Source organism: Methylacidimicrobium sp. B4, from assembly GCF_017310545.1.
Lineage (GTDB): Bacteria > Verrucomicrobiota > Verrucomicrobiia > Methylacidiphilales > Methylacidiphilaceae > Methylacidimicrobium.
Map to the genome: position 1 here is coordinate 1,007,464 of NZ_CP066203.1, position 227,893 is coordinate 1,235,356.

General features: G+C 63.5%; 206 protein-coding genes, 6 tRNA genes, 1 other RNA gene and 3 pseudogenes (1 of these 216 cut by a window edge). 70 read left to right on the plus strand and 146 right to left on the minus strand.

The window, feature by feature from the left end:
* Positions 1-96: 96 nt before the first annotated feature.
* Together MacB4_RS04905 and MacB4_RS04910 are read right to left on the minus strand one after the other, a co-directional pair.
* Positions 97-909, minus strand: a complete 813-nt coding sequence (locus MacB4_RS04905) for a glycosyltransferase family 2 protein (RefSeq protein ID WP_206864727.1) — start codon at positions 907-909, stop codon at positions 97-99.
* 34 nt (positions 910-943) lie between these two features.
* On the minus strand, positions 944-1,717 hold the full coding sequence (locus tag MacB4_RS04910; protein WP_206864728.1) for a polysaccharide deacetylase family protein: 774 nt from the start codon (positions 1,715-1,717) through the stop codon (positions 944-946).
* A 70-nt stretch (positions 1,718-1,787) separates the two neighbouring features.
* Between MacB4_RS04910 and MacB4_RS04915 the strand changes: the two genes are divergently transcribed.
* Both MacB4_RS04915 and MacB4_RS04920 read left to right on the plus strand, forming a co-directional pair.
* Positions 1,788-2,810, plus strand: a complete 1,023-nt coding sequence (locus tag MacB4_RS04915) for a glycosyltransferase family 2 protein (protein ID WP_242529340.1) — start codon at positions 1,788-1,790, stop codon at positions 2,808-2,810.
* Positions 2,803-3,996 (plus strand): glycosyltransferase family 4 protein, encoded by a 1,194-nt coding sequence (locus tag MacB4_RS04920; RefSeq protein WP_206864729.1) that lies wholly within the window; start codon positions 2,803-2,805, stop codon positions 3,994-3,996. Before MacB4_RS04915 ends, MacB4_RS04920 begins: the two co-directional genes overlap by 8 nt.
* Here the strand turns inward: MacB4_RS04920 and MacB4_RS04925 are convergent.
* From MacB4_RS04925 to folK, 4 genes are all read right to left on the minus strand, one after another.
* Positions 3,986-5,248: an FIST signal transduction protein gene (locus tag MacB4_RS04925; protein ID WP_206864730.1), complete on the minus strand. Its 1,263-nt coding sequence runs from the start codon at positions 5,246-5,248 to the stop codon at positions 3,986-3,988. The two genes, MacB4_RS04920 and MacB4_RS04925, sit on opposite strands and share 11 nt — an antisense overlap.
* 253 nt (positions 5,249-5,501) lie before the next feature.
* On the minus strand, positions 5,502-6,299 hold the full coding sequence (locus MacB4_RS04930; protein WP_206864731.1) for a hypothetical protein: 798 nt from the start codon (positions 6,297-6,299) through the stop codon (positions 5,502-5,504).
* Between the two features lie 111 nt (positions 6,300-6,410).
* A complete protein-coding gene (gene panB / locus MacB4_RS04935; RefSeq protein ID WP_206864732.1) occupies positions 6,411-7,181 on the minus strand; it encodes a 3-methyl-2-oxobutanoate hydroxymethyltransferase in 771 nt (256 codons plus the stop codon).
* Positions 7,141-7,581, minus strand: coding sequence for a 2-amino-4-hydroxy-6-hydroxymethyldihydropteridine diphosphokinase (gene folK / locus MacB4_RS04940; RefSeq protein WP_242529341.1), 441 nt, complete (start codon positions 7,579-7,581; stop codon positions 7,141-7,143). Before folK ends, panB begins: the two co-directional genes overlap by 41 nt.
* Before the next feature lie 221 nt (positions 7,582-7,802).
* On the opposite strand from folK, the gene MacB4_RS04945 reads away from it, so the two are divergent.
* A complete protein-coding gene (locus MacB4_RS04945; protein WP_206864734.1) occupies positions 7,803-8,396 on the plus strand; it encodes an SIS domain-containing protein in 594 nt (197 codons plus the stop codon).
* Positions 8,397-8,454: 58 nt separating this feature from the next.
* Here the strand turns inward: MacB4_RS04945 and MacB4_RS04950 are convergent.
* Both MacB4_RS04950 and MacB4_RS04955 read right to left on the minus strand, forming a co-directional pair.
* Positions 8,455-8,530 (minus strand) — tRNA-Phe (locus MacB4_RS04950).
* 73 nt (positions 8,531-8,603) lie between these two features.
* A complete protein-coding gene (locus tag MacB4_RS04955) occupies positions 8,604-9,365 on the minus strand; it encodes a polysaccharide deacetylase family protein (RefSeq protein WP_206864735.1) in 762 nt (253 codons plus the stop codon).
* Positions 9,366-9,565: 200 nt separating this feature from the next.
* Here MacB4_RS04955 and MacB4_RS04960 point away from each other — a divergent pair, with 200 nt between their 5' ends.
* Positions 9,566-10,690, plus strand: a complete 1,125-nt coding sequence (locus tag MacB4_RS04960) for a citrate/2-methylcitrate synthase (protein ID WP_206864948.1) — start codon at positions 9,566-9,568, stop codon at positions 10,688-10,690.
* Positions 10,691-10,801: 111 nt separating this feature from the next.
* The gene (locus MacB4_RS04965) at positions 10,802-12,826 is read left to right on the plus strand and encodes a hypothetical protein (protein WP_206864736.1); all 2,025 of its coding nucleotides are present in this window, start codon (positions 10,802-10,804) and stop codon (positions 12,824-12,826) included.
* 43 nt (positions 12,827-12,869) lie between these two features.
* Here the strand turns inward: MacB4_RS04965 and MacB4_RS04970 are convergent, their stop codons facing one another.
* Both MacB4_RS04970 and uvrA read right to left on the minus strand, forming a co-directional pair.
* Positions 12,870-15,404, minus strand: a complete 2,535-nt coding sequence (locus MacB4_RS04970; RefSeq protein WP_206864737.1) for a tetratricopeptide repeat protein — start codon at positions 15,402-15,404, stop codon at positions 12,870-12,872.
* Complete coding sequence (uvrA, locus tag MacB4_RS04975) at positions 15,401-18,280, minus strand: excinuclease ABC subunit UvrA (protein WP_206864949.1); 2,880 nt, start codon at positions 18,278-18,280, stop codon at positions 15,401-15,403. The genes MacB4_RS04970 and uvrA overlap by 4 nt, the downstream gene beginning before the upstream one ends.
* A gap of 231 nt (positions 18,281-18,511) precedes the next feature.
* On the opposite strand from uvrA, the gene MacB4_RS04980 reads away from it, so the two are divergent.
* Positions 18,512-19,210: a hypothetical protein gene (locus MacB4_RS04980; RefSeq protein WP_206864738.1), complete on the plus strand. Its 699-nt coding sequence runs from the start codon at positions 18,512-18,514 to the stop codon at positions 19,208-19,210.
* Here MacB4_RS04980 and MacB4_RS04985 read toward each other — a convergent pair.
* From MacB4_RS04985 to MacB4_RS05025, 9 genes are all read right to left on the minus strand, one after another.
* Positions 19,182-20,180 carry an MBL fold metallo-hydrolase gene (locus tag MacB4_RS04985; RefSeq protein WP_206864739.1) on the minus strand — a complete coding sequence of 333 codons (999 nt, stop codon included), beginning with the start codon at positions 20,178-20,180 and terminating at the stop codon, positions 19,182-19,184. The two genes, MacB4_RS04980 and MacB4_RS04985, sit on opposite strands and share 29 nt — an antisense overlap.
* Positions 20,167-21,504 carry a hypothetical protein gene (locus MacB4_RS04990; protein ID WP_206864740.1) on the minus strand — a complete coding sequence of 446 codons (1,338 nt, stop codon included), beginning with the start codon at positions 21,502-21,504 and terminating at the stop codon, positions 20,167-20,169. Before MacB4_RS04990 ends, MacB4_RS04985 begins: the two co-directional genes overlap by 14 nt.
* A gap of 69 nt (positions 21,505-21,573) precedes the next feature.
* The gene (locus MacB4_RS04995) at positions 21,574-22,191 is read right to left on the minus strand and encodes a YceI family protein (RefSeq protein WP_206864741.1); all 618 of its coding nucleotides are present in this window, start codon (positions 22,189-22,191) and stop codon (positions 21,574-21,576) included.
* 51 nt (positions 22,192-22,242) lie between these two features.
* Entirely contained in the window at positions 22,243-24,198 is a 1,956-nt protein-coding gene (locus tag MacB4_RS05000) for a cbb3-type cytochrome c oxidase subunit II (protein WP_206864742.1), read from the minus strand.
* Complete coding sequence (locus MacB4_RS05005; protein ID WP_206864743.1) at positions 24,191-24,646, minus strand: hypothetical protein; 456 nt, start codon at positions 24,644-24,646, stop codon at positions 24,191-24,193. Before MacB4_RS05005 ends, MacB4_RS05000 begins: the two co-directional genes overlap by 8 nt.
* Entirely contained in the window at positions 24,643-25,359 is a 717-nt protein-coding gene (locus MacB4_RS05010) for an ABC transporter ATP-binding protein (protein WP_206864744.1), read from the minus strand. Before MacB4_RS05010 ends, MacB4_RS05005 begins: the two co-directional genes overlap by 4 nt.
* Positions 25,356-26,468, minus strand: coding sequence for an ABC transporter permease (locus MacB4_RS05015; protein ID WP_206864745.1), 1,113 nt, complete (start codon positions 26,466-26,468; stop codon positions 25,356-25,358). The genes MacB4_RS05010 and MacB4_RS05015 overlap by 4 nt, the downstream gene beginning before the upstream one ends.
* Entirely contained in the window at positions 26,440-27,303 is an 864-nt protein-coding gene (locus tag MacB4_RS05020) for a polyprenyl synthetase family protein (protein ID WP_206864746.1), read from the minus strand. The genes MacB4_RS05015 and MacB4_RS05020 overlap by 29 nt, the downstream gene beginning before the upstream one ends.
* A 396-nt stretch (positions 27,304-27,699) precedes the next feature.
* Positions 27,700-28,491: a TlyA family RNA methyltransferase gene (locus tag MacB4_RS05025; RefSeq protein WP_242529344.1), complete on the minus strand. Its 792-nt coding sequence runs from the start codon at positions 28,489-28,491 to the stop codon at positions 27,700-27,702.
* 168 nt (positions 28,492-28,659) lie between these two features.
* On the opposite strand from MacB4_RS05025, the gene MacB4_RS05030 reads away from it, so the two are divergent.
* Positions 28,660-30,708, plus strand: coding sequence for a quinol:electron acceptor oxidoreductase subunit ActD (locus MacB4_RS05030; protein ID WP_206864747.1), 2,049 nt, complete (start codon positions 28,660-28,662; stop codon positions 30,706-30,708).
* A gap of 21 nt (positions 30,709-30,729) precedes the next feature.
* On the opposite strand, the gene MacB4_RS05035 is transcribed toward MacB4_RS05030, so the two are convergent.
* The 9 genes from MacB4_RS05035 to MacB4_RS05075 form a co-directional block, all read right to left on the minus strand.
* Entirely contained in the window at positions 30,730-31,176 is a 447-nt protein-coding gene (locus tag MacB4_RS05035) for a hypothetical protein (protein ID WP_242529345.1), read from the minus strand.
* Positions 31,177-31,287: 111 nt separating this feature from the next.
* Positions 31,288-31,758 (minus strand): hypothetical protein, encoded by a 471-nt coding sequence (locus MacB4_RS05040; RefSeq protein WP_206864748.1) that lies wholly within the window; start codon positions 31,756-31,758, stop codon positions 31,288-31,290.
* The gene (locus tag MacB4_RS05045; protein ID WP_206864749.1) at positions 31,734-32,093 is read right to left on the minus strand and encodes a hypothetical protein; all 360 of its coding nucleotides are present in this window, start codon (positions 32,091-32,093) and stop codon (positions 31,734-31,736) included. Before MacB4_RS05045 ends, MacB4_RS05040 begins: the two co-directional genes overlap by 25 nt.
* 88 nt (positions 32,094-32,181) lie before the next feature.
* Positions 32,182-33,078, minus strand: a complete 897-nt coding sequence (locus tag MacB4_RS05050) for a DUF72 domain-containing protein (RefSeq protein ID WP_206864750.1) — start codon at positions 33,076-33,078, stop codon at positions 32,182-32,184.
* A 24-nt stretch (positions 33,079-33,102) separates the two neighbouring features.
* Positions 33,103-34,125 carry an NAD-dependent epimerase/dehydratase family protein gene (locus tag MacB4_RS05055; RefSeq protein WP_206864751.1) on the minus strand — a complete coding sequence of 341 codons (1,023 nt, stop codon included), beginning with the start codon at positions 34,123-34,125 and terminating at the stop codon, positions 33,103-33,105.
* Complete coding sequence (locus MacB4_RS05060) at positions 34,122-35,615, minus strand: menaquinone biosynthesis decarboxylase (protein WP_206864752.1); 1,494 nt, start codon at positions 35,613-35,615, stop codon at positions 34,122-34,124. The genes MacB4_RS05055 and MacB4_RS05060 overlap by 4 nt, the downstream gene beginning before the upstream one ends.
* A gap of 251 nt (positions 35,616-35,866) precedes the next feature.
* The gene (locus MacB4_RS05065) at positions 35,867-36,574 is read right to left on the minus strand and encodes an SCO family protein (protein WP_206864753.1); all 708 of its coding nucleotides are present in this window, start codon (positions 36,572-36,574) and stop codon (positions 35,867-35,869) included.
* Between the two features lie 98 nt (positions 36,575-36,672).
* Positions 36,673-38,001: a selenium-binding protein SBP56-related protein gene (locus MacB4_RS05070; RefSeq protein WP_206864754.1), complete on the minus strand. Its 1,329-nt coding sequence runs from the start codon at positions 37,999-38,001 to the stop codon at positions 36,673-36,675.
* Positions 38,002-38,451: 450 nt separating this feature from the next.
* Positions 38,452-39,264: a phosphoadenylyl-sulfate reductase gene (locus tag MacB4_RS05075; RefSeq protein WP_206864755.1), complete on the minus strand. Its 813-nt coding sequence runs from the start codon at positions 39,262-39,264 to the stop codon at positions 38,452-38,454.
* 23 nt (positions 39,265-39,287) lie between these two features.
* On the opposite strand from MacB4_RS05075, the gene cysD reads away from it, so the two are divergent.
* From cysD to MacB4_RS05090, 3 genes are all read left to right on the plus strand, one after another.
* The gene (cysD, locus tag MacB4_RS05080; protein WP_206864756.1) at positions 39,288-40,094 is read left to right on the plus strand and encodes a sulfate adenylyltransferase subunit CysD; all 807 of its coding nucleotides are present in this window, start codon (positions 39,288-39,290) and stop codon (positions 40,092-40,094) included.
* 22 nt (positions 40,095-40,116) lie between these two features.
* On the plus strand, positions 40,117-42,039 hold the full coding sequence (gene cysC, locus MacB4_RS05085; RefSeq protein WP_206864757.1) for an adenylyl-sulfate kinase: 1,923 nt from the start codon (positions 40,117-40,119) through the stop codon (positions 42,037-42,039).
* Between the two features lie 127 nt (positions 42,040-42,166).
* A complete protein-coding gene (locus MacB4_RS05090) occupies positions 42,167-42,595 on the plus strand; it encodes a hypothetical protein (protein ID WP_206864758.1) in 429 nt (142 codons plus the stop codon).
* 137 nt (positions 42,596-42,732) lie between these two features.
* On the opposite strand, the gene MacB4_RS05095 is transcribed toward MacB4_RS05090, so the two are convergent.
* The 10 genes from MacB4_RS05095 to MacB4_RS05140 form a co-directional block, all read right to left on the minus strand.
* Positions 42,733-42,948, minus strand: coding sequence for a hypothetical protein (locus MacB4_RS05095; RefSeq protein WP_206864759.1), 216 nt, complete (start codon positions 42,946-42,948; stop codon positions 42,733-42,735).
* Positions 42,949-43,244: 296 nt separating this feature from the next.
* Entirely contained in the window at positions 43,245-43,406 is a 162-nt protein-coding gene (locus tag MacB4_RS05100; RefSeq protein ID WP_206864760.1) for a hypothetical protein, read from the minus strand.
* A 470-nt stretch (positions 43,407-43,876) separates the two neighbouring features.
* The gene (locus tag MacB4_RS05105) at positions 43,877-44,686 is read right to left on the minus strand and encodes a transglutaminase family protein (RefSeq protein ID WP_206864761.1); all 810 of its coding nucleotides are present in this window, start codon (positions 44,684-44,686) and stop codon (positions 43,877-43,879) included.
* Positions 44,687-44,837: 151 nt separating this feature from the next.
* Positions 44,838-45,875, minus strand: a complete 1,038-nt coding sequence (locus tag MacB4_RS05110; RefSeq protein WP_242529347.1) for an ISL3 family transposase — start codon at positions 45,873-45,875, stop codon at positions 44,838-44,840.
* A 374-nt stretch (positions 45,876-46,249) separates the two neighbouring features.
* Positions 46,250-46,681 (minus strand): molybdenum cofactor biosynthesis protein MoaE, encoded by a 432-nt coding sequence (locus tag MacB4_RS05115; RefSeq protein WP_206864762.1) that lies wholly within the window; start codon positions 46,679-46,681, stop codon positions 46,250-46,252.
* 3 nt (positions 46,682-46,684) lie between these two features.
* Complete coding sequence (locus tag MacB4_RS05120; RefSeq protein WP_206864763.1) at positions 46,685-46,936, minus strand: MoaD/ThiS family protein; 252 nt, start codon at positions 46,934-46,936, stop codon at positions 46,685-46,687.
* A 1-nt stretch (position 46,937) separates the two neighbouring features.
* Entirely contained in the window at positions 46,938-47,918 is a 981-nt protein-coding gene (moaA, locus tag MacB4_RS05125; protein ID WP_206864764.1) for a GTP 3',8-cyclase MoaA, read from the minus strand.
* Between the two features lie 40 nt (positions 47,919-47,958).
* Entirely contained in the window at positions 47,959-48,378 is a 420-nt protein-coding gene (locus tag MacB4_RS05130; protein ID WP_206864765.1) for a DUF1844 domain-containing protein, read from the minus strand.
* 49 nt (positions 48,379-48,427) lie between these two features.
* Positions 48,428-51,010: a pitrilysin family protein gene (locus tag MacB4_RS05135; protein ID WP_206864766.1), complete on the minus strand. Its 2,583-nt coding sequence runs from the start codon at positions 51,008-51,010 to the stop codon at positions 48,428-48,430.
* 66 nt (positions 51,011-51,076) lie between these two features.
* Complete coding sequence (locus MacB4_RS05140; RefSeq protein ID WP_206864767.1) at positions 51,077-51,556, minus strand: Minf_1886 family protein; 480 nt, start codon at positions 51,554-51,556, stop codon at positions 51,077-51,079.
* Positions 51,557-51,994: 438 nt separating this feature from the next.
* Between MacB4_RS05140 and MacB4_RS05145 the strand changes: the two genes are divergently transcribed.
* The 6 genes from MacB4_RS05145 (at position 51,995) to MacB4_RS05170 (ending at position 58,578) form a co-directional block, all read left to right on the plus strand.
* Positions 51,995-52,858: a hypothetical protein gene (locus tag MacB4_RS05145; protein ID WP_206864768.1), complete on the plus strand. Its 864-nt coding sequence runs from the start codon at positions 51,995-51,997 to the stop codon at positions 52,856-52,858.
* Positions 52,859-52,932: 74 nt separating this feature from the next.
* Complete coding sequence (gene lpxK, locus MacB4_RS05150; RefSeq protein ID WP_206864769.1) at positions 52,933-54,180, plus strand: tetraacyldisaccharide 4'-kinase; 1,248 nt, start codon at positions 52,933-52,935, stop codon at positions 54,178-54,180.
* Positions 54,177-55,166, plus strand: a complete 990-nt coding sequence (gene waaF, locus MacB4_RS05155) for a lipopolysaccharide heptosyltransferase II (RefSeq protein ID WP_206864770.1) — start codon at positions 54,177-54,179, stop codon at positions 55,164-55,166. The genes lpxK and waaF overlap by 4 nt, the downstream gene beginning before the upstream one ends.
* A complete protein-coding gene (gene murJ, locus MacB4_RS05160) occupies positions 55,163-56,884 on the plus strand; it encodes a murein biosynthesis integral membrane protein MurJ (protein WP_206864771.1) in 1,722 nt (573 codons plus the stop codon). Before waaF ends, murJ begins: the two co-directional genes overlap by 4 nt.
* Before the next feature lie 39 nt (positions 56,885-56,923).
* Positions 56,924-57,766: a BtpA/SgcQ family protein gene (locus MacB4_RS05165; protein WP_206864772.1), complete on the plus strand. Its 843-nt coding sequence runs from the start codon at positions 56,924-56,926 to the stop codon at positions 57,764-57,766.
* Positions 57,763-58,578 carry a L,D-transpeptidase family protein gene (locus MacB4_RS05170; protein WP_206864773.1) on the plus strand — a complete coding sequence of 272 codons (816 nt, stop codon included), beginning with the start codon at positions 57,763-57,765 and terminating at the stop codon, positions 58,576-58,578. The genes MacB4_RS05165 and MacB4_RS05170 overlap by 4 nt, the downstream gene beginning before the upstream one ends.
* 13 nt (positions 58,579-58,591) lie before the next feature.
* Here MacB4_RS05170 and MacB4_RS05175 read toward each other — a convergent pair whose 3' ends face one another.
* Genes MacB4_RS05175 through nuoB form a run of 7 tightly spaced genes read right to left on the minus strand, consistent with a single transcriptional unit; the run spans position 58,592 to position 65,788 of the window.
* Complete coding sequence (locus MacB4_RS05175; protein ID WP_206864774.1) at positions 58,592-59,722, minus strand: complex I subunit 1 family protein; 1,131 nt, start codon at positions 59,720-59,722, stop codon at positions 58,592-58,594.
* Positions 59,723-59,732: 10 nt separating this feature from the next.
* The gene (locus tag MacB4_RS05180) at positions 59,733-61,418 is read right to left on the minus strand and encodes a molybdopterin-dependent oxidoreductase (RefSeq protein WP_206864775.1); all 1,686 of its coding nucleotides are present in this window, start codon (positions 61,416-61,418) and stop codon (positions 59,733-59,735) included.
* Positions 61,419-61,443: 25 nt separating this feature from the next.
* A complete protein-coding gene (gene nuoF / locus MacB4_RS05185) occupies positions 61,444-62,826 on the minus strand; it encodes an NADH-quinone oxidoreductase subunit NuoF (protein ID WP_206864776.1) in 1,383 nt (460 codons plus the stop codon).
* Positions 62,827-62,836: 10 nt separating this feature from the next.
* Complete coding sequence (locus tag MacB4_RS05190) at positions 62,837-63,382, minus strand: NAD(P)H-dependent oxidoreductase subunit E (protein WP_206864777.1); 546 nt, start codon at positions 63,380-63,382, stop codon at positions 62,837-62,839.
* 19 nt (positions 63,383-63,401) lie between these two features.
* Positions 63,402-64,637: an NADH dehydrogenase (quinone) subunit D gene (gene nuoD / locus MacB4_RS05195; RefSeq protein ID WP_206864778.1), complete on the minus strand. Its 1,236-nt coding sequence runs from the start codon at positions 64,635-64,637 to the stop codon at positions 63,402-63,404.
* Complete coding sequence (locus MacB4_RS05200; protein ID WP_206864779.1) at positions 64,634-65,221, minus strand: NADH-quinone oxidoreductase subunit C; 588 nt, start codon at positions 65,219-65,221, stop codon at positions 64,634-64,636. Before MacB4_RS05200 ends, nuoD begins: the two co-directional genes overlap by 4 nt.
* Before the next feature lie 57 nt (positions 65,222-65,278).
* Complete coding sequence (gene nuoB / locus MacB4_RS05205) at positions 65,279-65,788, minus strand: NADH-quinone oxidoreductase subunit NuoB (RefSeq protein ID WP_206864780.1); 510 nt, start codon at positions 65,786-65,788, stop codon at positions 65,279-65,281.
* 152 nt (positions 65,789-65,940) lie between these two features.
* On the opposite strand from nuoB, the gene MacB4_RS05210 reads away from it, so the two are divergent.
* A complete protein-coding gene (locus MacB4_RS05210) occupies positions 65,941-66,279 on the plus strand; it encodes a low molecular weight phosphatase family protein (RefSeq protein WP_206864781.1) in 339 nt (112 codons plus the stop codon).
* A 12-nt stretch (positions 66,280-66,291) separates the two neighbouring features.
* On the opposite strand, the gene MacB4_RS05215 is transcribed toward MacB4_RS05210, so the two are convergent.
* A complete protein-coding gene (locus tag MacB4_RS05215; protein WP_206864782.1) occupies positions 66,292-67,845 on the minus strand; it encodes a transposase in 1,554 nt (517 codons plus the stop codon).
* 68 nt (positions 67,846-67,913) lie between these two features.
* Complete coding sequence (locus MacB4_RS05220) at positions 67,914-68,315, minus strand: IS607 family transposase (RefSeq protein WP_242529348.1); 402 nt, start codon at positions 68,313-68,315, stop codon at positions 67,914-67,916.
* A gap of 233 nt (positions 68,316-68,548) precedes the next feature.
* Here MacB4_RS05220 and hisC point away from each other — a divergent pair, with 233 nt between their 5' ends.
* The 9 genes from hisC (at position 68,549) to acs (ending at position 78,312) form a co-directional block, all read left to right on the plus strand.
* A complete protein-coding gene (hisC, locus tag MacB4_RS05225; RefSeq protein ID WP_206864783.1) occupies positions 68,549-69,679 on the plus strand; it encodes a histidinol-phosphate transaminase in 1,131 nt (376 codons plus the stop codon).
* A complete protein-coding gene (locus MacB4_RS05230) occupies positions 69,676-70,536 on the plus strand; it encodes a prephenate dehydrogenase/arogenate dehydrogenase family protein (protein ID WP_206864784.1) in 861 nt (286 codons plus the stop codon). The genes hisC and MacB4_RS05230 overlap by 4 nt, the downstream gene beginning before the upstream one ends.
* Positions 70,533-71,825: an ABC transporter permease gene (locus MacB4_RS05235; protein ID WP_242529349.1), complete on the plus strand. Its 1,293-nt coding sequence runs from the start codon at positions 70,533-70,535 to the stop codon at positions 71,823-71,825. Before MacB4_RS05230 ends, MacB4_RS05235 begins: the two co-directional genes overlap by 4 nt.
* A complete protein-coding gene (locus tag MacB4_RS05240; protein WP_206864785.1) occupies positions 71,818-72,663 on the plus strand; it encodes an ABC transporter ATP-binding protein in 846 nt (281 codons plus the stop codon). The genes MacB4_RS05235 and MacB4_RS05240 overlap by 8 nt, the downstream gene beginning before the upstream one ends.
* Positions 72,664-72,701: 38 nt before the next feature.
* Positions 72,702-73,631: a branched-chain-amino-acid transaminase gene (gene ilvE, locus MacB4_RS05245; RefSeq protein ID WP_206864786.1), complete on the plus strand. Its 930-nt coding sequence runs from the start codon at positions 72,702-72,704 to the stop codon at positions 73,629-73,631.
* The gene (locus MacB4_RS05250) at positions 73,628-74,116 is read left to right on the plus strand and encodes a UvrB/UvrC motif-containing protein (RefSeq protein WP_206864787.1); all 489 of its coding nucleotides are present in this window, start codon (positions 73,628-73,630) and stop codon (positions 74,114-74,116) included. Before ilvE ends, MacB4_RS05250 begins: the two co-directional genes overlap by 4 nt.
* A 94-nt stretch (positions 74,117-74,210) precedes the next feature.
* Positions 74,211-75,620, plus strand: a complete 1,410-nt coding sequence (gene gndA / locus MacB4_RS05255; protein ID WP_206864788.1) for an NADP-dependent phosphogluconate dehydrogenase — start codon at positions 74,211-74,213, stop codon at positions 75,618-75,620.
* A 96-nt stretch (positions 75,621-75,716) separates the two neighbouring features.
* Positions 75,717-76,157 (plus strand): ribose 5-phosphate isomerase B, encoded by a 441-nt coding sequence (rpiB, locus tag MacB4_RS05260; RefSeq protein ID WP_206864789.1) that lies wholly within the window; start codon positions 75,717-75,719, stop codon positions 76,155-76,157.
* A 172-nt stretch (positions 76,158-76,329) separates the two neighbouring features.
* The gene (acs, locus tag MacB4_RS05265) at positions 76,330-78,312 is read left to right on the plus strand and encodes an acetate--CoA ligase (RefSeq protein WP_206864790.1); all 1,983 of its coding nucleotides are present in this window, start codon (positions 76,330-76,332) and stop codon (positions 78,310-78,312) included.
* Positions 78,313-78,323: 11 nt separating this feature from the next.
* Here the strand turns inward: acs and lpxA are convergent, their stop codons facing one another.
* The 4 genes from lpxA to miaA are packed head-to-tail and all read right to left on the minus strand — an operon-like array spanning position 78,324 to position 82,076.
* Complete coding sequence (gene lpxA, locus MacB4_RS05270; protein ID WP_206864791.1) at positions 78,324-79,151, minus strand: acyl-ACP--UDP-N-acetylglucosamine O-acyltransferase; 828 nt, start codon at positions 79,149-79,151, stop codon at positions 78,324-78,326.
* Positions 79,148-79,819: a DNA repair protein RadC gene (gene radC, locus MacB4_RS05275; protein WP_370569411.1), complete on the minus strand. Its 672-nt coding sequence runs from the start codon at positions 79,817-79,819 to the stop codon at positions 79,148-79,150. The genes lpxA and radC overlap by 4 nt, the downstream gene beginning before the upstream one ends.
* Positions 79,722-81,107 carry a GTPase HflX gene (gene hflX, locus MacB4_RS05280; protein ID WP_206864793.1) on the minus strand — a complete coding sequence of 462 codons (1,386 nt, stop codon included), beginning with the start codon at positions 81,105-81,107 and terminating at the stop codon, positions 79,722-79,724. The genes radC and hflX overlap by 98 nt, the downstream gene beginning before the upstream one ends.
* Positions 81,108-81,137: 30 nt before the next feature.
* Complete coding sequence (gene miaA / locus MacB4_RS05285; RefSeq protein ID WP_370569412.1) at positions 81,138-82,076, minus strand: tRNA (adenosine(37)-N6)-dimethylallyltransferase MiaA; 939 nt, start codon at positions 82,074-82,076, stop codon at positions 81,138-81,140.
* Between miaA and MacB4_RS05290 the strand changes: the two genes are divergently transcribed.
* Complete coding sequence (locus tag MacB4_RS05290; protein ID WP_206864795.1) at positions 81,975-82,421, plus strand: sulfite exporter TauE/SafE family protein; 447 nt, start codon at positions 81,975-81,977, stop codon at positions 82,419-82,421. The genes miaA and MacB4_RS05290 overlap by 102 nt on opposite strands.
* Here MacB4_RS05290 and MacB4_RS05295 read toward each other — a convergent pair whose 3' ends face one another.
* Complete coding sequence (locus tag MacB4_RS05295; protein ID WP_206864796.1) at positions 82,422-83,192, minus strand: hypothetical protein; 771 nt, start codon at positions 83,190-83,192, stop codon at positions 82,422-82,424.
* A 195-nt stretch (positions 83,193-83,387) separates the two neighbouring features.
* On the opposite strand from MacB4_RS05295, the gene MacB4_RS05300 reads away from it, so the two are divergent.
* The 5 genes and pseudogenes from MacB4_RS05300 to MacB4_RS11225 form a co-directional block, all read left to right on the plus strand.
* The gene (locus MacB4_RS05300) at positions 83,388-84,629 is read left to right on the plus strand and encodes an LL-diaminopimelate aminotransferase (RefSeq protein WP_206864797.1); all 1,242 of its coding nucleotides are present in this window, start codon (positions 83,388-83,390) and stop codon (positions 84,627-84,629) included.
* Positions 84,620-86,668, plus strand: coding sequence for an ATP-dependent DNA helicase (locus tag MacB4_RS05305; protein WP_206864798.1), 2,049 nt, complete (start codon positions 84,620-84,622; stop codon positions 86,666-86,668). Before MacB4_RS05300 ends, MacB4_RS05305 begins: the two co-directional genes overlap by 10 nt.
* A 24-nt stretch (positions 86,669-86,692) precedes the next feature.
* Entirely contained in the window at positions 86,693-87,448 is a 756-nt protein-coding gene (locus MacB4_RS05310; protein WP_206864799.1) for an RluA family pseudouridine synthase, read from the plus strand.
* Between the two features lie 78 nt (positions 87,449-87,526).
* The gene (locus tag MacB4_RS05315; RefSeq protein WP_242529351.1) at positions 87,527-87,928 is read left to right on the plus strand and encodes an IS607 family transposase; all 402 of its coding nucleotides are present in this window, start codon (positions 87,527-87,529) and stop codon (positions 87,926-87,928) included.
* 1,034 nt (positions 87,929-88,962) lie between these two features.
* Positions 88,963-89,100, plus strand: a pseudogene (locus tag MacB4_RS11225) (hypothetical protein); the annotation flags it as partial.
* A gap of 491 nt (positions 89,101-89,591) precedes the next feature.
* On the opposite strand, the gene dnaJ reads toward MacB4_RS11225, so the two are convergent.
* From dnaJ to MacB4_RS05335, 4 genes are all read right to left on the minus strand, one after another.
* Complete coding sequence (gene dnaJ / locus MacB4_RS05320; protein ID WP_206864800.1) at positions 89,592-90,749, minus strand: molecular chaperone DnaJ; 1,158 nt, start codon at positions 90,747-90,749, stop codon at positions 89,592-89,594.
* Positions 90,746-91,339 (minus strand): nucleotide exchange factor GrpE, encoded by a 594-nt coding sequence (locus tag MacB4_RS05325; RefSeq protein ID WP_206864801.1) that lies wholly within the window; start codon positions 91,337-91,339, stop codon positions 90,746-90,748. The genes dnaJ and MacB4_RS05325 overlap by 4 nt, the downstream gene beginning before the upstream one ends.
* A gap of 15 nt (positions 91,340-91,354) precedes the next feature.
* Positions 91,355-92,446: a PP2C family protein-serine/threonine phosphatase gene (locus MacB4_RS05330; RefSeq protein ID WP_206864802.1), complete on the minus strand. Its 1,092-nt coding sequence runs from the start codon at positions 92,444-92,446 to the stop codon at positions 91,355-91,357.
* Positions 92,447-92,768: 322 nt separating this feature from the next.
* Positions 92,769-93,233 carry an STAS domain-containing protein gene (locus MacB4_RS05335; protein ID WP_206864803.1) on the minus strand — a complete coding sequence of 155 codons (465 nt, stop codon included), beginning with the start codon at positions 93,231-93,233 and terminating at the stop codon, positions 92,769-92,771.
* A gap of 201 nt (positions 93,234-93,434) precedes the next feature.
* On the opposite strand from MacB4_RS05335, the gene MacB4_RS05340 reads away from it, so the two are divergent.
* Genes MacB4_RS05340 through ilvD form a run of 3 tightly spaced genes read left to right on the plus strand, consistent with a single transcriptional unit; the run spans position 93,435 to position 96,819 of the window.
* Positions 93,435-94,235 (plus strand): MBL fold metallo-hydrolase, encoded by an 801-nt coding sequence (locus MacB4_RS05340; protein WP_242529352.1) that lies wholly within the window; start codon positions 93,435-93,437, stop codon positions 94,233-94,235.
* Positions 94,236-94,237: 2 nt separating this feature from the next.
* Entirely contained in the window at positions 94,238-95,026 is a 789-nt protein-coding gene (locus MacB4_RS05345; RefSeq protein WP_206864804.1) for a TatD family hydrolase, read from the plus strand.
* Between the two features lie 35 nt (positions 95,027-95,061).
* Positions 95,062-96,819, plus strand: a complete 1,758-nt coding sequence (ilvD, locus tag MacB4_RS05350) for a dihydroxy-acid dehydratase (protein WP_206864805.1) — start codon at positions 95,062-95,064, stop codon at positions 96,817-96,819.
* Between the two features lie 4 nt (positions 96,820-96,823).
* Here ilvD and MacB4_RS05355 read toward each other — a convergent pair whose 3' ends face one another.
* On the minus strand, positions 96,824-97,198 hold the full coding sequence (locus tag MacB4_RS05355; protein WP_242529353.1) for a helix-turn-helix domain-containing protein: 375 nt from the start codon (positions 97,196-97,198) through the stop codon (positions 96,824-96,826).
* Between the two features lie 300 nt (positions 97,199-97,498).
* On the opposite strand from MacB4_RS05355, the gene MacB4_RS05360 reads away from it, so the two are divergent.
* Positions 97,499-98,116: a malonic semialdehyde reductase gene (locus tag MacB4_RS05360; RefSeq protein ID WP_206864807.1), complete on the plus strand. Its 618-nt coding sequence runs from the start codon at positions 97,499-97,501 to the stop codon at positions 98,114-98,116.
* 83 nt (positions 98,117-98,199) lie between these two features.
* Here the strand turns inward: MacB4_RS05360 and MacB4_RS05365 are convergent, their stop codons facing one another.
* The 4 genes from MacB4_RS05365 to MacB4_RS05380 form a co-directional block, all read right to left on the minus strand.
* Positions 98,200-99,000, minus strand: coding sequence for a hypothetical protein (locus MacB4_RS05365; protein ID WP_206864808.1), 801 nt, complete (start codon positions 98,998-99,000; stop codon positions 98,200-98,202).
* A gap of 130 nt (positions 99,001-99,130) precedes the next feature.
* The gene (locus MacB4_RS05370) at positions 99,131-100,072 is read right to left on the minus strand and encodes a hypothetical protein (protein ID WP_206864809.1); all 942 of its coding nucleotides are present in this window, start codon (positions 100,070-100,072) and stop codon (positions 99,131-99,133) included.
* A gap of 13 nt (positions 100,073-100,085) precedes the next feature.
* Positions 100,086-101,003, minus strand: a complete 918-nt coding sequence (locus MacB4_RS05375; RefSeq protein ID WP_206864810.1) for a hypothetical protein — start codon at positions 101,001-101,003, stop codon at positions 100,086-100,088.
* On the minus strand, positions 100,970-101,683 hold the full coding sequence (locus tag MacB4_RS05380) for a hypothetical protein (protein WP_206864811.1): 714 nt from the start codon (positions 101,681-101,683) through the stop codon (positions 100,970-100,972). The genes MacB4_RS05375 and MacB4_RS05380 overlap by 34 nt, the downstream gene beginning before the upstream one ends.
* Positions 101,684-101,841: 158 nt before the next feature.
* Between MacB4_RS05380 and MacB4_RS05385 the strand changes: the two genes are divergently transcribed.
* Positions 101,842-102,246, plus strand: coding sequence for a hypothetical protein (locus tag MacB4_RS05385; RefSeq protein WP_206864812.1), 405 nt, complete (start codon positions 101,842-101,844; stop codon positions 102,244-102,246).
* Between the two features lie 117 nt (positions 102,247-102,363).
* On the opposite strand, the gene ssrS is transcribed toward MacB4_RS05385, so the two are convergent.
* The 5 genes from ssrS to MacB4_RS05410 all read right to left on the minus strand — a co-directional run bounded on the left by ssrS (position 102,364) and on the right by MacB4_RS05410 (position 106,438).
* Positions 102,364-102,548, minus strand: a non-coding RNA gene (ssrS, locus tag MacB4_RS05390) — 6S RNA.
* A gap of 92 nt (positions 102,549-102,640) precedes the next feature.
* Positions 102,641-104,941 (minus strand): phenylalanine--tRNA ligase subunit beta, encoded by a 2,301-nt coding sequence (pheT, locus tag MacB4_RS05395; RefSeq protein ID WP_206864813.1) that lies wholly within the window; start codon positions 104,939-104,941, stop codon positions 102,641-102,643.
* Entirely contained in the window at positions 104,938-105,585 is a 648-nt protein-coding gene (locus MacB4_RS05400) for a tRNA (guanosine(46)-N(7))-methyltransferase TrmB (RefSeq protein WP_206864814.1), read from the minus strand. The genes pheT and MacB4_RS05400 overlap by 4 nt, the downstream gene beginning before the upstream one ends.
* On the minus strand, positions 105,578-105,958 hold the full coding sequence (locus MacB4_RS05405; protein WP_206864815.1) for a dUTPase: 381 nt from the start codon (positions 105,956-105,958) through the stop codon (positions 105,578-105,580). The genes MacB4_RS05400 and MacB4_RS05405 overlap by 8 nt, the downstream gene beginning before the upstream one ends.
* A gap of 78 nt (positions 105,959-106,036) precedes the next feature.
* Positions 106,037-106,438: a thiol-disulfide oxidoreductase DCC family protein gene (locus MacB4_RS05410; RefSeq protein ID WP_206864816.1), complete on the minus strand. Its 402-nt coding sequence runs from the start codon at positions 106,436-106,438 to the stop codon at positions 106,037-106,039.
* A 142-nt stretch (positions 106,439-106,580) separates the two neighbouring features.
* Between MacB4_RS05410 and lexA the strand changes: the two genes are divergently transcribed.
* The 4 genes from lexA (at position 106,581) to MacB4_RS05430 (ending at position 110,051) form a co-directional block, all read left to right on the plus strand.
* Complete coding sequence (lexA, locus tag MacB4_RS05415; protein WP_206864817.1) at positions 106,581-107,189, plus strand: transcriptional repressor LexA; 609 nt, start codon at positions 106,581-106,583, stop codon at positions 107,187-107,189.
* Positions 107,190-107,375: 186 nt separating this feature from the next.
* A complete protein-coding gene (locus MacB4_RS05420; RefSeq protein ID WP_206864818.1) occupies positions 107,376-108,128 on the plus strand; it encodes a glycosyltransferase in 753 nt (250 codons plus the stop codon).
* Positions 108,103-108,882: a polysaccharide deacetylase gene (locus MacB4_RS05425; RefSeq protein WP_206864819.1), complete on the plus strand. Its 780-nt coding sequence runs from the start codon at positions 108,103-108,105 to the stop codon at positions 108,880-108,882. Before MacB4_RS05420 ends, MacB4_RS05425 begins: the two co-directional genes overlap by 26 nt.
* Positions 108,879-110,051 carry a glycosyltransferase family 87 protein gene (locus tag MacB4_RS05430; protein WP_206864820.1) on the plus strand — a complete coding sequence of 391 codons (1,173 nt, stop codon included), beginning with the start codon at positions 108,879-108,881 and terminating at the stop codon, positions 110,049-110,051. Before MacB4_RS05425 ends, MacB4_RS05430 begins: the two co-directional genes overlap by 4 nt.
* On the opposite strand, the gene MacB4_RS05435 is transcribed toward MacB4_RS05430, so the two are convergent.
* The 7 genes from MacB4_RS05435 to trpA form a co-directional block, all read right to left on the minus strand.
* Positions 110,048-111,355 carry an aspartyl protease family protein gene (locus MacB4_RS05435; RefSeq protein WP_206864821.1) on the minus strand — a complete coding sequence of 436 codons (1,308 nt, stop codon included), beginning with the start codon at positions 111,353-111,355 and terminating at the stop codon, positions 110,048-110,050. The genes MacB4_RS05430 and MacB4_RS05435 overlap by 4 nt on opposite strands.
* 6 nt (positions 111,356-111,361) lie before the next feature.
* Entirely contained in the window at positions 111,362-112,135 is a 774-nt protein-coding gene (gene hisF, locus MacB4_RS05440) for an imidazole glycerol phosphate synthase subunit HisF (RefSeq protein WP_206864822.1), read from the minus strand.
* The gene (locus MacB4_RS05445) at positions 112,125-112,637 is read right to left on the minus strand and encodes a tRNA (cytidine(34)-2'-O)-methyltransferase (RefSeq protein WP_206864823.1); all 513 of its coding nucleotides are present in this window, start codon (positions 112,635-112,637) and stop codon (positions 112,125-112,127) included. Before MacB4_RS05445 ends, hisF begins: the two co-directional genes overlap by 11 nt.
* Positions 112,634-113,557: a tRNA pseudouridine(38-40) synthase TruA gene (gene truA / locus MacB4_RS05450; RefSeq protein WP_242529354.1), complete on the minus strand. Its 924-nt coding sequence runs from the start codon at positions 113,555-113,557 to the stop codon at positions 112,634-112,636. Before truA ends, MacB4_RS05445 begins: the two co-directional genes overlap by 4 nt.
* A gap of 116 nt (positions 113,558-113,673) precedes the next feature.
* Positions 113,674-114,372: an acyloxyacyl hydrolase gene (locus MacB4_RS05455; protein ID WP_206864824.1), complete on the minus strand. Its 699-nt coding sequence runs from the start codon at positions 114,370-114,372 to the stop codon at positions 113,674-113,676.
* Between the two features lie 75 nt (positions 114,373-114,447).
* Complete coding sequence (gene ruvX, locus MacB4_RS05460; RefSeq protein WP_206864825.1) at positions 114,448-114,870, minus strand: Holliday junction resolvase RuvX; 423 nt, start codon at positions 114,868-114,870, stop codon at positions 114,448-114,450.
* Positions 114,851-115,726, minus strand: coding sequence for a tryptophan synthase subunit alpha (gene trpA, locus MacB4_RS05465; RefSeq protein ID WP_206864826.1), 876 nt, complete (start codon positions 115,724-115,726; stop codon positions 114,851-114,853). Before trpA ends, ruvX begins: the two co-directional genes overlap by 20 nt.
* Positions 115,727-115,943: 217 nt before the next feature.
* On the opposite strand from trpA, the gene gltB reads away from it, so the two are divergent.
* Positions 115,944-120,512 (plus strand): glutamate synthase large subunit, encoded by a 4,569-nt coding sequence (gene gltB, locus MacB4_RS05470; protein WP_206864827.1) that lies wholly within the window; start codon positions 115,944-115,946, stop codon positions 120,510-120,512.
* A gap of 13 nt (positions 120,513-120,525) precedes the next feature.
* Here the strand turns inward: gltB and MacB4_RS05475 are convergent, their stop codons facing one another.
* Positions 120,526-121,152 carry an MIP/aquaporin family protein gene (locus MacB4_RS05475; protein ID WP_206864828.1) on the minus strand — a complete coding sequence of 209 codons (627 nt, stop codon included), beginning with the start codon at positions 121,150-121,152 and terminating at the stop codon, positions 120,526-120,528.
* A gap of 517 nt (positions 121,153-121,669) precedes the next feature.
* Entirely contained in the window at positions 121,670-122,017 is a 348-nt protein-coding gene (locus MacB4_RS05480) for a LysM peptidoglycan-binding domain-containing protein (protein WP_206864829.1), read from the minus strand.
* Between the two features lie 103 nt (positions 122,018-122,120).
* Here MacB4_RS05480 and MacB4_RS05485 point away from each other — a divergent pair, with 103 nt between their 5' ends.
* Positions 122,121-123,665: a YifB family Mg chelatase-like AAA ATPase gene (locus MacB4_RS05485; RefSeq protein ID WP_370569413.1), complete on the plus strand. Its 1,545-nt coding sequence runs from the start codon at positions 122,121-122,123 to the stop codon at positions 123,663-123,665.
* Positions 123,666-123,742: 77 nt separating this feature from the next.
* A complete protein-coding gene (locus MacB4_RS05490) occupies positions 123,743-124,585 on the plus strand; it encodes an outer membrane lipoprotein-sorting protein (RefSeq protein WP_206864830.1) in 843 nt (280 codons plus the stop codon).
* Here the strand turns inward: MacB4_RS05490 and glmM are convergent.
* The 5 genes from glmM to polX form a co-directional block, all read right to left on the minus strand.
* Positions 124,574-125,944, minus strand: a complete 1,371-nt coding sequence (gene glmM, locus MacB4_RS05495; RefSeq protein WP_206864831.1) for a phosphoglucosamine mutase — start codon at positions 125,942-125,944, stop codon at positions 124,574-124,576. The two genes, MacB4_RS05490 and glmM, sit on opposite strands and share 12 nt — an antisense overlap.
* Positions 125,945-125,958: 14 nt before the next feature.
* Entirely contained in the window at positions 125,959-126,096 is a 138-nt protein-coding gene (locus MacB4_RS05500; RefSeq protein ID WP_177316926.1) for a hypothetical protein, read from the minus strand.
* A 33-nt stretch (positions 126,097-126,129) separates the two neighbouring features.
* Entirely contained in the window at positions 126,130-126,873 is a 744-nt protein-coding gene (gene cdaA / locus MacB4_RS05505) for a diadenylate cyclase CdaA (RefSeq protein WP_206864832.1), read from the minus strand.
* On the minus strand, positions 126,870-127,697 hold the full coding sequence (gene folP, locus MacB4_RS05510) for a dihydropteroate synthase (RefSeq protein WP_242529355.1): 828 nt from the start codon (positions 127,695-127,697) through the stop codon (positions 126,870-126,872). Before folP ends, cdaA begins: the two co-directional genes overlap by 4 nt.
* A 175-nt stretch (positions 127,698-127,872) precedes the next feature.
* On the minus strand, positions 127,873-129,657 hold the full coding sequence (polX, locus tag MacB4_RS05515) for a DNA polymerase/3'-5' exonuclease PolX (protein ID WP_206864834.1): 1,785 nt from the start codon (positions 129,655-129,657) through the stop codon (positions 127,873-127,875).
* A gap of 145 nt (positions 129,658-129,802) precedes the next feature.
* Between polX and hemL the strand changes: the two genes are divergently transcribed.
* The 4 genes from hemL to MacB4_RS05535 all read left to right on the plus strand — a co-directional run bounded on the left by hemL (position 129,803) and on the right by MacB4_RS05535 (position 136,186).
* Positions 129,803-131,092: a glutamate-1-semialdehyde 2,1-aminomutase gene (hemL, locus tag MacB4_RS05520; RefSeq protein ID WP_206864835.1), complete on the plus strand. Its 1,290-nt coding sequence runs from the start codon at positions 129,803-129,805 to the stop codon at positions 131,090-131,092.
* Entirely contained in the window at positions 131,089-132,855 is a 1,767-nt protein-coding gene (locus tag MacB4_RS05525; protein ID WP_242529357.1) for a SpoIVB peptidase S55 domain-containing protein, read from the plus strand. The genes hemL and MacB4_RS05525 overlap by 4 nt, the downstream gene beginning before the upstream one ends.
* Positions 132,856-132,981: 126 nt before the next feature.
* Positions 132,982-134,013 carry a cytochrome-c peroxidase gene (locus MacB4_RS05530; protein ID WP_206864836.1) on the plus strand — a complete coding sequence of 344 codons (1,032 nt, stop codon included), beginning with the start codon at positions 132,982-132,984 and terminating at the stop codon, positions 134,011-134,013.
* A gap of 10 nt (positions 134,014-134,023) precedes the next feature.
* On the plus strand, positions 134,024-136,186 hold the full coding sequence (locus tag MacB4_RS05535) for a WD40 repeat domain-containing protein (RefSeq protein WP_206864837.1): 2,163 nt from the start codon (positions 134,024-134,026) through the stop codon (positions 136,184-136,186).
* Between the two features lie 23 nt (positions 136,187-136,209).
* On the opposite strand, the gene ftsH is transcribed toward MacB4_RS05535, so the two are convergent.
* From ftsH to dapF, 8 genes are all read right to left on the minus strand, one after another.
* Positions 136,210-138,282, minus strand: a complete 2,073-nt coding sequence (gene ftsH / locus MacB4_RS05540; protein ID WP_206864838.1) for an ATP-dependent zinc metalloprotease FtsH — start codon at positions 138,280-138,282, stop codon at positions 136,210-136,212.
* A gap of 57 nt (positions 138,283-138,339) precedes the next feature.
* Positions 138,340-139,518 (minus strand): aminofutalosine synthase MqnE, encoded by a 1,179-nt coding sequence (gene mqnE / locus MacB4_RS05545; RefSeq protein WP_206864839.1) that lies wholly within the window; start codon positions 139,516-139,518, stop codon positions 138,340-138,342.
* Positions 139,509-140,384, minus strand: a complete 876-nt coding sequence (locus MacB4_RS05550; protein WP_206864840.1) for a UbiA-like polyprenyltransferase — start codon at positions 140,382-140,384, stop codon at positions 139,509-139,511. The genes mqnE and MacB4_RS05550 overlap by 10 nt, the downstream gene beginning before the upstream one ends.
* Positions 140,381-140,941 (minus strand): UbiX family flavin prenyltransferase, encoded by a 561-nt coding sequence (locus tag MacB4_RS05555; protein WP_206864841.1) that lies wholly within the window; start codon positions 140,939-140,941, stop codon positions 140,381-140,383. Before MacB4_RS05555 ends, MacB4_RS05550 begins: the two co-directional genes overlap by 4 nt.
* Positions 140,942-141,019: 78 nt before the next feature.
* Positions 141,020-141,673 (minus strand): hypothetical protein, encoded by a 654-nt coding sequence (locus tag MacB4_RS05560; RefSeq protein ID WP_206864842.1) that lies wholly within the window; start codon positions 141,671-141,673, stop codon positions 141,020-141,022.
* 89 nt (positions 141,674-141,762) lie between these two features.
* Positions 141,763-142,503 carry a 4-hydroxy-tetrahydrodipicolinate reductase gene (gene dapB / locus MacB4_RS05565; protein ID WP_206864843.1) on the minus strand — a complete coding sequence of 247 codons (741 nt, stop codon included), beginning with the start codon at positions 142,501-142,503 and terminating at the stop codon, positions 141,763-141,765.
* A gap of 15 nt (positions 142,504-142,518) precedes the next feature.
* A complete protein-coding gene (gene dapA / locus MacB4_RS05570) occupies positions 142,519-143,397 on the minus strand; it encodes a 4-hydroxy-tetrahydrodipicolinate synthase (protein WP_206864844.1) in 879 nt (292 codons plus the stop codon).
* A complete protein-coding gene (gene dapF / locus MacB4_RS05575) occupies positions 143,394-144,212 on the minus strand; it encodes a diaminopimelate epimerase (RefSeq protein ID WP_206864845.1) in 819 nt (272 codons plus the stop codon). The genes dapA and dapF overlap by 4 nt, the downstream gene beginning before the upstream one ends.
* Before the next feature lie 59 nt (positions 144,213-144,271).
* Here dapF and hisH point away from each other — a divergent pair, with 59 nt between their 5' ends.
* Both hisH and MacB4_RS05585 read left to right on the plus strand, forming a co-directional pair.
* Positions 144,272-144,955, plus strand: coding sequence for an imidazole glycerol phosphate synthase subunit HisH (hisH, locus tag MacB4_RS05580; RefSeq protein WP_242529359.1), 684 nt, complete (start codon positions 144,272-144,274; stop codon positions 144,953-144,955).
* Entirely contained in the window at positions 144,952-145,683 is a 732-nt protein-coding gene (locus tag MacB4_RS05585; protein WP_206864846.1) for a HisA/HisF-related TIM barrel protein, read from the plus strand. The genes hisH and MacB4_RS05585 overlap by 4 nt, the downstream gene beginning before the upstream one ends.
* Before the next feature lie 244 nt (positions 145,684-145,927).
* Here the strand turns inward: MacB4_RS05585 and MacB4_RS05590 are convergent, their stop codons facing one another.
* The 8 genes from MacB4_RS05590 to tgt all read right to left on the minus strand — a co-directional run bounded on the left by MacB4_RS05590 (position 145,928) and on the right by tgt (position 157,999).
* On the minus strand, positions 145,928-147,088 hold the full coding sequence (locus tag MacB4_RS05590; RefSeq protein ID WP_206864847.1) for a metallophosphoesterase: 1,161 nt from the start codon (positions 147,086-147,088) through the stop codon (positions 145,928-145,930).
* Positions 147,089-147,097: 9 nt separating this feature from the next.
* The gene (carB, locus tag MacB4_RS05595; RefSeq protein WP_206864848.1) at positions 147,098-150,331 is read right to left on the minus strand and encodes a carbamoyl-phosphate synthase large subunit; all 3,234 of its coding nucleotides are present in this window, start codon (positions 150,329-150,331) and stop codon (positions 147,098-147,100) included.
* Positions 150,332-150,424: 93 nt separating this feature from the next.
* The gene (gene mqnC / locus MacB4_RS05600) at positions 150,425-151,522 is read right to left on the minus strand and encodes a cyclic dehypoxanthinyl futalosine synthase (protein WP_206864849.1); all 1,098 of its coding nucleotides are present in this window, start codon (positions 151,520-151,522) and stop codon (positions 150,425-150,427) included.
* The gene (locus tag MacB4_RS05605; protein WP_206864850.1) at positions 151,513-152,244 is read right to left on the minus strand and encodes a menaquinone biosynthesis protein; all 732 of its coding nucleotides are present in this window, start codon (positions 152,242-152,244) and stop codon (positions 151,513-151,515) included. The genes mqnC and MacB4_RS05605 overlap by 10 nt, the downstream gene beginning before the upstream one ends.
* A gap of 40 nt (positions 152,245-152,284) precedes the next feature.
* The gene (recJ, locus tag MacB4_RS05610) at positions 152,285-154,060 is read right to left on the minus strand and encodes a single-stranded-DNA-specific exonuclease RecJ (RefSeq protein ID WP_206864851.1); all 1,776 of its coding nucleotides are present in this window, start codon (positions 154,058-154,060) and stop codon (positions 152,285-152,287) included.
* Positions 154,061-154,165: 105 nt separating this feature from the next.
* Positions 154,166-156,460 (minus strand): protein translocase subunit SecD, encoded by a 2,295-nt coding sequence (gene secD / locus MacB4_RS05615; RefSeq protein ID WP_206864852.1) that lies wholly within the window; start codon positions 156,458-156,460, stop codon positions 154,166-154,168.
* 33 nt (positions 156,461-156,493) lie between these two features.
* Complete coding sequence (gene yajC, locus MacB4_RS05620) at positions 156,494-156,841, minus strand: preprotein translocase subunit YajC (protein WP_242529360.1); 348 nt, start codon at positions 156,839-156,841, stop codon at positions 156,494-156,496.
* 9 nt (positions 156,842-156,850) lie between these two features.
* Positions 156,851-157,999, minus strand: coding sequence for a tRNA guanosine(34) transglycosylase Tgt (gene tgt, locus MacB4_RS05625; RefSeq protein WP_206864854.1), 1,149 nt, complete (start codon positions 157,997-157,999; stop codon positions 156,851-156,853).
* 305 nt (positions 158,000-158,304) lie between these two features.
* Between tgt and MacB4_RS05630 the strand changes: the two genes are divergently transcribed.
* The 4 genes from MacB4_RS05630 to MacB4_RS05645 all read left to right on the plus strand — a co-directional run bounded on the left by MacB4_RS05630 (position 158,305) and on the right by MacB4_RS05645 (position 164,071).
* Positions 158,305-159,330, plus strand: coding sequence for a DUF4931 domain-containing protein (locus tag MacB4_RS05630; protein WP_206864855.1), 1,026 nt, complete (start codon positions 158,305-158,307; stop codon positions 159,328-159,330).
* 81 nt (positions 159,331-159,411) lie between these two features.
* Entirely contained in the window at positions 159,412-161,571 is a 2,160-nt protein-coding gene (locus MacB4_RS05635; protein WP_206864856.1) for a glycoside hydrolase family 57 protein, read from the plus strand.
* Positions 161,572-161,576: 5 nt separating this feature from the next.
* Positions 161,577-163,598, plus strand: a complete 2,022-nt coding sequence (locus tag MacB4_RS05640; protein ID WP_206864857.1) for an alpha-amylase/4-alpha-glucanotransferase domain-containing protein — start codon at positions 161,577-161,579, stop codon at positions 163,596-163,598.
* Positions 163,599-163,747: 149 nt separating this feature from the next.
* Entirely contained in the window at positions 163,748-164,071 is a 324-nt protein-coding gene (locus MacB4_RS05645; RefSeq protein WP_242529361.1) for a hypothetical protein, read from the plus strand.
* A 533-nt stretch (positions 164,072-164,604) separates the two neighbouring features.
* On the opposite strand, the gene MacB4_RS05650 is transcribed toward MacB4_RS05645, so the two are convergent.
* The 3 genes from MacB4_RS05650 to MacB4_RS05660 all read right to left on the minus strand — a co-directional run bounded on the left by MacB4_RS05650 (position 164,605) and on the right by MacB4_RS05660 (position 166,472).
* Complete coding sequence (locus MacB4_RS05650) at positions 164,605-164,883, minus strand: type II toxin-antitoxin system RelE/ParE family toxin (protein ID WP_206864858.1); 279 nt, start codon at positions 164,881-164,883, stop codon at positions 164,605-164,607.
* Entirely contained in the window at positions 164,867-165,094 is a 228-nt protein-coding gene (locus MacB4_RS05655) for a ribbon-helix-helix protein, CopG family (protein ID WP_206864859.1), read from the minus strand. Before MacB4_RS05655 ends, MacB4_RS05650 begins: the two co-directional genes overlap by 17 nt.
* 583 nt (positions 165,095-165,677) lie before the next feature.
* Positions 165,678-166,472 carry a cytochrome c oxidase subunit II gene (locus MacB4_RS05660; RefSeq protein ID WP_206864860.1) on the minus strand — a complete coding sequence of 265 codons (795 nt, stop codon included), beginning with the start codon at positions 166,470-166,472 and terminating at the stop codon, positions 165,678-165,680.
* Between the two features lie 50 nt (positions 166,473-166,522).
* Here MacB4_RS05660 and MacB4_RS05665 point away from each other — a divergent pair, with 50 nt between their 5' ends.
* The gene (locus tag MacB4_RS05665) at positions 166,523-166,747 is read left to right on the plus strand and encodes a hypothetical protein (RefSeq protein ID WP_206864861.1); all 225 of its coding nucleotides are present in this window, start codon (positions 166,523-166,525) and stop codon (positions 166,745-166,747) included.
* On the opposite strand, the gene MacB4_RS05670 is transcribed toward MacB4_RS05665, so the two are convergent.
* The 15 genes from MacB4_RS05670 to MacB4_RS05740 all read right to left on the minus strand — a co-directional run bounded on the left by MacB4_RS05670 (position 166,744) and on the right by MacB4_RS05740 (position 181,765).
* Positions 166,744-167,052, minus strand: coding sequence for a hypothetical protein (locus MacB4_RS05670; RefSeq protein WP_206864862.1), 309 nt, complete (start codon positions 167,050-167,052; stop codon positions 166,744-166,746). The genes MacB4_RS05665 and MacB4_RS05670 overlap by 4 nt on opposite strands.
* Complete coding sequence (locus tag MacB4_RS05675; protein WP_206864863.1) at positions 167,049-167,258, minus strand: hypothetical protein; 210 nt, start codon at positions 167,256-167,258, stop codon at positions 167,049-167,051. Before MacB4_RS05675 ends, MacB4_RS05670 begins: the two co-directional genes overlap by 4 nt.
* A 15-nt stretch (positions 167,259-167,273) precedes the next feature.
* The gene (locus MacB4_RS05680) at positions 167,274-167,576 is read right to left on the minus strand and encodes a cytochrome C oxidase subunit IV family protein (protein WP_206864864.1); all 303 of its coding nucleotides are present in this window, start codon (positions 167,574-167,576) and stop codon (positions 167,274-167,276) included.
* Positions 167,577-167,603: 27 nt separating this feature from the next.
* The gene (locus tag MacB4_RS05685; protein ID WP_242529362.1) at positions 167,604-168,407 is read right to left on the minus strand and encodes a cytochrome c oxidase subunit 3; all 804 of its coding nucleotides are present in this window, start codon (positions 168,405-168,407) and stop codon (positions 167,604-167,606) included.
* A gap of 18 nt (positions 168,408-168,425) precedes the next feature.
* Positions 168,426-170,249, minus strand: a complete 1,824-nt coding sequence (locus MacB4_RS05690; RefSeq protein WP_370569418.1) for a cbb3-type cytochrome c oxidase subunit I — start codon at positions 170,247-170,249, stop codon at positions 168,426-168,428.
* 310 nt (positions 170,250-170,559) lie between these two features.
* Complete coding sequence (locus MacB4_RS05695; protein ID WP_206864866.1) at positions 170,560-171,219, minus strand: cytochrome c; 660 nt, start codon at positions 171,217-171,219, stop codon at positions 170,560-170,562.
* The gene (locus MacB4_RS05700; protein WP_242529363.1) at positions 171,216-171,803 is read right to left on the minus strand and encodes a cbb3-type cytochrome c oxidase subunit II; all 588 of its coding nucleotides are present in this window, start codon (positions 171,801-171,803) and stop codon (positions 171,216-171,218) included. Before MacB4_RS05700 ends, MacB4_RS05695 begins: the two co-directional genes overlap by 4 nt.
* Positions 171,800-173,257, minus strand: coding sequence for a cbb3-type cytochrome c oxidase subunit I (locus MacB4_RS05705; RefSeq protein WP_206864867.1), 1,458 nt, complete (start codon positions 173,255-173,257; stop codon positions 171,800-171,802). Before MacB4_RS05705 ends, MacB4_RS05700 begins: the two co-directional genes overlap by 4 nt.
* A 19-nt stretch (positions 173,258-173,276) precedes the next feature.
* On the minus strand, positions 173,277-173,609 hold the full coding sequence (locus MacB4_RS05710; RefSeq protein WP_206864868.1) for a hypothetical protein: 333 nt from the start codon (positions 173,607-173,609) through the stop codon (positions 173,277-173,279).
* Between the two features lie 90 nt (positions 173,610-173,699).
* Positions 173,700-174,908, minus strand: coding sequence for a hypothetical protein (locus MacB4_RS05715; RefSeq protein WP_206864869.1), 1,209 nt, complete (start codon positions 174,906-174,908; stop codon positions 173,700-173,702).
* A 2-nt stretch (positions 174,909-174,910) separates the two neighbouring features.
* Positions 174,911-175,522, minus strand: a complete 612-nt coding sequence (locus tag MacB4_RS05720; protein WP_206864870.1) for a cytochrome c — start codon at positions 175,520-175,522, stop codon at positions 174,911-174,913.
* A gap of 13 nt (positions 175,523-175,535) precedes the next feature.
* Positions 175,536-177,551, minus strand: coding sequence for a quinol:electron acceptor oxidoreductase subunit ActD (locus MacB4_RS05725; protein WP_206864871.1), 2,016 nt, complete (start codon positions 177,549-177,551; stop codon positions 175,536-175,538).
* Positions 177,552-177,577: 26 nt separating this feature from the next.
* A complete protein-coding gene (locus tag MacB4_RS05730) occupies positions 177,578-180,832 on the minus strand; it encodes a 4Fe-4S dicluster domain-containing protein (protein ID WP_206864872.1) in 3,255 nt (1,084 codons plus the stop codon).
* Positions 180,833-180,857: 25 nt separating this feature from the next.
* Entirely contained in the window at positions 180,858-181,511 is a 654-nt protein-coding gene (locus tag MacB4_RS05735) for a cytochrome c3 family protein (protein ID WP_206862919.1), read from the minus strand.
* A 182-nt stretch (positions 181,512-181,693) separates the two neighbouring features.
* Positions 181,694-181,765, minus strand: a tRNA-Met gene (locus tag MacB4_RS05740).
* A gap of 184 nt (positions 181,766-181,949) precedes the next feature.
* Between MacB4_RS05740 and MacB4_RS05745 the strand changes: the two genes are divergently transcribed.
* Positions 181,950-182,023: transfer RNA gene (locus MacB4_RS05745), tRNA-Pro, on the plus strand.
* Positions 182,024-182,034: 11 nt separating this feature from the next.
* Entirely contained in the window at positions 182,035-182,721 is a 687-nt protein-coding gene (locus MacB4_RS05750) for a polyphenol oxidase family protein (RefSeq protein ID WP_206862920.1), read from the plus strand.
* A 62-nt stretch (positions 182,722-182,783) separates the two neighbouring features.
* Here the strand turns inward: MacB4_RS05750 and MacB4_RS05755 are convergent, their stop codons facing one another.
* The 10 genes from MacB4_RS05755 to thrS form a co-directional block, all read right to left on the minus strand.
* Positions 182,784-183,146 carry a hypothetical protein gene (locus MacB4_RS05755; protein ID WP_206862921.1) on the minus strand — a complete coding sequence of 121 codons (363 nt, stop codon included), beginning with the start codon at positions 183,144-183,146 and terminating at the stop codon, positions 182,784-182,786.
* A 26-nt stretch (positions 183,147-183,172) separates the two neighbouring features.
* A complete protein-coding gene (gene hpnH, locus MacB4_RS05760) occupies positions 183,173-184,258 on the minus strand; it encodes an adenosyl-hopene transferase HpnH (protein WP_206862922.1) in 1,086 nt (361 codons plus the stop codon).
* 54 nt (positions 184,259-184,312) lie between these two features.
* Positions 184,313-184,606 (minus strand): twin-arginine translocase TatA/TatE family subunit, encoded by a 294-nt coding sequence (locus tag MacB4_RS05765; RefSeq protein ID WP_206862923.1) that lies wholly within the window; start codon positions 184,604-184,606, stop codon positions 184,313-184,315.
* 99 nt (positions 184,607-184,705) lie between these two features.
* A complete protein-coding gene (gene ispG, locus MacB4_RS05770; RefSeq protein ID WP_206862924.1) occupies positions 184,706-186,466 on the minus strand; it encodes a (E)-4-hydroxy-3-methylbut-2-enyl-diphosphate synthase in 1,761 nt (586 codons plus the stop codon).
* Between the two features lie 2 nt (positions 186,467-186,468).
* Positions 186,469-187,902, minus strand: a complete 1,434-nt coding sequence (rseP, locus tag MacB4_RS05775) for an RIP metalloprotease RseP (RefSeq protein WP_206862925.1) — start codon at positions 187,900-187,902, stop codon at positions 186,469-186,471.
* Between the two features lie 2 nt (positions 187,903-187,904).
* Positions 187,905-189,068 carry a 1-deoxy-D-xylulose-5-phosphate reductoisomerase gene (locus MacB4_RS05780; protein ID WP_206862926.1) on the minus strand — a complete coding sequence of 388 codons (1,164 nt, stop codon included), beginning with the start codon at positions 189,066-189,068 and terminating at the stop codon, positions 187,905-187,907.
* Positions 189,065-189,442 (minus strand): 50S ribosomal protein L20, encoded by a 378-nt coding sequence (gene rplT / locus MacB4_RS05785; RefSeq protein ID WP_206862928.1) that lies wholly within the window; start codon positions 189,440-189,442, stop codon positions 189,065-189,067. Before rplT ends, MacB4_RS05780 begins: the two co-directional genes overlap by 4 nt.
* Before the next feature lie 160 nt (positions 189,443-189,602).
* A complete protein-coding gene (gene rpmI, locus MacB4_RS05790) occupies positions 189,603-189,812 on the minus strand; it encodes a 50S ribosomal protein L35 (RefSeq protein WP_206862930.1) in 210 nt (69 codons plus the stop codon).
* A 32-nt stretch (positions 189,813-189,844) separates the two neighbouring features.
* The gene (gene infC, locus MacB4_RS05795; protein ID WP_206862933.1) at positions 189,845-190,435 is read right to left on the minus strand and encodes a translation initiation factor IF-3; all 591 of its coding nucleotides are present in this window, start codon (positions 190,433-190,435) and stop codon (positions 189,845-189,847) included.
* Position 190,436: 1 nt separating this feature from the next.
* Positions 190,437-192,272, minus strand: a complete 1,836-nt coding sequence (thrS, locus tag MacB4_RS05800) for a threonine--tRNA ligase (protein ID WP_206862935.1) — start codon at positions 192,270-192,272, stop codon at positions 190,437-190,439.
* 283 nt (positions 192,273-192,555) lie between these two features.
* Between thrS and lgt the strand changes: the two genes are divergently transcribed.
* Complete coding sequence (gene lgt / locus MacB4_RS05805) at positions 192,556-193,362, plus strand: prolipoprotein diacylglyceryl transferase (RefSeq protein WP_206862938.1); 807 nt, start codon at positions 192,556-192,558, stop codon at positions 193,360-193,362.
* On the opposite strand, the gene cimA is transcribed toward lgt, so the two are convergent.
* Positions 193,359-194,975 carry a citramalate synthase gene (gene cimA / locus MacB4_RS05810; protein ID WP_206862940.1) on the minus strand — a complete coding sequence of 539 codons (1,617 nt, stop codon included), beginning with the start codon at positions 194,973-194,975 and terminating at the stop codon, positions 193,359-193,361. The two genes, lgt and cimA, sit on opposite strands and share 4 nt — an antisense overlap.
* Positions 194,976-195,037: 62 nt before the next feature.
* Here cimA and hpf point away from each other — a divergent pair, with 62 nt between their 5' ends.
* Complete coding sequence (gene hpf / locus MacB4_RS05815; protein ID WP_242529128.1) at positions 195,038-195,406, plus strand: ribosome hibernation-promoting factor, HPF/YfiA family; 369 nt, start codon at positions 195,038-195,040, stop codon at positions 195,404-195,406.
* A 57-nt stretch (positions 195,407-195,463) separates the two neighbouring features.
* Here hpf and MacB4_RS05820 read toward each other — a convergent pair whose 3' ends face one another.
* From MacB4_RS05820 to MacB4_RS05840, 5 genes are read right to left on the minus strand one after another with little or no spacing between them, the layout of a single operon-like run.
* Complete coding sequence (locus MacB4_RS05820) at positions 195,464-197,215, minus strand: M3 family oligoendopeptidase (protein WP_206862943.1); 1,752 nt, start codon at positions 197,213-197,215, stop codon at positions 195,464-195,466.
* Between the two features lie 43 nt (positions 197,216-197,258).
* Positions 197,259-199,676: a glycosyltransferase gene (locus MacB4_RS05825; protein WP_206862944.1), complete on the minus strand. Its 2,418-nt coding sequence runs from the start codon at positions 199,674-199,676 to the stop codon at positions 197,259-197,261.
* Entirely contained in the window at positions 199,663-200,403 is a 741-nt protein-coding gene (locus tag MacB4_RS05830) for a DUF2334 domain-containing protein (protein ID WP_206862946.1), read from the minus strand. The genes MacB4_RS05825 and MacB4_RS05830 overlap by 14 nt, the downstream gene beginning before the upstream one ends.
* Complete coding sequence (locus MacB4_RS05835; RefSeq protein WP_206862948.1) at positions 200,400-201,110, minus strand: GNAT family acetyltransferase; 711 nt, start codon at positions 201,108-201,110, stop codon at positions 200,400-200,402. Before MacB4_RS05835 ends, MacB4_RS05830 begins: the two co-directional genes overlap by 4 nt.
* A 26-nt stretch (positions 201,111-201,136) precedes the next feature.
* On the minus strand, positions 201,137-202,348 hold the full coding sequence (locus tag MacB4_RS05840; protein WP_206862950.1) for a glycosyltransferase: 1,212 nt from the start codon (positions 202,346-202,348) through the stop codon (positions 201,137-201,139).
* A 201-nt stretch (positions 202,349-202,549) separates the two neighbouring features.
* Here MacB4_RS05840 and MacB4_RS05845 point away from each other — a divergent pair, with 201 nt between their 5' ends.
* Positions 202,550-203,983 carry an outer membrane beta-barrel protein gene (locus tag MacB4_RS05845; RefSeq protein WP_206862952.1) on the plus strand — a complete coding sequence of 478 codons (1,434 nt, stop codon included), beginning with the start codon at positions 202,550-202,552 and terminating at the stop codon, positions 203,981-203,983.
* Between the two features lie 117 nt (positions 203,984-204,100).
* Here the strand turns inward: MacB4_RS05845 and MacB4_RS11375 are convergent.
* Positions 204,101-204,766: pseudogene (locus MacB4_RS11375) on the minus strand (S1C family serine protease); the annotation flags it as partial.
* A gap of 148 nt (positions 204,767-204,914) precedes the next feature.
* Here MacB4_RS11375 and MacB4_RS05855 point away from each other — a divergent pair.
* Positions 204,915-205,979, plus strand: a complete 1,065-nt coding sequence (locus MacB4_RS05855) for a glycosyltransferase family 4 protein (protein WP_206862954.1) — start codon at positions 204,915-204,917, stop codon at positions 205,977-205,979.
* Here the strand turns inward: MacB4_RS05855 and MacB4_RS05860 are convergent.
* The 3 genes from MacB4_RS05860 to MacB4_RS05870 form a co-directional block, all read right to left on the minus strand.
* Positions 205,934-206,800 (minus strand): D-alanyl-D-alanine carboxypeptidase family protein, encoded by an 867-nt coding sequence (locus tag MacB4_RS05860; protein WP_206862956.1) that lies wholly within the window; start codon positions 206,798-206,800, stop codon positions 205,934-205,936. The genes MacB4_RS05855 and MacB4_RS05860 overlap by 46 nt on opposite strands.
* A 60-nt stretch (positions 206,801-206,860) precedes the next feature.
* Positions 206,861-206,945, minus strand: a tRNA-Leu gene (locus MacB4_RS05865).
* A gap of 80 nt (positions 206,946-207,025) precedes the next feature.
* Positions 207,026-207,457: a hypothetical protein gene (locus MacB4_RS05870; protein WP_206862958.1), complete on the minus strand. Its 432-nt coding sequence runs from the start codon at positions 207,455-207,457 to the stop codon at positions 207,026-207,028.
* 132 nt (positions 207,458-207,589) lie between these two features.
* Here MacB4_RS05870 and MacB4_RS05875 point away from each other — a divergent pair, with 132 nt between their 5' ends.
* The 4 genes and pseudogenes from MacB4_RS05875 (at position 207,590) to MacB4_RS05890 (ending at position 211,415) form a co-directional block, all read left to right on the plus strand.
* Positions 207,590-208,369 carry a hypothetical protein gene (locus MacB4_RS05875; protein ID WP_206862960.1) on the plus strand — a complete coding sequence of 260 codons (780 nt, stop codon included), beginning with the start codon at positions 207,590-207,592 and terminating at the stop codon, positions 208,367-208,369.
* Positions 208,370-208,442: 73 nt separating this feature from the next.
* Positions 208,443-209,003: pseudogene (locus tag MacB4_RS05880) on the plus strand (IS607 family transposase).
* Positions 208,996-210,648, plus strand: a complete 1,653-nt coding sequence (locus tag MacB4_RS05885; protein ID WP_242529129.1) for a transposase — start codon at positions 208,996-208,998, stop codon at positions 210,646-210,648. Before MacB4_RS05880 ends, MacB4_RS05885 begins: the two are co-directional and overlap by 8 nt.
* Before the next feature lie 11 nt (positions 210,649-210,659).
* On the plus strand, positions 210,660-211,415 hold the full coding sequence (locus tag MacB4_RS05890) for a hypothetical protein (protein ID WP_206862962.1): 756 nt from the start codon (positions 210,660-210,662) through the stop codon (positions 211,413-211,415).
* Positions 211,416-211,434: 19 nt separating this feature from the next.
* On the opposite strand, the gene MacB4_RS05895 is transcribed toward MacB4_RS05890, so the two are convergent.
* The 7 genes from MacB4_RS05895 to trpC form a co-directional block, all read right to left on the minus strand.
* Entirely contained in the window at positions 211,435-212,568 is a 1,134-nt protein-coding gene (locus tag MacB4_RS05895; protein WP_206862964.1) for a 5-(carboxyamino)imidazole ribonucleotide synthase, read from the minus strand.
* Complete coding sequence (purE, locus tag MacB4_RS05900; RefSeq protein ID WP_242529378.1) at positions 212,565-213,020, minus strand: 5-(carboxyamino)imidazole ribonucleotide mutase; 456 nt, start codon at positions 213,018-213,020, stop codon at positions 212,565-212,567. Before purE ends, MacB4_RS05895 begins: the two co-directional genes overlap by 4 nt.
* Positions 213,021-213,186: 166 nt before the next feature.
* Positions 213,187-213,927, minus strand: a complete 741-nt coding sequence (locus tag MacB4_RS05905) for a flavoprotein (RefSeq protein WP_206862968.1) — start codon at positions 213,925-213,927, stop codon at positions 213,187-213,189.
* Entirely contained in the window at positions 213,917-214,606 is a 690-nt protein-coding gene (gene gmk / locus MacB4_RS05910; RefSeq protein ID WP_242529130.1) for a guanylate kinase, read from the minus strand. Before gmk ends, MacB4_RS05905 begins: the two co-directional genes overlap by 11 nt.
* A gap of 19 nt (positions 214,607-214,625) precedes the next feature.
* A complete protein-coding gene (trpB, locus tag MacB4_RS05915) occupies positions 214,626-215,876 on the minus strand; it encodes a tryptophan synthase subunit beta (protein WP_206862970.1) in 1,251 nt (416 codons plus the stop codon).
* Positions 215,861-216,475 (minus strand): phosphoribosylanthranilate isomerase, encoded by a 615-nt coding sequence (locus tag MacB4_RS05920; protein ID WP_206862971.1) that lies wholly within the window; start codon positions 216,473-216,475, stop codon positions 215,861-215,863. Before MacB4_RS05920 ends, trpB begins: the two co-directional genes overlap by 16 nt.
* A 17-nt stretch (positions 216,476-216,492) precedes the next feature.
* Positions 216,493-217,305, minus strand: a complete 813-nt coding sequence (gene trpC / locus MacB4_RS05925) for an indole-3-glycerol phosphate synthase TrpC (RefSeq protein WP_206862972.1) — start codon at positions 217,303-217,305, stop codon at positions 216,493-216,495.
* Between the two features lie 221 nt (positions 217,306-217,526).
* Here trpC and MacB4_RS05930 point away from each other — a divergent pair, with 221 nt between their 5' ends.
* The 4 genes from MacB4_RS05930 (at position 217,527) to MacB4_RS05945 (ending at position 224,893) form a co-directional block, all read left to right on the plus strand.
* Complete coding sequence (locus MacB4_RS05930; RefSeq protein WP_206862973.1) at positions 217,527-219,473, plus strand: tetratricopeptide repeat protein; 1,947 nt, start codon at positions 217,527-217,529, stop codon at positions 219,471-219,473.
* Between the two features lie 68 nt (positions 219,474-219,541).
* Complete coding sequence (locus MacB4_RS05935) at positions 219,542-221,953, plus strand: cytochrome c3 family protein (RefSeq protein ID WP_242529131.1); 2,412 nt, start codon at positions 219,542-219,544, stop codon at positions 221,951-221,953.
* Positions 221,954-222,135: 182 nt separating this feature from the next.
* A complete protein-coding gene (locus MacB4_RS05940) occupies positions 222,136-223,413 on the plus strand; it encodes an MFS transporter (RefSeq protein WP_206862974.1) in 1,278 nt (425 codons plus the stop codon).
* A gap of 187 nt (positions 223,414-223,600) precedes the next feature.
* A complete protein-coding gene (locus MacB4_RS05945) occupies positions 223,601-224,893 on the plus strand; it encodes an MFS transporter (RefSeq protein WP_206862975.1) in 1,293 nt (430 codons plus the stop codon).
* A 139-nt stretch (positions 224,894-225,032) separates the two neighbouring features.
* Here the strand turns inward: MacB4_RS05945 and MacB4_RS05950 are convergent.
* From MacB4_RS05950 to MacB4_RS05965, 4 genes are all read right to left on the minus strand, one after another.
* A tRNA-Ser gene (locus MacB4_RS05950) sits at positions 225,033-225,119 on the minus strand.
* Positions 225,120-225,136: 17 nt separating this feature from the next.
* The gene (locus tag MacB4_RS05955; RefSeq protein WP_206862976.1) at positions 225,137-225,595 is read right to left on the minus strand and encodes a PTS sugar transporter subunit IIA; all 459 of its coding nucleotides are present in this window, start codon (positions 225,593-225,595) and stop codon (positions 225,137-225,139) included.
* Complete coding sequence (locus MacB4_RS05960; RefSeq protein WP_206862978.1) at positions 225,592-226,491, minus strand: NAD(+)/NADH kinase; 900 nt, start codon at positions 226,489-226,491, stop codon at positions 225,592-225,594. The genes MacB4_RS05955 and MacB4_RS05960 overlap by 4 nt, the downstream gene beginning before the upstream one ends.
* A gap of 219 nt (positions 226,492-226,710) precedes the next feature.
* Positions 226,711-226,782: transfer RNA gene (locus tag MacB4_RS05965), tRNA-Thr, on the minus strand.
* 182 nt (positions 226,783-226,964) lie between these two features.
* Here MacB4_RS05965 and MacB4_RS05970 point away from each other — a divergent pair.
* Positions 226,965-227,573: a tol-pal system YbgF family protein gene (locus MacB4_RS05970; protein WP_206862980.1), complete on the plus strand. Its 609-nt coding sequence runs from the start codon at positions 226,965-226,967 to the stop codon at positions 227,571-227,573.
* A 43-nt stretch (positions 227,574-227,616) separates the two neighbouring features.
* Here MacB4_RS05970 and MacB4_RS05975 read toward each other — a convergent pair whose 3' ends face one another.
* Positions 227,617-227,893, minus strand: partial view of an aspartate kinase gene (locus MacB4_RS05975; RefSeq protein ID WP_206862981.1) — the 3' portion only. 968 nt of this gene lie beyond the right edge of the window; only the last 277 of its 1,245 coding nucleotides appear in the window; its start codon lies off the right edge, out of view; it ends in the stop codon at positions 227,617-227,619.

Here is a 227,893-nt window from a genome sequence, read left to right on the forward strand (position 1 = left end):
GCATCCGAGCAACCCGGTACACTCACCGGAGTTTTGCTCGCCGGGCGGCGGAATCGGGGACGAACGCCGGCAAGCAGGAATCGGCCGCGGAAGTCTCTATCCGCGAGCGACAACCTGGGGCGCGCCTTCCGCTCCAATGGGCGGAGGCTGCTTGCCGAACTGGCGCTCGTAAAGCTTGGCGTACCGAACGAAAGTCGCCAGTGCAGTAACCGTGGCGATGTAGAGACCCGGAAATCCGTCCAGAAAGCCCAGCCGGAAGAAATAGCCCCGCAAAAAGCGCCAGAGAGGTCGGAAGAAGAGGTCCGACCAGCGAAAGCCTATGCCTCTTCCCTGCCGTTCGTCGGCAAATGCCGCCGCAAACGCCGGGATTTTCCGCACGTTGTCTTCCACGGTGGGGAACGAATAGTGGAGCAGATCCACCCGCATCTTCCTCACCCGACCGTCAAGAATCAGCTTGTCGTGCTCCCGATTCCCCCCCCATCGGCCGCGATCCCGGCGAAAGAGGCGCAGGTTATAGTCGGGATACCAATCTCCGTGCGTAATCCATCGGTTGAGGAACCATGTCTTACGGCGAAAGGATGCGCCGTCGAACTTTCCTTCCTCGCCGGAAAAGAACTCTTCAACCGCCTTTCGCATCTCGAGCGAAACTTCCTCGTCCGCATCGAGCCCCAGGACCCAGGGCCGCGTAGCCAGGGAGAGCGCCACATTCTTCTGGTCGCGGCGGCAGGTCCAGGCGCGCTCCTCAACGCGGGCTCCGAACTCGCGGGCAATCTCTGGTGTCGGGTCGGTGCAATCGTTGACGACGACGACGATCTCTTCCACCCAGCCAGCGACGCTTCCCAGGCTGCGCGGAAGGTTGCGCGCCTCGTTGCAGGCGATCATCGTCACGGAGATCGGCAGCTTCCTCATCCGCTCGGTTTGCTCCTCTCCTCCGGCAGCCCTTTCATCCCGGCATGAGCCCAAAGAGGGTCCGCAGCGTACGCGGGGGGCGGCATGCCGTGATCCGCCGAAGAAGGAAGGGATCGGCCCCCACCCCGTTGATCCCCCGCTCGACGGTGCAGGCCGTCCGATAACCCGCCTCAGCAACGAGATCCCGAATCTGCGGGTTCCAATCCCCGTAGGGATAAGAAAAGTGCTCGATGGACCGCCCGAAGAGATCTTCGAGCTTCTTCTTCCCGTCCACGATCTCTCGTCGCGCCTCCGAAAGCGTCAGCCGGGTGAGCGACGCATGGGTCAAGGTGTGCCCGCCGATTTCATGCCCGGCTTGCATCCACTCCCGTATCTGCACCTCGTCCATCAGCGCCGCGGGCTTTTCCCCAATCGCCAGATCCCACTCATTGGAGCTGCCAATCCGCTCCGCCACCAAAAAGACGATCGCGCGGAAACCCTGCTCGCCCAGGAGCGGAAAGGCCTCTTGGTGCAGGCTGGCATAGCCGTCGTCGAAGGTGAGGCAGACCCGTTTCCGAATGGGACTGCTGGGGCAGGCAAATTCCGCCAGACCCATGGATGTCCAGCCGTTTGCCTTCCATTCACACAGCTGTCTCGCCAGGAGCCAGGTCGGAAGGTAGAGACCTCGAAAGCGCGCCCCATGCGGGGGCGAGCCGATCTTGTGATACATCAGGATCGGTGCCGCCTCGGCAAAACGCTTCCGGTAGGCCCAGAGATTGGTGTAGGGGGGCAGCGCATCCGCCGGGGGAAGAGCGGGAGAGAGGGCCATATCCTCGAATACTCTAGATGAAGTAGGTTCTGGATCGCAAACCTCCGCTGCGTTTTGCCAAGATTCTTGCGTGAAGGAGGCAGGAAACGGGGGCTACGCGGCTCCGAAGGCGATCTCGCCCACCGAGGGTGCGGGGGAGACGAGAAAAGGGGAACCTCTGGTCTCGGTCATCATCGTCACGCGGAATACCCGCGACCTTGTCCGCGAGGCGATCCGCTCCGTGGAAGCGAGCGAGGTCTCCTTTCCGTTGGAGACGATTCTCGTCGACAACGGTTCGACGGACGGCACGGCCGAGGGGATTCCTCCCGCCTTCCCGAAGCTCGTCTATCTCCGTTTTCCCCGCAACCTCGGCTTCGCCGCAGCCGTCGACCGAGCGGCCGAGCGGAGTCGCGGAAAGTATCTCCTGCTCCTCAACAGCGACGCACGTCTCGAATCGGATGCGCTCGAACGCGCCGTGCAGTGGATGGAAACGCATCCCGAATGCGGCATCGCCGGAGCCCGATTGCGGAACGAGGACGGGAGCCCGCAAAATTCGATCGCGAACTTTCCCAGCCTCTGGACCGAACTCGGCAACAAGGCTCTCCTCCGACGCCTCTTTCCCCACCGCTATCCCGGGAAAGAACGTCCCGCCACCCATCCCACCGCGGTCGATTCGGTCATCGGAGCCTTCTTCCTCACGCGCGCCGCTCTCTGGCAGCGACTGCGCGGCATGGACGAGGGCTTTTTTTTCTTCCTGGAGGAGACGGACTTCTGCTATCGGGCGCGGCTGGCCGGCTTTGCGGCCTACCACCTCCCCGACGTTCACGTCTGGCACGGCCAAGGGCGAAGTGCCGCCGCATCCCCTGCGGCCGCCCGAATCGAATACTGGCGATCCCGTTATCGCTACTTTTCGCTCCATGCCCCGCGGTCGCACCAAGCTTGCCTGCGCCTCGTCCTGCCCCTCCGTCTCGCCATGGAATTGGCTGGGGACATCCTGATCTTCCCCTTTCGGGGAACCCGCCCGCGCTTCCGGGAGAGGATGGGCGTGCGCTGGGCTCTTCTCCTCTGGCACTTGGCGGGAAGGCCAGATCGCATGGGGCTGCCTCGTGACTGAACCTCCCTCCATCCTCCAAGTCGATTCCCTGCTCAGCGGCGGCGGTACGGACGTGCAGGCGATTCTTCTGGCCGCCGGGCTGCAACGGTTGGGATGCCCGGTCGCCTTGGCGGCCCCCCCCTCGGGGAGCTTGGCTCCCGAGGTCGAACGGCGAGGCATCCGGCTCCTTCCGATCCCGCAAAACAAGGTGAGCCTCGTGCTCTCGCTCGCGCGATGGATCCGGATAGGCGGCTTCTCGATCGTCCACGCACATCACGGCCGAGACTACTGGCCCACCATCCTCGCGGTACGCTTGGCCGGCAGTGGAGCCGCCGCCCTGCTGACTCGTCATATGGCCAAGAGCCCGAGCTCCTGGCCGAGCCGAAGATTTCTCTTGAATGCCTCGGATGGCATGATCGCGGTGTCGCAATTCGTCTACCACGTGCTGACAGAAGGCGATTATGAGCCGGAATCGACCGATGGGGAGCGGCGCTCCCGTCCGCCGATCTCAGGAAATGGTGCCAAGATCCACACGATCCTTCCGGGAATCGAGGTGGAGCGCTTTCGACCAACCGAAGAGGCCCGCGAGCGGAGTTCCTGGGGCTTTGGGCCCGAGCATCGCATATTCGGCCTGGTTGGTGGGTGCTCCTTTCCGCATGGCAAAGGGCAGGAGATCTTCCTGGAAGCCGCGGCCCTCGCTCATGCCGCCCTACCACACGCTCGATTCCTGCTCCTGGGCAGCGGCAACATGCAGGACTACCTGGCCGAAAAGGCACGCGCCCTGGGGCTCGAAGGCAAGGCCCTTTTCCTCTCCCATTGCCACCGGATGCCGGAGTTCCTGAATTCGATCGACTGCTTGGTACGGCCTGGGATCGGGACCGAGGCGCTGGGACTGGCGATCCTCGAGGCCTTGGCCTGCGGAAAGCCGGTCATCGCCGGAGCGATTGACGGGGTCCCCGAAGCCTTCGTCTCCGAGAGGGCAGGCAGGCTCCTGGATCGCTCGACGCCCCAAGCCCTCGCCTCGGCCATGGAGGAGCTGGCCCGGGAGCCGCCCCTCACCCTTTCGCAACGGTGGGCGCTCCACGAAGAGGTGGCCAAGCGCTTCTCCTCCGAGATCCTCGCCGAGCGGACGCTGGCGCTCTATCGTCAGCTCGCCGCGCCATCCGGCGATCGCCCGGCAGGAGGCCGCAGGTGGGCTACTGAGTGATTGCCTCGTCGGCCAAGAGCCATAGGGTGATCGTCTGGTTGTGATGGCCGACCGTTCCCGCGACCGTCGTGCCGGTCTCTCCGTAGGTCGACGCGCCGACCACCGCCACATGCTCGCCCAGCTCCTCGCGAATGACCCGAACCTCGGCCGCGCCGGAACCCAGGCGGAGCGCCTGCTGATGGCAAAGAATGCAGTTAAAGGCGACGACCGCCGCCACGCGTCTCGGGTTGCCGGCATCGGCCAGCGCCCGTCGGACCGCAACCCGGACCGACTCGACGCGGCTCTGTGCGTCCGCCTCCAGAAGGGTCAGGCCGCTCCCCACCGGGATCGCGGAAAAGAAGACGATCGAACCGTCTTCCCGGATCGCCGCCGGACTGCGCACCTGCCAGTAGTTCGCGGTGACCTCGATGATCCCCATCGGATGGCTGTTGAACCGCTCCTGCGCCTCCCGCCAACCGGAGGCGCCGACTAACTCCGCATAGACGTCGGCCGCCGGGCGATGGTCGAGTGTCTTCACCACCCTCCCCTCGCTCTCGGTCACGAAGGCGCCTTTGGCCCCTACCGGCCGGAAGGCGTTGGCCATCCCGACCCCGTTCTTGAGGGTCGTGGCGATCCCCAAAAGAGAGAGAGCCCCTTTGTGGCTCTCTCCATTCCCATGGGCAAAGGTCTCGGTAACCCGATCCAGGTAAAGCCGGTCCGCCGCGGTTCCTCCCACGACGCGAGCTCCTCGTCCCACGGCACGAGAGATCCCTCGCAAGACGGCCTCCTCGGTGCCGACGCTCGAATGGCCCACCAGGAGAGTGAAGGGATTGGCGCGGAGCATTCCGGAAGCGCTCTTGCCCGTAAAGGCGACGTAGAGAAGCTCCGGGCTGAAGAGGACTCCGTCGAAGGCCTGCCGTGTCAATTCCGCCGCCCTCTCTTCCTCCGCGCCGTCGAGCTTGCCCATGACGACGCAGGGAGCCAGCAGATCTCCCCGCTGCTCGATGGCCAGAAGGAGAATCCCCTCCGTCGAGAGATCCCCCTGCTCCCCATTGAAATGACCAGCGCACGAAAACCCCCACGACTGCCCTCCCAGGCCGCTCCGAACCTCCCGGGCAATCCGCTCCTGGTCAAGAGAGCTCGAGGCGAAGAGGATCGTCAGCGTCGGATTGCGGATTCCCTGGCTCCGCAGCTTGGCCAATGCTTCCTCAAGATCCGCTCCGTAGGCTACGGCTGTGCGAACAAAATGTCCCGAATCACCTGGCTGATCCATGCACTACCTCCTTTGTACGCTGGACGGTCTCGAGACGAACGTCCCGGGGGATCGATCTTGTTTGTCCTCGTGAGACACAATCAGCAACGCCGGCCAAAGGCAAGATCGCAGCGCTGCCGGTCCTTCCCTCGATCCGTCCGCCGCCTCATCCGGCGCCTCGGGGATGGGGATGGCCCCCACCGCGCAACGACAACCAAAGGAGTCCCGCGCACGACTCGCTCTCGCTCTCCTAAGAAGCGCTCAGGCTGTATCCTTATCGTCCGAAAGCATAGCCCAGGCCCACCACCACGTTGTTGCTCAGCATATGGCCCGCGACGACTTCCCCGGACGGGTAGGAATAGGAAATGGCCCCCGTCCAGCCGAAGAAGGACTCGAAACGCAACGACCAGCGTGCATCGAGGTGATAACGCATCCCGAGATCGACAAGCAAGACGGGCACGACGGCGGTCGAGGACGCCTCGCTTCGGCTCTCTGAGGTGAGGAACCCCGCCCCAGCGCCCAGCCCGAGAATCGGCTCCCAGGCCCCCATGCGGTACCCCACGGTTCCAAAGAGGACGGTGAATCCGCCGCTCACGGCATCGGCTCTACCCCGACCGCCGATCTGCGTCGAGATTCCCGCCGCATTGTAGGCTCCAGTCAACTCGAGGGTGAAGCTGAAGTGGCCGGTCTTCTGCGGATTGTACCAGTAGTAGCCTCCGGTCGGGGAGAGGATCGTCGTAAAATCCTCCTGGGAGCGGACCGGGGCTCCGGTGGCAGGCACAAATCCGGAGGAGAAGCGATTCCACTGGGTTCCCACGAATCCCGCGACAAACCACGAATTTCCTTCGTCACCTCGGGACGGCTGCGCAGCCGATCCTTGCGTCAGGATCACCCCCTCTCCTCCCTCTCCGCTCCAGCCAAGGGCGGTCCGAGCTCCCACCACGAGGAGCAAGAAGAGGAAGCGCCCCACCCTGTTGCCTCTCTTCGTCGAGCTGCAGAGTCGCGCGGGCAGCCCCGTTCTGCGGACGAAATGTTGCATTTCCACGAAGCGCCGGAGCATCGTCCATGCCATCCGTGGCCGCTTCGGGCTGATCCGCGAATGGCCGGACTTCCGCCTCCGGCATCGTATGGAGCACGGACATCCCCTGTCCGGAAAGACGACGCTCGTTCAACGGGGAAGCGCTTACGCCTTCCCTTGGGTTTCGGCAAGGAAACGCTGCGCCGCCTCCCGGATCGTACCGGCAAGATCCGCCTTGGGCTCGACGAAGCGCGGCCGGAACCAAGGGAAAAGGCCGACCAGGTCGTGAAAGACCAGGATCTGGCCGTCGCACTCCGCGCCCGAGCCGATCCCGATCGTCGGGATACGGAGGCTCCGTGTGATCTCGGCCGTCAGCGCGGCATCCGCCGCCTCGACCACGACGCTGAACGATCCCGCCTCCTCGACCGCTCGTGCATCCGCAATCAGCCTCTCCCTCTCCTCCGGAAGACGCCCGACCCTGCGAAACCGCGCGCCCACGCGCTGCGGCAGCAGTCCGATATGCGCCATCACGGGGATGCCGGCTCCGGTAAGCCTCCGGATGGCACCGCTCTCCTCGAGCCCCCCTTCCAGCTTCACCGCTTCGGCTCCCGCGCCCACCAGGGCCTTCCCGGTGGCCAAAGCGTCCTCGGGCGTCAAGCAGGTCCCCGCCGGGCAATCGGCCACGACGAGGGCGCGGGGCTTGGCCCGCGCCACCGCGGCAACGTGCGGAAGCAGCTCGCTCAACTGCAGAGAGGTCGTATCCGGATAGCCCAAGACCACCATCGCCAGAGAATCCCCCACGAGGAGGACGGGGATCCCGACTTCGTCGAGCAGCCGGGCCGTAGGATAATCGTAGGCGGTCAACGCCGCGATCTTCTCCCTTGTCCCCTTCCGGCTACGAACCCACTCCGGTGTGACTTTCGATGAGTCGGTCATAAAGCTCCTGGACCGTGCAGGAAAAGCCCGGAAGATGGAGCTGGGGTGCGATTTCCGCAAGCGGTCCCAGCACAAAGCTGCGGCAAGCGAGGCGCGGGTGCGGCAAGGTCAACTCGGGGGTGTTTCTCACGAGAGTGCCGCAGTAGAGGAGGTCGAGATCGAGGGGGCGGGGCGCGTTCCGCTGCCTCGTTCGCGCCGGCGGCCGACCCACCCTTCCCTCGAAGGTGAGCAGAGAGGCCAGGAGGTCTTCGGGAGGACCATCCCAGTCGATCTCAACGACGGCGTTCAAGAACTCCCTCGAACCCGGAGGGCAATCGACCGGATCGCTTTTCCAGACCGAGGAACGGAGGAAATAGGAGCTCTTCGAGAGCTTTTGGAGAAAGGCAAACCCTTCCTCCATCCGAACCTCTCTCTCCCCCAGGTTGGAACCCAAAGCAATTCCGGCTCGCACGCTATCTCCTCTCCCAGACTTGCGAATTTTCCCATCTCAGGCAAGCTGCTCCTCATGCCCCCAACTTTTTCTCCGCAGCCGCCCCGGAAGCCCACGCTGTCCCCTCAGAGTGTCGGCTCGGGAGCGGCAAGAGGGATCGGTGAGCGTTGGGGCCTTCAAGACCTCGAACGATGAAAGGGATCGAATCCATCGTCCGCGCAAGCGCGCAAGAGCTGGAAGAGGCGCTGCTCCTGGCCCAAGAGAGCTTCCCCACTCTCGAAACGGCGGCCGCCCTTTGCGTCCAGACGCTTGAGCGGGGAGGGACCCTCTTCACGGCGGGCAACGGAGGAAGTGCGGCCGACGCACTCCATATCGCCGAAGAGCTTCTCGGTCGCTACCGCTCGGATCGGCCCCCCCTGCCCGCCGTTTCGCTCGCGGCCGATCCGACGACGCTCACCTGCATTGGGAACGATTTCGGATTTTCCGAGGTTTTCTCCCGGCAATTGGCCGCGCTGGCGCGGCCGGGAGATCTCTTCCTCTGTTTTTCAACCAGCGGGGCATCTGCGAATATCCTTTCGGCTCTTCGCATGGCCAAGAGTCGTTCCATCCAGTCAATCGCTTTCCTCGGCAAGGACGGGGGCCCCGCCGCCGCGGAAGCGGACGTCGCCTGGATCGTTCCAAGCCGCTCCACGGCGCGAATTCAAGAGCTGCACACCTGGGGGTTGCACGTCATTCTCGAATGCGTAGAGACCGCATTGCGCAAGCTCGAATTTGCCCGCTCCTAGGAAGGGCCGAACGGCGACGGAACACGCCAGGGGTCCGCTGCGAAAACTCAGGATCCCTTGGTGGCTGGGGTCGGAATCGAACCGACGACACGCGGATTTTCAGTCCGCTGCTCTACCGACTGAGCTACCCAGCCCCGCTCTCCGCCTTCGCAAGCGAAAAGGGCATTCTCTCGCGAAAACCGGGAATGTCAACGCTCGGCCGACGCTCTACGCAGTCCGGGGATTGCCCAGGAAGCCCGAGATCGTGGTCAATTCAAATCCCCGTTCGAGAAGGCCATCCAGAATGCGACCGACGACTTCGGCGGTCTGAAGATGAAGGTCGTGCATGAGGACGATCGACCCCGGGCGTGCCTGGGTCAAAACGGTCTCCAGGATCCGCTCCGTTCCTGGACGAGCCCAATCGCGCGTGTCGACGTTCCAGAGGACGACTCCCAGACCCTCCTGCGCGGCGAGCGGGGCCTGAGCGGGACGGAAAGAGCCGTAGGGCGGTCGCATCCAGCACGGTCGGAACCCGGTCGACTGCTCGATCACCTCCTGTGTCTTCTGCAGCTGGGACAACACTTGCGGGGCGGGAAGGCGCCCGAGCTGCGGATGCGTGTACGAGTGGTTTCCGATCTCATGCCCTTCCCCCCGGACCCGGTGGGCCAGGGAGGGCGCTGCCGCCACCCGTTCTCCGATCATGAAGAAGGTCGCGGAAAGCTGCCGTTCGCGCAGGGCGGCCAGAACCTTTTCCGTCACCCCGGGAGTCGGCCCGTCATCAAAGGTGACGGCAATCCTCCGTCCAAGCCCCGGGCCATGATTCACGAAGTGGACGCCAGCGGCAGCCGACCCGGCTACGGCGGCCGCGCGGCGAACGCTCTCTGGCCCGCCGGGAGCCGCAGCCTGTGCCGCCCAACCGAGTGCTGGAGAGGCCAAGCCCACGCCCAGCGCGGCCAGCTTTTGCAGAAAATCGCGTCGAGAAAGGTCCATAGTTGAAATCGAAGGTGGCCACGAGGATAATGCCGCCGATCCCTCCTTGGCAATCTCGCTCTGTCCTATCCATTGCCTGGAGTCGGGTCTTGCCCGGGGTAGCGGGCCCTGGTAGGTTGCACGACGCGATCGACGACGAAAGCAACGCCGGGATGGGTACCGCCAAGAGATCAACAGAGATCAAGATGAGGGAAACGGTGATGCCACAAAAGAACGCGAGCGGCCTTGAAGGAATCATGGCGGGGGAAACGGCCTTGAGCACGGTCGGCAAGGAAGGGCTCGACCTGACCTATCGAGGCTATTCCATCCGCGACCTGGCGGCAGCCGCCTCCTTTGAGGAAGTGATCTATCTTCTGCTCTACGGGAGCCTGCCGGCACGGGCTGAGCTCGATCGCTACCGGAGCCTGCTGATTACCCTGAGAGACCTCCCTCCGCCCCTTCGGGTGATCCTGGAGCAGCTGCCTCCCACGGCAAACCCCGTGGATGTTCTGCGCACGGGCTGCTCCGCCTTGGGCACGCTCGAGCCGGAGGGGCAGGACCGCGACGCCCATGCGATCGCCAACCGGCTCTGCGCCAGCTTTCCGTCGATGCTCCTCTACTGGTTTCACTTCCATCGGAACGGGAGGCGAATCGAGACGCGGGCGGAAGCGCATCCGACCGTAGCCGATCACTTTCTCTACCTGCTCCGTGGAGAGCCCCCCTCGGCCCTCCACGCGCGGACGCTCGATGCGGCGCTCATCCTCCATGCCGAGCACGAGTTCAACGCTTCCACCTTCGCCTGTCGCGTGATCATTTCGACCCTTTCGGATTTCTATTCGGCCGTCACCGGGGGAATCGGGGCGCTGCGCGGACCCCTGCATGGAGGAGCCGACGAGGGGGCGATGAAGCTCCTCGAACGGTTTTCCTCTCCCGACGAGGCGGAGGCAGGCGTCAGGAAGATGCTCGAGAAGAAGGAAAAGGTCATGGGGTTCGGCCATCGGGTCTATAAGGATGGCGACCCTCGCGCCCCGATCATCAAAGGACTGGCGGGGCAGCTCGCCGAAGAAGCGGGCGATCGCACGCTCTTCCCGATCGCCGAACGGATCGAAAGCCTGGTCTTCTCGGAGAAGGGGCTCTATCCCAACATCGATTTTTATAGCGCCGTCGCTTACCACTTCCTCGGAATCCCGACCTTTCTCTTCACCCCCCTCTTCGTCATCTCCCGCACCTCTGGATGGGCGGCCCATATCCTTGAGCAGCGAGCCCACAACCGGCTCATTCGGCCGCTGGCTGTCTATACCGGACCGGCGCCGCGGCCCTTCCCGAGCATGGAAGAACGATCGTAGCCGCCGTTTCTCCCGAGGCATCGTTCCTCTCCAAGATCGAAAGTGCTCGCCATCCCCGCCGCTCGAATTCCCAAGCCCCGTTTGCGCCGACCGGCCTGAGGGCGGGAGAGGATGCTGGTGAACCCGTACTGGCCGACGCCCGCGATCGATCCCCGCAAGATCGAGACGGCATGGCGGCCGCTTTTCGCCGACACGCTCTCGAGAATTTCGGCCGAGTTCGACCAACGATTCCCGAAAGTGGGAGGTGCGTGGCCGCCGGGCAGAGATTGGCTCCCGGGCCAGCCTCCGCTCTTTCTTGCAGCCCCCTCCGGGGGAGCGGGCACAACCACCCTCCTCGGAACCCTGTTGCGGCGGATGGAGGGCAAGGCCGTGCCGATCTACCTTCGCCCCTTCCGCAATCCCCTCGGCCCGTGGAAAGCGCTGCTCCGGACGGTCGGAGAGGAGATGGCGCTCCCCGATCGCCCGCGCGCACTGTATCCATGGCCCGAAGAGCCGAGCCGGGTCCAGGTTTTTGCCAACGAGATTCTCAGCACCCTCGCCTCTCGGCTTGTCAGTCAAGGGCGGATCCGGGACTCCCGTCTTCGCTCGGCGGTCCGCTTCTTGCGCCGCCATCCCTCCAAGATCCTGCTCGAAGGCCTCGTTCCGGAGTGGGCTCAATGGCTCCGCCTCGACTTCGCAAGGATCATTCCCGCCGCCGAGGAGCTGCTGTCGGAGCTCGGATCTTGGGGAGATCATCCCCAGAACTGGCTTTGGGCGATTCATGGGCTGGCCGTGCGCACGGAAGATCGCGTCGTCCAAGAGGCCTGCCGCCGGTGGGTGTTCGGGGAGCCGATCGATTGGGCGCAGGCGATTCGGGCAAACCTGTCGATCGCCCCGAACGAGCCAGCAACGGAGCCGCTCACGGGTGAGGAAGATCTTTGCCGAAGACACATGGAGGACCTGCTGCGCCTGAGCGGCCTTTCCAAACCCTTCCTCTTCGCTTTCGACAATGTGGATGCGTGGGGAGCCGAGGGGGAGCTCGCCTCGGCCGCAGGCCGGCTTCTCGAGGGCTTGCAGGCAGCTCCCCCGGCTTTCCTCTTGCTGGGAGGCCGCCTCGGGCCTTGGAATGCCACGGTCCTCCCACATTGGTCTGAGCGCCAGCGCAGCCTTCTCTCCCCCCTCTCGCCACTCCGCGAGGTCGAGAGATCGGAAGCCGCGGAGCTCCTGGAAGAGCGGCTCGAACGATTCGAGGGTCCCCGGTCGAGGGTCCCTTCGGACTGGCTCGCAGCCGCCTACCGGGATCGGAGTTCCCTGCCGGTGCGTCATCTCCTCCTCTCCTGCGCCATCCGGTGGAACGAGGAGCATTCGCTCCATCCGGAGCCATCCTCGCTCTCCGTGCGGTGGCTCCACGACGCAAGGCTCCAGTGGGAGATGGCGAGCCTCAATCTCCCCTGGCGCTGGATTGCGGAATGGGCTCTCCTGCCCCTGGAAGCGCCTGCAGATTTTCCCTGGCAGCGAGAAGACACCGGCTCCCTGGGTCTCCTTTGCGCACGAAGGACGTTGCCGGAGGCCGATCTCTTCCTTTTTCCGCAGCCGGGGGCTTGCGGAACCGACGTCCGGGCTTTTCAGGCTTTCCTGGAGAAGGCGGCATCCACAGCAAGAGGGTGCGGCCGCACGCTCGAATCCTACGGCCTGGTGTTCGAGCGGGAAGAGTCGACGGCTCTCACGCATCGGAGCCCGCCCGATCGAGGGTCACCCGAGCTAGCCCTCCTGCGCGTCCCGACCGAGGCACTCCTCGACCTTGCCGCCGCCGTCTCCCTCTCGATTTCCTTCCGCCGAGAGGAAGGATGCCCGGCGGCGGAAGAAGCCACCCGCAACCGCGCGGAAGAGATTCTCTCGTCCTGGCACGCCCGGCTTCCCGCGTCGACTCCTCCCGCTCGAGCGGCTCCCAGACGCGAGCTTCTCTCCTTACCGATGATCGAGGCCGTCCGCGACGCTGTACGAGCCAAACGGACCCTTCCCTTGAGCGGGCTGCTGGAGCGTCTGCCCAGGCAGGTCAGCCGCAAACAGGTGCTCTCTGCCGCAGCCATCCTTTCGGAAGTCCAAGTGCGCACCGGCCCTACGCTCGAACCCCTCTTCTGCTGGCAACCGTCCTAGCCACACCTCCACTCTTCCTGCCATTCTTCGGCACGGCGGGTCATCACGATCCTTCCTCGAAGAGAAAGTGATCCCGCCGGAGCCGATTGACCGTCTCATGGAACTCCTCCCGGGTGGGTCCCCCCAGCTCCTCCATCTTGCGGTAGATGGTCACCGCCCCTCTCCAATCCTGGGCCTTTTCCTTTAGGGAAGCCGCCTGAATCCCGGCTTCGATCCTCCAACGAATCTCGGGCGCGTTGCGCCTTCCCGCACCCTCTTTCGTCGACTCCAGGCGGCCGTCCAAAACGTCGAGGTAGACCGCGAGGGCATCGTCCTCCTTCCCCTGCTTTTGCAAGGACACCCCTTGCTTGAACCCCGCTTCGTCACGCTCCGATGGGTCGGCCCCCTTTTCTTTCAGGACCGCGGCAAACACCCTTGCCGCCTCCGCATAACGCTTGGGATCCGCTGAGCTCCCCGCAAAGAGGCAATCTCCCTTGCGAAGCAGCGCTTCGGTTCGGATCGGCCCGGATGGGCTCTCCTCCAGCACGGCATCGAAAAGAATGATCGCATTGGCATATTCGCCCAGATCCTGATCGATCTTCCCTTGCAAGAGACGGGCTTCGGCTTTCCACGAGGAGCTCTCGGGAATGCGATCCAAGAGATGGAGGGCCTCCACGAGATCGTGTCGACCGACGGCGGCCTTGGCCGCCCAGTAGTAGGCGGAATCGGCCAAGGGGCTCTGGGGATAGTCCTGTGCGACGCGCTCGAAGTCCGCCTGCGCGTCGGCGTAATCCTGGGCATTGTAACAGAACTGCGCGGCCCCGAAGAGCGCCCTCGGTGCCACCGATCCCGAGGCCTTGTCAGCCGCAAGATCCGCCAGCCGCTGCCTTGCCTCCGCCTCGCTCAGCTTCCCGCTGCGGTAGCCGGCGAAGGCGCCCCGGTACAAGGCTTCCGGCACGAGAGGATCCTCGGGATAGCCCCGAACCAGCCGCTCGTAGGCCGCAAACGCCCTGGCATCCTCTCCGGATTCCGCATAGAGCGCCGCCAGCCGCATCAGGAACTGCGGATAGCTCGACCGAAGACCAGGCTCTCGTAACCCGTCCTCCAGCACCCGCTCCGCCTCTCTCGATCGCTCGAGCTCTTGCAAGAGCGTCGCCTCGAGCAGCACGAGGCGAGCGCGCAAGGGACTCTCGGGGAAACGATCGACAAAGGACTTTTTGATGCTTTCGAACTCCTCGATCCGCCTCTCCCGCGCCAAGGCGGTCAAGCGATTGAAGAAGCTTTCCTCCGTGAAAATGCCCGCTCCCTCCGCGACGCGGAACTCTTCCTCGGCAGAAGCCGCATCGCCTCGAACCAAGGCAATTTCCCCCAGGCGAAAGGCGGAATAGGGAGCCAAAGCCCCACCCCCTTTCTCCACCAGCCGAAGGGAGCGCGCGGCGGCATCCCATGCTTCGTCCTCCTGATAGAGTCGACCGAGCGCGTAACGGATCGCCGCATCCGACTCGGGTCCGAGCTTCCGCCGAGCGACCTCCTCCAACAGCGCCTCCGCTCCCTCCCTGTCGCCGCTTTTCGCCCGGGCCTGGGCCATCGCAAAAGCCAGCCGCGCCTCCCCTTCGCGGCCCTTCTTGCTCCGCTGGATCTCCCCCAGCCTCCTTTCCGCCTCGGGAAGGCGCTGGAGTGTCGCCGCGCTCTCCAAATAGCGCTCGCTGGCCCGGAGCCAAAGACTCCGCTTCTCCTCGAGCTCCAGCGCCTTTTCCAGCGCGGCCATCGCCTTGCCGCTTGCGCCCAACTTCTCGTACGCCTCGCCCAGGCCGAGGTAAGCCTGCGCAAGCAACTCCCTCGGCGCACGTCCCATCCGCACCACCGCCTCGTAGAGCGGAACGGCTCGAGCGGGTTCTTCCATTCTCCGCAGCTCGGCCAGCCAGAAGCGTGCCTCGCAGAGGGTGTCGTCGGTCCGATTGTCCTCTCGCACCAGTGGCTCGAAGAGGGCTTCTGCCTCCTCGCGACGACCCAGGGAGAGCGCCATCCGCGCCTGAACGAGAACGGCGCGCGTTCTGGCTTCGCCCGCCGGGCCATGGGCCAGATCCTTCAAAACAGATTCCGCTTCCTCCACCTTCCCTGCCCGCCACAAGCACCACCCGAGAGCGAGCTTTGCCCGCTGCGCGAGCGGCCCCGGGAGGGGTTTGTCCAGTGCCGCCCGATAGTCGGGAATGGCTTCGGACCATCGCTCCAAGGCGCAAAGGCATTCCGCCCGCCAGAAGAGCGCCTCTCCCGCCGCAGGCTTCGGCAATCGATTCCGAGCGACCGGGGCGAGCAGCTCCTCCGCGGCCCGGTAACGCCCGAGGAAATAGAGCGCTTTGGCCTCGAGCAGCCTGGCACTCGAGGCGAGCGGGCTGGCCGGAAACCGATTCCGAAAGCGCTCCACCTCCTGCACGCAGCGATCGAAGAGGCCGTCCTCGAAGGCGGTGAGCGCCGGCGCCAACGCTTCTTCCTGAGCGCCCGCCCGATCGAGTCCGCCCGCCCAGAAAAGGAAGGACAGGGAGAGACTGAGGATGGTCAGCCCGAAGCCGTTCGGCTTGGACGATCGTTCTTCCCTCATGTTCTCAGGGCCCGCAGGCTCTTCTTGGTGGACGGCGACGCCTCTTGCTGCTCTCGCAGGAATCGGCCCGTCCAGCTCGCCGGATTCTTCGCCACCTGCGCTGGACTCCCTTGGGCGACCACCCGTCCTCCGCCCTCACCCCCTTCGGGCCCCAGATCGATCAAGTAGTCGACCCGCTGCAGCACCCGCAGGTTATGCTCGATCAGAATGATCGTGTTGCCCGCGTTCCTCAACAGGATTAGGACCTCCATGAGCCTCTCGATGTCGGCGAGATGGAGCCCCGTCGTCGGCTCGTCGAGAATGTAGAGCGTTCTTGCGGATGCCGGCCGACCGAGCTCGGCCGCTAGCTTCAGCCGCTGGGCCTCACCGCCCGAAAGACTCGTTGCCGATTGGCCGAGACGGAGGTACCCGAGCCCGACCCGAGCCAGCATGTCGAGCTTCTCCCAAATGGCGGGAACCGGGCGGAAAAACTCGCGGCCTTCGTCCACCGCCATCGCGAGTACCTCCGCAATGTTCTTCCCCCGATAGGTCACTTCCAGGGTTTCCTGGTTGAACCGCTTCCCCTCGCACGATTGGCAGGGGACATAGACCGGGGGCAAGAAGCTCATTTCGACCTCGATCACCCCTTGCCCTTGACATCGTTCGCATCGCCCGCCGGGAACGTTGAAGCTGAACCGCTCGGGCCCATAGCCACGCACCCGCGCGGCGGGGAGTCGGGAGAAGAGCATCCGAAGCTCCTGAAAGGCCCCGGAGAAGGTTAAGGGATTCGAGCGGGGTGACCGTCCAATCGGCTCTTGATCGATGACGACCAGCCTCTCCAGCTCTTCAGCGCCTTCGATGCGATCGTGAGCCCCCGGCTCCGCTCGCGCACCGTGCAGCCGCCGCTGCAACGCCCGACAGAGAACGTCGTTGACGAGCGTGCTCTTTCCCGAGCCGCTCACTCCCGAGACGGCGGTCAGGCCGCCCAGCGGAAATCCCACCGTGATGTTCCGGAGATTATTCGCCCGAGCTCCAATCACGCGCAGCCACCCCTCCCCGGACGATCGACCGCTCTCCTCTCCACGAAGCGTGGGTTCACGGAGAAAGCTTCCCGTGATCGAATGGGGACGGCTCAAGACCTCCTGGGGAGGGCCCGCTCCAAGGAGCCTTCCCCCCAGCGGCCCCGCTCCCGGGCCCAGCTCGACGAGATAATCGGCTCCCAGGATCGTCTCCTCGTCGTGCTCCACCACCACCACCGTGTTCCCCAAGTCGCGCAACTCCGCCAAAAGACCGAGCAGCCGCCGATGGTCACGCGGATGGAGGCCGACACTCGGCTCGTCGAGCACGTAAAGAACCCCGCTGAGGCGCGCACCCATCTGTGTCGCCAAGCGAATCCGCTGGGCTTCTCCCCCCGAGAGAGTGCGCGTTTCCCGATCGAGGGTGAGGTAACCCAAGCCCGCTCTCCGCAAAAATTCGAGCCGCTGGCCAAGCTCGCGAAAGATGTCGGCCGCCACTGGCTGCTTTTCCGCAGGAATAGGGATCGCTTCGAGCCAGCGCTCCGCCTCCTCGACCGAAAACGCGGTAACCTCCCAAATGTTCCGCGGCGTCCAGCCGCTGGCGTGAATCGTCACCGCCAGGACCTCCGGGCGGAGGCGGGCACCCCGGCAGGAACGGCAAACGCTCGGCGACAAAAAGGGACGAAGCTTCGCGCGCAGAGTCGAAGAGCGGGCATCCCGGTAGAGCCGCTCCAGACCAGGGAGAACCCCTTCGAAGGAGATCCCCGGCTTTCGCCGCTTCCGCGCCGGCAACCCTTCGCGCTCCGTTCCCTGCAGAACGGCCTGCCGGAAGGCTTCCGCACACTCCGCCCACGGCCGGCCCATCTCTTCGCCGAAGGCTTCGGCCAGCATGGCGAGCTCCTTTCGATACATCGCCTGCAAGGCCTTGCCCAGCTTGCGCCATGGAGCAATCGGCATCTCCACCAGGGGCAGCGAGGGATCCGGCACGACCGCGTTCGGGTCGAAAGCGAGCTCCGTCCCGAGGCCGTGGCAGGCGGGGCAAGCTCCCAGCGGATTGTTGAACGAAAAATGGCGAGGGGAATACTCGGGGAATCGGAAGCCGGTCTCCGGGTCGAAATGACGATCGCTCAAGAGGCGCTCCCCGCTCTCCCCCTCCGGCGTCCGGTAAGGAAGGATGACCACTCCTTCTCCGGTCTTGAGGGTCAGCTCGAGCGAATCGTGCAGCCGGCTTCTCGCTTCGGATTCGCAGCGGAGACGATCGATGAGGACCTCCAGCGTGTACGGTGCCTTCCCGCGCAAGCTCTCCGCCTCCTCCAGCTCGACGAGATCTCCGTTGATCCGAGCCCGGATGAATCCGCGGCGTCGAATCCGCTCGACCGCCTCGGATAGCTCCTTCCGGCTTCCCTCCCGAATCACCGGAGCCAAGAGCTGAATCGACGTCATGGGCGGCAGGGCGAGGATCTCCTCGATCATCTCCGGCACGGTGTACCGCCGCAGCGGTTTCCCCGTCTGCGGATGATGGGGGATGCCGAAGTGCGCGAAGAGAAGACGCAGGAACTCGGAGATGTCGGTCGCTGTGGCCACCGTCGACCGCGGGCTGCTTCCCGAGGTCCGCTGCTCGATCGCAATGGCCGGGGAGAGCCCCTCGATCCGGTCGACGTCGGGCTTTTCCCACGCACCAAGGACTTGCCGCGCATAGGTCGATAAGCTCTCGACGTAGCGACGCTGTCCCTCGGCATAGAGCGTGTCAAAGGCGAGGGACGATTTCCCGGAGCCGCTCACCCCCGTGATGACGATGAGCCGATTGCGCGGGAGATCGACGTCGATGTTCTGCAGGTTGTGCTCTCGCGCCCCGCGAATCTGGATCCACTGCTCTCCCATTCCCACCGTCCGGCTGCTCTGCGCCGCCGCGATCGAGGACAACTTATCATCCCCCCCGAGGCGGTCAACTCTCCAGAGAAGCCCAGGGGTGGGCGACGGCGCCCGCGAAACCGGGTCCTCGACCGGAGGCAAGCGGGAGAGCGGCCGCAAACATGAAGAAAAAATCATGAGCACCGGCTGCACCCGGCCTTTAAGATCCCGGGCGATGTACCATCCCCGCCCCGGGAGCCGATGAAGCGGATCGTCGAACCCGAGTGGATCGACCAGCTCGATCCCGCGAGCCTCGAAGCGCGGCGGACCCGAGGGGAGCTACGGCGAATGAACGCCCTGATGCGGAATTTCGACTGGTTTCGGGCTCAGCTCGCCCGCCATCCCTCTCTCTTCGGGCGGGGCTTGGAGCTCGGAGCGGGGGATGGGCACCTTGGGGCTTATCTATTCGCCGATCCAACGACCCGACGACGGCTCGATCTGGTCGGCATCGATCGCATCGGCAGGCCGCCCGCATGGCCGGAGGATTGGCGCTGGGAACAAAAGGATATCCTCCGGTTTGAAGGGTGGCGCGACTTCCCTCTGCTCCTTGCCAACATGGTTCTCCACCACTTTTCGGCGGAAGAGCTCGCGCTGCTCGGTTCCCGGATCCGCGACTCCTGCCGGTTGCTGCTCGCGCTGGAGACCGCTCGGAGAGGGATGCACCTGGCCCAGGTGCGTGCGCTGCGCGTCTTCGGAATCTTGGGGCCGGTCGGGTACCACGATGCATCGACCAGCATCCAGGCGGGGTTCGTCGGGGAAGAGCTTCCCCAACTTCTCGGTCTCCCCTCCTCGGAGTGGCATTGGCAGATCCGTTTGACCTTCTTCGGAGCGTACCAGCTCGTTGCCGAAAGGCGATCGTCAGGCGTGCCGGCTAGAACGCGACAGTTTCGCCGAGCTTGAGCACCCGGAAGGAGTGCTCCGGAACGCCGAGAAGCTTCCGGGCCTCCGCCAGGAGGCGCACCGGTTCGTTCCATGGCTCATCGGAGAGACGAAATGTCCCCCAATGCATCGCCAGCGACATCGCAGCCCCGAGATCCAGGTGGAGTTGAACCGCTTCCCTGGGATTGAGGTGGAGTGGCTGCTGCAACCAGGATGGTCGATAGGCTCCGATGGGCAGGAGAGCCAGATCGACGGGTCCCAGACGCCGGCCCAAGTCTGTATGAAAGCGGGCATACCCCGTGTCGCCGGCGAAGAAGATGCGATGGTTTCCGGCAGAAATGAGCCAGCTGCACCAGAGGGATCGATCGCGGTCGAAGGGCGTTCGTGCCGAGGCGTGCTGTGCGGGGAGGCAGAGAAGCCGCCAGGAGTCGCCCGTGATAAAATCTCCCCAGCCGAGCTCGGCTACCTGGCGGAACCCCCATCCCTCGATGAGGGGGCCGAGGCCGAGGGGACAGCAGACGAGCGTCGTCCGAGGAAGCTGGCGGAAGCTGGCTCGGTCACAGTGATCAAAGTGGGAGTGGCTGAGCAGGATGAGGTCGGGAGGCGGGCATTCCTCGACGCGGAAAGGGGAGGGACGGCGGCGGCGCAATCCCGGAACGGGCCAGGGAGCGCAATAGTCGCCGAGAAGCGGATCGGTCAAGATGGTCAGCCCATCGAGCTGAAGAAGAAAGGTCGAATGGCCAAGCCACGTTGCCAAGATGCGCGCAGCCGGCGGCTTGCGTAGCGCGGCCCAGTCGACCCGGACCTCCTCCGGGAAAGAGGCTGCCCCGGCGGCCTCCTCTTCGCCGCTCGGAGGCCGGGAAGCAAGCTTCCACCGGAGGACGTCTCTCCAGTGAGGGACCCAGGGGCTGTCGATATTGCAGAAGCGTCCGCTTTTCTGGCGAACGATCCATGGGAAGCCGGGCACGCGCTCCGGTCTATGCCGTATCATCCCGCCCATCCCCTTCGCCCGGAAGCAGGGCGAGCAGCCACGAAAGAGAAACGGCCGTCATGCCCGCTCCCGCAACGACCCGCAGCCAGTAGAGCGGGCGCACCTCCGCAGCGTGGTGCCATAGCCATCCAGGGGTCCGCGCCTCGTTCCATCCCACGGCACAGAGCACGAGGAGGTGGAAGAGCAGTCCCAGATGCCACAAGGAGAACCGGACGGGTTCCCGCAAGCGGCCCGGGTCCGCTGAATGTGCCGCCGCCAGCTGAAGGAGGAGAAGCATGTTCAGGCTGGTCAGCATGCCAGCCATCGCGATGTGCGCATGGGCAACCAGCAGATGGGAGAACTTCGCAGCATCGAGGAGGCCAGGGAGGAAAAAGGCGAAGCCGGTCAGCACCAGGGCCGTCCACCACCCGGCGAAGGAAATTCCCCAGAGCCGGCAGCCGGCGGCCCATCCGCAGGAGTGGAGGTAGAGCGGCAGCAGCGGGATCCAAAGTAGCAGGCTCGCCAATGCCCCGATCTGCCTCCCGTCCCGGTTGGACTGGTCCCCGTGACCGAGCAGGAGGTAGAGCAGGCTTTCCGCGAGAAAGCATCCCCAAAATAGCCGTTCCACGCGCCGGTTGCGGCACGGGATCTCCAGGAGGTGCGGGAGAAGCCCCAGGATCAGCACGACAGCCAAGGTGGAACCGAGGAGATTGGTGCCTGTCGGCCCTCCGCTCGTCGGATTGATGGGCGGATAGAGCTGCGGCTTGGTTGCGGTCCAGATCGCCAGAGGTACCGTGCCGAGCCCGGCAAGAACGAGCCAGTCGAGAACCGATGGGGTGCATGCCGAGCCCTCGCTCCTTCCCTGACCGTGGCTGGCTCGCCTTCGGCGGAAGAGAACAAAAGCCAGCATCCCCCAGAGGCCGACGAGCATGGCGACAAAGCAGATCCGCGCAAGCCCAGACCAATCGAGGAAGAGCTTGCCGCTGGTCTCCCCTCGGAGCCACCAGGCGCCGCCCAGCGCAAGAACCCAGGACCAGAGCCCGAAAGCCCAGCGTGCCAGGAGCAGGGCGGCGGGTCGGCGAGGTAGCCACCGGTTCAAGAGGACGCCAACCGCTGGAAGCGAGCACCATCCGTAGAGCTGCCAGTCGAGATGGAGAGCCATCCACCTCCCGTACCCGGCTGGGCCCGACAGATCGGCCAGCCCCGGGCAGGCCAGCAGAAGTGCAAGCCAGAGACCGATTAGGTTTGCCGCGCTCAACCATAGGAGGCTGAAGCCGGCAGTGATGCGGAAGAGCCCAGCCCGGAACGCCACCGCATCCTCCTGCTCGCCGAGGAGAGAGTTCATGGTGCAGACCTCGGGAGCGGTCCGCCCTGCGGGACGGACCGCCCGTTCGCCCGAAGATCGCAATCGGTTCTATTGGGGAAGGACGAAGGCGAATCGATAGTCGATCGGAATCGTGGTCCCGACCGTCATGAACGCCTTCTTGATCTGCGGCAGCCCGTATTGGAGCGTATCAACGGTCGTCTTGCCGGAAACCAGGATCCGGCTTCCTTCTCGCCACCAGAGGGCGTTGCTGTTGAGCGGCTGCCGGACTCCGTTGAGCTCAAAGGTCCCGGAAATGGCAACGCGAGCGGGGGCCTGGGCAGTAGCGGTCGCGCAGTCGCCCGAGAGGACGCGGATCCCTTCGCATTGAAACGAGGCTTGCGGATGGAGCTTGGCGTGGAGCCAATGGAACATCTCCTCATCCCGCTTCTTGTGGAAGGTGGTAACGCCCGCAACCGGGAAGACGAGCGAAGCCTTCTGGATCGACGGTATCCCGGCGCCGTCCCAATCGGCACTCCCCGTGATCCGGGTTTCCGCCCCGTGAAAATCGTGAAGGAAGGAATCTCCGACGAATTTGACATAGCTCTTGCTGCTATCGACCGGTATCGAGACCGGGGCGGCGGTGGCCCATCCAGCCCACGCAAGAGCGCCGGGCAGAAGAAGGATTCTAAGGAAGCGAAGGATCGATCGGTTATGGAATGCGGACATCGTTGCTCTACTCCTGTTGATCTGTTGCTCTCTCTGCCGTGCGCGCCTCGACTAGGGCGCACGCATCGGCTCGCTCCCTTGCGTCGACAATCGGGCGACGTAGGCGGCGAGTCCGAGAATCTTCGAATCCTCCAAGGTTTCATGACCGGCCATCGTCGTGCCGGGAATTCCAAACTTGATGATCCGGGCCAAAACGATGAGGCGCCCTGCGGCCTCCTCGGTCGTGCCCGCTCCCCAGGAACTTCGGGTCAGGTCGCTCGGCGGGGGAGATCCCACGAGCTTGGCGAGAGGCCCGTCGCCATGCCCGGAGACGCCGTGGCATTGCGCGCAGCTTTCCGCAAAGAGCTTGGCACCGGTTGCGGGATCGGCCGGCCGGCTCTCCGGAGCGGGGAGCCATCGGATTGCTGCCGCCGCCCGATCCTCCCGGGTCGACGCTCCGAGCTCCTCCAGGTAGGCAATCAGCGCCTCGCCACAGGGGTTTCCGTCCGCGAAGAGGTGCGCATAGGACGGCATGCGTGATTCCGGGACGAGGGAGCGCGGATCGATCAGGTGGAGCCGGTTCCACTCGGGCGAGCGGCGGTTGCCTACGCGGAGCAGGTCGGGCCCCTGGCGCCGATTGCCGATGAGCGGAGGAATCTCTTCCTTCCGATCCAGTGGCGGCTGCGCAGGTCCCCACCACTCTTCGTCCCGGCTGCCCGGTCGAATGTATTGCGAATGGCAATGGATGCAGCCCTCGCGGATGTAGACCTCTCTGCCCAGCTCCCTCCCGCCCTCGGGCGACGAGGATCTCCGGGAAGGAAGAAGCGGCTCCTCCGGCAGCTGGGAAGAGAGAAGGCCGATAGCTCCCAATCCCGCCCAATAGGGGACGGAGCGGGGCGCCGTGGCGAGCGAGGCCACACGGGGGAAGAGAAGGCAGACACCGACAACCCCCAGCGAGGCGGCCAGGAATGCTCCGGGAATCGCATGGAGATCTTGGGCCATCCCGATTCCCATCGCCGAGCCGCACCACCCGGCGACCGCGTACAGGATGGCGGCACGCCAAGCCGCTGCGCCCAATGTCGTTCGGTTCGACAGACAGCCTGGAGCGAAGACCAGTGCGGCGGAGTAGAGGGAAACCCCGGCCGGATAGAGCCAGCCCGCGGCTCTGGCGCCCATGCCGGCGCCGCCGACCATGGCCGCGGACCCGGCCAGCAAGAGGAACGAGAGCGCGAGCACGCCCCGGAGCCCACCCCGATCGAGATACCAGCCGCCCGCGCAGGCCGCGAGGAAGTGAACGAGGCCGTTTCTCCACTGGAGTCTTGGCTCCCCCCAAGCGAATCGGTTGAGGTTGGGAGTGGCTTCCAAGATGCTGAAGCAGGCCGAATCGACCCAGACCAGGACCAGAAAGACAACGACGATCGCTCGGAAGCCAGAAGCCGGTCGGGCATGAGGGGGGAGTGCTGGCGGATCCTCCGGCTCTTTCAGGAAGCGGGTCGCGACCGCTCCGAGACCGCACGCACCGGCGGCCGCTGCCGCCTGGATCCAGGCCGAGCCGGCGAAGAGAGTCGGCACGTTGCAAACCGCATAGGCGATGCCGGTTCCAAGCCCGATCTGGAAGCCCCGACGCCGGGGATCGAGCAGGACAGCGACGCTCGCGGAGAGCGTTACGGTGAGGATTCCCACCGATCCACCAATCCCGGCGGCAAGAAACGCAAACGAGGCGGCGCTGCGCGCCATGGTCGAGAGAAGAGCGGCGGCTCCGCTGACCACAAAACTGACGAGCAGCAATTTTCGCAGACGGGATCTCCGAAAGAGACGGGCCGCCGCCAGGCTGCCCGCCACGCCGCCGCATCCCATTGCGAGAAGGACGCCCCGGAGGCCGCTCCCGCCGACGCCCTGGGCCTGGATCAAACCCAGAAACCCAAACTGGGCGAAGAGGAGGAAGTCGACGTAGGTTGCCGCGATGGCCACGACGGCGGCCGCAGCAGCCGGTACGGAAACTGCAGAAGTCGGGAGGCGGTCAGGCATCGTTCGGAAATCTTCGCCGAAGCAAGACGAATTGGAGCAATGCCCAGAAGCCGTCGGTGAGCGATACGCTGCTCCAGGCGCGATCCATGCCTCCGGAAGCAATCTCCACGCTGACGAAGCAGCAGACGGCGGCTCGCAGGAGGGCGGTCAGCTCCCAGACGGTGCGCAAGGAACCGGCGCGGCGGGCGACTCGCCAGCAGAAAAGGCCGTAAAAGTAACTGGCCCCGACCGCCGCGACAAAGACTCCAACGAACTGCGTCCAGGCGAGGTCTCCGGCAGGCGCAACGCCCATCCGGGAGAGAGTCCTCTCCGGAGCAAGCAGCAGGCAGACGCCGGTGGCCAGATCGCCTCCCCCGGCAAGGAGGCTGATCGCGACGGCCGCCTTTGCGCCCTTTTCTTGGAGCCACGCCCTCCTCGGGCCTTCCGGAACGGCGGAAAGCGAGCTCATAAGGGAAGAGCCTGTCCTTGATGGACCCGGAGGACCCGGCGGCAGCCCTCGGCGAAGCGCCGCTCGTGCGTGGCGAGGATCACGGAGGCCCCCTCCTCGGCGACCAACCGAAGGAGCAGTTCGAAGACGAGATCCGCAGTCTTCTCGTCGAGCGCGCCGGTCGGCTCGTCGGCAAAAATCACCTGCGGCTGATTCATCAGGGCCCGACAGATCGCGGTACGCTGCCGCTCCCCGCCGGACAGCGTCTGAATCCGGCTCGCGAGCCGATGGGAGAGGCCGACCTTCTCCGCGAGATGGCGCGCGCGGGCGTCGGCCTCCTTGGGCGGCCGTCCCGCCGCCAGGCAGGGAATCCGCAGGTTTTCAAGCAGCGTCAAATCCGGAATCAGGTTGTGCAGCTGAAAGACGAATCCTATAGAGCGTCGGTATAGCTGAAGGCGGGTCTCCTCGCCGGCTGGATCGAGCCCGAGAATGAAGACCTCGCCTCGATCCGGCCGCTCCAATCCACTGAGCAGGTGAAGAAGGGTACTCTTTCCGGAACCCGAGGAACCCCAGAGCGCCACCATCTCCCCACGGCTGATCTCCAGGCTGACTCCCTGGAGGACCGGAGTCTGCCCATGATCAAAGCTCTTCCAGAGGTCCCGGGCGACGATCGCCTTCGCCGATTTTACCTCTGCGGCGGCGGGGAAATGGCTATGGGGTTCTTGGGGATTCATTCGTAACGCAGAGCTTCTGCGGGTGCGATGCGGGAGGCAAAATAGGCGGGATAGAATGCACCCGCGATCGCGGTAACCAGAGTGACCAGGGCGACGCCTGCCAAGAGATCCGCTCGAAGAGAGGCGCGGACATAGCCCTGGAGCTGAGGCGCCGCATTCATCGCTGCGAGCGCGGCCAGGCCCGCAACGCATCCGCCCAGGCTTCCCAAACCGGAAAGGACCACCGCTTCCCCCAGGATGAGGCTCGCGACCTGTCGTCGAGAGAAGCCGCAGACCCGCAGAACCGCAATCTCCCGAACGCGGGCGAAAACCGACATCAGCATCGTGTTGGCTACGCCCATGCCTCCAAGGAGGAAAGAGCAGATCCCGATCGCCCAGCTCGTGACATTGAGGATGCGAAACTGGGAGTAGGAGCGATTGAACTCCTTGTCCTCGAGAGCGATCAGATCCGGGAAGCGTTCATCGATCAGCTTCCGGAAGGCATCGAAGCTCGCCCCCGGGCGGAGCTCCACCGTGGCCAGCGAGGCCTGGGACTCCTTGTGAAAGAACTCTTGGGCCAGCGGCAAGGGAAAGAAGACGCCCCCGTCCTCGAAGCCGTTTGCCGTCCGCAAAATGCCCCCGACGAGAAAGCGGCGGCTCCCGATCTGGATCTCCTCTCCCATCGCCTTCTTGAGGAAGGAGGCAGCTCGTTCGCCCAAGCAGACCGCACCCCTATCTTGGCCGAAGCGGGAGAGTGAACCGCCCAGCCAGCGGGCATGGCGGAGGCGCGGGTTATCGGCATCCACTCCAAAGCAGGTAATGATGGGATGGTTGGGAGAGCTGACGATTCCCACGAGCAGAGGGTCCACTCGTTTCACCAAACCAAGCTTTCGGATCTCCTCGAGCTGCGAGGCGCGCACGCTGCTGAAGAAGAGGTCGGAGACATTCCTCTCGAACAGAATGAACTGGCTCTCCGTCGACAGGATGTTCTGAAACATTCCGACCGCCCCCAGCACGATAGAAACGATGCAGAGCATGGAAGCAGCTCCAAAGCCGATCCCGGAAGCCGTTATGAGGCTGCGGAGCTTGTGACGGCGAATGTTAAGAAAGATGAGCCTGAGAAAATCCATGCCAGTTGATCTCTCGCACTTTGAGCAGAGAGGAAGCCAGTCGTTCCGAAATCGCCTGTTGTACCGGCTTTAGAAAGCCGAATCGCCGATCCCCGGCCAGGAGATTCACCGCGCGGCGCGCAAGGGCGGAGAGTCGAAGCAGGGAAGCCACGGTCCTTTCCCGGCCGACCGCAAGGAGTAGATTCGGCCTGCAAAGATGCGCATCCCTTCCCTCCGCCAACAGGACGAGGGAGACCGGTTCGCTCGCGTCATGAATGTCATCGATCCCTTGGTAGAGCAACCCCCAGTAGACGCTGATGCGATGGAGCAGGAGCCGCTGCCGCGCCGGGAGATTGGCCGCCAAGGAGGGGAAGCCAAGAGCCAATCGGATCAGGGGAACGGTCTTCCCTAAGGCAATCCTCAGGACTTCCCGTCGGCCTCCCGTTCGGTACGCCAGATCTTCCGCCTGTCCGTTGACAATGCCACCCGATCCAAGGCAGCGCTCGAGGAGCCGGCACGCCTCCGTCTGCCTCCGCGTGGGAATCCGCGTGCTCACTTCGCCGAAAAGCGCATAGGCCCGGGTGATGAGCGCGAGGCTCCCCAGGATCGCGGTAGGTTCCCCATGCAGAAGATGCAGGCAAATTCGACCGCGCCGCTCCCTGGAATCATCCATGCATGGCAGGTCGTCCAGCAGCAGCGAAGCAATGTGAAAATATTCGATGGCACAAGCGAACTTTTTCGCAAGCTCCGTAGAGAATCCCACGGCAACCATCGCTCCGTAGGCGAGTTGGGCCCGGAAGAGGCTCCCGGAGTTGGTCAGTGATCGGAGAATCGCGACCCGCAAGGAGCGTTGCATTCCGGCGCGGATCGGGGCGTTGGACTGGAGCGATTCAGACAATACTTTTCGAAAGCATCTCTCATTACACATGAAACTTTTTTCATAGATGAATAAACATTCATATTTCCGCTCGGAGTTCTCAAGCAATGCAGGATGGCACGATAAATTCTCGCTGGGCATTGTTCGGAATTGAGAGAGGAACGCGATCGTCCTGATCGACTGAAAAATTGACCGCATGATCGCAAGATTCGCCTCCATGTCAAGATCCAAGGCCATGTCATGGTTGGATCCGGGCGAATCATAACGCGTAAGTGGAAGATAGATAGAGACTATTACTAGTCACACTGCGGGTTACGGAACTGGCCCGAAGCCCCGCATGGCCACCCTATGCGGATCGCGCCACCCTCCCACTCCTCACCCGGGATCGATCGCAGGCTTCCGGAACAAGCCCCAGAGAAACTCCTGGTTCCCGGAGCCGCCGAGGATGGGGGAGGGAAGGATTCCGCGATCCTCGCACTCTGGGAATGCCCCTACCCAACGGCGCATCTCCTCCACGACGCGTTCGCGCACTCCCGGATCTCGGACGATCCCCCCCTTGCCGACCTCCGCCCGACCGGCCTCGAACTGGGGCTTGATCAGCGCGATGATCCAGCCCTCCGGCCGGACGAGGGGCAAGAGCGCCGGAAGCACCAGGCGCAGCGAAATGAAGGAGACATCAACCGTCGCCAAGTCGACGACCTCTCCGAGGTTTTCCGGACGAAGCAGGCGGGCATTGATCCCCTCGCGCACGATGACGCGCGGGTCCTGCCGGAGCTTCCAGTGGAGCTGCGCTCGGCCCACGTCGAGAGCGATGACCCGCCGAGCGCCATGCTGCAAGAGGCAGTCGGTGAACCCGCCGGTGGACGCTCCGACATCGAGGCAGGTCGAACCCGAGGGGTCGAGGGAGAAGCCGCGGAGCGCCGCCTCGAGCTTATGCCCTCCGCGGCCAACATAACGATCAGGCTGCTCCAGCCGGAGATGCGCCTCGGGATCGACCAGGCGGCTCGGCTTGTCCGCAAGCGCTTCCCCGATTCGGACCCTTCCGGCCAAGATTGCCCGCTGCGCCGCATCCCGGCTCTCGCAGAGCCCCCGCTCGACCAGGGCGAGATCGAGCCTGAGCCTGCGGGGTGCCGCGTTCTTGCGTGCTCCTGCGTTCGCAAGCCTCATCCCCTCCGTTCTCCGGCGTTTCTTTTCTTCTCCGCGCATCGTCTCTGCGTTATTTTCCATACTAGCCTCATTCGGCAGGAAAGACAGCGCGCCCGCGCGGCCCGAAAGCGCTCCTCAAAGGGGGGAAGCGCCTCCCCGAGCGGCCCGCCGGCGGAGGGACAGGGTAATATGAAAGAAGGTTACTCTGCATCGGCCCCCTGGCGACCTCCCGGCGCTTCGGCCGAAGGCCAACCCCCGGCGTCGGCAGCCGGGCCTCTCGATCGTCCCCCCCTGTTGGAACCGCCTGGGACAATTGCCTCGGTTACCCAGGGAGTCTGCCAATTCCTTGAGCGGCCCGCTCCAGCCTGGTGGCTCCCGGCCACGATCGTCACGGGCCTGGTTGCCACGCTCGTCCTGGCGGCCAACGCCTACCTGGTGGGCACGGGGGTCGGCGTCTGGGGGGTCCAGGTGCCCGTCGTCTGGGGATTCGCCATCATCAACTTCGTTTTCTGGATCGGCATCGGCCATGCCGGAACCCTGATCTCTGCCATTCTCCTGCTCACCCGCCAAAAATGGCGCAACTCCCTCAACCGCGCCTCGGAGGCGACCGCCATCTTCGCGGTCGCCTGCGGAGCGATCTTCCCGGCGATCCACGTCGGCCGCCAATGGATGGCTTGGTACCTGATCCCGGTCCCGCAATACATCGCGATCTGGCCGAACTTTCGCGCGCCGCTTCTCTGGGATGTAGCCGCCGTCCTCACCTATCTCACCGTCTCGGTGCTCTACTGGTATCTGGGAATGATCCCCGACTTCGCCACCCTCCGCGAAAGGGAGAAGCATCCCTGGCGTCGGAAGCTCTTTGCCATCCTCTCGATGGGTTGGTCGAGCTCGGCCCGGGAGTGGAACCACTACGAAATGGGCTATCTCTGCTTGGCGGGCCTCCTCGCACCCCTGGTTCTCTCGGTCCACTCCTTCGTCTCCTGCGACTTCGCGGCCACGATCCTGCCCGGCTGGCATGCGACCATCTTCCCTCCCTACTTCGGCGCCGGGGCGATCTTCGGCGGCTTCGCCGTGATCCTGGTTCTTCTCATCCCTCTGCGGGCCCTCATGCCCGAGCTGAAGGAGTTTATCCTGCCGATCCACATTGAGCAGATGGCCAAATGGCTCCTGACAACGGGCTCCCTGGTCGGCTACGTCTACTTGACCGAGCTCTTCCTCGCCTGGTACAGCGCCAATCCGTTCGAGCGCTACGCATTCTGGAATCGGATCACCGGGCCCTATGCTCCCGAGTTCTGGGGCATGCTCACCTGCAACGCGATCGCGCCGCAGCTCCTCTGGTTCCGGGCGGTCCGGAGGAGACCCTGGATCGTCTTCGGCGTAGCCGTTCTGGCCAATATCGGCATGTGGCTCGAGCGCTTCGTCATCATCGTAATCTCTCTCCACCGGGATTTCCTTCCCTCGTCCTGGAGCCTCTACCATCCCACCTGGATCGACATCGGGCTCCTGGTCGGCTCGGTGGGCCTCTTTCTCTTCCTCTTCCTCCTCTTTCTCCGCTTTCTTCCGATCATCGCCATGTTCGAGGTGAAGGCGCTCTGCAACGGTGCCGCGGAGGTCACCTCTGCTTCGCCCGAGCCGCCGAAGGCCTCCCTCGCTGACCTGGAGCACGCGACGTTCGGCCTGGGAGCCCGGTTCCCCTCCGCCGCCGCTCTTTGTCGAGCCGGTCGGGCGCTGCGGGAGAAGGGCTTTCGGCGAATCGAGCTCTATTCTCCTTATCCCTTCCACGGGCTGGCGGAGGCCGCGGGGCACGGAAAGAGCTGGGTCTCCGCCTGCGTCCTGGGAGCGGGAGCGCTCGGCTTCTGTATCGCAGTTTGCCTGGAGATCTTCACCTCGATCCCGCGCCCCGCCCCCCTGCGCGGCCTGCTCTCGAGCCATCTGCTCGATCTCTTTTTCCCGCTGGTCGTACAAGGCAAGCCCTACATCAGCCTTCCGGCATTCTTCGCCGTCGTCTTTGAAACGACCGCCCTTTTCTCCGCATTCGGAGCGGTGCTCGGCATTCTCCTGGCCAGCTCGCTTCCCCGCTTCCACCGGCCGCTCTTCGATTGGGACCTCTTCAGCAGAAGAAGTCAGGACGACGGCTTCTTTCTCCTCGTCGAGCGCCGGGATCCCCGGTTTTCCGCGGATCTCCCCCGGCTCCTGAAAGAGATCGGAGCCTTGGAGATCCGTGCGATTCCGGAATGAGAGGAGACGGGACGATTGCCCTCAAGCCCTTTCTCCAGCCTCGGGAGCTGAGGAGAGGATGGGCAGCGACCGTTCTCCGACCTTCTCGCCGTTGACGAGAATCACGATCGAATAGAACGCCGGCTGCGGCACGAGGAAGGGAGGCATCGGGATGGGAAGATCGAGAACCGCCTGCTCATCGAACGGCGGGGCCTCCTCTGGAAACTGGATCTGCCCCGAGGCGCTCGCCAGGACATGGCCCGATTTCGGCTCTTCGACCCGGGTCGCAATATCGAGCCGTGACACTCGTCCCCGCAAATGGGTGAGCCAGACCGTGATGAAGAATGGAGGGGTCGGAAAGGGAAACTTGGGCAACCGAAGCTGCCCAAAGGAGTTCACCAGAGAGAGCTTTTCGGTACCCTTCTCTCGCACCACCAGATCCGAGAGCACGATCGCCGGACAGAGAACGGGCTCCTGCACCACGACCATTCACCATAGGAAGGACCGCCTTGAGAAGCAAGCGGCTCCGTTCCTGGAAGTTGCGACGGGCACGACTTTTCGCAGGAACCGGTTCCGCGAGTCCGCCGCTCCAGGCCGACCCTATCCCTCCTTCGAGGCGAACTGCGCCTTGAGCTCCTTCTCCATTTTCTCCCGAAGCTCCTTCCGCTGCCCCTCGGTCTCCTTCCAGATCTGGTGAGCAATCTCTTCCCGGCGCTTCCAATATTCGCGCTCGAAAGCCGCCTTCTGATCGTCGGAAAGCTTCAGGCCCAGCCGCTCCGCTTCCCTCTCGGCCGCGCGGTGATGCTCCATGCGCACCCGAGCGATTCGCTCCAGGAACTTTCCCTTTTGGCCGAGACCCATTTTCTGGAACCGGGGCCACTTTTCCAGCTCCGCCAGCAAGCGGTCATCGGGCAGCTCCAGGAGCTGAACGATCTTCTGCCTCGCTTCCCATTGACACTCCTCCGGCGCTTGCCCATCCGGGCCGGGGCGATCGCCCGCCCGCAAGGAGGTTCCTCCAACCACCACGCCCGCAATAAAGCAAGCGGCTAAAACGAGCTCGCTTCTTCCCATAAGGCGGTTTCTCCCTGTTCTCCCGGCTCCGCCGAGAGTTGCTCCTGAAGCCATCCAACGTCTTCCGCCGCCGGGTTGGAGTCGATCGAAGCCAAGGCGGCGTGGGTCAAACCCGTTTCCCGCCCCTGTCCCCGGTTGACCAGCCAAGCCGCCAAGCCCCCTCCGCCAACGACAAGGGAGAGGGAAACGGCGCAGACCCACCCGAGCCGAGCTCGGCGCCTGCGCCGGCTCTTCTCGACGGCAAGCCGGGCAAGGGTCCTCGCAGCGAGCGACCCGTCCGGAACGGAAGGCCGCGCCTGCTTGAGGAGCTGCCAGAGCGGATCTTGTTCGTCCATGCATCAGGATCCAACCCGAGGCCATCCACTTTGTCGCGGGTTTTTCTCGCCCAACGGGATCTCCCCGAACGCGGCCGCCCGGGATCGCTCAGGAACCCATGCCCGCGAGGAGCTCCTGGAAGCGGGCGGCGTTGCGCACCCCGTAGTCTCGATAGCAGTTGTTGAAAAGGACATGGATCTGCGAAGCGCGCAGGGACCGGACTCCGCGGGCAATCTCGCGAAGCTCCGCATCATCGTACAGGTACCGGAAGCGATCGGCAGCGGAGGCGAGATTCCGGGCCATCCAGGTTTCCCGGTTTCTTCCGTGCAGACGCACCACCGCGATCTCGGACGACGGAATCGTCCAGAGAGCCGGAACGCTCGTGCGGGTTCCCTGCGGCTCGTCGACGATCACGGGAATCCACCCGTGCTGAGCCTCCCACTGGAGCGTCTCTTCGGCCCGCCCGCCGGAAAACCAGGTCGCGTTCCGGAACTCGACAGCGATCCGAAAGCCCTCGAGCCGCTCTCCACACAGCACCAGATGCGCGACATTCTCCCGACCGTAGGCAAACCAGGGAGGAAATTGGAGGAGAACGACGCCGAGCTTCCCGGCCTCCTTGAGCGGTGCGAGGCCCTCACGAAAGCGCCTCCAAAGCTCCTGGCGCGTTTCTTCGGCCAGATCCCGGTAGTAGATCCTTTCCCGGGGTTCCCGGCCGGCGGGGGGCCGCAGATCGGGAGGAAGGGCGGTCTGGGAGGCGGGATGTTGCGTGAAGAGGCGGAAGGCCTTGCAGTCGAAAACGAAGCCGGCGGGAGTCCTTTCCACCCACCGCTTGGCGTTTTCCGGCCGGGGAAGCGCGTAGTAGGTCGAGTCGATTTCGACGAGAGGGAAATGAGCCGCGTAGTAGCGCAAGCGCGACGCCGCATCCCGGGCTTCCGCGGGATACCAGCCGGAGCCCAGGAGCGTAGGATCCGTCCACGAAGCCGTACCGACCAGGACGAGCACCATCTTCTCTACTGGAATCCTGCCCGCCTACGACTCCGAGAGGTGGACGGCGACCTCCCGGTACCACGAGACGAATCTCTCGATCCCCACCGCAAGCGGCGTGCTCGGGGCAAATCCGGCCTCTTCCTCGAGCTCGGTCGTATCCGCAGCTGTCGCGGTCACGTCCCCGGGTGGAGTCGGCGAAAAGCGGAGGATCGCCCGCCGTCCGACCGCCCGTTCAATCGCTTCCACCAGCTCGCGGACGGAGAGAGGGGTCCGGTTGCCGATATTGAAAATCCGGTAGGGAGCCGAGCTGCGCGAGGGATCTGGATGAGCCGGATCCCAGCCCGGATCGGCGGCGGCCCTCCGAGGAATCAAGCGCGCAACCGCTTCAATCACATCGTCGACATAGGTGAAATCTCGCCGCAGCTCTCCTTTGCCGTACACCTCGATCGGCTCGCCGCCCAGGATGGCGCGCGTAAACGAAAAGTAGGCCATGTCGGGCCGACCCCACGGACCGTAGACGGTGAAAAAGCGCAAGCCGGTGGTCGGCAGCCGATAGAGATGGCTGTAGGAATGTGCGAGCAGCTCGGTGGCCCGCTTGGTCGCGGCGTAGACGCTCGCGGGATGGGCCACGGAATCGCGCACGGAAAACGGGAGGGAAGCATTGAGCCCATAGACCGAGCTCGAGCTCGCATAGAGAAGATGCGGCGGGGGGGAGGCGCGGCGGGCGGCCTCGAGCAGGTGGACGGTGGCGAGGACGTTGTCCTCCACGTAGGCGGCCGGTTCGCGGAGGCTGTAGCGGACACCCGCCTGGGCTGCGAAGTGGACGATCGCCTCCGGCCGCTCCCGCGCAAGGAGGTCATCGATCGGCTTCGGATGACGCAGATCGAGCCTTTCGAAACGGAAGGAGGGGGCTTCCGCAAGAAGGCGCACCCTCGCCTCCTTGAGCGCTACGGAGTAGTAGGCGTTGACGTTGTCGACCCCGACAACCTCCCCGCCACTCCCCAGGAGCCGGCGGGCAAGGGAAAACCCGAGGAAGCCAGCGCAGCCGGTGATCAGAATCTTCATGGCTGGCGTACCCCCTTGCCCTCCCTCCTCTGCGGAAATCGCGCAAAAAGCTCGCGAGAGAGATCGACCGGAAGCGAAACCTCTTCGGGCCATGGCCGCGGGTAGCCTTCGGCGGGCAATTTCCGGGTGGCGTCGATCCCGACATGGCTCCCCATGTTCGGAGTCGCCTGCGCATGATCCAGGCTGTCGCACGGCCCCCGGGTGAAGAGAAAGTCTCGCTCGGGATCGACGTTGGCGCAGAGGTGGAAGAGCACGTCGGCGGTGTCGTGGACATTGACCTCGGCATCGACGACGACCAGGATCTTCGTAAACATCATCTGCCCCATGCCCCAGAGGCCATGCATCACCTTGTAGGCCTGATAGGGATACTGCTTGCGGATGCTCACGAAGACCAGGTCGTGGAAGACCCCTTCTGGGGGGAGGGCCAGATCGACGATCTCCGGGAAGGTCGCCTGCAGCACCGGGAAGAGGAGGCGGACGCTCGCGGTCCCGAGATAAAAGTCCTCCATCGGAGGCTTGCCGACGATCGTTGCCGGATAGACGGCGTCCTTCCGGTGGGTGATCGAGGTGAGATGGAAGACCGGGTAGGGCTCGACCGGAGTGTAGAAGCCGGTGTGATCCCCGAACGGTCCCTCCGGACGAAGCTCCGGAGGCTCCACATACCCCTCGAGGACAAAATCGGCGGTTGCGGGAACCTCGAGATCGACCGTTTCGCAGCGCACCAGAGGAATCCCCTTCTTTCGCAGAAATCCCGCGAAGAGCACCTCGTCGACACCATCCGGAAGGGGAGCCGTGGCGGCGAAGGTCAGGATCGGGTCGCCTCCCAGGCAGACGGCAACCGGCATCCGCCCTCCTTTCCCCCAATACCCCGTTTCGTGGCGAGCACCCACCTTGTGAATCTGCCAGTGCATTCCGGTGGTCACCCGGTCGTAAACCTGCATCCGGTACATGCCGACATTGCGCTTCCCGGTCTTCGGATCCTTCGTAAAGACCTGCGGCAGGGTGATGAAGGGACCTCCGTCCTTCGGCCAGCATCGGAGAACCGGAAGGGAACGCAGATCGGTCTCCGCCGAAGGTCCCATGCTGACGATCCGGTCGCGGCAGGGTCCGTCCTCCACCCGGTGGGGCCTGCACCGAGCCAGAGCGAGCGCCTTGCCCAAGAGCTCCCACCCTTCCCGAAACGAACGGGGCGGCTCGGCATGAAGCAGCGCGCGGATCTCTTCGACGAGCTTCTCCAAAGGCCTGCCCAGGACGAGCTCCATCCGGCGCTCGGAGCCAAAGGCGTTGATCAACACCGGGAAGGGGGAAATCGACCCGTCAGAGAGCAGCGGCTTCTCCACGAGCAGAGCATCCCCCCCTCCGGGAGCCTTCATCTCCCGATCGGCCAGTGCGGTAATTTCCAGATCGGTGCGCACCGGTTCCGAGATCCGGACCAGCTCCCCTTCCCTCTCCAGCAGCCGGGCAAAGTCGGCAAACGATTCGCACTCCATGGATAGACCCGCCTCTTCCCTCGACGGACGAGAGGTCAGGATACCCAAGGGATCGGAGAAAGCCGAAGGAAAATGCAATTGGGTAGCGCTCCCCATCCGCGCGGGGCGCGGCCTTCGCCCTCTGGCCGTGGTCGCCTCCCCTTCGGCAACGGTGGGCCCGGGCGCCTCTCTGGCCACGCCAGGCCCTTCCGCCTTTCACCAGCCTCATGCTCTTTAGCCGGAAGCTGTGAGCCTCGATGGCTCGCGGTCGTTCAGCGCGGCCCGGGAGCCTCCTCCAGGAGCAGAGTCTCGATGTCATTGAGGACCACCTGGGGCACCAGGAACGCGCTGCTGTAGATCTCCCGTATCTCTCCGGCCTTATCCATCAGAAATACCTTGAGCACGTGGCTTACCTCCTGCTTCCCCTCAGGCCCGGAAACCAGCATCAGATCCTGCCCAAAGCCGTCGAGCAGGGGAATTACGGCCTTCTGTGAACGCGGGGTCAAGAAATGCCACCGCAAACCATGCGAATCCGTGATCCTCCCTCCCCCGTACTGGCGCATCACCTCGGGGGTGTCATGCTGCGGATCAAAGCTCAGCGTCACAAGGCGCACCTTTCCCTGAAGCGAAGCTCTCTTCTCGAGCTCTCGCTCGATGCGCTGAAGCACGGCATAGGCGAGCGGGCAGCCCTTGGCGTCTCGGCAGCTCGTGTAGATGAAGGAAAGCAGGGTGATTTTCCCCGTGGTGAACTGCGAAAGGCGCTTCTCCTTGCCATCGATGTCGAGAACCATGCCATCGGGCGCCGGCATGATTCTCTCCAGCCGGTAGCTGCCCGGAGCCGGCGGCACGAGATCGAAATCGACCGGCGACTGCACGCCATGGGATTGGCCTGCGGGCATCACGGAAGAATCCGCCGCCATGGCCAGAGTGGCCATCAGGATAGAGCAAGATGCGGCAGCGCAGAGGAGGGTTCTCCTCATCGTGCTGCCTGAACGAGGCAAAGCCGATGCTCTTGTGATCGCTGCGGACGCCTCATTCCGTAAAAAGGAGGGCAAGAGGTTGATCTTGCGAAGGCGACCTATTGGGAAGCCGCCCGCGCTTCCGGCCGGTAAGCCGGCCTGATCGACTTGGATCCAAACTTCATATGATGGGGACGGCCCAGTTGCTGTTGATAGAAGTCGATCTGGAAAGCCGGCTTGAGCTCTTCGCCGTTCCAATTGTAGGCTTTGAGGAACTGTTCGTCATCAGGCCCTTTCTTATCCCAGTTCGAGAGCAGCGATGAGGTGAAATAGAGCCGTTTCCCATCCCAGCTCTCCGAAACCATGTTGACCTGCTTGCCAATCGTCGTCTCGTATACCTGCTTCGGATGCTCTGGATCCGAGATATCAAAGTAATGGGCCTTCCCATCCAGGAAGGTATCGACCCATAAGCCTCTGCCATCGTGGGTGATGCTGATGTCCACCGGGATGGCGAGCTGAGAGGGGTCGCCAACGGTCGCCACTTCCTTCGCCTGCCACTCTCCTTGAGCATCCTGCTTGATGAGCCAGAGCTTGGAGGTCAGGGCCGTAGCCGTCATGGCCCAGGCATCTCCCGGCTTCAAGGACCAGCGGATCTCGAGAGGCGCACCAGGGACGCTGAAGATCTTTTCCGGCTTCATGGCCTTGAGGTCCCAGAGCACCATGGTGTTCCCAAACTGCTTCATGGCCTCCTGATCCTTCATCAAGGTCCCTAAATCCATCATGTAATTGTTCCAGCCGGTGAAGCTGGAAGTAAGCAGGACATTCCTTTGGGGGTTGATCCCGATATCGTAGCCGTAACCGTCGCCGCCATCCGTCGTCGGCATGGGATAGGAGGTGATGAATTTTCCGCTGTTGGTATAAAGGGCCATGCCCGTCACGCCCCCATGATCCTTGCTGTTGGAGAGCGCCTGGATCAGCATCCGTCCGGGCAGAGCATAAAAGGTGTGCGGGCCGACATAGCCGGTTTCCTTCACCATATTGCTGATCGTCCTGACCATCCTGGGCTTGGCAGGGTTGCTCGCGACGTCGAATACGTAGATCTTGCTGCTATCCAGATCGCCAGCCCAGAGGTAGCGGCGATCGTCTGTGAGGCCCACGTGGTGCGCTTCCCCGCGCCCTCCCACAGACAGAGTGGCGATCACCTTGCCGTAGTGCTTCGACTTGGGGTTCGCATCCACGGTCACCAGCTTGTCGGATCCGTCGCCCATCCCCTTGACTCCCAGAGTCCATACGTAGACGTAGTCCTCCTGCCCCTTGATGAGGTCGGCGATGTAGGGGGAGTTGCAGGTCTCATCGGCTTGGGTCACCAGCGGATCGGCCGCGCTCGCTATTGCCACGACAAGGAATAGCGCCCACAGCGATTTTTTGAGCCGAATCGATTGCCACATGCGCGTTTTCCTCATCTTTGAGCCCACGGGCCGTCTTTTCACGAGGTTGTGGCCTTTTCCCCCACTTACCCGAGGAGGCAGGTCGCACCCGTTTTCGCCTGTCGTCCCCAATGCAACGGTTGCTCCACTTGTGCCGGTCACGATAGGGCGAAAGGCGCGGCCGAGCAAGCTTCCCGCTGAATTTTCCGCCGGCGCCACTCGACGGGCTTCGGGCTCGCCGCTTTTCCTGGTGGATCCAGCCGCCAACGGGTGCCAGCCGGTGCCCGCAATCTCTTCTGCTTCGCCGGGTTTCCCGGGCATTGCTCCCGAGGCCATGGTGGGGTGCTCCGCAGGCAGAGGGGCATTTCCAGAGTGTTTTGCCCTTTCGGTGCCATCCCTCCTTCCCCCGCGGCTCCTTCCGGCTGATGGTGGGAGTCGCCGAAGCGATGCATTGGCCAGCGAATCAACGTCTTACGACGCCGATGTGCTCCCCGGACGGGAATGGAGGCCACACTCGCGCTTCCACCCGAAAAAGCGGGTCTCTTCCGGCAGCATCCCCTCCTCCCAGGGGCGGCTGGTCGGGACATCGCCTACCGAGACATAGCCTCGGGAAGCGAGGGGATGCCGGGGGATCCCCCACTCCTCGAAATAGGCCTCCACCTCTTCGTCGCTCCAATCGACAATCGGATGGAGCTTGGCGACCCCCCCTTGCCACTGGAGAGCCGGCAGCTCCGCCCGTGTCTTTGCCTGCGAGCGGCGCAAACCCGCCAGCCAGCAGGCCGCGCCCAGATCCTCCAGCGCCCGGCGCATCGGCTCGACCTTCCGGAGCTCATTATACCGATCCAGGCCCTCCACCCCCTCTTCCCAAAGGCGTCCGTAGCGGGCCTCGAACCAAGCGGCGGAAAGGGGAGCTCGAGCCACGTGGAGCCGGAGCCCGAGCCGCTCGGTGAGCAGGTCGGCATACCGGTAGGTTTCGGGAAAGAGATAGCCCGTGTCGACGAATACCACCGGAATGTCCGGCCGCAGCCGCGTGGCCAGATGCAGAAGCACACCAGCCTGGATGCCGAAGCTCGAGCTCAGCACCACCCGGTCACCGAACCGCGCAAAGGCCCATTGGAGCCGCTCTGCGGCGCTCCGCCCCTCCAGGTCCGCTTCCGTTGCCCTCGTCTCGCCCGCTTCCCTTTCGCCGTTCTTGCTCTCCCTTCCTTCCTGTGATTGCCTTTCCTCAGGTTGGGAAGAACGGGAAGCACCGCCATGCCGCTGGAAATCGCTTGGCTTTTTCATATCTCCCGTTAGTCTATAGACTCATGAGTAATTTGAGCAAGCTTGAATCCCAGAGCATCTTCCTTCTCCGAGAGGCCTACCGGACCTTCCAGCGCGTCGGGATGCCCTGGTCGATGGGGAAAGACTCGAATGTGCTTCTCTGGCTTGCGCAGAAGGCCTTCTGCGGCCGGATCCCGTTTCCGGTTCTCCACATCGACACCACGTACGAGTTTCCGGAGATGATCGAGTTTCGCGCATGGGCGCAGCAGCATTACGGCCTTCAGCTCATCGTGAAGATCAACGAGGAGGCGATTGCCCGTGGGGTCGGCTACGCCACCCATGACCCCGTGACGGTGACCCACGAGCTCAAGACCGTCGCCCTCCAGCAGGCCCTGGCCGAATACCAATGGGATGCCTTGATCACAGGCATCCGACGCGACGAGGACCCGACTCGGGCCAAGGAACGATACTTTTCGCCGCGCTCTTCTGAAGGAGAGTGGAACTACAAGAACCAGCCGCCGGAATTCTGGAACCAGTTTGCGCTTCCCCCGAAGGGCGCGGGCGGCCATGTCCGGGTGCAACCGCTCCTCGACTGGACCGAATACGATATCTGGCTCTACATTCGACGGGAAAAGATCCCCATTCCGCCTCTCTACTTCGCGCGGGAGGGCAAGCGTTTCCGCTCGATCGGCTGCCAGCCGATCACGCACCCGGTACCCAGTGCCGCATCGACGGTGGACGAGATCATCGCCGAGCTCTACGCGACGCGCACCCCCGAGCGGGCCGGGCGGGCGCAGGATCATCACGAGCGAAACGCCATGCAAAAGCTCCGCGCCAAAGGATTCCTATAAGGAGAAGAAGGAGCGAACTGTCATGCATTTTTCTGCCTCGGAAGAAGTTCTGCCGATCGTCGTGATCGGCCACGTAGACCATGGAAAATCGACTTTGATCGGCCGCCTGCTCTTCGATACGGGCTCGGTCCCAGAAGGCAAGGCCGAAGAGCTCGCCCGGGCCGCCGCGGCCGAAGGGGTGCCCTTCGAGCATGCGTTCTTGCTCGATTCCCTTCTCGAGGAACAGGCTCAGAACGTGACCATCGATACCACCGAGATCCGGTTTCGGACGGAAAGGCGGCGGTATGCGATCATCGATGCCCCCGGCCACAAGGAGTTCCTGAAGAATATGCTCTCCGGGGCAGCACGAGCGCAGGCGGCCGTCCTCGTCGTCGATGCCCGGGAAGGGGTTCGCGAGCAGACGCGGCGGCACGCGATGCTCCTCCCGATCCTCGGTATCCGCCACATCCTCGCTGCCGTCAACAAGATGGACTTGGTGGACTATTCCGAAGACCGCTACCGGGAGATCTCGGATTCTCTGACCGCTCTCTTCGCGGAGCTCGGACTCCCGGAACCGACCTCTCTCCCGCTATCGGCGCGGGAGGGAGAGAACATCGTCCAGCCGAGTGCCCGAATGCCCTGGTTCGGAGGAGGGGCTCTCCTCGAGGCGCTCGATTCTGTTCCTTCCCCTTCTCGCCTCGATGCGCTACCGCTCCGCTTCGCGGTGCAGGATGTCTATCGCCGGGGAGCGGACCGCCTGGTGGCTGGGCGGCTGGAAACCGGAACGCTCCGCGTGGGAGAAGAGCTTCTTTTCTGGCCCGGCCGCAAGCGCGCCCGCCTGCGCTCCTTTGCGGAGTGGCCTCCGGAATCGACCCCGCGGGAGGCTTCCGCGGGTCGATCGACCGCACTGATCCTCGAAGAGGAGATCTTCGTCGAACGAGGAATGATCGCAAGCTCCCTCGACCATGGGCCGATCGAGGCGCGCGAATTTCCCGCCAAGATGTTCTGGCTCGGACCCGACCCACTCCGCCTCGGCGAAACGTACGAGCTGCGCCTGATGACCCAGTCGGTCGGAGCGCGCGTCACGGAAGTCGACCGGGTCATCGACGCGGAAACCCTCTCCGTCCAAGATTCCTGCAAACCGGGGGTAGAGGCCAACGAGATCGCGGAGGTGCTCGTCCGCACCCAGCGGCCGCTCGCCTTCGACAATGCGTCCGAGATCGCCCAGACCGGGCGATTCATCCTGGCTAAGGATGGGCGGATCCTCGGCGGAGGCATCGTCCTGGGCGCACGCTACCCAAGAGCCTCCCTGCCTCCGGTTCATCAGAGCAGCCCGCTTTTCTGGACCGAAGGAGAGATCGACCGGAACGAACGAGCGCGCGCCCTCGGCCATCGGGGTGCCATCCTCTGGTTCACCGGCCTCTCCGGCGCGGGCAAATCGACGCTGGCGATCCAGTTGGAAGCCCAGCTCTTCCGCCGCGGAATCTGGGCCTACGTCCTCGACGGGGACAACCTGCGCCACGGACTCTCCAGCGACCTGGGGTTCAGCGCCCAAGACCGGCGGGAAAACATCCGGAGAGCCGCGGAGGCCGCTCGCGTTCTCGCCGACGCGGGCCTGGTAGCGATCGTCGCCTTGATCTCTCCGTTTCGGGCCGACCGCCGGAAGGCGCGCGAGATCGCTGAAGCCGCAGGCATCCCCTTCCGCGAGATCTTCGTTCATGCTCCCCTCGAAGTCTGCCGGGCGCGCGATCCAAAGGCTCTCTACGCCCGGGCCGAGCGCGGGGAGATCCCGGAATTCACGGGAGTCGACTCCCCCTACGAGGTTCCCGAGAATGCCGAGCTCGAGCTCCCCACCCACCAGCTCTCGCCCGCCGAGTGCCTGGAACGATTGACGAAGCTCGCCCAAGCGGCGATCGCTCTTCCGAATCGGCCTTCCTTGCGCGAGGACCCGGCAGCGAATATCTGACTCTGTGCCTCTCCCCCCTCGCGCCGAATCGATACGGCGATGGATCAAGAATGTCCTTGACAGAGGTGGGTGCTTTTAGCATGGGTAGTACCCGTTATACGGACAGATAACAAACAAGGAGACTTCGATGGCTATCACTGGGAACCCGCCGCTCTTTCCGGAATCTGGGGGCGGTGAGATTCTGTCTAAACGCGACCTCAAGAGCCCTCTGCCGGAAGTCATGGGCGGCGGCAAGCAGAGTTTTCTGCCAGACGATCTACGGATCAAGAATCCAGCCGGCAATGTCTCCCCGCAAGGCACGGATGCCAAGCAGCCTACGCTGCGCGTGACGAATCCGACAGACCGAGATTTCCAGTTTTCGCATCACGACAAGGAGTATCTGCTCCCCAAAGGAGAGGTGGTCGAGCTTCCCGAGGAGGTGTGCCAGTTTGGTCTAGCGTATGGTTCCAATGGGAACGACGCAGGCTTTGGTCGCGCCTGTCGAATGAACGGGATTCGGAGCCCCGACGAGGCTAAGAAGCTTTTCAGCCAGTTGAAATTCGATCCCGCTGCATAGCGGGACGAGGAGTCAGCTCCGGCTCCGGTCGAGAGTCAGAAGCGTGAATGACTGACCAACCGCTTCGCCTTTCTTCGAACGATACTCCGTAAGGAACGGGGGCAAGCTACCGTGCGCCTCGCCCTGCCTTCTACCGGCTATTCATCCTCTTCTTCGTCGTCGTAACCCGTGATCGAGAAGTTCCGGATAACCGGCTGGTCGTTCCGGAAGACGTCGATCGGCTCCTGGCCGATCGTGCCAAATCCGACCGGGCCAGCTTGGTAGTAGTAAAATGGCTTACCGTCGAAGTAACCCATGCTGAGCGGGCCTAACGAGCACGATCCCGCAATGATTCCGTAAGCAAGTAGCTTCATTCCTTCGCCCTCCCTGCAACAGAGCCCAGTTCCCGACTCTCCCTGGACAACCCGGGCCCACCCTCTCCCTCAAGCCCCCCCGCCGCGCGAGCGGAGCAAATCTCGCACCGGAGATTCTACGACCTCTGGGACTGAAATGTCACTCTCTTCCACCGCCTGCCTTACCTCCAGGCCGATACGAGCGCGATGCTTCGGGTCTCTGCAGATCCGCCCGGCGACATAGGCTACCTGGGCTTCGGGCATCTCTTTCCCCGCGAGCGGGGCGCCGGATCGTTGGTCGGCGAAAAGGTCATCCGCTAACCGCCGGAACGGCTCACGGCATACTCGCCAGCCCGATCCCCGGTCAGCGGGTGCGGGTTGCCGGCCACCAGCTCGGCCACCGTCTGCGCCGCGCCCAAATCGCCCAGCCGTGCCTTGAGCTTGCGCGCACAGTCGTTGCCCAGTTTCTTCCGCGCCATGGCCTCGCAAGCACCGACGCAGTTGGGGCTGCGGCCGTTACCTCAAATTTCGAATCAGCGCGACGCGGCGGCGGACGCGGTTTCGGCGGTCATCGTGGCGTGGGCGTCGGTCACCGCGCCGTTGTGGCGGGCGGCCACTGGTGGACCCTATGGCGTCGGCGCTTGCTGGCGTTCGAGCCTCATCGGCTATGTCTGGATTTGTCAGTGATCAGCTACCGACGCGAACCTGTTGCGCCGCGTTGAAAACTGACGAGCGCCGCGGTCGTTTCGCGCGACGCTCGACATCGCGGAGCGTTTGGCGCCGTCCGCCAATCAATGGACATTCACCCGAATGTCGCGCCGATCTCGGTCCAAGGTCCGCGTTGGCTCACGCAGAGTCGGTCGCGACGGGATCAGGAAAGACCGTATTGGGTTCACCAGCTTTTGTCCCCACCTCCGTCCACCGGGCGCCAAACGCCAAGTTCTCCCCCTTACCCTGGCAACTCGTCCACCCAGACCTTGAAACTCTTCAAGACATGGGGGCCGAACGAATGGACCAGCGGCACGTCGGCAGCGTCGCGGCCGCGCGCCATCAGGATGCGGCCGACGCGCAAGCCGTTGTTGCGCGGATCGAACGCCCACCATCGGCCGCCGAGAAAGACCTCCATCCAGGCACAGAAATCCTGCGCTTCATACGGCGGCGGCAGGCCGACGTCGCTGATATAGCCCACGCAATAGCGCGACGGAATGTTCATGCAGCGGCAGAAGGCGATGGCGAGATGAGCAAAGTCGCGGCAGACACCGACACATTTTTGATTGGCCTGCGCCGCGGTGCGCGTCGCGGCGCAATCCAGATAGTCGAATTTCAGGCGATTGTAAACATGATCGCAGATCGCCTGCACCCTGGCCCAGCCGGGGAGCGCATGTTCGAACAATCTCCACGCCTCGTCGGACAGAAGGTCGGTGTCGCAATAGCGGCTGCCGAGCAGGAACTGGATCGTCTCGTCGGGCAGATTCTGGATCGGATGCTCGACCGCGTCCAGGCCGACCGGATCAGTCGCGCCGGAGACATGAATCACCGCGTCGGCGTGAAACCTGATGTCGCCGGTCGGCGCGACGAGACGAAAAACAAAATTGCCGAAACTGTCGTGATAGGTCGAAACCGGAACCTGCGGCTCGACCCGAAGGACATCCGGCTCCTCAAGCTGTCCGACCAGGGAATGATGGACGTGCAACATCCCGATCATCGGCGTCGGCTTCGGCGTCCGATAGGTCATGTCGTAACCAAAACGAATGCGCATTCAAAAGACTCAATTCGGGTTAGATCGGCAGGACGACCCGGCGTTGCGACCCGATCGCGGCATCGAGGCAAGCGCGGGGTGTGGAGACTGTTCCGATGCCGGCGACGTGGAACCAGCGCAGGTAGTTGTCGAAATATGCCTCTTCGCTGATTCAAGTGGGTAGAGCGGGAAGATCGAGCCGCAACTTTCCGGCTTTGAGGAACGCGGCAATTCTCAGGTAGCGAAAGCTTCGAAAGCCTCTGGCCATTCTTTTGGCCAGCTGGATCAGCCCGTTGATCGCGTCGATGGTTCCGTTGGTGATCCGGCTCTGGAGAAAGGCGATGATTCCCCCCAGATGCTCTTTGATGGTTTTGGAGAGTCTTCGGAAGGGGGCAAGCCGACTGCGATCCGCCCACCGGAACCACCAGCGGAGCTCTTGGGGATCCTCCTGGGAGAGGATCTCTTGGAGAGCCCCCCGCAACCCAATGGCTCTTCCCAATCGAGGATAGGCGGCGCAAAGGGAGCTCCGCAGACCCTTCTGCTCCTCGCTTCGCGTCCATTCGTTACCTCGGAGCGCCCAGAGGCTTCCTTTCGGCAGCAACCCTTGACGCCCGAACTCCTTGCGCACCTGGTCGACCGCCTCTCCCGCCATCGGCATGAGAGGGAAAGGATCGAAAATCCTCTCCGCCTTCGGAAAAAACTCCCGGGCTCCAGAGATGGAAGAGGGGCTCATATCCATGCAGATCGCTTCGATCTGCCCCGGATCGGCATTCTGTTCCTTCCTCTCCTTGGCGAAGGCCTCCAGAGCCTCCTTTCCTCTCCCCTCGGCAAGGAAGAGCCGCTTCCGGCTCTCCGCATCGGTAACGACCGTCACGGAACGGTGGCCCCGCTTGCTACTGGTCTCATCCGCCAGGATCTTCTTGACCTCGCTCCAGTCCTCGCGTCGGTAGGCCTTTTCCACGGAATGCCCCAAGACCCGCCAGAGCCGGGGTTCTTGCTCCTTGAGCATCTCCGCCATCGCGGAAACCGACATCTCCCGGGAAAGCATCCAAATGACCGCCTCCCTCATGAGAGTAAACCCGCTCCCCGCCCTGGCCCAAGGAACCTCCACCAGCCGAACTCCATGCTCCGGACAGTCGATCCGAGGCACCCGAGCGAGCCACTCGGTCCGATACTGCCAGAAGTTCATGTGCCTCCACCGCTTCTCCACCGTGTCGTGTACGGGGGAAGCTCTTCGACATTCCGGAGAGGCGAACCGATGACCTTGCTCAAAACTCGAGCCAGATCTTCAGAGTATGCTCCTTCGCAGAAGGCTCACTCCGGCTCACCTTCCCTTCCGAACCCAGTTGCAGCGCCGCAGCGACAAGCTTGTTTGCGTCCATCCCGCAAGCATCCACCAGGCAGCCCGGTCTGGCCATCCGCTGTCAAGGAGGATCGACGAAGTCGAAGTGCCCTTGACGGCCTCCTTTCTCCCAATAAATCCGTCGAAGACCGATGGCAAGAACCCCGCTTCTTGCCATCCCTTAACCAAAATCCGCTCTCCCCTTACCCACTCAATTCAGCGAGGAGCCACTCCCCCTCTCGTTAGGAGGGCCGCTCGGCAACGGTCGAGGGGCTGACCTTCTCGGGACGGGAAGGAACGGCGGCCTTCCAGATGGGAACGTCCGCCTTGAGCCTCTGAATGACCTCTTCGGCGATCCGGAAGGCACTCCCGCGCCTTTCGGCGGCGACGCGCAGGTAGAGAGAGGGCTCTCCGACCGGAACGGTGCCAAGCCGATGAATCAGGACAAGGTCGTGGCAGACTCCACGATCGGACACCTCCTCCGCGATCCGCTCGAGCTCCTTCTGAGCCATCGCGCGGTAAGCCTCATAGTCGAGCGCGGCAATCGGCTCGCCCCCTTCCCGGCCACGGACGATCCCGAAAAATTCGACGACTGCTCCCGAAGAGCCGTCCAAGGGGAAGGGGATCGACGGGCGCTCGATGGGCTCGTCGATCAGCGAAATCGAGATGCCCACGATTCACCCCCCGCTTACCGGCGGAATCACCGCCAGCTCCTCGGCCTCCCCGATCGGGCAGTCCCAGGAGCAATATTCGAGATCGAGGCTCACCCGGGCCCCAAGGATCTTTTCAAAAAATCCGGGAGAGATCCTTTCGAGGAGCTGGTGCGGCGTCTCTTCGGGATCGACAACGATGGAGCGCTCCCGGAAGCCCAGGAGCTCCCTGGCCTGCGCAAAGAGCAGAAGGCGAACCGTTCTGGCCTCGCCACCCATCTCATCCTCCCAAGGCGGTCATCGCTCGCTCGGGCTCGTAGTAGTCCCGGAAGGAGTGCTCGAGCGGCTTGCGCCGGAGTGTGTCGAGAAAGGCCGCTCGCAGCCCCTCCCGGTCGATCGCCGGGCGCAGGAAGGGGCGCAGATCGACTTCCATCTGGTTCCCCAGGCAGGGGCGAAGCCTCCCATCGGCCGTCAGGCGCATCTTGTTGCACTGCTCGCAAAAGTGGAGGTCGCTCAGCGCGCCGATGAAGCCCACCGTCACTCCCCGCCTCTCCATCCGGAAGTAGCGCGCGGGACCGAAGCCCAGGGACCCTTCGACCGGCTCGAGCCGGTCTTGGCTCTCCAGCTTCCGGCGCACCTCGGATGCGGGAAGGAAGTTCTCCGGCCGGAGCACTTCCCGGGAAGTCACTGGCATGAGCTCGATGAACCGGAGAATGAGCTGCCGTTCTGCCGCAAAGGCGAGCAACGGGTCGATCTGGTCTTCGTTGCGATGGCGCAAGAGGACCGTGTTGAGCTTGATCGACGGAAAGCCGAGCCGGCGGATGGCCTCGATTCCCTCGAGCACCGGGGCGAGATAGCCTCCGGTGATCTCGTAGTACCGCTTCGGGTCGAGTGCATCCAGGCTGATGTTGATTCCCGCAAGCCCCGCTTCCCGCAGCGGGACCGCCAAGCCCGCCAGACGAGTCCCGTTGGTCGAAAGCTTGACACTCCGGACACCCGGGGTGCGTACGATCTCGCGCACGAGATCGGGCACTCCTGGCCGGACCAGGGGCTCTCCGCCCGTGATGCGAAAATCGGTAAACCCGAGATCGACGGCGACCGCCACGGTCGCAAGGATCTCCTCGTAGCTGAGAAGGTCCTCCTGTTGCCTCCAGCCGGAAAACTCCCGCGGGAAGCAGTAGAGACAGCGCTCGTTGCAGCGATCCGTCACCGAAATCCGCAAATAATGGACGGAACGCCGGAAGCTATCCTGAGAGCTCACACACCCCTTTCCTGTCGCAAAGGGTCGATTCGGTTTGGTTTCACCCGTAGCTCTTGAAAAACTTCCGCTTGTCTCCTTCGGTCGAGGGCTCTGGTTGCGAAGGCCCGATCACGGGGGCCTGCGCCGGCTCCGCCGCTCCGGCGCCAGCGGTCTCCGACGTGGAGCGCGGAGCGGACGACACTCTTCCACGGTTCCGGCTCGCCTCTACGTAGGCCAGCCGAAGCTCGGTAAGCGCACCCGTGAGAAACGCCTGCTCGTTCGGCTGGAGGTTCCCGCGCGTCTTCACTTCGAGCGCTTCCAAATGATCGATGAGCTCCCGTGCCTCTGGAAGCCGCGGCTCCATCGCCTCCATGCCCGGGAGTGGAATGCGTCCCAGCAGCATGAGCACATGCTCGATCTGCATCTGCAGGTGGCGCGCGAAACGGGCCTGAACTTCTGTATCCGAAAGAGAATCATGCATAGGCAACCAAACGTTCTTTTCGGGCGAGCCACAACCACTTTCTGCAAACTTACGGACGAACGACCCCAATCACATACCCCTGGCTTTGAAAATAGGTCCGAAGAACGCGGTTGACCTCGTCCAGGGACATCGCCTTCAAGCGGAGGAGCCTCCGCTCGTCGTAATCCCAGCCCAAGCCCAGAAGCTCGTGGAGCGCCGAGCTCGTCACCACCGAGGCGGGATTCTGCCAAGACATCGTCTCCTCGCTGATCAGCTTCGCTCGGGCTCGAACGAACTCTCCTTCCGAAAATCCTTCCTGGGCAAGCCGGAAGACCTCCTCCAGCAGCACCCGCTCGACCTCTTGCTCCTTGCCGGGAGCGGTCCCCGCATAGAAGTAGAAATATCCGGCCTGACGCCCGAGGAAGCGCGAAGCACTCACGAAGTAGGCCAATCCCAGCTCGTCACGCACGCGGACAAAGAGCCGGGTACCCAGATCCGACAGAGCCTCCCCCACCACCGCCAGAGGCAGTTGATCGGGATGGACCAGCTCCGGGATCGGGAAGGCGATCTCTACGATCGCTTGCTCCTTGCCGGGAGCCCGCTCTTCGGCCCGCACGGGCCGTGAGGGAAGAGGAGGCAGAGGAGGGAAGGAGAGCCCGGCCGCTTCTCCGAACCGGGAAGCGAGCTCCGGAACGACGAAGGGCTGCCACTCCCTCGGATCCACCGGCCCCGCTCCCGCGAGGATCAGCCGATTGGTCTGAAGCACCGTGGCGATGAAATGTTCCACGTCGGCCACGCAGAGGGATGCCAGGCTCTCCTCCGTCCCCAGGATGGTGCCCCCATAGGGATGGGTTCCGTACAGAGTCCGCCGGACAAGGTTGCGAGCGAGGGAGAGCGGATCGTCCCGTTCGGCCTGGAGCAGCGAAAGCTGCTTCCGCTTTTCGATCGCCAGCTCCTCTTCACGGCAGGCGGGCTCAAGCAGCATCTCGAGGAAGAGCTTGAGCGCCGGAGCCCACTGGTCGCTCAAGACCTCCAGCGAAAGGCCGGCGGAATTATTTCCCGCATCGGCCGCGACCGAGCCGCCGAGCTCCTCCACCTCCCGGGCGATCGTGGCGGCCGTTCGGCTCCGGGTCCCCTTGAGGAGAAGCTGCGCAGCCAGGAAGCAGATGCCCTCCTTCCCCTTCGGCTCGGAGAGGAGCCCGCCGCCAAACGCGGCCCGGAAGAACTGGAGAGGGAGGTTGTTTTCCAGGGAAATCATCCGCAATCCACCGCCCACCTTCGTCAAGGAGGGGACCGCCTTTCCTCCGCGACCCGTTGCTGCGGACGATCTACGCGCCGGAAGCCGAAAGCCGACGGGAACCAGATCGACTCGATTCTCCTTGTGGGGCAAGAGATAGCGGCGGGCTACCCGCTGAACGTCCTCGCCACTCACTCCGAGCAGGAGACGCAAGAAGGTCTCCTTCAAGTAGGGATCCCGGGCCACGAGCCAGCCCGAGCCCACCGCTTCGGCCTTGCCCGCCATGGTCTTGAGCTCGGAGATCGATCGCGCGAGCGTCAACCGGCGCGCCAAGGTCAAGTCGGCTTCCGAGGGCGGCGCCTGCCCGATCGCGGCGACTTCCTCGCGAATCCGAGCCGCCAGGGCTTCCAACCGCTCGGGTGCACACCGCGCCTCCACACCGAACGCCCCGACTTCGGGTCCAGCAAACGCAAACGTCTCCACCTCTTCGGCCAAGCTCTCGCTCTCGACCAGCTTTTGATGCAAGATCGAGCTCCGGGCCTCGCCCAGCAGCAAGGCGAGAACGCGAAGGGCGGCCGAATCCGGGTGGCCGAATCCGGGAACCGGATAGAGGATGGAAATCCGGGCTAGCTCGCTGGCAAACGTCTTGCGCGCGTAGCGAGCGGCGACTTGCTGCGGCTCTGCAGGCAGCGGGAGATCCGTGAGGAATCGCCGAGGTTCGCTGCCCATGCACGATTCCGCGACCGAGAAGACCTCCTCCGGCTCCACCGCACCGGAGGCGATGAGGAAGAGATTCTGGGGGACATAGCGCTCCCGATGATAGGCAACGACATCGTCACAGGTCAGGGCATTGAATAGATCGATCTGCCCAATGATCGGAAAGCGCATGGGATGCCGCAGGAAGGCGGTCTCGAAAGCTGCCTGGAAGAGCTGGGTCTCGGGATCGTCCTCCACCATGGCGAACTCCCGTCGGATCACATCCTTTTCCCGATCGAACTCCTCCGGAGCAATCGCCGGATGGAGCACGGCGTCCGCGAGGATCGGCAGGGCCTGCCGCCAGGATTCGGCAGGAAGATCGATATGGTAGACGGTCCGCTCGTAGGTCGTGTAGGCATTGAAATGGCCGCCGAGGTCCTGGATCTCCTGGACCATCTGGACCCCGGTCCGCGTCGCCGTCCCTTTGAACAGAAGATGCTCCAGGAGATGAGAGATCCCCGAGCCGATCCACCGTCCCTCATGGAGGCTCCCGGTCGCACACCAGCACTGGAGGGAGACGACCGGCACGCGCAGGTCCCGATTGACCAGCACGGTGAGCCCGTTCGCCAGAGTCCTCTGCTCCACTGCTAGAAGCGAGAGCGGGAAGGGCCCAAGCTCGGAGGAAGGCTGGCCGGCGGCGGATCGCAGCGTGGAACTCATGGCGACTCTCAACGCGAGACCGGAGGCTGTCGGCAGGATCCTGCGACGCTCCGAGCCCGGCTTTCGCTATGCGGCCGGAGCCTTCTTCTTGGCGCGACCCGGCTTGCCAGCCTTTGCCTCGGTTTGCGCTACCTTCCGTTTGCGCGCCGATCGAACCGTTCCTACGGGACAGAAGGGCTTCACGAAGGCTGAAGTGAAGCTGAAGCCCTTTTTAAAATCTTTCCGGGTTCCCGCACTCGTCTGGCCCAAGACTCCGTAAGAAGCGAGCGAAAGGATCACGTCTCCCAGGTCGCTGCAGCTCCGGATCCCCCATTCGCTCAAGACCAGCTTGCTCATCGGTCCAAATTCCCGCAGCGCATGCGTGCGCAGCACATCCAGAAGCTCCTTGCCCGACGCGGCCACGGCGACTCTTCGCTTCCCCTTGCGCTTTCCTCCCTTCTCGCTCGAATGCAGGGCCTCGCGAACGAAATAGTATGCCTCATCGGCGTAGCGTCCGTCCCGCTCGCAAATCTCTTCGACAATGCTGGCAAAGTTCCGCTTGCGCATATTCGTCAGTGTTCTCCCCTCCTCTCGAAAATCTACGGATTCCGGGGAAGCCGTTCCGCGAGCCCTTGGCCGAGATCTTGGCCTCCGAAGGATTCACGCAAGAGCCTAACCATTCCGCCGAGCGTCAGCAAGACGAGCAGGAAAAGCACGAGTCCCTGCTCCCGACGGGTCAACCAGAGGTCTCGACTCTTCCACCAAGTGCGCAGACCGGCCACCTTGCTGCATATCTCTCCCGAACGCTCCCGCATTTCAAGCAGTTTTCCCGAATCGGTCGTGCGATCGTGCACTCGTCAGCACCTCGCGAGGCGACTCCGGCGGCGCAGAGTCGCCACTCGAGCCAAATCAAGCTCCCCAAAGACTTTCAAAGAAATGGCCCGCCGAGAGTGCTCCTCCGCTTTTTTCTTGATTTTCCCTTCCCTCACGCCGATAGGCGAGGCAATGTCCACATTCCGCATCCTCGCTCCGGCCAAGCTGCTTTCCCCCTGGCTCCTCGACGCGCTGCGCGCCTCCGTCGGCACCGCCATTTCGGTCGAAGGCTACGCGAGGGAAGAGGAGAGCCGCGACTTGCTCTCCTCGGGTGCGTTCGATCTGGCAGCACTTCCCGACACGGCGATTTTCCCTCTCCTTCGAGCGAGCCTTCTCCTGCCGCTCCCAGAAGCCCTCTCCTCCCCGCTCCCGGCGGACCCTCAATTCCTCCACCACTATTTCGACTCGACCAACCAGCATGCCTGGCCCTTTGGCTTTACGCTGCTGGCGATCGGCGGTCCGGGGACCCCGACCGCGCTGCCAAGCCACTGGAAGGAGCTGGCGACGGGGGGAATTCCCTTTCGCCCGCCTCCTTCTCCCCTCTATTCCCGCTTTCTCTTCGCCGCTCTGGCACACGGCTTTCCCCCTTCCCCCGCCGCTCTCGCCGACCAACGCGGTCCGACCGCCCCGCCCGGCCAGGAGAACGCCCGCGTCGAGATCGATTTCGCGCAACGGCTCGAGGCCCGGACGGGAGTTCCCGGCTGGATCGTCCACATCCCCTCCGAAGGCTCCTGGATCCGGCTCCTTCACTGGACCATCCCCCGAGGATGCGCTAGCGTCAAGGCGGCGGCGGCCGCGCTCCAAACGCTCTATCGCCCGGAAACCCTCGGCCGCTTGACCTCAGAAGCCCGGCTTGCGGCCACCGTGCGGGAAGCGCGCCAAGCGGTGCCCGCAGAGCTCCTCCGTAACCCCAACCTCTATCCTCCCGAGTCCCTCCTCGACCATTGCGTCTTCGCTCGGGTAGACTGGCTTTCCCCGTCGTCCCCCGCTCCCTGAGCCCCGTGGGCTCCCCGAAGACGGATCCGGGCGGAGCAAGGGGCGGAGGGGGAAGGAAAAGGAGATCAGCATCCATGCCTCGCTGGACGGATCGCTTCGAGCGCTTCGCGGTCGACGTCATCCTGGAGCGCCGAGACGGGAAGCGGGCAGCGGTCCTCCGCTGGCTTCTTTTCCTTTTGTCCCTCCTCTACGGCCCGCTGGTTCGATTGCGGCTCTGGCTCTACAACCGGAATCTGGCCCACTCCCATTCCCTGGGCTGCTTGGTGATCAGCGTCGGGAACCTCACGGTCGGGGGAACGGGGAAGACACCGGTGGTCGAAAAGCTTGCCCGGGAGCTCACTCGGGAGGGCCGGCGCGTCGCCGTCCTCAGCCGCGGATACAAAAGCGCGTCGCGACCCCTTTGGGCTCGATGGCGAGCTTCCCGGGGTGAAACGCCGCAGCCCGGCCCGCGCGTCGTTTCCGACGGGCAGCGGGCCTTCCTCGGACCACTCTTGGCGGGCGACGAGCCTTACATGCTCGCCTCCAATCTGCAGGGGGTCGTCATCCTCACCGGAAAGGATCGCGTCCGTTCCGGGTTGGCTGCGATCCACCAATGGGGCGTGGATACGCTTCTTCTCGACGATGGCTTTCAATATCTTCCTCTGAAAGAACGGCTCGACATCGTCCTGGTCGACCGGGAAGCACCCTTCGGTAATCGCTTCTTGCTGCCGCGCGGCACGCTCCGGGAGCCGATGAGCCATATTCGCCGCGCGGACATCCTCCTCGTCACGAAGTGCGACGGCTCTCCGCTTGCTGAGCTGAAGTCCGAGTTGCGGCGATACAACCGGCACGCTCCGATCGTCGAATGCGCCCACCTCCCGCGCTATCTCGCGCAGGTGAGCAGCGGGGAGAAGCGCTCCCTGAACTTCCTCCACGGCCTTCGCGTCGTTGCCCTTTCGGGCATCGCCCGCCCCGAGAGCTTCGAAAACGGACTGCGAAAGCTTGGCGCGGAGATCGTCTATTCCCGGAGGTTCGCCGACCACCACCGGTTTTCCGAGCATGAGCTTCTCCGGGTCCTGGATCGGGCAAAGGCCCGCTCCGCCGCAGCCATCGTCACGACGGAAAAGGACGCGGTCCGGCTTCCTTTCCTCAGCACGCCCCCTCCGGTCCCGATCTACTTCCTCCGCGTGGAGATCGAGTTCCTCCAAGGTGCGGAAGCTCTCCAGAGTCGGATTCGCGAGAAGATGCGGCAGCGACCGCCTTTTGCTCATGCTCCCTCCGGCCGCATTCGCTCCCTTGCGGAGGAGCCGACCGCCAACGGAGCCCACCCCGTCGTCCTGTGATTCCCTCCTCCCTCCTGGTCCGCTCTCCCAACTGGCTCGGAGACGCCGTCTTGAGCCTCCCCGCGGTCGCCAGCCTGAAGGCATGGCTGGGCCCACACCCTCTTGCTGTCGCTACGCCTCGGAAATTGAGCGCCCTCTGGCGTCTCTGCGCCTTCGTCGATCGCGTGGTCGAGATCGACCCGCCAAAGAGCGTTTGGCAGACCGCAAGACGACTGCGCGAAGGGGGATACGCGGCCGCCTTCCTGCTTCCGAACTCTCTGCGGTCGGCTCTCGAGGCGCGGTTCGCGGGGATTCCCACGGTGTGGGGCAAGGCGGGTTGGCCCCGCTCCGCCCTGTTGAGCCATCCTCGCCTGCCGGGAAACCCCGGAGAGCGCTACCCACAGCAGGCCGCGACCTACCTCGCCTTGGCGGAGGGGCTCGGGGCTTCTGGATCCCTGGCCATACCCGAGCTGCGCATCCCCTCCTCCTGGCGTCAACCCCTGGAGCCGATCATCGCCTTCTGCCCGGGAGCGGAATTCGGTTCCGCGAAGCGATGGCCGGAGGACTTCTATGTCGCCTTGGCCCGGCGGCTGACCGAGACCACGGGCTACCCGGTGCGCCTTTACGGAGCGGCAGGGGACCGCGACGTCTGTCGGCGGATCGCCGCGGCCGTTCCCGGCACCGAAAGCCTCGCCGGTCAAACGACCCTGGAAGAGTTTCTCGCTTCCCTCGCCCGCTCCCGGCTCGTCGTCTGCAACGACAGTGGAGCCATGCACGTGGCGGCCCTTCTCGGGGTACCCGTCGTGGCCCTCTTTGGCTCGACCGATCCTCTGCGGACGGGTCCTCTGGGAAGCTCTGCCCGCATCCTTGCCCATCCGGTGCCCTGCGGACCGTGTTTTCGCCGCGCCTGCCCGCTGGATTTGGCCTGCCTGCGCCGGATCGATCCGGAGGCGGTCTTTTCGGCCTGCCGGGATCAATTGGGCCTCTCCACAGCCCTCTCTTCGTGAACGCTCCGAACGATCCGCAGGCCCCCCCTCCGCCATCTCCGGCCCCGCCAGCTCCCCGGCGGGGATCCCGGGAGGGGAACGCCGCCACCCACCGGGCGGCTGGCATCGTCAGCCTCGCCGTCATGGGCTCCCGGATCTTCGGCCTGGTCCGCGAGCTTGTCTTTGCCGCGCTTTTCGGAGCGGGCAAGCTCCTCGACGCCTACCTCGCCGCCTTCCAGATCCCCAACCTTCTTCGCGATCTCTTCGCCGAAGGAGCGCTTTCGACCGCGTTTACGACCGTCTTTGCCAAGACTTGGGAAGAGCAGGGGAAGGCCAAGGCGTTTTCCCTGGCGAACCACCTGCTCGCGATCCTGATCCTCTTCCTTTCCGCGGTCTGCCTGGCCGGCATCGTCTTCGCCCCTCTCCTCGTCGAGATGACGAGCTTCGGCTTCCATGCGATTCCGGGAAAGTTCGAGCTCACGGTGCGGCTCACCCGCATCCTCTTCCCTTTCATCCTCTTCGTAGCCCTGGCGGCGGTCGCCATGGGCATCTTGAACGCCGGACGGATCTTCGGCCTGCCCGCCTCCGCCTCGACCGCCTTCAACATCGTCTCGGTCGTGCTCGGCGTTTTCTTTGCCTACACCCTCGAACCGCAGCGCGACCTCCGCCATCCTTCTTTTGGGGAAGCCGCCGTCTACGGAGTCTGCTTCGGGGTGCTCCTCGGCGGCCTGGCTCAGCTCCTGATCCAGGTCCCGGCATTCCGCCGGATCGGCTACGACTGGCGATGGGATTTCGACCTCAAGGATCCGAAGCTGCGCGAAATCTGGCGCTTGATGATCCCCAGCATCATCGCCGGGGCGGCCGTCCAGGTCAACGTCTTGGTCAACGGCATGTTTGCTTCGGAGATCAACGGCGGCCGTTCCTGGCTCAACTGCGCCTTCCGGCTCATGCAATTTCCCATCGGGGTCTTCGGGGTCGCGATCGCCACGGTGACCCTGCCGACCGTCTCGCGTCAGCAAGCCCGGGCGGATCTCGACTCCTTTCGGCAGACGCTCCGCCACTCGCTTCGACTCGGCCTCTTTTACACGGTCCCCGCCGCCGTCGGTCTGGCCGTCCTCGCCGAGCCGCTGATCCGGCTCATCTACCAGCACGGACGGTTCAGCGGCTGGGATACTCACCAGACGGCCGCCGCACTCGAAGCCTATACGCTCGGGCTGGCGGGCTACGCGGGGATCAAGATCCTGGCCCCCTGCTTCTACGCCCTCGACTCTCCTTCGATCCCGCTCCGGGTGAGCCTCTTTGGGATCGGCCTCAACCTCCTGCTCAACCTCCTGCTGGTCAAGGTCCTCTCCTTCGGCCACGTCGGGCTGGCTCTGACCACCTCTCTTGTCGCCCTTCTCAATTGCGCTCAGCTCTTCTTCGCCCTCGACCGGCGCGTCTTTCCCGGAGGGGTCCAAAGCTGGCTTTCTTTCCTCTGGCGGCTTGCGATCGCGTCCACCGCCTGCGCCCTTGCGGCTCACTGGGTCGCCGAGGTGGCAGGCCGGTCTCCTCTCCCGACCTTCCCCTTGGGCAGCACTCTCCTCGTCGCCGCCGCGGTGGCCGCCGGGGCGCTTACCTTCTTTCTTTTCGCCCGGGCCCTCGGCCTCGAGGAATGCCGCGAGGCGTTGGGCCTCCTCCGCCGGCTCCTTTCCCGACTGCAGCAAGGGCCGGGAGGCCGCCCGGCGGACGGCGCTCGCTAATCGCTTGTCCCGAGCCGTGCTCTTCGTAAAGATTCGGTCGTGTCCCGATTCCTGGAGCTTCCCCTGACCGCCGGCGGGCCCAAGCTCCTGATCGGCCTCATTCACCTCAAGCCGCTGCCGGGAGCGCCCCGATACGACGGGCGGTTCGACTCTGTGGTGGAGAGCGCCCTGGCCGATGCCAGCGCCTGGCAAGCGGGCGGGGCGAGCGCGCTCTGCATCGAGAACTACGGCGACGTCCCGTTCTGGAAATCGGCCGTGCCGGCGGAGACGGTCGCCTCCATGGCCGCCGTCGGGACCGAAATCCGCCGGGCGAGCCGGCTCCCCCTCGGATTTAATGTGCTCCGGAACGATCCACGCGCCGCGCTCGCCCTCTGCATCGCTTGCGGCGGAAGCTTTCTGCGGGTCAATGTCCTGAGCCACACGCTCGTCACCGACCAGGGGCTGCTCGAAGGAGAGGCCGCATTCCTCCTCCGCGACCGGTCCCGTTTCGGCGGTCCCATCCGGATTCTCGCCGACCTCCGCGTGAAGCATGCGGCACCCTTGGCTCCCCGCCCGCTCGAAGAGGAAGCCGTGGATCTGGTCGAACGATCGCTGGCCGACGCGGTCATCCTGACGGGGCCGCGAACCGGGAGCGAAGCCTCGGTGGCGGAGATCGAAGGGATCCGAGGGGTCCTGCCCGACACTCCGATCCTGGTAGGAAGCGGAATCACAGCGAAGAACCTGCCGCGCTACCTTGCCGCAAGCGACGGGGTCCTGGTCGGAAGCTCCGTCAAGGAGCAGGGGATCGAATCCCCGGTCGACCAGGAGAAAGTCCAAAGGCTTTCGCGCCTTGTCTTCGGCGGCTCCTCACCCCGCCCGGCTGCGCCTCTCCGACCCGAATGAGCGTTCGATGGCCCCTTCCCCCCGCGAATGGGCTTCGCCCGCTCGCCGGCGCTGTGCTGATCCTCGCAATCGCGGTCGGAGGCTTCTGGCTCTGGAGGTCGTTGCTTCTCTGGCCATTTCACCTCGAGCAGCGCATCGTCGTCCTCGCCGCCACCGCCAATTCCTGGCAAGGCCAGCTTTCCTGCTGGAAGCGGGTTCTTCCGGGCGGCCGATGGCGACGGGAGGGAGCGCCGATTTCGGTCCTCCTCGGCCGCAACGGGGTCGCTTGGGGCATTGGCCTTCATCCGCCACAACCCGGGCTGCAGAAGGAGGAGGGGGATGGCCGCACCCCCGCGGGCCGATTTCGGATCGGGCTTGTCCTGGGTTCGGCTCCGTCCCTTCCCCCGGGGATCCGGTGGCCGCTCTACCACCAGAAATCGGAGCGGGACGCCTGGATCGAGAATCCCGAGCTCCCCCACTACAATCACCTCGTCACCATTCCCGCCGGGGAAGAGGTGCCCGAATGGTTCGAGGCAGAACGGCTGCGCGTCGAGGATCCGGTCCTCGAGTGGATGGTCTCCATCGAGCACAACTACCCCGAAAGCCGCCCGGGGGCGGGTAGCGCAATCTTCCTCCATGGGCGATACGGGGCGCAGGCGCCGACGGCCGGATGCCTGGCGCTCAAAAAAAGGGATCTGTTGGATCTGCTCCGCTGGCTCGATCCTCGCGGCCGACCGGAGCTTGTGATCCTGACCCGCGAGGACTATCTGCGCCTCTGGTCATCCTGGGCTCTGCCCCGCCCCGAAACGATCGGGGCCGGGGAGATCCGCTGATCCCTGCCGAGCGTCAGATCGCCCCGCCGAAGAGCGCCATCAGGACGGCAACGACCACGATGTTGGCCATGGAGATGGGCAGGAGGATCTTCCAGCCGAGCGTCATCACCTGGTCGTAGCGAAACCGCGGAAGGGTCCAGCGGATCCACATGAAGAAAAAGACGAGCATGCAGACCTTGGCCAGGAAGACAAGGGCCTGCAGAAGGAAGGTTCCGAGCGAGGAGGCTGTTCCTAGCCAACCGAAGGGAAGGCTCCAGCCCCCGAGGAAGAGCGTGACGAAAAGCCCGCTGGCAGAGATGAGCGCGGCATATTCCCCCAGGAAGAACATGCCGAAGCGCATGCCCCCATATTCGGTGTTGAAGCCTCCCACAAGCTCCTGCTCGCTCTCCGGGAGATCGAAGGGGGCCCGGTTGGTCTCTGCAAAGAGCGTCACGAGGAAGATCAAGGATGAGAGCAGGAGGGAGGGCCAGAAGAGCAGGAAATGCCAATCCAGCTGCTTCCCCACCAAGGGCAGGAGGAACCAGCCCCGCTCGATTTGAAACTCGACGATCTTGGGGAGGCTCAGCGCCCCGGAAATCAGGAAGATCGGAATGGCGGAGAACCCGAGCGCGACTTCATAGGAGATCATCTGGGCGCTCGACCGGATCCCTCCGAGGAACGCGTACTTCGAGTTGGACGACCAGCCGGCGAGGACGATTCCATAGACCGCCAGCGAGGTGATCGCGAAGAGGAGGAGCGCTCCGATTCCCACGTTAGCGATCACCCCGGGCTGCGGGATGTCGACGGAGAGCCCGGGAAAGCGGATCGGATCGACTCCGGCAAAGGGGATCACGCAAACGGTCAGGAGAGCCGGAAGAAAGGAGAGAATGGGCGCGAGGTTGTAGTAAAAGCCCCGTACGTGCCCGGGAACGAACTGTTCCTTGAGCATCAGCTTGAAGGCGTCGGCAAGCGGCTGTCCAAGCCCTCCCAGGCGCGCCTTGAGAAAGGGAAGGCCGACACGGTTCGGCCCGATCCGGTCCTGCATGGCCGCACTCACCTTCCTTTCCGCCAGAACGGCGTAGGCGACGAGCCCCAAGAGGACAGCAACGACCAGAAGAATCTTGATGAGGGTGCTGACGAGAAAAACGGTGAGTGGAGTGACCATGTCGAATTTCCTAGCGTGCTTCCGCCGGAAGCGGCTGCCCTTGATCCCCGAGACCAGCCCAGGTCAGGCCATGGAAGGCGGGGATCGTCGCCGCCATCTTCGCAAAAATCTCTGGGCTGCTTTGACCCGGTTCCTCTCCCCCCAAGGCAAGAAGGAGCTTTCGCAGAATCCAGGCATCTTCCCGAGAGCGACCGGGTGAGGCAATCGCGCGTTCGAGTCGCTGGACACGGCCGGCACGGTTCACCATCGATCCGTTCTTCTCCGCAAACGACGCCCCCGGAAGAACCCAGTGGGCCTTTTCGCAGGTCTTGTCCACGAGAATTCCTTGCCAGACAAGGACGGAGAGCCTGCCCAGCAGATCTTCCGGCAGGCCGGCAGCGACCGCGTCCTCCTGAAGGCAGAAGAGACCGCTCACTCGTCCTTCCTCGATCCGTTGCCGCAGAAGTGAAAGCTTCTCGCCATCGGCCCCGATTCCCAAGATCCGGGCGCCCCGGCTGTTGGGATTGAGGTCGTCGCTTCGGAGCAGACCATCGGCCTGCCCCTTTCGGGGGACGACCTCGGTGAGGATCGCAGGCTCTCCGCCCAGGAGATCCCTCAGGCTTCGGACTAGGAAGAGCTCCTCGTTGGTCAGGCGGGCGGAGACGAGGAAGGCGACCGAGGAGGGCTCAAGCTTGCGCAGGGCCTCAGCGACCTGGCCCAAGAGAAGAGCCCATTCTCCCGGAAACAATCCGTTCTCGTCTCGCCTCGCGGGCTCGAGGACTCGGTGCTTGCTATGAATGGGATGAAACCCGAGTCGCCCCTGATCGCACATCCAATGGGAGTTGACCGCCTCGTTGATGCGCGGGGTGAGGCGATAGACGATTCCCTCCCGGCTTCCCACCGTTACGTTGCAGCCGGTCGCGCAGTCGACGCAGATGCTCTTGGTCTCCTTGAGGAACCAGACACGCATCTGGAACCGGAAGTCCTTCGTCGTGAGGGCCCCGACGGGGCAGATATCCGCCGTGTTGAGCGAGTAGTTGCTCGTGAAGCGCTTCTCCGGGTGAATCGAAAGCCGGTTGTATCCCCCGCGCTCGGTGATGCCCAGGCAGTCATCGCCCGCGAGCTCCCGGGCAAAGCGGATGCACCGCGTGCAGAGGATGCACCGTTCGTCGTCGAGAAGAATGCGGGGTCCGATGTCAACCCGCTTCGGCTTCCGGACTTTCTCCTCCACGAACCGGCTCCGGCCCTTCCCGTAATCGAAGGCAAACTCCTGGAGCTTGCACTCCCCGGCTTGGTCGCAGATCGGGCAGTCCAAGGGATGGTTGGCCAGCAGGAACTCCATGACCCCTTTCTGGCACGATTCGACCAGGGTGGAGCTCGTCCGGATGCCGAGGCCCGGGAAGGCGGTCGTCGCGCAGGCGATCTGCGGACGCGGCATCCACTGAAGCTCCGGGTGCCCCTCGCCATCGACGATCGGCTTCCGGTCGGGGCCGAGCTTGGGCATGCCCATCTCGAAGAGGCACATCCGGCAATTGCCCGAAATCGAGAGCTTGGGGTGGTAACAGTAATGAGGAATCAACTTGCCGAAGCGGCGAGCCACCTCGATCACGTTCAAGCCCGCGGGGACTTCCACCCACTCTCCATCCAGATGAACGTGCACCATCCGGGCGTCGCCCGGTGGCAAATCATGGTCGAAAGGATTTTTAATCAAGGCCATGGGGTATTCTCGCTAGGACGCTGACTCAATGGGTGGCCTGCAGCCGACCCTGCTCTTCCTTGGCCACCGCCTTGCTCTCGAACTCTTCCCGGAACTTGGCGACGAAGCTCTCCACCGGCCAGGAACAGGCCTCGCCAAAGGCGCAGATCGTCCGCCCGGCGATCTGGCCGGCCAGATCGAGCAAAAGCTGCGGATCTTCGGGCCTCCCCTGCCCTCCGGTCATCCGATCGAGGACCTTGCGCATCCAGAGAGCGCCTTCCCGGCACGGCGTGCACTGCCCACACGACTCATGGGCGTAGAAGGCGGAGAGATTGTCGAGGCATTCCACCATGTCGCGGGTATGATCCATGACGATGATCCCGCCCGAGCCTGACATCGACCCGGAGGCCGCAATCGTATCGAAGTCCAGAGGAAGATCCTCGAGCCGCATCTCGACCTCTTCCATCGCTCCTGCGGCGTTCTTGCGGCGGATGCGATAGACCTCCCCGGCGCGCAGCACCTTCGCCGACGATCCTCCAGGAATCAGCGCCTTGAGACGGTTGCCGTTGCGAATGCCTCCACAAACGTCGTAGAGCAGCTCGCCCATCGTGATCGCCCCCCCGTCGTATTCAAAGTACCCGGGGCGGCAGACGTCCCCGCTCACGCACCAGATGCGCGTGCCCGTATTGTTCGGGGTTCCGATCTTGGCGTACGCCGCGCCTCCCATCTCCACGATGTGCTTCACGTTACAGAGAGTCTCGACGTTGTTGACGATCGTCGGACAGAGGTAGAGACCCAACGCCGCCGGAAAGTACGGCGGCTTGATGCGCGGATAGGCTCGCTTTCCCTCGAGCGACTCGATCAGGCCCGTCTCCTCTCCGCAGATGTAGGCCCCCGCGCCGCGAAAGACGAAGATATCGAGGTCGTACCCGCTGCCGAGGATGTTTGCGCCCAAGAAATTCTTGGCGCGAGCCTCCGCCAGCGCTCGCTCCAGGATTCTGGCCCCCCGGGCCATCTCTCCGCGAATGTAGATATAGGCCAAGTGGGCGTGATTGGCGAAGCTCGAGATGATCATCCCTTCAATCAGCTGGTGAGGATCCTTGTAGAGGATCTGACGATCCTTGAAGGTCCCAGGCTCGGACTCGTCCGCGTTGCAGAGCAGATAGACCGGCTTTCGATTCTTCGCATGATCGATGAAGCCCCACTTGGTTCCTGTCGGGAAGCCCGCTCCTCCTCTTCCCCGAAGGCCGGAGGCCTTGACCTCGGCCACGATGGCCGCCGGGTCCATGGCAAGCGCCTTGCGCAGCTGTTGGTAGCCCCCATGCTGGAGGTAGCAATCGATGTCCGGGGTGTAGCCGGGCAGGTCTGCATAGCGGAGGATGATCCGATGCTCGCGTGTTGGGTTGGGTACCGCTCCGTCTTGAGCCATTTGGACCTTTCTAGGCGCCCTGCGCCGCCTCTTTCTCTCGGCTCTCGGCCAGGATGCGCTCTACGGTGTCGATCGTCGCCCGCTCGAACTCTTCTTCGTCCACCATCATGGCGGGGGCGCTCCCGCAGGCCGCAAGGCACTCCACGAATTCAACCGAGTAGGAGCCATCCGGGCTCACGTAGATCCCATGGCCCGCGGCAACGGTCGCCCCACATCGGGCCCGGATCTGCGCAAAGAGCTCGTGGCTCCCCGCCAGGGCACAGGAAAGCGTGCGACAGACCTTGAAGTTGATCCTCCCGCTCGGCCGCACATGGAGCATGGGGTAAAACGTGACCAGCTCCAGGATATGGATCGGCTTGAGGCCCAGCTTCGTCGAGATCCACTCGACCGCCCGTTCGCTCAGAAAGCCGAACTCTTCCTGCCAGAGGTGAAGCAGGGGGAGGGAGGCGCTCCGCCGAGAAGCGGGGTACTGTCCAATGATCTCCTCCGCCTTCCGCTCAAATTCGGGGCCCAGGACTTCCTCGCCGGGAAGCAGGGGTTGTTCAGGTGCTACCATGCCAGATCATCCTTCCGCGCTATCGATCGCACTCGCCCATGACGAAATCGAGGCTGCCCAGGATTGCGACCACGTCTGCAATGAGATGCCCGGGGAGAAGCTTCGGCAAGATGCTCAGGTTCATGAAGCTCGGAGCACGGATCTTCAGCCGGTGGGGAGCTCCGCCCCCTTTGCTGAGGATATAGAACCCAAGCTCCCCCTTCGGATTCTCGGCCCCGAAGTAGACCTCTCCCGGCGGGGCGGTGATCCCCTCGGTAACGATCATGAAATGCTGGATCAGCTCCTCCATCTTGGTGAGGACGGCCGACTTCGCCGGATCGTAGCTTCGAACATCATCGACGAAGATCGGCCCATCGGGGATCCGCGAGAGGGCCTGCTGCAGAATGCGCCGGCTCTGACGCATCTCCTCCACCCGAATGACGAAGCGATCGTAACAGTCACCTCCGCTCCCGACGACCGCCTCGAAGTCGTACTGCTCGTACCCGAGATACGGAAGCTTCTTCCGTAGATCGATCTCTACCCCGGAGGCCCGCAGATTGGGTCCGGAGAGCCCGTAATCCAAGGCGTCCTCCGCCGATACGACTCCGACGTCCTTCGTCCGATCCACAAAGATCCGGTTCCGACAGAGAAGCTTGTCGATCTCGTCGACCTTCGCGCCGAACTGCTCGACGAAAGCCATCGCCCGTCCCACCCACCCTTGGGGCAGATCACGCGCCACGCCCCCGACCCGGGTGTAGGTGGTCGTAAATCGGGCGCCGGTGAGCTCCTCGATCAGCGCGTAGATCTTTTCCCTCTCGGTGAAGGTATAGAGGAAGACAGAAATCGCCCCGCAGTCCATGGCGAAGGCGCCCAAGCCGAGAAGGTGGGAGGAAATGCGCGCCAGCTCGCAGCAGATCACCCGGATCGCTTGACAGCGCGGCGGGACGGCCCAACCCATCAGCTTTTCGACCGCACAGGCGTAGGCGACGTTGTTCGCCAAGGGAGCCAGATAGTCGAGACGATCGGTGTAGGGAACGAACTGGTTGTACTGCATGTTCTCGGCGATCTTTTCGTCGCCTCGATGCAGGTATCCGATCACGGGATCCGCTTTCACCACGGTCTCCCCGTCCAGCTCGAGCAGGATCTGCAGCACGCCGTGCGTGCTCGGGTGAGAGGGACCCAGGTTGACGACGAGGCGCTCCCCGGCGGGCGCATCCGACAGGTCCTCGCCTCCGAGTGAAACCCTCTGCGTCAGAAGCTCGGCGGGACCCGTCATAACGTCTCCTCGGGAAGTTCATCCGCGGGATGCGCGCGCGGCTCCCGTTCTCCGCTCTCCTGGGCCGACTGCGTCACGTAAGGTCCGCCGTCCATGGGAGCTGGACGGCTGAAGGCGACCCCACCGGCATCGCTCTCCCTCCCTTCCAGAGGGAAATCCTTTCGCAAGGGATGGAAGGGATAGCCTTCCCACATCAGGATCCGGCGAAGATCGGGGTGGCCAGCAAACCGGATTCCCATCATGTCGAATGCCTCGCGCTCTTGCCAATCCGCGGTGGCATAGACCCCCGCGAGCGAAGGCACGGTCGGCTCCTCGCCTCCCACCCGCCCCTTTAGCCGCAAGAAATCCCCAGAAGAGTCCGCAAAAAAGTGATAGACCATCTCGAACCGCGGCTCCTCCCCCCAGTGGTCGACCGCCGTCAGATCGACGAGCGTTCGGTAGCCCATCTGCTTGAGCAGCTTGGCCGCTTCCACAATCTCCGAAAGATCGAGCCGCACCGTCGTCTCGCCGCGAAACTCGTCGATCCCTTGAATCCGGCTCCCAAGGCCTGTCCGTAGCCTGTCGACCGCTTCCGCTTTCGTCATTGTCTGAATTCCCAACCGTCCGCCTCCCGATCCTCGCTCAACCACCGGACAGCCCGGTCAGGCCACCTGCTTCAAGCGACGAAGGGAGGGGTCGCCGTCGATCTTCGCCTGGATGCGCAAGAGCCCGTCGAGCAGGGCCTCCGGCCGCGGAGGGCAACCGGAGATATAGACGTCGACCGGCAGGAGTTGGTCGATGCCCTGGAGGACCGCATAGCTGCGATACATTCCTCCGCTCGAGGCGCAGGCGCCCATCGCGATCACCCACTTCGGTTCCGCCATCTGATCGTAAATTCTCTTTACCGCATATGCCATCTTGTAGGTCACCGTCCCCGCCACGACCATCAGATCCGCCTGCCGTGGAGAAAAGCGCATCACCTCGGCGCCAAAGCGGGCGATGTCGAAGCGCGAGCAGGAGGCGGCCATGAGCTCGATGGCACAGCAAGCCAAGCCCATCGGCATCGGCCAGATCGAGTTCTTCCGCATCCAGTTGATGGCGGAATCCACGGTCGTCAGGACGACGTCCCCCTCAACCTTAGAGTTGTAGCTCAGTTCTTGCATCTGGGCCATACGAGCCAATCTAACGGGGAGCGGTTTCGCGGCAAGCAAAAAGGTCCGCGAGGGAGGATCGATCTCTTCGTTTTGTCGACAACGGCTTTGCTGCTAGCTTTTCCAGGAGAAGATGTATGCTCATCCCCTTTTCATCTGCACGGCCAACTACTATGGGAGCCCTTTTTGCGGAAGCGGTGCTCCACTACCACGCTCTCGCCCGCCGGCTCTCGTGGCGGGCCCTCTCGCGCGAGCTCGCCGTAGGCCCCACCCCGTTGCCCCTCTCTCCCTTTGCCGCGGCTCGTCTGCAAGAGCTCGGGATTCCGCTTTCCCATACGGGCCGATCTCCACTCCGGCTTTCGGAAGCGGACTTGGCTCAATCCGCCCACGCGATCGCGCTGCAAGAGCGAGAACATCGCCCGATGATCGAGCGTCTCTTTCCGGGGTGGGTCGAGCGGGTCCAGTTTTGGGATGTCGACGACGTCGATCGCCTGCCGTTCCTAAAACCATAGACAACCATCCCACTACCAGGGAAGGTCGTCGATGACGTCGGCCGAACAGTTCTGCCGACGGTTCGCGTGCCGGGATTGCGCCGGCAATGCCCAGGTTGCGCCCAATGCCCGCGTTTCCGGGAGCAAAGGCGCGGGCGGCTCTCGCAAGCCTCCCGACCGGGCATGCGCTGCATGCGCCGCTTTGAGCCTCCTCCGAACCTCCGACCAGAACGACCACACATGCTTCGCCCGATTCCTCGCGGGTAGGGCAAAGGTGAGGTGGCCGCCATTGCGGGCTGGCGCAATGGCCTCCCGCACGGCCGGACGCTCGGAGAGGCCCAAGCCTCTCCTGGCCACGGCATAGGCCGCGCCCTGGTGAGAACCGATGCCATGACGACGCGCGTGATTCACCGCGCCGATCACGGAAGTATAGGCCGGATCGACTTCGATCCCCTCGACTCCGGCTCGAAAACACCCCACCTTGAGCAGGGAAATGGTCTTGGAGTAGCCAAACGACGAGATCTTCCTGGCGGCGGATGGACTTGCCACCTCAAGCTCAGCCCTCCTTTTCTTGAGATCCAGCCGCTCAAGGACCAGGGGAAGACCACGCTCCCGGGCCATCTCCACAATCATCCTCGCCGCGTCGCCGATGATCGCCTTGGCTTGATCTTCGGTCTTGCCGTAGAGGTTGAGATCCACCCGAAGGGCCCGCCGCAGGTTGCCGAACCGGTCCGTCTCCGCCACGGCCAGATGGTCGTGGTTGATGTCGATCCCAAGCGCTCCCGCCAGACGGCTTGTCGCAACGGGAACGGGCTTGGCCGGGACGCTCGCGAAGACCCGCCAGCCCTTCCGATCCCTCACAAAGCGGTAGCTTACCGCCACTCCCTCCCGCTTCCGGACAGGCTTGCCCGTCTTGGTTTGCGAGAAGACAACCCGGCTCGCGGCAAGCGCCTGAAGGATCTCCTCCTGGCCATAGGCGAATCGCACGCCGGGAATGACCAGAAGCTTGCCATCCGAGGCCAGCGCATCGGGAAGACGCAGGCGCAGCGTGAGACTGCCGTCGTCCTCGGCCGAAGCCCGGCAGGACTGGTTGCCCGCGGTCTCGTCCTTCGATCCGATCACGAAGAACTGGCCGCTCCGCGCCGCCTGCCAATCCTTTTTCCACTCCGCATGGCTGGCGTAGCCGTTCTCCTCAAGGGCAAGCTGCTTGCGGAAGAGGCGGCGGGAGCCGAAGCAGAGGCGGACGCGACCCGAGTCCCGGTCGGCGATCCGTGCCGCAAGCCTGGCGCGAAGGCTTCCAAGCCGCCGCTTCTTCTGGTGCAGCTTCTCGGAGCCCGGCTCCCTCGCCTCGAGAATGCGGACGACGCTTTCGGCTCTCTGGATGCGGGACTCGGCCTCGACGATCCACTCCGGAAGCCGCTCCCGGATCGAGGCGATCTTGCCCTCGAGACCCACGCGAATCGCGTGGAACTGCCGGGCGGTGATCCCAAAGCGCCGCAGGAACTCACACTTGAGATCGCCCATCGGAATCCCCACCCGCATCCTGGCAAAGAGGGCCCGCTTGGGCTCGCCCGTAGAGATTTGCATAGCCGTCCAGAGCCGCGACCTGCTCTGGCGCCAGCCTCAAGCGCGTCTGGCAGGTGAAGAGCGCAGGGTCACTCATGGAGAGCCTCGAGCGCCTTTTTCGCCCGCATCAACCGGTCCCGATGCTCGAGCAGAATGACGCCGACCTTTGGATCGCGCAAGAGCCGCAAGAGCCCCTTGCGATGGCCGGTCATCCCAGAGCCAACCTCCTTGAGCGCATCGACGATCGGCAACCGCTTGGCGAGCGCCCACTCCGCCAGCCGCGCCAACTGCCTGTCCAGATCGGCCTTCTGGTCGGCGCTGGAGACGCGCGCGTAAAGGGCAACTCCGCCGGGCTGCCTCTCCTCCGCATGCACGATCACCGTCCCGGTCGGCAGCTGCTCGACCGGTACCGGCATCTTCCCGTCCTTCCCCATCCGCCAAGCCGTCTTGGAGCCAATCCCCTGCCGCCTCGCCCAGACGCTCAGGTTCATGGGAAAAGAATGCCATGCAACGTGAGTTATGTCTATTGATTAGTCAACTGTTGGCAACCCTCATCCTTGGCACTGCCGAAGATCGAGAGCCGCGTGAGGCTTTTGCTCGAAGAGCTGGCGGCAACCTGACCGCCTCGGCCCCTCTGGATGGCGGGCACGCGGGGCGCAGGAGCGCCGAACGGCTTGCCTGACGGTGGACAAACCTTTAGCTTGGGCGTGACCAGCGTGTAACCGTGACTACCCTCGAAGACCTCGTCAACCCGGGAATTCGTTCCCTGACGCCTTACGAGCCCGGCAAGCCCATCGAGGAGCTCGCCCGCGAGCAAGGCCTGGCGCCCGAAGAGATCTGCAAGCTCGCCTCGAATGAAAATCCCCTGGGCCCCTCGCCCCTAGCCCTCCGGGCGATCCGAGAGGCGTTGCCCCAGGTCCATCTTTATCCGGATGGCGCCGGGCGGCTCCTTCGGGAGGCCATCGCCCGGCACCACGACCTCTCGGTGGAAAACGTCGTCCTGGGCAACGGATCCAATGAAATCATCGAGCTGCTCTTTCATGTCTTTGTCCTCCCGCGATCCCACGAGATCCTCTGCTCCCGCCATGCTTTCGCCGTCTATCGGCTGATGGCCCAGCTCTTCGACACCCCTTGCCGGGAAACTCCCGATCCGGAGTTCCGCCACGATTTGGTCGCCATGCGAAAGGCGATCGGGCCGAACACCCGGTTGATTTTCGTGACGAGCCCGAACAATCCCACCGGAACGCGCATCCCCAACCACGAGCTCAAGGCGTTCATCGAGGCGGTCCCCCGCCATGCGGTCGTGGCGCTCGACGAGGCCTATGTCGACTTCCTCGACGATCCTCCTCCGAGCCTCTCCTGGGTGCGGGAGGGGAGAAACGTGGTGCTGCTGCGCACCTTTTCCAAGATGCAGGGCCTGGCCGGCCTCCGCATCGGCTACGGCCTGGCACCCGCTCCGATTGCCTCCTGGCTGCAGCGCGCCCGCCAGCCCTTCAATACCAATCTGCTGGCGCAAGCCGCGGCGATCGCCGCGCTCGAAGACCGGGACCACACGGAGAAGACCCGGCGAATCGTAGGGGCGGGTCGCGCGCGCCTGGAGGAGTCGTTCGGGCAGCAAGGCCTCGAGTTCGTTCCCTCGTCCGGCAACTTTGTCATGGTCCGGGTCGGCGACGGCGATGCCCTCTTCCACTGCCTGCTCCGTCGCGGATGGATTGTCCGCCCCTTGCGTAGCTACGGCCTGGCTGAGTGGGTGCGAGTCAGCGTCGGCACGCCCGAAGAGGTGACGGAGTTTCTGGAGATCTTTCCGGCCGCTCTGAGCGAGACCAGACGAGCGTTGGCGCCCTCAGAAGCATGAACCGCACCTTCCCGATTGGCCGCTTGGCCGTGCTCGGCACCGGCCTCATCGGCGGATCGGTCGCCCGCGCGGCGCGGAGGCTCCGGCTCTGCCGGGAGCTCGCGCTCTATAGCCTCGGCTTGGAGAAGGAAGCGGTGCGGGCGGCGGGCATCGCCGACCGGGTTTCGGAAGATCCGGTGGCCGTGGTCCGAGAGGCCGAGCTCATCGTCGTCGCCCTGCCCATGGCCGCCATGTCCTCGATCCTCCACGCCGTCCGGGATGCCCTCGACCCCGCGGCGGTCGTGACCGACACGGCGAGTGTAAAGCTCCCGGCCATGCGCCTTCTGCAAGAAAGCCTGGAGGGACGGGCCCGATGGGTCGGCAGCCATCCGATGAGCGGAGGGGAGCGGTCGGGGTTCGCCTATTCCCGGCCGGATCTATTCGAGGGGGCGGTGTCGATCCTGACTCCTCCGGAAGATCCCGACGAGGAGGCGGTTGCCTTGGTCGAAGCGTTCTGGCTCGCCTTGGGCTGCCGCACCCTCCGGCTCCCGGCTTCGGAGCACGACCGGCGGGTCGCGGCGGTCAGCCATCTGCCCCATCTGCTGGCGGCCGCCCTGGTGCGGTCGGTGGATGATCGAGCTTGGGAGGTGGCCGGCTCCGGCTTCCGCGACGTCACGCGAATCGCCGCCGCTTCCCCGGAGATGTGGAACGAGATCCTGGTGGCGAACCGGGAGAACGTCCTGCTCGCTCTCCGCTGCTTCCTCAACGATCTCCAGGATGCGACCAGAAGCCTGGAAGCCGGATCCGGCGCGGCTGTAAAGAAGCTGCTGACGGAAGCCTCGCAACGAAGGCTCGCCTTCGACCAACGCCTCCCATGACCCGACCCGCTGCTCCTCCGGATGCGCCTTCCGGCACGATGCCCCGCTCCCTGCCCGGGTTCCTCGCCCTGCGCTACCTGCGACCCCGGCGGAGCTTTGTTTCGGTCATCACGCTCCTCTCCCTGCTCGGCGTGACTCTCGGGGTTCTCGTGCTGGTGGTCGTCCTCGCGGTCATGGCGGGATTCGAGCGGGAGCTGCAGGAAAAGATCATCGGCTTCAACGCCCATCTGGTCGTTTCCAACGGAGACGTGCTGCGCCAGCCGGATCGCGAAGTCTCCCAACTGCTCAAGGAGCGGGGCGTCGAGGGCGCGGCTCCATTTGTCAGCGGCCCGGTCCTCGCCGAGTATGCAGACCGGATCACGACCCCGATCCTTCGCGGGATCGATCCTCAAGCCGAGCTCGCCGTGATTCCCCTGCGCCGATACCTCGTCGCCGGGAAATACAACCTGCAGGCGGATCATGTGCTCGTGGGGGACGAATGGGCCAAGCGAAATGGCGCGACCGTGGGGGACAAGGTCGTCATCTACGCCCCACGCCATCTTCAGGCGCTTCGCGATTCCGCAAGCTCGAGCAAGAAGTCGCTCCCGCTTCCGACCGAGCTGGAGATCTCGGGGATCTTCCGGACGGGGCTCTTCGAATATGATTCGACCTTTTTCCTGACCTCCCTTCAGAACGCCCAATATCTCTACAGCCTCGGCCGCGGCGTTCACGGGATCGCCTTGCGTGTCAAGGATCCCATGGCCGCCGACCGCCTCAAGGCCCGACTCAACACCTCGTTTGCCCCTCCCATGGAGGCGATCACCTGGATGGACCAGAACCGTCCCCTCTTCACCGCGATCGCAGTGGAGAAAGGGACGATGGCGGTGATCCTCTTCTTCATCATCCTGGTCGCCGCCTTCGGGCTCTGCAGCACCCTCATCACGATCACGGCGCAGAAGCGGCGGGAGATCGGCCTTCTGAAGGCCCTCGGCGCCACCGACAGCCAAGTGCTCGGGATCTTCATCTTCCACGGGCTCATCGTCGGTCTCCTGGGCACCGCGATCGGATTGCTCCTTGCCGCGCTCACCCTGCCGAATTTGAACCTTTTGCGGGACCTGATCGGTCGGATGCTGGGCATCGACCTCTTTTCCGCGGATGTCTACCACTTCGCCACGATCCCGGTGGTCATCGATCCGCTGCAGATCGCGGGGATCGCCCTCACGGCGGTTCTCCTTTGCGTCTGCGCCGCATGGATTCCCGCGTGGAATGCCGCCAGGCTTTTGCCGGCAAACGCGTTGCGCTATGAATGAAACGGAGCGGCTCGAGAAGGGGGATCCTCCCTCGGTCCTCGCCGCGGAAGCACTCTACAAGCGCTTCCGCGCCGGGTCGGCTTCCGTTCCGGTGCTCAGCGGTGCGGGCATGATTTTCCGCGAAGGGCTCTGCTACACCATTCAGGGGGTTTCCGGATCGGGGAAGACAACCCTGCTCCACGTGCTGGCAGGGCTCGAGGCTCCCGACTCCGGGCGGGTGCTGTATCGGAATCAGGATATCTCCCGCTTCTCCCGCAAGCGGCTCGCCGCCTGGCGCGGCCGCGCGGTCGGCCTGGTCTTTCAGGCCTACCATCTGCTGCCGGAGCTGACGGCCTTGGAGAATGTGAACCTGCCGGCCATGCTCTTCGGCGAGCGGGATGCCAGGCCGGGCTGGGCGCTTCTGGAGGCCGTCGGCATGGTTCACCGCTGCCACCATCGACCTTGGGAGCTTTCGGGCGGAGAGCAGCAGCGCGTGGCTATCGCACGCGCCCTCCGGAACGATCCCGAAATCCTGATCGCCGACGAGCCGACGGGCAATTTGGACGAGGGGACCGGCCAGGAAGTGATCGACCTCCTTCTCGATCTCCAGAGAAGCCGGGGCAAGACTCTGGTCCTGGCCACCCATGATTCCCGGTTGGCCCGGATGGGGGATCGGCAGCTGGTCCTGACCGGGGGCAAGCTCGAACCTTCCGATCAGCCATTGGTCCGCCCAACCTCGACGTCCGACCCCTCGAGCTCCGCCGGGGAACCGAGCCCCGCACCGGAATCCCAATCGTTTTTGCGAGGGAGCGAGAATCCGAGCTTGCTTCCCTGGCCGGGATCGGGAAAGAAGCTTTGACTCCGCTCGGGCGGCGGAGCGGGCGGCAAGGAAGGTCGATGAAGGGGCAACAAGGAAAGAAGATCTTTTTGGACGGCACGTTCGTCGACGAAGCCGACGCCAAGGTGTCCGTGTTTGACCATGGCCTGCTGTATGGAGACGGGGTCTTCGAAGGGATCCGGGCCTACGGCGGCCGTGTCTTCCGCCTCGAGGAGCATCTGGAACGCCTCTTCGACTCCGCGCGCGCAATCCGGCTGCAGATCCCCTTGAGCCTGGAAGAGCTCACGAACGCGGTCCTCGAGTCTTGCCGGAAGAATTCCCTATGGGACGGCTACATTCGCCTGGTGGTCACGCGGGGCAAGGGCGACCTGGGACTCAACCCGGCCTCCTGCCCGAAGCCGACGCTCTTCATCATCGCAGACGCCATCCGCCTCTATCCGGCTTCGGTCTATGAGCGAGGCCTGCGCCTTCATACCGCGGCAGTCCGCCGGGTCTCTCCGACCGCTCTCGACCCGGCGATCAAATCCCTCAATTACCTCAACAACATCTTGGCCAAGATGGAAGCGGGAGCCACTGGCGCCGACGAGGCGCTGCTTCTCAACGAAGCGGGGTATGTCGCGGAATGCTCCGGAGATAACGTTTTCGTGGTGAAGCGCGGGGAGCTTGCGACCCCTCCCGTTTCGGCGGGAGCTCTCTCGGGAATCACCCGGCGAGAAATTCTCCGCATCGCCCGAGACGAGGGAATCGATGTCGTCGAACGCAACATGACCCGCTATGACCTCTTTGTTGCCGACGAGGTCTTCCTCACCGGAACAGCGGCGGAAATCGTCCCCGTGATCGAGATCGATGGAAGGACGATCGGAACGGGGAAGCCCGGGTCTCTGACGCAAGAGCTCTTGCTCCGCTTTCGTGCATTGACCCGAAGCAGTGGCCCCCTTATTTATAGTGCGGGGGAGCCAGCGGCCGCCCAAGCCGCGCAGCAGCAATGAAGTGCCATTTCTGCGGAGAACCGGCGACCGTACATCTGACGCAGATTGTCGGCGGCAAGGTTCAAAAAGTGCATCTTTGCGAGAAGTGCGCCAAGGAGAAGGGCGTATCGGATCCTTCCGTCTTTTCGCTCGCCGACATCCTCTTGGGCGGGGCGCCGGAAGGAGAGCGGGTCCTCTCTAAGAACGAACCGACCTGTCCGCAATGCGGCTTTACCCAATCGGACTTCAAGAAGACGGGACGGCTCGGCTGTGCCCACTGCTACGAGGTCTTCTCGGAAATCGTCGATTCGATGCTTCGAGACATGCACAAGGGCGTGATTCATAAAGGGAAGATGCCCGCCAAGTTCTTACGCCATCAGTTTTACCAGAGGCGGCTGGAGGATTTGCAAGAAAGCCTGCGCAAGGCGGTAAATGAGGAGCGTTACGAAGAAGCCGCTCTTCTTCGCGACGAGATCGCGCAACTCGAAACGCAGCTGAACGGCTGAGGGGCTCGACCGGGCCGGCACGCTCCCGGCACGGAAAGTGCGGACGGATTGCCTGTCTCGGTCGGGCAGCCAGCCCTTCGGAAAGGAGGTGGAGATGAATGCTTCGATCGGAGTCATCGGCTTGGGAGTCATGGGAAGAAATCTCGCGCAGAATCTCGCCGCGCATGGGTTCCCGGTCGCCGGCCTCGACCGGGACGCCCAGAAGGCCTCGGCTCTGGTCCGCGAGGGCCAAGGAGCCGAGGTGCAGGGATTTACGGACCCCGATCGCTTCCTCGACGCCCTCGCCCGGCCACGGGCGATCATCCTCCTGGTCCCCGCAGGCGCCCCGGTCGATGCCGTCATCGGGGAGCTCAAGGCCAAGCTCGCCCCGACCGATACGCTGGTGGACGCGGGGAATAGCCATTTCTGTGACACCGAGCGGCGCCAGCAAGAGCTGGAAGCCGCCGGCATCCTTTTGATCGGCATGGGGACCTCCGGAGGGGAGTTTGGTGCCCGTCACGGTCCGAGCCTCATGGGCGGGGGAGCGAAGGAGGCTTGGTCACGAGTCTCAGGTGCCTTCGAAGCGATCGCCGCCCGTGTCGGGTCCGACCCGTGCGCAGCCTACCTTGGTCCCAAAGGGGCTGGTCACTACGTCAAGATGGTCCACAACGGGATCGAATACGGCCTGATGCAATCGATTGCCGACAGCTATGCGCTTCTGAAGCATCTGGGGGCATCCACCGACGAGGAGCTGGCCGATCTCTACAGCAAGTGGAACGAGGGGGAGATTGAGGGGTATCTTTTGGAAATCACCGGCCAGATCTTCCGCCGGCGGGATGAGAGAACGGGCAAGCCCCTCGTCGATCTCGTCCTCGATGTCGCGCGGCAGAAAGGCACGGGAGCCTGGACCTCCGAAGAGGGCATGCATCTGGGCGTCCCGATCCCCACGATCGACGCCGGGGTAAGCTTCCGCAATCTTTCGGCACTTCAGGAAGAGCGTCTGGCAGCAGAGCGCCTCTTTCCCGCCCCTCCGGCGGCTCCGAACCTGGATCGGGATCTGCTGGCCTCTCATCTCGAGCAGGCTTTGTTCCTGGCCATGGCGCTGGTCTACGCCCAAGGAATGTCGCTCCTCCAGCGCGCCTCCTCAGCCTACTCCTACGGGTTACCCCTCGAAACCGTGGCCCGCATCTGGCGGGGCGGATGCATCATTCGCTCCCGTTTCCTCGAGGAGCTGCGTCAGGTATTCGGGAGAAATCCGGGGCTTGCCAATCCGCTGCTCGACGCCGAGCTTGCGGCCAAGCTGCGGCCGGCGGAGAAGGCGCTACGCGAGGTATGCGGATGGGCGGCCCAATCGGGCGTCCCCGCCCCGGCCCTCCAGTCCGCTCTCTGGTATTGGGATGCCTACCGGGCCGGCTCGCTCGCCTCGAACTTGATCCAGCTCCAGCGCGACTACTTCGGAGCGCATACCTACGAGCGGGTCGATCTGCCCGGCAGCTTCCACACGGAGTGGGAGGAGAGGGGATAGCCGACGGGGAAGCGTATTTTCTTCCCTGCTGACGATGGTCGGAGAGAAAAGAGCCTTTATCGCCGTTGCCGATCGGGCTAGAAAGAGGATCCCCGTATGAAAATTGCCCTCGGATCGGATCACGCCGGCTTCGCCTACAAGGAGAAGATCAAGGAGTTCCTCAAGAGCCTCGGCCACGAGGTGATCGACTGCGGCACCCACTCTCCGGAGCCCGTCGACTACCCTGACTACATCCGTCCGGCGGCGGTGCTCGTCGCCGAAGGGAAAGCCGAACGAGGGATCGTCCTGGGGGGCTCGGGGAACGGCGAGGCGATGGTCGCCAACAAGGTGCGGGGGATCCGATGTGCCTACTGCTTCAACGAGGAGTCGGCCCGTCTCGGCCGCGCCCACAATGATGCCAATGTCATTTCCCTGGGGGAGCGGCTGGTTCCCGAGGAGACCGCTCTCAAGATCGTTCGGATCTTCTTGGCGACCCCCTTCGAAGGCGGTCGCCATCTTCCGCGGATTCGCAAGATGATGGCTGGCGAGCAGGTTTAGGGTCCGTTGCTCGCCTCGGCTCTCCTGCGGCTCCTTCAGGGGCGACCGGCCAGGTCGGAATTTGTCTTTGGATGGGAAGCCGATCCGAATTTGCTTTTGCACCCCTGGACTTTTATCCTGCCGATGGCCTGAGCCGCGGCGAACGCAGCGTTGGACCGCGCCCGAGGAAATAATGGAAGCAACACCTGAGCCTGCCGCATGCACGCAGCCGGCCGCCTGCGCGGAAACGGGACCCGTTTTCCCTCCGCCCGATGGCTTCTCGGCCCGCGCGCACATCGGGACTTTCGACGACTACCGGCGGCTTTACCGCGAATCGATCGAGTCTCCGGAGACGTTCTGGGCGAGGATGTCGACGGAGCTCGACTGGTCAGAGCCCTGGAAGGAGCTGCTCTCCTGGGACCTGCCCTATGCGCGCTGGTTCGTGGGAGGAAGGATCAACGCCAGCTATAACTGCCTCGATCGCCACCTGTCCGGGCCCCGAAGCCACAAGGCGGCCATCGTCTGGGAGGGTGAGCCGGGCGAGGTAAGGACTCTCACCTACCGCCAGCTCCATCGCGAGGTCTGTCGATGGGCCAATCTGCTCTCCCGGTGCGGCGTCGTCGCCGGGGACCGGGTCGTGATCTATCTGCCGCTGATTCCGGAGGCGGTGATTGCCATGCTCGCGTGCGCACGCCTCGGCGCGGTGCATAGCGTCGTCTTCGGTGGCTTCAGCGCCAAGTCGATGCGGGATCGCATCCTCGATTGCGGAGCAAAGATCGTCATTACGGCCGACGGGGGATACCGGCGCGGGAAGATCGTTCCGCTCAAGGAACGGGTCAACGAAGCCTTGGTAGATCTCGCTCAGGTCGAGCGGGTGCTCGTCGTCCGCAGGACGGGGGAACCCGTTCCGATGACGCCGGGGCGCGACCTCTGGATCGAGGAAGGGATGAAGGATGTCGATGCCCGGTGCGAGGCCCGGTCCCTCGACAGCGAGCATCCGCTCTACATTCTCTATACGAGCGGAACCACCGGGAAGCCCAAGGGGATCCTGCACACGACCGGAGGCTATCTTCTCGGCTGTGCTCTGACGACCAAGTACCTCTTCGACATCCGGGATGAGGATCTCTTCTGGTGCACGGCGGACATCGGCTGGGTGACCGGCCATAGCTACGTGGTCTACGGCCCACTGGCGATCGGGGCATCGGTCTTCCTTTACGAAGGGGCACCCGACTTCCCTCACCCGGACCGCTTCTGGAGGATGGTCGAGCGACACCAGATCAATATTCTCTACACCGCCCCGACTGCGATCCGCTCCTTCATGCGTTGCGGCGATCCGTGGGTCGACCCCTGGGATCTCTCTTCGCTCCGTCTCTTGGGATCGGTCGGCGAGCCGATCAACCCGGAGGCTTGGACCTGGTATCACCAGAAGATCGGTCGAGCCCGCTGCCCCATCGTCGACACCTGGTGGCAAACCGAGACGGGATCGGTCATGATCGCTCCCCTTCCCGGAGCGACCCCCTGCAAGCCGGGCTCGGCCACTCTTCCTTTCTTCGGCGTCGACCCCGCGGTGGTCGACGATCAGGGGAATCCCGTTCCGCCCGGCGCACACGGGAAGCTGGTGATTCGCCGCCCCTGGCCCTCGATGCTCCGCGGCATCTACGGCAACCCGGATAGTTATCGGAGCCTCTACTGGAGCCAGATTCCCGGGGTCTATTTCACCGGGGATGGCGCACGCCAGGACGCGGACGGGTATTTCTGGATCACGGGCCGGATCGACGACGTTCTCAACGTCGCCGGGCATCGCGTGGGCACCGCCGAGGTCGAAAGCGCCCTCGTGAGCCACCCCAAGGTCGCAGAGGCGGCGGTGGTCGGCGAACCCGATCCGGAACGAGGGGAAGCGCTCGTCGCTTTCGTGACGCTCCGGCAAGGTGAACGGGGCTCGGAGCGGCTCAAGAATGAGTTGCGCCTTCACGTCGTGAAGGAGATCGGCGCGATCGCCCGCCCCAAGGAGATCCACTTTACCGCAGCCCTTCCCAAGACACGTAGCGGCAAGATCTTGCGCCGGCTGCTCAAGGAGCTCGTCCGGAGCGGACGGATCCAGGGAGATACGACGACCCTCGAAGATCCCGCCACCATCGCCGCCCTGTCCAGGGAAGTCGGCCAATCGACCGATTAGCCGGCAGACGGTCAGGGGGCGGATGCGTCGGTTCCCTTGGCCTCCCTTGCCGACCCCCGCCTTCTGCTCCCCCGATGGGGCGTGCAGATGCCCCGGCGGGAGGCGCGGATAAAGTCAATCATCCGGCGTACGTCCTCGGCGGGCCAGCGCCTCTCCATCTCGTCGAGGGCCTGGGAGACATTGCGGCCGCTCTGGTACAGCAGCCGGTAGGCGGCTTCCAGGCGGCGGCGCGCCTCCTCGGAGAACCCGGCTCTGCGCAGCCCGACCCGGTTGACGCCGGCAACCTCGTTTTCGTCCACCGCCATCAGAAACGGTGGAATATCCATCCCGATCCGGATCCCTCCGCGGACCATCACGAGCTCTCCAATCCTCACATGCTGATGAAACACCGAGCCCCCTCCGAGAAAGGCGCGATCCCCCACCTGGACGTATCCGGCAAGAAGGACATGGTTCACGAGGATCGCCCGATTGCCGACGAGGCAGTTATGGCCGACGTGGCACCCCACCATCAGGTAATTGCCGTCGCCGATCCGCGTCTCGCTCTCGGGCTTGGCCCCGCGGTGGATGGTGACATGCTCACGGATGAGGTTCCCCTCCCCGAGAACCACGCGGGATGGAGCCCCGGTCCAGGAGAGATCCTGGGGTTCGCCACCGACGATCGCCCCATAGCCGATCTGGTTTCCCGCTCCCATTCGCGTGCCCGCGGCGATCACCGCATGAGCGCGGACCTCGCAGCGATCTCCGACGATCGCCCCTTCCTCGATGATCGCCCCGGGTCCCACCCGCACTTCTCGTCCCAGCTCCGCCTTGGGGCTGACCATGGCCGTCGGATGAATCATCCCTCTCCTCGTTCCCGAAAGCTGTAGTAGAGGGGCTCTCCCTGACGCCAGCCCCCGAGGATCAGATGGTCGACCACCTCGATTCCCAAGATTGCCCCAGCCCGCTTCATCTCCCGGCTGATGGCGATGTCTTCCGCCGAAGGGGTGGGGTCGCCGGAGGGGTGGTTATGGGCGAAGAGCACCGAGTGGGCTTTGTGCGCGATCGCGGCACGGAAGGCTTCCCGAGGGTGGTAGAGACTTTCGTTGAGCGTTCCTCGGGTCACTTCCTCGATGGCGAGGACCCTTCCTTTGACGTCCAGGAGGACCGCCAGGAGCATCTCGACCGGCAAGAGCCGCATTCGCGCTCCCAGGAACTCCACCGCGTCCTTCGGCCGTTCGATCCTCCGGCCGAGGAGCTCCTCCTGAGCCGATCGAGCGCCCAAGGCGAAGGCCGCCGCGAGCCGTGCGGCCTTGGTCGGGCCCACTCCCTTGCACCGGGCGAGCTCCGCCAGGGAAGCCCTTCCGAGGGCCTGAAGGCTTCCGAACCGCGTGACCAACTCTTCTCCCAGCCCGACGGCCGAAAGCCCGCTCCTACCACTCCCCAGAAGAATCGCCAGCAACTCCGAATCCTTGAGGCCGCTCGGTCCTCCCGCCGCCATTCTCTCGAGGGGGCGCTCCGCCGGTAGCATCTCTCGAATCCGCCGAGCCACGTTCGGGGACGATATAGGGGGCGAGCGCGGCTTGCAAGAAAGGCGGAACCCAAGCCTGCACGTAAACGCCGTCGGGGCGGTAGCGAACGTCGACCGGCTCTCCCTCTCGATGGAGCCGTGCCAGAAGATCTCCCCGCTCGACCGGCAAGCGGAAGCGGAAAAAGAGCGCTCGTGCCCGCGACCACGCCTCGACCCGGGAGAGAAGCTCCCGGATCCCCGACCCGTCCCGAGCCGAAACGCCGAGGCTTCCGGGGTACCGCTGGAGGAGGCGGTTGAGCGGAGCCGGACCCTGCAACCGATCGATCTTGTTCCAGACGAGAAGCACCGGCTTCCGAAGCACATCGAGCTCCTCCAGGACGCGGCGGACGTCCGCAATCCGCTCCTCAGCCTTGGGATCGGAGACGTCGACAAGATGGATGAGAAGGTCGGCTTGCTTGACCTCCTCCAAGGTCGCCCGGAAGGAATCGATCAAGTCATGGGGCAGCTTGCGGATGAAGCCGACGGTATCGGTCAGGAAGGCCCGCTGCTTGCCACTCAGCGGCAAAAGGCGAATCGTCGGATCGAGCGTAGCGAAGAGCTTGTCCTCGACCAGCACCTCTGACCGGGTCAGCCGATTGAAGAGGGTCGACTTGCCGGAATTGGTGTATCCGACCAGGCAGAAGGTGGGCCAGGAGCAGCGATGCCTCCCTTCCCGCTGCACCGACCGGGAGCGCCGCACCGCCTCGAGCTCGCGGTGCAAGCGTGCGATCCGCTGCTGGACTCGTCGCCGGTCGACCTCGAGCTGGGTCTCTCCGGGGCCGCGGGTGCCGATGCCCCCCGACTGCCGCGAGAGGTGGCTCCACAGCCTCGTGAGCCGCGGAAGCAGGTAGAGGAGCTGCGCCAGCTCGATTTGGATCTTTCCCTCCCGCGTCTTGGCTCGCTGCGCAAAAATATCGAGAATGAGCTGGGTCCGATCCAGCACCTTCCGGGAAAAGACGTTCGCCAGGTTCCGGCTCTGGGCCGGGGTCAGCTCGTCATCAAAAATAACCGAATGGATCCCATCCTCCTGGCACTTTCTCGATAGATCCTGGGCCTTGCCCCTCCCGATGTAATAAGGAGAGGTCGGCGTCTGGAGCCGCTGAATGGCGTGGGAGGCAACCGCCGCCCCAGCACTTCGCACAAGCTCTCCCAGCTCCTCGAGAGACTCCGTGACTTCGGGCTCGTTCTGGTTCGGAAGCTCCAGTCCGACAAGAAGGGTCTTCTCCGTGGAGCGATCAGTGGTTCTCATCCGGCAAGAAGAACCGTCGCGGTCGCAGCGCTACTTTTCGGCCCGGAGAAGCCAAGGAAGAGAAGCATGCCCTTCGAGTACCAGATGATGATGAATGCTAGGCTCTTTTCGAAACCAAGTCAACTGCTTCCTCGCATACCGGTAAGTGTCCCGGGTGATCTCCTCCGCGAGCCCCGTCTGACTGCCGCCCTGAACCAGGAATCGTGCAATCTGGGCGTAGCCGATGGCGGGGCAACGGAAGAGCACCTCCGGCCCCGCCTCGCTCAGCCGGTCGGCTACCTCCTCGACCCATCCCGAAGCGAGCATCGAGCCGACGCGTAAGGCGATCCTCTTCCGCAACACCCCCTCCGCTCTCTCCAGCCAAAGCGTACGAAATCGACGCAGCACGGGTCTGGTCGTCCGCTTCTGCCACTCCAAAAGAGAGATTCCGCTGACTTCCTTGACCTCGATCGCTCGAATGAGACGCCTCGGGTTCCGGCGGTCGATGCGGGCAAAGGCTTCCGGGTCGGTGGCAGCGAGACGCTTGGCCAGCTCCGGGACCGAGAGCATCCCAAGCTCTTGCCGAAGCGCGGCATCTCCCGGAGGGGCCTCGCAGAGCCCTCCCACCAGGCTCCGGTAATAGAGACCCGTTCCCCCGACCACGACCGCCGGGCGTCCCTGGAGCCGGCAACCTTCCAGGAAGGCCTGCGCATGTTCCCGATAGTGCGCCACCGAAAAGGCGGCCCGCCAATCCACCAGGTCGATCCCTCCATAGGAAAAACGATCGCGCTCCTCCCGGGAAGGCTTCGCTGTCCCTCGATCGAGGCCGCGATAGACCTGCATCGAGTCCATGGAGAGGAGACAAGCTCCGCATCGCTCCGCAATCGCATGCGCGAGCTCGGTTTTTCCCACCCCCGTCGAGCCGACGACGAAAAGGGGCTCGCCGGGCTCGACCTGGTCGATCCCTCTCCCTATCTCTTGAGCATGCACCTTCTGGGACTCGTTCTTCTCGGTCTGCTCGCCGGCTTTGCCAGCGGCTGCTTCGGCATCGGCGGAGGCAGCATCCTCGTTCCCGTTCTGATCCTCTCCTTTGCTGTACCCTATCACATCGCCGTAGGGACTTCCCTCGCGCTCATCCTGCCGATCGCCCTGGCGGGCAGCCTCGCCAACTGGACCCTCAAGCAGATCGACTGGAGCCTCTTTACGGTGATCGCGCTTGCGGGAGCCGCCGGTGCCGCCCTCGGCTCCCTCTTCATTCAAGCGATTCCGGCGGTCTATGCGAAACGAGCGTTCGCGGTCTTCCTCCTCTACGCCGCTTACCGTCTCTGGCGTTAGCTACCGGTACCAAGCCTGCCACTCGACCCGGAGCTTGGGGAAGGAGTGCATCCGCTCCTCGCCCACGTCCTGAAAACGCCACCAGATTTCGGTTCCGCGGCTTCGATACCCCAGCGGCGCGACCTGGAAGACCCGATTGAAAAAGCTCTGATAGGGAAGCGCAGGCGTTCCGGGGCTCTCCCCGAATCCGGGCGAGGCTTGGTACTGGGTGTACATCTGCCCGAGATCGACCACGATCCACCAATCCTCCAGCGGCGGTTGATAGCCCAGGAAGCCCCAGGTATCCTCGAAGACATCCACCTTTCTCTCTGGATCGTGGCGCACCACCTGCTCGATGTACTCGTAGGTCACGCGAACGCTCTCTCCCTCGTCAAAATGGATGGTGTAGCTGTCCTGCGCCCCCAACCCCGGAAAGGCTCTCCTCTCGAAAGGGATCGGGACCTGATTGCGCCAGACTCGAAAGCGGATGTTCGGATACTCCGGCCGCTCCCCGTGCGCCATCGGCACTCGCTGGGAAGGGCCCCAGTTGCGAAATTGAAGGTAGACCGCGCAACGCACGTAGGGCTGGAGCGGCCCTTGGCCCGAGCGCGATTTTGCCAGGAAGAGCGTGTAATACTGACGAGCCCAAACGAGCTGGATCGGCAGCTCGAAGTTCCGAGCCGTCGATGGCCGGGAAAAGCCGCCAATCCCAAAGCCCACGAACAGGGCAAGAACAGAAGCCTGGAACGGGGCGGCTCGGAGCCGGGGGTTGCGTGTGGCGTCGGTCGGCAAGGAATCCTCCGCCAGAGAACGTAGCAGCCTGTGCGCAAGAATCCCAATCCAGCGCTCGGAAAAGATGGACCCGATCGCTCTTCAGCACGGGTTGGAGGTGATCCGGCCTCCGGCGACGGAGCCAGCGAGGGACGATTGCCTTTATCCGCCTCGCACCGTAAAAGAATGGGAAAGGAGAGACCTATCCGGAAGCTTATGGATCACTTTCCCGCCACCTCGTTCGCGCAGCGGATCGGAGGCGCACGGTTCGGACAAGAGACAGAAATCTACAAGTTCGAGAAGATCAAGAGGGCCAAGCGGGCAGCGCGCGAGAAGCATCCGGAGGTCGAGCTGCTCGATCTCGGCGTCGGAGAGCCGGACGAGATGGCTCCGGCCGAGATCGTCGAGCGGCTCAGCGAAGAGGCACGGAAGCCGGAAAATCGGGGCTACGCCGACAACGGGGGCCCGCGGCTCAAGGAAGCGGCCGCTCGCTATCTCGAGCGGGTGTGCGGGGTCCGTGCCGATCCCGAGACGGAGATCTGCCATTCGATCGGCTCCAAGGCGGCCCTCTCCATCTTGCCCGCCTGCTTCATCGACCCGGGCGACATCGTCCTGATGACGGTTCCGGGCTATCCCGTCTTCGGCACGCATGCGCAATACTATGGGGGCCGGGTTTACCCTCTCCCTCTTCTGGAGAACCACTCCTTCTTGCCCGACCTCGCATCGGTGCCCGCCGATCTGCTGTCGCGCACCAAGGCGCTCGTGCTCAACTACCCGAACAACCCGACGGGAGCGACGGCGACGCGCTCTTTCTTTGAAGAGGTCGTCGGATTCGCCCATCGCCACCGGATCGTCGTGATTCATGACTTCGCCTATGCAGGCCTGGTCTTCCGTGGATCGCCTTTGAGCTTCCTCTCCGTCCCGGGAGCCAAGGAGGTCGGGCTCGAGCTCCATTCGGCGAGCAAGAACCTCAACATGACCGGCTGGCGATGCGGCTTCGTCGCCGGCGACGCGCGGCTCGTTCGCGCCTACGCTTCCGTCAAGGACCACACGGATTCGGGGCAATTCCTGGCGATTCAGCACGCCTTCGCCTATGGACTGGACCATCCGGAAATCACCCAGCGGATCGCGCAAAAGTATGCGCGGCGGATGGACCTGCTCGCGGAAGCCTTGAGGCGGTTGGGCTGCCCGGTCCGCAAGCCGGACGCCTCGTTTTTCCTCTACGCGCCCGCTCCCCGATCGGCGATGACAGCCCAAGGAGAGATCGCCTTCCCGACGGCAGAGAAGGCGGCAGAGTGGCTGATCACCGAGCGGCAGATCTCCACCGTTCCGTGGGATGACGCCGGCCCCTACCTACGCTGGAGCGTGACCTTTTCCGCTCAAGGAGAAGAAGAGGAGCGGCGGGTGATCGCCGAGCTCGAAAAGCGGTTGGCCGACACCCGCTTGCAATGGAAGTAGACCCTCCCGCATTCGACTCGGAACGAAACGGTCGCTGCTCCCCGCCGACCTCCGGTTCGCCCCGCTCGCTTGCGGAGCAGGCCGAAGAGTTCTTCTCGCCGCGCGGTCCGCTCTCTACCGGCCGCCACTTCGAATTTCGCCCCCAGCAGCAGCGCATGGCTCGGGCCGTCGCCGAAGCGCTGGAAGAACGGGCTGTTTTGGCGGTCGAAGCGGGCACAGGCACCGGCAAAAGCCTCGCCTATCTCTTCCCCGCGCTGCGCTGCGCACGCGAGCTGGGGCAGCGCGGAATCGTCTCTACCCACACCCTCAACCTGCAGGCGCAGCTCTTCGGCCGAGACCTGCCCCTTCTCGTCCGGACCCTGCCCGACCCATTCACCGCCGTCCTGCTTAAAGGAAGGAGGAACTACCTCTGCCCGCGGCGAATCGATCAGGCGCTCCGCTACGGAGGAGACCTTTTCGCTTTCCGGGAGGCTGACGAGATCGCGCGGATCGCCCAGTGGTCCTTCGAGACCGGGACCGGCTGCTGGGAGGAGCTCGACCCTCCCCCGGAGCCGGCTCTCTGGAGCCGGCTCTGCTCGGAGCCCCAGCTCTGCACCGCAAGGAGCTGCCAAGACAATCCCCGCTGCTTCTATCAGCGGCTTCGGGACCGGAGCTCCGAGGCCGACCTCACCATCGTCAACCACGCGCTCTTCTTCTCGCTGCTCGCCGGAGGTCTCGGCTCCGATCCGAGCGAGGACCTCGCGTTCGCCAAGGATTTCGTGATCTTCGACGAGGCCCATCAGGTGGAGACGGTCGCCGCCCGGCACCTCGGCCTCTCCCTCTCCGAGGGCCAGACGAGGTCCTTTCTCCACCGGCTCCACCACCCGCGAACCGGGCGCGGGCTCCTCTCCTTGCTGCGGGCAGGGAACGCGATCCGAAAGACCAAGGAGGTTCTCGCCCTTCTCTCCTCTCTCTTCGAGGGCTTGCGTGCCGCCGCGAGCGGCGCCAAGGGCCGGGAGTTCCGGATCCTCCGGCCCGATTTCGTTTCGAACGTCCTGGACACGCCCTTGGGAGAGCTTGCCGAGGCGATTGCGGACGCGGCTTCGGAAGCGGACGATCGCGACCTCGAGCGCGAGATGGAAGACCACGCACGCAAGACAGCCGGCCTGCGGGCCTCTTTTTCCGCTTTCTTGGGGCAAACCCTTCCCGATCACGTCTACTGGATCGAGACCCAGGAGCACGGGTCTCCCGAGGGGATGCGGCTCGAGGCGGTGCCCCTGTCGGTCGCCCCGCTTCTTGAACGCCTGCTCTATCCGGGAGAGCGCGCCCTCGTCTTCACCAGCGCGACGCTTACGATCGGAGGCGGGTTTCACTACTTCCAAAAGAGACTGGGGCTGCGCGAGCCGCGGACCCTTCTCCTCGATTCTTCCTTCGACTATGCGCGCCAGATGAAGGTTTACGTGCCGCGCCGCATCCCCGACCCGTCGGCGAGCGCCGGCTACGAAGCGGCGCTGGAGGCGTGGATCCGGTATTTTACGACCCAAAGCCGTGGATCGGCATTCGTCCTCTTCACGAACCGGAGAATGCTCCTCGACATGGCATCGCGGCTGGCCCCGTTCTTCCAGGAAAAGGGCTTCCCGCTTCTCGTCCAGGACGGAATCGTCGACCGCCACCGGCTCCTGGATCGCTTCCGCTCCTCTCCGGGTGCCGTCCTCTTCGGGGCGGACAGCTTCTGGCAAGGCGTCGATGTCCCGGGCGAGGCCCTCTCCTGCGTGATCCTCACGCGCCTCCCCTTCAGCTCGCCCGACCACCCGCTGGCGCAGGCGCGAGCGGAGCGGCTCCAGGCAGCCGGGGGAGACCCGTTCCTTTCCTATTTTCTCCCCGAAGCACTCTTGAAATTTCGTCAAGGGATCGGGCGACTCATCCGGAGCCGGGAAGATCGGGGTATGGTTGCGATTCTCGATTCCCGCATCCTCACCAAGCGCTATGGCCGATCGTTCTTCGGGGTTCTTCCCGATTGCCCGATTGAGATCCTCGACCAGGAGCCTCCGATCGCCTAAAGTAGAAATTCCCTATCCCGCCCGATGCAGCAACTGACGCTGGAGCCCCCGTATCCCCCGCGAGTGGTCTTCGAGAACGAGGACTTCCTCGTCATCGACAAGCCCCCGTTCCTGCTCTCGCATCCGACCCGCCGGAACGACCGGCCGAGCGTGCTCGGCTGGCTCGGCAAGGAACGGGACGGGGCATCGTTCTTCCTGGCCAATCGACTCGATCGGGAAACCAGCGGCTTGGTGCTGGTCGGCAAGGATGCCGCGTCGGCCTCGGCACTCGGCCGTCTCATGGAAAAGAGGCTGATCGAAAAGGAGTACCTGGCGATTGTCTGGGGAAAGCTCACCTGCGAGCTTCTCGAGATCGACGCCCCGCTGGGTTACCTGGGAATCTCCGAGGAGAATCCCGTTGCAATCCGCCAGGGGATCCGACCGGAAGGGGCGCAAGCGGTCACGGTCGTGCGCCCGCTCCGCTCGGGAGGAGAATTCAGCCTGCTTCGCGCGTATCCGAAGACCGGTCGCCTGCACCAGATCCGGGTTCATCTTTCGATCATCCGCCATCCGATCGTCGGCGACAAGATCTACGGACCCGATCCGAATTTCTTTCTCCGGTTTGCGGCTCAAGGCTGGGGCCCTGACCTCGCCGAGCACCTCTGCCTGCCTCGCCACGCCCTCCACGCCTCCCTCCTCCGCTTTCGCTGGCAAGGAAAGGAGCTGGAGGCTGTCGCCCCTCTTCCCCCCGACCTGAGCGGCTTCCTTCAGCAGCGCGGAATCGTCCCCCCTCTGGCCTAAAATGGGCTGAAGAGCTAGGGGTTGCTAATAGTTGACTAAGCCATAGACATAACTCACGTTACATGGCCTTCTTTTCCCATGAAGCCGAGCATCTGGGCGAGGCGGCAGGGGATTGGCTCCAAGACGGCTTGGCGGATGGGGAAGGATGGAAAGATGCCGGCGCCGGCCGAGCAGCTGCCGACCGGGACGGTGATCGTGCATGCGGAGGAGAGGCAGCCCGGCGGAGTTGCCCTCTACGCGCGCGTCTCCAGCGCCGACCAGAAGGCCGATCTGGACAGGCAGCTGGCGCGGCTGACGGAGTGGGCGCTTGCCCAGCGGTTGCCGATCGTCGATGCGGTCAAGGAGGTTGGCTCTGGGATGAACGGCCATCGCAAGGGGCTCTTGCGGCTCTTGCGGGATCCGAAGGTCGGCGTCATTCCGGTCGAGCATCGGGACCGGTTGATGCGGGCGAAAAAGGCGCTGGAGGCTCTCCATGAGTGACCCTGCGCTCTTCACCTGCCAGACGCGCTTGAGGCTGGCGCCAGAGCAGGTCGCGGCCCTGGACGCCTATGCGGATCACTACGGGCGAGCCCAAGCGGACACTCTTTGCCAGGATGCGGGGGGGGATTCCGATGGGCGATCTCAAGTGTGAGTTCCTGCGGCGCTTTGGGATCACCGCCCGGCAGTTCCACGCGATTCGCGTGGGTCTCGAGGGCAAGATCGCCTCGATCCGGGAGCGGCTTCCGGAGTGGATCGTCGAGGCCGAGGCCCGCATCCAGAGAGCCGAAAGGGTCATCCGCATTCTCTCGGCGAGGGAGCCGGGCTCCGAGAAGCTTCATCAGAAGAAGCGGCGGCTTGGGAACCTTCGCGCCAGGCTTGCGGCACGGATCGCCGACCGGGACTCGGGTCGCGTCCGCCTCTGCTTCGGCTCCCGCCGCCTCTTCCGCAAGCAGTTTGCCCTCGAGGAGAACGGCTACGCCAGCCATGCGGAGTGGAAAAAGGATTGGCAATCCGCACGGAGCGCCCAGTTCTTCGTGATCGGCTCGAAGGACGAGACCGCGGGCAACCAGTCCTGCCAGGCTTCGGCCGAGGACGACGGCAGTCTCACGCTGCGTCTGCGTCTTCCCGACGCACTGGCCTCGGATGGCAAGCTTCTGGTCATTCCCGACGTGCGATTCGCCTATGGCCAGGAGGAGATCCTTCAGGCGCTTGCCGCGAGCCGGGTTGTCTTCTCGCAAACCAAGACGGGCAAGCCTGTCCGGAAGCGGGAGGGAGTGGCGGTAAGCTACCGCTTTCTGAGGGATCGGAAGGGCTGGCGGGTCTTCGCGAGCGTCCCGGCCAGGCCCGTTCCCATTGCGACGAGCCGTCTGGCGGGAGCGCTTGGGATCGACATCAACCACGACCATCTGGCCGTGGCGGTGACGGACCGGTTCGGCAACCTGCGGCGGGCCCTTCGGGTGGATCTCAACCTCTACGGCAAGACCGAAGATCAAGCCAAGGCGATCATCGGCGACGCGGCGAGGATGATTGTGGAGATGGCCCGGGAGCGTGGTCTTCCCCTGGTCCTTGAGCGGCTGGATCTCAAGAAAAGGAGGGCTGAGCTTGAGGTGGCAAGTCCATCCGCCGCCAGGAAGATCTCGTCGTTTGGCTACTCCAAGACCATCGCCATGCTCAAGGCGGGGTGTTTTCGAGCCGGAGTCGAGGGGATCGAAGTCGATCCGGCCTATACTTCCGTGATGGGTGCCATGAACCACGCGCGTCATCACGGTATGAGGTCTCACCAGGGCGCGGCCTATGCCGTGGCCAGGAGAGGCTTGGGCCTCTCCCAAGCGTCCGACCGTGCGGGAGGCCGCCCGCGCCGGCCCGCAATGGCGGCCACCTCACCTTTGCCCTACCCGCGAGGAATCGGGCGAAGCCTGTGTGGTCGTTCTGGTCGGAGGTTCGGAGGAGGCTCAAAGCGGCGCAGGCAGCGCATGCCGGGTCGGGAGGCTTGCGAGAGCCGCCCGCGCCTTTGCTCCCGGAAACGCGGGCATTGGGCGCCACCTGGGCATTGCCGGCGCAATCCCGGCACGCGAACCGTCGGCAGAACGGTTCGGCCGACGTCATCGACGACCTTCCCTGGTGGTGGGATGGTGGTCTATGGTTCTAGGAACGGCGGCCGCGGTCACTCCCCGCTAAAGAACCGCTTGGCGCGTTCGAGAAAGCCTTCCTGCTGCGGATGGGTATCGGGCGCACAGCTCGCCGCAAAGGCCTCGAGCTTTTCACGCTGCTCCGCATTGAGGCGCGTGGGCACCTCGACCGCTACCCGGACCAGTAGATCGCCGATCCCTCGACCATGCACATCGGCGACGCCGCGCCCGCGCAGACGGAAGACCTGGCCGCTCTGCGTTCCCGCGGGAATCTTGAGCGTCGCCTTCCCGACCAGGCAGGGAACGGTTGCCTCCCCACCGAGTGCTGCCTGCACGAAGCTGATCGGCATGTCGCAATAGAGATCATTTCCCTGCCTTTCGAAGACCTCGTGCCGCCGCACATGCACAACCACGTAGAGATCGCCTGCGGGTCCTCCGGCGGACCCTCGCTCTCCGTAGCCCGCCAGACGAAGCCGATAACCGTCGTCGATGCCGGCGGGAATCTTGATGCTCATCTCCGCGGTCTGTTTCACCCTCCCTTCTCCCCGACAGGAGGCGCAGGGCCGTTCGACGACCGCACCGGTCCCCTGGCACCGCGGACAGGTCTGCGCGACGGTCAGGAAGCCGCGCGTCACGCGCACCTGGCCCTGCCCATGACAGGTGGGACAAGCCTTCCTCGAAGAGCCCGGGGCAACGCCGCTCCCTCCGCAAGCCGAGCAGACATCGAGCTTGGGGAAGGCGATCTGCTTTTCGCAGCCCAAGGCCGCCTCCTCGAAGTCGATTTCGAGATCGCAACGGAGATCGGCACCCCTTTCCTGGCGGGAACGCTTGTTCCCTCCCACGCCGAAGGCTTCCTCAAACAGGCTCCCAAAGACGCCTTCGCCGAAGAGACCGGAACCACCGAAGACCTCCTTGAAAATCTCGAAGGGATCATGAAAGCCAGCACTGGTCGCTCCTCCCTGCGCCTCAAAGGCTGCAGGCCCGTAGCGGTCATATGCCGCTCGTCTTTCGGGATCGCTGAGCGCCTCGTAGGCCTTGCTCAACTCCTTGAACTTCTCCTCCGCAGCCCGATCTCCCGCGTTTCGATCGGGATGATACTTCAAGGCCAGCTTGCGGTAGGCCTTCTTGATCTCCTCGGCGCTGGCCCCTTTCGCGACTCCGAGAATCTCGTAATAATCCCGGGAAGAGGTCATGGTTCCGGTGTGCGAGTTTCTTCCCCTTCTTCCCGACCGTCCGCGCCGGAGGAAGGCTTTCGGGCGACGTAGACCAGGGCGGGCCGGAGCAGGCGGCCTTTGTAAAGATAGCCATTTCGCTTCTGCGTGGCGACGGTCCCCTCCTCGATCTCCTCCGTGTCGACAAAGCCGACCGCCTCATGCCGATGGGGATCGAATGGCTGGCCGACCGCCTCGACCGCCTCCACGCCCTCTTCTCGAAGGAGGGTTTGGAGCTGCGACAAGATCATCTTCATCCCCTGAGCGATCGACGGGCCGTCGGTCGCGTTCTGTGCCGCTTCCACCCCCAGATAAAAGTTGTCGATGACGGGAAGAAGCGTCTGAAGAAACGTCGTGTTCGCCAACCGGATCGCCTCCTCTTTCTCCTTGGCCATCCTCTTCCGCGCATTCTCCCATTCCGCCAGCGATCGCAACAGGCGGTCCTGCATCTCGTCCGCCTCCTGCGATCGCCGCCGCCACTGATCGATCCTCTCCTGGCTAACCACCGAAAAAGCGGGGGTATCCTCCGCGGGCGGTTCCGAGGAGAAGGTCCTTCCAGGATGTACGGTCATAACAAAATCCTTACCTTAGCTTCGGACTCGCTCAAGCGCAACAAGCGTCACGTCGTCGGCCAGACCTCCCGGAGAGCGGAAGGAAGCCAGCTCTTGACAGAGGACCTCCAGGGAGGCCTGCGCGCCGAGCGTCCCCGTCCTGCCGAGCGTCGCGGTGAGTCTCCCCTTGTCGAACATCGCCCCGCACGGAGCCACCGCATCGGTCATCCCGTCGGTGTAGAAGAGCAAGAGATCCCCCGGCTCCAACACCAGGGACACGTCCGCAAGGGCCGCGTCGAAGCTTTCGCCCGAATCGATCCCCAGGCAAAACCCTGGGGCGTCGAGCTCGACGACGCCGGAGGCCTGCCGCAGGAGAGGTTGCTCCTGCCCCGCTCGGGCCAGTCGAATCTCCCGAGTCTCCGTATCGATCACCGCGTAGAGCATGGCCACAAGACTCCGCTCGACAAGGTCTCCGTGAAGCAGGCGGTTCACCCGGCACAAGACTTCTGACGGAGAAAGCGAAGCCGCGACCTGAGAGCGCACGGCGACTCGGCACATCCCTCCGACCAAGGCGGCAGCAATGCCCTTTCCGGCTACATCTCCCACGAGGATGCCGCAGGCATGGGGGGTGATGGGCAACAGGTCGCAAAAGTCTCCGCTCAACTCCCCCGCCGACAGGTGAACGGCGGCTACACGGAAGCCGGGCAAGGCCGGAGCCGTTCGGGGAAAAAGGGAGGCTTGAAAGAGGCCTGCGGCGAGCAGTTCGGCCTCCAGGAGGCGACTCCTTCGATCAGCGACGCGGGGGAGCGACCGCCTTGTCAGCCGCAGAGCCGCTTCCGCGACCGCGAGAGCGGCGCTCTGCACGGCGGGGGGAACCACCCCCTTCGGCTCGAGGCGGACCGCCAGGAAGCCCCTCCCGCTCAGCGGAAGGAGGGTCCAGGATCCGTCTTCCTCGATCGCCGGCGATCCATCGCCCTCTCCCCCTCTCTTCCCGTACCGCTCGATGATCCTCTGCAGCTCGGTCGATCGCTCCCCCGGTCCCCAGAATGTCCCGATCTCTCCTCCCTCGCCTCCGGAGAGCAAGGCGATGGCCGAGGCTTTGAGAAGCGCTGCCAAGCGCTCTAACAAGCTATAGATTAGCGACGACGGATCGGCTCCGGTCTCGAGCGCGCTTCCTAATTCTGCAATCAGAAGCAGAGACTCGTGAGAAGAACTGAGGGGATTGGCTCGTACCGTTTCCACACGTTCTCCTGCCTGCGGCAAAGTACTTCCCGTCCCTCGCGCAAAGCCGGGTCGCACTTCGGCCAGGCGTTCTCCCGCGGCGTGCCAAGCAACCCGGCTCCCTCCGTGAGGCCTTCCCTCCTCACCACTCCGGTGGAAGATCGGCGTACCTGCCTCGCATCCCAGCCCTTCGCTGCGTCGCGGTCACGCAATCGCTGAGGCATGTCAACTAACTGGATTCCGGGCGGTTCCTGCGACCGACTTCGGCGCTCAGATAGGAAACCAGGTCCTGGAACTTCGGTGCATTCTTTGGATCACACTCCAGGAGAGTCTGATGAGCCTGAAGAAGCAGCTCGCCGGTCGTCTCCCGGTGCGGCGCACCCGACTCCAAGGGTCGAAGATCGCCCGCGTCGTAGGGCGTGAGATGCTCTACGCACTCGAAGAGTCGATCCAACCCCAAGGTTCGAATCGACTCCGCCACCCGACGGCTGCTTCCGGCGACTTGAAAAGTACCGCCGGTCTTTCTCAGCTTCAGCGCTGGACCCGCCAGCGTGCCAAGAAAGGTGCTGTCGAGATAGGTGCACTCCGTCAGATCGACCAGGAACCTCTCGCTTCCACATTGAATGAAATTCTCGCAATATTGACGAAGAGAGAACGAATGCTCGAACGAGCCAGCACCGATGACCTTGAGCACCGCAACTCCATGGCAATTTCCTGCCAGAACAACTCCAGTCCTCACTCGATCACACTATGTGCTTCCGGCGGCAAGTCAACCCGGCCGCGCCTTGGATTCCCTTTTGCTCTTCCACGGAAGCCGGCAGTTTACCCTCGTTGCCAAGACAGAAGCGAGGAATTCCTCGGCGACCGCTTCCTTTGTTGGTAAAGGAGTCTCCGGATGAGTCGAACGACCGCTCCCCTCCTGCGGGCGCTGGTGTTGGGTTCGGGCACCTCGCAGGGAGTGCCGATGATCGGTTGCCGATGCCCGGTCTGTCTTTCTCCCGACCCCCGGGATCGCCGCACCCGCGCGTCGCTCTACGTCGACGAGGGAGCCCTTCCCTTTCTCATCGACACGGCCACCGATCTGCGCGCGCAATGCCTCCGGGAAGGAATCACCGACGTCGGTGCGGTCCTCTACACCCACCATCACGCCGATCACGTTCTCGGCCTCGACGATTTGCGCCGTTTCTGCGAGCTCCGCCGGGAACGCCTTCCCATTTACGGCCCGGCTGCCACTCTGCAGATTCTCAGCCGGATGTTTCCCTACGCTTTTGACCCTAAGGCGGAGGCGGCCGCCTACGTCCGCCTCTTGCCTCACCCGGTAGAGGGTCCCTTTCCTCTCGGCAGCTTCCTCGTGACTCCCTTGCCCGTCCCCCACGGTCACGTCACCACCTTCGGCTACCTGCTCGAACGCGCCGGGCGCAAGCTCCTCGCCTACCTGAGCGACTGCCAGGCCGTTCCGGAGAACATCCTCTCGGCGATCCGCTCGGTCGAAGTCCTGATCATCGACGGGCTCCGGGACGAGCCCCATCCCACGCACCTGACGGCGCAGCAGGCGGTCAAGATCGCGGCGCATGCCGAGGCGCGGCAGACCTACCTGACCCATCTGACGCACCATAAGAGCCACCGGGATCGGGAAGCCGCTCTTCCGAGCGGCGTTGGAGTCGCTTTCGATGGCCTGACGATTATCTTGGATTAACCATGTGGATCGATACCCACGCCCATCTCGATTTCCCGGAGTTCTCGAAGGATCGGGAAGAGGTCATCGCCCGAGCGCAAGCGGAGGGGATCGACCGCATCCTCATCGTCGCGACCGACCTCGGATCGAGCCGCGCCTCGCTCGCCCTGGCACAGGAGCACCCGACGCTGGCCTGCACTGTGGGCATCCACCCGAAGAGCGCCCATGAAGCTCCACCCGATTTCCTCGAGGAGCTCCAAGACATTGTCTCGCGCAAGGAGGTGGCCGCCATTGGGGAAATCGGCCTCGACTACCACCGCCTTCCCTCCGATCCAGAAGCGGCGGAACGCGAAAAGGAGAGCCAGCGACGGATCTTCCGAGCCCAACTCGCCCTGGCTAGAAGAAGAGAGCTCCCCGTGGTCATCCATCAGCGATCCGCGTGGGAGGAGACCCTTGCGCTTCTCGAGGAAACGGGCAATGCGGTCCCTTGTGTCTTCCACTGCTTCGGAGAAGGTCCGGAACGGCAGCAGGAATTGATCCAGCGCGGCCACTTCGTCTCCTTCACCGGAATCGTCACCTTTTCCAACGCACCGCTAGCCCACGCGAGCGCCCGAGCGGTGCCGACCGACCGGTTCTTCGTCGAGACCGACTGCCCCTTCCTGGCCCCCGTCCCCTATCGGGGCAGGCGGTGCGAGCCCTGGCACGTCCGCCTGGTAGGTGAAGAGATCGCCCGTCTGCGCGGGCTGCCCTCGTCGGCCGTGGCCGAGATGAGCTCGCGCAATGCGCGAGCCTTTTTCCGATTAACCGATTGACACGGGACTCCACGACCTCCCAGAAAGGAACTCCCATGGAAACGACGACCGAAGCATCATCCGCCTCCCAAGGGCCATCGTCCGGCTGCCACCGGGCCTACTCGCGCCAGATCTTCGACGGAGCCTCGCGGGCACCAAACCGCTCGATGCTCTACCCGTTGGGATTCCGGAAAGAGGAGTTCGGGCAGAAGGATCTGATCGGAATCGCATCGACCTGGAGCCAGGTCACCCCCTGCAACATGCACATCGACGCGCTAGCTCGGGAAGCGGCATCGGGTGCGGAGGAAGCGGGCACCAAGGCGCTCATCTTCAATACGATCACCGTTTCCGACGGGATTTCGATGGGCACCGAGGGGATGAAGTACTCCCTGGTCTCGCGGGAAGTGATCGCCGACTCGGTCGAGACGGTCGCGGCAGCGGAGGGGATGGACGGATTGGTGGCGATCGGCGGCTGCGACAAGAACATGCCGGGCTGCCTGATCGCTCTGGCGCGGCTCAACCGCCCTGGCGTCTTCGTCTACGGCGGGAGCATCCTCCCCGGCTGCTTTCACGGGAAGAAGATCGACATTGTCTCGGTCTTCGAAGCGGTGGGCGCGGAAGCCAAGGGCGCTTTGTCCCCGGAAGATCTGGCCGGCATCGAAAGCCATGCGATTCCCGGCCCCGGCTCCTGCGGAGGGATGTATACGGCCAATACGATGGCCTGCGCGATCGAGGCGCTCGGGATGAGCCTTCCGGGAAGCTCGACCGAGCTCGCGATCTCCAAGGAAAAGCAGGCGGGCTGTCGAGCGGCAGGAAGAGCGGTCGCGCAGCTGATCGATCGCGGCATCCGCCCCCGCGACATCCTGACCCGGAAGGCCTTTGAAAACGCGATCACGGTCGTGATGGCGCTCGGCGGATCGACCAACGCGGTACTCCATCTCCTGGCCATCGCCCATGCGGCCGAGGTCGAGCTCAGCCTGGACGATTTCCAGCGCATCGGCAAGCGCGTGCCGGTTCTCGCCGATCTCAAGCCGAGCGGGCGGTTCGCGGTCGCCGAATGGTCGGCGATCGGGGGCCTGCCCCCTCTTTTGCGGAGGCTCTTGGAGAAAGGGCTCCTGCACGGAGAGTGCCTGACCGTGACCGGAACGACCCTCGCGGAAAATCTCGAAGGGAGCGCCGACTATCCCGCCGGGCAGGAGATCATCTTCCCGTTTGAGAAGCCGATCAAGCCCGATGGCCACATCGTCATCCTCCGCGGGAATCTCGCTCCGCTCGGCGCGGTGGCCAAGCTGACGGGGAAGGAGGGTCTCCGCTTCACCGGAAGCGCACGCGTCTTCGACTCGGAGGAAGCGGCCTTGGCGCGCATTCTGGATGGATCGATCGTCCAGGGGGACGTCATCGTCATCCGGTACGAAGGCCCCAAGGGAGGACCCGGGATGCGGGAGATGCTCTCCCCGACCTCGGCTGTCATGGGCCGTGGCCTCGGCAAGGATGTCGCCCTGATCACCGACGGGCGTTTCTCGGGGGGAAGCCACGGCTTTGTCGTGGGGCATATCTGCCCGGAAGCCGCAGTCGGCGGACCGCTGGCCGTGGTGCAAGACGGCGATCGAATCACCATCGATGCCGAAGCCGAGGAGATCCGGCTCGAGCTCTCGGCCCAGGAGATCGCGCGCCGCCGGGAGAGCTGGACTCCTCCCCAGGCCCGCTACCAGCGAGGGGTCCTTGCCAAGTACCGTTCCCAGGTTGGCTCCGCCCATCTCGGAGCGGTGACCGATGGAGAAGGCTTGCTCCGGGAGCGGCACTCACCCGGATGAACGCTCATCCCGCGGCTTCCTTCGTGCGCTGCCCGGTCTCATCGTACCGGCGCCGGGCGTGTTGGATGGCGTCGCGATGTTCCAGCGCCCATTCCTCCAAGGCCTGTACCGGCTTGAGGAGGGTTCGGCCGAGGGCGGTCAATTCGTAATCGACGCGCGGGGGGATCGTTGGCTCGACGGTCCGCTTCACCAGACCGTCTCGCTCGAGACCCCGCAGGGTCAGCGTAAGCATGCGCTGCGAAATGCCCTCGATCGCCCGTCGAAGCTCGCTGAAGCGTTTCGACCGGTCGCGCAGGAGAACAACGACCAAAATACTCCATTTGTCCCCCACTCGGTTCAGCACCTCGCGCACGGCGGGGCAACTCTCCGCGTGAGGCATGCCTTTGGGACTACCTCCCATATCTCCCTCGCTTTCTCCTGCCGCTGGCAAGGCGAGCCCGCCCGCTCTGCCTCCGCTTGCTTTTCGCTCCTTGCCGTCTCTTGACAACCAGAGAGCAGAAAGAGCCGGTACCCCGCCTCGCCTCGCGCCTCCGAGGATTCCGCTGCATAGACAAAATCTGCCAGATGCGCCGGCCCAGTCACAGGAATGTGCCTTCTTGCGCGCGTTTCCTCCCGTTCCTATTCTAAACGCGGTTACAAAAAAGAACGCAACCAGCAACGATTCAAAAGAAGACATCGCATGATCCATAGCCTGACTACCGCCTCGACGCTCAAGAGAATTTCCAACGAAGCCCTGGATCAACTCTTCCGCAAGGCGCGCACCCATTCGGCCTGGCTTCCGACCCCCGTTCCCGTCGAAGAACTCCAGGAGATCTACGCTCTGACTCGACTCGGCCCCACGAGCGCGAACGGCTCCCCGGCCCGGTTTGTGTTCCTCACGACATCCGCGGCCAAGGAGCGCCTGCTGCCGGCGCTAACGCCGGGGAACGTGGAGAAGGCGCGCTCCGCCCCCGTTAACGTGATCATCGCCTGGGACGTCGAGTTCTACGAGAAGCTCCCCACGCTCTTCCCTCACGCGGACGCGCGTTCGTGGTTCGTCGGGAATCCCGCGCTCGTCGAGGAAACCGCCTTCCGGAACAGCTCTCTTGCCGGGGCCTATTTCATCCTTGCCGCGCGGGCCATGGGCCTGGACTGCGGTCCGATGTCGGGATTTGACGCCTCGAAAGTCAATGCGGAGTTCTTCCCCGATGGCCGATGGAAGGCGAACTTCCTCTGCAATCTCGGCCATGGAGATTCTCGCGGGCTCTTTCCCCGCAGCCCTCGCCTGGAGTTTGAGGAAGCCTGCCTCGTGCTATGAGCGCCGGGACCGGAATCTTCCCCTCGGCCATCCGAATGCCGCCTAGCCCGGGGAGAATAGTACGGAGAAAGAGGGCAGGGCCGTTAATGGCCGAGCCGTTTGCGCACGGGATAAAATTCGGCCTCAATCCGGGTGTCGAGCGCTTCCATCCCGCGCACCATCCGATCGTCCTTCAAGGCATCGGCGAGGAAGACGAGCGCATCACGCGTATTACGGTAGGGGCTGGACGGCAATACCGACACCCTTGCCATCTGGGCAAAGGTGGGATAGGCGTTAGGCCCTTCGACAAACTCGGCGAGCTCTTCCCAAAACCAACTCGGCATCCGCGAGAGCTTCCACTGCCCGTCCTCTAAGACAAAAAGCAATCCAAACGTCTTCAAGAACTCGGCCGCTGACCATGGGGAATCCAAGACCTGATGGAGCTTTTGGGACCCCCATTGGGTGAAGAGAACATAGTATTCGTTAATGGATTCGGTCAGTGGGGGGCGTCGTTTGAAATCCGAGTGCTCCAGGTCATGGAGCTCGTAGACGGCCTCGCGCTGGACCGGGGTGAGCTCTGCAAGGAAAATCGCCAAGCGGAAGGTCTCCTGTGTTTGGAGAAGTTCCCACTCTTCTGCCTCGGGGAGACCTAGGTCTCGGCAGACAGCCTCCACCCTCCATTGGGCTAGGGGCTCGAGGATCGCCTGGGGGAGCTGGGCGAACTCGCGGGAGAGCTTGTCTGTATGCTCGTGGATCTCGGCCTTTCCGGTATCGGTAAAGCGATCGGGCAGCGGCGTCGACCAGCGGCAAGCGAGCATCATGGCACAGGCTCCTTCCGGCATCTTGAGGGCTTCGGCAAAGAGCTTGGGGTCGACCTTCTTGAGGAAGGAGATGGTTTGGGGCATCCGAAGCCCTCGGAGCTCTTCGATCACCGCTTGAGCCTCGGGAGTCGGCGGGGCAGAGGGCGATTTCTCCTGGGCCATGGCACTACCGGCTAACCCGAGCAGAAGGGTAAGGAGAAAGAGGGCAGGGCCGTTAATGGCGGACCCTCCTGCGCACGGGAGAAAATTCGGCGTCGATCTGCTCCCTAAGCTCATCGAGCCTCCGCGTCATCCGATCGTCCTTCAAGGCATCGGCGAGGAAGACGAGCGCATCGCTGGCTCTACGGTAGGGGCCTGGCAACATTGACTCCCTTGCCATCCGGGCAAAGGTGGGATAGGCGTTAGGCCCTTCGACAAACTCGGCGAGCGCTTCCCAAAACCAGCTCGGCATCCGCGAGAGCTTCCAGTGCCGGTGTTCCTCGACAAAAACCCATCCAAGCGCCTTGAGGAACTCGGCCGCCGACCAGGGAGCCTCCAAAACCTGATGGAGCTTTTGAGGACCCCATTGGGTGAAAAGCGCATATTGTTCCTTTAGGATTCCAGGGATTCGGATATCCCGTTTGAAAATTGAGAAGTCGAGGTCATGGAGCTCGTAGACGGCCTCGCGCTGAACCGGGGTGAGCTTTCCAAGGAAAAACCCCGAGCGGAGCGCATCCTCCGTATAGAGAATCTGGTCCTGTTCATCCTCGGGAAGGCTGGAAAATTCTGGGCAGCTTGTCATCCGCCAATAGGCGAGGGGATCGAAGATCGACCGGGGAACTTGAGCAAACTCTCGGGAGAGCTTGTCGATATATTCCCGAACCCTCGCCTTCCCCTCGTCGGTGCTGCTATCCGGGAGAGGAGTCGACCAGCGGGAGGCGAGGTCCATCGCCCATCGCCCTTCGGGCGTCTTGAGGGCTTCAGCAAAGAGCTTGGGATCGACCTTCTTGAGGAAGGAGATCGTTTCGGGCATTCGGAGGCTTTGGAGCTCCTCAATCACCGCTTGAACCTCGGGAGTCGGCGGGGAAGAGGGCGATTTCTCCTGGGCCATGGCACTACCGGCTAACCCGAGGAGAAGGGTAAGGAGAAAGAGGAGATGGGGAAAGATTCCTTGCATGGCTTTTCCTGAGTTAGGGGTCTTTCTCGTACCACGGCTGGTCGGAGAGTCCATTTCTCATAGCCTCTTCCCGCCTCCACCTCTTTGCCTCCTCTTGCTTCCACCAGAGCCAGAGTGCCCGGACCAAGGTCCGCACTGCCGGCTGCTTCCGGTCATCGACGGCCCGAAACGGGTCCTGGGCATTACCCTTGCGCATCTCGGCGTTGAGCTCCTCTAAGCTCTTCCCGTCAAGCCCGTAGGCGGCCGATTCGGCCAGCCGTCCCTCTGGGCTTAGCTCGCCTGGGGCAATGGCAATCACACGGAGGCCATCCCTTTCGAACATGTCGTTGAGCCGGCCCTCGCCAAAGCCTACGTGGTCCTCTCCCGCGATGATGGCAAAGGGGCCGCGGCTATGCTCGGCCACCTGCTTCATCGACTCGTTGCGGTCATGCATCCCACGTGGATCCATTAAGTAGTCCAGGATCTGGTCGGAAGTGGGATTCTCAGTCACAAGCTTGCCGGTCGTTTTGTCTAGCCCCACGTTGCGGGGAAGGTCACCCGCCAGCACGGCAAACCCCATTCGATTTGCAGCGAGCCACATCCGGGCCATCCGCATCTCAGCTTGATAGAAGGCGACTCGGGCATCGGTCAGGTTAGGGTCGGCCCTTTGCGCCTCTCTCGGGTTGGCGTCGACCGCCTGAAGCTCGTGGGCTAGCCGAGCGACCACTTTCGCCCTTTTCGCCGGCTCCATTCCAACCATCTCGAGGATGAACGCCTCAAGCGCGTCGGCCATGTTCGCATAGGTCGGATTCTCGAGGTAGCGGTTGAGCCTCGCCTGCTGGTCCTTGGGATACTCGATGATCAGGGTTTGTACGCCATGCCGCCGGAGCAATTCGAGAAACTCCTTCTCCCGCTGGATCATGGCGGGATCAAAATGCCACTCGCCCAGCACATATCCCGAATTCCCCAGAGATTGACCAAGGCCGCGACCTCCATCGGATCGATCCCGTTGGCGATCTCGTTGTGCAACTGGTTGAGCAGGCTGGCGATCTGCTCAATTGCGTTCTTCGGGGGAGTGGTCGCCGGCTGGCCCGCTTGGGCTTCGGGGTTGCGATCCCCCATGGGACGTGCCCAGGCGGGCCGGTCGGAGAAGTCGCTTGGCGGCTCGCGCGAGGCCGCCTTGAGTTGCGCGGCCTGGGATTGGAGGAGCTCGCTTCGGGTCGGCCAGCGGGCCTTCGGGAGGTTCGGGGGATCGGTGTCGCTCTGTGTGCTCTCTTGCGAGGCGCCGCCGTCACTGCCCGCCATTCCGGGAGGGCTCGGGCTTGGGGTAGCTGGCTCTTGTGGCGCGGCTTGTGGCTGCGCCGGAAGCGGAGGACAGGCGTTGCAGGGGTCGGTCGGCGAAGGGGAGGATGGATCGGTGGAGCCGCCCGGCAGGACCGAGCTCATGGTGCCCGCTCCGCTCGGCGCCGCTGGTGCCTCCCCTTGTTGGGCCGAGCCGTCTGGCTCCGGCAGCGCGCTCTGGGCAAGCGAGGGAATCGGGGTGCAGGGAAGGATCAGGCAGAGGAGGAAAAGGATGCCTACGGCCCGCGTGAAGGCCTGGGAACAGTTGAGCCTTTTCGACACCCCTTCCACGATTCGCTCCCCACATCCTCTGTTAGGCGATCGGGGCCTCGCGCGCACCCGGTCCTCGACAAGAAGTTTTGGTCCGGCCGGCTTGCGCCAAAAGAGCCACTTGTCGAACGGACGCCGCCTGTTCTGCCGCCGAGCGAAGGCGAGCTTACGAAGCGGGATTGCCTGAATCCCTCAAGCGGCTGGGCTGCTGGAAGAAGGAGGCGGAATGGGGGACGGTCGATCCGGTGCCCGGGCTCCCCTCCTCTCTGCCTGCGCCAAGACGATTGCAGTGCGTAATAGCGCTTCTTGGCTTCTTTTGGCGAGGGGTTGCCGTGATCGAAGTCCACCCCACCGACGCTCCCCGGATCGATGCGGTGAACTCCATGCGGGCGGCCATCGTCACGATCCGTAACGGGGCTATCTCACGCTCCCGCAACCCGCAAGGAATCGGGCGAAGCCTGTCGGTTCCTTCTGGTCAACCGTCTGCGAAAGAGGGAACGCGGCGCATGCGGAGCGTGCCGGACGGGAGGCTGGCGAGAGCCGCCCGCGCCTTTGCTTCCGGAAACGAGAGCATGGGTCGCTAGATCAGCGTCGCCGGTGGAACACCGGCAGATGAACTGCCGGCAATGCTCTTTGGCGGACGAGCGGGACGGTCTCCCTCGGGAGATCAAGCGTTATCTCTAGTTCCAGGGACGGAAAAAAAGGTCCCCGTGCTGCCGTGTGGAAATGAGGCCTTTCGACCACTTTGCAGGCAAGTGGGAGCCTTGCCGCGTGCCTCCGTCTTCCAGCGAAGGCCTGGCGTCGGCAGCGCGTGCAATGCCGGCTCCCGTAATCGAACTTATCGGAGGAAAGGCGCGCATTCCAAGCACGAGCAGCATAGGGAAATTCTTCGCAAGCTCTCCGTGCAAAACTGCTTCCGCAGCCCGCTCGCTCCCGGGCTACTCCCGCTTTCGTCAAAGAACCCACCGGCCGCTCGACTCAGGTCTCCCGGAGCGACCAGCCTCGAGATCGCAGGGCGTTCTTGACGGTCTCCATCCACCCGTTGACCTCTTTGTCCGTTAGGGTGCGATCGGAGGCCCGGAAAGTCAAGGCGTAGGCGAGCGACTTGGTTCCAGCCGGCAGTCGAGCCCCCGAGGGATCCCGAAAGAGGTCGAACAACCGCAGCCCTTCCAGGCATGGCGGCCGGGTCGCCTCGATCAGGCGACGGATTTCGGAATGGGTCACGGCCTCGTCGACGACGACGGCGATGTCCCGCCGAACCGGAGGATAGATCGGCAACGGCCGGAAGACGGTCCTGGCCCATTCCTGCCCAAGCCAGTGCTCGAGATCGTATTCCAGGAGCACGATCTCCGCATCGATCTCGTGCTTGGCAGCCTCCTCCCGGGAGATGCGCTCCAGTCGAAGTCGCGCCTCTTTGGGGAAGGAAAAGGACTCCTCCAGAAAATCCGCCAGTCCCTTGACGTCGTAAAAGTCGAGGGTACGCTCCCGCGTCAACCAATGAGGCTCCCCTGCCTCTCCGGCCGCGAGCACCGCAAGGCGTTCCCGCTCCTCGACCCGTCCCTCGCACCGATGGACGACCCGGCCAAGCTCGAAGAGGCGGAGGCTCCGATTGCCCTTCGCCCAATTGGCACGGGCGGTCGCAAGCAGGCCCGATCCGAGATCGGAGCGGAGAAAGCGAAACTCACTACTCGCGGGGTTCGACAGCTCGACTCCAACCCCTTCCGGATCGCCCGCGACAAAGGGCAAGCAGAGGCACTCCTGCCATCCTCGCGCCGCCAGCGCGCTTCGCACCGCTTCCCGACGATCCCATCGCTTGTCGTCCCGACTCTTCTCCGTCCATCCGACGGAAACCCGAGAAGGCACCTCGGCTAGGCCGCGCATTCGAACGATCTCCTCCACCAGGTCGGCTTCTCCTTCCAGGTCGGCCCGATGACTGGGGACCTGCCAGAGCCAGCCAGAGTCGTTCTTTTCGACCAGCTCCAGCCCCAGACCGCTCAAAATCGCCTCGATCTCGTCGGACGGGGGAAGCTCTCCGCATAACCGCTCCACCGTTCGTCTTTGTAGCCAAATTGGCGTTTGCGGGAAGGGTAGCGCACCAAAAGTCGATGTTCCGACGAGCCTGCCACCCGCCAGCTCCAAGAGCAGACGGATCGCTCTTTCCCGCGCAAGCCAGGCCACACCGGGATCCACCCTCCTCTCGAATCGATAGGAGGCTTCGGTCGAAACCGAATGCCGGCGGCCTGCGGCCCGGATCTCGGTCGGACGGAACCAGGCACACTCCAGGAGAACGCGCGTCGTCTTCTCCGATACGGCCGAGCGCCGGCCCCCGATGACCCCGGCCAAGGCCTCCGGCCCCCGTCGGCTCGCGATCACCAGGTCCGCCGGATCGAGGGCCATCTCCTGATCGCCCAGAGTGAGGAACCGCTCGCCTGGAGCCGCGCGCCGGACCGCGATCTCGCAATCCGGGAAGGCGTCCGCATCGAAGGCATGCAGGGGCTCCCCTAGCTCGAAGAGCACGAAGTTGGTGATGTCGACCACCACATTCACGGGCCGGACGCCCGAACCCCGCAGCCGCTCCTGCAACCACGACGGGCTCGGCTGGATCTCCATTCCTTCGAGCAAGGCGGGGGCATACCAGGGCGCCCCGTCGGGCGCGCCCAAGACGACCCTCCCCGGGAAGGGATCAAAGGAGGAAGAAGCATTGCCCTGGGGGAAGGGGAGCAGGCGACCGCAGCCCAAAGCGGCCAGCTCCCGCGCGATCCCTCGATAGGAGAGGAGATCGGGCCGATTGGGAGTCACCTCGACGATCCACTCGATGTCGGTCGGGAGAATCGATGCGAGGGGAGTCCCGAGATCGCTCCCGGCGGGGAGCAGCAGGATCCCTTCCGATCTCCCCTCCTCCAGCCCCAGCTCCTCGGCCGAGCAGAGCATCCCCTCCGACTCCTCCCCTCGAATCCGTCTCCGCGCGATCTCGAGCCCTCCAGGAAGCACAGCTCCGATGAGGGCGAGAGCGACCCGATCCCCCCGGTCGAAGTTGGACGCGCCGCAGACGATGCCAAGCTCTTTATCGGGAATCCGGACGCGAACGAGCCGAAGCCGGTCGGCACCCGGATGTGGACGCCAATCGACAACCTCGGCCGCTACGATCCTCGGGTCTTCCGGTCCTCGTCGCCTCCACTGCGTGACCTCCAGGCCGCTCATCGTCAAGCGGTCGACGGCCTCCTCGACCGAAACCGTAACTTCGCAATATTGGTTCAGCCATTGCCAGGAAAGTTTCATGATCCGCCTCGCATCCCGCTAGTCGCCCCTTCCGCTTTCCGCCACACGGCTCCATACAGCGGATGTTCCTTGCTCCGAAAGATGGTCTCGAAATGGCTCGCCGGAAACCCGCCCGGGTCTCCCCTCCGCTCCAATCCGGGAAGGAGGGAGGCGGCCCGCTCGACGACCGCGGCATAGCCGGCATCGTCGGTCAGGAAACGGAAGAAGCCGCCCGGCTCCAACGCCCGAAGGATCGCGGCCAGAATGCCAGCCCGTAGCGTGCGACGGCCCTGGTGGCGCCGCTTGGGCCAGGGATCGGGAAAGAGCACGTGAATTTCCCGGCAGGAAGCCGGAGGGGACCAGAAGAGCAAGAGATCATCCCATCCGAACCAGAGCGCCTTCAGGTTGGGAAGACGGCGAAGCTCCGCGGCGCGCTCGATCTGCCGCACCCGTTGGAGCTTCCGTTCGACCGCCAATACGTTCCATTCCGGATGGAGCTCGGCGTAGGTGGCAGCAAAGCGGCCGTTTCCCGCTCCCAGATCGCAGACGATCGGCGCCCGACGCAAAAACAGCCCTTCCCAGCCCCCCGGCCGAACGAGGCGTTTTGTCTCGTCCGCTTCCCGCGTCCGGAGCGCCGGCAACATCATGCTCAGAGAGTCACACATGCCGGCTGTCGTCCGGGTCCTTCTGCCGATAGCCGCTGGCGATCCTCCCCTGGTTGACCTCGTGCTTCTTCCGATAGGCGAGGAAGAGGTCGTCTGCGCTCATCCCGAGCACCTGTGCCGCAGAGACCAGGAAGTGAAAGAGATCGACGAGCTCCACGCGAGCATTCTGAAAATCCCGTTTCTGGTAACGTGCCCACCACTTCCAGGGCACGCTGTCCGTCAGCTCCGCGATTTCCTGGCTCATGGCTCGCGCATAGTTGAGCAGCCACCGCTCCCTTCCCTCGTCGTCGAGCGAAGCGGTTTCAATTCCGATTTGACGATTGAGGCTCTCCTGCAGGGCAAAAATCGCCTCGAGCTTGTCTCCGTGATTCACGCCGATCTCCCTTCCGTCCCCGCCCTTCCCGAAGCGGAAGGGCAGCAGGCGAAGAGAAAGGAAGCACTCTCCGCTCGTTCAATCGAGAAAATATCGCTCCTCTTCCTCGTTCGGCCTCCGGCAGGTCGCTCCCTTCCCGGATAAGCGATAGCGGCGAGCCGCCACAAGATCGTAGAATCGATCGAGCCAAGGCTCAGGGAGGACGCCGAGCAGGGTCGCCAGCCAGCGGAACCGCGGCAGCTGCCGCAATACCCGAACGACCGCCCTCCCGCGCAGGAGCACTTCGCGTCTTCCCTCCTCCTCCCATACGACAACCACCGATTCAGATCCGGCCAACGGTCCGCTCCTCTCGGCTTCCCGACGGAACCGAGCTCCCTGGAGCGGCGCGAATCGGAACACCCGCTTGCGATCGTGGCGCAACACGAACCAGACAAAGCGGTTGCACAGGCCGCAGCCTCCGTCGAAAAAAATGATTCCCATCTCTGCGCGGACAATCCGTCCCTACACCACTCTGGCCTCCCCCTCCCGCTCGTCCAAGGGGAAAGGGCGCTCCAGAAGGGGTTGCGCTCCTCCCCTCGGGAAAACAGTTGACAAGCCTTACTCGGCCTTCCACTGATGTGTTATGCTCGTGGATAAGCAAGGTTCGCGGACGCGCATCCTCCGCTTCATCGAGTCGTATCTCCAGCGCCATCACCGGCCGCCGACGGTTCGAGAAATCCAGCACGGATGCGGCTTCCGCAGCCCGCGAGCCGTCTCCTACCAGCTCGAGCGCCTCGAGGCGATGGGATCGATCTCCCGGCAGAAGAACTCCCGGGGAATCCTGTTGCGGAAACAGGTGGAAGAGGGATTCCCCATTCCGTTCTTCCCTTCCATTCCGGCCGGTTCGCCGATCCTCGCCCAGGAGCCGAAGGCGGAGACACTGCGGCTCACTCCGGAATCCCTGGGAGTTTCCGACCGTGCCGCCTGCTTCGCGGTGCGCGTCCACGGTTCGAGCATGATCGGGGCGGGCATTCTCGACGGAGATCTGGCGTTGATCGAAAGGAAGCCCGCTCGGGAGGGTCAGGTTGTCGCAGCGCTCATCGACGGAGAATGCACGCTCAAGCGGCTGATTCTCGATCCGACGCACGGCTGCGTGCTTCGTTCGGAGAATCCCGCCTTCGCCGATTTGCGCCCCGCACGCGACCTTTCCGTCCAGGGCGTGTTGGTCGCGATCGTACGCAAAGTGGGGTAGGGTTGGGCTGGAAGCAAACCGCGATGCCAATGCCGATGCTCTTTCTTTCCGCAGTTGCGGCTTGCCAGGGAGCCCCTCTCCTCCGTTTCCTAATCCGAGCGGTTTGGCTGGACGGCGCGGGCCGGACGGCGTAATCCGCCAGGACGATCGGCCACAAGGGAACTCGATCGAGTTTCGTTTCTTCGCGTGCACCCTTCTCTCTCCATCGTGCTGCCCCTCTTCAATGAAGCGGGAATTGCCACTGCGGTCGCCGCTCGGGTCACGAGCTTTGCCGAATACCACCCCGATTACGAGTTCCTCCTGGTCGACGACGGCTCCGTTGACGCCACGCCAACCATTCTCTCCGAGTTCCTTGCGAAGCGGAGGCTCCCCAATGTCCGACTTCTTCGCTATGCGTGCAATCGCGGGAAAGGGCACGCGATCCTCTTCGGATTCCGAGAAGCCCGCGGAGCCTCTTTCTGCTTCACCGATGGCGACCTCGCCTACCCGCTCGACGATCTCGACCGGATCGTCGCGGAGCTCCGAAGATCCGATGTCGTGATCGGCTCCCGCTCCCCCTGCCGCGCCTCTCAGGGTGCGCCGAATCTCAGCCGCCGCTTCCTCGGCGTCGCCTACAATCGGCTCACCCGTTTCCTCCTGGGCCTTCCCTACGCGGACACCCAAGCCGGCTTGAAAGGATTCCGCCGGGAGCCGGCCGAACGGCTCTTTTCTCTTCTCCATTCCACCGGCTTCTCCTTTGACGTCGAGCTCCTTTTTTTGGCAAGGAAGCTGGGATTGCGAATTTGCGAAATGCCCGTGCAGCCGGTGAGGGAACATTCCTACAAGACCGGCAAGGTAAAGCTCCTGCGCGACTCCGCAGCGATGCTGGCGGATCTCTGCAGGATCCGGCTGCGGGATTGGATGGGGCTTTACCATGAGCGCCGCACGCGCACTCCTTAGCTTCGACCTCGAGGAGTTCGATATCCCCATGGAATTCGGGCGGACACTGCCCGAGGGAGAGCAGATCGAAGTGGCTCTCGTCGGGCTCCGTCGATTGATGCCGCTTTTAGCGGATCGCAAGATCGTCTCCACGTTTTTCTCGACCGCCTTCTTCGCGATGAAGGCCCCGGAGGAGGTTCGAGCGCTGGGACTGACCCAGGAGATCGCCTCCCATGGATTCGCGCACACCGGTTTTACGCCATCCGATCCCGATCGCTCGAAACGGGTGCTGGAGGAGATTACGGGCAAGCGGGTCTATGGCTATCGAAGCCCGCGCTTCCGCCCCGTAGCGGACCAGCTCCTGCAGAACGCCGGTTACCTCTATAACTCTTCGGAGAACCCGACCTTCCTGCCGGGGCGCTACTGCCGCTTCTTCGCCCCGCGCAAGGCCTACCGGAAGGGCGAGCTCCTCCAGATCCCGGTTTCGGTCTCTCCCTGGATTCGCTTTCCGTTCTTCTGGCTGGCATTCAAGAACACGCCGGCGCCTCTCTTCCGGGCGGCCGCCGCCTGGACTCTGGCGGAATCGGGCTATCTCCACCTCGTCTTTCATCCTTGGGAGTTCGCGGATCTGGGCGGCTATGGCCTACCCCGCTGGATCTCTTCCCCCTGCGGAGGGGAGCTGCTCGACCGGTTCGCTTCGTTCCTCGACTGGCTCGGGGCGAGAGCCCGGTTCACGACCCTTGCGGACTTTGCCACCGCCTTCCTCGTGCGATGAAACCCAGCTCCCGGGAAAACCCCCTCACGCGCGCCGGACTCCTCCTCTGGCTCGGCTATCTCGTTCTCCTCTCCCTGGTGGTCGCTCACGCACCCGAGCATGCGGTGACCCCCACCTATGCCGAGGCAAGCCGATCCTGGTGGGAGCATCGGAACCTCTACAACCTGCAGAGCGTACATGGATTCCTCTACCTGCCTCAATCGGCGATCCTCTATACCCCCTTTGCGCTCCTTCCTCCGGTACCCAGGGAGATTCTCTGGCGGGCCGTGAATCTCGCCATCGTCGCCAGCGCCCTCGCCCGCCTGGCCCGCTTCCTCCCCCGCCCGACCCGCTCCTTCATCCTCCTGAGCCTCCTTACGATCCCCGCCTCCCTCGCCTCCGCCCGCAACGGCCAAACCAACCTGCCCCTGGCGGGTGCCATGATCCATGGCTTCCTCGAAGCCTCGAACGCCCGGGAGAATCGGGCCGCTGCCTGGTTTCTCCTGGGCTTGGCCTACAAGCCGGTCTCGATCGTCCCCTACTTATTGGCGGGAGCCCTCTACCCACGCCTCCGCCGGTCGCTGATCCTCGGGACTCTTCTCCTTCTGGCACTGCCCTGGCTCTTCGGATCCGCCGGGTTCGTCTTCGACCAGTATCAGCAATTCTGGCAGAAGTTTCTCCTCTCCGGCCAGCCCGACGAGCCGATCTTCTCGGACCTCTCGGGCCTGCTGAATGCGGTAGGGATCTCCCTCCCTTCGGCTTGGCTCTTTGCCTGCCGCGCGCTCGCGGCCCCGCTGACGCTCCTGCTCGGCCGGGTCGCCCTCCGGCGCGATCCGACCCGCGGGGCCCTCTGGCTCGACGGCTTCGCCGCAGCCTACTTGATGCTCTTCAATCCAAGGACGGAGGCCAATTCCTACATCCTCCTCGCCCCGGCAACGGCCTTTTTCGCGCTGGGGGAGCTCTCGCTCGGCCAGCGAGCGAGCGCGGCGTGCCTCATGGGGATTACGCTCGGGCTGGGCTCTTCGAGCTACGGACCCATTCACGGCTGGACCCATCTCTGGTTCCAGCCTCTCCTCGCCCTGCTCTTCTTCGGTTACCTCGCCTTTCGCTGCCTTCGTCCGATGCCCGCGGCCGATCCGGCGACGCCGTCCTCCTTCGGCACCCGCAGGGACGAGGAGTCCGTGGGCTAAGTTTCGCGCTCTGGCATCGCCAGGCGGACGCGCATCCGGGAGAAATCGATCGTCACCCGGAAGCGCCGACAAAAACCGCTTCCAAGAAAGCCCCCCAAGGGGAGACCTTCTCCCTGCTCGATCCGCTGGGGAAACGGGGCGATGACGCCCGAGAGATGGTGCGCCGAGAAGCCCGCGAACCGGACCTCGGGAAGGAGGATCGGCGAGGCGAGGTAGCGCCCTCCCACCCCGAAATAGCGATCTCCCCGACTCGATGGCGTGAGGCCGAGTCGGCGCGCCGCCCGCCGGCTGAGCGCAAGCGCGGTCTCGGCCGCGCCCGTGTCGAGGAAGACCAAGAGCCTCTCCCGCGAGGCCACTTCCATGGGAACTACGAGGAGCCCGCCCGGGGTCAGCCGCAGAGGTACTTCAGCGGCCCGGACGCCGGCGCTGGCCGGAGCGCTCCGGCCCGTCCCGCTCCTCTCCGCTTTCTGCAAGGAGAGACGCCGCCTCGGGTAGTCGAGGGTGACGACGAAATGCTGCAGAAACTCCGACCCCAGGATTCCATCAAACGACTCGCCCACCCGCTCTGGTTGGCGGAGATCGACGACCACGACGGGAATGTTACGGACCTCGGTGGCACCGAATCGGAGCGAATCAAGTCGGCCCAGCTTTCCGCTCGCGCTTCTGGCGCCAGCCCCGATGAGCTGGGCGGATCCTGCCGGAGGAAGCCGAATCTCTTCGGCCAGGCGCCGGTCCAAGACCACGCAGGACGCTCCGGTATCGACCAGGAAGTTGGCCCATCGCTTCCCCCCGACGAGGACTGGCACCACCGGCCGCAAACCGGACCCGACCCAGTCGAGCTGGATCTCGTCGGGTCCTCTCTGCAGAAAGGGGGCCTCCCTTCCGAACCCGGCCAGCTGATCCGCTTCGGCTTCTCCACCCAGGAGCCGCAAGAGATCGGCCGCATCGCGAAAACGCCCTTCCCGCCGCCAGAGGACCGCCAGCAGGGAGGCCGCTTCCGGATCCCTTCCCCGGACGCGCAAGGCGCGCTCGAGGGCGCGCTCGGCTTGCGGCCAATCGCCCCGCTGGAGCGCAACGGCACCGAGCAGCTTCCAGGATTCTCCTTCCTCCGGATGAACAACCGCTTCCTTCCGGGCGAGGCGCGCCGCCTCTTCGAGATTTCCCTCCGCCACCTGCTGGCGAGCCTGAGCGAGAAGATCCAGGGCATGCGCGGACCACGGGAGGGCCGCTCCTCGGGCCAGAGAGAGCAAGAGAATCAGGCCGCTCAAGCGCAAGGCCGCTTTCCACCCGGTGCTCCGGCCCATAGGCTTCTAAATCCGGACGGGGACGCCTTGCGCCCGCAGGAAGCGTTTGACCTCGGGGATCGAGACCTCCCCCGAATGAAAGATCCCGGCCGCAAGAGCCGCGTCCGCATGGCCCGAAAGAAAGACCTCGCCGAAATCCTCGATCTTCCCCGCACCTCCGCTGGCGACGACAGGCACGGGAAGCGCGTCCGCCAGAAGGCGAACGAGTGCCCGATCGTATCCGTTTTTCATCCCGTCGCTGTCGATGCTGTTGCAAACGACTTCTCCGGCCCCCAGCTCGACCCCTTTCCGCGCCCAAGCGAGCACCTCCCAGGGGGTCTCGCGTCTGCCTCCGTGGCTGCAGACCTGCCAGGATCCAGGGCCGGTTCTCCGGACATCGATCGAAAGCACGATGCACTGCGCACCAAAGCGCTCCGCGCCCGCGCGGATCAAGCTGGGATCCGCCAGGGCGGCGGTATTCACGCTCACCTTGTCCGCACCTGCGAGCAGCATTTCTCGAATATCCTCGAGGGTACGGACTCCGCCTCCCGCCGTCAGCGGAATGAAGCAACGATCCGAAACCGCGCAGAGGACGTCGAGAAGCGCCGTCCGACCCTCCACGCTCGCCGTGATGTCGTAGAAAACGAGCTCGTCCGCACCTTGGTCGTTGTAACGAGCAGCTAAGGCGATCGGATCTCCGACGTCCCGCAAGCCCCCTTCCTCGGCCCTTCCAAACTGCTGCCCGCGGGTCACGCGCCCGGAATGAACGTCCAGGCAGGGAATGATCCGCCTAGCCAGCACCGCCGCTCTCCTTCCCTTCTTCCCGCTCCCCTCCTCTCATCGTGAGCTGCCGAATCGCCTCGTAGAGGACGATCGACACCGCATTTGCCAGGTTCAGGCTCCGCACCTTCGCGTTTAGGATCGGGATCGTGAACACATGGGTTGGATCTTCCTCCAAGAGCCGCCGGGGCAACCCTCGGCTCTCCTGGCCGAAGAGAAGGACATCGCCGCGCCGGTAGAGCGCCTCCGTATACCGGCGGTAGGGGCCGGTTTCAAAGAAAAGAAGCCGGCGGCCCGCCAAGGCGGCACGAAACTCCTCCCAGGACTCCCACTGCCGGACGACCGCCTCCGACCAATAGTCGAGCCCCGCCCTCCGCACCGCCTGGTCGCTTAAGGAGAAGGGGAGCGGGCCAATCAGATGGAGCGTCGAGCGGGTCGCAGCACAGAGTCGGGCGACATTCCCGGTGTTCGGCGGGATCCGGGGTGCGATCAGCCCGATCTCCAAAAGAGCTTCTCCGCTCACTCGTACCTCGATCTCGTCCTCTGGTCTAACCGGGAGCAAGGCCCGCTTGTGCGAGAGTCTTCCGCACGGCGGTTCCGCCTCGCAGGCGCGTACTGAACGCGGAGAAGATAGAGGCCCCAAGGAGGGGCCGAGGCGGGGGCGCGCTTGCGATCCCGGCTTTCGAGGATCTCCTGGAGCCCGTCCCGCGATAATCGCCCCTTGCCCACGCGCACCAGCGCTCCGACGATGTTGCGGACCATGTGATAGAGAAAGCCATCGCCCGTGACCCGGATGCGCACGGAAGGCCCACGGCGATGCAGTGCCAGAGCCGAAATCGTGCGCACCGTCGAAGAATAGGCACGGCCGGGGTTGGTGGCGAAGGAGGAAAAGTCCTTCGTCCCTACAAAGAGATCGCCCGCCTCCCGCATGGCCGGCAGCGCCAAGGGGAAAGGAACGTGCCAGACCCGGTCCACGAGAAAGGGATCGAGCACCGCGTGGTTCCACACCCGATATTCGTAGGTCTTGGACCGGGCAGCAAACCGTGCATGAAATTCCGGGGGGGCCAGCTTGACCTCGCGCACCCGGACGGAATCCGGCAAAAAGTAGTTGAGGGCTCGCGCCAGCTCCTCGGGAATCAGCTTTCTTGGGGCCGCGAAGGAAGCCACCTGCCGCAGGGCATGCACGCCGGCGTCCGTCCGGCTGGCCCCCGTAACCGCGATCGGCCGACCCCAGATCCGTTCGATGGCTGATTCCAGAGCCTCCTGGATCGACGGCTTCCCCTTTTGCCGCTGCCAACCCGAAAAGGCGCTGCCGACGTAGGAAAGCTCGATTCGATGACCAATGAGCGGAGATTCCGCCGCCTCCTCGACGGAGGCTGCCCCCCGTTTCCTCATTTCTTCCGCATGCGGCATGGACACTTCATAATCCGTAGTCGCACTCATCTCAAGGGGCCGGACGACGAATCGGCAAGGGACGTTTCCTTTTTCCGATCACCAGCCAATGATTCCGATGCGCGCTGCCGGAAGGGTTCACCGGGCGCAATCGAGAGCGATCGAGCCTATTCCGATCCGAGCAGGTACGAAAAGCCGACCAGCCCTCCGACCTCGTTCACCCCGATGTTGCGCGCCGCCATATCGGCGTTGGACATGTGGTGGAAGAGCGCTTCGGCATTGATCGACCAGTGCTTCGAAAGCATGTAGCGGAATCCGGCCCCGGCTTGCGGCGTGAACTCGATCGCCTGCCCGACCATGGACTGGGTGGGCACCGTATAGGCATCGGTAAAAACAAAGCCAAGCCCCCCTTCGACGTAGGGGACGATCCGCCAGTTCGGCTGAACAAAGTTGTACCGGACGAAGACGTTGGGACCCACCACCACGTTCCCGCTCATGGGACCCGCGAAGATGCCACTCGCGTAGAGATCGAGAAGCACCTCGACATTGCCGCGGAAGAATCCGTGTCCCTTCGGCGTGGTCAGCATCCAGCCCCAGCTCAAGATAGTGGGCGCCTCGTCGAAGGTGTACCTCCCCCCCCCGCTCCCCAAGGAAAAGAGCGCCCCGGACATGACTTGAATTTCGTTGGTGCCTTCGTGATAGAGAGCCAACTCGGGAATGCTTTCCGTGTCGAGAGCCACCCCGCCCTTGGGATCGCTCGTTTCGGCAGCGGCCGACGCAGGATAGGAAGTACTAGACGCTCCCCGGGCGATCCCCAAAGGGCTCAGCACCCATAAGATCACTACGACCGCTAACGTCCTCCTCATAGGTCTAAAGTGGTTAGCAGCCGCAACACCATGACGGCCAGCTTTTTTTTCGTCTCCCCAGCAAGCCATGATCGCTCAAGTCTCCCGGAGGGTCAACTCGTCGAGATAAGACTGCAAGAGGATCGCGGCCGCCACCCCGTCGATCTTCTGCCGGCTCGCCTTCTCCTTCCGTCCGGCCTCACGCAGATAGTGGGCGGCGAGCTTCGTCGTCAGCCGCTCGTCCCGCAATTCGACCGGGATCGGGATGAGCTGCTTGCATTTCCGGGTAAATTCCCGGACGCGCTCCGCGGCCGGTCCGTAGGAGCCATCCATGTTCCGCGGAAGACCCACCAGGAGAAGGCTGACTTCGTAACGACGAATGAACTCCTTGAGCTCCCGGACGAATTCCGAAAACGGCTCTGCCGGGAGGTAACCGAGGGGCAAGGCTAGCGTGAGCGTCGGATCGTTGACGGCTACACCGATCCGCTTGCTCCCATAATCAAGCGCAAGGATGCCCAACTCTCCCTCTTTCTCCCGCAGGCTCCCGGAGCGGGGCTGCGGGCACGCCCTTCCCCGATGCACGATGCACCCCTTCCGCCAGCCTCCGCGCAAAATGCTCGATCCTTTCGCACAGATCCGCTGCCGCACCCCAGGCCCCGATCCGCTCCACGAGGGCGCTGCCGACCACCACCCCATCGGCATAAGCCGCCACGGTGGCGGCCTGCTCGGGAGTGGAGATGCCAAAGCCGACGCAGGCCGGTACTGTGCAGAGCGTCCGCATCGAGCGGACGAGATCCTCGGCTTCGGCGGGAGCTTCGTCGCGCACCCCGGTGGTTCCGAGGCGAGCCACGCAGTAAAGAAAGCCTTCCGCGGCTTGGGCAATCGCCTGCCGGCGCGCTGGCGCGGTGGTCGGAGCCACCAGGTGGATCCGAGTGAGTCCTCTCTCCAGCGATTCGAGCCCGGGTAGCCTCTCTTCCAAGGGCAGGTCGACCAGCAGGACGCCGTCGACCCCCACCCGGCTTGCTTCGCTGGCAAACCGCTCAAGGCCCATTCGCAGCAGCGGGTTGAGATAGCTAAAGAGAACGATCGGAAGGCTCGAGCCTTTGCGGATCTCGGCGACGGTCTCTAGCACGCCCTCAACCGTGGCTCCCGCCCGCAACGCGCGGTGGGCGGCCGCCTGATTGACCTCTCCGTCCGCCAGGGGATCCGAAAAGGGAATCCCCAGCTCGACGAGATCCGCTCCCGCCCGTTCCAAGGAGAGCACGAGGTCCCGGGTAGCAGAAAGGGTTGGATCCCCTGCCGTGACGTAGGGAATGAACGCCCGCCTCCCCTCGACGGAGAGGGAGCGAAACTTCTCCGCGATCCGACCGCTCACAAGACGGTTCCTGCTTTTCGCATCTCTCCCCATGGACGGCATCGCGGACCCTCTCCCGCACGAAGAGGATAGCTCAACTTTTAAGCTAGTTCCTCCCGCGCCCCCGCTCCAGCATTTTCCTATGCCCTCGATCGATCCCTCTCCCGCGAACCGCCCTTCTTTCTCATTTGTGAGCGGAATCCTTGCTTCCAAGGAAGATTTTCGTAATTTTACCCGAATGTCCGTTGGGAACCACTCGAAACAGAACCACCCGGTCCCGGCCTCCCTATGGCACTCGAGCACGGAGCGGGCCAGTTGCGGCGTCGGCTTCGTCTCCACCTTGACAGGGACGCCTTCGCACAAGATCGTGGAGAGCGCGCTCTCCTGCGTCTGCTCCCTCTCCCACCGGGGAGCGGTCGATGCGGACATGAAAACCGGAGACGGAGCCGGGGTAATGACCCAGCTTCCGGCGCGTCTCTTCCGGAAGGACATCGAGAAGTGGGGCGCCAAGCTGTACCGGGATGACGACTTGGGCGTAGGGTTTTGCTTCCTCCCTCCGGAAGACGCCTACGAGCAGGCGCATTGCCGCAAGCTCGTTCAGGAGTCCCTCGCCGAGCACGGCCTTTTCGTCTTCGGCTGGCGCAAGGTTCCGGTTCATATGGACGCGCTCGGCGACAAGGCGGCGCGCACCTGCCCGGAGCTGGAGCAGGTCTTGGTCGGCAGGCCGGAGGACCGCTCCCTTTCCTCCGTGGAGTACGAGCGGACGCTCTACCTCTGCCGCAAAAAGATCGAGCAGCGAATCGCCCGCGACGGCGTGAAGGAGTTCCACATGCCCTCCTTCTCGAGCCGTACGATCGTCTACAAGGGGCTCTTCGTCTCGCCGCAGCTTTCGAAGTTTTATCGCGATTTGCACGATCCCGCCTTCGAGACGGCACTCGCGGTCTACCACCAGCGCTACAGTACCAACACCTTCCCGGCCTGGCAGCTCGCCCAGCCGTTTCGTGTGCTCGGTCACAACGGAGAGATCAACACGATCCTGGGAAACCGCCTCTGGATGCGGGCTCGCGAGAAGGATCTCTCCGGCTCTCTCTGGGGGGCGGAGGCCGCCCACCTTGCTCCGCTCTTGCTGCCCGCCGCGAGCGATTCGGCCAACCTCGACAATGCAGTCGAGCTCCTCCTGCACTCCGGCTACGACCTGCTGCATGCCATGCTCATGCTGGTGCCGGCGGCCTGGCAGGCGGAGCCTCGGCTCTCTCCCGACGAGCGGGCCTTCTATGAATATCACGAGCTCTTGAGTGAGCCCTGGGACGGGCCGGCGGCCCTCGTCTTCTCCGATGGCCGGACGGTAGGCGCCTGTCTTGATCGCAATGGGTTGCGACCGATCCGATACAAGGTCACCGAGGACGGAACCGTCGTTCTGGGCTCCGAGGCGGGCATCGGCGGTCTCGACGAGAAGACGGTCGTCGAAAAGGGACGGCTGGGTCCGGGTGAGATTTTCGCGGTCGACACCGTTTCCCGACGCCTCGTTCACAGCCGGGAAATCAAGAAGAGCTTTACCGGCCGGCTCCCCTACCGCGAATGGCTGAGCGCCCATAGCCACCGTCTTGCTTCGGCGCCGCCTGCGCTGACCCCGCCCCCCTCGGCAGAGTCCGGTTTCCTTCCGGAATTGCTCGCCTTCGGCTACGACGAGGAGGAGATCAAGCAGGTCCTCAAGCCGATGGCGGAACGAGGAGAAGAGGGGATCGGGTCGATGGGCGACGATGCTCCGCCCGCCGCACTCTCCCGGGAACCACGCATCCTCTACTGGTACTTCCGCCAGCTTTTCGCACAGGTCACCAATCCCCCCATCGATCCCTTGCGGGAGCGGCTGGTCATGTCTCTGGAAATGTGGGTCGGCCAGCGCCCAAATCCGCTCGTGCACCGCCTGCCCGAGGGAGACGTGGTCCGGCTCTCCACACCTTTCTTGACCGATGCCGAGCTCGCGGAGCTCCGCAGCCGGCCCGAGCCGGGTCTCCGGAGCCAGACGATCTCGTGCCTCTTCCCCACCGCGGAAGGGGAGGAGGGTTTCGTTCGGCGCCTCTCGGAGATTCGCAAGGAGGCCGATGCGGCGGTGGAAAGCGGTGCCTCGATCCTGGTGCTGAGCGACTGCGGTGTTTCGCCGGGCGAAACCCCCGTGCCGATGCTCCTGGCCGTCGGCGCAGTCCATCATCACCTCATTCGCGCTGGAAGGCGGATGCGGGCAACCCTACTTTGCGAAACCGGAGAATGCCGGGACGTCCACCATTTTGCGTGCCTGATCGGGTTCGGGGCGACCGCCGTCAACCCCTATCTCGCCCTGCGGCTCTATGGCGATCTCGCCATCCGGGGCGAACTCAAGACGCCTCCGGAGCTCGTCCTGAGGAACTATCAAAAGGCCATCGAAAAGGGGCTGCTCAAGATCCTGTCGAAGATGGGCATTTCCACCCTCTGGAGCTATCACGGCGCGCAGCTCTTCGAGGCCTTGGGGCTCGGGGGGGAAGTCATTCAGGAATGCTTCGAGGGGGTCGTCTCCCATTTGGGAGGAATCGGCTACCGCGAGCTCGCGCAGGAGGCGCTCGCCCGACACTCGACCGCCTTCCGCTCGGAATCGAAGCTGACCGATCGCGGTCACTACCGATTCCGAAGGGAGGGAGAGCGTCACGCGGTCACTCCCCTGCTGATCCAGAGCATCCACACCTTCGTCGGGCTCAAGGGGCAGGACAAGGCGGGTCGGAATGAGGACTACCGAAAGATCGGGGAATCCCTGACGACCAATCTGCCCCTCGCCCTGCGGGATTGTCTCCGGTTTCGAGTGCGGGAATCCATTCCGGTTTCGGAGGTCGAGCCTGTCGAGGAGATCCGGCGCCGCTTTACGACGGCGGGAATGTCTCTGGGAGCCCTCTCGGCGGAGGCCCACCAGACCTTGGCCCTCGCCCTCAACCGAATCGGGGGCAAGTCGAACACGGGCGAAGGAGGGGAAGACCGGGTGCGCTTCGCACGCCTGCCGAACGGCGATTCTCTCAACAGCGCGATCAAGCAGGTCGCCTCCGGGCGTTTCGGCGTCACCGCAGAATATCTGGCCAGTGCATCGGAAATCGAGATCAAGATGGCACAAGGCTCGAAGCCAGGAGAGGGAGGCCAGCTCCCCGGACACAAGGTCTCCGCCCTGATTGCCCGATTGCGCCGGAGCACCCCGGGGGTGATGCTCATCTCCCCTCCGCCGCATCATGACATCTACAGCATCGAGGATCTCGCCCAGCTCATCTACGACCTGAAGCAGGTCAATCCGCGAGCCCGGATCTGCGTGAAGCTCGTTTCCGAGGCCGGAGTGGGGGCGATCGCTGCTGGGGTGGCCAAGGCTCACGCCGACGTGATCCTGATCAGCGGCCACGATGGAGGCACGGGAGCTTCCCCCCTCTCTTCGATCAAGTATGCGGGCAGTCCCTGGGAGATCGGACTGGCCGATACTCAGCGGGTGCTCCTGGCCAACGGATTGCGGAGCCGCGTGACCCTCCGGACCGATGGAGGAATGCGAACCGGCCGCGACATCGTCATCGGCGGTCTCCTGGGTGCCGAGGAGTTCAACTTCGGAACCATGGCCCTGATCGCGCTGGGCTGCGTCTACATACGGCAGTGCCATCTCAACACCTGCCCCACGGGGATCGCGACACAAGACGAACGGCTGCGAGGGAAATTCCGAGGGACGCCGGAGGGCTTGATCGCCTTCTTCGATGCGGTGAGCCAGGAGGTGCGCGAAATCCTCGCCGGCCTCGGCGCCCGCAGCTTCAATGAGATCATCGGGCGAGCCGAGCTTCTGGAGCGGAAGGAGATCCCAGACCACCCCAAGGCAAACCGGATCGAGCTCGGGACGCTGCTCTCATTCCCTGGAGTAGGAGAAACCGAGCCTCGCTTCCACACTTGGGAACGGAACGATCCGCAGGGCGACCGCCCGCTGGACGACATCCTGCTTCAGGAGGCGAAGACCGCAATTCATTCCAAGGAGCCGATCGAGCTGCACCACCGGGTCCGGAATGTCCACCGCTCCATCGGGGCGGGACTCTCCGGAGAGATCGCCTACCATTTCGGCGACGATGGGCTGCCCGAGGGGACGATCCGCCTGCATCTTGCGGGAACCGCGGGCCAGAGCCTGGGAGCCTTCCTGGTCAAAGGGATCACGATCCTCCTGGAGGGAGAAGCAAACGATTATGTCGGGAAAGGCATGTCCGGCGGCGAGATTGCCCTCGTTCCGCCTTCCGGTTGCCGCTACCGGCCCGAGCAGAGCGTCATTTGCGGCAACACCGTGCTCTACGGCGCGACGGGCGGATTCCTTTTCGTGCGCGGGAAGGCCGGGGAGCGGTTTGCCGTCCGCAATAGCGGGGCGCTTGCGGTCGTCGAAGGCATCGGGGACCATGGCTGCGAGTATATGACCGGCGGAGTCGTGGTCGTGCTGGGTCCCACCGGGAAGAATTTCGGAGCCGGGATGTCTGGGGGGCTTGCCTTCGTCTTCGACGAGGAAGGATGCTTCGAGGAGCGCTGCAACCCGGAAATGGTGCGTCCGGAGCGGCTGACGCTCCCGGAAGATGAGCGACAGCTCCACGAGCTCCTCTATCGCCATCTGGAGAGAACCGGTAGCGCTCCGGCGGAAAGAATCCTTCGCGAGTGGGAACGATTCCGACCGCTCTTCTGGAAGATCGTTCCCTTTCCGCCCACCGCCAAGCCTGCCGAGGCTCCGATGCCGGAACGGACGCGGGCCGTCACAAGCGCGTCCTCCGTCGAGCCGCGTAGCTGACCAGGGCGACGGGTCAACGGTCTTCTGGATTGAGGCTCAGGAAGACCCAAGCGGCACACGCACCCGCCAGGAGCTCCGCGATCCAGTAGAGAGCCAAGCTCGGCCAGGGAATCAGCCCGATCCAGCCCAGCCCGACGGCGACCGCAGGGTTGAAGGCTCCCCCGGAGATCGATCCAACCGAAAACGCGCCCACCATCACCGTGATGCCGATGGCCAGACCGTAGAAGGAGTTCCCGGTCGTTCCCTTGGCCGTCGCCACGTTGAGGACCACGTAGACCAGCGCAAACGTAAAGAGGAATTCCGCCAGGAAAGCCGGACCCATGGAGACCTCCATCCGGGTGACCGGAGCGTTTCCCTTGATCGCCTGTGCAGCAACCGACGCCACGATCGCGCCAGCTCCCTGGGCGACCCAGTACGGGAGAACGTCCTGCATGGCGCATCGGCCACGCAGCCAAGCCCCGAGCGTTACCGCAGGATTGTAATGTCCCCCGGAGAGATGGCCGCCGGCAAAGACCATCACCATGAGCGCCGATCCGATCGCCAGCGGGGCGAGGACCCCCGTGGACGCCCCGATCACGCAGCAGCCTATCGTGAGCATGAGAAAGAAGGTCCCGATCAACTCGCAAAGATACTTTCGCATGATCCCATCCCTCCGTGTGTCCGGTGGTCCGTAGCCCGACAATCGGCTGAGCGCACGGTCTCTTGCGTGAACCAGAAACTCTCATCTTGCTAGTACAACCCGACGAAAGGCCGGACAAGTTACATTTCCCGGGGCTTAGCGATTCTTCATCGAAAGGCTCCCGTTGCCGATGAGAATCTTGCTCGGCGGTTCGCTTCTCTCTTGGAAGGGAACGTGACTCGGGGGAGTGACCGATCGAAAACGTCCCCGCCCGCTTGCCCGTAATGCTTGGTCACACCGAAGAACCAGGAGAAGGCCGGGAGGGTGCCGGCGTGACATCTCACTCAGCAACGAATGAGCGACAGCCTCGATTCTGGCAAGCCGTCTTTTGCCCGACAAGCTTGCAACGGAGTCGGACGCTCTTTTGCCTACTAGCGTCCGATGTGCGGCGAGCGCCCCGTTGCGGGCGGTGCGCCGCGGGAGCCGGCGTTCCGGATTGAACCATGAGGCTGAGGCGCGGGCCCGCGTCCAGTCTATCCTATTGCGGCGTTCCCGCCGGCGGATTCGGCGTTGAAGGGGGCATCGGGCTCCCCGAAGGTGTCTCGGCTTCGCCCTGCTTTCCCTTGGGTGAAGGAGGGGGAACGATGAGCTCCTGTCCGATCTGGAGCCGGTCGTTCTTCAATCCGTTCGCCTTGCGGAGCGCTTCGACTGTAATCTTGAATCGCCGGCTGATCTTCCATAGGGAATCGCCCTGCTTGACCGCATACTTCGTCGATCCCGGTGGAGGCGGTTCGGCCGCCGCTTCGACGGACGACGGCGCCGCGGATTCCGCGGCTGGTAGGGAACGCGGCGTTCCCCCGCACCAAAGCAAGGCGATCAATCCCATGGAAGAACAGAGACGAAAGAGATTCCTATACATGCGATCATCATAAGTTGCTTTTGCGGCAAGAGAAGACGGAACCTTCCCGTTTCCCGGAAAAAGTGGGAGAATGGGCGCCCGCATGCTCGCCCGGATCTGTTCGGCCTCGCTTTGGGGAGTCGACGCGTTGCGCGTCGAAGTCGAGGTCGACAACTCCCCCGGAGCGTTTCTGACACGGGTGGTCGGGTTGCCCGACGCCGCTGTGCGCGAAAGCCTCCATCGGGTTTCCACGGCATTGCAAAACGCCGGGTTTCGCTCGCCCATCGGCCGCACGACGATCAACCTGGCCCCGGCCGATCTCCGGAAGGAAGGGCCCAGCTTCGATCTTCCCATCGCTCTCGCACTCCTCGCCGCCACGGGTCAACTGGAGAGCCCGTACCTCGGAGACTTCTGGGCGTTCGGCGAGCTCGCGCTCTCTGGAGAGCTTCGGCCCGTCCGCGGCGTCCTCTCTGCCGCCCTGGAAGCCCAGCGGCAGCGGGCCAAGCATATCCTGCTACCCGCGGCGAACGCAGCGGAAGCGGCGGTGGTCTCGGGTATCCGAATCCACACGGCTGGAGGTCTCGCAGAAGCCGCCGCTGTTCTTCGCGATCCGGAATCTTCGCCACTACCAGATGGCTCGCGTTTTCTCTTGGCCCCCGAACTCCCGAGCGAGCTTGACTTCGCGGACGTCAAGGGCCAGATCGCCGCCAAGCGGGCCCTGGAAATCGCCGTCGCCGGCGGGCATAATGTGCTGCTCATCGGCCCGCCGGGAAGCGGAAAATCGATGCTCGCCCAGCGGCTTCCCTCGATCTTCCCGCCCATGACGCTCGAGGAGTCGATCGAAGCGACCCGGATCCACAGTGTCGCCGGTCTGCTGCCCAACGGTGGCGGGCTCATACGCCACCGCCCGTTTCGCTCACCGCACCACTCGACCTCCGACGCGGGCCTCGTCGGCGGAGGACCTCGCCTGATTCCCGGCGAAGTCAGCCTCGCCCACCACGGGGTTCTTTTTCTCGACGAGCTTCCCGAATTCAGCCGGAACTCCCTGGAGGCACTCCGGCAGCCGCTCGAGGATGGGAAGCTCACCCTCTCACGGGCGGCGGGAACGGTCACCTTTCCCGCTGGCTTCATGCTAGTGGCGGCCATGAATCCCTCACCAACCGGCGGCTTCGACGACGCTGTTCGCGGCAAGTGCACGCCTGGGGCGATGCGGCGCTACCTCAACCGGATTTCCGGTCCTCTGCTCGACCGGATCGATCTTCACGTGGAGGTCCCCGCCGTCGACCGGGAGCTGCTCCTTCGCGTCGAGGAGGCGGAGAGCTCGGCGGCGATGCGACGCCGGGTGGAAGAGGCCCGCGCAATTCAGACCCGGAGGCTGTCGGGGCGGCGCAAGATCCACTCCAATGCCCGAATGGGCGCCCGCGAGATTACTCGCTTCTGCGTCCTCTCTCCCCCCTGCGCAGGCTTCCTCTCCCAGGCTCTTTCCGATCTCGGCCTGTCAGCGAGGGCCTTCCACCGGATCCTCAAGGTCGCCCGGACCATCGCCGACTTGGGAGGACGGGAAGAGTTGCGCGAGGAAGACCTGGCCGAAGCGATCGGGTTCCGCTCGCTCGATCGCCGGATCTGGGGCGAGTGAGCCCGCAAAAGACCTTCCCCGCGCTTTCTCTTTGGAAAAATGGCGGAGTCGGGTCTAGGTTATGGCGGTTCGCTTGCATGAGACGCACTGCTGACTCGAATCGATCCTCGCGCTGGTCCCGCTCGAGTGCCAAAGCCGCCTTGGCCCTGGCCGGTGCCTTTTGGCTCTTCGCACTGATTTCGCCTGCCCGCTCAACACCCGATCCCGCCAAACCCGGCCCGCCGATCGAATTTCTGCAGGGGCGCTTCTGGAAGAACTTCCGCCTCCAGGACTTCGCTCTGCACGGGGTGATCGAGTCGGAGCGGGAGAGTTACCCGATCCAGCTCATCCTTCACGACCGCAAGATGATTTACGATTTTGAGAATCCCCCGTTCCAGATTCGCGTCGAGATTCAGCCGGAGCAAAGCATCGTCGAGCGGCGCAGACAGAAGCGGGAGCCCTGGCAACCCGTTTCCGGCCGGGCACGGATGAGCCCGATTCTTGACACCGATATCACCTATGAGGATCTCTGCCTCGACTTCATGCGGTGGGAACGGATCCGCCCTCTGGGGACCGATCATATCAAGACGTTGACCGCCTGGGCCTTCGATGCCGTTCCGCCTCCGGGCACGAGCGCCTATACCAAGGTGCGCTACTGGATCGCCGCGGAGTATTACGCGCTCTTGCGAGCCGACGGGTACAACGGGGCGGGCGAGCTGATCAAACGCCTGGAAGTCAACGGCGTCCAGAGGATCGGGGAAGCCTATGTGATCAAGGAAATGCAGGTTTCCTCCTTCGACCCGAAGAAGGAGAGCTCCTCGCGCACGTTGATCAACATTCGCCGCGGAGAAGCGCTTCCCCCGGAAGCGCGCACCGTACCCTCGGGCACCGGAGCCCGCTGTCCCCGCACACCCGGCTTGGCCTCCCACCTAGGAAACTAAAATTTCCTCGCGACGGAGGGCGAGAAGCAGCCGCTCTTCCCACTTTTCCAAGACGTCCGGCTCGGGCCCCTCGATCAGGAGACGGATCTTCGGTTCGGTTCCGGAATAGCGGAGAAGGATTCGTCCCTGCGCTCCCAAGGCACGCTCGGCCTCGTCGACCGTCTCTGCCACCCTCGGCATGTTCTCGAGCGGCCTCTTCTCGCGGACCACCCAGTTGACCTGCCGCTGAGGATATTTCCGCAAGCAGCGGCGGAGCTCCGCAAGCGGGCTGCCCGTGGTCGAGACGATCCGGAGAATTTCGAGCCCCGCGCGCAGTCCGTCGGCGCTCGAAGCCTGGTCCAGGAGCAAAATATGCCCCGATTGCTCTCCGCCGAGATTGAGCCCGCGGGCGCGCATGGCCGCCGCGACATGCCGATCCCCAACCGGTGTTCGCACGACCCGGATCCCGACCTCCTGCAGCATCCGATCGAGCCCAAGATTGCTCATGACCGTAGCCGCCACCGTCTCATGGGCAAGAACCTGCCGGCGATGATAGTCGAGAGCCAGGATGGCCAAGAGGTCGTCGCCGTCGAGAACTTCGCCCTCATGGTCGCAACAGAGCAGCCGATCTCCGTCCCCATCGAGGGCCAAGCCGAGGTCCGCGTCGGCCATCCGGACGAGCCCGGAGAGTTTTTCCGGATGCATGCTGCCGCAATCGAGATTGATGTTGATCCCGTTGGGGCTCGCGGAGAAGACAAACGGCTTCCCTCCCAGGCGGGCGAAGAGCGGGGCAACCAAGTGCGACGCGGCTCCGTTGGCCCCGTCGACGACGATCCGAAGCCGGGAAATATCTCCGCCAGCCGGCCAATGGCGCTGCAGTGAATCGAGGTAGAGATCCCGGGCCTGCGGAAGGGGCTCGAGCCGCCCCACCCGCGAACCGGCGGGCCCCTGAAAAGAAAGCCAGGGATAATCGGAAAGCCGGCAGGCAATCTCCCGCTCGACCTCTTCCGGAAGCTTGGCCCCGTCGGGGCCAAAAAGCTTGATCCCGTTGTCCGGAAACGGGTTGTGCGAGGCGCTGATCATGACCCCCCCCGCAGCTCCGAGGGACCGGGCTAGATCGCCCACCGCTGGAGTGGGCAGCACGCCCAGACAGACCGCATCCACGCCGGCGGAAAGAATCCCCGAGACCAGGGCCGATTCGAGCATCTCGCTCGAAATTCGTGGGTCGCGCCCGACGACGATCTTTCTTTTTTCCCCTGCTGCCAGAAAGGAGGCGGCGATCGCTCCCACCGCGACGGCAACCGTCGGGGTCAGCGGATGACGATTCGCCCTTCCCCGAATGCCGTCGGTTCCAAACAGTGGCTGCGTTGGTTGCCTCATCCGCTGCTCCCGGGCTACTTTGCCAAGCCTAGCGAGGAGAGAATCTGGTCGATCGAACCGGGTTCAATCGATTCTCGGAGAATCGCCCACACGGCGATCGCAAGAACCAGAGAAATCACCTTCTGTTTCCAATTCTCCAGCAGCCGGCTCATGGCCAAGTCCCCATCTGCTCGCGCATTGTCTGGCTAAATCAGGATCTCCGTCAACCGTGCACGCAGGCGGTCCGGGTCGAAGTGTCGCTCCAGCTTTCCCTCGAGCGCAATGGAGATGACGCCCGTCTCCTCCGAGACCACGACGACCACAGCGTCGGTCATCTCGCTCAAGCCCAAGGCCGCCCGATGGCGCAGACCCAGTGGCCGTTCGAGCCGCTCGGTTTCGCTCAGCGGGAAGACCGCCGCCGCCACAACCAGGCGATTGTCCCGGATCACCGCCCCTCCGTCATGAAGGGGCGTGCGCGGGTAGAAGGTCGTCACAAGGAGGTCTGCGCTCAGCTTGGCGTCCAGAAGGGTCCCCGTGTCGCGGGCGGGACGGTAGAGATCTTCCCGCTCCAGGGAGATGAGCGCTCCAAACCGCTCGCGCTGGCAAATTTCGGCCGCATTGACGATGTGCTCGATCACCTCCGCTTGCTGCTGCCTGCCGGAGGTGGTCACGCTCCGGCGCCCCACTTCCGCGAGCACCTGACGGAGCTCAGGCTGAAAGAGCACGACCAGCGCCACAAAGAAGGACGGAGAAAAGAGCCGGATGAGCTCGGTGACCACCCGCAAGTGGAGAACGGCGGAGAAGAGGGTGAGGACCACGAGCACGATCAGCAGTCCGGTCAGCACCTGCACCCCGCGCGTCCCCTGGAGGAGCTTCCAGACCTGATAGATGACGATGGCGATGATCAGGATCTCTACCGTCCAGGAGAGAGGCTGACCGAGAGCCTTCACGGGAGATCTCCCTCCAGGGCGGTGAAAATCCCCCGGGCGGCGACGGCCCGGTCCACGTCATGCACGCGCCAAACCGCGGCACCACGACTCGAGGCGAGAATCGCCGCCGCGAGGCTTGCCGCATCCTGGCCTTTCTCGCCGACCAGCTCCCGAAGAAAGCTCTTCCGGGAAACTCCCACCAGCAGCGGCCGTCCTATCTCGGCGAACAGGCAGAGATCACGAAGCAACCGCCGGTTCTGCTCCCCCGTCTTGGCAAAGCCAAAGCCGACGTCGCAAAGGATCCGTTCCCTGGGGATGCCGGCTTCGATGGCCTGGGCCAAGCGGGCCATCAGCTCATCCTTGACCTCGCGGACGACGTCGCCGTAAACGGCATCCGCCCGCATCGTCTTGGGCATTCCCCGGGAGTGGACCAGAACATAGCCGGCACCCGACTCCTTCACCGCCTCCCAGACTCCGGTGTCCCATTTGCCGCCCGACACATCGTTGATGATCTCGGCCCCTTCCGAAAGGGCCGCCCGGGCCACACCGCCCTTGTAGGTATCGACAGAGATCGGGATTGCGAGCCGCCCAGCGACCTTGCGCAAGGCGGGGAGGAGCCGGCGCAGCTCCTCCCTCTCCGAGACGGGATCCGCCCCGGGCCGCGTCGACTCGGCGCCGAAATCCACCAGATCGATCCCGAGTTGCTCCATGCGCAGGGCTTCATCCACCACCTCCCGCACGGAGAGCAGCCGGCCCCCGTCGGAAAACGAATCGGGGGTCAGGTTGATGATCCCCATGATGGACGGCCTTTGCGAGGAGAGCTCGATCGACCGGAGGGAAGTCACCCATCGCGCAGCCGTGGGCGGCGTCGTTACTCCCTTCCCGCTGGGGACCGCTCCCGCTGCGAAGGCACGCGAATCGGAAATGAGGGAGACCGCGCGACCCGGGGGTCGACCGGTTGCTGCCTGCGTTCCAGGAGCGGAGGGGGACGATTTTCTGGAAGCGAAGATCTCCACTCCGTCAGCCGCCGCCTCCCCGCTTTTTTCTCAACGCTCCTTCTACGAGCTTCAGCGAGAGTGTATTTATCACGTCTTCCCGGCGAAGCCAACCCTTCCTCGCAATGTTTACGCCAATGCGAACGAACCCGAGCTCACGGACATGGTGTGCATCCGGATTGATGACGCAGCGTACTCCCTTGTCCCTCGCCGCGTGCCACCATCGCCAATCGAGATCGAGCCGGAGTGGCTGCGCATTGAGCTCGATCCAGGTCCCCGTCTCAGCCGCGCAGTCGATGATCTTTTCCAGATTGACGGGATAGGCCTTCCGCATCAAGAGGAGCCGTCCAGTGGGATGGCCCAGCATGGTGACATAGGGGTTTTCCATGGCCCGGATGATCCGGCGGGTCATCTCCTCCTCGCTCCCGGAAAACCCGGCATGCACCGAAGCCACGACGTAATCAAAGGTCGCCAGCACCGAGTCGGAGAAGTCGAGCCGACCGTCACGCAGAATGTCGCACTCCGTGCCGGAAAGAAGCCGAAAGCCGCGAAAGGTCTGGTTGCGCTTGCGAATCTCCTCCTGCTGGCGCTCTACCCTGGCCTCGTCGAGGCCGCCCGCCTGGAATGAGGACTTCGAATGATCGGCGATTCCCAGGTATTCGAGGCCCAGATCCTGCGCCGCCTCGGCCATCGCATCGAGGGTGCTATGCCCGTCGCTCTCCGTGGTATGGCAGTGAAAGGTCCCCCGCAGATCGGTCCACTCCACCAAGCGAGGAATCCGGTCGTTCGCGGCCGCTTCGATCTCGCCCAGGTTCTCCCGCAGCTCGGGGGGGATGTAGGCGAGCCCGAGCTGGGCGTAGATCTCCGCTTCGTCCCGACAGAGGATCCGTTCTCCCGGTGCTTCCTGGTCGGGGAGGGCGTCCTCCGAGCCCTCAGAAAAGTGGCCTCGGCTCTCATGAAAGAGCCCCCACTCCGAGAGCTTCTTCCCCTGCGCGATCGCGCGCTGCCGCAGGGCGATATTGTGCTCCTTGCTCCCGGTGAAATGGAGGAGGGCGTACGGATAGTCCTCCTCGGGCACGACACGGAGATCGCAGGCGAGCCCGCCTTCCAGGACGACGCTCGATTTGGTCTCCCCGTGATTGACGATGCGCTGCACCCCGGGGGACGAGACGAATGCCTCCATCACCGATGCCGGCATGGCCGAAGAGCAGATCAGATCGAGATCCCGGACGATCTCCTTGCCCCGCCGGAAGCTTCCCCCCATGCTCACGCGAACCACCTCCGGATCGGATCGAAGCTGCTCGACGAGCTGCTCGGCCAGCCCGATCAGGTCCCCATACCGATGGTAGGAAGCGTAGGCGCGGCGCTGCTCGATCCCCGCAAGGATGTTCTCCTCGGTCTTCGACCCGAAGCCCGGAAGCGTGCCGACCTGGTGGCCGCGGCAGGCAGCTTCGAGCTCGACCAGATCTCGAATCCCCAGTTTCTCCCACAGAATCTTCACTTTCTTGGGTCCAAGCCCGGGAATGTCGAGAAGTGCAACCACCCCCGGCGGGAACGAGCGCTTGAGCTCTTCGAGATAACCCGACCGACCCGTGTCGACCATCTCCTGGAGCTTGGCCCGGATCCCCTCCCCGACACCCTTGAGCTGGTCGAGCTTTCCTTCCCGAACCAACGACTCGAAATCTTCTGAGAGCGAATCGATGGCCCGCGCCGCAGCTCGGTAGGCACGGGATTTGAAGGGATTTTCCCCCCGCAGCTCGAGCAGCGTCGCAATCTCCTCGAGCGCGGCAGTAGCCTCGTCCTTTGTCATGGGAAGCCTCCTCGCGCGAGCATACTGCGACCGGAGGGACTCGCCAAGCCGGGGAGCAACCCGGCCCGGAGGCCGCGCCTTCCGGTCGCCGCCAGACGATCCGCGCGTTGCGCAAGGCCCCTCCGTCCAGTAGACTCTCTCCAAGGTGGAGCGTCGTTCATCCGCGAGCCTCTGGCAAGAGGCGCAGGCTCTTTTCCCCGGAGGGGTGAACTCCCCGGTCCGGTCCTTTGGCTCCGTAGGGGGGGAGCCCTTTTTCGTGCGGCGCGCGGAAGGGGCGACCCTTTGGGACGAGGACGGCCGTCCTTATATCGATTATGTCTGCTCCTGGGGAGCGCTCCCGCTCGGCCACGCTCATCCCGCGATCCAGGCCGCCCTCCGGGAGGCGATCGCCGAAGGAACGAGCTTCGGGATTCCGAGCGCGCGGGAGGTCCGGCTCGGAGAAAAGATTCGCGCTGCGGTCCCCTCGATTGAAAAGCTGCGCATGACCTCGAGCGGAACCGAAGCCTGCATGACTGCAATCCGCTTGGCTCGCGGCTTCACCGGCCGCGAGAAGATCCTCAAGTTTGCCGGCTGCTACCATGGGCACAGCGATTCCCTTTTGGTGAAGGCGGGGTCCGGAGCCCTCACGCACGGAGAGCCCGATAGCGCCGGCATTCCCCGGGCGGTGGCGGAGCTCACGCTCGTCCTGCCGTGGAACGATAGCGCGGCCGCAAGTGATCTCTTTGCCCGGGAAGGCGATCGGCTCGCCGCGGTCATCCTGGAGCCGGTCCCGGCCAACGCGGGGCTTCTCCCGCCCCGGGACGGATTCCTTGAGCGGGTCAGGGAGCTGTGCGCCCGATATGGCGTGCTGCTTATTTTCGACGAGGTGATCACCGGCTTCCGCCTGGGCATGGGGGGAGCCCAGGAACGCTTTGCGATTCGGCCCGACCTCACGATTTTCGGCAAGATCATGGGCGGCGGCCTGCCCGCGGCCGCCCTGGGTGGCAGGGCGGACATCCTCGACCGGCTGGCCCCGGAGGGCGACGTCTATCAGGCCGGCACCCTGAGCGGGAACCCGCTGGCCATGGCCGCGGGCCTCGCGCAGATCGAGGAGATGGAGAGCAGCGGGGCCCACGACCGGCTCGAGCGGCTGGGGACGATCCTCGAGACGGAAATCCAGGAGCTTCTGCGGCGCCGGGGGGAGAGGTGCGTGCAGTTTCAGCGAGTAGCCTCTCTCTTCTGCCTCTTCTTCGCCGAAGGCCCAGTCTTCTCGCTCGAGCAGGCGATGGGGAGCGATCGGAAGCGATTCGCGCGCTTTTTCCACTCGCTGCTCCGTCAAGGGGTCTTTTTCCCACCTTCCCCCTTCGAAAGCTGCTTTCTCTCCACCGCGCACTCAGAGAAGGAGATCGAGATGACGGTCGCCGCGGTCGACCAAGCCCTGGAAGAATCCCAATGAAGCATCGGTTCCTTCCCGCTCTCCTTCTCCCGCTTTTCTGGCTGGGCCTTGCCATGAGAGCCCCGGCGACCGGTCCGCAGGAATCGCTCTTCCCTAAGAGCCAGCTCCGTCCGGGCATGCGCGGCCTCACCTACACGGTCCTGCAAGGCAACAAGATCGAACCGCTCCAGACTGAAATCCTGGGCATTGCCAAGGATTTCGTCGGCCCGGGGCTTGACTTGATCATTGCCAAGCTTGTCGATTCCAAGACGGCAACGACGGGCGCGGTGCATGGCATGAGCGGGAGTCCTCTCTACATTGATGGCAAGCTCGTGGGCGCGCTTTCGCGGCGGATTGCCTCTTTTGAGAAGGACGGCCATTGCGGCTTTACCCCGATTGAGGACATGTTGCGTGTCGAGCAGGAGCCGGCTCCGGAGCCCGTCCGTCCCTTGCCGACCCCATTGCACGACGCCTGGCACTGGGCGGGACCGCTTCCCCTGCGGGGTCTGGCGCTCCGCGCCGACTATTTGGGGATCCCGCTCTCGGTTGGAGGTCTCAACCCGAAGGTAGTGTCCCGCTTCCTGGAAGCGATCGGCCTCCGGGGAACGCCGGTGCTCGCCGTGCCGGGCGGGGGGACGACGACCGTCGCGGGCGGCGGCTCCGCCTTGGAGCCGGGGGCGCCGCTGGCCGCAGTCATGATGACAGGAGACATCAACATCTCGGGAACCGGGACCCTCACCTGGCGCAACGGCAATCGGGTCCTCGCCTTCGGTCACCCGATGTTCGGTTTCGGCAAGAGCGATCTCCCCATGGCTGCAGCAGAGGTGGTGACGACCGTGCCGAGCTATGAGACGCCCTACAAGCTCACCAACGTGGGAAGAGTCGTCGGGACGATCCTGGAAGACCGGCTTTCCGCCATCGGAGGGGAGGTCGGGCAGATGCCGAGGCTGGCGTCCTATCGGATCGAGCGCCTCCACCGGGGCCGCCCATTGCCCGTGCTGCGGGGAGAGTTTGTCTCGCATCCGCTCTTGACCCCACTCCTGGTGAACCTCGCCATGGGCCAGATCTTTTCGGCGACCGACAGCTTCGGCCGCAGCTTCACCCTCTCGGTAGACGGCCTGGTCCATTTTCGCAACCTCCCCGCACTCCATCTGCGAGGGATCTACTCCGGCGAAGACGGAGATCTGGCGACGGCGATCCTCGAAATGGTGCAGCCGCTGCAGCTGCTCTTTCAACAGCCTTGGGTCGAGCCGGTCGTCGAGTCGCTCGAGCTGAAGACCGCGTCTACGGAGGAGGAAGCGAACTGGGGAATCGAAAGAGCCTCGGTGGACAACCCGCGATCTCCTTCCGGAGGAACGATCTGGGTCAACGTGGTCCTACAGGAGCGACATGGCCGCCGACTCACGCGGAGAGTGCCGCTCCGCCTCCCGGAGGGACTCCACGATCAGCCCGTGGCGATCCGCATCGCGTCCGGACACGCGCTCGACATGCGGGCCCTTCTGCGCAAGGTTCCCTCGGCAGAAAGCGCCGAGGAGCTCATCGCCTTGCTCAACGACCAGCATCCGAACGACACGCTCTACGTGCAAGCGATCACCGAATCCTCGGGGCTCGTCTCGGAAGCCAGCGACCTGCCCGCCCTCCCCCCGACGGTTCGGGCGACCCTTTCTCCCTCCACCTCTTCCAAGCAGGCCGATCCCTGGAACGAGCTGGTCTGGTCCGAGCAGTCCCTTTCGGTCCCGGGAGTCGTCAACGGCGAGCAGCTTGTCCGAATCGACGTGCGGTGAAGGGCGGCGCTTGACGGCCTTCGGCGGAAGTCGGTAAACAATAAGCACTGCGGGTTGCGAACGATCGCAGACCAGGAGAATCCCCGGGTGCGGGGAGCTCTCGAAGTGCTCGATACGGAGGACAGGATGAACGGGAAGCGTCTGATTCTTTGTGCTTTCGTTTTGACCCATCAGTACATCGTCGGCTCGGTAATCGGGCAAACGGTCGATCCCGATCAGGCCAAGCAGATCTTCGGCGTGCTGCCCCACGTGGCAGAAAATCCGCAGAACCCCGTGACTCCGGAAAAGGTCGCCTTGGGAAAGTCGCTCTATTTCGACCGGCGGCTCTCCAAGAGCAGCTCGATCAGTTGCGCCAGCTGCCATGACCTGACCATGGCCGGAGTCGACGGACTCTCCACCTCGCTTGGCTACCGCTGGCAGCTCGGCCCTCGTAATGCCCCTACCGTCCTGAACGCCGCCTTGGAGTTTACGCAATTCTGGGACGGCCGGGCCAAGGATGTGGAGGAGCAGGCCAAGGGCCCGATCCTCAATCCCAAGGAGATGGCGGCGACGAAAGAGCTGGTCCTGCAGCGGCTCAAGAGCATTCCGGAATATGTCGATGCCTTTCACAAGGCCTTCCCGGAAGAGAAGGAGCCTCTCACCTACGACAACACCGCGAAGGCCATTGCCGCGTTCGAGCGGACCCTGCTGACCCCCTCTCGCTTTGACCAGTACATCGCCGGTAACGCCTCCGCCCTCAGCGAGCAGGAACGTCAGGGGCTAAGCACCTTCGTGAGCGTCGGCTGCACTACCTGCCACAACGGAGTCGGAGTCGGCGGAGGAAGCTTTCAGAAATTCGGCGTAATCCACAAGCCAGATTGGCTCAAGGACTTGGGGAGGTATGAGGTAACCAAGAACGACGCGGACAAATATGTCTTCAAGGTACCATCGCTTCGCAACGTCGCCCTGACCGCCCCCTATTTCAACGACGGCTCGGTCTGGAGCCTGGAAGAAGCCGTCAAGACGATGGCCTATGCGCAATTGGGCCGCACGCTTTCGGAGGCGGAGGTCAAGAACATCGCAGCCTTCCTGCACGCCCTCTCGGCGGATCCCGCCTTCGTCGTCTCGCCCCCGACGCTGCCCCCCTCTTCCCTCTCGACGCCAAAGCCGATGCCGTAAGGGGTTCCTTTTGCCGCCCCTCTTCCGTCGCAAGACTCTCCCCCGGTTTGCCACCGCCCTAGCGTGGCTTGTCTGCGCCGGGCAGGGCTTCGCCATTCATCCGCAGCGGATCGTCCTCGACACTTATTCGGACTTTGCGCTGGGCACCGCCGAGGGCGTGACTGTCTGCGATGCGGGCCTCCTGCAGCCCGCACCCTCGGTCGAGCTGATGGCGAGGCTGCCCGCCGACCAGCTTTGGACGATTCTCCCGGAAGGCGGCGGGTCGGTGCTCGTGGCCACCTCTCCCGAGGCAAAGATCTTCCGCATCGGACAACATCGGGAGGCGACGCTTCTGGCATCCTTCCGCGAGCACCAGCTCTACGCGATGGCCCGCGGCCCAAAGGGTGAGCTTTTTGCGGCGACATCCCCCAATGGCAAGATCTACCTCGTCCCCGAGAAAGGGGCGCCGGTCGTCTACTTCGATCCCAAGGAAAAGTACATCTGGTCGCTTCTTTTCGATCGTGACGGCATCCTCTATGCCGGAACCGGCACCGGCGGGAAGATCTATCGCGTCGAGGGGCCGCAAAAGGGAAGCCTCTTCTGCACCACCGGGGAGACGCATGTCCGCTGCCTCGCTTGGGAAAGACCGGGAGTGCTGCTCGCAGGCAGCGCGCCGCGCGGGCTTCTTCTCCGCGTCCTGCCCGGGGGACGGGCCGTAGCTCTTGCCGACAGCGAGAGAGAAGAGGTCAACCAGATCGTCGTCTCCTCCGACGGCTCCGTCTTCTTTTCCGCCGTCGGGATCCGCCATGCTCCCCGGGCTCCGGGGAGCTCCCCGGAGCCCGGCGCCGCTGCAACCGACCTCGGCACATCTCCCCCGGAAGCTGCCGAATTCGAAGAGCCGCAGCGGGAACCGGGCCGTGGGCTCCCGCTTGGGATGATCAAGATTGCTGCGCCCGCGCCTCTCTCCCAGATCTGGATGATCGATCGATCCCTCGTTCCCCGGACGATTTGGGGGAGTCGCGAGGTCCTCTTCTCTCTCCTCCAGGCTCCGCTCGGCCTTTTGGCCGGGACGAACGGCGACGGTTATCTCTACCGGATCAGTCCGGAAGGGAGGAGCGATCGTTTCCTCAAGATCGACGCTCCCTCTGTTCAGGTTGCCGTAGCCACTCGCTCGCAAGAGCTCCTTCTGGGCGCCAGCAACCCCGCTCGCGTCTTTCTGGCGGGCGGAGCTCCCCGGTCCGCAGGTCTCTACCGCTCCGCTCCCCTTGACGCCGGGAATTTCGCCCGGTGGGGGCGCTTGCTCGTCGAAAAAACGGGCGCGGTAGAAGTTCGGACGCGAACGGGGAACAGCGCAAAGCCAGATGGCTCCTGGTACGAATGGCTTCCGGCTCCCGATGGCCGCTGCCAGAACCCACCGGGCCGCTATTTTCAGTTCGAGCTCGGGCTGGCCCAGGGGAGCTCGGTCAATCGCGTCCAAGCGGTCTTTTTGCCCTATAACCTGCCCCCGAAGATCGAGAAGCTCCAAATTCTTCCGCCGGGAGTCGCCTACTCGGAGCTGCCGCCCCCTCCCACTCCGTTCCAGGCGCGCACGCTCGATCAACTGCTTGCCCAGGAAGAGAAGCCCGAGCCGATGGACATCTTCCCTCCCATGCCTCCCCGCTATCAGGCGAAGGAAGCCCGCGGGCTCCGCACCGCCGTTTGGAAAGCGGAGGATCTGGACGGCGACGACCTCCGTTATTCGGTCTTCTATCGAAACGAAAAGGAAAGCTCGTGGCATCTCCTCGTCAAGGATTGGGAGGAGGAGCTCTTCAGCTGGGACACATCCGGATGGCCCGATGGCCGCTATCTCCTCAAGATCGAAGCTTCCGATGCTCGGGACAATGCGCCGGGAGAGGGGCTCACCGGCTCCCTCAACAGCCGCTCGTTCCTCGTCGACAATACGCCGCCGCGCATCCGCATCCTCTCATCGGGGGAGGGAAAGCTCCGCTTCCGCGTGAGCGAGGACGCGAGCGGGATCCAAACGGTCCAGATTTCGCGCGACGGCCGCGAATTCTTGCCGATTCCGCCGCTCGACGGGATCCTCGATTCCGAAGAGGAGGAGTTTGAAACGGCCCTCGCAAAAGGGGAAACCCTCTTCATCCGCGCGGAGGACGAAGCCGGGAACGTCGCGAGCGCCTCCTCAGCGAGCAGATGAAGGCTCCCGGCACGCCGCCCGCGTCAGGCGGGCGACCCTTCCAACCCGGGCAAAAGACCTCCCGCAGCCTTCTCTCCGGGGGCCGGAGCAGGGGCAACGTTTCCGGCAGCAGCTGGCAGGGCGTTGCTGGGAGGGGTCGGCCGCGGCGGGGGAGAAGCCAGGCGTCCGGTCCGGATAATCTCTTCCGCTTGCCGGGCATCCAAGGTTTCGTAGTCGAGGAGCGCCTTCGCCAGCGCCTCCACCTGCGTGCGATTCGCAATGATCAGATCCTTCGCACGCTGATAGGCATCCTGGATCAGCTGCTTGACCTCCCCGTCGATGGCTTCGGCGGTCGCCTCGCTGTAGGCCCTCGACATGCCCAGGTCCCGCCCCAGGAAAGTCATGGTCGGATCGTCCGCATAGTGGACCATGCCCAGCTTCTCGCTCATGCCCCACTCGCACACCATCCGGCGGGCATACCAGGTAGCCTGCCGGATGTCACCGCTCGCTCCACTGGAGATGTCGCCCAGGAAGACCTCCTCCGCCACTCGCCCCCCCATTGCAACGCAGAGGCTGTCGAGAAGCTCCTTCTTCCTCGTGTTGTATCGATCGCTTGCCGGCAGCATCATCGTGACCCCTAGGGCCGGCCCCCGCGGAATGATGCTCACCTTATGCAGCGGGTCGGTATGCTCCAGCAGCACGTTGAGGAGCGCATGGCCCGCCTCGTGGAAGGCGGTGATCCGCTTCTCCTCCTCGCTCATTGCCAAGCTCTTGCGCTCGCGCCCCCAGCGCACCTTGTCCCGAGCCTCTTCCAGTTCCGGCTGCCCGATCGACTCCTTCCCCCTTCCGGCCGCCAAGAGGGCCGCTTCGTTGATCAAGTTGGCGAGCTCCGCTCCTGAAAAGCCGGCGGTGCCTCTGGCCAGGGAATGAAGATCGGCCTCATTCGAGAGCTTCACCTTGGTCGAGTGGACCTTGAGGACCTCTTCGCGTCCCCGAATGTCCGGCAGGTTGACGCGCACTTCCCGGTCGAACCGGCCGGGGCGGAGGAGAGCCGCATCGAGCACGTCCTTCCGGTTGGTCGCGGCGATGACAATAACCCCTTCCTGGGATTCGATCCCATCCATTTCGACCAGCAAGGCGTTGAGCGTCTGCTCGCGCTCGTCGTGGCCTCCGCCCAAGCCGGTGCCCCGGCTCCGTCCCACCGCATCGATCTCATCGATGAAGACGATGCAGGGAGCATGGCGCCGGGACTGCTCGAACATGTCCCGGACCCGCGAAGCGCCCACCCCGACGAACATCTCCACAAAGTCAGAGCCGCTGATGCTGAAGAAGGGCACATCGGCCTCGCCCGCGATCGCCTTGGCGAGCAGAGTCTTCCCCGTTCCGGGAGGCCCGACCATCAGGACGCCCTTGGGAATCCGTCCGCCCAGCTTCTGGAACCGCTTCGGATCCTTGAGGAACTCCACGATCTCCTGCACCTCCTGCTTGGCTTCCTCGATCCCTGCCACGTCCTGAAAGGTAATCTTGGTCTTTTCCCCGGAGAGGAGCCGCACACGGCTCTTCCCGAAGCTGAAGGCGGTCTTCCCCGCCATCCGGATCTGCTGCCGGAAGAGCAAGTAGAGAGCCAGGATGAAGAGCAGAAAGGGCAGGATGCTCAGCAGCGCCTGGCCCCAAAAATTATGGACGACCCGGATGTCAACCTCCGGGAACCCCCTGGCGGCAAGAAGATCGTGAAGATCCCGGTTGAAATCGAGATCGACGATCGTTCGAAACGGGACGAGAGCCATCCCCCCCGGCGAGTCGGGCGAGGGCTTGACGTAGCGCCCTTCCAGATAGGTTTGTCCGTTCGAAGTGTCACGGACGAAGGCGATCGACTTCACTTGCTTCTGGTCGAGGAGCCGGACGAGCTGCGGCAGCGTCTTGCCCTCGATCGTCGGGGTCGGCCCCGCGCCCACGAAGTAGAGCAGCGCGGAAAAGACGAAGGCGACCAGAAGGAAGAAGACCAACCCCTTCCATTTGCCGTCTCCCGAGCCTTTCTGGTCCCGCAGCGGGGAGTCGTTCTTCTTGCCTCGAGCGTGCTTGTTTCTTTCCGGAAACTGGGTCGGCGTCAACGCCATCGTCTTGTTCTCCTTTGGTCTGAGTATCGATCTAGACCATATCACCGGTCATCTGGACTAGCAAACCGGCGCCGGATTCGCGATCGAGCTCGGGCACCCCGCTCCGACCGCTTCTCCGGCCGGGCGGGTGACCGAAGCAAACCGGTAGTAGGTGTCCCGCGCCACCGGCTCGCGACCACTCTCCCGGATCGCCGATGCGAGGGCGTCGGCAGTTTGCGAAACAGGGCTCCTCGAGCCCGCCATGTGAAAGATCTTTTCCTCCTCGATCGTCCCATGGAGATCGTCCGCTCCAAACGAAAGGGCGACCTGGCCCAGGGACAGGCCCGAGCTGATCCAGTACGAGGTGATGTGGTCGACGTTGTCGAGATAGATGCGGCTGACCGAGAGAGTGCGCAGGGTATCCAAGGGACTCGCCCTCCGGAGGTGGGAAAGCTTCGTATTAGCCGGCTCGAAGGCAAACGGGACGAAGCCGCAAAAGCCCCGGGTCTCCTGCTGCAGCTCGCGCAAGCGCCGCAGGTGATCGACGCGGTGAGCCAGCGTCTCCACATGGCCGAAGAGCATCGTAGCGGTACTCTTCTTCCCCATCCCGTGCCAGATCCGATGAACTTCGAGCCACTCCTCGGCGCTCTCCTTCCCCCGACAAATCTGATCTCGAACCTCGGCATCGAAAATTTCGGCTCCACCGCCCGTGAGGGAATCGAGGCCCGAGGCGGCGAGATCCTCGAGAACCTCCGGGATGGAGCGGCGGGCGATTCGATGCGCCAAGTGGCGGATCTCCACAGCGGTGAATGCCTTGACCATCATCCCGGGGCAACGCTCCTTGATTGCGGAGATCAGATCCCGGTAATAGGAAAACGGCAGCTTGGGATGAAGGCCTCCCACGCAGTGCACTTCGACCGCCCCGTTTCTCCATGACTGCACGGCCTGCTCGGCAAGCTCCTCGACCGAATAGAGGAAGGCACCCGGCTCGCCCGCGCGGCGGTAGAACGCGCAAAAGCGGCAGCTCAAAAGGCAGATGTTGGAGTAGTTGAGATAGCGATTGACGAGATAGGATCCGCGCACCCCGTTCTTGCGGCGGGAGACCAGATCGGCCAGCGCGCCGACCGCATTGGGATCCGGGCAGGTGAAGAGCCGCAGGGCGCACCCCTCGTCGATCCTCTCCCCCGCGGCGACCCGCTCAGCGATGTCCGCGATCTCGGCCTTACGACAGGCATCCCAAAGGGCTGTCACAGCCATAGGCTCCCGACAACCCCCAGCAGAAGAAGCAAGCTCACCGCCACGTTGACTTCGAAAAACGCCATGTTCAGGGCTCGCCCATCCTTCTCCCCATCCTTACCCCGACAGAGGCGATGTTCGTAGAGGAGGGCCACCCCGGAGATCGCGCAAGCCCACCAATATGCTCCTGAAAGACCCGCCTGCAAGCCGAAAGCGATCCATCCGACCCAAGCGGACCCGTGAAGAAGGCGCGCCGCCCGAAGCGTGGCGGCCGTCCCGAACCGGGCGGGAAAGGAGTAGAGCCCGAGCCGGCGGTCGACCTCCTGATCCTGCAGTGCGTAGATCAGATCAAACCCGAAGGTCCAGGCGAGCACCGAAGCCGCAAGCAGGTAGGGAGCGACGCTCGTCAACTCTCCTCGTACCGCTGCCCATGCTCCAAGCGGGGCCAGGGCGAGAGCGAGCCCCAGGAAGGCATGACAAAGGGAGGTGAAGCGCTTCGCGTAGGAGTAGCCGAGGACGACCGCGATCGCCACCGGGGCGAAAAGTCGGCAGAGCCCGTTGAGGAACAAGAGGCCGACGCCGAAAACGGCGAGCCCGGCGAGGCAGAGAGCCAGGGTTTCCGCTCGACTCGCCAGCCGGCTTCGCTCCACCGTCCGGGGATTCTGGCGGTCGATCTCCCAATCGACATACCGGTTGAAGGCCATGGCGGCGGTCCGCGCGCCCACCATGCAGAGCAGGATTCCCAAAAGAACCTTCGCGGAGGGGAGCCCTCGGGCCGCGACCAGCATGGCGGCCAGGGCAAAGGGGAGCGCAAAGAGCGTGTGACTGAACTTGATCAGCCCCAGAAGGTTGGCCAGGCGCGTTGCCGGAGAGCCGACGGTCCTCATGCTTTTTTCTCCTTCCACCGGACGGCCAGATCGTGGGGGATCTGCAGGTGGTCGAGGACACGGGCGACCACGGTGTCCACGAGAGCGAGAACGCTCTGGGGCTTCCCGTAGAACGAAGGGCAGGCGGGAATCACAACCGCACCCGCTTCGATGAGGGTCACCATGTTCCGCGCATGGATCAAATTCCACGGAGTCTCCCGGGGAACGAGGAGGAGAGGCCTCCGTTCCTTGAGGAAGACGTCCGCCGCTCGCCCGATCGCCCCTTCCGAGACGCCATGCGCGATCCGCCCCGCCGTGCCCATCGAGCAGGGGATGATGATCATCGCCGAAAAACGGTTCGACCCGCTCAAGAACGGAGCCTCCAGTGAGCGCTGACCATGAACCGAGAACCGGGGAGGAATGGCGAGGCCGCCCTTCTCCAGCTCCTCTCTGGCCACTTGACGCGCGCAGTCGCTGACGACCACGTGGACCTCGTGATCCCCGGCCTCCAGGAACGAAAGGAGCCTCTGCGCATAGACGGCACCACTGGCTCCGGTTACCGCGACGACGAGGCGCATGGATCGCTCTCCCTCCGTCAAAGGTCAACTCGGACATCGACCCGCCCCGCACGGAGGGAAGCGGCCGGGATCGCGCCGCTAGACCAGATCGTAGTCTCCGCCCGAATCGTCGAAGTCGCTCGAATCGTCGGAGGCCAGATCTGCCGAAGGATCCGCCGAAGAATCATCGCCTCCGTCCCGATCGTCGCAGCAGGACGAGGGCGCCGAGGACTCTGCGGGCGGCTGTTGCGGGCGTCCCTCGCCCCAGGACCCCTCCCGAAGCTGCTCAGGCTCGACGATCACGTCGACCGGCTGCGGGTGCGGACCGAAGACCCGATCGATCATCCCACCCATGAGAGCGCCCAGACCCATAAAGCCCGCCGCCTTCGCCACCTCCCCGACGGGGTTGCCTGTCGGCGCCGGGGGAGGCGGGGCCGCCGGATGCGCCCCCGGCTGGCGCGGCTCGTCAAACCGCGTGGTGAGCCCATGCTCCGGGGAGGGAGCATGACTCGAGAGGCGAGAGGCGATCGCCTCTCGCAAGCCCTCCACGGAAGGGGCGGGAATCGGATACGGGAAGGTCAACAAGGCCGGTGCGTCCGGGGAAGCGCCCTCCCCCTTTTGGAGGGCACCGGCAAGCCACTCCCGTTCCGCCGGCGAAAGGACCGCCGGATTGAGCTCCAGGACGGTGCTCTCCGGCGCATCGATGCCTCGGCGCAACGCTTCCACAGGATCGACAGTGCAGCGAAGTTTCACATTTACCTCCGATCAATCTGTCCAAGAGTAGCCCTCCTCGCCCGCCCTGGCAAGCCGGGCCTCTCCCAGCCAAAGACGCCCTCTTCTCCCTATCTCTCGGCCAGCCCGAGAACATCCTCCATCGAGTAGATTCCGGGAGGCTTTCCCACCGCCCAGCGTGCCGCCCGAAGGGAGCCCAGGGCGAAGGTATCCCTTGTCTCGGCCCGGTGCGTAAGCTCCACGACTTCTCCTGGGCCCGCGAAGAGGACGGTATGGAGTCCCACGATCCGCCCGCCGCGAATCGCGTGGATCCCGATCTCCCCCGCCTCCCGCAGACCGCTCTCCCCCTCCCTTCCGTGGCGCGCGGCCTTTTCGAGCGCGACCCCGCGCACCTCCGCGATAATTTCCGCCAAGCGGCGAGCGGTTCCGCTGGGCGCGTCGCGTTTGGCCCGATGATGGGCTTCCACGATCTCGGGATCGAACTCCTCCCCGAGAACCGTGGCCGCCTTCCGCACGAGGTAGAAAAGCAGGTTGACCCCCGTAGAAAAGTTGGGCGCCCAGACGATCGGAATCCTCTCACCTGCCCGGCGCATCCGAAGGGCCTCCTCGGGCAGATGGCCGGTTGTCCCGATCACGAGCGCCTTGCCCGCCTTGGCACTCGCCTCCGCGAGCTCCGCAGAAAAGCCGTGCGCGCTGAAGTCGATGATGACGTCGCTCGCGGCGAGCGCCGGAGCGAGCGGATCCCCTTGATCGATCGCTCCCGCAATCTCCCATTCGCCCGCCATGCGCGCCTGCTCCAGAACCGCCGTCCCCATGCGCCCCTTGGCGCCGACCACCGTCAGACGAATCATCTCCGCTCCCCTCTTCTATTCCATTCCCACGAGCGAGAGCGTCTTTTCGAGCCGCGCCCGGCTGCTCGGCTGGAGAGGGACCAGAGGAAGCCGGACGTCGGGCGCGATCCGTCCGCGAAGCGAGAGCGCCGTCTTGATCGGCACCGGGTTGGTTTCCACGAACAGGTCGCGGAAGAGCGGATAGAGACGGCGATGGAGCCGCTCGGCTTCCGCAAGCCTACCCGAAAGGAAGCTTTGCACGAGATCGACGACCGCCCTGGGCAGAAGATTGGAGGCAACGCTGACCACCCCCACCGCACCCACGCTCAGGAACGGCAGCGTCAGCGAATCGTCCCCGCTCAGCAGGGCGAAATCGTCGGGAAGCCGTTGACGCAGCTGGCTGAGCCGGTCGACGGAGCCGCCCGCCTCCTTGAGTCCGATGATGCTCTTGTGTCCTTGCGCCAGCGCTTCGACAGTCTCCACCGCAATCTCGACCCCGCACCGACCGGGGATGCTGTAGAGGACAAGAGGCAGCCGCGTACTCTGGGCGATCGCCGCGAAATGGGCATAGAGCCCGGCCTGGCTCGGCTTGTTGTAATAGGGGGCAACAAGGAGCGCGCCATCGGCGCCCACCGCTTCGGCAGCCCGAGTCAGCTCGATCGCCTCTGCCGTGCTGTTGGAGCCCGTGCCTGCGAGAACGGTCACCCGCCCGGCAGTGAACTCAACCGTCTTGGCAATGACCCGGACATGCTCCTCGTGGGTCAGCGTGGGAGACTCTCCGGTTGTCCCCACGGGTACGAGCCCGGCCACCCCTCCCTCGATCTGCGCCTCCACCAAGAGTCGCAAGGCCTCCTCATCGACCGCACCTCCGCGAAACGGCGTCACAAGCGCGGTATAGGTTCCCAAAAGCTTCATTCTCCCACCTCCATCTCTCCCGTAAAGACCGCCCTGGCCGGCCCCTCGAGCCGAACCCCATGAAGTCGATCGCCCGTCCGCTCGAATCCGACGCGCAGCCAATCTCCGCTTCGAACCAGGACCGATACCGGCGAGGAATGCCCTTTGACACGATGAGCCACAAGGGCGGAGGCGGTGACGCCGGTTCCGCACGCGAGCGTCTCCGCCTCGACCCCTCGTTCATAGGTCCGTACCGCGATCCGGTTGGACCCCAGCAGCTCCACGAAATCGGCATTAACCCCTTCGGGCGCGAAATCCGGGAGCCACCGGAGCTCTCGACCCAGCTCCTCGACGTCGATGCTCTTGACGCTCTGCACGAAGACGACCAGATGCGGCACTCCGGTATGAATCCAGTGCACCTCCAGCGGTCCATGCCGGGTGGAAACGAGCTGCCGCAACCGCGACTCTCCGGGATCGGGCATCGTAATGGAGACCTCCCCGCCGGCAAAGGTCGCCTCGATGAGCCCGGCACCGGTGAGAAAGGAGAGCCGACCGCCCTCCTGTTCCCTCACCAGAGGCTCCAAGAAACGGGCGAAGCAGCGGGCTCCGTTGCCGCAAAGGGAGGCCTCGCCCCCGTCGGCGTTGTAGTAGCGCATCCGGATGCGGTCTTGCCTGCCGTCGGCTTCCGCGACGAGCATCCCGTCGGCGCCGATGCCGAAGTGGCGATCGCAGAGCCGGGCGATCTGGTCCGGACGCAACCGGAGGCGACCGTCCCGATTGTCGACCACGACAAAGTCATTGCCGGCCCCGGTCATTTTCGTAAAGTGGATCTTCATTCGTAATCGCAAAGTTTTGATCGAATCAGAGCTTTTGCAAAGGAATTGCACGAAAAACGTTGAGCTCCCTTTCTCCTCAACCCGCTGCCGCCGACTCCCGCCCTCTTCTGGGCGTCGTCGATTACGGCATGGGCAACCTCCGGAGCGTGGAAAAAGCGCTCGCGTTCGTCGGGGCGGCCCCCCGGCGGGTCATGAAGCCGGATGACTTGGCCGATCTGGCCGGTGTCGTCCTTCCTGGGGTCGGCGCGTTTGGCGACTGCGCCGCGCGGCTGAAGGAAACCGGGTTGTGGAGCCCGCTCCGGGCGTGGGCGGGTGGCGGAAGGCCGTTCCTCGGCATCTGCCTGGGCTACCAGCTCCTCTTCGAAGGAAGCGCCGAAAGCCCGGGGATTGCCGGGTTCGGGCTCATTCCCGGCCAGGTGGTCCGCTTTCCGGGAGGGGTCGGGAAGGTCCCCCAAATCGGCTGGAACACGATCCGGATCGTCCGCGAAAGCGCCTTCACCCGGGAGGTCCAGTCGGGAGATTTCGTCTATTTCGTTCACAGCTACTACCCGGTGCCCCAGGACCCGCAATGGGTCGCCCTCGAGACCGATTATGGCGTGCCCTTCGCCAGCGGTGCCTGCCGCGATGCGCTCTTCGCGGTCCAGTTTCACCCGGAAAAGAGCCAGCGGGTCGGCTTGCAGCTCTTGCGCAACTTCGTCCGAGTCGCCGCCCGCCACGAGGCGGCCCCTCGATCCACCTCATGAAGCTCTTTGCTGCCATCGACTTGCTCGGGGGAAAGGTCGTCCGCCTCCGGCAGGGAAAGCGGGATTCCGCTACCGTCTATTCCGACGATCCGCTGGCTACGGCCCTTCGCTGGGAAGAGGAGGGAGCGGATGGCCTGCACATCGTCGACCTGGCGGGAGCGTTTTCCGGCGCCTCCTCCTCCCTGCCCTGGGTCGAAGCGATCGCAAAACGGGTTCGGATTCCCATTCAATTCGGCGGCGGGCTCCGGACGCAAGAAGCCGTCGAAGAAGCCCTCCGGCGCGGATCCTCGCGGGTGGTCATCGGTACCCGGGCGTGGGAAGAGGATGGTTTCCTTCCGAAGCTCGCAGGCCGCTTCGGCTCGGAGCGGCTCGTCCTCGCCTTGGACGCCCGCAACGGGGAAGTCCGGATTGCTGGCTGGGAGCGCGGCACGGGAAAGAAGCTGATCGACGCGGCCCGGTATGCCCAGGGTCACGGCGCGGGCTTCCTCCTCTACACCGATGTCTCCGTCGATGGCATGCTCTCCGGCCCGGACCTGGAGCGAACCCGGCAGCTGGTCGAATCGATCCACCTCCCGATCTTCGCCTCGGGCGGGATCGGGAAGCCCGGCGATCTCCGCGCCCTGCAGCAAATTCCACGCCTCTACGGGGCGGTCCTGGGCCGAGCGATCTACGAAAAGACGGTCTCCCTGCGCGATTGGCGCGCGGAAGCCGGCGGAAAGAACGCTTAGGCCGCAAAGGGAAATCGCGCCTCGCGGCTGGCCCTGCGACTCCTGATCTGGGACGGCTTTCTCGGCGCTCTTTTGGGTTCTGCTCCCTCTTTGAGTGGCTTTCCTCTCTTTCCTCCTCCGCTGCTGCACGGCCTTGGGAGCCACTCCCCCCCTTGTTCCGGAAGGCATCGCGGCTCTTGAGAGAAGCCGCGGTGGCTCATTCCCGGGAAGAAGGCCCAGAGGGTTGGCGGCTTCGCTCTCCTTCTTACCCGGCCGACAAGCGGAGGGTGATCCGGACGATTTCCGAGCACTGGCCGATCCGGACCGGGGGACCCCAGGTTCCCGCGCCCCGGGTAACGACGAAGTGGGTCTTTCCGCGACGCTCATACCCGTAGGCGAGGGGGAAGAGCCGGGCGACCACGTAGTTGAGGGGCCAGAACTGGCCGTCATGGGTGTGGCCGCAGACGAGCAGAGCCGCTCCGCAATCGGTCGCCTCGTCGAGTGCGGAAGGTCGGTGGTCGAGAACCAGGAGCGGAAGGCACGGATTGGTCTTCTCCAGGATCTGCCGGAGCGGGCGGCGCGGACGGCCGTCGCCCAGCACCGTTTTCGCCCGGTCCTCCCGTCCGGCGATGCGGAGAAAGCCTCCGACCTCCACACACCGGTCGCGCAGGACGGAGATCCCGTTCTTTTCCAGGAAGGTGACGACTCCATCGGCGCCGCAGTAGTATTCATGGTTTCCCACGCAAGCGAAGACGCCGAGCGGGGCGCGAAGGGAGCGGAAGAGCGGTCCGACGCCAGCCTTCTCGAGAACCTCAGAGGGAGCATCGACCAGGTCCCCCGGGAGAAGGATGAGATCGGGTTCCGTCCGCCGGATCGCTTCGAGGATGCGGACGAGCCTTTTGGCGCCAAAGGTTCCGGTGATGTGGAGGTCCGAAGCGAGGGCAATGGTCAGAGGCGGGGGAGCCGAGGAGGAAGCCGTGGAGGTGTCGATCGAAAGGTCGAGCCTTCGGATCTCCACGCGGCGGGCGTTGGCGGATCCCTTGAGGAGCAGGAGTACGACCAAGCCCACTAGGCCGAGAGCCGATGCCCAGGGGGGAAGGAGGCTCGCTTCGAACCGGGCAAAGCCCGGCAGGAGCCGCAGCAGATCCCAGAGAGTGATTCCGAGAAAGAGGTAGAGAACCGACGGAATCCAGAGCGAAGTAAGGAGGACCGCTGAATCGGCGAGAGAGGAAGGGTTCCTCTCCTGCCACTTCCGGGCCGCAGGATAGCCGAAAACGCAAGCGGCCGCAAGGCCAAGGTAGCCGACGCGGAGAAGGAGATGCGGGGGCAGGACGAGCCAGCCGCGCATGGCCACGTAAAGGCCGAGGGTCAGGTAGCCGCCAATCAGGAGAGCCGAGAGGGAAATTCCCGGGATCCTCCTCGCCACGGCACGCTCCTACCGGCGCGAAGCGAGCGCCGCGTGATGCTCCTGCAGCGCCTTGACCCGGAATTCCTTGTGCTGCAGGGAGCGGATCGCCTGCACGGTGGCCCACGCCGCCGCCATCGTGGTCATGACGGGGACCCCCGCGTAGAGGGCCCGGGTTCGAATCTGGATCTCGTCATGCCGCGCCGTGCGTCCTCCCGGACAGTTGATCACCAGCGCAATCTCCTCGTTCTTGAGCATGTCCAAGATATTGGGACGTCCTTCCGAGAGCTTGTGAAGACGGTGGCAGGGGACGCCCGCTTCGGCCAGGGCGCGACCGGTCCCAGCCGTACTGTAAAGGGTAAAGCCGAGCTCGTGGAGGGCCTGGGCGATCCGGCCGCCCTCTTGCTTATCCTGATCCCGGACGCTCACGAAGACGTTGCCGCGGAGCGGGAGGCTCGGCGAGGCGGCCGTCTGAGTCTTGGCGTAGGCAAGCCCCAGATCCTCATCGATACCCATCACCTCACCTGTCGACTTCATCTCGGGACCCAGGAGGATGTCGACGCCGGGGAAGCGAAGGAAGGGGAAGACCGCTTCCTTGACGCAATAGTAGCTGGGAATTACTTCCCGCGTGAAGCCGAGCTCGGAGAGCTTCCGTCCAGCCATCACCTTCGCCGCCAGCTTGGCCAGCGGCACTCCGATCGCCTTGCTGACGAAGGGGACGGTTCGGGAAGCCCGAGGGTTGACCTCGAGAACGTAGAGGCCATCGCTCTTGACCGCAAACTGGACGTTCATGAGCCCTCGAACCTCGAGATCGAGCGCCAGGGAACGCACCGCTTCCCGGATCTCCCCTTGGATGGCTGTGGAAAGAGTGGGAGCCGGGATCACGCAGGCGCTGTCGCCCGAATGGACGCCGGCCTGCTCGATATGCTCCATGATCGCGCCCACGACGACTGTCTTGCCGTCGCAAAGGCAGTCGACGTCCACCTCGGTCGCCTCTTCCAGGAAACGGTCGATCAGGATCGGCCTCTCGGGGGAGACGAGCAGCGCCTCCCGGACGTAGCGTCGCAAATCTTCCTCGGTGTAAACAATCTGCATCGCTCTACCCCCGAGAACGAAGGAGGGTCGGACGAGGATCGGATAGCCGATCTTGGCCGCCCCGGCGACCGCCTCTTCCTCGCTCCGCGCGGTCACGCTCCGCGGCTGGCGCAGGCCCAGCTTGGAGACGAGCGCGGTAAAGAGCTCCCGATCCTCGGCACGCTCGATCGATTGTACCGCGGTCCCGAGGATCCGCACCCCCGCTCGCTCCAGAGCCGCCGCCAGGTTGAGGGGGGTCTGTCCGCCGAACTGGACGATAGCGCCCGAGGCTTGGGTCGCCTCGTAGACGTTGAGGACATCCTCGAGCGTGAGCGGCTCGAAGAAGAGGAGATCGCTGCAGTCGTAGTCGGTGGAGACGGTCTCGGGGTTGGAGTTGACCATGATCGCCTCCTTCCCCAACTCGCGGAGGGCAACCGCCGCATGGACGCAGCAGTAGTCGAACTCGATCCCCTGTCCGATCCGATTCGGTCCTCCTCCGAGGACGAGGATCCGCTCTTTGGCTCCGACCGGCGGCAGCTCCCGGCATCCGCCCTCGTAGCTCGAGTAGTAGTAGGGGGTGTAGGCGGTGAACTCGCCCGCGCAGGTGTCCACAAGCCGATAGGAAGGCCGGAGGTTCAACCGGGCCCGCCGGGAGCGTATCTCTTCTTCCGAAAGGCCCCACAAGTGAGCGATCTGCCGATCGGAGAAGCCCTTGCGCTTGGCTCGCTCGAGGGCGTCCGAGCCCGGCGGCTCCTTGGCCAAACGCCCCTCCTCTTCGACTAGGCCGCGAATCTGCTCAAGAAACCACGGATCGATGCCTGAGAGCTCGGCAATTTCCGGGAGCTCCATCCCGGCCCGGAAGGCGTGGCGGAGATAGAAGATCCGTTCCGCCCGAGGAGTGACCAGATAGTGGCGGATCTCCTCCATGGAGGGAGGCGGGTCGGATCGAGCCCCGCCCCCTCCCAAGCCCCAAGCTCCCACTTCCAGGGAACGGAGGCCTTTCTGGAGCGACTCCTGGAAGGTCCTTCCCATGGCCATCGCCTCGCCCACGCTCTTCATCGAGGAGGTGAGCGTGGGGTCGGAGGCTGGAAATTTTTCGAAGGTAAAGCGAGGGAGCTTGGTGACAACATAGTCGATCGTCGGCTCGAAGCTCGCCGGCGTCTCCCGGGTGATGTCGTTGCGCAGCTCGTCGAGGGTGTATCCGACCGCCAATTTCGCTGCGATCTTGGCGATCGGATAGCCGGTCGCCTTCGAGGAAAGAGCCGAGGATCGGGAAACGCGAGGATTCATTTCGATGACGAGCTGCCGCCCGGTCTTCGGATCGACCGCGAACTGAATGTTGGACCCTCCGGTTTCAACGCCAATCTCTCGGATGACGGCAAACGCCGCATCGCGCATCCTCTGGTATTCCCGATCGGAAAGGGTCTGGATGGGGGCGACGGTGATGCTGTCCCCGGTGTGCACCCCCATGGGATCGAAGTTCTCGATCGAGCAGATGACGACGCAATTGTCGACCCGATCGCGCATGACCTCGATTTCGAACTCCTTCCAGCCGAGCAGGCACTCCTCGATCAGGATCTCTCCGATCGGCGAGGTCGCCAGGCCCCCGGCCACGATCCCTTCGAACTCTTCGCGGTTGTAGGCGATTCCTCCCCCCATGCCACCCAGGGTGAAGGCCGGTCGGATAATCAGCGGGAACTTGCCGATCGTCTCGGCAACGCTCCGGGCCATCTCGAGGCTTCGCGCAGTCCCCGAGTTGGGCACGCCGAGGCCGATGCGCACCATCGCCTCCTTGAAGAGCTGTCGATCCTCGGCCTTCTTGATGGCTTCAGGCTGGGCACCGATCATTCGAACTCCGTAGCGCTCCAGGAGCCCGCAGTCCGCCGCGGCGGTCGCCACGTTGAGAGCGGTCTGCCCTCCCAGGGTGGGAAGGAGGGCATCGGGCCTTTCCCGCTCCAGGATCTTCTCCAGCACCGCGACCGAGATCGGCTCCAAATAGGTGCGATCCGAAAACTCCGGATCGGTCATGATGGTCGCCGGATTGCTGTTGAGAAGGATGACCCGATATCCCTCTTCCTTGAGCGCCTTGCAGGCCTGCACCCCGGAGTAGTCGAACTCGCAGCCCTGCCCGATCACGATCGGCCCGCTGCCGATCAACAAGATTGAGTGGAGATCATCCCGCTTGGGCATAGTCTGGAGAGATTTCCTTTTCCGATGGCTTGGAGGCTCGCAGAGGAGACCGACTTCCGGTGGGGCAGGCTGCCGGAGCAGAGGGTTCGGTCATCACAAGAGCTCGTACCAGTTGTTCCGACGTCTCGGCTCAAATCCCCCGTTACGGATGAAGCTTTCGATCTCCTCGGCCGTCATGCGGAAGGTCGTGCCCGCCGCAGAGACGACGTTCTCCTCCATCATCACGCTTCCGAAGTCGTTGGCTCCGAAGCGGAGAGCCACCTGTCCGATCTCTGGCCCCTGAGTCACCCACGAAGACTGGACGTTGTCGACGTTGTCGAGGAAGATCCGTGCGAGGGCCTGCATCCGCAGGTATTCGGAGGGGCCGCGCTTCTTGGCGCTCAGGGCCGTGTGGTCGGGCTGGAAGGTCCAGCAGATGAACGCGGTGAATCCGCCCGTCTCATCCTGAAGCTCGCGGAGGCGCCGAAGGTGCTCGATCCGATCCTCGAGCGTCTCGACATGCCCGAACATCATCGTCGAGCTCGATCGCAGCCCCAGCCGGTGAGCGGTCCGCATCACCTCGAGCCACTCATTGGCCGTGCATTTGAGCGCTGCGATGCGCTTGCGCACTTGGTCGACCAGGATTTCCGCACCTCCACCGGGCACCGAGCCCAGGCCGGCGTCCCGGAAGCGGCGTAGCACCTCTTCGAGCGGCATCTCGAACGTTCGGGAAAAGTGGACGAACTCCGGAGGGGAAAAGCCGTGGATGTTGATGCCCGGATGCTTCTCCTTCAGATAGTGGAGAAGATCCAGGTAGTAATCGATTCCCAGGTCCGGATGGTGTCCACCCTGGAGAAGGATCTGCGTCCCGCCGATCGCCTCGAGCTCGGCGACCTTCTTGCCGATCTGCTCGGGGCTCAGGACGTAATGGTCCGGATCCTGTCTTCGCCGGTAGAAGGCACAGAACTTGCAGCCAACGTTGCAGACGTTGGTGTAGTTGATATTGCGATCGACGATGTAGGTGACGATCCTCTCCCCGGCCCCTTCGTACGCATCTTTCTTCTTCCACCGGCGGCGGGCGTCGGCCAGGAGTCCCAGCTCCGACAACGGAAGGAAATAGAGCTCCCGCGCCTCTTCCGGAGAAATCCTCTCCCCGGCCAAAACTTTCGCCCCCGCTCTTTCCTCGACATCGTTTCGGTTGATCAAATCCACAGTAGCTCCCTCCCATCGACTACCTTCTCTCCGAGGATCCGCAGCTCCCGGGCAAAGCGGCAGAGGCCCTCCCGTTCCTGCTCCCCCACTTCGTACCGGATGTAGCGAGTCAAATACTCGAGCTCGTTCTCGTCTTTCGCAATCGAAGCCCGCGCGGCAAGGCCACGCCGCTTCGCTTCGCGCAGGAGCGGAGCGAGCTTTTTGGCTTCCCCTCCCTCGCGCCGGACCGCCCAGGCGGCGAAGACGAAGGGGAGCCCCGTCTGCTCATGCCATCCTTGCCCCAGGTCGAGCAGCGCGGCCCTTGGGTTTTCCTTCCGAAACGCGAGCGCCCGATCCCCGATCAGGAGCCGAGCATCGGCTCGCTCCGTAAAAGGGAGGTAGATCGGATGAAAGCCAAGAAAATTCTCCAGCAGCACCCGCAGCAGGAGAAAGGACGATCGCGTGTCCGGATCGAGGGCGACTGTCCGCACGCCGCGCAGGGAGCCCTCATGGACCAGGATCACGCTTCTGACCGGACCGTCGGCCACGATCCCCACGCCGTCAACCAGCGCAAATTCCCCCGAAAGAGAGGCGCCCAAGGGCGACAGCCCCACGTCGATCTCGCCCGTCCGGAGCCGGTCGGGCAGCTCGGCGGGCGGGAAGAATGACACGAGCTCCTCCAACCCGTAGATGAGGGGCTTCGCGTTGAGATAGGGGGCGCACCCGATGCGAAAAGGACTCATGCCGCTCGGTTCCTCCGAACTTCTATCCGATCGCCCCTTCTCATTCAATCGTTCCGCTGCGCGCGCCGCCATCGGGTTCGGCTCGCCAATCGACGATCCGCACCCGCACCCGTTTGCCGAAAGCGTCCCAATCGAGGTGCCCGGCAATCTGAAATCTCCCGGAAATGACGCGGCTCTCCGCAAGGTCGAACGCAAACGCCTCGCACCGGGCATCGCCCGATCGGAGAAAGATCCGCGTGCAACCTCGCGCCTGGACCGGCGGCCGGTCGACGGAGAGCATGGGAAAGGCGAAAAGCGGCCGGGCATTTCCCGCCCCGAAGGGAGCCAGCCGCTCCAACTCGTCATACAGCGGGAGGCCCGCAGCGGAGAGCGGCAGCTCGCGTGTGATCTTCAGCCGCTTGCGAAAGAGCTCAGGTGAGCCCTCTCGCTTCGCCCATCCAACGAGGTTCGCGCGAAAGGTGGGGAGGTTCTCCTCCCGGACGGAGAAGCCCGCGGCAAGGTCGTGCCCACCGAATTTCTCCAAATAGGCGGCACTCGCCCGCAACCCCTCGACGATCGACATCCCCGGAATCCCGCGTGCGCTCCCCTTCCCTTCCCCCGATTCGTCGAAGGCGACGACCGCCACCAGTCGATGGAACCGCTTGAGAAGACGTGAGGCGACCACTCCCGCTACCCCCGGATGCCACCCCCTCTTTCCCACCACGATCGCCCCGCTCGTCAAGGCCGAAGGCTCCTTTTGCAGGACTCCGAGCGCTTCCTCGAGCATCTGGCGCTCAACTAGCCGACGCTGGAGGTTCTTTCGGTGCAGCGAGAGCGCTCCCTCCTCCGCTTCCGAGGCCGAATCGGTCAGCAGAAGGCGGAGCGATTCCATGGCGTCATCGAGCCTCCCGCTCGCATTGAGACGCGGAGCCAAGCGGAAGGCGACATCGTCGACCGTCGGCTTCTCGCCCACGTTCGATACGCTCGCCAGCGCGCGCAAGCCGGGCAAGCGGCGGCGCCCGAGCTGCTCCAGCCCGCACGAGACCAGAATCCGATTGTCCCCGGTCAGAGGCACCACGTCCCCGATGGTCCCCAGGGCGACCAGATCGAGCTCCTCGCGCAGCACCAGCCGCTCGCGGTAACCCGGCTCCAGCTTGAGAAGCCCATGGAGCAGCTTGAAGGCGAGCCCGGCGCTCGCCAAGTGGCTGCCTCGACCATCCTGGTGCGGGTTCACGATCGCGCAGGCCCGGGGCCAGCGGCCAGCCGGTTGGTGGTGGTCGACGACGAGCGCTTCGACTCCCTCTTCCGCGAGCCAGGCCAGTTCTTCGATCGAAGTCGTGCCGCAGTCGACGGCGACAACCAAGTCGGGTGTACCCTTCCCGCCTTGCCCGCGCCGCTCTCTCTCCCGGCGGACAAGACGGAAGGCCCGCTCCAGTCCTTTCCGGGTGAGCCCGTAGCCCTCCGAAGCCCGCTCCGGGATGAAGGCCGTTACGGGAACTCCCAGAAGGCGCAGCGCCCGCACCAGAAGGGCTGTCGAGCTCACTCCGTCGACATCGTAGTCGCCGTACACCAGCGTCCATTGCCTCCGGGCGATGGCCTCCCTGAGCCGTTCGGACGCTTGCCGCAAGCCGGTCAGCTCAAAGGGGTCTTCGAGCTCCGAGAGCCGGGGTCGGAGAAAGCGGGAAGCCTCTGCCGGATCACGATAGCCGCGCTCGGCAAGGAGCCCCCCAAGCAAGGGAGAGACGCCGAGGTCGCGAGCGAGGGCTTCCGCTTCTGCCGGCAACGTGCCGATCTCCCAAATCGTCTCGGCTTCCTCGCTCGTTGCCGCTTCGTCCATGGAGCTCGTTGCCTTCCTGCCCAACCGGCCTCTCCCCCCCGGCGTTTCCAGGAGAGGGCCCGGTGCCCGCCCGAAAGGGAAGCGCAAAACGCACCCCTCCGACGCTCACGCGCTCTGCGCGGCGGGGCGCCCCAACGGATGGGGGCCCTTCCCTCGAAGCTCGTGAAGCCAGTACATGAGACCAGGTGTCAAAAAGTGGGAGGAAAACATGCCGCCCAATACACCGATGAGGATCGCCAGAGCAAAGGGGGAGATCACCGGGCCGCCGAGCATCAGCATGGAAAGAGTCGCCAGAAGAACGGTGCCGCCCGTAATCAGCGTACGAGCCAGGGTCAAATTGACCCCGCTGTTGACGTGCTCCGCAAAGGTGCCCGCCTGGCGCAGGCGGGCCGCCTCCCGGACCCGGTCGGAAATGACGATCTTCTCATTGATCGAATAGCCAAGGATCGTCAAGAAAGCGCCAACCAGCGGCATTGTAAATTCCTGACCCAGGATCGCCATGAATCCTACAGCCAGGAAGACGTCGTGGAGCTGTCCGAGTGCGGCCGCAGCGGCGAAGGACCACTCATAACGGATCGTGACATAGAGAAGGATAGCTACCAGGCCCAGGGAGAGAGCCAAAAGGGCACGCCCTTTGAGCTCCTCCCCCACAACGGGGCCGACACTGTCTAGCCTGGCATTGGCGAATCGGGCGGTCGGGAGCTTGTTCTGCAGGATCTGCAGGGCGCGTTCCCCCTCGCCATAGCGGGTCTGCAAGGAGAGCTGCCGGTACTCGCGCGCATATTGCACCATGCTTGGATGGATCCCCGCCTCCGCCAGCGCCGCTCGAACCTCCTGGATGGATGCCGCCTGCTGATAGCTGACGGTCAGGGAGTCTCCGCCCACGAAATCGACTCCCAAGAGCTTGTCGCTGCGGAGGAAGAAGGTGGCCATCCCGGCCGCGAGGAGAGCCAGAGCGAGCCAGGACGCCGTCCGCCGCCAAGCCAGAAAGGGGAAGCTCGGGCGCGTCAAAATACGCATCATCGAAAGGCGCTGCAACCAGCCACTCGCCAGGAGCCACTCGAAGGCATTCCGAGTCACCACGAGGGCGGCAAAGAGGTTGGCCACGATCCCGAGCACGAGCGTGACGGCAAAGCCTTGGAGCGGTCCGCTCCCGAGCCACATCAGGATCACGGCAACCAGGATGACCGTGACGTTCGAGTCGAAGATGGCGCTGAATGCGCGCTCGAATCCGACGGTCACCGCCTGCCGGAGCGGCTTTCCCGCGTCGAGCTCGTCCCGCATTCGCTCGTACACCAGGACGTTGGCGTCCACGGCCATCCCGATCGTCAAAATGACTCCGGCCAGCCCGGGAAGGGTCAAGGTAAAGTGAAACTGCGCCAGGAAGCCAAAGAGCAAGAAGAGGTTCACCGCGAGCGCGAGCACGGCTACCAGGCCAGCCGCCCGGTAATAGGCTACCATGAAGAGAACGACGAGCGCCAAGGCCACCCATGCGGCTCTGGCACCGCTCAAGATCGAGTCGCGGCCCAGCGACGGATCGATCCCCCGCTCCTCCAGCAGCTTGACCGGCATTTCGAGCGGGTTCTCCAGGACGCTCGCCAGATCCTCCGCCTCCTTGGGACTCATGTTGCCCCCGGAGATGACCGCGCTCCGAAAGATCGCCGACTGAATTACGGGTGCACTCTTGACCTCTCCATCCAATACGATCGCCAGCTGTTTCCCGATGTTGCCGCTCGTTATCGCCCCGAAGCGGCGCGATCCCTCGTCGCTGAACTCGATCACCACGGTGGGTCGGCCGACCTCATCGAAGCCTCGAAATGCCCGCCGCACATACTTCCCTCCCATCTCCGCACGCCGCTTGACCAAGATCTGGCGCAGCCCGGAGGCCTTCGCCTCCTCCGGGGCAAAGGAAAGCACCTCGTAATCGGGAGGAATCCGTCCCTGTCCTGTCTGAACCTCCGCGAGAAGCTGGCCAGACTGCGGATGCACCAACTTGAACTCGAGCTTGGCCACTTTCGAAAGCTGCTGGCGTGCCGAGTTCTTTTCGGCCTCGGCCAGCCCGGGGATCTGAACGCTGATCCGGTTGCGACCCACCGGCTGGATGATCGGCTCCGACAGGCCAAACTTGTCCACCCGCTTCCGGATCACCGCCGTGGCTTGCTGCAACGCCCCCGGGGAGGGCTGGCCCTCCAGCTCCAGAAGAAACGCCGTGCCTCCTTTGAGGTCGAGACCGAGCCGAATCGACTTGTCGAGCGGAAAGAGGGAGATCCCGGCGTTGGCCAGGAGCATGACAATGGAGAGGAGGCCCACCCATCGGCGCACTCGTTCCTCGGTCGAGGTGAAATACCAGATCAGGGCGATGAGGAAGAAGAGCGCCGTGACGAAGGACCAGAGCAGCATGGCGTTTTTCTCTCTCCTGAGGCGATCGCGACCCTACTTTTCTTCCGCTTCTGCCTTCGTGACCGAAGTGAGGCTCGTCTTGAGCACTTCGACCTTCACATTCTCTGCTACCCGGATGAGCACGGTCTTGTCCTTGACGTTGGTGACCGTTCCCAGCATCCCGCCGCTGGTCACTACCCGATCACCGGTCTTGACGCCGGCGATGAGGCGTTCCTGCTCTTTCCGCGCCTTCTGCTGCGGCCGGATCAAAAGGAAGTAGAAAACCCCGAAGATGAGTGCCAGCGTGATCAGCGATGAAAAGGCCGGCATCTCCGCCGGCTGCCCGGCGGCCGACCCTCCTGCGGCTGACGGTTGTGCTGCGGCGATCCAGAAAAGCTCCATGCCCATGCTTTATGACCCTTCGTTATATTCCTGGCGACGCTTTCTCTGCTCCGCCAGGAACGCCTCCCAGCGTCCTGCCTCCAGCGCCGCTCGTATCTCCCTCATTAGGCAAAGGTAGAAATACAGGTTATGCAGCGTGAGGAGCATAACGCCAAGAATTTCCTCCGATTTCAATAGATGGCGCAAATAGGCGCGGTGGAAATGGCGGCACGTATAGCAGCCGCATTCGCGGGAGAGCGGTTCCTGATCGAGGCGGAACGAGGAGTTCCGGAGAGAAAGGCGGCCCGCTTCGGAATAGGCAACCCCGTGCCTGGCTAATCGGGTCGGCAGGACGCAGTCGAAGAGATCGACACCCAAGTTGACCATCTCGACCATCTGCCATGGCTCTCCCACCCCCATGACATAGCGGGGGCGCTTCCCGTCGAGATGAACGACCGTCTCCGCAACTGTGAGCAGGCCCTCCTCGGGAGGCTCCCCCACGCTGACCCCCCCGATCGCATACCCATCGAAGCCGATCGCTCCCAGCTCCTCGGCACAGAGCGACCGGAGCTTGGCCTCGCCTCCTCCTTGGACGATGCCGAAAAGGCCCGCTTCCGGCGTGGGGAGCCCGGAATGGGATTCCCGGATGCGCTCCCACGCTTCTTTTCCTCTTGCCGCCCAACGAACCGTCCGTCGGACCGCCTGATCGAGGACGCTGGGAGAAGCCGGCCAGGGTGGGCATTCGTCCAGGCTCATGACCAGATCGCTCCCCGCGATCATCTGGAATTCGATCGCCAGCTCGGGCGAGAGAAACAGGGCGCTCCCGTCCAAGTGGGAGCGAAACGCCACGCCCTGGTCATCGACATGGCGAAGGGAGGAGAGGCTGAAGACCTGGTACCCCCCGCTGTCCGTCAGGATGGCTCCGGGCCAGCCCAGGAACCGGTGCAACCCTCCCAGGTCGCGCAGCACCTCAAGGCCGGGCCGGAGCAGAAGATGGTAGGTATTGCAGAGGATAACCTGAGCTCCCAGGTCGAGAAGATCGCGCGGAAAGACGCCCTTGACCGTCCCGCGCGTACCCACGGGCATGAACGCCGGGGTACGAACCAAGCCATGGCCCGTGCTCAGCTCGCCAACCCGCGCCGGGCAGCCAGGAGCGGACCCAATCAGGCAAAACTTCATCTCGATCCAGGAGCAGGCCTTTGCGCTCGGGCCTATTCCCGGCAGGGAGGGTGAGACAAAATGAGCGCAAGCTCCGCTCGTGCGAGGCTAGGTCCGCCCTGTCCGCCCGAGCTCGACTCGAAGGCGGTGCGCCGAGGCAAGCCTTTGCGCCGGAACGATGCAGGAGAAAGATCGTGAGCCATTCCGCTTTATCGTTGAGTGGGTCTACTCTTTCCCATAGAAGAGAGATCTCGCAACCTTTTTCCGGTGGATCCGAGCCACCGGGCGGGATTACAAAAGCCAGCCAACAGCCAACTCATTGCGATATGCCGCAATTGCGCCGGGAACCGCTTTTCCCCAAACGGTGGGTCGTTTTTGCTCCGGAGCGCAAGCAGCGCCCGATCGATTACCCTCCTCCGCCCGAGCCGCTCAGCTCGATCTGCCCGTTCATGGCGGGCAACGAAGACCTCACCCCCCACGAAGTCTTCGCGATCCGCCCGGAGGGCGGACCTCCGGACTCCCCGGGCTGGAGGGTCCGGGTGGTTCCCAATCGCTTTCCAGCACTTCGCATCGAGGGAGAACTTCTGCCAGAAGGGGTCGGTCTCTACGACCAGATCAATGGGATCGGCGCCCATGAAGTGATCATCGAGACCCCCGATCCGGACCAGGAGCTCGAAGACCAGCCCTTGGGAGCGGTAACCGACGTGCTCCGGGCCTACCGGGCGCGGATCATCGACCTGGTCCAGGATGTCCGCTTTCGCTATATTTTCGTCTTCAAGAACGTCGGCATGCTCGCAGGGGCCTCCCTGCGGCATCCCCATTCCCAGCTCATCGCTCTCCCGGTGGTTCCACGCGCCATCGAAGAGCAGCTGGAGACCGCTCGCTCGCACTTCGAGCTCAAGGAGCGCAGCCTCTTTAGCGACGTCCTGCAAGCCGAGCTCAAGTCGGGCGATCGGTTGGTCTACGAGAATTCAGCCTTCGCCTCGTTCTGCCCTTGGGCCAGCCGGTTTCCTTTCGAAACTTGGATCCTGCCGAAGTTTCCCGCCGCCTACTTCCACACGCTCGATGATTATCATCTCGGCCTGCTCGCCGAAGCGCTCCGCCACGTGCTTCGCCGGATCCGGAAAGGCTTGCGGAACCCGGCCTACAACATGATCCTGCAGACCGCTCCCTTTCACCTCCCTCGCGTCCGCGAATCGATTCCCCCGGAAATGGAGTTTCGCTGGCATATCGAAATCCTTCCCCGCCTGGCGCAGGCCGCCGGATTCGAGTACGGCACCGGATTCTACATCAACACCACCTTCCCGGAGGAAGCCGCAGCCTTCCTCCGGCGAGTCCGCGCGGAAATGTAGCATGGGGCTTCCCTCGTCTTCGAAAGTCGGCGAAACTCCTCCCCAGGACTCTCCCCGAACCGACACCATAGGAGCCATTCGGTGAATCTCGTTCTCCTCTGGCACATGCATCAGCCGGATTATGTCGACCGGCAGAGCGGCAAGGCGCGCATGCCCTGGGTCCGGCTGCACGCGGTCCATAGCTACCTCGACATGATCGAGATGGTCGACCGCTTTCCCAGCCTCAAGGTCGCCTTCAACTTCACCCCGGTTCTGCTCGAGCAGCTCCTGGAGCTGGGCGCAGGCAAGGTCATCGACGACTGCGAGGCCTGGAGCCGCATCCGGGCGGAGGATCTCACGCAAGGGGAGAAGGAGAAGATCCTCGAGCATTTCTTCCGCGCTAACTTCGATACGCTCATCCGTCCGTTGCCCCGCTACTGGGAGCTGCTCCACCGGCGCGGCCGAATCGTCCATTTTGGCAACCTGGCGGAGCTGACGACCCTCTTCTCCGCCCAGGACTATCGCGACCTGCAGGTGCTCTACAATCTGGCCTGGTGTGGCTTTGCGGCTTACCGGACCTACCCCTTGCTCCGGGAGCTGCGCGCACAGGGACGGGATTTCACCGACGAGCAAAAAGACCAACTGCTCGATCTCCACCGGGAGATCGTCCGCACGGTGCTCTCCCGCTACCGAGCGGCCGTCGACCGAGGCCAGGTCGAGATCACGACCTCTCCGTATTGCCATCCGATCCTGCCGCTTCTCTTGGACACCAACCTCGCCCGTCGATCGATGCCTCACGTCAACCTTCCGCCCCAATTTTCCGCTCCGGAAGATGTGCGGAGCCAGCTGGCTCTCGCCCAGGAGAAGATGCGGGAGGTTTTCGGAGCGCCGGCGCGAGGCATCTGGCCCTCGGAGGGATCCGTGGCTCCCGAGCTCATTCCCTTCTTTCGCGAAGCGGGATTCGACTACTTCTTCACCGACGAGGCGATTCTCTTCCGCAGCCTGGAGATCGATCCACGCTGGCGGGGAAAGGGAGTCGACCACATGGTCCTTTTCCAAGGCTGGGCGGTGAGATGGGGTGGAGCCACGGTTTCGGCGCTGTTTCGCGAGAGGCCGCTTTCGGATTTCATCGGCTTTCGCGCTTCGCAGAATCCCCCCGACCAGGCGTCCAACTATCTCCTCCACCACTTCGAGCACATTTGCGACGTGGCGGCTTCGCCGGAGGCGGCGCTCCTGATCGCCCTGGACGGCGAGAACGCCTGGGAGGCGTTTCCGGACGGCGGAGAGCGCTTTCTCTCGAACCTCTATCAGGGGCTCACGACCCACAGCCGCCTCCACACCGCCCGTCCGGCGGACTACTTCGACCGTTTTTCTCCGAAAGTGGAGCTCGGAGCGCTCCACACCGGCTCGTGGATCAATGCCGATTTCGACATTTGGATCGGCGACGCCGAGGAGAATCGCGCCTGGGAGTGGCTCGGACGAACCCGCCAGTTCCTACGGCGTCTCGGAGAAGACCGTGCACTTCCCCCGGAGCCGCTCACCACGGCGATGCGATCGCTCTACTCGGCCGAAGGGAGCGACTGGTTCTGGTGGTACGGACCCGACTTCTCCACCGACTCCGATCTTCTTTTCGACGAGATCTTCCGCACGCACCTACGCAATGTCTACCATGCTCTGGGCTTTTCTCCCCCTCCCTACCTTGACCTTCCGATTTGTGCGCCGGCCGCTCCCACGCCCTATGCGACTCCACGGCTCTACATCCATCCTCAGCTGACCGGTCGATTGGAGAACTTCTTTGACTGGGTGGGCGCGGGAAGCCTGGATGTACTGGCGCAACAGAGTACCATGTTCCAATCGAATCGGTTGGGCCAGAAACTCTACTTCGGCTTCGACGAGGAGCACTTTTACCTAAGGCTCGATCTCGCGGGCTCCCCGGAGGAGGTCGAAGTGGAGTTCCTGGCACCCCAAATCCGCCGAGTGACGGCATCCCTTCGGTCGTCCGGCTCCTGGCTGGTCCGCACCGAGCTCTCCGATGACGCCGTCCTCTTCGACCCCGTTGACGAGCGGGGCGCGGCCGCATGGGAGGATTTTTTCGTCCTCATGGTGCCGGTGGCCTCCCTCGGATGGAAAGCGAACGATTCGGTCAGCTTTTTCGTTCGCCTCTTGCGCGAAGGGCTCGTTTTGGAACGTTACCCGGAGCGGGGAACCATTGATTTCCTTTTTCCGTCCAAGGACTTCGAAGCCCGACAATGGTTCGTCTAGACTCGGTGCGGCTGGTTTGGGTCGTCCACTTTCACCAGCCCTTGGATAATTTTCCGGAAACCTTCCGCCGCTTCCTCGACCGGGTCTGCCACCCCTTTTTGGATGCCCTGGAGCGGCATCCACGGATTCGCATGGGCCTCCACTTTTCGGGCGGATTTCTCCGCCACCTCGAACGCGAAGACCCCGGACTCCTGGAAAAGCTTGGGAGAATCGTCTCCCGTAATCAAGTCGAGCTCCTGGGGGGGGGCTTCTACGAGCCGATCCTGAGCATGATTCCGGCTGCGGATGCTGCAGCACAGCTCCAAAAGACCGCGGCATGGCTCCAAGAGCGGTTTCAGGTTCTGCCCCGCGGGGCCTGGCTCCCCGAATCCGTCTGGGAGCCCTGGTTCCCGGACCTTCTCTCCGAAGCGGGCTACGATTATGTGCTGCTGGAAGACCGCCTGCTCGAAAGGGCCGGCCTCGAGCCGGCCGAGCTCTGCCATCCCTTTCTGACCAGCCACTTGTCCGCTCCGATCTTGATCTTGCCGGTCGCATCCCGGCTTTCTGCGGAGATCCCGTTTCGGCCGCTCAGGGATATCCACGCTTCGCTCGTCCAACTCTGCCATCGCCCCGAACCCCAAATGCTGATCCTGGCGCAGAGCGCCGAAACCTACGGATTCTGGCCATCGACCTTTCACCGCTTTTATGAGGAAGCCGTACTCGAGGAGTGGCTGACCTACCTCGAAAACCAGTCGCAACGCCTGATCATGGAGACGCCAGGCGAAGCGTCCGCCGGGAATTGGCCGGCGGTCTTCCTCTCGTCGGGCGCTCGCACCGACCTGGAAGGGTACGCGCTGCCTCCCGCCGCGAGCCGATCCTACTTTGCCGTACGGGAAGACCTTTCCCACCGTTTCGACGCCGATCGCTTCTTCCGTTTTCTCCACGGCGGCGCCTGGCAGGAGTTTTTCGCGAAGTATTCCGAAGCCAACTGGATGCACAACAAGATGCTCGCGATCAGCCGACGCATCCATAGCCTCCCCGGCGCAGAGAGATTCCCCGCTTATGACCACCTCCTCGCCGCGCAGGAACATACCCCGTATTGGCATGCGCTGAGCGGCGGGCTCTTTGCCAACTATCTGCGCGATGCGGTCTATCGCCGGCTTCTCCAGGCAGAAGAGGAGCTGGACCAGAGTGCCCCGCCTCCGGCAACGGATCGGGTCGACCTCGACGCCGATCGCCAGCCAGAAGTGATCCTGCGCACGAGTGGCTGCCGGGCCGTCGTTGACCCGGACTATGGCGGGTCGCTCGTGGAGCTGGCGTCCCGTCCCTCCCGCTACAACGTGGCGAATACCTTGCGCCGCTATGCCAAGGTCTATCCCGAGCCGCCCCCGATGGAGCCGATCGAGGACTGGCATCGGCGCCACCTCTTCCAGGAGCATTTCGTCCCCGGCGAAACGACCCTCTCCCAATTCGAGAAAGAGTCCTACATCGAGCGCGGGGACTTCATCAATCTCCCCTACCAGATCCTCTCGCTCGCAGAGGAGGGCCCGATGAGACGGCTATTGCTCGAACGGGAGGGAGGCATCTATCTCGACCAAGAGCGGAGGGCGCTCCGCTGCCGGAAGCTTTTCGAGCTCGAGGAGCCCGATTCCCTTCGGGTGCAATACACGATTACCAATGAAAGCGAGCTGCCGCTCGATCTTCACTTCGTCTGCGAGGCAAACTACACCTTCCTTTCCCCAGACGGGTCACATCGATTCATCTCCGTAGGGGAGGATCGGCTCCCCTGCGGGCTCGTTTTCGAGCGGGAGGCGATTCAGTCCTGGGAGCTCGTCGACGAAACGCAGTCGTTGGGGTGGGAGTGGATCCTGCCCGAAGGGCCGTCCACTCTCTGGCATTATCCCGTCTACACGATCGGGTATGCGAACGGCCAGTTCGAGCACAATTATCAGGGTTCGGCTCTCGGGATCGTCTGGCCTCTCCATCTGCCTTCAAGGGAAAAGCAAGTGTTTACGATTTTCACTCGGTTTCGGCATCTCCAAGGTTGATCTCGGAAAGGCTTCTCACTACTCTCCTGCCCAAAGGGATGAAAAAAATCTTTCTGGTTTCATTGAGCTTCAGCTTCTTTGTCTTCGGATGCGCCTCCCCGTCAAAGAAGGTAAAGAGCGGTGAGGCTTCCGGCGCCAGCTCGGGATCGATGCCCCAACCCGCGAATCAACCCGAGTCGACGGCCGCCAATCAGCCGGGCGGCGGAGGGCCCTCCTCGGGCGGCACCTCCGGAACCCCTTCGAGCCAGACGCCCGCCACCGGCCAATACAAGCCATGGGGTCAGGAGGGACAGGCTCCTGCAGGACCCTCCACGGCCTCGACACGCTATCCGAAGGGAACGCCCGTGGAGGGGAAGCCCGGTTATGTCAAGAGCCCCTATGCGCCGGATGCTGGGCTCGTCGATGTTCGGGGATTTCCTCCGGGAACCGAAGTACGCTGCCCCTACACCGGAAAGATCTTCGTGGTGCCTTAAGCCGGTTCTGGGATTTCGCCTCCCGCCAGCGGCCAGTGGCGCCTGAGGTGCGACGAAGGCTCGATTCGTCGTGATTTCCGGTCAGGGCGGGAAGAGACGAGCGGGTTTCCCGAGCCGCCACCCCACGGCTGCTTGCCCGCCCTCGATCATGCCAGCTTCTTCCCGAACCGGGAGAGATTGGTTCCCGGATCTTCCGCTATCCCCTCCCTCCCCGATCGGGTTGGCGGTTCCGCTGCGCGGGTCCATTTCAGTCATCCCGCTTCCACCCGGCGCGAAAAATGGCCTCTCCACCCAAAAGTCTCTTGGGTTCACTCTGGCAGGGAAGGCCGCTTTCCCTCCCGGTTGTCAAAACGCCAAGTCAAGACGCTTTGTACCAGGAAAAGCGGGCCTTTCCTGGGCTCTTTTGCGGCCCTCCCCACCGCCATAGTCAGGCGCCTTAAGAAATGCGGTCCACGCCCTGGCCCAGGAGCAGGCCTGCCCCAAGCGGCTGGCCTTCCTGCCCCATTGCCACCTTCAGACGATCTTTCACCGCATCAGGGCTGCTTCCGGTAGATGTTGCGGCGGTGACCGATGAGAAGGACAAGAATACGTAAAGCGCCATCCTCGATCTTTGCGATCAGGCGGTAATCGCCTACTCGATAGCGCCAAAGCTCTCCGAAGCGGGGACCTTGGAGGCGCTCCCCTATGCCTCGCGGATCGTCGAGTGGTGCAACACGCTCGTGAAGAAAAAGGAGGATGCGCCGGGCAATCGGTGGGTCGAGCTTCTCCAGAGTTTTCCGTGCCAGGGTGGATAGCTCAACCCTCCATGCCATAATGTTTCATCACTTCTTCCAGTGGCAGAGCTTCTGACCTCCCTGCGCGCATCGCCTCGATCTCTCCTTCCGCCAAGTAGATATCCTCCATAACCTCGATGTATTCTCGAATGGCTTCGATCACATAATAGGTTTTGCTGCGGCCAGTCCTATCGGCGAGGTTTTGCAGTCGAGACTCAAGATCACCTGGGAGGCGGACGGATAAAGGCATGGTGATTCGCTCTTTCGATTCAATACAAGTATCGCATGATCCCCTGAATTGTCAAGGCACCCAACGCTTGCCTCATCTCTCGCGGTCAAGCCGCATCGGCCTGGGTTGAGCCGGACTTGGCGTTTTTGCAGCAGTATGGTCACTCGGCGATCCTCTTCACCATGGTGAGGACCTGCTCCTCGCTGAGGACTCTCGTTTGCACAAGTGCCGCCAAATCCACCTTGGGTGGACTTCCTTCGGCCCACGAAGATTGGTGCAGACCAGCCCGGAGAAGAAAGAAGAAGCTGAGAGGAAGCAAGAGGTTCCCGCGGCAGTACCTGTTTCTTCTCAGGGGCATGGGAATCGCCTCGCTGGAACGCGCCCAAGCGGTTTATGCGGGGAGGGTTGCGTTAGCGTCAACCCCATTTCCCCACCCGTAGCGGGCGGATCAAGAGGAGCAGATAGCCTCGGCTCCCCGGGCAATTCGGGCGGAGACCGCGTGATTCCGCCTCTTCACCCGGCGTGCCCGCTCCTCTCCCTACCTCACAAAACGGGCAGGGACGCAAGCTACGCGAAGATGAATTCCCCGGGGAAATTCCCCAGGCTACCGCCCAGCCATTGAGGTTCCGCCGACAGGAGGCTTGGTCTGCGAAAGCTGCCCCATCTGCTTGAGCCATGCCTCGTAGTCGCTCGGTGTGTCGACGACGAGAAAGCCCTTCATCGCAAAATGGCCGACGCCGCAAAGCTGGCCACAGGCGATCTCGAAGCGGCCCGTATGCGTCGGAGTGAACCACATCGGAATCGTCAGCCCAGGGATGGCGTCACGCTGAATCCGCATCTGGATCACGTAGTAGTTGTGTACCACGTCGCGGGAGCCCAGGTAGATGAGAACCGGCCTGCCGACCGGCACGTGCATCTCGTTCATCGTGATGATGTCGTCCTTGGAAGCCGGGTCAGTCTTGTCCAGCCCGATCGGATTCATCGCATCCGCCAAGCGCATGTCCCGGCGGCCCATCCTCCCATCGGGCCCAGGATAGTGGAAGATCCAGCCGAATTGTTGGGCCACCGCTTCGAGGGTCACCGCCTCTCCCGGCCCTGGCGGGTTGAGCACACGGTTTCCCCAAAGCGGAACCGAAAATCCGAAGAGCAGCACCATTTCCGCGAAAATGATCGTCCACTCCAGATGCTTGGGCCAAGCGGCCTTCAGCCCCTCGTAGCTCGCCCTCGGGCTCTTGTCGGCGCGAAAGCGCACGAGTGCATAGACAAAAAAGCCGAACCAGATGATGAAGAGAATCAGCGAGAACCAGAGGATGGCCTCGATGAATTCATCGATCTGCCGTCCATGCTCGGACATGCAGCGCGAGATGCCACTCAGCTCAAGAAGAAGTGCGAACACCATTCAACCCTCCCGATTGATTTTTGGATCGGCTCGCCCGGATGAAAAAGCGAATGAACGCGCCGAAAACCAAGCCCAATAGCGCCAGCATCAGCAATACGGCTGGCAAGATCCCCCGCGTCGCCTGGGTCCTGGGCACGCTACAGATGGCGCAGGCCCAACTCTCGGTGGGCATGGCTGCCAAGAGCCCTCCAAGAAGGAGAGCGATGTCGCTCAAACGTTTTCTCACCTCCGCATCTCCTTTCCGATGCCCGCTCGTTCCGCTCCCTCTTCGCTAGCGATGGCGTGCGCCTCCCCGGGCCGCGACCTCTTCCGAGTCGCCTTCCTCCAGGAATTCGGCGTAGGCCGGTGGGGGCTTCTGCGACCGCCGGTAGAGAGCCCAGATGAAGTAGGCAACGCTTCCGATCGGAATCAGCACGATCCCCACGAGCGCCCAGGCAACGGCATCTCCCGGCTCGTGCCCGAGCGCGGGGACGTTGACCATGGAAGAAAAGAGCCGATCTCCGATCGCGATGAACCCGAGCGCCCCGAGGAAGAGGAGCCCCCCACCCAAGGATAGCAGCGAGCTCAAGCGCAGCTTCATTCGCCCAGTCCCATACGCCGCGTCTTCCGCAGGAACCAGAAGCCGTAGGCGACCACACCGGATGCCGTCGCCAAGGAGCCCGTCCCCAGCCAGAGCAACGCGGCACCCTGGTGTTCGTGGTATCCCATCAGCCCCCAGCCTCCCAGTCCAACGAAGAGGCAGGTGACGATCGCAACGAAGAGTATGTGAAATTGGCGCAGCGACATGCTTCCCACTCTCCTTTACTTCACCGAGTTCAACTGATCCACGTAGCAGCAAAGAAACAGGACAAGTAACACCGCAACGAAAACAACCGCAAGTCCCATGAGGTAGTGGACGGTCTTCTTTTCGGAGAAGAAATGCATCAGGATGCCGAGCGCCAAAATCGCCTGCGTTCCCGCGATCAGAAGGCCCACCCCCAGGTTTCCGCTGCCGAGAGGAAGATAGGAGGCCGCCACATTGATTACGGCGAGGACCAGAAGCAGCCCGAAGACCTTCACGTACGCAGGGATCTGCTTCGTTGGCTCATGGGTTTCTTCGTTCATGGCGAATCTCCGAGGGTAAGGGTGCTTCTAGAGCAAGTAGAGGGTGGGAAAGAGAAAGATCCACACCAAGTCGACGAAATGCCAGAATAGTCCCGCGACTTCAACGCGGTTGGCCAGATGTTCCGGGTTGGTTCGATAGAGCTTTGCTCCCGGCCCCCAGAAGAAGCCGAGAACCAGCAATCCACCAATGATGTGGAGGCCATGAAGCCCGGTCATCGTAAAGTAGGTGGCGAGGTAGGTGCTGTAGCGAGGAGTAAAATTCGACCACCACTGGATGTCGCTCTTCGGAATCTCCAGCACCTTCTCTTCTCCGGCGGCGGCCGGGCGTCCGAAGATCGACTGTAGCTGGTAGCCGAAGCTTCCCGCATCCTCCGCGTCCGGGAGGATACGAAGGACATTGCTCTTCATCGCTTCCTCCGGGGTCATTTCCAGGTGTCCCGTGATCTCCTGACCGTTGTTGAGGATGACCCCGTAGTGATGAAACTTGTCCTTGTACTCCAGCGACTTCACACCGAGGAAGAGGACACCGCAGACGAGCGTCGCGCCGAGCCATCGCCGGTAGCTCTGGAACTGGCGCATCTTGAGAGCGGTCCACGCCATCACCATGGTGATGCTCGAGGTGATCAGGACGAAGGTGTTGAAGAGCCCCATCGGCACGTTCAGCAGGTGGTGCGGCCAATGGGTCGCCCCCATGCGCAGGAAGATGTAGGCGGAAAAGAGTCCTCCGAACAACATGACTTCGGAGGCGAGGAAGAGCCAGATGCCGATCTTCGCATTGTAGGCGCCCGTATCGGGGCGCGCCGTAACGGTGTAGGGAATTTCCATTTCCATCGTTTGCTGCCTCTTCGATTAGACGGTTGAAAGCTTGGCCTCGGGAACCTTCGCCTCTTCCTCCACCCATTGAGGGAGGTAGTCATGCGCCGCACCGGGGACGCTGTACTCATAGGGTCCGCGATAGACGGCGATCGGATGGGTGAAGTTCCCATGCCCGGGCGGGGTCGGGGCCGCCCATTCGAGCGTGTTCGCTTGCCAGGGGTTATCGGACGTCACCTTCTTTCCGCGCCAGATGCTCCAGAAGAAATTGATGATGAATGGAATCTGTCCAATCGCAAGAATCCAGGCTGAAACGGACATCACCTGGTTGAGCCAGAGAACCGGTTGCGCCATCTGCCAGCCCGCGCCACCGTCGTACCATCGCCGGTGGACTCCCGCGAATCCCTGGATCAGCATCGGGAAGAAAACGCCGTTGAAAAAGATGATGGTCATCCAGAAGTGCACCTTCCCCCAGAATTCGTTCATCATCCGCCCGGTCGCCTTGGGGAACCAGTAGTAGAGCCCAGCAAAGAGGCCCATGATTGAGGCGGGAGCCATCATATAGTGGAAATGGCCGATCACGTAGTAGGTGTCATGGAGCACCATATCCGACGCTGTCCAGCCGAGCGGCAGGCCGGTCAATCCGCCGATGCCGAACATCGGCAGCCACGCGAGGGCGAAGAGCATGGGCACCGGGAGCCGGATCGATCCGCCCCAAAGAGAGAGAAGGAGCACGGTCCCCAGCAGGACCGACGGGATCGAAATGACCGTAGTGAAGATCTGGAAGAAGGTGGTGATGCTCTGTCCCATGCCCGTCATATACATATGATGGGCCCAGACGACCATCGAGAGGAAGCCGATCGAAAGCAGTGAGTAGACGAAGATCTTATAGCTCCACAGCGGCTTCCGGGTGTTGTTGGCGATCACCTCGCCGACGATCCCCATGGTGGGCAGGATCTGGACGTAGACCTCCGGATGCCCAAGGAACCAGAAAAGATGCTGCCAGAGCAGGGCGGAGCCGCCCCCGCTCACCGGCCAGTGGCGCCCTCCCACGACGAGGCCATCGGGCGAGAAGAAGCTTGTTCCGAAGAGCCGGTCCATGAGCTGCATCACCGCTGCGGATTCGAGAGGGGGAAAGGCCAGGAGCAGGAGAAAGGCGGTGACCAGCTCCGACCAGACGAAGACCGGAAGTCGCATCCACTGGAGGCCTGGGGCGCGAAGCTGAATGATCGTGGCGATGATGTTGACCGAGCCGAGCAGCGAACCGGTGATGTTGAAGGCCATGCCGATCAGCCAGAGAGTCTGGCCGTTGAGAATGGGCTCGAAGCCCATTCCCGTGTCGGAGACGTTGGCCAGAGGCGGATAGGAGGTCCAACCCGACTTCGCCGCCCCTCCGGGCACGAGAAAACTTCCAAGCATGATCAACACACCTACGAAGAAGGTCCAGAAGCTCGCCATGTTGAGGCGGGGAAAGGTCATATCCGGAGCCCCGATCTGCAGGGGAACGACGAAATTCCCGAACCCCGCAAAGAGCGCAGGGACGATCGCCATGAAGATCATCATCGTCCCGTGGATCGCCCCGAACGAGTTGTACAGGTTAGGGGTCATCACTCCGCCGGGAGCGAGGTTGGCCCCAAAGACAGCCGTCAAGAGGGGGCCGATCACCGGCACGGGCTTCCCCGGGAAGGAGAGCTGCCAGCGCATCACGACCATCAAGCCAAAGCCGAAGAGGGCGACCAGGAGCGAGGTGATCATGTACTGAATCCCGATCACCTTGTGATCCGTCGAGAAGACATAGCGCCTCCACCAGGAAAGCTCGGGATGGTGCTCGTGATGGCCGGCTCCGTGGGAAGGAGCCATATCCTTGTCGCCTTGCGGCTGTGCCGTCTTGTGCCTCTGCTCGTCCATATCCTGCCGCACTCCGTTTCGCGCTTCTTAGAAAATTCGGGGCGCAACCATAATCCCGTTGCCCCCTCCCGCTACAAGTGAATTATTTCCGTCGGGACTGACAAGAACTTTCTGCTGCACTTGTCCTAACAAGCTCGCTCCCAAGCGGCTCCTGTCTTCGTCTCCGCTCGAGCTCGGGCGCGCCCTTTGGAGCGATGTTGCCTAAGGGTTTTGCCGGGGATTCCCTTCCGCCAGCTCCGGGCGGCCTCATCTGCTCCGCAGGCTACTGGTCCTTCTTTTCCGCCTTCGCTCCGGAGAGGGACCCAAGCTCGTCGACCTTCCATGGCCCGGAATGGCTCCCGCATTCGGCTCGGACCGCCCTCACCGCTTCTTCGTCGATGGCCGAGGCATGATTCCCCCAGGATTGACGCAGGAAGGTCAGGATCGCCGCGATCTTCTCGTCAGTCAGCACGGTTTTCCAGGCGGGCATCATCCCGTTGTACTCGGCTCCCGCGACCGTGACCGGCCCCTGCAGCCCCCCAATCAGGATCGCCGTGAGGACTCGAGGGTCTCCGCTTACCCATTCCGAACCGGCGACTGGGGGAAACTGGCCGGCCATTCCCTGGCCGTTGGGTTGATGGCAGGCAGCGCAATTGGCTTGGTACTGCTCTCGGCCGAGCGCTGCTGGATCGAGAGCCGGGGCTTTGGCCGCCGCTCCCCCCGAGGCGGTCGCCTCCGCCTCATGCGCCGAAGGCGCTGAGGGCAGGCCGGCAAGGATCCCGCTGGCGTCATAGACGTCCCAGCGAAATCCGCCAGTGTATCGAAGGAAGTAGGCGATCGCGAAGAGCATCACGATCGTCGCAAAGACGACGAACGAGCAGGGGATTTGGTCCCGAGGCCGATCTCCCGGCCCGCGCTTTTCCGGTTCGACTTCCTGATTCATTGGGCGTGATCGTTCTCCACCGACGATGCTCGCTTGAGGGAAAGAAGATAGGCGACGAGCGCCCTCGCCTCTGGCCTGGGTATGACTTGAAATCCATGCGGCGGTGCATCGCGGCCCGAAAGGGGCAAGGCATCGGGCAGTGGCGTCCCGAGCAGCGGGACGCGCGCGTACAGGTACCGGTAGGACGGCATCAGCGAGCCCGGAAAGATTGTTCGTGGATCATAGAGTAAACGGTAATACCAACGGGCGTCGGTGCGACGCTCTCCCACGTTGGCGAGGTCGGGCCCCAGGCGGAGCACGCCTAGCGGCACGATATGCTCCTCCCGATACTCGGACGGCGTCGTCCGGTGCGTGCCCCAGCCCCGGGCGATATCCGACCCGAGGTTCGCTGGGCGAACGACCTGCGTGTGGCAGGAAGCACAGCCGTTGGCCGCATAGATTTCGCCGCCGATGGCCGCTCGCCCGAAGGGCGCTCCGCCGGGTCCGGCCGGCCCGAGCTTCGTCAGGGGCATCCAGACGAGAAGAACCCATCCCGCTCCGGTCGCCAGCAGGATCCCGAGGAGCAGACGTTTCGGTTCGGTCACGGCGTCCGCGCTCCTTCCATCGCTACACCCGGCAGCGCTGCCTTCTCTCCCTCGCGTCGATTCGACCCGCTTTCCACGAGGAGCCAAAGAAGATGGAGCCCGAAGACCGCGTGAGCCGCCAACAGGGCCGTCGCCGGGCCAGCCGCGCTACGCAGGAAAGGGAGAAGCGAAAGGATCACCTCATGGATCGGAACCTCGGCATTATCGAGCGCAACCCCTTGGAAAAGCCCACCGATGGCGAGCAGGCCGGTCAGGAAGCTGATTCCATAGCTGCTGAGCAGGAAGTGCGCCTTCGCCAATCCCACGGATGGCCAGGAACGGCCGAGCACTCGCGGCAAGATGGTGTAGAGCAGAGCAAAGAAGGTCATGCCCAAAAAGCCGTACAGGAAGAGCGTCAACTGCGCTTCTTCCAGGACGGTGTAGTGCACGTAGCGGCTCCATGCCGGCAGGGCCAGCACCGCACCGAGCCCGGCGGCCACCAGGAAGGCGCCCATGCCGAATCGCAGGAAATGCCAGCCGGCATCCCACTGCTTCCCTTCCACCGGCGCTCTGCGAGCCGCCTCCCAAAATCCCAATCCGATCGCCACCGCCGCCACCCAGAGCAGGAAGCGGGAGGAGACGCCCGACGAAACCATCCAGAGGGGGAAGGGTCCGCCCACCAGATGGGCCATTCCGGCAAGATTCGCAAAGAGCACCCAAGCCCAGAAAGCCCGGCGGCCCAGCCCTCCGAAGGCCGCCGGTCGGCCGAGCAAGCTGGGAAGGAGGAGGAGCACGGTCCCGAGAGCGAACGCCCCCAACCCTGCATAGAGGAGGCCGTCATTGAACCACCATTCGAGCGATCCAATGGCCACCCCGCGCACCGCCGGATCGTGCAACCAGAGTGCCGCCGCTCCTCCACCCCACGGAATCCAGACAAGTCCCAGAAGCAGGAATCGCGATGCGAGCGAACCCTCCTCCCACCGGCGCACCAGGAGGGCGACGAGCCACCCCGCGGAAAGGAGATAGGCCATCCCGAGCGAAGGCAGGGAGAATGTCGGCAATCCAAGCCAGGAGAGAGAACGACTTTCCCCGGCCAACACTCCGGTGATCCCGCTCCACAATCCCAAATTCCAGAGGAAGGACGAGGCGAGAAACCAGCGTCCGCCGGGAAGAGAAAGCCTCCCTCCCTTCGTAACGGCCCAAAGAACCGCACAGAGCCCCATGGGGATGCCGAATCCGTAGACGAAGCTCAGGAAAGCCGCCGGGCTGATCCGTCCGAAGGTGAGCCAACCCCAGGTGCCCAAAAATCGGGGATCGACGAGCTTGAGGCTGCCGAGCAGCGCCAGAATGCTCGCTACCCAGAGCCAGACGGCCGCCGGGGCAACCAGCCCAAGGACGGGGACGCGCAAGGGCGATCCCTCGTCCCCGGTTCCAGCCCTTACCGGCATCTCCTCGGATTCAGAAGCTTCTGCCATGATTCCCATTCCTCCGCCATCAGGGTTTTGGAGCGGAAGAAGGCGGTTGTCGCAAGAGAGCACCGGGGAGAAGCACCTTCGACGGGCCGACTTCCTTACTCTTCAGCCGCTCTTCTTCCAACTCCATCGCCCGCTCGATGGGCAGGGCAACAACCCCTTTGCCCCGATCGATCCACTGGTATCGGCCCAGCATTTCCCGATCGGCCTTGCGCAAGGCTTCGAGCCGACTGACCCGCTCGGCCAACTCCTGCTTCGCGTCCCTTTCCTCCGCCTGCGTCAAGCTCCGGGTGACCAGAAAGACGCCTACAGTCGGCCACACGAGCAGAAACACCCCCCACCAGTACGCCATCATGCCCGGAGATCGCTTCCCGCTAGAAGGCTTGCGAACGGCTTTCGCTTCCCCTCTGCTGCCATCGTCCTCGTTCGGCATGCGGGTCCTCCTCTAGCTGACGACCTCCAGCGACTCGCGCAGGCGGGGGTCGTGCTTGGGATAGAGCTCGCAGGAAACGAGCCGCCGCAAGAATGCGCCCGTCATGAGGCACGCCATTCCCACCCAGACAACGACCTCGAGCACCCCGATCGCTACCCCTTTTTCGAAGACCCCAGGAAGGATGAGCCAATAGAGCTCGCCCGCCTGCATCAGAAGCACCCACGATGCGGCCAGTGCGAGCATTTTCGGGTTGCGCTTGGTCGCCTGCGAGAGAAGCAGGAGAAAGGGCACGAAGAATCGGCCGAGCACCAGGCCGATCGCAAACCAGTTCCAGCTTCCCCGGTTGCGCTGGATGAAGAAATAGGTCTCCTCGGGGATATTGGCATACCAGATCAACATATATTGGCTGAAGGCGAAATAGCCCCAAAGGGCGGTGAAGGCAAAGAGCAGCTTGCCCAGGAGGTGGAGATGTTCTTCGGTCATCTGCGGCAGGTGGCCCTTTCCCCGCAGCCAAAGAAGGATCAGAGTCCACAGAGCCAGGCTCCCACCGGCCGCTCCCACGAAGACAAAACCTCCCCAGAGGGTCGAGCCCCAGCGGAAGTCGAGCCCCATCAGCCAGTCGATCGCCGCAAAGGTCATGCAGGCGCCATAGACGACGAGAAGGCCGTAGGAGAGCTTCTGCATGCGCACCGTGTGCCATGGATCGCCGTCGCCATCCTGGCTGCGGGAGCCGTTCCAGAGAAAGCGAGCGACAACGATCCAAAAGGTGAAGAACAATACCGCCCGGATTGTGAAAAACGGCAGGTTGAGGTAGGCCGACTTCGCTTGCAGCGCCCGGTCGTGAGCGAGGGCGGGACTCGTCCACTCGTAGAGATAATGGCCCCAAAAGGCGTCCCAGAGGATCGGCAGAAAGAGCAACGCGACCCACGGGAAGAGGCTCGCGACGTTTTCCACCTGCCGGCGTAGGAGGGCTCCCCATCCCGCATTGGTCACGTAGTGGAGCAGCACCCAGAAGAGCGCTCCGGCACAGAGGCTGAAAAAGAAAAAGAAGGAAAAGAGCCAGCCATGGAAAAATTCCTTCGGGTGCCACCAGGCTCCGGCGAATGAGGCCGTCAGGAGCAGAGCGCCCGCGCGTTGGAGTCGCCCGCCGAGCGCCTGGATTTGCGCCGCCGGAAGAGGAACGGAGGGGCGAAGCTCGGGAGCAGATTCAGTGTGACCCATCGCTATTTCCCCTCCAGCTCCGGCCGCTCCGCAATCGGGACGTCCGCAAGCGTCGCATTTTGACTGAGCTGCAAGGCCCGGATGTAGGCGACGACGGTCCAGCGCTCTTCCACGCTCAGGTTGGCTCCGTATCCCAGCATCAGCCCCTGTCCGTGGGTGATGACGTAGAAGATCTGACCGTCCGGCATCTGCCGGGTGTGATCCGAATGGTAGTTGGGCACTCCGACAAGGCCGTACTGGGTCGCAATGCCGTTTCCCGATCCCGCCGCTCCGTGACAGGCGCTGCAAAAGATTTCAAACCGTTCCTTCCCCTTCTTGAGCGTTTCGGCGGTCACGGAAATAGGGATCCCATCCCCCCAGTAATCTCCGATCATCCCGGTGTTCAGGTAGGGCTGATCGACCGGATCGCTCGTCGGAACCGTCCCCGTTACGGGGTAGCGGCTTGCCCGGCGATCGGGAAAGAAGAGGCTGGGAGCCTGCTCCTTCACTTTGGCCTGTCGCACCATGTCGGGAAAAATTTCGATGGGGTTGCGCGTCGTCTTGGTACCGCGGAATCCCGTGACGCTGACCACCGCAAACACAAGGCAGGCGAGGAACAAGAGGAAGGTACGCATGTTTCCGGGCAGCCTATCGAGGAATATAGGTGAGTCGTCTCCCTCCCAAACGTTCCAGGAATTCCCGGCTTTCGGCCGGCGAGAACGCGGGATCCCTCGCTTCGATGACGAGGAAGAATCCGTCATCGGTCGCTCGTCGAGAAAGCTCCCCCCAATTCCAGACCGGATGGTGAGGTCGCGGAAGCCGCGAGAGAAGGACGACGGCCAGAAAGCCGCTGAATGCGGCGAAAAGAATGGTCAGCTCGAGCAAAACGGGGACGAAAGCGGGGAGGCTGAAGTAGGGCTTGCCTTGGACGACGGTCGCGTAGAAAAGGCCCTGCAGTTGACCGGTCGTCAAGCTTCGAAGCAATTCGGGGCGCGGGACTGAGGTGGCCGTCACCATGGCAATCCCAATGAGGAGGCCCAGCAAACCTCCCATCAACACGAAAAAGGAGACACGGGATTTGGGAAGGCGCATCGCCTGCTCCATGCCATGAATGGGATGGGGCGCATAGGCATCCCACCAGACGTATCCTTTCTTTCGGGTCTCCTCGCTCGCCCTTCGCAGATCCTCTTCCGAGGAAAATTCCGCTCCCAATCCGTAGATCTCCCGGCTCGGCAGCAAGGGTTCCGGCTCATCGAACGGGGCTTCCGGCTCCCGCGGCCGACGCGGCTTCGCCAGCAGGGTCTTGATCTCCGCGATGGAGATCGCGGGCAAGACGCGCAGAAAGAGCAGGAAGAGGAAAAAGAAGAGGCCAACGCTGCCGAAGAAGAGCCCCCAATCGACCCAGGTCGGGAGATAGTGGCGCCAAGAGGAAGGCAGAAAATCCCGCTCGAGGCTGACCACAATGATCGAATAGCGCTCGAACCACATGCCGACGTTGATGAGCACCGATGCCGTCCAGAGGATCCACGGATGGATTCGAGGGAGCCGGAACCAGAAGATCTGAGGTAGGAGGACGTTGAATCCGAACATGAAGAAGTAGGTCGCGCAGTCGGGGCCCGTGATCCGATTCCAGAACGTGTATCGTTCGTAGGGATTGGCTCCGTACCAGGCCATGAAGAGCTCGATCAGATAGGAGTAGCCAACCAGCGATCCCGTCGCCAAGAGCACCTTCGCCATATTGTCCAGGTGCTTCTCCGTAATCATGTCCTTGAGGCGAGGATAGGCGGCGCGCAGCGGAACCATGAGCGTGACGATCATCGCGAACCCGCTGAAGATGGCTCCCGTAATGAAATCGGGTGGGAAGATGGTCGTATGCCATCCCGGCAGCACGGTCGTCGCGAAGTCGGTGGAGACCACCGAGGCGACCGAAATCACAAGGACGCTCACCACGCCCGCGATGCAGAGGTATCCCGCCTCGTAGTGACGCCACGCCCGAAGCGAACCCGTCCATCCCCAGCAGAGCACGTGGTAGAGGCGTTTCTTCCACAGCTTGGTCGCCCGGTCCCGAAGGGAGGCGATATCGGGAAGCAGGCCGAAATACCAGAACAGGCAAGAGACAGTGAAATAGGTTCCCACGGCAAACTCGTCCCAGAGGAGAGGAGCGCGGAAGTTCTGCCAGACCGCGTACGATTCCGGGACCGGCACCATGTACCAGAACATCCATTGTCGCCCGATGTGGAAGAGGGGGAAGACCGCCGCGCAGAGGACGGCGAAGATCGTCATGGCCTCGGCGGCCCGATTCACCGAGTTCCGCCACCGTTGGCGCGTGAAGAGCAAGATCGCCGAGATCAAGGTGCCGGCATGCCCGATCTCGATCCAGAAGACGAAGTTGAGAATGGCCACACCCCAAAAGACCGGGCTCTGCAGCCCCCAGACACCCAAGCCCGTGCTGATGAAATAGACGACGACCAGCGGCACCGCTCCCGCCAAGACTCCGAAAGCCACTACGGCAAGCCACCACCAGAGGGGAGCCGGCTTTTCCACCACGGAGCAGACCGCGTCGTTTACCCAAGAAGCTTCCCTCTCGTTCAAGACGAGCGCCGGGCGCGCCAGAAGCTCCCGACCGCTTTCCGCTCTATCGACCGCGTTCTCCACCCTCGGCATCTTCATTCCTTCCCTTAGTGCTCTGCTCAGCCCGCACGACGGCTCGTATCCCCGATCGGTCCTTCCGGCTCTCGCGCGCTTGGGCGGTCCTCCCCTGCCCCGAGATCGGGATTCGGATTGCGGACCCGCGCCAGATAAGAAACGCGCGGGCGCACGTTGAGAAATTCCAATACCCGATAAGCTCGAGAGTCCGCCTTCCAGCGAGAAACTTGGCTTTCCGGATCCGCCAGATCTCCGAAGACGATCGCTCCGGCGGGACAGGCCTCTTGGCAAGCCGTCCGCACGCTATCCCGAGGAATGGGTTGCGGCACGCCGTCGCGGGCCCGGACAAGAGTAGCAATCTTGGCTTCCTCGACCCGTTGGACGCAAAAGGTGCACTTTTCCATCACTCCCCGCATCCGGACAGTCACGTTGGGATTGCGCTGCATCTGGATGGTCAGGGGGCTTCCCAGGGCGCCGAACGGGCCCAGGTAGAGATTTCCCACCGACCATGGACCGATCTTTTTCGTCTTCAGGACGTCGCGCTTGTTGAAATCGAAGAAATTGAAGCGACGCACCTTGTAAGGGCAATTCGCCGCGCAGGCCCGCGTGCCGATGCACCGATTGTACGCCATCACGTTGAGCCCCTCCTCGCTGTGTACGGTCGCATTCACGGGGCAGACCGCTTCGCAGGGAGCGTTCTCGCACTGTTGGCAGAGCATCGGCTCGGGCATCGTGCGCAGATCGGCCTCGGTGCCCAGAAAATACCGGTCGATACGGATCCACTGCATGATCCGGCCACGGATCACCTGCCCCTTGCCCACGATCGGCACATTGTTCTCACTCTGGCAGGCGATGACGCAGGCATTGCATCCCACGCAGCTCCCCAGGTCGATCACCATTCCCCACTGGTAAGCGCCCTTGCTTACCCCTTCGGTATACGCGGGCCCGGGCTGCTTGGCGCCGTAAGGGTTGGGATAGATCGAAACCTCCGGGACCGATCGTGCCTCCCCATCCTCTCGCTTGGCGAAATCGGGTACCGCACGATACTCGGCCAGGCTTCCCTCCCGCACCAAGCCCCGATTGCCGGGATCCCCGTGGATCTGCGACTGTGCGATGGGGTAGCTCCTCCCGGACCGAATCGCCGAAACCCCCGAGGCGTAGCGCAAGGTCTCCCGAGACCGGAGCAAGTAGGCATTGAACCCATGGCCTTGCGCCACTCTCCCGCCGAAGGAGCGTCCGTATCCGAGAGCGAGCGAAAGAGCGTTCTCGGCATGCCCCGGAACGACGAGTGCTGCGGCTTCCAGTCGGCGGCCGCCGCTTTCCAGCAGCAGCAGCTCCGCCTGCCGGGAATCTCCGCCGCTGGAGGAGAGCCCCAGCTTGCGAGCCGTTTGCGGGCCCAGGAGGACCGCATTGTCCCAAGTGAGCTTCGTAATGAAATCCGGTAGCTCCTGCAGCCAGCCGTTGTTAGCCTGGCGCCCGTCGCCGATTTTCGTGCAGGGATAGAAGGAAAGCTCGAGCCCGTGCGCTGCCGGCCTTCGAGCCAGATCCTTCGCAACTACGGGCTCTGCCTGATCCCAGCGCGGCTCGGGAGAGAGCGGACTGGGGGCACTTCCCGGCCAGAATCCGTCGTGGAGGCACCGCCGCCATGCTTCCGTTCGATCCTTTTCCTCGACGCGGCAGAGCCGCACGAAGCTCTCCTGCACCCTTCTCGCCGCGATGGGCAAGGGCAGGAGGGGAGGCCCTCCGGCAAGGGGAGGCTGCGAAAGCTGCATCGGGTTCGCTTCTTCCGGCACCGCCAAGGCGTCTGTCTCTCCGCACAAGGCGGCCAGAACCTCAATCTCTGAGAGGGCGCCGAAAAGAGGCAGGATCATGGGCTGCGCGCTCAGGTAGGTCCCATCGGGCCCGAAGGCATCTCCCCAGCTCTCCAGATAATGAGCCATGGGAGCATGCCAGTGGCTTGCCTGCGCGGTCTCGTCCGCTAAAAGTCCGAGATGGATGACCTGCGGCACGCTCCGCTGCAGCCGCAGCCAGTCGAGATCCACCGGCGCCGTATAGGCCGGATTGGCTCCGAGAATCAGAAGGGCACGGACATCTTCCTTCCGGATCTGCTCCGCAAGCGACTCGAGCGACTCTGCCTCGTCCTCCAAGGCCGGAATCAGATCGAGAGCCGAGCGCTTTTCGAACGCCAGGTTCATCGTCAAGGCCAGCAGGGCCGCAGGCGCGGGAAAGTCCCGACCCATGACGATGAGAGGACGCTTGGCTCGGAAGAGATCCTGGGCGACGGCCTTCGCCCACTTCCGCACCGGCTCCCCCCAATCCTCCGCCACCACCCGGCCGAAGGGGTCGAGCTGCGCGAGCCCGGCAGCCGCGAGCTCGCGCGCCACCAAGGCGAGAAAGGCCGCCTGATCTCCCGCCCGCAAAGCGAGCCGGTGATCGGCGATCGCGCCCGTGGAAGTCAGCCGCTCTTCGACCGCGTAAATCCGGCTCATCCCATCCCCTGGATTCAGCAGCCTGCGGCGCGCGGCAATCCCGCGCACGGCCCACGGCCCTTCCTGGTCCCCCGAAGCAAAGTCGCAGCCGATGGAAAGAATGACGTCGGCTTCCGCCCAACGCGGAAGAAGCGTCAACCGTTCCCCAAAGAGCTGCCGGGTCGCGGCAAAGCGGTCCCTATTCCCCAGCGGACTGTAGGTGCAGAGAATCGCTTCCGGATAGCGCTTCCGGAACTCCTCCCGGAGGCCGGCGAGGGTGGGAGAGACAGTCGGCTCGACGACGACCGCAAGCCCCGCCCCCTTGGTTTCTCGCCAGGAGCCGATCGACTTGCCCAGGAGCTCGACAAACCGCTGGCGCGTCGCAGGGTAGCCATTCTCCAGGAAGCCCACCGCCCGATCTGGATCGTAAAGATCGAGGATGGAAGCTTGAAGCTGAGGGGTGAGCCCCGCATCGGAAATAATCCGGTTCGCTTCCAGGTGCGTCGGCCGACCCTCATAGGTCGTCACGAAGAGTGAGACCCCACCGTAGACCGCGGGGGCTGTGGTCGCATAGAGGAGCGGTTTTCCTGGAACCACCCACTCGGGACTCGCCGTGTACGGGACCAGATGACCTTCCGGACGTCGGCAGCTCGCCAAGCCGATCCCTCCGAGGGCGAATGAAGCCCCCATGACGCGCAGGAAGCTCCGGCGGCTGATCGACTCCCAGGCAAAATCGCGGGACGGCTCAGCAGCCTCCAAGGAGGATGCCGCCTCTCCGGAAGAAAAGGCATCGCTCCCCGCAGTCCTTGGCCTCGTCTTCTTGGGTTCCATCAACTCATCCCCTCCTTCGCGCAACCTACCGGTGACAGGCAGAGCAGTTGTCGGAGGGCTGAATTTTCTCCTGCTCGACCAGATGCTTGCCCATCTCGACCTGCGATTGCCCGCTCGGGAGCTGCCATCCTAGATCAAAAACCTTCTCCTGCGGCCGGACGAAATACTCCGGATTCCGATGACAATCCAAGCACCAGCTCATGCTCAGGGGGGTCTTGTGATAAATGGTCTTCATCTGGTTCACCTCCCCATGGCAGCTGAAGCAGCTCACCCCCCGGTTCACGTGGGCGGAGTGGTCGAAGTAGACGTAATCCGGCAATTGATAGACCCGAGTCCATCGCACCGGCTCTCCACTCTCCCAGCTCTCGCGCAATGCGGCCAGCTTCGGGCTGTCGGCTTTGACCATCCGGTGGCAGGACATGCAGGTTTGGGTCGTCGGCACGTTGGAAAATCCGCTCTTCTCCACGAAGCTATGGCAGAAGCGGCAGTCGAGCCCAAGGCCCGTTACATGCAGGGAATGATCGAAGGGAATCGGCTGCTTGGGCATGTAGCCGACTCGCGTGTATTTCGGCGTGAAGTAGTAGGCGATCCCAGCGACCGTCAGGGCGGCGATGATGAGAATTCCAACTACGATCTTCCGGGGAAGCTCATTGGCCGCTTTCCCGAAAAGATTCGCCATTCGTTACACCCCGGCCCCTGCGATTCTGCGAGAAAGACCCTCCCGTCCAGGAAGCTCCCGTCGCCTGGAACCTCCTCCCGCAGTGAAAAACCGGCTAACACAGCGGCTGCTAGGCAACAAGCCTTTTGGCGGGGAAGATAGCGAAAACCCGAGCATGCTCGATGACATTTCCCTCTTTCCCGTGGCAGGGGAGAGAATCGAACTCTCGACCAAGGGCTTATGAAACCCCTGCTCTGCCGCTGAGCTACCCTGCCGGACGGATCTTGACGCGACCTCTACCTCCCACGTCCCGCGACAAGCGGAGGCCTCTCCCGGCGCAACCGAATTACCGCTATTCTTTTTGGCGCTGGGGGAAGGTCAACACAAATTCCGGAATCCATGAGGCGGAGAAAGAACTTTGCCTTTGGCCGAATCTCTCTACAATGGCTCTCAGCTTGGCGGGCTGTGGCGCAGTCTGGTAGCGCGCTTGGTTCGGGACCAAGAGGTCCAGGGTTCAAATCCCTGCAGCCCGAGTGGACCCTGTATGGCTACGACATCGTCAGCCACCCCGCTCGATTCTATCGCGTCGGCTCACACAGAATCGCGGAAGCAGGCGACCTCCGGCGTCCGGTCGTCATGGGAATTTTTTCCTGCCCTTACCGCAGCGAAGGTTCCCCACGGCTTTTCCCTTCGAACCGGCGGGATCGACCATCCCCCTCCGATTCGCGACCTCGGCATCGACCCCGACCGCCTGATCGGAGCCGAGCAGCCCCACGGCAATGAGATCGCTTTCGTCGAAAACGCCTCGCGTCGGTTCTATCCGGGCGTCGATGGTCTTCTCACCCAATGCCCAGGAGTTGCGCTCAAGATCCGGATCGCGGACTGCGCCGCCGTCTATCTCTTCGATCCGGAGATTCCGGCCCTCGGCCTCGTCCACTCCGGACGGAGGGGGAGTGAAGCAGGGATCGTTACCAAGGCGATCGAGGGGTTCCGAAATCGCTGGGGCTCCCCGGCCGAACGCCTGATGATCCAAATCAGCCCCTGCATCCGTCCGCCCCACTACGAAGTCGATTTTGCGCGGCAGATCCGGGAGCAGGCTCTGGACATGGGAGTTCGCTCTCTCTTCGACTGCGAAACCTGCACGGCCTGCCACCTCGACCGCTATTTTTCCTATCGGGCAGAGAAGGGGAAGACCGGGAGAATGTGGGCGGTCGCCATGCTGCCGGTTTGAGCTTGCCTGGACCCCCTTCGGCGCGAGCGATCGTTCGAAGAGTTCGCCGACCCCACCCACAATCAAAGAATGCCTTGGCGGCGCATCTCGGAAGCGATCTGGTCCGCTTCCCGTTTGCGCTCGCCGTTCTTCTTGGCCTTCCAAGCCTCGTAGGATCTCCCATCGGCCGCATCGGCTCCGCTCAGCACGATCTCCTCGATCTCCCGATAGGGAATGCTCACGGAGCCAGAGCCTTCGGAGAGCATCAACTGGACGAAGGCTTCCGTCCCCTCACCCACACGGTTGAAAAGATAGCCCGTCAGGGTCCTGCCCCCGGAAAGGTGCAGGGTGATGTCTCCACGGTAATGAAAGGCCATCTCGATCTGGTCCACCAGCTTCCCAATCGCTGGCGCCTCGCCCCGGGAGCGGATCGAACGTTCTTCCATGATGCCGGCCTCCCTGCTCCCGCTTCCTAGACCGCTACCGTTTCCTGCCGCTTCCCCGGGTGGCGCGGGGGCGTTTGGTCGATGCCCGACGACGGTGGGGATGCTCCATCGCCCAGGCTTGCACGAATCGTGCGGAGCAGCCCGGCAAAGGAACCGAAGGTGTCATTGACGGCACTCGGCTCGTATCCGGAATGGACCATGCAATCGGCACAGCGAGGATTCCCGCTGCGCCAGCCATAGTCTTCCCAGCGGGTCGTCTGCATGAGCTCCTGGAAGCTCCTTGCGTATCCCTCCTGGAGAAGATAGCAAGGGCGCTGCCAGCCGAAGATGTTGTAGGTCGGGTTGCCCCAGGGAGTGCAATCGTACTCGATCTTTCCTTGAAGGAACTCGAGGAAGAGCGGGGAGAGATTGAACTTCCAGCTTTTCTTTCGCTCTCGGAAGACCTCGCGGAAAAGCACCCGCGTCTTCTCCCTCTTCAGGAAGTGCGCTTGGTCGGGAGCCTTCTCGTAGCTGTACCCCGGGGAGAACATGATCCCCTCGATCCCCAGCTTCATCGCTTCGTCGAAGAACTTGCGAATCCTCTCGGGGTCCGCCCCGTCGAAAAACGTCGAGTTAACGGTTACGCGAAAGCCGCGACGAACCGCTTCCTGAATCCCCGCGACCGCGGTCTTGTAGACGCCGTCCCGACAAACTGACTCATCATGATCTTCTTCGAGGCCGTCAAGATGGACGCTGAAGGTCAGATACTGCGACGGGCGAAAGAGATCGATCTTCTTTTTCAGCAGGAGTGCATTGGTGCAGAGATAGATGTACTTCTTGCGCGCAATCAGGCCTTCTACGATGCGATCGATCTCCGGATGAATCAGCGGCTCGCCCCCGGGGATGCTGACGATGGGAGCGCCGCACTCCTCCACAGCCGCCCAGCACTGTTCGGGCGTCAGCCGTCGGTTCAGGATGTGATCCGGATATTGGACCTTGCCGCATCCCGCACAGGCGAGATTGCAGCGAAAGAGGGGTTCCAACATGAGGACCAGGGGGTATCTCTTCCGGCCTGTGAATCTCTGTTTGAGAATATAGGAAGAAACCGTCCAAATTTGCGAGAGCGGCACCATAAGGTTTCCAGGGTACGACGAGACAGCGGACTGTCAATCCTCGAAACGGCACACTCAGGAGGATTTCTCTCCCCCCCGGGGGACCGCCCCGTCAGGGGACGCCATGGGCGCAGAAGGAGCAGGAGAGGACTGAGCCGTGGATGCGGAGGAGGTGCCGACCTCAGGTTCTCGCAAGGAATGGTGCATCTCCCGTTCGAAGTCCTCCCGGGCCTTGTGGAACTCGCCCAGGGCCTTGCCAACGCCTCGTGCCAGCTCGGGAAGCTTTTTCGCGCCGAAGAGAAGGAAGACGACGACGAAGATCCAAAACCACTCTGAACCCGACGGCAAGCCGAATGCCAACCAGAGCATATTCGACTCTACTCTCTTCCCGGATTTATGCCAACTCCGATCCGCCTCCCGCCAGGGCGGGAGCGGCTTTCCCTTGCCTGCTAGAAAAGGCGAAGGACATCAAGACGAAGGCGGCTCTACCCATTTCCCTTCCCCGGCAATGAGCGAGATCAAGGAGTCGACCGCCTGCTCCTGCGGGATATTGAACCGGACCGCCTTCTTCCCGACGTAGAGATTGACCTTGCCCGGAGCCCCGCCGACGTAGCCGAAGTCGGCGTCGGCCATCTCCCCGGGACCATTGACGATGCAGCCCATTACCGCAATCTTGACCCCTTTGAGATGCCCGGTCGCCTTCCGGATCCGCGCCGTAGTTTCCTGCAAATGGAAGAGAGTCCTCCCGCACGAGGGGCAGGCCACGAAGTCGGCTTTGAAGCTCCGGTTGCCGGTCGCTTGCAGAATGTTGTACGAAAGCTCGAGCGCCTTCCGCGGATCGGCTTCTCCCCGCAAGAGGATCGCGTCCCCAATACCGTCACAGAGAAGGGCTCCGAGCTGGAGGGCGCTGTTGAGCAGAGATCGCAGCGGATCTCCCTCCTCCCCCGGGAAGAAGGTGTCCTTGAGCAGAATCGGGTGGTGCGCCGGGATCCGCGCAGCGAGCATCCGAAAGGCATAGAGTGGAGGATAAGGACAGCCATCCCGGATGGTAACCAATCGAGGGGGTCCGCCCCCCAATGCCGTCAGTGCCGCCGAATCCTCTGGGTCCACCTCCTCGACGAGGCGCGGCTGGTAGCCGAGCTCCGGAACGATTTCGGTTCCCGCGGACGCCGCCTCCAACGCCGCAAGGTTCTCCTCGAGAACGGCGACGCGCACCGGCTCCCCTCCGCCAACCGTGGGATTCCGGTCCCAACGGTGTGACTCCCGGCGCTGAAAGGAAAACGGGTCGAACGGAGGGACGATTCGGTCCCGCGGTCGCGGAGCGGTGGCGAACTGCTCGACCAGCGAGCGCAACGCCTTGGCCACGGGAATCTCCCGCACGCTATCCTCCGTCAAGGAGACGCGGATCGTATCGCCGATTCCATCCGCCAAGAGGGCGCCGATACCCACAGCACTCTTGACCCTTCCGTCTTCTCCGTCTCCCGCCTCCGTCACTCCGAGGTGAACCGGATAGTTCCAATCAGGACCAAGCTCCTGGAGAGTGGCCACCAGCCGCCGATAGGCCGAGATCATGATCCGGGGATTGGAAGCCTTCATCGAGAAGACGATCCGGTGAAAGCCCGCCTTCCGGCAGATGCGCGCATACTCGAGGGCGCTCTCGACCATCCCCAGCGGGGTGTCCCCGTACCGATTGAGGATGCGGTCGGAGAGGCTGCCATGATTGGTTCCGATCCGCAGGGCGATCCCCCGTCGCAGACAGAGCTCCACGAGCGGAAGGAAGGAGTCCTCCAGCTGCTCGACGGCGGATGCGTACTCGGCATCGGTATAGCTTCGAACCACGAACTTCTTCCGGTCCGCATAGTTGCCGGGATTGATCCGGACCTTATCCACCCACTGCGCAGCCTCCATGGCCGCCTCGGGCTTGAAATGGATGTCCGCGACCAGCGGGACCGGGCAACTGCGTCTTCGAAGCTCTTCCCGGATGGCCCGAAGGTTTGCGGCGTCCTTGACCGTAGGAGCGGTGATGCGCACAAGCTCGCAGCCGGCCTCGACCAAGTCGAGAGCTTCCCGCACGCACGCTTCGGTATTCAGGGTGTCGGAGGTCAGCATCGACTGAAGGACGACGGGGGATCCGCCTCCGATCGTAACCGGGCCGACGGGTACCTCCCGCGAGCTGCGCTTGATGTACCGGGAAGGGTCGGGAACGAAGGGGGAAGCGCTGTGTGTCATGGCTACTTGGTTTCCGAAGGCGAGGCGGGATGGATCTTCCCTGGGAACTGCATCTCCGGCCCCTTCGAGCCTCTCCAAGGCAGATCCTGGACATCGAAGAAGGTCACATAGAGGATGAAGCCGACGATCAAGGTCGCAAAGATCACTTGGAGCGCCTCGAGGAGGCGGACGCTGAGCGGCCTCCCTCGCACCCATTCGGCAAGGGAAAGGAGGATGTGCCCGCCGTCCAGGACCGGAATGGGCAGGAGGTTGAGGAGGGCCACATTGACATTGAAGAGCACGCTGAACCAGAGAGCGAGCCTCCAGCCATACGGACTCTGGAAGAGCAGGTAGTACAAGCGCATGATGCCCACGGGGCCGGAAAGATGCTGCGGCTTGATATCCGAGCGGGGAGAGAGCATGGCTGTCACGGTACTGGTCATCGCCCGCACGCTAAGGAGAATCTGCTCCACGGGATTCGGATGCACGATGCTCATCGTACCCGCTAAGTCCCACTGAATTCCGATTCTGGGAACAGTCTCCGCCACCGGCACCTCCGGGACGATCTCAACCGCTCGGTTTCGGCCCGCTCGAGCCACTTCCAGGGAGAGAGGCTTGCCCGGATGCTTCAGAACGTAGTCATTGAGCGCAATCGGCGAGCGGAGGCGTCGACCATCGACGGAGAGGATCTGATCGCCCGGCAGCAACCCCGCTTCCGCAGCGGGGCTCTTCGGGAAGACCCGGGCGATCGTCGGAGTCTCTTCGGGCAGGATCAAGATCTGTCGCAATCCCTTGCGCTGGAGGAAGCCCCGTTCCTCCCGAACGGGGGCAACGGACAACGTGAGCATCTTCCCTTCGCGTTCCACCGTGATGGGGATCTCGCTCTCCTCGCTTCGGACGATGTTCCAGGTGATCGCACTGTCATCCATCCCCTGAAAGCGGCGAACCGGATGCCCATCCACTTGAAGAATCCGGTCACCAGCCTGAAGCCCCGCCTTCTCCGCCGGCGAGTCGGGAAAGACATACCCGATTGTCGTTGTCGCCTCGCTCTGGCTGACCGGTCGACCGACCACCCAGACGATGAGCGAGAAGAGAAAGGCCAGCACGACATTGGCCGCTGGCCCCGCCAGGGCCACGAGAATCTTGTCCCACGGCTTGGCAGGAGGAAGCGGGTCGGTGCCCCCCGCCTGTTTTCCCTCGAGGAGCTCAGCTCCCGCCATCTGGGGGAGCGCCACGAATCCCCCCGCCGGGATCCAGCCCAAGGCGTAGGTGACCCCGGCCACCTCTTTCTCCCAGAGAGCCGCCCCAAACCAGATTTGAAAACGCTCCACGTGGATCCCCCGCAGCCGAGCGGCCAGGAAGTGCCCCAATTCGTGGACCACGATCAAGACATTGAAGAGAAAGAGGACCTCGAGCAGGGTCCCCGCGAACCGCACGATTTCGCCGAACGGCACCATGGCTAAGGATAGCCCTTCTTGCGGATCCACTCAACTGCCGCAATGCGCGCCTCTTGGTCGACCCGCTGCAAGACTTCCAGGTCCCTTGCCTCGACCGGCTTGTGCGCCTCGATCGCCGCTTCCACGCATCGTGCGATCGCCGGAAACGGAATCCGCCTCTCCAGAAATGCAGCGACGGCCACCTCGTTGGCGGCGTTGAGCACGCAGGGTGCCGTCCCGCCCGCCTCCCCGGCCCGACGAGCCAACCGGAGCGCCGGGAAGCGCTCATGATCCGGCTCTTCGAACGAGAGGCGGCCGACGGTCGCCAAATCCAGAAATCGCACGGGGCTCGGGAGGCGCTCCGGATAGGTAAAGGCATATTGGATCGGCAGGCACATGTCGGATTGGCTCAGCTGCGCGAGCTGGGAGCCGTCCACGAATTCGACCAGGGAGTGAACGATGCTCTGCGGATGTACGACGACGTCGATCGCCGAAAAGGGCGCGGAAAAGAGCCAATGCGCCTCGATCATCTCCAGCGCCTTGTTGAACAGGGTCGCCGAATCGATCGTGATCTTCTTTCCCATCTTCCAGGTCGGATGATCCAAGGCGTCTTCGACCGTGGCCGTCTCGATCCGCCGGGCGTCCCAGGTGCGGAAGGGCCCGCCCGAGGCGGTCAGGACGATCCGCCGCAGATGGGCGGCCGGAGCCTCCCCGAGGCATTGAAAGACCGCGTTGTGCTCGCTGTCGACGGGCAAGATCGCGATCTTCCGCGCCCGGGCCTCCGCCATGACGATCTCCCCGGCCATCACAAGGACTTCCTTGCTGGCCAAGGCCAAGCTCTTTCCCGTTCGAATTGCGGCCAGAGAGGGACCGAGCCCCGCGGTCCCTACGATCGCCACGAGCACCATCTCCGCCTCTGTCTCGGCTACCAGCTCGGATAGCCCGACCGCACCGTGGTAGATTCTGGTCTTCGCGGGGAAGCCCTGGCGCCAGGCGTTGCCCGCTGGCGGGCTATGGAGCCCGACCGCTCTGGGACGAAACTCATCGGCCTGCGCCCGCAACTCGTCAAGCTGCCTTCCGGCAGCCAAGCCGACCACCTCGAGTCGTTCGGAGAGTTGCCGGACGACCGTGAGCGCACTCCGCCCGATCGAGCCCGTCGAGCCGAGGATCAGGACGCGCTTTTTCATGCCGCCGGGACGGCCGGCAGGCAAACTTTCTCTTTGGCGAGGGAAACGATGCGGGAGAACTGTTCCGGGGAACGGACCGCGAGATCGGCCAGCACCTTTCGGTCGAGGCCGATTCCCGCTTGGGTCAATCCCTCCCAAAAGCGGCTATAGGTCATCCCCTCCGCTCGAGCCGCCGCGTTGATTCTGGCAATCCAGAGGCTGCGGAATTCTCGCTTTCGGGCCTTCCGATCCCGGTAGGACCAATACTTGGCTTTGAAAATCGCGTCTTTCGCATACCGGTAGAGCTTGCTCCGCCTTCCGCGGAAGCCGCTCGCCTGCTCGACGACGCGCTTGCGCCGCTCGCGCGAAGCCGGCCCATTCGTTGCTCTTGCCATAATTCGTTCCTTTCTTTCGTGCCGCTCCCCTCAAGCGAAGCGAGCACGGTCTCGCTCCGAGAAACCTGGGGATGTTGCCGGCTCCTTCCCGGAAAGTCAAAGAGGAAAGGTTGGCAGGAGGCGGCGTCCGGAAGCGTTCCAGCCTGTCCGAAGACCTGTCCTAGCCAAATGGGAGGCTGTCGCGCACATGACCGACGTCCTCGCTCCGGACGGCCTTCGCCTTGCCCAGACGCCGCATTCTCTTTCGATTCTTGCTGGAAGCCAGATGACGCCTCCCCGCGCGAGGGGCAAGCACCTTTCCTCGAGCCGTTACCTTAAATCGCTTGACGACCGCCTTCTTGGTCTTTCTGCGAGCCACTGCTTTGGGCATACCCTCTTCTTCCTTTCTCTCACGGTGAGGGCTCAAGCGCTCTCCGCTTCCCCTTCCTCCGTATACTTGTGGGTTCTCTTTTGCGCGGGCAGAGGGAGAAGCATCAAGACAATACTTCGACCGATCGGCTTGATCTCTTGGTCCGCCGCTCCGACGTGGCCGAGATCATCGCGCACGCGCTTCATCAGCTCCACGGCAAGCTCCTTGTGGATATTCTCCCGCCCGCGAAGCAGCAGATTGAAGCGCACCTTCATGCCCTTCCACAGGAATCCTTCCGCGTGCTTCAGCTTGATCTGGTAATCGTGCGCATCGATGTTGAGGTGGAGTTGCAGCTCCTTGAGCTTCGAGGTGCCCGCGCTCCCCTTCTTCGAATCCTTCTCCTTCTTGGCCTGCTCGTACTTATACTTGCCGTAATCGAGGATCTTGCAGACCGGAGGCTTGGCATTGGGAGCCACTTCCACCAGGTCGAGCATCCTGCCGCGCGCGGCCGCCTGAGCCTCGCCCGCAGACATCACCCCGAGCGGCTTTCCGTCGGAGTCGATAACGAAGACCTCCGGTGCACGGATGAATTGATTGATCCGTACGCGAGGCTGCCGTTGAAAGGAACGAAACGGAGGGCGCACGCTACAGAGACCGCCTTGCCACCTCTTCGACTACCTGATCCACAAATGCCGTCAGGGTCATTACGCCGAGGTTCCCTCGCTTGCGGCTCCGCACCGAGAGATTCTTTGAAGATTGCTCGTTCTTTCCAACAATGGCCATATACGGGATCTTCTGCCGTTCGGCAATGCGAATTTTCGCATTCAGCGTCTCGCTTTTCTCATCGACGGTGACCCGCAGCCGCCGCTGCCGCAATGCGGCGGCGACCTCCCGCGCGTAATCGAGCTGCAGGTCGCTGATCGGCAAGATCCGCACCTGCTCCGGAGCAAGCCAGACCGGAAAATCCCCCCCGAAATGCTCGGTCAGGATGGCCAGGAAACGCTCGAGCGAACCAAACGGAGCGCGATGGATCATGACCGGACGGTGGTCGCGATTGTCGGAGCCAACGAAGGTCAGCCCAAAGCGGATGGGCAGGTTATAGTCGAGCTGCACCGTGCCCAGCTGCCACTCGCGCCCCAAGCAGTCCCGGACCAGGAAGTCGATCTTGGGGCCGTAGAAAGCGGCCTCTCCCGCCTCTTGCGTAAAGTCGAGTCCCGCCAGCCGAATCGCGGAGGCGAGCGCGGCCTCTGCCTTCTCCCAAAGCTCCGGCTCGCCGATGTATTTCTCGGATTCGGGTCCGCGCAGGCCCAGTCGGATCCGGCAATCCCGCAAATCGAGCGTGGCAAGCACGGTCCGGACGAGCTCCAGGCAGCCTCCTACCTCGGCCTCGACCTGGTCCTCTGAGCAGAAAATGTGCGCATCGTCCTGAGTAAACCCACGCAGCCGAGTCATGCCGCCCAACTCTCCGGACTTCTCCCAGCGATAGACCGTGCCGAACTCGGCAAGCCGCACCGGAAGCTCGCGATACGAACGGGGGCGGCTGGCGAAGATCCGGATATGCATGGGACAGTTCATCGGCTTGAGCAGATAGCCGCCGAGCGCTCCGCTCTCCATCCGGTTGGCATAGTCCCCGCAGCTGCATCCCTCGTGAACCAGGTTCTCCCAAGCCGCAGGCTCCGGAATCGGAGGGTACTGGGACTCCCGGTAGAAGGGGAAATGACCGGAGGTGCGATAGAGCCCGAGCTCACCGATGTGGGGGGTAAAGACGGTCTCGTACCCCTGCGCGGCCAGAAGCTCGCCCAGGAAGGCCTGAAGCTCCTGACGGATCAGGGCCCCGCGAGGAAGCCAGAGCGGGAGGCCGGCGCCCACCGCGTCGTCGAAATAGAAGAGCTCAAGCTCGCGACCGAGCTTGCGATGATCCCGTCTCTTGGCCTCCTCGAGTCGTGCCAGGTGCTCCTCGAGCTCGCGCTCGGTGGCAAATGCCGTTCCATAGACCCTTTGGAGCTGGGGATTTCTTTCGTCCCCTCGATAATAGGCGCTGGCGACATGGGTCAGCCGGACCGCTCCTACCAACGCGGTGCTTCTCACATGGGGGCCGGCGCAGAGGTCGAGGAACTCTCCGTTCTGGTAGAGCGTGATCGGCTCATCCTCGGGAATGCCGCGCAGGATATCGAGCTTGAACTCACTCGGCACCGGCCGTTCGGAGAGAGCACCAAGCCGGCCGCGCAGCGCCAGCTTCTCGGCTTCCTCCCGGCCGGCGGGCACGCAGACGAACGGTTGCCCGGCGCGAACAATCTCGCGCATCTTCCCTTCAATCGTTGGGAAGTCCTCGGGAGAAATTCGATGGGGGAGAGAGAGGTCGTAGTAGAAGCCGTTCTCCACCGGAGGTCCGGCGGCCAACTGGGCCTCCGGCCAGATCTCCAGTATCGCGGTTGCCAGGATGTGCGCGGCGGAATGCCGCAAGGTTTCAAGCTCGGTCACGATGTTTCTTCCGTTGTTTCCCTCTTCCGATCCTCGCAAGAGTATGCCCGGTCCCGCCGATCGACAAGAAAGGAGGAGATGGGTCTGTCCACCTGGCTCGCGAGAGCTCTTGCCCGTAACCCATTCCGACGCTCAACAAAGCAGACGCCCTCAGATTTGCAAGCCGCAGGCAGAAATTTCAAAGGGAAGCGGCCGGACCGACCCTTTGGGTGGAAGAAGATCTTCCCGCAACGCCCGCCTTGCCGAAGCCCATTCTGCCGCGTAGCCTCGGCCACCGCCGCCGATGTTCGCCTACTACGTCGACAACCTCAGCCCCTATCTCGTCCGCTTTCCGGGCGGCTGGGGAATCCGGTACTACGGCCTCGCCTATCTCCTCGGCTTCCTCTTCCTCTGGTGGGGGCTCCATGATCAGCGGAGAAAGGGCTGGCTTCGCTTAACCGACCGACAGGTCGATGACTTCGTGTTCTGGCTCGCTCTTGGCGGCGTCATCGTGGGGGGCAGGCTCGGCTACTGCCTGCTCTATGACCTTCCTCACATTCTCCGCCAGCCGCTGGGGCTTTTTGCCCTCTGGCAGGGAGGAATGTCGAGCCACGGAGGCATCGGCGGGGTCCTGATCGTCCTCTTTTTGAGCGCGCGACGGTGGGGGGTTCCCTTTTTCCATCTTGCCGATGCCGTTGCCTGGTGCACGCCCGTGGGGCTCGGGTTGGGGCGGATCGCCAACTTCATCAACGGGGAGCTTTGGGGTCGACCCGCCACGGTGCCTTGGGCCGTAATCTTTCCGGAGGCCCCACCGGTGCGAGGGCTGCCGGTCCCACGCCATCCGTCACAACTCTACGAAGCGGCGCTCGAAGGGTTGTTTCTCTTCGCGCTGGTCGCCTGGCTGCGGGCGCGCGGCTCGCGAGAAGGCACGGTCGCCCTCTCCTTTCTCGCCGGCTACAGCGTCGTGCGCATCCTGGCGGAATGTTTTCGCGAGCCCGATGCCCAGATCGGGTTCTATTTCGGTTTCCTGACACAAGGGCAGCTTCTATCGATGGTCACGCTCGTTCTCGCGGCCCTCCTCTGGTGGCTACGAAGGCGGAGTGATGCCTAGACCACCACGGGGGATCGCTTCGAGCGCAGGAGCCAATACTCGATGCTGTCGACGAGGGCCTCCCAGGAAGCCTCCACGATGTTGGTCGAGACGCCGACGGTCGTCCAGCTTGTCATCCCATCCGATGATTCAACCAGGACCCGTGTTACGGCTCCGGTGCCCCCCACGGGCCCCAGGATTCTCACCTTGTAGTCGCGCAGGCCGACGCGGGCGAGGTCGGGATAAAATCGCTCGAGGCCGCCGCGTAGAGCCCGGTCCAAGGCATGAATCGGGCCGTCACCCTCAGCCACCGTGTAGACGGCCTCTCCCCTGACCGACAGCTTCACCGTGGCCTCGGAGACTTCATACTCCTTGGCGGGAAAGTGTCGGATCGAGACATGGTACTCGACCAGCTGGAAGAACGGAGGATAGGGAAGCAAGCGTCTGCGAAGGAGCAGCTCAAATGATGCGTCCGCTGCTTCGAATTCATAGCCCTTTCCTTCCATCTCCTTGATCTGCTGGAGTGCTGCGCCCGTGCGCGCATCATCCTCGCGGAGCGCCAATCCCAACTCCCGTGCCTTGATGGCGATATTGCTTCGTCCGGAAAGCTCGCCTACGAGAACCCGGCGACGATTTCCCACGGCTTCCGGCTCGATATGCTCGTAGCTGCGGAAGAGCTTGCCGATCGCGTTGACGTGAGTGCCTCCCTTGTGAGCGAAAGCGCACCGGCCGACGAAGGGCGCCCGCGGATTCGGCGCGAGATTAGCCGTCTCGTCGACGAACCGGGAAAGCTCCTGGAGGCGCGAAAGACCTCCGGGGGGAAGCGCGCTCCTGCCCAGCTTGATTTCCAGATTGGCGATGGTCGAGATGAGGTTGCAGTTGCCGGTCCGCTCCCCGTAACCGTTGACCGTCCCCTGGACTTGAGTCGCCCCCGCTTGGACCGCGGCCAACGCGTTGGCAACCGCAAGCTCGCTATCGTTGTGCGTATGAATGCCGACGCGGGAGCCGACCTTCTGCCGGGCCAGGGCGGTCAGCTGCGCGATCCTCTCGGGCAGAGATCCGCCGTTGGTGTCGCACAGAACCACCCAGTCGGCACCCGCCTCGGATGCGGCCGCAAGGCACTCCAGAGCATAATCGGGATCCTCCCGATATCCGTCGAAGGCATGCTCGGCGTCGTAGATCACCTCTTTCCCGCGGGCCTTGAAGAAGGCGACCGTGTCTCGGATCATCGCCAAGTTCTCCGCGGGAGTGGCACGCAGGATTTCCCGGACATGCAGAAGCCAAGTCTTGCCGAAGACCGCGACGGATCCCGTTCCGGCATCCAGGAGCATGCGAATCTGGGGATCCTGCTCCACGGAAATGCCAGCCCTTCGGGTACTCCCGAACGCGACGATCCGGCTCGCCCGGAGCGGAAGACGCGAAACCTCCTGGAAAAACGCCAGATCCTTCGGATTGCTTCCCGGCCATCCCCCCTCAATGTAGGAGATCCCCAGCTCGTCGAGCTTCTGGACGATCCGCAACTTATCCGGAAGGGAGAAGTGGACATTCTCCCCTTGCGCGCCATCGCGCAGGGTCGTGTCGTAGATTGTGACGACCCCATCGGAATTGCAAACCCGCTCTGTCCGGCCCGACATCACTCCTACCTTTCTCGCAGAAAACCCCTGGACAAAGGGAAAGCCAGGGAAGAGACTTTACAATGATGCAGATCCAATGGAATCCGCAAGGAATTAAGCTGACGGCACCTCTTTACTCCTATATCGAGAAAAAACTACAAAAGCTCGAGCGCTACGAGGATCGGATCGTCGGGGCTCACGTCACCGTCCAGCATGATCCGCCCAAGGCTACCCTCAACAAGCAAGCCTTCATCGTCAAAGTCCATCTTTCCCTCCCCGGACGGGATCTCCACGCGGAAGATCACGGACACGACCTCTACCAGGCGATCGACCTGATCGCGGACCGTCTGGAAGGTCAGCTCCGGCGCCGGAAAACCGAACTGACCGAAAAGCGTCGACACGAATCCCGAGAAGCAAAGGGGGAGGTCCACTCCGGTCCACCGCCGGAATAGCCAGCGGGTGTTCCCGCGCCCTTCCTGCCCGAGCCGTAGATCGGACGCCAACGCCCACTACAGCGCTCCCTCCGTTCCGCCCGTTGCGCCACCAAGACGCTCGAGCTCTTCCCGAGCCGCTGCGACGAGCGATCTCAGGTTGTCTTGTCCGAACGAAAAGGGGACCCCGGCAGCGGCAAAAAGCTCGGGAAGGGGCTTCGAGCCTCCGAAGGCGAGTGCCCGTCGGTATGCTTCCAAGGCGCCGGCAGGGTCGATCAGGGAGCGTCTCCAAATCCCCAAGGCGCCCAGCTGGGCGATCCCATACTCGATGTAATAGAAAGGATATTCGAAGATATGGAGTTGCCGGTGCCAGAGGGAACGCAGAACCTCTTCGTACCCGGACCAGTCCTCTCTTCCGCCGAAACGCCGCAGCAACTCTACCCAGGAGGCAGCCCTCTCGTCCCGGGAATGATCGGGATGGGTGTAGAGCCAGTGCTGGAACCCGTCCACTACCGCCATCCAAGGAAGAAAGCGGAGGATTCCCTCCAGATGGTTGCGACGAGCCCGCCGCAGCTCTTCTTCTCCGTAAAACTCTCCCAGGTAGGGAGCGGCCAAAAGCTCCATGGACATTGACGCCACCTCGCAAAATTCCAAGGGAGCGGAACGATAGGCATAAAGAGGCTGGGTACGGGCAAGAAGGGTATGAAACGCATGGCCGCTCTCATGCAAGAGGGTTTCGAGGTCGCGATGGGTACCGACCGCGTTCATGAAGATGAAGGGCAGTCGAGCTTCGGAGAGCGTGCTCTGGTAGCCGCCAGGGGCCTTCCCCTTTCGGTTCTCGAGATCAACCAAGTTGTCCCGGCGCAATTGCCCGAAGAGATCTCCCAACGGTTCGTCGAGGGCGCGGATGACCTTTTCGGTCTTTTCCAGCAGCTCGCCACTCGTCCGAAACGGGCGAAGCGGGGGCTTCCCCTCGATGTCGACCGCTAGATCCCAGGGACGTAGGCGCTCCACCCCCAGCCGCTTTTCGCGTCGAACATCCATCTCCCGGCAAAGAGGGACAACTGCTTCTTCGATCGCCCGACCGAACTCGAGGCAATCTCCCGGGGTGTAATCGAATCGCTCGGCGCGCGCGAAGGCATATTCGCGGTAGTCGGGAAAGCCGGCGCCGGCAGCGATCTCCCTTCGCAAGGCAAGAAGGCGATCGAAGATCTCCTCCAGCGTCTCGGCGTCTTGCCCCCTGCGCCAGGCGATCTGCTCCCAGGCCGTTCGCCTCCTCGCTCGATCCGGCTCCTCGAGCACCCTTCCCACCTGGGCGAGCGTCTGCTCCTTCCCGTCGAAGAGGATCGTCATCGCCCCGATGACCTTTTGATATTGCTGAGAAAGGCGCGCCTCCTCCGTCTCCCGTGCAATATTCTCCTCGCAAAAAAGGCGCACCTGCATTTCCACGCTCCGCCGGAAGACCGCGTAAGAATCGGGGAGCGTGTTGATACACGGGTGCTGGCAAAAGGCACGGAGGATTCCCATCTGCCGTGCCTTCCTCCACGGATCAACGACAGTGAGAATTTCCAGATACGCTTTCTCGCGCTCCGGATCATCCGTCTGAGCGGTCATCGCGATGTAGCGCTTGGCCCGCACCTCGTCCATCGCGGCCTGGACTTCGTCGTAATGACCGAGCCAAGCTTCCAAAGCGGGCGCCGATCGGGCATCGCCCAGCTCTCGTTCGAGCCGCCCGAAATGTTCCTCGAGAACGGGTAGGGAACAGAGGTCGGTCTCGGCGGGGAGAAAAGTGCGAGCGGCAAAGGGAGCAACAGGAGCGAACGAGTTCATTGGAGAAAACACCCTTGCCACCGGTGAGGGACGGGGGCAAGCCTCAATGCGGTCGTTCGGCAGGAGATCCGACCGATTCCCAAAATCGGCCGAAGGCCTGTTCCCAATTCCACGACCGGCGAACTTCTTCCGCTGCCCTTTCGCGCTCGGCGAGAGTGGGAGGAGCGATCAGCAGATCAGAGATCGCACGCACCCATTCTTCCCGGGAGCCAGCCCGACAGGCACGCCCCATCCCGAACTGAGCCAGAAGCTCCGGGGGTCCGCCCACATCCGATACCACAACGGGCAGCCCGGAGGCCATGGCTTCGAGAACCGCATTGCCGAATGTATCGGTTGTGCTCGGGAAAACGAAAATATCCGCGGAAGCATACGCCTGGCTCAGTTCCCTGCCGGTCAAGACCCCGGTAAAGAGCGCTTCGGGAAGAAGGCGCATCAATTCCGGACGATAGGGGCCTTCTCCCACGAACGCGAGGGAGAATTTCAGGCCTCGATTCCGCAACCCTTCGGAGACCGTCGGCAAGAACCCGAGCTCCTTCTCCTTGGAGATCCGTCCGACGTAGAGGAGCACAGGGCCCGCCGCTCCACGCCGCGTCCAGAAATCGGGTTGCCGGAAGGAGGGGTGGAACGAATCGACCTCGATGCCGCGTGGGAGAATCTCCAGCTTTTCCTCGGGCAGACCCCGCTTTCTCCAGGAACGGAGGTAGGTAGAAGAGTTCACATAGGTCTTCGCCATCTGGCCGTAAAACCAGTCCATATAGCTCCATGCCAGCCCTTCCATCCACGAATCCTGGCTGAGAAAGCGCGTATACTGCGGGAAGTCGGTGTGGTAGATGCCCACCGTTCGCAGACCGAGGATCTTCCCGATCGCCAGCGCGGAGAGCCCGATCGGTCCCGGCGTGCTGACGATCAGTTCGGTGAATCGCTCCTTATGCACGAATTCGAGGAGGTCAAAAAAAGGAGGGAACGCGAGCTTCTGCAACTCGTATTCCGGGATCGCAAACTCGCCGATCGGAGGAAAGTTCCGGAAGCGGATTCCATCGATTTTCGGGTGGGCCCGCGAGGTGACGACGGTTAAATCCGCCCCGACGCGGGACGCGGCCTGGGCCATCGCCTGGATCGTCCTGGTGACTCCGTTGACCTCGTCGAGGGTATCGGTGAACCACGCCCGTTTGCACGAGAGGATCTCGGCGGGAGGTGAGGAAAGGTAGCGGCGGCAGAGATCCCGCAGGAACCCACGATCAAAACCTTGGCGTTGAAAGGCCAGAAGATGGGGAGCCGCCGCGGCCCCCACAGGCAGGAGCCCTGCGACGGACTGGAACGCTTCGAGCACGCTCCCGCGCCCGAGCTGGGCAACCGCACCGCCCAGGAGACGATAGGCCAATTGGTTCACGAGATAGGAGGCGACGCGAAACGAAGCGTCCACCGGGGTTGCCGCCCGGCCGATGATCCGATCGATCTCTCCCCGAACCTCGGCGTTGGTAAAGAAATCGGCAAAGGCGCGTACCAGCGTCCCCTCTCCGGGTTTGAGCAGCTCGAAGACTTGCCCGCTGCGCACCGCCGCCGCCAGGTGGCCGATCCGTTCTCCTAGGGAAAATGCCGTTGGGTTTTGCCCGGAGACAAAGCGCTCGGCGATCTTTTGCAGCAGAGCCGCCGCCAAGGGAGCGGACTGCCGAAGCCGCTCCTGAGCATACTGGAATCCGATGTTGTAAAAGGCGATCGAGACGCGCGCCGGGTCGCCCGGCACCCCGCCGCCGGTTCTACCCTTCCCGGAAAAGAGCCCCCGGAAAAACCCGTCGATGGTGCCGTCGTCATCGACTTCCGTCCACAAGGTCCCTAGGGAAAGCCCCCCGTGATCGTTCGATCCCCCCACAAAAATTTTGCGGTGGCATTGGCCGTCAACGGGAGCCATCCCTTGGCGCTTCGCCATTTCGGCAATTCGCTCGGGTGTCAAGGCAAGCAGGCAGAGACGAGCAATCTCCTGCGGTAGCCCGGGACGGCTGCCGTCCGCGGTCTCGAAGCCGCGAAAGAGCAAAATCAGCTTCTCGAAGTGATCGGGAGAGAATTTGCCGTTGAGATTTTCCAAAGGGTGAGCAACCGCGTGAGGAATCTTCCTCGACCGGAGAAACGATGCCAGCTCCTCGATATCCGGGGCGAGCTCTTGAATGCGCGGGTGGTCTGCTTCCTGGATGTTCCAGACCAACAAATGAATCTCGCATCCGTCGGCAAAAAAAGTCGTTACTTCCTCGCTCAGGAAGACGTCGGGATGTCGTTCCCGCATCTCCAGGCAGCCGTCGATGCGATCATGGTCGGTGATCGTCTTCCACCTCATGCCTGCCGCGGAGAGCTTCTGATAGAGAGTCTCGGGATCGGTGTAGCTCTGCCGGCAGCCGATCTTGCGCAAGATCCACTCGGAAGGCCGGTCCGAATACCGGGAATGAAGATGGAGATCAGCGCGAGACATAGCGAAGATAGCTGAGAGGGCGAGCTCCTCGATCGAGGACCCGCTTGACGATCCGTTCAATCTGACTGCGAATCGGGCGATAGACCAAATCTGATGGGTGGAGGCTCACGCGCACCACGTTCCGGGCGGAATCCCGGGAAAGGAGGCGATTCCAGGCGAGAGAAGAGGCCCTGCGCCAGCCCGCGCGGGTACTCCAGCAGTGGGTCCGCGTGGGAGTCCAGCGCTCGACGGGGCGAAGGGTCAGGATCCCGCCGATCTGCGTCGTGTAACGAAACCCTTCCCGCGCCAGCAGTTGCGGCAGCTCCGAAGCCATTAGCCAGCCAGGAGCCACGAATCCTTCGGTCGGCCAACCCTGCGCTGCAAAGAGCTCGCGGGCGAAACGGAGGCGCTGAACGGCCATGGTCTGCGGCAGGTCGAAAAACTCCGCTTCCCGCCGGGTATAGATCTCCGTCCAAAACCAGCTCCGCAAGCCCTGCGCCCCGGCCTCACGCGAATGGAAGCAACCGTGTACGACCACTTCGTCTCCCTGTTGCCTTTGGAGATCGACCCATCGACAGAACTCGGGATCTTCACAGAAGGACGGTCCCTCGTGGTAGGCGGGAATGACGAGCAGGCTCGCTTCCCCAACCCCCCAGTCCCGCAACTGCTCCCGCTGTCGGGCCACGAGCGAAAGAGACGCTGGGTGGAGGTCGTGGAGAGAGACGATCAGCGCAGTCGCCTCTTTCATTCGTGCGCAGGCGGGTGAGCGCCGTAAAGCCGGGGGTTGGCCTCGAGGTCCTTGACCACCGTGCAGAGATAGACCGACCCCGGGAAACGGTCGGCGTACTTGGTGACCGCCACCCGGTCCACCACTCGAAAGCCGTAACGCTCGAACATCTTTTCCCCTCGACGGCGATCGAAGACGACGATCTGGCCGTAGACCGCCTTTTCGCCCTTCTGGACGAGGTAGCCCAAAAACGCGTCTACCAGCTCCCGAGTCCGCGTCACGCTGCGCCACGGCGCCAGAATATTAAAATGAAAATGGGGGATGCCCGGAAGGCTTCGCGGAGATTCCCGACGCCCGTTCCAAAGGAGCCAGTGCAGATACCGACGGCTAGCGGGACGATAGAACGGATAGCGAGGGAGCATGCGCAGGAAGAGTTGCACGTTATGGATGGCATGATATCGAGACTTGGCACGCGAGTTCCGGCATCCCGTCAGGTAGCCGACAATCGTCCCTCCCGCCTCGCAAACCAGCGTCGATTCCGGCTCTCTGTCCGTGTAGTAGGATGTCAGGTAGTCAGCGAAGAGCTCGCGATCTTCGAAGACCTGGTCGATCGGGGAGCCCAAAAATCCGGTATCCGCGCAGACCCGACGAACTCCTTCTCGATCGCTCGCCCGGTAAGGACGAATCGCGACGGGGGCCGTCTCTTTCCCTTCTGCGGTCGTGTCCATCTCCCCTCTTTCGCTCCGGCCGGTGGCTACTCTGCCCGGGCCGCTCCCAGCGGAAGTGCCGCCGTCTCCTCGGTCCGATCGGCCCCTCCGATCGCCAGCCGGTAGTAACGCCACAGCGCCGCGAAGACGTTCGGCCACTGGTAGATCTCCCTCGTCCGTAGCGAAGCGGCAATCCCGATCTGCCGCAGGTCCTGCCCGGCGGCATGCTCGATTGCTCCCGCCAGCTCCTCGGGGCAGTTTCGCTGCGCCCATAAGTCGAGGCCGGCATGGATATGATCATCCATGTTGGTCCCCCGGATGCCGATGACGGGGCAACCGCAGGCTTGGCTTTCGACAGCGACCAGGCCGAAGGTTTCGACGACTCCTGGATGGACGAAAAGATCCGCCGCTCGGTAGCATCTCCGCAGCTCGGTCTTCTTTTCGATATAGGGCCGCCAGATCACTGCATCGGTTTCCTCCTGCAACCGCTGCACCTGCCTCCTCAGCGGTCCGTCACCGACCACAAGGAGCCGATAGTCACGTCGATGCGAGGCTCGAAGGGTTCGGAACGCGTGCAGCAAGACCGATATGTTCTTTTCTCGAGCGAGCCGCCCCACGTAGAGGAGCAGAAAGGCGGGATCGGGCACCGCGAGCTCTTCCCGCCATGCCCGATCGTCTGGCCCGGGACAAAACGTCTCCGCGTCGACTCCGAGCCGAATCGGGATCGTGTTGGTCACTCCCCAGGACTCCAAAAGCTTCTGAAGGGTGATCGAAGGCACGAAGGTGTACTGGAAGCAGGAGTACAACCGAACGATGTATTTCCGGGCCGCGGAGAGGACCATCTCCTCGACCAGGCGGCCCCCGAAGCGACAAGCCGTGCGCAAATACGCATCCGGAAAGTGGGAGTGATAGAAGCTGACGGCCGGAATGCCCAGCTCTCCCGCCCCTCGCAGGGCTGTCCACGCCAAATGATAGGGATCCCCGGACTCGACAATATCGGGGCGAATGTCGCGAAGAATCGAGCGGACCAGCGGAACGTTGCAAAGGACTCGATAGCGGGAGGTCCGGTCGATCTTCGGAGAGGCAATCGTGATCAGATGCGTCCGGCCCTCGCTCTGATGCGATGTCCTCTCTCCCGGGACGATCAGGTAATGCTCGTCCTCCGTTCGTCTGCTGACATGTTCCTGCTTTTCGCCGAGATAACGGCGCACCCCGCCGCTCCGCGGCGAATAGAATTGGGTCACGTCACAGATCTTCATCGGGGCGCCATCCTTTTTCTTCGCCGAGCGCGACCATTGCCTTCCCCCGGGCCGCCGCTCATTGAATACATTTTTCTGGCTGAAACAAGGAAAGGATAGGAAAGGTTTTCGGCCGGACGGCTACGGCTCGGGAGAGAGCACATCGCGATTTGCCTTGAGGGCGAAGATGGAAAACGGAGTTTCTCTCCTACGGGAAACGAGGTGTACAAGCAACCCCATTCTGTTTCGGGAGCCTTCCGAGCGCCCCCTTCGGTCTCCCTGCCCTCCCGCCTTTTTGTGACCTTAGCCTGGATCGGGCTCGCCCCCGCCCTTCCGGCAAAGGCCCAGTCCTCGGATTCCGCTCTCTCCGCCAGTCCCGTAGTATCGGAGGCCGCCGAGCTGCAGAAGGCGCTCGAAGAGGGAGGGATCGCCATCCAGACCGCGCGCCCGGGCGTACGACTCAGCGGATATCTCGACAGCTCGTTCGTCGATAACTTCATTCCTCCCAATGCCCGAATTCCGACCCGAATGGCCGACGACGGCATCCCCGGCGGAGGGTTCAATTTCAACGCGGTCCGGCTCCTTCTCGAAAAGCCGCTCGATGACCAGAACCGCTGGGAAACGGGATTCCGTGCGGATGTTTTCGTCGGCCAGGATGCGGCTTCCATGGGGGGACCGGACAACCTGGCTGGCCTGGGCACCCCGACGGAGGCTGGAAACGCCCGGAATGGCTCAAGCTTCCTGCTGGCCGAAGCCTATGCCAGCTTTCGGATCCCCGTTGGTAACGCCATCGACCTGAAGGTGGGAAAGTTCGTTCCTCCTTTAGGGTTCGAGGTGATGGAGCGCCCAGGCAACGTCAATTTCACCTATGGAAATCTCTACACCAACCTGATCCCAGAGATGGTCACCGGCATGGAAGCGGTCTATCGACCGCTCGATTGGGTGGAAACGACGCTCGGAGTGCTCGACGGATCCTTTAACGCAGCGCGCGCGGGCTTCCCGTTTTTCGGTGAAAGCACAAACACCCTCGGCAATGCGGCGGCCTATCTTTTCCTCGCCTCCGCGGGATTCGACGCACCCGCCCGCAATGCCCGCCTGATGGTAAGCGGCCTCTACGGGCCGAACGGGGCGAACCCTCCCGGCTTTGGATTGGCTCCTTCCCTTCCGGGTGCCGGAGTCTTTGTCGAAAGCCCCCTGAACCAGGCCGCGCCGTTCTTTTTAGGGGATGTCTGGGGAGAGTGGATTCCCCAGGCGGCACGCGACCGGCTCCTTCTCGCCTGGGAGACGACCGGTGGCTTCTACGAAGGGGTCGGTGCCCCCGGGACTGGCCCACTCCAGTCGTCGAGCTGGATCGGAGCCAGCCTTTGGGCCAAGTATCAGATGAACAGCCTCGCCAGCGCCGCCCTCAGGACCGATTGGATTCATGGGAGCGCCAACGAGATCCTTTCCGACCACGCCGGACCGACCGACATCTATAGTGTCACCGGGACTGTCGCCTTTGACATCTGGGAGAATCTGCTGGTGCGAACCGAATTCCGTATGGATTGGGGCGCCGCCGTCTACGGGACCCCGCTTTCCCCCATGGGAGCCCTTCTCTTCCCCATCTCGAGCGGCCCGGCTTTCCTCTGGGCGGTGGAAACCGTCTACTCGTTTTGACGGTCGGGGCCGCCGCGCTCCTCCGATCGATTGGCGGTCGAGCCAGCGAGCAACGATCGGGCCTGCGATCACGAGGCCGACGCCCTCCACGGACAGGCCGGCCACTTTCGCAAAGCAGAGCCCGACCAGCTTTCCTTCGAGGTCCAGAACCGGCGCGCCGCTGTCCCCCTGATTCACAGGAGCATCCACCTGGAGCAGAGAGAGGGCAAATCCCTCTGGCAGATCGATCCTTCGCGGTTGCGAGCTGAGTATGCCCCGCGACACCGTGTTCCGATAGCCCATGCCGGAGCCGAGTACGAGCACCGTCATCCCCAACAATCCCTCGGACAGGCTGGAATAGGGAAAGACGGCCGGCAGGGGTCCGGGCTCCACGCGCAAAAGGGCGAGATCGATCCTTACGTCGGAACGGATCAAATGAGCGAGCCGCACTCTCCCATCAAAAAACGTGACAAGCAGTTCCCTGCGCGCCACCCTCTTACCGAGCACGTGTGCGCAGGTCACCACATCCCCTCTTTTCGACACGACCAGGCCGGTTCCCATCCCCTCGATTTTCCGCGTGGGCCCGAAGAGACCGCAACTCCGCTTTTCGACCGATATGGAGACCACCGCCGGCAGCGTGCGCCGAATCACCGCGACCGTAGCCCGGTCGCACGCGACAAGGGCTTCGGCAGGCTCCGGCCGCCCGATCGCGACAAGCACCCCTACGAAAATGAATACTCCACCCATTGCCGCACCCCGTCGCCGTCGACCGGCTGGCCTAGGGCTACGTAAGGCGGGCAGCATGAAGCTACTCTGCCGGATGGCGGTCGAGATGACAATGCGGCATCCCGGCGGAGGCACCCGATGAAGATCGCTGGGGGGAAGCGCCCCCCGCCAGGATAATGATGCGCCGGCTTGACAAGAGACGAAAGCCTTTCCACCCTGACGCGTCGTGCGAATCGCGCAAATTGCCCCTCCGGTAGAGCGCGTTCCCCCGGAAGGCTATGGGGGAACGGAGCGGGTCGTCTCCTTTTTGACGGAGGCGTTGGTCGACCTCGGACACGAAGTCACCCTTTTTGCCAGCGGGGACTCCCGCACCCGGGCAAGGCTGCGTTCCGTCTGCCCGCAAAGCCTTCGCAAAATGCCTGATTGCCGGGATTACCTCCCCTATTTCCTCTTGGAGATCGATGCCGCACTCTGCTTGGAAGCCGAGTTTGACCTTCTCCATTTTCACACGGAGTTTCTCCACTTCCCCTTGTTCCGAAAAGAGCCGAACCGAGCGCTCACGACTCTCCATTTCCGGCTCGATACGCCCGAGGTGAGCGCTCTCTTCCATGGCTTCCCGGAAATGCCGGTCGTGGCGATCTCCGAAGCGCAGCGCGGCAAGCTCAAGCATGCACGCTGGGTGGGAACCGTTCACCACGGGCTGCCCAAAAACCTCTACACCCTGGGCACCGGCGCGGGAGGGTATCTCCTCTTCCTCGGGCGCATCTCCCAAGAGAAGCGGCCCGATCTGGCAATCGAGATCGCCCGGAGGGCGGGACTTGACCTGATCATCGCGGCCAAGATGGACCCGCGCCATGACGCCGAATATATCGAGACCGTTCGTCCGCTTCTCTCCCTTCCGCACGTCCATTTCCTGGGAGAAGTGAGCGAACGCGAGAAGCAAGCCTTGATCGGAGACGCGGTGGCGATGCTCTTCCCAATCAATTGGCCGGAACCCTTCGGCCTGTCTGCGATCGAAGCGCTCGCCTGCGGCACGCCCGTCATCGCCTTCCCGTACGGGGCGATACCAGAGATTCTCGAACCCGGGACCACAGGACTCCTGGTCCAGAACGTGGAAGAAGCCGCCCGAGCGGTGCCCGTTGCCGCGGGGCTCTCCCGGAAGCAGATCCGACTCTCCTTCGAAAGGCGATTTACCGCGGAACGGATGGCCAAGGACTATCTGGCAATCTATGAAACGCTGCTCGGTCAAAGGCCCGGATCGATCCCGCCGCCTTTCCCGGTGAAAGCATAATCCAAAAGAGCCACGGCGTCGTTCCACTTGTTGGGGCTATCGAGCAGGATGAGGGCCACCTTGCGTTCCCCACGCTGACAGAGGGCCGCATAGGTGTGGCGGGCTTCCCGGGTGTATCCGGTCTTGGCTGGCCCCATTCCCGGATAGGGTCCGAGAAGACGGTTGGTATTCATCAGATATTGCACGGGCTTTCCGTCGACGGTCAGAAGCGAAAAACTCTCTGTCGAACAGATGGCGCGGAGCTCTTCTATGGCAAGCACCGCTTCGAAAATGCGCAGAAGATCGCTGGCGCAGGTTAGATGTCCGGGCTCGCTCATTCCGTTCGGATTGACGAAATGCGTTCGCTCGCAGCCCATCTCCTTGGCACGAGCGTTCATCTCGAGGACGAAGGCATCGACCGTGCCGGAGACGGTTCGAGCCAATGCCAAGGCCGCTTCGTTGCTCGAGTTGATGAGAAGCGCCCGAACGAGATCCGCCGTCGTGAAGCGATCGCCTGGCAAAAGCCGAACGGTGGGCACCTCCCCAGGCAGGCTGAGATCATCGGGCTGGATGGTGATCTCTCCCGCCAATCGGGTCTTCTCATAGACCAGCAAGGCCGTCATGAGCTTGGTCGTGCTGGCCGGCGGATGACGATCGTGAACGTCCCGCTGGAAGATCGGCTTCCTCGAGCCCTCGTCCCAGAGCAGCACCGAGCCAGCCTGCACGCGGGAATCGAGGGAGTTTCCCGCTCCTTTCAGCGGGGCTCCGTAGCAAAGGAAGAGGCAGCCGGCGAGAGCACAGATTCTCCCGCTTGCCCAACCTCTCCGATTCCTCAATCGCATCGCTCCCCCCCCTACTCCCCGATCAGAGTCTCCCCGGGACCCCGGAAGCGGAAAAGTCTCTGCCCACGGTGGGACTCGAACCCACACGGGAGTTACCTCCCACGGGATTTTAAGTCCCGTGTGTCTGCCATTCCACCACGTGGGCCCTCCTCGATTTTCCCACTCTTCTTTCTACAGGTCCGGAGCCGCTCCGGACCAGCCAATTGCGACGGGAGAGAGCGCGTCTCACTGCCCCTTCGGACCCACGATCACCCACCAGTATCGAAATTCGCTGAAACGGAGCGTGCCCTCCTGTCGCCCGACCCAAGCGGGAACATAGGGCTCCTCCTCACGTTCGACCAGAAGAATGCCGTCCCCGCCGTTCTTAGCGGCGATTCGCGCCGCATGCTTCCGCGGGCGATTCGTCTCCAAGATGCCGATGCGCCGAAACGCTCGGCTGGGAGGGGAGCTCCAAACCGCGATCTTTCTCTTCGTTCCGCCCACCGTGACGTTGACGTAGTCATCGGGGGAAAGCTGCCCCGCTTTCCGGACAGAGGACGGGAGGGGTTTCTTGAGCGGATAGTAGGCGGTTTTGGCCCACGCGGACGGGCTGGTAGCCGCCGCTGCCAGGATTGCTACGAAAACGAAGAACCCATGCCGATGAAATGACGTGCGCATGGGAATTCCTGGATAAGCTATGCTTTTGCTGCCGTCAACCTTGTTTTCTCCTCGATTATCGCTCGGAGATCTCGATCGATTCATTGACGGAGCAGGCACCGGGTTCGTAGCCTCGGGCGGGAGCCCGATCCCATGGAGCGGATCCTTGATCTACTCTCCTTGACCGCGTCCACGCTGATCGAACTTGGGCAGCGTGCACCGGTCACCTTCCTCGTCCTTCTCGGGTTCGCCTCCCTGTCCGCGGCCCTTTCCTGGCTCTTGCTCACCCATTCGGTACTCCTCTGGAACAAGCGCTTCGCCGCAAGAGCCCAACGCCACCCGCTCTGCGCTCTTGCGGCTCTGGCCACGCTCTTCGCGGTACCGCTCCTTTTCGGGGCTTCCTTGATCCAGCCGTTCGTCCACCGATCCATCCGGGAAGAGGCTGGGAAGGCTTTGGCCGATCCCCGATGGCAAGAATCGGCGTTCGATCAAGCCTGGGGAACCATTCTCCGGAGAAGGCTGGAGCCGCTTCTGCCGCCACGAGAAGCACACTGCCTGGTGCTGACAACCGCCGCGGCTCGCGAGGCGGCAGCGGGCGCCTACTCCGCCGCGGCAGTCGCGCGCTTTTCCGAAGCGAGTCGCGTTCCGGGTTCCCTCCTCGGCTTGTCTGCGGCGGCAACGGCGGAGGCACTCTCGGCAGACATGCAATCGTTTTTCGACTTCTCCCCAGGCCTCTACCCCGAAGCGCGAATCGAGCAGGTCATTGTCACATCCTGGAGTGCCACCGCCAATCGCCGCAGCAGAGAAGCGGCAAGGCAGGTGCAGTCCCTTGCTGCACTTCTTCTGCTTCTTCCGCATCTGGCCGCATTCGGCGTCGTCGGGTGGTCGGGCTATCGCGAAATCGGCTCAGGGCACAGAGCGGGGAATCGGTAGGTAGGCCAAAGGGGGGTTGCCGACAGTTGACTAATCAATAGACATAACTCACGTTGCATGGCATTTTTTTCCCATGAAGCTGAGCGTCTGGGCGAGGCGGCAGGGGATTGGCTCCAAGACGGCTTGGCGGATGGGGAAGGACGGGAAGATGCCGGTGGCGGTCGAGCAGCTGCCGACCGGGACGGCGATCGTGCATGCGGAGGAGAGGCAGCCCGGCGGAGTTGCCCTCTATGCGCCCGTCTCCAGCGCCGGCCAGAAGGCCGATCTGGACAGGCAGCTGGCACGGCTGACGGAGTGGGCGCTCGCCAAGCGGTAGCCGATCGTCGATGCGGTCAAGGAGGTTGGCTCCGGGATGAACGGCCATCGCAAGGGGCTCTTGCGGATCTTGCGCGATCCGAAGGTCGGCGTCATTCTGGTCGAGCATCGGGACCGGCTGATGCGCTTTGGATTCGAGCATGTGAAGGCGGCCTTGGCTGCGCATGGCAGATCCCTGCTGGTTGTCGATCCCGAGGAGATGACCGACGACATCGTCCGCGATCTGCACGAGGACATCGAGTCGATGTGCGCGAGGCTCTATGGCAAGCGGTCCGCCAGGAACCGGGCGAAAAAGGCGCTGGAGGCTCTCCATGAGTGATCGTCCGGTCTTCACCTACCAGACGCGCTTGAGGCTGACGGAGGGGCAGGTCGCGGCTCTGGACGGCTATGCGGATCTCTACGGGCGAGCCGAGCGGGCCCTCTTTGCCAGGATGCGGGTGGGGATTCCGATGGGCGATCTCAAGCGCGAGTTCCTGCGGCGCTTTGGGATCACCGCCCGGCAGTTCAACGCGATTCGCGTGGGCCTCGAGGGCAAGATCGCCTCGATCCGGGAGCGGCTTCCGGAGTGGATCGCCGAGGCCGAGGCCCGCATCCAGAGAGCCGAAAGGGTCATCCGCATTCTCTCGGCGAGGGAGCCAGGCTCGGAGAGGCTTCATCAGAAGAAGCGGCGGCTTGGGAGCCTTCGCGCCAGGCTCGCGGCACGGATCGCCGACCGGGACTCGGGTCGCGTCCGCCTCTGCTTCGGCTCCCGCCGCCTCTTCCGCAAGCAGTTTGCCCTCAAGGAGAACGGCTATGCCAGCCATGCGGAGTGGAAAGAGGATTGGCAATCCGCACGGAGCACCCAGTTCTTCGTGATCGGCTCGAAGGACGAGACCGCGGGCAACCAGTCCTGCCAGGCTTCGGCCGAGGACGACGGCAGTGTCACGCTGCGTCTGCGTCTTCCCGACGCACTGGCCTCGGATGGCAAGCTTCTGGTCATTCCCGACGTGCGATTCGCCTATGGCCAGGAGGAGATCCTTCAGGCGCTTGCCGCGAGCCGGGTTGTCTTGTCGCAAACCAAGACGGGCAAGCCTGTCCGGAAGCGGGAGGGAGTGGCGGTAAGCTACCGCTTTTTCAGGGACCGGAAGGGCTGGCGGGTCTTCGCGAGCGTCCCGGCCAAGCCCGTTCCCGTTGCAACGAGCCGTCTGGCGGGAGCGGTTGGGATCGACATCAACCACGACCATCTGGCCGTGGCGGAGACGGACCGGTTCGGCAACCTGCGGCGGGCCCTTCGGGTGGATCTCAACCTCTACGGCAAGACCGAAGATCAAGCCAAGGCGATCATCGGCGACGCGGCGAGGATGATTGTGGAGATGGCACGGGAGCGTGGTCTTCCCCTGGTCCTTGAGCGGCTGGATCTCAAGAAAAGGAGGGCTGAGCTTGAGGTGGCGAGTCCATCCGCCGCCAGGAAGATCTCGTCGTTTGGCTACTCCAAGACCATTTCCCTGCTCAAGGTGGGGTGTTTTCGAGCCGGAGTCGAGGGGATCGAAGTCGATCCGGCCTATACTTCCGTGATGGGTGCCATGAATCATGCGCGTCGTCACGGCATCGGTTCTCACCAGGGCGCGGCCTATGCCGTGGCCAGGAGAGGCTTGGGCCTCTCCCAAGCGTCCGACCGTGCGGGAGGCCATTGCGCCAGCCCGCAATGGCGGCCACCTCACCTTTGCCCTACCCGCGAGGAATCGGGCGAAGCCTGTGTGGTCGTTCTGGTCGGAGGTTCGGAGGAGGCTCAAAGCGGCGCAGGCAGCGCATGCCCGGTCGGGAGGCTTGCGAGAGCCACCCGCGCCTTTGCTCCCGGAAACGCGGGCATTGGGCGCAACCTGGGCATTGCCGGCGCAATCCCGGCACGCGAACCGTCGGCAGAACGGTTCGGCCGACGTCATCGACGACCTTCCCTGGTAGTGGAATGGTTGTCTATGGTTTGAGGAACGGTTGCATGTCCACCGCAAGATTGCTCGGGATAAAGACGGCGGCTTGCTTCCTCGGCCTGGGAAGCTGCCTTGTCTTGGTCCGGGCGGCCCAGCTGCCGGTCCGACTCCTTTCGGATCATGCCTATGCGCAACTTGTTCCGGGCAGGCCGATCTCGCTCCCGGCTCCGTCGCCACGACTCGTCCCGCGCGTGCAATACCAGGAAGAAATCGTCCTGGAGAACGGTGATCAGAGCGCGAGGCTTCGTTTTTATTCCGAGGAGGATCCGGCCAGTCCGCCGCTCTCCTTTCAGGCGTGGGAGCGGGAAAGAGCGGTCGAACCCGTTCGGGAAATCGCACCCGAGGAGCTGGTTCGCCTGGGGGAGAAGAGCGGAAATCCCGTGCTCTATGCCTGGACGATTCCCCTGGTCTTCGCACCGCGGGAAACCAAGCGCATCCGGATCGAGGCCGAATACGCGGTACAATCGGTTTCCGAGCGCCCGCGAAACGACCGTTTCGAAACCTACTTCTCCTTCTGGGGCTGGCAGCCTTCGACCGCCGATCTCCTCTTTCGCTTCGATCCCACGCCGATGATCTCGGCGATTCCCTGCCTCGGCCGCTCGCCGACGCCCGGGCTTGCCCCCTGGCTCCTTTCCTCCTGGTTCACGATCCGACCGGCGGGATATCAATCGAGGGGTCTTACGGTCTGGTGGCGGTTCCAGGAAGCACGGACCCCGGAGCATTGCGAGAAGATCTGCGTCGAATGGCCCGCATGGTACCGATGACCGGCGGGACCTGCTGGCGCTACCGCCGGAGAATCACCTGAGCCCGTTCGTCAAGCCCACGGGCCTCAGCGAGGGAAGGGGCGATCACCGAGTAGTGACCCATCTTCCGCTTCGCCGCCGGCCGGGTTTTTCCGTAGAGATGGAGACGCAGGCCGGGCAGGGAAAGAAGGGAGCCCCAATCGGGCTCACCCTGAGCCCATGCGTCGCCCAGAATGTTTCGCAGCAGGATGGGGCTCCGCAAGGAGGCATCGCCCAGCGGCAGCCCGGCGATGGCCCGCAGCTGCTGCTCGAATTGGCTCGTCACGCAGCCGTCCAGGGTAAAGTGTCCGGAGTTGTGCGGACGCGGGGCGAGCTCGTTCACGAGCAGCTCCCCCCCTTCGGCGAGGAAGAACTCGACGGCGAGCACGCCCACCAATCGCAACGCCGAAGCGATCGCGACGGCGATCTCTTTCGCGGTCCCCTCAATGCGCTCTCCCAATCCGGACGGCACCAGGGAATAATCGAAAATGCCCTCCCGATGGAAGTTCCTGGGAATCGGGAACACCCCGACCGCACCTGCGGCGGATCGTCCGACGACGGCGGAAAGCTCCGCCACGAGCCGCACCTTCTTCTCCAGGATCGCCGGCACCCCTCCGAGTCCACGCCACGCCGGCTCCAGATCCTTGGGCGCTGCGATCTCGGCCTGCCCCTTCCCGTCGTATCCCAGCCGCGCGGTCTTGAGCAGGGCGGGGGTCCCCACGGTCCGGAGGGCTCGCTCCAGATCGCCTGCGCGCTCGATGGGCGAGAACGCGGCTACCGGGCAGTGCTGCCGAGCCAAAAATGCCTTCTCCCGGAGACGATCCTGGCAGACCCGCAGGATCTCGGGCGAAGGGAGGACCGGCCTTTTCCCTTCGAGAAAGGAGACGCTCTCCACAGGGATGTTCTCGAACTCGTAGGTGATGACGTCCGCGTTACTGGCAAATTCCTCCAACGCCTCTCGCTCCGTGAAGGGAAAGCACCAATGGCGATCCGCCAGCACGGCGGCCGGACTTTCCCGATCGGGGTCGAAAACCTGGACGCGGTAACCCATCCTTCTGGCTTCACCCGCGAGCATCCGCCCGAGCTGACCGCCGCCCACAATCCCGATGGATGAGCCGGGATACTTCGGACTCATATCGTCTGATCGAGAACCCGCTGCGTCTGCGCGTTGCGGAATTTGCGCAAGCGCTCGGCGAGCTCCAGGTCGTGCAAGCTCAAGATCGAGATCGCAAGCAGGGCGGCGTTTCGTGCACCGGCCTCTCCGATCGCCAGGCAGCCTACGGGAACGCCGTAGGGCATCTGCACGATCGACAAGAGAGAGTCCACTCCCCGCAAAATCCGCGTTTCGACGGGGACACCGAGCACCGGAAGAGGGGTGTAAGCGGCGAGCATGCCGGGCAGGTGGGCGGCCCCTCCAGCACCCGCGATCAGGACCTTGATCCCCCGCTCGGCTGCCGACAGAGCGTAATCACGCAGCTTTTCGGGGGTGCGATGGGCGGAGATGATCGCCTTTTCATGAAGCACGGAAAATTGCTGCAAGACCTCGGAAGCTCCCCGCAGGATCTCCCAATCCGACTGGCTCCCCATCAGGATGGCTACAACCGCATCCGTCCCCAAACCTTCCCTCACGCTCGATCCCTCCGCTCTGCCGCTGGTTCTCTCCGAGAGAGACAAAACCACCGGCATTCCCCTCGTTTCGCATCTTTTCGCGCACCGAGGGGCGACTTTCTGTTCCGTACCCGCGGACTCTTTTCTACCGCTTCTTCGCGGCCTGCCCCTTCTTGCTGTTCTTTTCGACCTTCTTGGCCGCCGGCTTTTTGGCCACCTTCTTCTTTTCCGTCATCTCGTTCACCTCCTTTCCTTTCTGCTCAGACAACGCAATCGTTCCCCGTTCGGGAAGGGCAAGCTCCTTCCCTGCGGGCGGCGGTGCGATCCTCGAAGCGGCGGCGGAAGGCCAAAGCTCCTCGACCGCGGCGTAGAGCCGGTCGACGGGCCAGAGTCGTCCGGGGCCCTCGGCTCCGCACGAGAGAAGCCCCGACTCCGGACCAATCCAGCGCACACCCCGCCTTTGGAGCAGAGCGAGGTTGTCGCGAACCGCCGGGTGGCTCCACATCTGGGTATTCATGGCCGGAGCGAGCACAACCGGCGCTGTGGTGGCGAGAAGCAGGGAGGAGAGGAGATCGGGAGCCAAGCCGCACGCATATCGACCGATCAGGTCCGCGGTCGCGGGGGCAATGAGCACGACTCGTGCCCGCTCTGCCAACTCGATATGAACGGCCCGACTCCCGAGCATTCCAGGGCTGTCATCGGTGTAGGCGGGACGGCGGGTTACCGCTTCGAACGACAGGGGACGGACGAAATGGCAAGCCGCCACGGTCAACACGACGTCGACGCGGTATCCCCCCTGCGTCAGCCGGCTGGCTAGATCGATCGAGCGAAATGCGGCGATCGATCCAGTCACGCCGAGAAGAACGGTAGGTCCGTCATTCTCCATACAACGTCAGCCTGCGGCTCAGATATCGCTCGGCTCGCATGATGGCGCGAAACTTCGTCAGGTCCTCCTCCACCGAGCCCGAGAGGATCGTGTACTTGAACTCCTTCCACGCCTTCATCTCTTCCCGGCCTCGCTCCAGCCTTCGCGCAATCTCCTTTTCGTTTTCCGTTCCACGCTTCCTCAGCCGCCGCTCCAGCTCGGTGAAGGTCGGGGGCATGATGAAGACATCGACGAGGGACGATTTCAACCGAGGGTCCTCCTGGCTGCGAATATTCCTGGCCCCCTGAACATCAATGTCCAAGAGGACATCCTTCCCTTCGGACAGGGCATCGATCGCCGTCCCTCGCAAGGTCCCGTACCAGCAACCATGCACCCTGGCGTACTCCAGGAACTCCCCTGCCGCGACCTTCTCAAAAAACTGTCGGTCATCGAGAAAAAAGTAGTCCTCCCCATCCACTTCTCCCGGCCGAGGCTGCCGGGTCGTACAGGAGATCGAAAAGACGAAGTCGGGTGTGCGGCGCAAATTTTCGCAAAGCGTGCTCTTGCCCGTCCCGGAGGGCGCCGAGATGACGAAGAGAATCCCTTCTCTGCGAAATGCAGCGGCCTCCTCTCCCTTGACGAATGGCATGATCTCTTCCACCGACTCGACTCTTTTCGGATCGCCCCGGGAAAATCTCACTTCCTTCTCGGGCTCGGTTTCAAAGCAGGGCGGCCTCCCTCGTTCCAAAGCCGCCGCTCCCGCCAGAGCCTCGCTCGCTCTCCATCCGGACCACCTGCTCGACATCCTTGTCGCCGCGGCCCGAGAGATTGACCAGGAGCACCGCGTCGGGAGGAAGCTGCTTGGCCAGGCGAATGGCATGCGCGATCGCATGGGCGCTTTCGAGTGCGGGGATGATGCCTTCGGTGCGCGCCAGCAGGAAGAACGCCTCCAGGGCTTCCTGATCGCTCGCGGCCGTATACTCCGCCCTTCCGATCTCCCGCAGGTAGGCATGCTCGGGGCCGACCGCCGCGTAGTCCAGCCCCGCCGAGATCGAGTGAGTCAGCGCAATCTGTCCTTCGTCGTCCTGCAGGACATACGTCCTGGTTCCTTGCAGCACCCCGACGCTCCCGGCCGAGAAGCGGGCGGCATGATCTCCCAGTCGGGGACTCCGGCCCCCGGCCTCCACCCCGATGAGACGAACCTCTGGATCGTCGAGGAACCCATGAAAGATCCCGATGGCGTTGCTCCCTCCCCCCACGCAAGCCACTACGGCGTCGGGAAGCCTTCCCGCGCTCTCGAGGATCTGTTGCCGCGCCTCCCGGCCGATGACGCTTTGAAAGTCCCGGACCAACGTCGGAAACGGATGTGGGCCCAGCGCCGAGCCGAGGATGTAGTGAGTCGAGCGCACTGTCGCGGCCCAATCGCGCATCGCGGCGTTGACCGCCTCCTTGAGAGTACGCTGCCCCCCCCGCACCGCGACCACCTCTGCGCCGAGAATCTCCATGCGGGCGACATTCAGGGCCTGACGCTCCATGTCCACCTCGCCCATGTAAATGGAGCAAGCAAGTCCGAACCGGGCGCAGACAGTCGCCGTGGCCACCCCGTGCTGACCGGCTCCGGTCTCGGCAATGACGCGCTTCTTCCCCATCCGCACGGCCAAGAGGGCCTGGCCAAGAGTGTTGTTGATCTTGTGCGCCCCGGTATGGAGAAGATCCTCCCGCTTGAGATAGATGCGTGCGCCTCCAAGCCTTTCCGTCAGGCGCTCGGCGAAGGTAACGGGGGTGGGCCTGCCCGCAAACGTCCGGAGCAGATGGTCCAGCCCCTCCCGGAAGGCCGGATCCTCCTTGGCGACACGGTAGACTTCCTCGAGCTCGGCCAGGGCCGCCACCAGAGACTCCGGCGCAAACCTTCCTCCATAGGAACCGAAATGACCTCCGAGGTCCGGAAGGCTGGCTAGAGATCCTTGCATCTTCGTACAAATTCCCATACACGCTTCGGATCCTTTTTGCCAGGAGCAAGCTCGACCCCGCTGGCCACGTCCACCCCGAACGGATGGGTGCGCTCGATGGCTTCCGGGACATTCTCAGGAGTCAACCCTCCGGAGAGGATCACAGGCTGACGCACCCTCTCCGCAAACCTTCGGGCGAGAGACCAATCGAGTGTGCGGCCGGTTCCGCCCCAGGCGGAAGACGGACTATCCAGAAGCAGCGCCGCGGAAGGAAAGTGGAATTCCGCGCTGCTCGGCCATGGTGGACGGAGGGCCTTGATGATCCGCCGAGGCCGAAGTGATGCGCAAAATTCCGCGCTTTCGGCCCCATGCAGCTGCCACGAGCTGAAGCCGGCCGCCGATTCGATCCGTTTGATCTCACCGGCACCAGGATTGACGAGAACGGCCACGCGCTCCACGAAGGGCGGAAGCGCCTCGAGGATCTCCGCGGCGTCCGCCGGAGTCACGTACCGCGGGCTCCCGGGATAGAGGACGAATCCGAGAGCATCGGCCCCGGCGTCGATCGCCATCCGAGCGTCCTCGAGCGAGGTGATTCCGCAAATTTTGACTCGAACCGGCATGCGCAGAACGCTCGGTGCTACCTCGGAGGCCGCCGCTCCCCCTTCTCCCCCGCTCCCCTCCGGAGCTCCGCCACTTTCGCTTTCGGATTCGCAGACCGCATCAGGGCCTCCCCGACGAGAATGGCATCGACGCCCAGGGACCGGAAGTGCCCAGCCTGATTTCCAGAAACGATTCCGGACTCGCTGACGGCTACCCGATCTTCCGGTATGGAGCCCACGAGCCGCTCCGTCGCCGCCAGGTCGATCGAGAACGTATGGAGATTCCGATTGTTGATTCCGATCAGCTTCGCATCGATCGAGAGGGCCCGGTCGAGCTCGGCTGGATCGTGCACTTCGACAAGAGGTTCCAACGCCAAATCGAGCGCGAGGGCATGCAGGTCGCGCAGCTCGGGCGGCGACAATGCCGCCACGATCAGCAGCACCGCATCCGCTCCCATGAGCACACTCTGATAAAGCTGCACTGGCGAAAGGATGAAGTCCTTACGCAAAAGCGGCAGATCGACCGCGGCCCGGACCTGGCGGAGATCTTCCAGGGATCCAGAAAAGAAGGGCGCGTCGGTGAGAACGCTGATCGCCTCCGCACCGGCATCGGCGTAGCAGAGCGCCTGCTGGATCGGATCGCAATCGGGCGCGATGGGCCCCGCCGAAGGAGAAGCCCGCTTGACCTCGGCGATCAGGGTTACGCACTCCCTCTTCTTGAGCGCACGCGCCATCGAGCGCAAGCGACGACTCGAAGGACGCGCCTCCCGCCGCATCCGTTCCAGATCCGAGCCGAGATCCGCGATTTCCGCTCGTTTCCGCAGCAGGATTTGCTGCAGCCTGTCTTGCATCCTTCCTTGGCCCTCCCGTTCTTCAGCGCTGGATCTTGCTCTGCGCGCCACCGGTTCCTCCAGCGCAATATGACGGTCGAGCGCTTCCCGGGCAAGGCGTTCGTGAGCGATCACCGGCGGGCGCAATGGGCCCTCTCAAGGCTCTACAAATCCCACGCAAACAGGCTATTAATGAAAGACTGTTGACTTTTTACGCATCCGAAAGCCACAATCCCGGACTCATGCGCCTCTCTCTGCGAGTTGGCGTCGCTTGCCTGCTCTTGGCGATCGCCTTTCCGGCTCGTGCGGCCTACCCGCCGCAGGATCAGTTTTTACAAGCCTACCTGAGCCTGCAAGAGGCGGAGCAATTGGAAAAGAAGGGGGATGGGGTCGCCGCCCATTCGAAGTACCTGGACGTCGAAAGAAAGCTCGAGCTGCTCAAGAAAAACAATCCCGACTGGGAGCCTTCCATCGTCGCGTTCCGCCTTCGCTACGTTCGCGGCAAGCTTGCCCTCTGTGAGGATACCCGCAAGAAGGGAGCCTCCGAGTCCGAGGTCACACAGCCGGAAAGAGCCGGCACAGCCCCCTCATCGGCGGCGCGGGATGGGTCGGGAGGCCTGGGAGGGAGCCATACCGCTTCCGCGAATAGCGGGGCCGCCTCCGGCGAGGGTAGCGGCAACCGGCAGCTTTTCCTCTTGCGCAGCAGAATCTCCCAGCTCGAAAGCGAGTTGACCTCGACGAAGTCCCAGCTGCAGGCGGCGGTTTCGGAGGCGGGATCCCTGCGCGAGCGGCTCCAGAGCGCCCGCAAGGAGCTGGCCATCGCCCAGTCCTCGAACGTGGAGGAGCGGATCGCCGCGGTCCTGCAGGAAAACAATGCACTCAAAGCGCAGCTTGCACAGACGGAAGGAAAGATCCGGGCCCTTCAGACCGGCAATGATGAGAATGCGGTAGTCGGCATCCGCGACCAGCTCAAAGGAGTGCAGGAGCAGCTCGCCGTCCTCGAGCGGGAAAACCAGATCTTCCGGACGACGGCAAGCTCCCTGAAGTCCCAGCTGGAAACCGCGCAGCAGCGGCTCGCCGAATCGGCGCGCCAATTTTTGGCCTCCTCCGGGAACGAGCAGCTGAAAAAGGAAAACGAGATCCTGCGGGGCATCATCAACCGACAGCTCCAGGAGCAGGCTCGCCGCGAAATGGCGAAGAAGCTCGTCACCGAGGAGCTTCAATCCCTCAAGGTGGATTCCCAATTTGTGCAAAGGCAGCTGGAGATTCTTTCTTCTCCGCTCGCCTCGCTGACTCCAGAGGAGCTTGCGCTCCTCAAAAGCCCGACGGTCGCGCCTCAAGAGCGCTCGGACAAGCAGGCGTTTGCTGCCATCCTGAAGCAAAAGGCCAAGCAGATGGGCATCCTCCCGCAGAGCTCCGACTCGACGCAGGCGAGCCCGTCCTCCTCGGATCTGGATGCGGCCTCTCCAGCCACTTCGGACGACCACCCGCCCGGACAGCTGGTTTCGATGGAGGGAGGAACGCCGGCGCGCGCGTCGGGCGAGTCAAAGCCCGAAGCCTCCCCAGCATCCCAGCCGAGCTCCGGCGTCGTTGCTTCCGACACCGGGTCCGAGGGCAACAATGCCTCCTCCCTCTCCCCTGAGATCCGAAAGCTGGCGGAGCAGGCGGCGGGTTACTTCAACGAGCAGCGCCATGACGAAGCCGCCAAGGTCTACGATGAGATCCTGCAAAAGGACCCAGGGAACGTCTTCGCCTGGGCAAACCTAGGGGTGGTCCGCTTCCAGCAGAACCGCTACGAGGACGCCGACAAGGCGCTGCAGCAGGCCATCAAGCTCAACCCGAACGACGCATTCTCCCACTCCGTTCTTGGCATCGTCTACTACCAGCAGGGCCGCTATGACAATGCCATCTCCATGCTCACCCGCTCCATCGTCCTCGATCCGAATGATCCCCGCACCCGAAACTATCTAGGGATCGCTTGCGCCAAGAAGGGATGGCAGGAGGCGGCAGAAAAGGAGCTTCGCCGCGCGCTTGAGCTCAATCCGAACTACGCGGACGCCCACTTCAACCTTGCCGTCATTTACGCAACGCAAAAGCCGCCTGCCAAGGAGCTCGCCAAGCGCCACTACCAGGACGCCCTCAGCCTTGGGCTCCCCAAGGATGCCGGCCTCGAAAAATTCCTGGAATAGCTCTTGACATTACAATCTATTCGAGGCTAACGCAATGATCGCGACAAACGCGCAGGGAGCGTTGCACTATGTGCCCACAGAACGTACGGGTACCCGGCTGCTTGGTTCTGCCGTTGCTATGGCTGACGTTCGTTCTGCCTGCTAGCGCCGACGTTGCGAGTTACGATCCGAACCCCCCATTCCGGCTCGACCAGCTAAAGCCGGTCGAGGTCCGGGACGAGATTTCCCACCTCACCCTCAAGGCCTACCAGCCGAAGAATCCCTACAACATCCTCATCAACTACGAGCTGGGGATGCACTGCGTGGGGTTTGACATCTCCTACTGCTGCGTCATCCCTCCGTATAACTCCTTTCAAGCCCAGGCGGTCGAGTCCGGCCGAAACGGCAAGCGGCCGAAGCTGCTCTCCCCGGCCGATCAGGTCAAGCTCTACTACTTCCTGCGCGACAACAGCTATTCGGAAGGCAACAAGATGAAGTACTGGTCGGTCCTCAAGGACGTGAACGGCAACGGCACCATGTCCGACCCCGGGGACAACATGGCCAACTACGTCTGGGAGCATGTCTTCATCTACAAGGATCTCGAGGGGACTCTGCCCCCGGACTGGTCGATCCAGAAGAGGATTCACATCGGCAAGGACCTCGAGATCCCCATCGATGCGGGCCCCTCGGGCAAGCCGCTTGCGGGAGGGTACCTCGACTATGCCGGAGATCAAGGCGGGGACATCGTCTTCACCGATTCCCTGATCCCGGATGTGAAGAATGTCCGTTTGACCCTGACCGCGGCGAATGTCTGGGACGCGCTCGGCCTGCCCCTGACGGCATTCTACGACTCGACGAGGAAAGGCACCATCCGGAGCGTGACCAACGCAGATTTCCAACCCTACCAATATTCGACCGTTCAGCTACGGGACCAAGAGGGCAAGCCGATCCTCGCCGACGGGAAACCGGTCCAGTTCTTTGGCACCAACCCGGTCGACATTCCCAACTGCGTCCTCTGCCACTCCTCGGATGGCCGGGGGGCGAAGCTCTCCAAGCAAGCGGGCATGACCTTGTTCGAGAAGGAATACGATTACTGGAAAAGAAACTATCCCGACGAGTCCGAGTATATGGCGAGGCTCTCTTCCTCCTCCATCAACCTGCTCGAGATCCATGACAAGATGTTCCAGACGCAATTCCTCAAGGAGTACAATCCGAATGCGTCCTCGAACCGTCTCGGAAGCGTCGGGTCGGTCAACTGCGCCGACTGCCATGGCGACAATGTCTCTGGCAACCTCCAGGAACCGCGCCCGGGAGCGACCGGATATCCTACGACGAAAGCAAAGCCGCTCGCCCCGTCGATTCATGCGGCCCACGCGGCCTTCTTGGCCGATATGAACGACAAGGCGGGGAGAACGGTTTCCTGCCAGGCCTGCCACCCGACGCACTGGCAGAACCCGAAGAAGAACGACTTCGACACGAACCCGTTTCAGATCACCGACTCCTACGGAAACAACAAGTTCGCCGAGTCCGACCAGAGGATTGCGGGGGGTGGCTGCTATTTGCGAAGAGACGCCCACACCAACCCGCACGTTCAGCCGCCGTTCTTCCTCAACTCCCTGGGCAAATGGTATCTCGAGAACGTGAGCCTGCGGGATGAGAACGACAAGCCACTCCGTCAAATGAGGGGCCTGACCTGTACGAATTGCCACAACCAGCTTTCGATCGAGCTCTATGCCCGAGACGACCTGGACGACGTCGTCTCGCAAAAGGGAACGACCTTACGGAACAAGAGCGTAGAAGAGATCCGGAACGAGGTCGCCCGTGGAGAGGTCGAGCGCTTCCTGGAAATGGCCGATCCCAGGGTTCGGAACGGGAATAACCCCGTCTACGCCTATTACGCCGACCACAAGGGAGCCACTCTCGTCAAGGCTTCCAAGGATAAGGAAGGCCATCTCAAGCTCTTGCCGTGGAACGCGAGCGAAGGAGAGCCCGTTTCGTACGACAGCGCTTCGGGGGGAAGCGATTGGTGGCTCTCCGCCAGCGAACCCAAGTGCGCTACCTGTCACGCGGCCCCCTTCGTCGAAAGCGAAGGCGGGAAGTATTTTCCGATCGATCAACCCCACAAATATGCCCTCTACCGATACTCGAAGGCGCATGGCTCGCTCTCCTGCCAGTCTTGCCATGAATCGATCCACGGCCTCTACCCGGTCCGCTTCGAAGGAGACGAAAATACGGTCGACCTGACTACGCGTCAGGCCGCCTTGCAGTATTCTCCCGACGGCCGGTATGCCGGACCCGTCAGTTGCGCCGCCTGCCACACCGTCAACCAGAAAGGGGTGCCGACCCTGCTGGCGGGAACCGATTACGCCGACGACTACTGGGCATCGGTCGTTCTCTTGCACTACATGCGCGAGGGAGACGAGAAGCTGCCGGTACAGGAGCTTTTGCGCAAGTATCCGTACCGGGGCTCCCGGAACGTCGTTCTCCAAGGCTGGAAGTAGAAGTCGCGGAGCGCTCACCAGCCGATCCCTGGATGGACGGAAGCGTTTTTCTCGGCGTGCCTACGACGCCATCATGCTATGGTGGCTTTCACTTCGTGGTGAGCTTTAAAGTCCGCCGTCCGCGCCCCGTTTCCGATGAGTCTTCCCCCTGCGGGAACACCCCATCTCCCGCAGTCCGCACAGTGACTCCGTCGGGGGCCGGAAAGTGGGAGCGGCTCGCCTGGAGCTGCTTCGACATCGGCAGTTCCTCCTTCACCACCGTCATTGTCGACCTGGTTTTCGCCGTCTATTTCGTTCGCGTCATCTGTGCCCACCGGATCGATGCGACCTGGCTATGGACCCTGGCTCTCTTCGCCTCCCAAGCCTTTGTCGCCCTTTCCTCTCCCTGGATCGGCGCCATGGCCGACGTCCTGGGCTGCAAGAAGCGAATGCTCTTCTCCGCCTATGCGGTCTGCATCCTCTCGTCGCTGAGCTTGGCGCGAATGGGAGAAGGAGACGTCTGGCCAAGCCTGATCACCTTCGCCGTCACGAACATCTCGTTCTCCTTCGCCGACAATCTCATGGCCGGCTTTTTGCCCGAGATCACCACCTTTGATTCTCTTGGCGCTCTCTCCGGCTGGGCGCGTTCCTTGGGGAACTTGGGTAGCTTGGCCAACTTGCTCCTGGTCTCGCCTCTGCTTGCCTCGGGCTTCACCGTCTCCAACGCAGGCCGCATCCAGACCGCCCTGGCTCTGACGACCCTCATCTATGGCTTGGCGGGACTCCCTGCACTTCTACTTTTACGCGAGCGAACGGAAGCCGTTGCCGGCGATCTCGGACAGGCCCTTCGACAAGCCACGCGCCGCCTGGGCGACTCGGTACCCGACGTCGTGCGCCCGGGAGCGTTGCGAACTTTCTTTGCCTCATCCCTTCTCTGTGGCGCGGGCGCAACCATCGTAATGGTCGTCGTGGCCATCTATGCGCAGATGGCGATCGGGATGGCGGACACCGAACAGGACCTGGTCTTGCTCGCCGTCCAGGGCGGGGCGTGCGTCGGGGCCTTCCTTCTGGGCAAGGTCAAGGATTGGATCGGCTCCGCGCGGACGCTACAGCTCGTCGTCCTCGTGTGGGTAGTCTCTTCGGTCGCTCTGGTCTGCGTGCAGTCGAAACCGCTCTTCTGGGCTACGGCCTTTCTCGTCGGGATCGGGAATGGATCCCTCTTCGCCGTCAGCCGTGCCGTCATGGGACTCCTCTCCCCGGCTACGGCGCGAGCCCAATATTACGGGCTCTGGTTCGTCACCGGACGGGTCGCTGCCGCAGTCGGGCCTCTTCTTTTCGGAGTGCTCTTCCAGGCGACTCATTCCTTCCGGCTACCCATGACCATCCCCTTGGTCTGCTTCGCTTTGGGCTTCCTGATCCTCCTTGCTCTGCCATCGGACCGCACCCAGCCAGCCGTTGCCCGCCCGCCCGCGATGCCTTGACAGGGTCTCCCGATCACGGTTAGCTCGAGCAAGCGCTTACTCGAAGAGGCGCCCAAGACTGATCCCATGACCGACTTCCGTTCCACCAATCACGCGGTGGCCTGGTGGGCTTCCCCTCACCGATCCGTCGTGGACCGGCCCGAGAGCACCCGAATGCGGCAGGCCTTCTCCTGAAACCGGTTTTTCCATGCACGCTTCCGAGAAAGCCCTTTCTCCCCAACTGCGTCAGGCACCCCCGAGCAGAGCCGAGAAGGTGGCATGGTCGTTCTTCGACTTTGCCAACACCGCATTTAACACCCTCATCGTCGATCTGGTCTTCGGCACCTATTTTCTACGCGTCATCTGCGCGCATCGAACCGATGCGACCTGGCTCTTCGGTTGCGCCCTCTTCGTCTGTCAAACCCTCGTTGGGGTGATCTCTCCGCTGCTCGGGGCCCTGGTCGACGTGACCGGGAAAAAGAAAAGGATCCTCTCGTTCTCCTACGCCATATGCATCCTCTCCACGGCCAGCCTCGCCGCAATGGGCGAAGGTGACGTCTGGGCGAGCCTGATCGCGTTCATGGCGGCATCGGTTGGTTATGCGTTCGCAGAGAATCTCACGGCGAGCTTTCTTCCCGAGCTCGCTCTCCCGCAAGAGATCGGCAGGCTATCGGGCCTGGCAAGGGCGCTCGGCAACGTGGGCGGCTTCCTCAGCGTGGTCGCTGCGTCTCCGCTCATGAGCCCGGGATTTACGCTCGCCAACTCTGGGGCCATCCGGCTGATTTTTCTCTTGACCGCCGGCATCTACTGTGCGGCGGGCCTTCCCACGATCCTCTTCGTGCGGGAACGCGGGTGCGCGGCGCAGCGGGATTGGAAGGGTGCCCTGGAAGCTTCCCTGCTTCGTCTCTCCCGCACCTTCCCGAAGCTTTTCCGCGAGGCGCGCCTTCGTCTCTTCTTCGGTGCATTCCTGCTCTACGCCACCGGAGCGGCCATGGTCATGGCGATGGCCGCCCTTTACGGCGAGATGCAGATCGGTCTTGCGGGCAACGAGCCGGTCTTTCTCCTTCTTGCCATCCAGACCGGCGGCTGCGCCGGAGCGATCCTTTTCGGGTTCATCGAGGATACCCTCGGTTCCAAGAGGACCTTGCAGCTGATCGTCTGGATCTGGTTCCTGGGAATGGGCGGCTTTTACTTCGTCCAGGACAAGCTCGCCTTCTATGCCGTTTCCGCGATCCTGGGAATGGGCGGAGGCTCCCTGCATGCCGTCAGCCGCGCCGTAGTCGGCATTCTCGCCCCGAAGAACGAACATGCCGAGTACTTCGGGCTATGGGGACTCTTCGGTCGCCTAGCCGCCGGATCGGGCCCTCTCGTCTTCGGTCTTCTTTCGCAGCGTCTTCACTCATTCCACACGCCAATGCTCGCCTCGTTCGTCTGCTTTGCGCTTAGCCTCGCTCTGCTCTCTGCCCTGCCCGCATTGCGTTCGGCCGACACCGAGTCCTAAGGGATTTCCATGGGCGCTTCATCCCACGCGCCGTTGGACCTTCCCCTGCCATTCGGGTGAATGCCGTTCTTTTCCCCTGGGCTACCCCTACCCTCTCGCGCCGCAAGCCGGAGAAAGGAGGCGCAAGCAAAGGGAAGCGCGGACAGGGTGGGATTTGAACCCACGGTGGGGTTTCCCCCACGCTCGATTTCGAGTCGAGTGCCTTAAACCGCTCAGCCACCTGTCCGAGGCGACTGCATCTCTTTACACCTTCTGCTCCTCCGCCGCAATCAGGGAGACAAATTCCGCCGGATCCTTGACCCGGAGAAGCCGGGCTCGGGAGGACGCCTCGTGAACGACGCGAGCCAGCGCCCCCACGGCGATCAGATAGTCCGTATGAAACTGCTTGGGCACCCCGATGACGAAGACGAGCTTTACCGCCGGCTGATCGTCCTGAAGCACCACCCCCTCGGTGCTTCTTCCGACCGCCACGACGAGATTCCGTACATGGTCGCTCCGTACGTGAGGAAATCCGACCTCGCTATCGAACCAGAGCTGTCCACTGCCCTGGACGGTAAGCAGTTCTTCCAGGAACGCCGAAAAGTCATCGATTTCCGGCGCTTCCCGCAAAAGCTCCGCCACCTCGCGGATCGCGTCGGTCCACGTGCGGGCGCGAATGTGCAAGGAGACTCTTTCCGGCTTGATCCATTCGGCCAGCCTCACGACCGCCTCCGATCCGTCTCCACTTGCCGCCCCGGCGTCGGCACGCTCGCGCCGCTCCAACGGAGCTTCTGCCGAAGAATTTGAAAGAAGTCCCGGCGCGCCAGAAAGGCGAGCGTGACCGGATGCGGGGCGGCACGGATCTCAACCCAATCCCCATGGTGCAGGACCCCACTCGATTGGCCGTCGAACTCCAATCGGACAGGGATCGCTCGCTCCGGCACCGTCATCCGAACGCGCGAATCGGCCGAAAAGACCAGAGTGCGATTGGTCAGGCTGTGAGGGCAGAGCGGCGTCAGCCCAAAGACTCGAGCCTCGGGTACAACGATCGGACCCCCCGCGGAAAGAGCATAAGCCGTCGAACCCGTAGGTGTAGCCACGACGAGGCCGTCAGCCTGAAACTCTGTAACGGGCAGATCCCCCGCGAGAACCTCGATCCGAGCCATGTGGGAAGAGCTCCCCCGGAAGAAAACAACGTCGTTGAACACGCAAGGAATGTGCAATTCCTGGCCTCCGACCTCTCCCCGCACTTCCAGGGCCAGACGTTGGCTGTGACGCAACAGACCTGCGGCCAAGTCAGGGAGCGCTTCGAGAATTTCTTCCCGGGTTACCGCGGTCAGAAATCCAAGGCCGCCGATGTTCACCCCGAGGATCGGCACGGGATTCGGGTAGACCTCATGGACCACGCGCAACAGGGAACCGTCGCCCCCCGCAACGATCAGAAGATCGACTTCCGCGATCAAGCGAGCCAGATCTCGCCCCGCTACCCCGATGAGCCGCGCGGTCTGTTCTTCCCAGAGAAAAGGAAAGCCATGCTTGCCGGAAAACTGCTGGATCTCCCGAGCCAGCGCCCGAGCCCCCGGCTTCTTGCGATTGGCGATCACACCGATCCGCAGCATCTGCTTCCCACCCGCCTCGTCTTTGGAATATCTACGGATACGCCCTCGTTTCCGGACGCCGGTCCCCAAGGTGCGCTCCTGCTCTCCAGCGCCGCAGCCGATCCGTCGCAAGCCACCGTAAAGGAAAAGCCGGACCGAATGCAACCTCGGCGGAACCCGCGGAAGGTCCGTGCTCGAACCGCGCGGAAGCAGGGATCTCCACCCGAGAGAGTCTCTGGGAGCCGCTTAAGGGATTCGAACCCTTGACCCACGCTTTACGAAAGCGTTGCTCTACCTCTGAGCTAAAGCGGCGTGGCTTTGCTCCCCTTCTTGTTCGAACGGATGGCGCGAGAGGAGAGAACTATGCGGCAGATCCGGCGGCTTGCGCAACTCGAATGTCTTCTCCGGACCCCTTCCACGGCTCCCACGAGCATTCTTCCCATCCGATTTCGCGCTTGTCAGCCAGAGCCGATGAAGGCTTCATAGGCACTGTCATGCGGAACGAGCGCCTCTCCTTTTCGCCGCTCGAGGACGGAATTCGCGGCGGGTTCCCCCTTGTCGCCTCCCTGCTCCTTCTCGTGGCGGCCATCGCCGCCGGGATCGGAATTTACGCTTGGCAGAAGCATGCGCGGAGGCTCCACTGGGGAGAGGTCGCCTCCGCGTACGCCAGAGTCACGAACTCCTCGGAGCGTTTGGCACTGATCGAACGCCACCGCAACATGCCCCAGAGCGCCCTTTGGCTGCTGCAAACCGCCTCAGCCCAGTTTCAGGAGGGAGCCTACGGAGCGGCGACGAAGAGCTTTCGGCTCTTCGTGGAGTACTACCCCAAGCACCCTCTTCGGCCCGCCGCCCTTTTGGGGACAGCCGTGGGATCGGAGGCCGAAGGGAAACGGGAAGAAGCCGCTCGTTCTTACCGCACGGTGATCGACGAGCAGTCGACCGATCCCTACCGATTGATCGCGGAGATCAATCTCGCCCGGCTGGACATCGAGCAAAAGCAGTATGCTCCAGCAAAAGCGCTTCTGGATTCGATCCGTCGGCGGAGACCGGTCAACCGCTTCGAGGGAGAAGTCCAGGACCTTCAGGATCGGCTGCCGCCGTAATCCGACGTAGAGCTGCCGCCTCCTTTTTCGAGCCCGGAGCGGCTCAGGCGCGATTTCCTTCCGCTGCCGAAGCTCGCCCGGAAAGCCCGAAGGCGTCATGGACCGCGCAAACGGCTCGCTCTGCCGAATCCTCATCGATGACAACGGAGATCTTGATCTCGCTCGTGGAGATCATCTGGACATTGACACCGGCGTCGGCCAGCGCCTGAAAGAGGCGCGCCGCCACCCCGCTGTGGGAACGCATGCCGATCCCGACGACCGAGAGCTTGGCAACCCCTTCCTGAGCTCGGGGGGCGGACGCCTGGAGTTCCTGCACAGCC

Bases quoted from the DNA above. Each gene is read 5' to 3' on its own strand.
- MacB4_RS05835 (WP_206862948.1), bottom strand. From the start codon at position 201,110: ATGGACACGACCGCAGAAGGGAAAGAGACGGCCCCCGTCGCGATTCGT.
- dapA (WP_206864844.1), bottom strand. From the start codon at position 143,397: ATGAAGCTTTTGGGAACCTATACCGCGCTTGTGACGCCGTTTCGCGGA.
- MacB4_RS05235 (WP_242529349.1), top strand. From the start codon at position 70,533: ATGACCCGACCCGCTGCTCCTCCGGATGCGCCTTCCGGCACGATGCCC.
- MacB4_RS05730 (WP_206864872.1), bottom strand. From the start codon at position 180,832: ATGGAACCCAAGAAGACGAGGCCAAGGACTGCGGGGAGCGATGCCTTT.
- cysC (WP_206864757.1), top strand. From the start codon at position 40,117: ATGCATTTTTCTGCCTCGGAAGAAGTTCTGCCGATCGTCGTGATCGGC.
- rseP (WP_206862925.1), bottom strand. From the start codon at position 187,902: ATGGTGCCGTTCGGCGAAATCGTGCGGTTCGCGGGGACCCTGCTCGAG.
- MacB4_RS05525 (WP_242529357.1), top strand. From the start codon at position 131,089: ATGAAGCATCGGTTCCTTCCCGCTCTCCTTCTCCCGCTTTTCTGGCTG.
- MacB4_RS05070 (WP_206864754.1), bottom strand. From the start codon at position 38,001: ATGTGGCAATCGATTCGGCTCAAAAAATCGCTGTGGGCGCTATTCCTT.
- MacB4_RS05685 (WP_242529362.1), bottom strand. From the start codon at position 168,407: ATGGAAATGGAAATTCCCTACACCGTTACGGCGCGCCCCGATACGGGC.
- nuoB (WP_206864780.1), bottom strand. From the start codon at position 65,788: ATGGCCCAGATGCAAGAACTGAGCTACAACTCTAAGGTTGAGGGGGAC.
- MacB4_RS05425 (WP_206864819.1), top strand. From the start codon at position 108,103: ATGAGCGCCGCACGCGCACTCCTTAGCTTCGACCTCGAGGAGTTCGAT.
- MacB4_RS05180 (WP_206864775.1), bottom strand. From the start codon at position 61,418: ATGGCCTTGATTAAAAATCCTTTCGACCATGATTTGCCACCGGGCGAC.
- MacB4_RS05530 (WP_206864836.1), top strand. From the start codon at position 132,982: ATGAACGGGAAGCGTCTGATTCTTTGTGCTTTCGTTTTGACCCATCAG.
- mqnE (WP_206864839.1), bottom strand. From the start codon at position 139,518: ATGGCTGTGACAGCCCTTTGGGATGCCTGTCGTAAGGCCGAGATCGCG.
- MacB4_RS05945 (WP_206862975.1), top strand. From the start codon at position 223,601: ATGCACGCTTCCGAGAAAGCCCTTTCTCCCCAACTGCGTCAGGCACCC.
- MacB4_RS04990 (WP_206864740.1), bottom strand. From the start codon at position 21,504: ATGAACTCTCTCCTCGGCGAGCAGGAGGATGCGGTGGCGTTCCGGGCT.
- MacB4_RS05010 (WP_206864744.1), bottom strand. From the start codon at position 25,359: ATGAATCCCCAAGAACCCCATAGCCATTTCCCCGCCGCCGCAGAGGTA.
- MacB4_RS04925 (WP_206864730.1), bottom strand. From the start codon at position 5,248: ATGGATCAGCCAGGTGATTCGGGACATTTTGTTCGCACAGCCGTAGCC.
- MacB4_RS05675 (WP_206864863.1), bottom strand. From the start codon at position 167,258: ATGTCGCTGCGCCAATTTCACATACTCTTCGTTGCGATCGTCACCTGC.
- lgt (WP_206862938.1), top strand. From the start codon at position 192,556: ATGTTCGCCTACTACGTCGACAACCTCAGCCCCTATCTCGTCCGCTTT.
- MacB4_RS05060 (WP_206864752.1), bottom strand. From the start codon at position 35,615: ATGGAGTGCGAATCGTTTGCCGACTTTGCCCGGCTGCTGGAGAGGGAA.
- MacB4_RS05120 (WP_206864763.1), bottom strand. From the start codon at position 46,936: ATGGGTGGCGAGGCCAGAACGGTTCGCCTTCTGCTCTTTGCGCAGGCC.
- MacB4_RS05555 (WP_206864841.1), bottom strand. From the start codon at position 140,941: ATGCGCCTCGTCGTCGCGGTAACCGGAGCCAGTGGTGCCGTCTATGCG.
- uvrA (WP_206864949.1), bottom strand. From the start codon at position 18,280: ATGGGAGAGCAGTGGATCCAGATTCGCGGGGCGCGAGAGCACAACCTG.
- MacB4_RS04985 (WP_206864739.1), bottom strand. From the start codon at position 20,180: ATGATACGGCATAGACCGGAGCGCGTGCCCGGCTTCCCATGGATCGTT.
- MacB4_RS05345 (WP_206864804.1), top strand. From the start codon at position 94,238: ATGTGGATCGATACCCACGCCCATCTCGATTTCCCGGAGTTCTCGAAG.
- cimA (WP_206862940.1), bottom strand. From the start codon at position 194,975: ATGTCGGGCCGGACAGAGCGGGTTTGCAATTCCGATGGGGTCGTCACA.
- MacB4_RS05190 (WP_206864777.1), bottom strand. From the start codon at position 63,382: ATGGTAGCACCTGAACAACCCCTGCTTCCCGGCGAGGAAGTCCTGGGC.
- MacB4_RS05215 (WP_206864782.1), bottom strand. From the start codon at position 67,845: ATGCAAATCTCTACGGGCGAGCCCAAGCGGGCCCTCTTTGCCAGGATG.
- MacB4_RS05105 (WP_206864761.1), bottom strand. From the start codon at position 44,686: ATGCGCATTCGTTTTGGTTACGACATGACCTATCGGACGCCGAAGCCG.
- MacB4_RS05435 (WP_206864821.1), bottom strand. From the start codon at position 111,355: ATGGGCCGGAGCACCGGGTGGAAAGCGGCCTTGCGCTTGAGCGGCCTG.
- MacB4_RS05210 (WP_206864781.1), top strand. From the start codon at position 65,941: ATGGGAGCCCTTTTTGCGGAAGCGGTGCTCCACTACCACGCTCTCGCC.
- MacB4_RS05200 (WP_206864779.1), bottom strand. From the start codon at position 65,221: ATGACGAAAGCGGAAGCGGTCGACAGGCTACGGACAGGCCTTGGGAGC.
- MacB4_RS04955 (WP_206864735.1), bottom strand. From the start codon at position 9,365: ATGGACCTTTCTCGACGCGATTTTCTGCAAAAGCTGGCCGCGCTGGGC.
- lpxK (WP_206864769.1), top strand. From the start codon at position 52,933: ATGCCTCGCTGGACGGATCGCTTCGAGCGCTTCGCGGTCGACGTCATC.
- MacB4_RS05170 (WP_206864773.1), top strand. From the start codon at position 57,763: ATGAGCGTTCGATGGCCCCTTCCCCCCGCGAATGGGCTTCGCCCGCTC.
- cysD (WP_206864756.1), top strand. From the start codon at position 39,288: ATGAGTAATTTGAGCAAGCTTGAATCCCAGAGCATCTTCCTTCTCCGA.
- dapF (WP_206864845.1), bottom strand. From the start codon at position 144,212: ATGAAGATCCACTTTACGAAAATGACCGGGGCCGGCAATGACTTTGTC.
- MacB4_RS05365 (WP_206864808.1), bottom strand. From the start codon at position 99,000: ATGCCCCAAACCATCTCCTTCCTCAAGAAGGTCGACCCCAAGCTCTTT.
- MacB4_RS05050 (WP_206864750.1), bottom strand. From the start codon at position 33,078: ATGGTGCTCGTCCTGGTCGGTACGGCTTCGTGGACGGATCCTACGCTC.
- panB (WP_206864732.1), bottom strand. From the start codon at position 7,181: ATGACCGACTCATCGAAAGTCACACCGGAGTGGGTTCGTAGCCGGAAG.
- MacB4_RS05485 (WP_370569413.1), top strand. From the start codon at position 122,121: ATGGGCGCCCGCATGCTCGCCCGGATCTGTTCGGCCTCGCTTTGGGGA.
- MacB4_RS05655 (WP_206864859.1), bottom strand. From the start codon at position 165,094: ATGCCTTTATCCGTCCGCCTCCCAGGTGATCTTGAGTCTCGACTGCAA.
- MacB4_RS05490 (WP_206864830.1), top strand. From the start codon at position 123,743: ATGAGACGCACTGCTGACTCGAATCGATCCTCGCGCTGGTCCCGCTCG.
- MacB4_RS05720 (WP_206864870.1), bottom strand. From the start codon at position 175,522: ATGCGTACCTTCCTCTTGTTCCTCGCCTGCCTTGTGTTTGCGGTGGTC.
- MacB4_RS05095 (WP_206864759.1), bottom strand. From the start codon at position 42,948: ATGAAGCTACTTGCTTACGGAATCATTGCGGGATCGTGCTCGTTAGGC.
- hflX (WP_206864793.1), bottom strand. From the start codon at position 81,107: ATGAGAACCACTGATCGCTCCACGGAGAAGACCCTTCTTGTCGGACTG.
- MacB4_RS05130 (WP_206864765.1), bottom strand. From the start codon at position 48,378: ATGCATGATTCTCTTTCGGATACAGAAGTTCAGGCCCGTTTCGCGCGC.
- MacB4_RS05935 (WP_242529131.1), top strand. From the start codon at position 219,542: ATGTGCCCACAGAACGTACGGGTACCCGGCTGCTTGGTTCTGCCGTTG.
- recJ (WP_206864851.1), bottom strand. From the start codon at position 154,060: ATGGACGAAGCGGCAACGAGCGAGGAAGCCGAGACGATTTGGGAGATC.
- MacB4_RS05300 (WP_206864797.1), top strand. From the start codon at position 83,388: ATGGATCACTTTCCCGCCACCTCGTTCGCGCAGCGGATCGGAGGCGCA.
- MacB4_RS05895 (WP_206862964.1), bottom strand. From the start codon at position 212,568: ATGAGTCCGAAGTATCCCGGCTCATCCATCGGGATTGTGGGCGGCGGT.
- MacB4_RS04970 (WP_206864737.1), bottom strand. From the start codon at position 15,404: ATGAGGGAAGAACGATCGTCCAAGCCGAACGGCTTCGGGCTGACCATC.
- gndA (WP_206864788.1), top strand. From the start codon at position 74,211: ATGAATGCTTCGATCGGAGTCATCGGCTTGGGAGTCATGGGAAGAAAT.
- MacB4_RS05240 (WP_206864785.1), top strand. From the start codon at position 71,818: ATGAATGAAACGGAGCGGCTCGAGAAGGGGGATCCTCCCTCGGTCCTC.
- MacB4_RS05695 (WP_206864866.1), bottom strand. From the start codon at position 171,219: ATGAATCAGGAAGTCGAACCGGAAAAGCGCGGGCCGGGAGATCGGCCT.
- MacB4_RS05765 (WP_206862923.1), bottom strand. From the start codon at position 184,606: ATGCTCTGGTTGGCATTCGGCTTGCCGTCGGGTTCAGAGTGGTTTTGG.
- MacB4_RS05605 (WP_206864850.1), bottom strand. From the start codon at position 152,244: ATGAGTCCTTTTCGCATCGGGTGCGCCCCCTATCTCAACGCGAAGCCC.
- yajC (WP_242529360.1), bottom strand. From the start codon at position 156,841: ATGGAGCTTTTCTGGATCGCCGCAGCACAACCGTCAGCCGCAGGAGGG.
- secD (WP_206864852.1), bottom strand. From the start codon at position 156,460: ATGCTGCTCTGGTCCTTCGTCACGGCGCTCTTCTTCCTCATCGCCCTG.
- MacB4_RS05000 (WP_206864742.1), bottom strand. From the start codon at position 24,198: ATGCCTGACCGCCTCCCGACTTCTGCAGTTTCCGTACCGGCTGCTGCG.
- MacB4_RS05455 (WP_206864824.1), bottom strand. From the start codon at position 114,372: ATGAGGAGGACGTTAGCGGTCGTAGTGATCTTATGGGTGCTGAGCCCT.
- MacB4_RS05135 (WP_206864766.1), bottom strand. From the start codon at position 51,010: ATGAGTTCCACGCTGCGATCCGCCGCCGGCCAGCCTTCCTCCGAGCTT.
- rpiB (WP_206864789.1), top strand. From the start codon at position 75,717: ATGAAAATTGCCCTCGGATCGGATCACGCCGGCTTCGCCTACAAGGAG.
- MacB4_RS05725 (WP_206864871.1), bottom strand. From the start codon at position 177,551: ATGCCGAGGGTGGAGAACGCGGTCGATAGAGCGGAAAGCGGTCGGGAG.
- MacB4_RS05400 (WP_206864814.1), bottom strand. From the start codon at position 105,585: ATGTGTGACTCTCTGAGCATGATGTTGCCGGCGCTCCGGACGCGGGAA.
- ftsH (WP_206864838.1), bottom strand. From the start codon at position 138,282: ATGGCGTTGACGCCGACCCAGTTTCCGGAAAGAAACAAGCACGCTCGA.
- MacB4_RS05650 (WP_206864858.1), bottom strand. From the start codon at position 164,883: ATGGCATGGAGGGTTGAGCTATCCACCCTGGCACGGAAAACTCTGGAG.
- MacB4_RS05040 (WP_206864748.1), bottom strand. From the start codon at position 31,758: ATGGGAAGAAGCGAGCTCGTTTTAGCCGCTTGCTTTATTGCGGGCGTG.
- MacB4_RS05930 (WP_206862973.1), top strand. From the start codon at position 217,527: ATGCGCCTCTCTCTGCGAGTTGGCGTCGCTTGCCTGCTCTTGGCGATC.
- polX (WP_206864834.1), bottom strand. From the start codon at position 129,657: ATGACAAAGGACGAGGCTACTGCCGCGCTCGAGGAGATTGCGACGCTG.
- MacB4_RS05315 (WP_242529351.1), top strand. From the start codon at position 87,527: ATGAAGCCGAGCATCTGGGCGAGGCGGCAGGGGATTGGCTCCAAGACG.
- MacB4_RS05780 (WP_206862926.1), bottom strand. From the start codon at position 189,068: ATGAAAAAGCGCGTCCTGATCCTCGGCTCGACGGGCTCGATCGGGCGG.
- nuoD (WP_206864778.1), bottom strand. From the start codon at position 64,637: ATGACGGGTCCCGCCGAGCTTCTGACGCAGAGGGTTTCACTCGGAGGC.
- MacB4_RS05430 (WP_206864820.1), top strand. From the start codon at position 108,879: ATGAAACCCAGCTCCCGGGAAAACCCCCTCACGCGCGCCGGACTCCTC.
- MacB4_RS05870 (WP_206862958.1), bottom strand. From the start codon at position 207,457: ATGCGCACGTCATTTCATCGGCATGGGTTCTTCGTTTTCGTAGCAATC.
- MacB4_RS05035 (WP_242529345.1), bottom strand. From the start codon at position 31,176: ATGGTCGTGGTGCAGGAGCCCGTTCTCTGTCCGGCGATCGTGCTCTCG.
- rplT (WP_206862928.1), bottom strand. From the start codon at position 189,442: ATGGCAAGAGCAACGAATGGGCCGGCTTCGCGCGAGCGGCGCAAGCGC.
- MacB4_RS05475 (WP_206864828.1), bottom strand. From the start codon at position 121,152: ATGCGAAAGTATCTTTGCGAGTTGATCGGGACCTTCTTTCTCATGCTC.
- MacB4_RS05140 (WP_206864767.1), bottom strand. From the start codon at position 51,556: ATGCGCAAGCGGAACTTTGCCAGCATTGTCGAAGAGATTTGCGAGCGG.
- MacB4_RS05175 (WP_206864774.1), bottom strand. From the start codon at position 59,722: ATGGTCACTCCACTCACCGTTTTTCTCGTCAGCACCCTCATCAAGATT.
- dapB (WP_206864843.1), bottom strand. From the start codon at position 142,503: ATGATTCGTCTGACGGTGGTCGGCGCCAAGGGGCGCATGGGGACGGCG.
- MacB4_RS05370 (WP_206864809.1), bottom strand. From the start codon at position 100,072: ATGCAAGGAATCTTTCCCCATCTCCTCTTTCTCCTTACCCTTCTCCTC.
- MacB4_RS05090 (WP_206864758.1), top strand. From the start codon at position 42,167: ATGGCTATCACTGGGAACCCGCCGCTCTTTCCGGAATCTGGGGGCGGT.
- MacB4_RS05920 (WP_206862971.1), bottom strand. From the start codon at position 216,475: ATGCCGGTTCGAGTCAAAATTTGCGGAATCACCTCGCTCGAGGACGCT.
- rpmI (WP_206862930.1), bottom strand. From the start codon at position 189,812: ATGCCCAAAGCAGTGGCTCGCAGAAAGACCAAGAAGGCGGTCGTCAAG.
- hpf (WP_242529128.1), top strand. From the start codon at position 195,038: ATGATGCAGATCCAATGGAATCCGCAAGGAATTAAGCTGACGGCACCT.
- purE (WP_242529378.1), bottom strand. From the start codon at position 213,020: ATGGGGAGCCAGTCGGATTGGGAGATCCTGCGGGGAGCTTCCGAGGTC.
- MacB4_RS05645 (WP_242529361.1), top strand. From the start codon at position 163,748: ATGCCCCAACCCGCGAATCAACCCGAGTCGACGGCCGCCAATCAGCCG.
- MacB4_RS05355 (WP_242529353.1), bottom strand. From the start codon at position 97,198: ATGCCTCACGCGGAGAGTTGCCCCGCCGTGCGCGAGGTGCTGAACCGA.
- MacB4_RS04905 (WP_206864727.1), bottom strand. From the start codon at position 909: ATGAGGAAGCTGCCGATCTCCGTGACGATGATCGCCTGCAACGAGGCG.
- MacB4_RS05045 (WP_206864749.1), bottom strand. From the start codon at position 32,093: ATGGACGAACAAGATCCGCTCTGGCAGCTCCTCAAGCAGGCGCGGCCT.
- lpxA (WP_206864791.1), bottom strand. From the start codon at position 79,151: ATGATTCATCCGACGGCCATGGTCAGCCCCAAGGCGGAGCTGGGACGA.
- MacB4_RS05230 (WP_206864784.1), top strand. From the start codon at position 69,676: ATGAACCGCACCTTCCCGATTGGCCGCTTGGCCGTGCTCGGCACCGGC.
- MacB4_RS05310 (WP_206864799.1), top strand. From the start codon at position 86,693: ATGCAGCAACTGACGCTGGAGCCCCCGTATCCCCCGCGAGTGGTCTTC.
- folK (WP_242529341.1), bottom strand. From the start codon at position 7,581: ATGGAGGAAGGGTTTGCCTTTCTCCAAAAGCTCTCGAAGAGCTCCTAT.
- ilvE (WP_206864786.1), top strand. From the start codon at position 72,702: ATGAAGGGGCAACAAGGAAAGAAGATCTTTTTGGACGGCACGTTCGTC.
- MacB4_RS05705 (WP_206864867.1), bottom strand. From the start codon at position 173,257: ATGGCAGAAGCTTCTGAATCCGAGGAGATGCCGGTAAGGGCTGGAACC.
- MacB4_RS04910 (WP_206864728.1), bottom strand. From the start codon at position 1,717: ATGGCCCTCTCTCCCGCTCTTCCCCCGGCGGATGCGCTGCCCCCCTAC.
- MacB4_RS05830 (WP_206862946.1), bottom strand. From the start codon at position 200,403: ATGAAAGAGGCGACTGCGCTGATCGTCTCTCTCCACGACCTCCACCCA.
- carB (WP_206864848.1), bottom strand. From the start codon at position 150,331: ATGCCCAAGCGGGATGATCTCCACTCAATCTTGTTGATCGGCAGCGGG.
- MacB4_RS05715 (WP_206864869.1), bottom strand. From the start codon at position 174,908: ATGGGTCACACTGAATCTGCTCCCGAGCTTCGCCCCTCCGTTCCTCTT.
- MacB4_RS05015 (WP_206864745.1), bottom strand. From the start codon at position 26,468: ATGGATTTTCTCAGGCTCATCTTTCTTAACATTCGCCGTCACAAGCTC.
- MacB4_RS05055 (WP_206864751.1), bottom strand. From the start codon at position 34,125: ATGAAGATTCTGATCACCGGCTGCGCTGGCTTCCTCGGGTTTTCCCTT.
- MacB4_RS04965 (WP_206864736.1), top strand. From the start codon at position 10,802: ATGCTGGTGAACCCGTACTGGCCGACGCCCGCGATCGATCCCCGCAAG.
- dnaJ (WP_206864800.1), bottom strand. From the start codon at position 90,749: ATGACCTCTTCCCGGGATTATTACGAGATTCTCGGAGTCGCGAAAGGG.
- lexA (WP_206864817.1), top strand. From the start codon at position 106,581: ATGCTCGTGGATAAGCAAGGTTCGCGGACGCGCATCCTCCGCTTCATC.
- MacB4_RS05890 (WP_206862962.1), top strand. From the start codon at position 210,660: ATGTCCACCGCAAGATTGCTCGGGATAAAGACGGCGGCTTGCTTCCTC.
- MacB4_RS05660 (WP_206864860.1), bottom strand. From the start codon at position 166,472: ATGGTGTTCGCACTTCTTCTTGAGCTGAGTGGCATCTCGCGCTGCATG.
- ispG (WP_206862924.1), bottom strand. From the start codon at position 186,466: ATGACACACAGCGCTTCCCCCTTCGTTCCCGACCCTTCCCGGTACATC.
- MacB4_RS04960 (WP_206864948.1), top strand. From the start codon at position 9,566: ATGCCACAAAAGAACGCGAGCGGCCTTGAAGGAATCATGGCGGGGGAA.
- MacB4_RS05825 (WP_206862944.1), bottom strand. From the start codon at position 199,676: ATGTCTCGCGCTGATCTCCATCTTCATTCCCGGTATTCGGACCGGCCT.
- MacB4_RS05735 (WP_206862919.1), bottom strand. From the start codon at position 181,511: ATGGCGAATCTTTTCGGGAAAGCGGCCAATGAGCTTCCCCGGAAGATC.
- acs (WP_206864790.1), top strand. From the start codon at position 76,330: ATGGAAGCAACACCTGAGCCTGCCGCATGCACGCAGCCGGCCGCCTGC.
- MacB4_RS05860 (WP_206862956.1), bottom strand. From the start codon at position 206,800: ATGCGATTGAGGAATCGGAGAGGTTGGGCAAGCGGGAGAATCTGTGCT.
- glmM (WP_206864831.1), bottom strand. From the start codon at position 125,944: ATGAGGCAACCAACGCAGCCACTGTTTGGAACCGACGGCATTCGGGGA.
- MacB4_RS05840 (WP_206862950.1), bottom strand. From the start codon at position 202,348: ATGAAGATCTGTGACGTGACCCAATTCTATTCGCCGCGGAGCGGCGGG.
- MacB4_RS04980 (WP_206864738.1), top strand. From the start codon at position 18,512: ATGAAGCGGATCGTCGAACCCGAGTGGATCGACCAGCTCGATCCCGCG.
- MacB4_RS05585 (WP_206864846.1), top strand. From the start codon at position 144,952: ATGAAGCTCTTTGCTGCCATCGACTTGCTCGGGGGAAAGGTCGTCCGC.
- MacB4_RS05005 (WP_206864743.1), bottom strand. From the start codon at position 24,646: ATGAGCTCGCTTTCCGCCGTTCCGGAAGGCCCGAGGAGGGCGTGGCTC.
- MacB4_RS05750 (WP_206862920.1), top strand. From the start codon at position 182,035: ATGGCTACGACATCGTCAGCCACCCCGCTCGATTCTATCGCGTCGGCT.
- MacB4_RS05905 (WP_206862968.1), bottom strand. From the start codon at position 213,927: ATGGAGAATGACGGACCTACCGTTCTTCTCGGCGTGACTGGATCGATC.
- MacB4_RS04995 (WP_206864741.1), bottom strand. From the start codon at position 22,191: ATGTCCGCATTCCATAACCGATCGATCCTTCGCTTCCTTAGAATCCTT.
- MacB4_RS05550 (WP_206864840.1), bottom strand. From the start codon at position 140,384: ATGAGGACCGTCGGCTCTCCGGCAACGCGCCTGGCCAACCTTCTGGGG.
- trpC (WP_206862972.1), bottom strand. From the start codon at position 217,305: ATGCAAGACAGGCTGCAGCAAATCCTGCTGCGGAAACGAGCGGAAATC.
- MacB4_RS05680 (WP_206864864.1), bottom strand. From the start codon at position 167,576: ATGAACGAAGAAACCCATGAGCCAACGAAGCAGATCCCTGCGTACGTG.
- MacB4_RS05500 (WP_177316926.1), bottom strand. From the start codon at position 126,096: ATGAGCCGGCTGCTGGAGAATTGGAAACAGAAGGTGATTTCTCTGGTT.
- MacB4_RS05020 (WP_206864746.1), bottom strand. From the start codon at position 27,303: ATGCAACGCTCCTTGCGGGTCGCGATTCTCCGATCACTGACCAACTCC.
- MacB4_RS05325 (WP_206864801.1), bottom strand. From the start codon at position 91,339: ATGACCGTACATCCTGGAAGGACCTTCTCCTCGGAACCGCCCGCGGAG.
- MacB4_RS05820 (WP_206862943.1), bottom strand. From the start codon at position 197,215: ATGAACTCGTTCGCTCCTGTTGCTCCCTTTGCCGCTCGCACTTTTCTC.
- MacB4_RS05755 (WP_206862921.1), bottom strand. From the start codon at position 183,146: ATGGAAGAACGTTCGATCCGCTCCCGGGGCGAGGCGCCAGCGATTGGG.
- nuoF (WP_206864776.1), bottom strand. From the start codon at position 62,826: ATGGCTCAAGACGGAGCGGTACCCAACCCAACACGCGAGCATCGGATC.
- truA (WP_242529354.1), bottom strand. From the start codon at position 113,557: ATGAGTGCGACTACGGATTATGAAGTGTCCATGCCGCATGCGGAAGAA.
- MacB4_RS05690 (WP_370569418.1), bottom strand. From the start codon at position 170,249: ATGGCTCCTTCCCACGGAGCCGGCCATCACGAGCACCATCCCGAGCTT.
- MacB4_RS05290 (WP_206864795.1), top strand. From the start codon at position 81,975: ATGCGCGAGCTCGGTTTTTCCCACCCCCGTCGAGCCGACGACGAAAAG.
- MacB4_RS05710 (WP_206864868.1), bottom strand. From the start codon at position 173,609: ATGATGGCGTACTGGTGGGGGGTGTTTCTGCTCGTGTGGCCGACTGTA.
- MacB4_RS05630 (WP_206864855.1), top strand. From the start codon at position 158,305: ATGCCGCAATTGCGCCGGGAACCGCTTTTCCCCAAACGGTGGGTCGTT.
- MacB4_RS05305 (WP_206864798.1), top strand. From the start codon at position 84,620: ATGGAAGTAGACCCTCCCGCATTCGACTCGGAACGAAACGGTCGCTGC.
- MacB4_RS05065 (WP_206864753.1), bottom strand. From the start codon at position 36,574: ATGAGGAGAACCCTCCTCTGCGCTGCCGCATCTTGCTCTATCCTGATG.
- ilvD (WP_206864805.1), top strand. From the start codon at position 95,062: ATGGAAACGACGACCGAAGCATCATCCGCCTCCCAAGGGCCATCGTCC.
- MacB4_RS05100 (WP_206864760.1), bottom strand. From the start codon at position 43,406: ATGGCGCGGAAGAAACTGGGCAACGACTGTGCGCGCAAGCTCAAGGCA.
- MacB4_RS05665 (WP_206864861.1), top strand. From the start codon at position 166,523: ATGAACGCGCCGAAAACCAAGCCCAATAGCGCCAGCATCAGCAATACG.
- MacB4_RS05025 (WP_242529344.1), bottom strand. From the start codon at position 28,491: ATGAGGCTTGCGAACGCAGGAGCACGCAAGAACGCGGCACCCCGCAGG.
- MacB4_RS05145 (WP_206864768.1), top strand. From the start codon at position 51,995: ATGTCCACATTCCGCATCCTCGCTCCGGCCAAGCTGCTTTCCCCCTGG.
- MacB4_RS05030 (WP_206864747.1), top strand. From the start codon at position 28,660: ATGAAAGAAGGTTACTCTGCATCGGCCCCCTGGCGACCTCCCGGCGCT.
- MacB4_RS05480 (WP_206864829.1), bottom strand. From the start codon at position 122,017: ATGGGATTGATCGCCTTGCTTTGGTGCGGGGGAACGCCGCGTTCCCTA.
- gltB (WP_206864827.1), top strand. From the start codon at position 115,944: ATGTCCGTTGGGAACCACTCGAAACAGAACCACCCGGTCCCGGCCTCC.
- MacB4_RS05885 (WP_242529129.1), top strand. From the start codon at position 208,996: ATGAGTGATCGTCCGGTCTTCACCTACCAGACGCGCTTGAGGCTGACG.
- MacB4_RS05670 (WP_206864862.1), bottom strand. From the start codon at position 167,052: ATGAAGCTGCGCTTGAGCTCGCTGCTATCCTTGGGTGGGGGGCTCCTC.
- MacB4_RS05250 (WP_206864787.1), top strand. From the start codon at position 73,628: ATGAAGTGCCATTTCTGCGGAGAACCGGCGACCGTACATCTGACGCAG.
- MacB4_RS05075 (WP_206864755.1), bottom strand. From the start codon at position 39,264: ATGAAAAAGCCAAGCGATTTCCAGCGGCATGGCGGTGCTTCCCGTTCT.
- MacB4_RS05220 (WP_242529348.1), bottom strand. From the start codon at position 68,315: ATGAACCTGAGCGTCTGGGCGAGGCGGCAGGGGATTGGCTCCAAGACG.
- tgt (WP_206864854.1), bottom strand. From the start codon at position 157,999: ATGAAGTTTTGCCTGATTGGGTCCGCTCCTGGCTGCCCGGCGCGGGTT.
- MacB4_RS05970 (WP_206862980.1), top strand. From the start codon at position 226,965: ATGCGGAACGAGCGCCTCTCCTTTTCGCCGCTCGAGGACGGAATTCGC.
- MacB4_RS05410 (WP_206864816.1), bottom strand. From the start codon at position 106,438: ATGGGAATCATTTTTTTCGACGGAGGCTGCGGCCTGTGCAACCGCTTT.
- MacB4_RS05960 (WP_206862978.1), bottom strand. From the start codon at position 226,491: ATGCTGCGGATCGGTGTGATCGCCAATCGCAAGAAGCCGGGGGCTCGG.
- MacB4_RS04930 (WP_206864731.1), bottom strand. From the start codon at position 6,299: ATGGCATGGACGATGCTCCGGCGCTTCGTGGAAATGCAACATTTCGTC.
- trpB (WP_206862970.1), bottom strand. From the start codon at position 215,876: ATGCAAGGATCTCTAGCCAGCCTTCCGGACCTCGGAGGTCATTTCGGT.
- pheT (WP_206864813.1), bottom strand. From the start codon at position 104,941: ATGAAACTTTCCTGGCAATGGCTGAACCAATATTGCGAAGTTACGGTT.
- MacB4_RS05360 (WP_206864807.1), top strand. From the start codon at position 97,499: ATGATCCATAGCCTGACTACCGCCTCGACGCTCAAGAGAATTTCCAAC.
- radC (WP_370569411.1), bottom strand. From the start codon at position 79,819: ATGCTACCGGCGGAGCGCCCCCTCGAGAGAATGGCGGCGGGAGGACCG.
- MacB4_RS05875 (WP_206862960.1), top strand. From the start codon at position 207,590: ATGGAGCGGATCCTTGATCTACTCTCCTTGACCGCGTCCACGCTGATC.
- hpnH (WP_206862922.1), bottom strand. From the start codon at position 184,258: ATGGTGCCGCTCTCGCAAATTTGGACGGTTTCTTCCTATATTCTCAAA.
- MacB4_RS05340 (WP_242529352.1), top strand. From the start codon at position 93,435: ATGAGTCGAACGACCGCTCCCCTCCTGCGGGCGCTGGTGTTGGGTTCG.
- MacB4_RS04945 (WP_206864734.1), top strand. From the start codon at position 7,803: ATGAAAGGGATCGAATCCATCGTCCGCGCAAGCGCGCAAGAGCTGGAA.